179 protein-coding genes and 11 pseudogenes (2 of these 190 running past the window's edge) are annotated in these 230686 nt (G+C 71.1%); 94 read left to right on the top strand and 96 right to left on the bottom strand.

Features of this window, described 5'->3' with window-relative positions; translation table 11 throughout:
* Positions 1 to 182, top strand: partial view of a GNAT family N-acetyltransferase gene (locus E0500_RS22305; protein ID WP_131571811.1) — the final stretch only. Its footprint begins 358 nt before the window's first position; 182 of the gene's 540 nt are visible here — the last part of the coding sequence; its start codon lies off the left edge, out of view; its stop codon occupies positions 180 to 182.
* A 179-nt stretch (positions 183 to 361) separates the two neighbouring features.
* Here E0500_RS22305 and E0500_RS22300 read toward each other — a convergent pair whose 3' ends face one another.
* Complete coding sequence (locus tag E0500_RS22300) at positions 362 to 934, bottom strand: adenylosuccinate lyase (protein WP_131571814.1); 573 nt, start codon at positions 932 to 934, stop codon at positions 362 to 364.
* 375 nt (positions 935 to 1309) lie between these two features.
* Here E0500_RS22300 and E0500_RS22295 point away from each other — a divergent pair, with 375 nt between their 5' ends.
* The 9 genes from E0500_RS22295 (at position 1310) to pssA (ending at position 12560) form a co-directional block, all read left to right on the top strand.
* On the top strand, positions 1310 to 3115 hold the full coding sequence (locus E0500_RS22295) for a 3-hydroxyacyl-CoA dehydrogenase family protein (protein WP_131571817.1): 1806 nt from the start codon (positions 1310 to 1312) through the stop codon (positions 3113 to 3115).
* A gap of 190 nt (positions 3116 to 3305) precedes the next feature.
* Positions 3306 to 4124, top strand: a complete 819-nt coding sequence (locus E0500_RS22290) for a TetR family transcriptional regulator (protein ID WP_258572890.1) — start codon at positions 3306 to 3308, stop codon at positions 4122 to 4124.
* A gap of 563 nt (positions 4125 to 4687) precedes the next feature.
* Positions 4688 to 6049: a crotonyl-CoA carboxylase/reductase gene (gene ccrA / locus E0500_RS22285; protein WP_399119659.1), complete on the top strand. Its 1362-nt coding sequence runs from the start codon at positions 4688 to 4690 to the stop codon at positions 6047 to 6049.
* A gap of 18 nt (positions 6050 to 6067) precedes the next feature.
* Positions 6068 to 8122, top strand: coding sequence for a protein meaA (locus tag E0500_RS22280; protein ID WP_131564111.1), 2055 nt, complete (start codon positions 6068 to 6070; stop codon positions 8120 to 8122).
* Entirely contained in the window at positions 8119 to 9138 is a 1020-nt protein-coding gene (locus E0500_RS22275) for a CoA ester lyase (protein ID WP_131564106.1), read from the top strand. The genes E0500_RS22280 and E0500_RS22275 overlap by 4 nt, the downstream gene beginning before the upstream one ends.
* 26 nt (positions 9139 to 9164) lie before the next feature.
* A complete protein-coding gene (locus tag E0500_RS22270) occupies positions 9165 to 9677 on the top strand; it encodes a MaoC family dehydratase (protein ID WP_131564105.1) in 513 nt (170 codons plus the stop codon).
* Between the two features lies 1 nt (position 9678).
* Positions 9679 to 10893 carry an acyl-CoA dehydrogenase family protein gene (locus E0500_RS22265; RefSeq protein WP_131564104.1) on the top strand — a complete coding sequence of 405 codons (1215 nt, stop codon included), beginning with the start codon at positions 9679 to 9681 and terminating at the stop codon, positions 10891 to 10893.
* Positions 10894 to 11062: 169 nt separating this feature from the next.
* Positions 11063 to 11719 (top strand): phosphatidylserine decarboxylase, encoded by a 657-nt coding sequence (locus E0500_RS22260; RefSeq protein ID WP_131564103.1) that lies wholly within the window; start codon positions 11063 to 11065, stop codon positions 11717 to 11719.
* 58 nt (positions 11720 to 11777) lie between these two features.
* Entirely contained in the window at positions 11778 to 12560 is a 783-nt protein-coding gene (gene pssA, locus E0500_RS22255) for a CDP-diacylglycerol--serine O-phosphatidyltransferase (protein WP_152866809.1), read from the top strand.
* Between the two features lie 115 nt (positions 12561 to 12675).
* Here pssA and E0500_RS22250 read toward each other — a convergent pair whose 3' ends face one another.
* Together E0500_RS22250 and E0500_RS22245 are read right to left on the bottom strand one after the other, a co-directional pair.
* Positions 12676 to 13794 (bottom strand): glycerate kinase, encoded by a 1119-nt coding sequence (locus E0500_RS22250; protein ID WP_131564109.1) that lies wholly within the window; start codon positions 13792 to 13794, stop codon positions 12676 to 12678.
* Positions 13795 to 13945: 151 nt separating this feature from the next.
* Positions 13946 to 14185, bottom strand: a complete 240-nt coding sequence (locus E0500_RS22245) for a hypothetical protein (protein ID WP_165935025.1) — start codon at positions 14183 to 14185, stop codon at positions 13946 to 13948.
* A gap of 212 nt (positions 14186 to 14397) precedes the next feature.
* Between E0500_RS22245 and E0500_RS22240 the strand changes: the two genes are divergently transcribed.
* The 3 genes from E0500_RS22240 (at position 14398) to E0500_RS22230 (ending at position 16901) form a co-directional block, all read left to right on the top strand.
* Positions 14398 to 15465 (top strand): ADP-ribosylglycohydrolase family protein, encoded by a 1068-nt coding sequence (locus E0500_RS22240; protein WP_131564100.1) that lies wholly within the window; start codon positions 14398 to 14400, stop codon positions 15463 to 15465.
* A gap of 130 nt (positions 15466 to 15595) precedes the next feature.
* Positions 15596 to 16087 (top strand): NUDIX hydrolase, encoded by a 492-nt coding sequence (locus E0500_RS22235; RefSeq protein WP_131564099.1) that lies wholly within the window; start codon positions 15596 to 15598, stop codon positions 16085 to 16087.
* Between the two features lie 79 nt (positions 16088 to 16166).
* Complete coding sequence (locus E0500_RS22230; RefSeq protein ID WP_131564098.1) at positions 16167 to 16901, top strand: Sir2 family NAD-dependent protein deacetylase; 735 nt, start codon at positions 16167 to 16169, stop codon at positions 16899 to 16901.
* A gap of 56 nt (positions 16902 to 16957) precedes the next feature.
* Here E0500_RS22230 and E0500_RS22225 read toward each other — a convergent pair whose 3' ends face one another.
* The 3 genes from E0500_RS22225 to E0500_RS22215 form a co-directional block, all read right to left on the bottom strand.
* Positions 16958 to 17449: a methylated-DNA--[protein]-cysteine S-methyltransferase gene (locus E0500_RS22225; RefSeq protein WP_309505116.1), complete on the bottom strand. Its 492-nt coding sequence runs from the start codon at positions 17447 to 17449 to the stop codon at positions 16958 to 16960.
* A 65-nt stretch (positions 17450 to 17514) separates the two neighbouring features.
* Positions 17515 to 19011 (bottom strand): DNA-3-methyladenine glycosylase 2 family protein, encoded by a 1497-nt coding sequence (locus E0500_RS22220; RefSeq protein ID WP_181587262.1) that lies wholly within the window; start codon positions 19009 to 19011, stop codon positions 17515 to 17517.
* A gap of 167 nt (positions 19012 to 19178) precedes the next feature.
* Positions 19179 to 21101: a heavy metal translocating P-type ATPase gene (locus E0500_RS22215; protein WP_131564095.1), complete on the bottom strand. Its 1923-nt coding sequence runs from the start codon at positions 21099 to 21101 to the stop codon at positions 19179 to 19181.
* A 68-nt stretch (positions 21102 to 21169) separates the two neighbouring features.
* On the opposite strand from E0500_RS22215, the gene E0500_RS22210 reads away from it, so the two are divergent.
* The 4 genes from E0500_RS22210 to katG all read left to right on the top strand — a co-directional run bounded on the left by E0500_RS22210 (position 21170) and on the right by katG (position 25010).
* Positions 21170 to 21538 (top strand): metalloregulator ArsR/SmtB family transcription factor, encoded by a 369-nt coding sequence (locus E0500_RS22210; RefSeq protein ID WP_131564094.1) that lies wholly within the window; start codon positions 21170 to 21172, stop codon positions 21536 to 21538.
* Positions 21539 to 21547: 9 nt separating this feature from the next.
* The gene (locus E0500_RS22205; protein ID WP_131564093.1) at positions 21548 to 22036 is read left to right on the top strand and encodes a MarR family winged helix-turn-helix transcriptional regulator; all 489 of its coding nucleotides are present in this window, start codon (positions 21548 to 21550) and stop codon (positions 22034 to 22036) included.
* Between the two features lie 286 nt (positions 22037 to 22322).
* A complete protein-coding gene (locus E0500_RS22200; RefSeq protein ID WP_131564092.1) occupies positions 22323 to 22760 on the top strand; it encodes a Fur family transcriptional regulator in 438 nt (145 codons plus the stop codon).
* A 33-nt stretch (positions 22761 to 22793) separates the two neighbouring features.
* Complete coding sequence (gene katG / locus E0500_RS22195) at positions 22794 to 25010, top strand: catalase/peroxidase HPI (RefSeq protein ID WP_131564091.1); 2217 nt, start codon at positions 22794 to 22796, stop codon at positions 25008 to 25010.
* A gap of 161 nt (positions 25011 to 25171) precedes the next feature.
* On the opposite strand, the gene E0500_RS22190 is transcribed toward katG, so the two are convergent.
* From E0500_RS22190 to E0500_RS22150, 9 genes are all read right to left on the bottom strand, one after another.
* Entirely contained in the window at positions 25172 to 25693 is a 522-nt protein-coding gene (locus tag E0500_RS22190) for an O-acetyl-ADP-ribose deacetylase (RefSeq protein WP_131564090.1), read from the bottom strand.
* Complete coding sequence (locus tag E0500_RS22185) at positions 25690 to 26634, bottom strand: sugar phosphate isomerase/epimerase (protein WP_131564089.1); 945 nt, start codon at positions 26632 to 26634, stop codon at positions 25690 to 25692. The genes E0500_RS22190 and E0500_RS22185 overlap by 4 nt, the downstream gene beginning before the upstream one ends.
* 261 nt (positions 26635 to 26895) lie before the next feature.
* Positions 26896 to 28311: an NAD(P)/FAD-dependent oxidoreductase gene (locus E0500_RS22180; RefSeq protein WP_165935024.1), complete on the bottom strand. Its 1416-nt coding sequence runs from the start codon at positions 28309 to 28311 to the stop codon at positions 26896 to 26898.
* Between the two features lie 156 nt (positions 28312 to 28467).
* The gene (locus E0500_RS22175) at positions 28468 to 29334 is read right to left on the bottom strand and encodes an inositol monophosphatase family protein (RefSeq protein ID WP_131564087.1); all 867 of its coding nucleotides are present in this window, start codon (positions 29332 to 29334) and stop codon (positions 28468 to 28470) included.
* Positions 29335 to 29472: 138 nt separating this feature from the next.
* Entirely contained in the window at positions 29473 to 31266 is a 1794-nt protein-coding gene (locus E0500_RS22170; protein WP_131564086.1) for a gamma-glutamyltransferase family protein, read from the bottom strand.
* A 142-nt stretch (positions 31267 to 31408) separates the two neighbouring features.
* On the bottom strand, positions 31409 to 32242 hold the full coding sequence (locus E0500_RS22165; RefSeq protein ID WP_131564085.1) for a bifunctional 2-polyprenyl-6-hydroxyphenol methylase/3-demethylubiquinol 3-O-methyltransferase UbiG: 834 nt from the start codon (positions 32240 to 32242) through the stop codon (positions 31409 to 31411).
* Between the two features lie 158 nt (positions 32243 to 32400).
* Positions 32401 to 33024 (bottom strand): DUF4232 domain-containing protein, encoded by a 624-nt coding sequence (locus tag E0500_RS22160; RefSeq protein WP_165935023.1) that lies wholly within the window; start codon positions 33022 to 33024, stop codon positions 32401 to 32403.
* A gap of 35 nt (positions 33025 to 33059) precedes the next feature.
* Positions 33060 to 33692: a response regulator transcription factor gene (locus E0500_RS22155; protein WP_131564108.1), complete on the bottom strand. Its 633-nt coding sequence runs from the start codon at positions 33690 to 33692 to the stop codon at positions 33060 to 33062.
* Positions 33693 to 33757: 65 nt separating this feature from the next.
* The gene (locus tag E0500_RS22150) at positions 33758 to 34870 is read right to left on the bottom strand and encodes a sensor histidine kinase (protein ID WP_131564083.1); all 1113 of its coding nucleotides are present in this window, start codon (positions 34868 to 34870) and stop codon (positions 33758 to 33760) included.
* Between the two features lie 202 nt (positions 34871 to 35072).
* On the opposite strand from E0500_RS22150, the pseudogene E0500_RS22145 reads away from it, so the two are divergent.
* Both E0500_RS22145 and E0500_RS22140 read left to right on the top strand, forming a co-directional pair.
* A pseudogene (locus tag E0500_RS22145) lies at positions 35073 to 36106 on the top strand (carboxymuconolactone decarboxylase family protein).
* 109 nt (positions 36107 to 36215) lie between these two features.
* Positions 36216 to 36893: a hypothetical protein gene (locus E0500_RS22140; RefSeq protein WP_131572234.1), complete on the top strand. Its 678-nt coding sequence runs from the start codon at positions 36216 to 36218 to the stop codon at positions 36891 to 36893.
* 64 nt (positions 36894 to 36957) lie between these two features.
* On the opposite strand, the gene E0500_RS22135 is transcribed toward E0500_RS22140, so the two are convergent.
* The 8 genes from E0500_RS22135 to E0500_RS22105 form a co-directional block, all read right to left on the bottom strand.
* Positions 36958 to 38508 carry an NCS1 family nucleobase:cation symporter-1 gene (locus tag E0500_RS22135; RefSeq protein WP_131572235.1) on the bottom strand — a complete coding sequence of 517 codons (1551 nt, stop codon included), beginning with the start codon at positions 38506 to 38508 and terminating at the stop codon, positions 36958 to 36960.
* A 168-nt stretch (positions 38509 to 38676) separates the two neighbouring features.
* A complete protein-coding gene (locus E0500_RS22130; RefSeq protein WP_131572013.1) occupies positions 38677 to 39699 on the bottom strand; it encodes a TIGR03842 family LLM class F420-dependent oxidoreductase in 1023 nt (340 codons plus the stop codon).
* 11 nt (positions 39700 to 39710) lie between these two features.
* A complete protein-coding gene (hydA, locus tag E0500_RS22125; RefSeq protein ID WP_131572012.1) occupies positions 39711 to 41114 on the bottom strand; it encodes a dihydropyrimidinase in 1404 nt (467 codons plus the stop codon).
* 141 nt (positions 41115 to 41255) lie between these two features.
* Complete coding sequence (locus E0500_RS44010; RefSeq protein WP_258572889.1) at positions 41256 to 41384, bottom strand: hypothetical protein; 129 nt, start codon at positions 41382 to 41384, stop codon at positions 41256 to 41258.
* Between the two features lie 53 nt (positions 41385 to 41437).
* A complete protein-coding gene (locus E0500_RS22120) occupies positions 41438 to 42727 on the bottom strand; it encodes an aspartate aminotransferase family protein (protein ID WP_131572011.1) in 1290 nt (429 codons plus the stop codon).
* Complete coding sequence (locus E0500_RS22115) at positions 42724 to 43566, bottom strand: nitrilase-related carbon-nitrogen hydrolase (RefSeq protein ID WP_131572010.1); 843 nt, start codon at positions 43564 to 43566, stop codon at positions 42724 to 42726. The genes E0500_RS22120 and E0500_RS22115 overlap by 4 nt, the downstream gene beginning before the upstream one ends.
* A gap of 162 nt (positions 43567 to 43728) precedes the next feature.
* Entirely contained in the window at positions 43729 to 44316 is a 588-nt protein-coding gene (locus E0500_RS45010; RefSeq protein ID WP_309505115.1) for a hypothetical protein, read from the bottom strand.
* A 1309-nt stretch (positions 44317 to 45625) separates the two neighbouring features.
* A complete protein-coding gene (locus tag E0500_RS22105) occupies positions 45626 to 45877 on the bottom strand; it encodes a helix-turn-helix domain-containing protein (RefSeq protein WP_131571228.1) in 252 nt (83 codons plus the stop codon).
* Between the two features lie 96 nt (positions 45878 to 45973).
* On the opposite strand from E0500_RS22105, the gene map reads away from it, so the two are divergent.
* Both map and E0500_RS22095 read left to right on the top strand, forming a co-directional pair.
* The gene (gene map / locus E0500_RS22100) at positions 45974 to 46741 is read left to right on the top strand and encodes a type I methionyl aminopeptidase (RefSeq protein ID WP_131571230.1); all 768 of its coding nucleotides are present in this window, start codon (positions 45974 to 45976) and stop codon (positions 46739 to 46741) included.
* A 484-nt stretch (positions 46742 to 47225) separates the two neighbouring features.
* The gene (locus tag E0500_RS22095; RefSeq protein WP_131571233.1) at positions 47226 to 49802 is read left to right on the top strand and encodes an ATP-dependent Clp protease ATP-binding subunit; all 2577 of its coding nucleotides are present in this window, start codon (positions 47226 to 47228) and stop codon (positions 49800 to 49802) included.
* A gap of 60 nt (positions 49803 to 49862) precedes the next feature.
* Here the strand turns inward: E0500_RS22095 and ggt are convergent, their stop codons facing one another.
* Positions 49863 to 51662: a gamma-glutamyltransferase gene (ggt, locus tag E0500_RS22090; protein ID WP_131571236.1), complete on the bottom strand. Its 1800-nt coding sequence runs from the start codon at positions 51660 to 51662 to the stop codon at positions 49863 to 49865.
* 327 nt (positions 51663 to 51989) lie between these two features.
* Between ggt and E0500_RS22085 the strand changes: the two genes are divergently transcribed.
* Positions 51990 to 52748 carry a hypothetical protein gene (locus E0500_RS22085; RefSeq protein ID WP_165935230.1) on the top strand — a complete coding sequence of 253 codons (759 nt, stop codon included), beginning with the start codon at positions 51990 to 51992 and terminating at the stop codon, positions 52746 to 52748.
* A gap of 15 nt (positions 52749 to 52763) precedes the next feature.
* Positions 52764 to 53099, top strand: a pseudogene (locus E0500_RS22080) (acyl esterase); the annotation flags it as partial.
* Between the two features lie 371 nt (positions 53100 to 53470).
* On the opposite strand, the gene E0500_RS22075 reads toward E0500_RS22080, so the two are convergent.
* Positions 53471 to 53911 (bottom strand): DUF6278 family protein, encoded by a 441-nt coding sequence (locus E0500_RS22075; protein ID WP_131571952.1) that lies wholly within the window; start codon positions 53909 to 53911, stop codon positions 53471 to 53473.
* Between the two features lie 166 nt (positions 53912 to 54077).
* Here E0500_RS22075 and E0500_RS22070 point away from each other — a divergent pair, with 166 nt between their 5' ends.
* A complete protein-coding gene (locus tag E0500_RS22070; RefSeq protein ID WP_131571951.1) occupies positions 54078 to 55850 on the top strand; it encodes an SGNH/GDSL hydrolase family protein in 1773 nt (590 codons plus the stop codon).
* A gap of 34 nt (positions 55851 to 55884) precedes the next feature.
* Here the strand turns inward: E0500_RS22070 and E0500_RS22065 are convergent, their stop codons facing one another.
* The 8 genes and pseudogenes from E0500_RS22065 to E0500_RS22030 all read right to left on the bottom strand — a co-directional run bounded on the left by E0500_RS22065 (position 55885) and on the right by E0500_RS22030 (position 66651).
* A complete protein-coding gene (locus E0500_RS22065; RefSeq protein ID WP_131571950.1) occupies positions 55885 to 56664 on the bottom strand; it encodes an exodeoxyribonuclease III in 780 nt (259 codons plus the stop codon).
* 82 nt (positions 56665 to 56746) lie between these two features.
* Positions 56747 to 57382 (bottom strand): MBL fold metallo-hydrolase, encoded by a 636-nt coding sequence (locus E0500_RS22060; protein WP_131571949.1) that lies wholly within the window; start codon positions 57380 to 57382, stop codon positions 56747 to 56749.
* 42 nt (positions 57383 to 57424) lie between these two features.
* Positions 57425 to 58717, bottom strand: a complete 1293-nt coding sequence (pcaC, locus tag E0500_RS22055; RefSeq protein ID WP_131571948.1) for a 4-carboxymuconolactone decarboxylase — start codon at positions 58715 to 58717, stop codon at positions 57425 to 57427.
* 206 nt (positions 58718 to 58923) lie between these two features.
* Positions 58924 to 60671 (bottom strand): annotated as a pseudogene (locus E0500_RS44005) (SWIM zinc finger family protein).
* 218 nt (positions 60672 to 60889) lie between these two features.
* A complete protein-coding gene (locus E0500_RS22045) occupies positions 60890 to 63868 on the bottom strand; it encodes a DEAD/DEAH box helicase (RefSeq protein ID WP_131571317.1) in 2979 nt (992 codons plus the stop codon).
* Between the two features lie 136 nt (positions 63869 to 64004).
* Positions 64005 to 64585, bottom strand: a pseudogene (locus E0500_RS22040) (sugar kinase).
* Positions 64582 to 65727 (bottom strand): ROK family glucokinase, encoded by a 1146-nt coding sequence (locus E0500_RS22035; RefSeq protein WP_131571302.1) that lies wholly within the window; start codon positions 65725 to 65727, stop codon positions 64582 to 64584. Before E0500_RS22035 ends, E0500_RS22040 begins: the two are co-directional and overlap by 4 nt.
* A gap of 186 nt (positions 65728 to 65913) precedes the next feature.
* Entirely contained in the window at positions 65914 to 66651 is a 738-nt protein-coding gene (locus tag E0500_RS22030) for a GntR family transcriptional regulator (RefSeq protein WP_181587261.1), read from the bottom strand.
* A 128-nt stretch (positions 66652 to 66779) separates the two neighbouring features.
* Between E0500_RS22030 and E0500_RS22025 the strand changes: the two genes are divergently transcribed.
* Complete coding sequence (locus E0500_RS22025; protein ID WP_131571299.1) at positions 66780 to 67790, top strand: Gfo/Idh/MocA family oxidoreductase; 1011 nt, start codon at positions 66780 to 66782, stop codon at positions 67788 to 67790.
* A gap of 328 nt (positions 67791 to 68118) precedes the next feature.
* Here the strand turns inward: E0500_RS22025 and E0500_RS22020 are convergent, their stop codons facing one another.
* Positions 68119 to 68799, bottom strand: coding sequence for a response regulator transcription factor (locus E0500_RS22020; RefSeq protein ID WP_131571296.1), 681 nt, complete (start codon positions 68797 to 68799; stop codon positions 68119 to 68121).
* Between the two features lie 168 nt (positions 68800 to 68967).
* On the opposite strand from E0500_RS22020, the gene E0500_RS22015 reads away from it, so the two are divergent.
* The gene (locus E0500_RS22015) at positions 68968 to 69996 is read left to right on the top strand and encodes an aldo/keto reductase (RefSeq protein WP_131571294.1); all 1029 of its coding nucleotides are present in this window, start codon (positions 68968 to 68970) and stop codon (positions 69994 to 69996) included.
* A 113-nt stretch (positions 69997 to 70109) separates the two neighbouring features.
* Here E0500_RS22015 and E0500_RS22010 read toward each other — a convergent pair whose 3' ends face one another.
* A complete protein-coding gene (locus tag E0500_RS22010; protein WP_181587260.1) occupies positions 70110 to 71375 on the bottom strand; it encodes a histidine kinase in 1266 nt (421 codons plus the stop codon).
* A gap of 251 nt (positions 71376 to 71626) precedes the next feature.
* On the opposite strand from E0500_RS22010, the gene E0500_RS22005 reads away from it, so the two are divergent.
* Positions 71627 to 71830: a hypothetical protein gene (locus tag E0500_RS22005; RefSeq protein ID WP_131571291.1), complete on the top strand. Its 204-nt coding sequence runs from the start codon at positions 71627 to 71629 to the stop codon at positions 71828 to 71830.
* A 112-nt stretch (positions 71831 to 71942) separates the two neighbouring features.
* On the opposite strand, the gene E0500_RS22000 is transcribed toward E0500_RS22005, so the two are convergent.
* The 3 genes from E0500_RS22000 to E0500_RS21990 all read right to left on the bottom strand — a co-directional run bounded on the left by E0500_RS22000 (position 71943) and on the right by E0500_RS21990 (position 75523).
* On the bottom strand, positions 71943 to 73763 hold the full coding sequence (locus E0500_RS22000) for an endonuclease/exonuclease/phosphatase family protein (RefSeq protein ID WP_165935231.1): 1821 nt from the start codon (positions 73761 to 73763) through the stop codon (positions 71943 to 71945).
* A gap of 572 nt (positions 73764 to 74335) precedes the next feature.
* Positions 74336 to 74731: a ribonuclease domain-containing protein gene (locus E0500_RS21995; RefSeq protein ID WP_131571288.1), complete on the bottom strand. Its 396-nt coding sequence runs from the start codon at positions 74729 to 74731 to the stop codon at positions 74336 to 74338.
* 165 nt (positions 74732 to 74896) lie between these two features.
* Positions 74897 to 75523 (bottom strand): dihydrofolate reductase family protein, encoded by a 627-nt coding sequence (locus E0500_RS21990; protein ID WP_131571285.1) that lies wholly within the window; start codon positions 75521 to 75523, stop codon positions 74897 to 74899.
* A gap of 318 nt (positions 75524 to 75841) precedes the next feature.
* Between E0500_RS21990 and E0500_RS21985 the strand changes: the two are divergent.
* Positions 75842 to 76571 (top strand): annotated as a pseudogene (locus tag E0500_RS21985) (3-oxoacyl-ACP reductase family protein).
* Positions 76572 to 77493: 922 nt separating this feature from the next.
* On the opposite strand, the gene alc reads toward E0500_RS21985, so the two are convergent.
* Complete coding sequence (alc, locus tag E0500_RS21980) at positions 77494 to 78645, bottom strand: allantoicase (protein ID WP_131560610.1); 1152 nt, start codon at positions 78643 to 78645, stop codon at positions 77494 to 77496.
* 51 nt (positions 78646 to 78696) lie between these two features.
* Positions 78697 to 80052, bottom strand: coding sequence for an allantoinase AllB (allB, locus tag E0500_RS21975; RefSeq protein ID WP_131560612.1), 1356 nt, complete (start codon positions 80050 to 80052; stop codon positions 78697 to 78699).
* 242 nt (positions 80053 to 80294) lie between these two features.
* Between allB and E0500_RS21970 the strand changes: the two genes are divergently transcribed.
* The gene (locus tag E0500_RS21970; protein WP_131560614.1) at positions 80295 to 81092 is read left to right on the top strand and encodes an IclR family transcriptional regulator; all 798 of its coding nucleotides are present in this window, start codon (positions 80295 to 80297) and stop codon (positions 81090 to 81092) included.
* A 365-nt stretch (positions 81093 to 81457) separates the two neighbouring features.
* On the opposite strand, the gene E0500_RS21965 is transcribed toward E0500_RS21970, so the two are convergent.
* Complete coding sequence (locus E0500_RS21965) at positions 81458 to 81745, bottom strand: DUF5955 family protein (protein WP_181587092.1); 288 nt, start codon at positions 81743 to 81745, stop codon at positions 81458 to 81460.
* 237 nt (positions 81746 to 81982) lie between these two features.
* Between E0500_RS21965 and E0500_RS21960 the strand changes: the two genes are divergently transcribed.
* On the top strand, positions 81983 to 82582 hold the full coding sequence (locus tag E0500_RS21960; protein WP_131560617.1) for an NTP transferase domain-containing protein: 600 nt from the start codon (positions 81983 to 81985) through the stop codon (positions 82580 to 82582).
* Positions 82583 to 82818: 236 nt separating this feature from the next.
* Positions 82819 to 84453, top strand: coding sequence for a malate synthase A (gene aceB, locus E0500_RS21955; protein WP_131560619.1), 1635 nt, complete (start codon positions 82819 to 82821; stop codon positions 84451 to 84453).
* 3 nt (positions 84454 to 84456) lie between these two features.
* Here aceB and E0500_RS21950 read toward each other — a convergent pair whose 3' ends face one another.
* The 5 genes from E0500_RS21950 to E0500_RS21930 all read right to left on the bottom strand — a co-directional run bounded on the left by E0500_RS21950 (position 84457) and on the right by E0500_RS21930 (position 88409).
* Positions 84457 to 84738, bottom strand: a complete 282-nt coding sequence (locus E0500_RS21950) for a SelT/SelW/SelH family protein (RefSeq protein WP_131560621.1) — start codon at positions 84736 to 84738, stop codon at positions 84457 to 84459.
* Complete coding sequence (locus tag E0500_RS21945) at positions 84735 to 85649, bottom strand: HipA family kinase (protein WP_131560623.1); 915 nt, start codon at positions 85647 to 85649, stop codon at positions 84735 to 84737. The genes E0500_RS21950 and E0500_RS21945 overlap by 4 nt, the downstream gene beginning before the upstream one ends.
* A gap of 297 nt (positions 85650 to 85946) precedes the next feature.
* Complete coding sequence (locus E0500_RS21940) at positions 85947 to 86645, bottom strand: TetR/AcrR family transcriptional regulator (RefSeq protein ID WP_131560625.1); 699 nt, start codon at positions 86643 to 86645, stop codon at positions 85947 to 85949.
* Between the two features lie 105 nt (positions 86646 to 86750).
* Positions 86751 to 87128, bottom strand: a complete 378-nt coding sequence (locus E0500_RS21935) for a DUF2255 family protein (RefSeq protein WP_131560627.1) — start codon at positions 87126 to 87128, stop codon at positions 86751 to 86753.
* Positions 87129 to 87197: 69 nt separating this feature from the next.
* A complete protein-coding gene (locus E0500_RS21930; protein ID WP_165934900.1) occupies positions 87198 to 88409 on the bottom strand; it encodes an FAD-dependent monooxygenase in 1212 nt (403 codons plus the stop codon).
* An 82-nt stretch (positions 88410 to 88491) separates the two neighbouring features.
* On the opposite strand from E0500_RS21930, the gene E0500_RS21925 reads away from it, so the two are divergent.
* Positions 88492 to 89223: a TetR/AcrR family transcriptional regulator gene (locus E0500_RS21925; protein ID WP_165934901.1), complete on the top strand. Its 732-nt coding sequence runs from the start codon at positions 88492 to 88494 to the stop codon at positions 89221 to 89223.
* A gap of 273 nt (positions 89224 to 89496) precedes the next feature.
* Positions 89497 to 91068 carry a translation initiation factor 2 gene (locus tag E0500_RS21920; RefSeq protein ID WP_131560633.1) on the top strand — a complete coding sequence of 524 codons (1572 nt, stop codon included), beginning with the start codon at positions 89497 to 89499 and terminating at the stop codon, positions 91066 to 91068.
* Between the two features lie 39 nt (positions 91069 to 91107).
* Here E0500_RS21920 and E0500_RS21915 read toward each other — a convergent pair whose 3' ends face one another.
* Together E0500_RS21915 and E0500_RS21910 are read right to left on the bottom strand one after the other, a co-directional pair.
* A complete protein-coding gene (locus tag E0500_RS21915; RefSeq protein WP_309505113.1) occupies positions 91108 to 93252 on the bottom strand; it encodes an NB-ARC domain-containing protein in 2145 nt (714 codons plus the stop codon).
* Between the two features lie 21 nt (positions 93253 to 93273).
* A complete protein-coding gene (locus E0500_RS21910) occupies positions 93274 to 94758 on the bottom strand; it encodes an IucA/IucC family protein (RefSeq protein ID WP_131560635.1) in 1485 nt (494 codons plus the stop codon).
* A 125-nt stretch (positions 94759 to 94883) separates the two neighbouring features.
* Here E0500_RS21910 and E0500_RS21905 point away from each other — a divergent pair, with 125 nt between their 5' ends.
* The 5 genes from E0500_RS21905 to E0500_RS21885 all read left to right on the top strand — a co-directional run bounded on the left by E0500_RS21905 (position 94884) and on the right by E0500_RS21885 (position 101072).
* Complete coding sequence (locus E0500_RS21905) at positions 94884 to 96407, top strand: IucA/IucC family protein (RefSeq protein ID WP_131560637.1); 1524 nt, start codon at positions 94884 to 94886, stop codon at positions 96405 to 96407.
* A gap of 102 nt (positions 96408 to 96509) precedes the next feature.
* Entirely contained in the window at positions 96510 to 98048 is a 1539-nt protein-coding gene (locus E0500_RS21900; protein WP_131560639.1) for a hypothetical protein, read from the top strand.
* 22 nt (positions 98049 to 98070) lie between these two features.
* Positions 98071 to 98865 carry an NUDIX hydrolase gene (locus E0500_RS21895; protein WP_131560641.1) on the top strand — a complete coding sequence of 265 codons (795 nt, stop codon included), beginning with the start codon at positions 98071 to 98073 and terminating at the stop codon, positions 98863 to 98865.
* Positions 98866 to 98940: 75 nt separating this feature from the next.
* Positions 98941 to 100209 (top strand): VWA domain-containing protein, encoded by a 1269-nt coding sequence (locus E0500_RS21890; protein ID WP_131560643.1) that lies wholly within the window; start codon positions 98941 to 98943, stop codon positions 100207 to 100209.
* Entirely contained in the window at positions 100209 to 101072 is an 864-nt protein-coding gene (locus E0500_RS21885) for a hypothetical protein (protein WP_131560644.1), read from the top strand. The genes E0500_RS21890 and E0500_RS21885 overlap by 1 nt, the downstream gene beginning before the upstream one ends.
* A 99-nt stretch (positions 101073 to 101171) precedes the next feature.
* Here the strand turns inward: E0500_RS21885 and E0500_RS21880 are convergent, their stop codons facing one another.
* The gene (locus tag E0500_RS21880) at positions 101172 to 101810 is read right to left on the bottom strand and encodes a helix-turn-helix domain-containing protein (RefSeq protein WP_131560646.1); all 639 of its coding nucleotides are present in this window, start codon (positions 101808 to 101810) and stop codon (positions 101172 to 101174) included.
* A gap of 87 nt (positions 101811 to 101897) precedes the next feature.
* Between E0500_RS21880 and E0500_RS21875 the strand changes: the two genes are divergently transcribed.
* The 4 genes and pseudogenes from E0500_RS21875 to E0500_RS21860 all read left to right on the top strand — a co-directional run bounded on the left by E0500_RS21875 (position 101898) and on the right by E0500_RS21860 (position 105150).
* Positions 101898 to 103106 (top strand): pyridoxal phosphate-dependent aminotransferase, encoded by a 1209-nt coding sequence (locus E0500_RS21875; protein ID WP_131560648.1) that lies wholly within the window; start codon positions 101898 to 101900, stop codon positions 103104 to 103106.
* Positions 103107 to 103245: 139 nt separating this feature from the next.
* On the top strand, positions 103246 to 103854 hold the full coding sequence (locus E0500_RS21870) for a histidine phosphatase family protein (RefSeq protein WP_131560650.1): 609 nt from the start codon (positions 103246 to 103248) through the stop codon (positions 103852 to 103854).
* Positions 103855 to 103932: 78 nt separating this feature from the next.
* A pseudogene (locus tag E0500_RS21865) lies at positions 103933 to 104563 on the top strand (hypothetical protein).
* Between the two features lie 110 nt (positions 104564 to 104673).
* Entirely contained in the window at positions 104674 to 105150 is a 477-nt protein-coding gene (locus E0500_RS21860; protein ID WP_131560654.1) for a thioesterase family protein, read from the top strand.
* Positions 105151 to 105177: 27 nt separating this feature from the next.
* Here E0500_RS21860 and E0500_RS21855 read toward each other — a convergent pair whose 3' ends face one another.
* On the bottom strand, positions 105178 to 106032 hold the full coding sequence (locus tag E0500_RS21855; protein ID WP_165934902.1) for an NAD(P)H-binding protein: 855 nt from the start codon (positions 106030 to 106032) through the stop codon (positions 105178 to 105180).
* Between the two features lie 96 nt (positions 106033 to 106128).
* Between E0500_RS21855 and E0500_RS21850 the strand changes: the two genes are divergently transcribed.
* Both E0500_RS21850 and E0500_RS21845 read left to right on the top strand, forming a co-directional pair.
* Positions 106129 to 106983, top strand: coding sequence for a helix-turn-helix domain-containing protein (locus E0500_RS21850; protein ID WP_309505112.1), 855 nt, complete (start codon positions 106129 to 106131; stop codon positions 106981 to 106983).
* Positions 106984 to 107226: 243 nt separating this feature from the next.
* The gene (locus E0500_RS21845; protein WP_131560658.1) at positions 107227 to 109440 is read left to right on the top strand and encodes an alpha-N-acetylglucosaminidase; all 2214 of its coding nucleotides are present in this window, start codon (positions 107227 to 107229) and stop codon (positions 109438 to 109440) included.
* Positions 109441 to 109444: 4 nt separating this feature from the next.
* Here E0500_RS21845 and E0500_RS21840 read toward each other — a convergent pair whose 3' ends face one another.
* The 6 genes from E0500_RS21840 to E0500_RS21815 all read right to left on the bottom strand — a co-directional run bounded on the left by E0500_RS21840 (position 109445) and on the right by E0500_RS21815 (position 115838).
* The gene (locus tag E0500_RS21840) at positions 109445 to 110818 is read right to left on the bottom strand and encodes an 8-oxoguanine deaminase (protein ID WP_131560660.1); all 1374 of its coding nucleotides are present in this window, start codon (positions 110816 to 110818) and stop codon (positions 109445 to 109447) included.
* An 82-nt stretch (positions 110819 to 110900) separates the two neighbouring features.
* Positions 110901 to 111827, bottom strand: coding sequence for a factor-independent urate hydroxylase (gene pucL / locus E0500_RS21835; RefSeq protein ID WP_131560662.1), 927 nt, complete (start codon positions 111825 to 111827; stop codon positions 110901 to 110903).
* Positions 111828 to 111829: 2 nt separating this feature from the next.
* On the bottom strand, positions 111830 to 112231 hold the full coding sequence (gene uraH, locus E0500_RS21830; RefSeq protein ID WP_131560664.1) for a hydroxyisourate hydrolase: 402 nt from the start codon (positions 112229 to 112231) through the stop codon (positions 111830 to 111832).
* Positions 112228 to 112719 carry a 2-oxo-4-hydroxy-4-carboxy-5-ureidoimidazoline decarboxylase gene (gene uraD, locus E0500_RS21825; RefSeq protein WP_131560697.1) on the bottom strand — a complete coding sequence of 164 codons (492 nt, stop codon included), beginning with the start codon at positions 112717 to 112719 and terminating at the stop codon, positions 112228 to 112230. The genes uraH and uraD overlap by 4 nt, the downstream gene beginning before the upstream one ends.
* A gap of 410 nt (positions 112720 to 113129) precedes the next feature.
* On the bottom strand, positions 113130 to 114110 hold the full coding sequence (locus E0500_RS21820) for an amidohydrolase family protein (RefSeq protein ID WP_131560666.1): 981 nt from the start codon (positions 114108 to 114110) through the stop codon (positions 113130 to 113132).
* Between the two features lie 81 nt (positions 114111 to 114191).
* The gene (locus tag E0500_RS21815; RefSeq protein WP_131560668.1) at positions 114192 to 115838 is read right to left on the bottom strand and encodes an FAD-dependent monooxygenase; all 1647 of its coding nucleotides are present in this window, start codon (positions 115836 to 115838) and stop codon (positions 114192 to 114194) included.
* Positions 115839 to 116100: 262 nt separating this feature from the next.
* On the opposite strand from E0500_RS21815, the gene E0500_RS21810 reads away from it, so the two are divergent.
* On the top strand, positions 116101 to 117360 hold the full coding sequence (locus E0500_RS21810) for a cytochrome P450 (protein ID WP_131560670.1): 1260 nt from the start codon (positions 116101 to 116103) through the stop codon (positions 117358 to 117360).
* Positions 117361 to 117379: 19 nt separating this feature from the next.
* Here E0500_RS21810 and E0500_RS21805 read toward each other — a convergent pair whose 3' ends face one another.
* Positions 117380 to 117784, bottom strand: a complete 405-nt coding sequence (locus E0500_RS21805; RefSeq protein WP_131560672.1) for a helix-turn-helix domain-containing protein — start codon at positions 117782 to 117784, stop codon at positions 117380 to 117382.
* The gene (locus E0500_RS21800; protein ID WP_131560674.1) at positions 117781 to 118041 is read right to left on the bottom strand and encodes a hypothetical protein; all 261 of its coding nucleotides are present in this window, start codon (positions 118039 to 118041) and stop codon (positions 117781 to 117783) included. Before E0500_RS21800 ends, E0500_RS21805 begins: the two co-directional genes overlap by 4 nt.
* Before the next feature lie 378 nt (positions 118042 to 118419).
* Here E0500_RS21800 and E0500_RS21795 point away from each other — a divergent pair, with 378 nt between their 5' ends.
* Both E0500_RS21795 and E0500_RS21790 read left to right on the top strand, forming a co-directional pair.
* Positions 118420 to 119277, top strand: coding sequence for a TIM barrel protein (locus tag E0500_RS21795; RefSeq protein ID WP_131560676.1), 858 nt, complete (start codon positions 118420 to 118422; stop codon positions 119275 to 119277).
* 32 nt (positions 119278 to 119309) lie between these two features.
* Positions 119310 to 120251 (top strand): 2-hydroxy-3-oxopropionate reductase, encoded by a 942-nt coding sequence (locus tag E0500_RS21790; protein ID WP_131560678.1) that lies wholly within the window; start codon positions 119310 to 119312, stop codon positions 120249 to 120251.
* A 475-nt stretch (positions 120252 to 120726) separates the two neighbouring features.
* Here the strand turns inward: E0500_RS21790 and E0500_RS21785 are convergent, their stop codons facing one another.
* Positions 120727 to 121464 carry a Gfo/Idh/MocA family protein gene (locus E0500_RS21785; protein ID WP_131560679.1) on the bottom strand — a complete coding sequence of 246 codons (738 nt, stop codon included), beginning with the start codon at positions 121462 to 121464 and terminating at the stop codon, positions 120727 to 120729.
* Positions 121465 to 121563: 99 nt separating this feature from the next.
* Here E0500_RS21785 and E0500_RS21780 point away from each other — a divergent pair, with 99 nt between their 5' ends.
* The 5 genes from E0500_RS21780 to E0500_RS21760 all read left to right on the top strand — a co-directional run bounded on the left by E0500_RS21780 (position 121564) and on the right by E0500_RS21760 (position 126837).
* Positions 121564 to 123126 carry an MFS transporter gene (locus tag E0500_RS21780; RefSeq protein WP_258572884.1) on the top strand — a complete coding sequence of 521 codons (1563 nt, stop codon included), beginning with the start codon at positions 121564 to 121566 and terminating at the stop codon, positions 123124 to 123126.
* Positions 123123 to 124055 carry a M56 family metallopeptidase gene (locus tag E0500_RS21775; RefSeq protein WP_131560681.1) on the top strand — a complete coding sequence of 311 codons (933 nt, stop codon included), beginning with the start codon at positions 123123 to 123125 and terminating at the stop codon, positions 124053 to 124055. The genes E0500_RS21780 and E0500_RS21775 overlap by 4 nt, the downstream gene beginning before the upstream one ends.
* A 78-nt stretch (positions 124056 to 124133) precedes the next feature.
* A complete protein-coding gene (locus tag E0500_RS21770; protein ID WP_131560683.1) occupies positions 124134 to 124607 on the top strand; it encodes a hypothetical protein in 474 nt (157 codons plus the stop codon).
* The gene (locus E0500_RS21765) at positions 124607 to 126178 is read left to right on the top strand and encodes a multicopper oxidase family protein (RefSeq protein WP_131560685.1); all 1572 of its coding nucleotides are present in this window, start codon (positions 124607 to 124609) and stop codon (positions 126176 to 126178) included. Before E0500_RS21770 ends, E0500_RS21765 begins: the two co-directional genes overlap by 1 nt.
* Positions 126179 to 126270: 92 nt before the next feature.
* The gene (locus tag E0500_RS21760; protein WP_131560687.1) at positions 126271 to 126837 is read left to right on the top strand and encodes a TetR/AcrR family transcriptional regulator; all 567 of its coding nucleotides are present in this window, start codon (positions 126271 to 126273) and stop codon (positions 126835 to 126837) included.
* 72 nt (positions 126838 to 126909) lie between these two features.
* Here the strand turns inward: E0500_RS21760 and gcl are convergent, their stop codons facing one another.
* Positions 126910 to 128649, bottom strand: coding sequence for a glyoxylate carboligase (gene gcl / locus E0500_RS21755; protein ID WP_131560689.1), 1740 nt, complete (start codon positions 128647 to 128649; stop codon positions 126910 to 126912).
* 526 nt (positions 128650 to 129175) lie between these two features.
* On the opposite strand from gcl, the gene E0500_RS45465 reads away from it, so the two are divergent.
* Positions 129176 to 130009 carry a hypothetical protein gene (locus tag E0500_RS45465; RefSeq protein ID WP_399120237.1) on the top strand — a complete coding sequence of 278 codons (834 nt, stop codon included), beginning with the start codon at positions 129176 to 129178 and terminating at the stop codon, positions 130007 to 130009.
* 18 nt (positions 130010 to 130027) lie between these two features.
* Here E0500_RS45465 and E0500_RS21745 read toward each other — a convergent pair.
* Positions 130028 to 130751, bottom strand: a pseudogene (locus tag E0500_RS21745) (AMP-binding protein); the annotation flags it as partial.
* Between E0500_RS21745 and E0500_RS21740 the strand changes: the two are divergent.
* Positions 130735 to 131004, top strand: a pseudogene (locus E0500_RS21740) (acyl-CoA dehydrogenase); the annotation flags it as partial. The pseudogenes E0500_RS21745 and E0500_RS21740 overlap by 17 nt on opposite strands.
* 309 nt (positions 131005 to 131313) lie before the next feature.
* On the opposite strand, the gene E0500_RS21735 reads toward E0500_RS21740, so the two are convergent.
* Both E0500_RS21735 and E0500_RS43995 read right to left on the bottom strand, forming a co-directional pair.
* Positions 131314 to 132855: an AMP-binding protein gene (locus tag E0500_RS21735; RefSeq protein ID WP_181587091.1), complete on the bottom strand. Its 1542-nt coding sequence runs from the start codon at positions 132853 to 132855 to the stop codon at positions 131314 to 131316.
* 497 nt (positions 132856 to 133352) lie between these two features.
* Positions 133353 to 133819 (bottom strand): annotated as a pseudogene (locus E0500_RS43995) (IS200/IS605 family accessory protein TnpB-related protein); the annotation flags it as partial.
* A gap of 513 nt (positions 133820 to 134332) precedes the next feature.
* On the opposite strand from E0500_RS43995, the gene E0500_RS21730 reads away from it, so the two are divergent.
* Together E0500_RS21730 and E0500_RS21725 are read left to right on the top strand one after the other, a co-directional pair.
* Positions 134333 to 137152, top strand: coding sequence for a LuxR family transcriptional regulator (locus E0500_RS21730; protein ID WP_181587090.1), 2820 nt, complete (start codon positions 134333 to 134335; stop codon positions 137150 to 137152).
* A gap of 348 nt (positions 137153 to 137500) precedes the next feature.
* Positions 137501 to 138298: a serine protease gene (locus E0500_RS21725; RefSeq protein ID WP_131572280.1), complete on the top strand. Its 798-nt coding sequence runs from the start codon at positions 137501 to 137503 to the stop codon at positions 138296 to 138298.
* A gap of 154 nt (positions 138299 to 138452) precedes the next feature.
* Here the strand turns inward: E0500_RS21725 and E0500_RS21720 are convergent, their stop codons facing one another.
* On the bottom strand, positions 138453 to 138893 hold the full coding sequence (locus E0500_RS21720) for an Lrp/AsnC family transcriptional regulator (protein WP_131572281.1): 441 nt from the start codon (positions 138891 to 138893) through the stop codon (positions 138453 to 138455).
* Between the two features lie 146 nt (positions 138894 to 139039).
* Here E0500_RS21720 and E0500_RS21715 point away from each other — a divergent pair, with 146 nt between their 5' ends.
* The 5 genes from E0500_RS21715 (at position 139040) to E0500_RS21695 (ending at position 142429) form a co-directional block, all read left to right on the top strand.
* Positions 139040 to 139744, top strand: coding sequence for an AzlC family ABC transporter permease (locus tag E0500_RS21715; RefSeq protein ID WP_309505111.1), 705 nt, complete (start codon positions 139040 to 139042; stop codon positions 139742 to 139744).
* Positions 139737 to 140063 (top strand): branched-chain amino acid transporter permease, encoded by a 327-nt coding sequence (locus E0500_RS21710; RefSeq protein WP_131572283.1) that lies wholly within the window; start codon positions 139737 to 139739, stop codon positions 140061 to 140063. The genes E0500_RS21715 and E0500_RS21710 overlap by 8 nt, the downstream gene beginning before the upstream one ends.
* A 135-nt stretch (positions 140064 to 140198) precedes the next feature.
* Positions 140199 to 140990: a thioesterase family protein gene (locus E0500_RS21705; protein ID WP_131563870.1), complete on the top strand. Its 792-nt coding sequence runs from the start codon at positions 140199 to 140201 to the stop codon at positions 140988 to 140990.
* Between the two features lie 25 nt (positions 140991 to 141015).
* On the top strand, positions 141016 to 141534 hold the full coding sequence (locus E0500_RS45460) for a hypothetical protein (RefSeq protein WP_399120235.1): 519 nt from the start codon (positions 141016 to 141018) through the stop codon (positions 141532 to 141534).
* The gene (locus E0500_RS21695) at positions 141449 to 142429 is read left to right on the top strand and encodes an asparaginase (RefSeq protein ID WP_309505110.1); all 981 of its coding nucleotides are present in this window, start codon (positions 141449 to 141451) and stop codon (positions 142427 to 142429) included. Before E0500_RS45460 ends, E0500_RS21695 begins: the two co-directional genes overlap by 86 nt.
* A 59-nt stretch (positions 142430 to 142488) precedes the next feature.
* On the opposite strand, the gene E0500_RS45000 is transcribed toward E0500_RS21695, so the two are convergent.
* Positions 142489 to 143259, bottom strand: a complete 771-nt coding sequence (locus tag E0500_RS45000; protein ID WP_131563872.1) for an IclR family transcriptional regulator — start codon at positions 143257 to 143259, stop codon at positions 142489 to 142491.
* Positions 143260 to 143459: 200 nt separating this feature from the next.
* Between E0500_RS45000 and E0500_RS21685 the strand changes: the two genes are divergently transcribed.
* Together E0500_RS21685 and E0500_RS21680 are read left to right on the top strand one after the other, a co-directional pair.
* A complete protein-coding gene (locus E0500_RS21685; RefSeq protein WP_131563873.1) occupies positions 143460 to 144242 on the top strand; it encodes an SDR family oxidoreductase in 783 nt (260 codons plus the stop codon).
* 44 nt (positions 144243 to 144286) lie between these two features.
* Positions 144287 to 145336 carry an L-idonate 5-dehydrogenase gene (locus E0500_RS21680; protein ID WP_131563874.1) on the top strand — a complete coding sequence of 350 codons (1050 nt, stop codon included), beginning with the start codon at positions 144287 to 144289 and terminating at the stop codon, positions 145334 to 145336.
* Between the two features lie 71 nt (positions 145337 to 145407).
* Here E0500_RS21680 and E0500_RS21675 read toward each other — a convergent pair whose 3' ends face one another.
* The gene (locus tag E0500_RS21675; RefSeq protein WP_131563875.1) at positions 145408 to 146013 is read right to left on the bottom strand and encodes a GPP34 family phosphoprotein; all 606 of its coding nucleotides are present in this window, start codon (positions 146011 to 146013) and stop codon (positions 145408 to 145410) included.
* A gap of 308 nt (positions 146014 to 146321) precedes the next feature.
* Between E0500_RS21675 and E0500_RS21670 the strand changes: the two genes are divergently transcribed.
* Complete coding sequence (locus tag E0500_RS21670; protein ID WP_399119628.1) at positions 146322 to 146963, top strand: FadR/GntR family transcriptional regulator; 642 nt, start codon at positions 146322 to 146324, stop codon at positions 146961 to 146963.
* 380 nt (positions 146964 to 147343) lie between these two features.
* A complete protein-coding gene (locus tag E0500_RS21665) occupies positions 147344 to 148450 on the top strand; it encodes a substrate-binding domain-containing protein (protein WP_309505109.1) in 1107 nt (368 codons plus the stop codon).
* A gap of 77 nt (positions 148451 to 148527) precedes the next feature.
* On the opposite strand, the gene E0500_RS21660 is transcribed toward E0500_RS21665, so the two are convergent.
* Positions 148528 to 148968 carry a hypothetical protein gene (locus E0500_RS21660; protein WP_131563891.1) on the bottom strand — a complete coding sequence of 147 codons (441 nt, stop codon included), beginning with the start codon at positions 148966 to 148968 and terminating at the stop codon, positions 148528 to 148530.
* 354 nt (positions 148969 to 149322) lie between these two features.
* Between E0500_RS21660 and E0500_RS21655 the strand changes: the two genes are divergently transcribed.
* From E0500_RS21655 to E0500_RS21645, 3 genes are read left to right on the top strand one after another with little or no spacing between them, the layout of a single operon-like run.
* On the top strand, positions 149323 to 149793 hold the full coding sequence (locus E0500_RS21655; protein WP_131563892.1) for a cation:proton antiporter regulatory subunit: 471 nt from the start codon (positions 149323 to 149325) through the stop codon (positions 149791 to 149793).
* A gap of 3 nt (positions 149794 to 149796) precedes the next feature.
* Positions 149797 to 151047 (top strand): cation:proton antiporter, encoded by a 1251-nt coding sequence (locus E0500_RS21650; RefSeq protein ID WP_131563877.1) that lies wholly within the window; start codon positions 149797 to 149799, stop codon positions 151045 to 151047.
* A gap of 55 nt (positions 151048 to 151102) precedes the next feature.
* Entirely contained in the window at positions 151103 to 151999 is an 897-nt protein-coding gene (locus tag E0500_RS21645; RefSeq protein WP_131563878.1) for a polysaccharide pyruvyl transferase family protein, read from the top strand.
* Between the two features lie 128 nt (positions 152000 to 152127).
* Here E0500_RS21645 and E0500_RS21640 read toward each other — a convergent pair whose 3' ends face one another.
* The 6 genes from E0500_RS21640 to E0500_RS21615 all read right to left on the bottom strand — a co-directional run bounded on the left by E0500_RS21640 (position 152128) and on the right by E0500_RS21615 (position 158807).
* Complete coding sequence (locus tag E0500_RS21640) at positions 152128 to 153126, bottom strand: glycosyltransferase family 2 protein (protein ID WP_131563879.1); 999 nt, start codon at positions 153124 to 153126, stop codon at positions 152128 to 152130.
* 156 nt (positions 153127 to 153282) lie between these two features.
* Entirely contained in the window at positions 153283 to 155091 is a 1809-nt protein-coding gene (locus E0500_RS21635) for a hypothetical protein (protein ID WP_181587089.1), read from the bottom strand.
* Positions 155091 to 155702, bottom strand: coding sequence for a hypothetical protein (locus E0500_RS21630; protein WP_131563880.1), 612 nt, complete (start codon positions 155700 to 155702; stop codon positions 155091 to 155093). The genes E0500_RS21635 and E0500_RS21630 overlap by 1 nt, the downstream gene beginning before the upstream one ends.
* A gap of 5 nt (positions 155703 to 155707) precedes the next feature.
* The gene (locus E0500_RS21625; protein WP_131563893.1) at positions 155708 to 156568 is read right to left on the bottom strand and encodes a carbohydrate ABC transporter permease; all 861 of its coding nucleotides are present in this window, start codon (positions 156566 to 156568) and stop codon (positions 155708 to 155710) included.
* Positions 156569 to 156576: 8 nt separating this feature from the next.
* A complete protein-coding gene (locus E0500_RS21620) occupies positions 156577 to 157515 on the bottom strand; it encodes a carbohydrate ABC transporter permease (RefSeq protein WP_131563881.1) in 939 nt (312 codons plus the stop codon).
* Positions 157512 to 158807 (bottom strand): ABC transporter substrate-binding protein, encoded by a 1296-nt coding sequence (locus E0500_RS21615; RefSeq protein ID WP_131563882.1) that lies wholly within the window; start codon positions 158805 to 158807, stop codon positions 157512 to 157514. Before E0500_RS21615 ends, E0500_RS21620 begins: the two co-directional genes overlap by 4 nt.
* 61 nt (positions 158808 to 158868) lie before the next feature.
* Between E0500_RS21615 and E0500_RS21610 the strand changes: the two genes are divergently transcribed.
* The gene (locus E0500_RS21610) at positions 158869 to 160233 is read left to right on the top strand and encodes a Gfo/Idh/MocA family protein (RefSeq protein WP_131563883.1); all 1365 of its coding nucleotides are present in this window, start codon (positions 158869 to 158871) and stop codon (positions 160231 to 160233) included.
* A gap of 83 nt (positions 160234 to 160316) precedes the next feature.
* Positions 160317 to 160769 (top strand): SRPBCC family protein, encoded by a 453-nt coding sequence (locus E0500_RS21605; protein ID WP_131563894.1) that lies wholly within the window; start codon positions 160317 to 160319, stop codon positions 160767 to 160769.
* 80 nt (positions 160770 to 160849) lie between these two features.
* Here E0500_RS21605 and E0500_RS21600 read toward each other — a convergent pair whose 3' ends face one another.
* The 4 genes from E0500_RS21600 to E0500_RS21585 form a co-directional block, all read right to left on the bottom strand.
* Positions 160850 to 162040 carry an XdhC family protein gene (locus E0500_RS21600; RefSeq protein ID WP_131563884.1) on the bottom strand — a complete coding sequence of 397 codons (1191 nt, stop codon included), beginning with the start codon at positions 162038 to 162040 and terminating at the stop codon, positions 160850 to 160852.
* Positions 162041 to 162103: 63 nt separating this feature from the next.
* Complete coding sequence (gene pucD, locus E0500_RS21595) at positions 162104 to 164488, bottom strand: xanthine dehydrogenase subunit D (protein ID WP_131563885.1); 2385 nt, start codon at positions 164486 to 164488, stop codon at positions 162104 to 162106.
* A gap of 4 nt (positions 164489 to 164492) precedes the next feature.
* On the bottom strand, positions 164493 to 165065 hold the full coding sequence (locus E0500_RS21590; RefSeq protein WP_131563886.1) for a (2Fe-2S)-binding protein: 573 nt from the start codon (positions 165063 to 165065) through the stop codon (positions 164493 to 164495).
* On the bottom strand, positions 165065 to 165955 hold the full coding sequence (locus E0500_RS21585) for a xanthine dehydrogenase family protein subunit M (protein WP_131563887.1): 891 nt from the start codon (positions 165953 to 165955) through the stop codon (positions 165065 to 165067). The genes E0500_RS21590 and E0500_RS21585 overlap by 1 nt, the downstream gene beginning before the upstream one ends.
* A gap of 383 nt (positions 165956 to 166338) precedes the next feature.
* Here E0500_RS21585 and E0500_RS21580 point away from each other — a divergent pair, with 383 nt between their 5' ends.
* A complete protein-coding gene (locus E0500_RS21580) occupies positions 166339 to 168030 on the top strand; it encodes a PucR family transcriptional regulator ligand-binding domain-containing protein (protein WP_131563888.1) in 1692 nt (563 codons plus the stop codon).
* Between the two features lie 179 nt (positions 168031 to 168209).
* Positions 168210 to 168968, top strand: a complete 759-nt coding sequence (locus E0500_RS21575) for a hypothetical protein (protein WP_220140568.1) — start codon at positions 168210 to 168212, stop codon at positions 168966 to 168968.
* Between the two features lie 146 nt (positions 168969 to 169114).
* Here the strand turns inward: E0500_RS21575 and E0500_RS21570 are convergent, their stop codons facing one another.
* Positions 169115 to 169921, bottom strand: a complete 807-nt coding sequence (locus E0500_RS21570; protein WP_309505238.1) for a GntR family transcriptional regulator — start codon at positions 169919 to 169921, stop codon at positions 169115 to 169117.
* Positions 169922 to 170205: 284 nt separating this feature from the next.
* Between E0500_RS21570 and E0500_RS21565 the strand changes: the two genes are divergently transcribed.
* Both E0500_RS21565 and E0500_RS21560 read left to right on the top strand, forming a co-directional pair.
* Complete coding sequence (locus E0500_RS21565) at positions 170206 to 171048, top strand: (2Fe-2S)-binding protein (RefSeq protein ID WP_131563890.1); 843 nt, start codon at positions 170206 to 170208, stop codon at positions 171046 to 171048.
* 345 nt (positions 171049 to 171393) lie between these two features.
* Positions 171394 to 172437 (top strand): DUF2637 domain-containing protein, encoded by a 1044-nt coding sequence (locus E0500_RS21560; protein WP_131563896.1) that lies wholly within the window; start codon positions 171394 to 171396, stop codon positions 172435 to 172437.
* Between the two features lie 102 nt (positions 172438 to 172539).
* Here E0500_RS21560 and E0500_RS21555 read toward each other — a convergent pair whose 3' ends face one another.
* Positions 172540 to 172962, bottom strand: coding sequence for an ATP-binding protein (locus E0500_RS21555; protein ID WP_131563897.1), 423 nt, complete (start codon positions 172960 to 172962; stop codon positions 172540 to 172542).
* Between the two features lie 405 nt (positions 172963 to 173367).
* A complete protein-coding gene (locus E0500_RS21550) occupies positions 173368 to 174867 on the bottom strand; it encodes a protein phosphatase 2C domain-containing protein (RefSeq protein ID WP_181587088.1) in 1500 nt (499 codons plus the stop codon).
* Between the two features lie 236 nt (positions 174868 to 175103).
* Here E0500_RS21550 and E0500_RS21545 point away from each other — a divergent pair, with 236 nt between their 5' ends.
* Entirely contained in the window at positions 175104 to 177461 is a 2358-nt protein-coding gene (locus tag E0500_RS21545) for a glycosyl hydrolase family 95 catalytic domain-containing protein (RefSeq protein WP_181587087.1), read from the top strand.
* A gap of 358 nt (positions 177462 to 177819) precedes the next feature.
* Here E0500_RS21545 and E0500_RS21540 read toward each other — a convergent pair whose 3' ends face one another.
* The 3 genes from E0500_RS21540 to rsgA form a co-directional block, all read right to left on the bottom strand.
* Complete coding sequence (locus E0500_RS21540) at positions 177820 to 178323, bottom strand: methylated-DNA--[protein]-cysteine S-methyltransferase (protein ID WP_131563980.1); 504 nt, start codon at positions 178321 to 178323, stop codon at positions 177820 to 177822.
* Position 178324: 1 nt separating this feature from the next.
* Positions 178325 to 179743, bottom strand: coding sequence for an AlkA N-terminal domain-containing protein (locus E0500_RS21535; RefSeq protein ID WP_309505237.1), 1419 nt, complete (start codon positions 179741 to 179743; stop codon positions 178325 to 178327).
* A 139-nt stretch (positions 179744 to 179882) separates the two neighbouring features.
* Entirely contained in the window at positions 179883 to 181046 is a 1164-nt protein-coding gene (rsgA, locus tag E0500_RS21530; protein ID WP_131563982.1) for a ribosome small subunit-dependent GTPase A, read from the bottom strand.
* 740 nt (positions 181047 to 181786) lie between these two features.
* Between rsgA and E0500_RS21525 the strand changes: the two genes are divergently transcribed.
* Together E0500_RS21525 and E0500_RS21520 are read left to right on the top strand one after the other, a co-directional pair.
* Positions 181787 to 190396 (top strand): DNRLRE domain-containing protein, encoded by an 8610-nt coding sequence (locus E0500_RS21525; protein ID WP_309505108.1) that lies wholly within the window; start codon positions 181787 to 181789, stop codon positions 190394 to 190396.
* 25 nt (positions 190397 to 190421) lie between these two features.
* Entirely contained in the window at positions 190422 to 190967 is a 546-nt protein-coding gene (locus E0500_RS21520; RefSeq protein WP_131563984.1) for a hypothetical protein, read from the top strand.
* Between the two features lie 194 nt (positions 190968 to 191161).
* Here E0500_RS21520 and E0500_RS21515 read toward each other — a convergent pair whose 3' ends face one another.
* From E0500_RS21515 to E0500_RS21495, 5 genes and pseudogenes are all read right to left on the bottom strand, one after another.
* Complete coding sequence (locus tag E0500_RS21515; RefSeq protein WP_131563985.1) at positions 191162 to 192970, bottom strand: glycoside hydrolase family 15 protein; 1809 nt, start codon at positions 192968 to 192970, stop codon at positions 191162 to 191164.
* Positions 192971 to 193385: 415 nt separating this feature from the next.
* The gene (locus E0500_RS21510; RefSeq protein WP_131563986.1) at positions 193386 to 194876 is read right to left on the bottom strand and encodes a cellulose-binding domain-containing protein; all 1491 of its coding nucleotides are present in this window, start codon (positions 194874 to 194876) and stop codon (positions 193386 to 193388) included.
* Between the two features lie 284 nt (positions 194877 to 195160).
* A complete protein-coding gene (locus E0500_RS21505; protein ID WP_131563987.1) occupies positions 195161 to 196480 on the bottom strand; it encodes a radical SAM protein in 1320 nt (439 codons plus the stop codon).
* A 157-nt stretch (positions 196481 to 196637) separates the two neighbouring features.
* Positions 196638 to 197057, bottom strand: a pseudogene (locus tag E0500_RS21500) (NAD(P)-dependent oxidoreductase); the annotation flags it as partial.
* Between the two features lie 163 nt (positions 197058 to 197220).
* Positions 197221 to 197808: pseudogene (locus E0500_RS21495) on the bottom strand (hydroxyacid dehydrogenase); the annotation flags it as partial.
* A 200-nt stretch (positions 197809 to 198008) separates the two neighbouring features.
* Between E0500_RS21495 and E0500_RS21490 the strand changes: the two are divergent.
* The 14 genes from E0500_RS21490 to E0500_RS21425 all read left to right on the top strand — a co-directional run bounded on the left by E0500_RS21490 (position 198009) and on the right by E0500_RS21425 (position 214209).
* Positions 198009 to 198956: an aminoglycoside phosphotransferase family protein gene (locus tag E0500_RS21490; protein ID WP_131563989.1), complete on the top strand. Its 948-nt coding sequence runs from the start codon at positions 198009 to 198011 to the stop codon at positions 198954 to 198956.
* Between the two features lie 118 nt (positions 198957 to 199074).
* The gene (locus E0500_RS21485; RefSeq protein WP_131563990.1) at positions 199075 to 200319 is read left to right on the top strand and encodes an FAD-binding protein; all 1245 of its coding nucleotides are present in this window, start codon (positions 199075 to 199077) and stop codon (positions 200317 to 200319) included.
* Between the two features lie 213 nt (positions 200320 to 200532).
* Positions 200533 to 201786 carry an ROK family transcriptional regulator gene (locus E0500_RS21480; protein WP_131563991.1) on the top strand — a complete coding sequence of 418 codons (1254 nt, stop codon included), beginning with the start codon at positions 200533 to 200535 and terminating at the stop codon, positions 201784 to 201786.
* Positions 201787 to 201991: 205 nt separating this feature from the next.
* Positions 201992 to 203251, top strand: a complete 1260-nt coding sequence (locus E0500_RS21475; protein ID WP_131563992.1) for an ABC transporter substrate-binding protein — start codon at positions 201992 to 201994, stop codon at positions 203249 to 203251.
* 20 nt (positions 203252 to 203271) lie between these two features.
* Positions 203272 to 204237 carry a carbohydrate ABC transporter permease gene (locus E0500_RS21470; protein WP_131563993.1) on the top strand — a complete coding sequence of 322 codons (966 nt, stop codon included), beginning with the start codon at positions 203272 to 203274 and terminating at the stop codon, positions 204235 to 204237.
* A complete protein-coding gene (locus E0500_RS21465) occupies positions 204234 to 205127 on the top strand; it encodes a carbohydrate ABC transporter permease (RefSeq protein WP_131563994.1) in 894 nt (297 codons plus the stop codon). Before E0500_RS21470 ends, E0500_RS21465 begins: the two co-directional genes overlap by 4 nt.
* 12 nt (positions 205128 to 205139) lie before the next feature.
* On the top strand, positions 205140 to 208013 hold the full coding sequence (locus tag E0500_RS21460) for a glycoside hydrolase family 2 TIM barrel-domain containing protein (RefSeq protein ID WP_131563995.1): 2874 nt from the start codon (positions 205140 to 205142) through the stop codon (positions 208011 to 208013).
* 138 nt (positions 208014 to 208151) lie between these two features.
* Entirely contained in the window at positions 208152 to 209195 is a 1044-nt protein-coding gene (locus tag E0500_RS21455) for an ATP-binding cassette domain-containing protein (RefSeq protein WP_131563996.1), read from the top strand.
* A 1-nt stretch (position 209196) separates the two neighbouring features.
* Positions 209197 to 210000, top strand: coding sequence for an ABC-2 family transporter protein (locus E0500_RS21450; protein WP_131563997.1), 804 nt, complete (start codon positions 209197 to 209199; stop codon positions 209998 to 210000).
* Positions 210001 to 210005: 5 nt separating this feature from the next.
* Positions 210006 to 210806, top strand: coding sequence for an ABC transporter permease (locus E0500_RS21445; protein ID WP_131563998.1), 801 nt, complete (start codon positions 210006 to 210008; stop codon positions 210804 to 210806).
* A 192-nt stretch (positions 210807 to 210998) separates the two neighbouring features.
* Positions 210999 to 212318 (top strand): jacalin-like lectin, encoded by a 1320-nt coding sequence (locus E0500_RS21440; RefSeq protein ID WP_131572075.1) that lies wholly within the window; start codon positions 210999 to 211001, stop codon positions 212316 to 212318.
* 19 nt (positions 212319 to 212337) lie between these two features.
* Positions 212338 to 213012, top strand: a complete 675-nt coding sequence (locus E0500_RS21435) for an alpha/beta fold hydrolase (RefSeq protein ID WP_131572074.1) — start codon at positions 212338 to 212340, stop codon at positions 213010 to 213012.
* A 60-nt stretch (positions 213013 to 213072) separates the two neighbouring features.
* Positions 213073 to 213678 carry a TetR-like C-terminal domain-containing protein gene (locus E0500_RS21430; protein WP_131572073.1) on the top strand — a complete coding sequence of 202 codons (606 nt, stop codon included), beginning with the start codon at positions 213073 to 213075 and terminating at the stop codon, positions 213676 to 213678.
* Positions 213679 to 213786: 108 nt separating this feature from the next.
* Positions 213787 to 214209: a hypothetical protein gene (locus tag E0500_RS21425; RefSeq protein WP_131572072.1), complete on the top strand. Its 423-nt coding sequence runs from the start codon at positions 213787 to 213789 to the stop codon at positions 214207 to 214209.
* Between the two features lie 9 nt (positions 214210 to 214218).
* Here E0500_RS21425 and E0500_RS21420 read toward each other — a convergent pair whose 3' ends face one another.
* The 4 genes from E0500_RS21420 to E0500_RS21405 form a co-directional block, all read right to left on the bottom strand.
* Complete coding sequence (locus E0500_RS21420) at positions 214219 to 215949, bottom strand: DUF2264 domain-containing protein (RefSeq protein WP_181587086.1); 1731 nt, start codon at positions 215947 to 215949, stop codon at positions 214219 to 214221.
* A 163-nt stretch (positions 215950 to 216112) separates the two neighbouring features.
* Positions 216113 to 217156: a rhamnogalacturonan acetylesterase gene (locus tag E0500_RS21415; protein ID WP_131563502.1), complete on the bottom strand. Its 1044-nt coding sequence runs from the start codon at positions 217154 to 217156 to the stop codon at positions 216113 to 216115.
* Between the two features lie 117 nt (positions 217157 to 217273).
* Entirely contained in the window at positions 217274 to 218686 is a 1413-nt protein-coding gene (locus tag E0500_RS21410) for an RICIN domain-containing protein (protein ID WP_131563501.1), read from the bottom strand.
* 4 nt (positions 218687 to 218690) lie between these two features.
* Complete coding sequence (locus E0500_RS21405) at positions 218691 to 219785, bottom strand: family 43 glycosylhydrolase (protein WP_131563500.1); 1095 nt, start codon at positions 219783 to 219785, stop codon at positions 218691 to 218693.
* Positions 219786 to 220068: 283 nt separating this feature from the next.
* Between E0500_RS21405 and mmuM the strand changes: the two genes are divergently transcribed.
* The 3 genes from mmuM (at position 220069) to E0500_RS21390 (ending at position 222935) form a co-directional block, all read left to right on the top strand.
* The gene (gene mmuM / locus E0500_RS21400) at positions 220069 to 220998 is read left to right on the top strand and encodes a homocysteine S-methyltransferase (protein WP_131563499.1); all 930 of its coding nucleotides are present in this window, start codon (positions 220069 to 220071) and stop codon (positions 220996 to 220998) included.
* Between the two features lie 87 nt (positions 220999 to 221085).
* Positions 221086 to 221376 carry a hypothetical protein gene (locus E0500_RS21395; protein WP_220140566.1) on the top strand — a complete coding sequence of 97 codons (291 nt, stop codon included), beginning with the start codon at positions 221086 to 221088 and terminating at the stop codon, positions 221374 to 221376.
* Positions 221376 to 222935: an amidase gene (locus E0500_RS21390; RefSeq protein WP_131563498.1), complete on the top strand. Its 1560-nt coding sequence runs from the start codon at positions 221376 to 221378 to the stop codon at positions 222933 to 222935. Before E0500_RS21395 ends, E0500_RS21390 begins: the two co-directional genes overlap by 1 nt.
* A 40-nt stretch (positions 222936 to 222975) precedes the next feature.
* On the opposite strand, the gene E0500_RS21385 is transcribed toward E0500_RS21390, so the two are convergent.
* The 4 genes from E0500_RS21385 to E0500_RS21370 all read right to left on the bottom strand — a co-directional run.
* Positions 222976 to 224607 (bottom strand): carboxylesterase/lipase family protein, encoded by a 1632-nt coding sequence (locus tag E0500_RS21385; RefSeq protein ID WP_131563497.1) that lies wholly within the window; start codon positions 224605 to 224607, stop codon positions 222976 to 222978.
* Positions 224608 to 224726: 119 nt separating this feature from the next.
* Positions 224727 to 225965, bottom strand: coding sequence for an alginate lyase family protein (locus E0500_RS21380; protein WP_131563496.1), 1239 nt, complete (start codon positions 225963 to 225965; stop codon positions 224727 to 224729).
* Between the two features lie 63 nt (positions 225966 to 226028).
* Positions 226029 to 229367 (bottom strand): alginate lyase family protein, encoded by a 3339-nt coding sequence (locus E0500_RS21375; protein WP_131563495.1) that lies wholly within the window; start codon positions 229365 to 229367, stop codon positions 226029 to 226031.
* A gap of 96 nt (positions 229368 to 229463) precedes the next feature.
* Positions 229464 to 230686 carry the 3' portion of an Ig domain-containing protein gene (locus E0500_RS21370; RefSeq protein ID WP_131563494.1) on the bottom strand. 580 nt of this gene lie beyond the right edge of the window, so 1223 of the gene's 1803 nt are visible here — the last part of the coding sequence; the start codon falls outside the window, past its right edge; the stop codon is at positions 229464 to 229466.

The following is a 230686-nucleotide window of genomic DNA, read 5'->3' as shown; positions in this document are numbered from 1 at the left end:
CCCAGCGGTGCGCCACCGCCGGGCACGAGCGGATGCTGCTCTGGGTGCTGAAGGACAACGCCCGCGCGCGCCGCTTCTACGAGGGCCACGGCTTCGCCCCGGACGGCGCCGAGGAGCCCTTCGAGGTGGACGGGGTGGCGGTGCCCGAGGTGCGTTACGCGCGTGCGCTAGGGCCCTTCTGATGGATCTCCGTGGAGGAAGGAGCGGCGTCCGGTGCGTGCTCCCCCACTGCCCTCAAAGGGCGTGGGGGACCCCAGGCGTGCGGTGTGAAGGGTCATGTGGCGGAGCCACCTGTCCCTTCGCGCCGTGCGGCGAAGATCCATCAGAAGGGCCCTAGGGGACATGGCTCCCGCCTGACGCCTCACAGCTTGGGCAGTCGCTTCAGCGCTCCGGCCGCCGCCTCCGCGAGAGCGGGGTGGGCGAGCGCCTCGTTGAGCAGGGGACGGGCCCGTTCGTCGCCCAGCGCGCCCAGCCCCTCCACACAGGCGAGTGCGACCAGGCGGTACGGATCATGCGGCCGCAGCCGCCGCGCGAGGGCGGTGATCAGGGCGGGCACGGCCTCGGGAGCGCGCAGCGCCACCAGGAGGCGTACGGGGTGCAGGGCGTAGGCAACGCGGAGTTCGTTGGTGGCGAGCGCGGCGGCCGCGCGGGCGGTGCGCGGATCGCCCAGCCGGGCCAGGGCGTACGCGGCGGAGGCGCAGCGCGGCGGGTCGCGGTGGTTGAGCAACAGGACGAGGGTCTCGAAGGCCCGCCGGTCCCCGGCGAGGCCGAGCCGGAAGGCGGCCAACTCCCGTGCCCACAGCGGCCGCCCGGGCGCGGTGAGCACACCGGCCAGTTCGTCGAGGTCGCTGGTCGCCACGAGCCGCTCGTAGCCGACCGGGGCTCCCGACTCGTGACGTAAGCGTTCCGTGAGTGATCGCAACTCCTCGTCCATGGCACCGAGGGTACGGTTGCCACGGCCCCGCCGGGGACGTGCATCACAAACACGGGGACTGGCGCGCTCGTTACTCGCGGGTTAAGCTCAGACGAGCGAGCTACCCGCTCGTGTACCTGCTCGTGGTGGCCTGGTGACGCAGCCTCCACGAGATCAGTCGGTTCGGTACCTCGGGTACCTCAGTGCGACTCGGCTTGGGGACAGGGCCGGTCGGTCATCACCGTTCGCCGGGCGTGCATGCCCCTGGCGACGGCACCGGGCGTGTGCGCTCGTAGCCCGGCAACACCCGCACACCGCACTCCTTTCCGCACCCGGTGCGCTCTTCGGCGCAGCCGGGCGCATTCCCAGTCGTCACCCTCACTTCTGGAGTCCGCGATGGCCACTCCCCTGTCCGACACCTCTCTGTCCCCGCTCAGGACCATTGCCGTCGTCGGTCTCGGCACCATGGGCGCCGGTATCGCCGAGGTCCTGGCCCGGGCCGGCCGCGAGGTCATCGGGATCGACATCAGCGAGGCGCAGGCCGCGAAGGCCGTCGCCACCCTGGAGACCTCGACCGCCCGCGCCGTGGCGCGCGGCCGGATCACCGAGCAGGAGCGCGGCGACGTCCTCGCCCGTTTCCGCACGTTCACCGGCCTCCAGGCCGCGGCCGACGCCGACCTGGTCATCGAGGTGACCCCGGAGTCGTACGAGATCAAGCAGCAGGTCTTCCGCGAGCTGGACGCCGTGGTCCGCCCGGAGACCGTCCTCGCGACCGGCACCAACGCGCTCTCGGTCACGCGCCTGGCCGCCGACTCGGCCCGCCCCGAGCGCGTGCTCGGGCTGCACTTCTTCAACCCGGCGCCCGCGATGAAGCTCGTCGAGATCGTCTCCTCCGTGCTCACCGCACCCCGGGCCGTTGCCTCCGTCACGGACCTGGCCATCGAGCTGGGCAAGGAGCCCGTGGCGGTCGGCGACCGGCCCGGGTTCGTCGCCGACGGGCTGCTGTTCGGCTACCTCAACCAGGCTGCCGCGATGTACGAGGCCAAGTACGCCACCCGCGAGGACATCGACGCGGCGATGCGGCTCGGCTGCGGGCTGCCGATGGGCCCGCTGGCGCTGCTCGACCTGATCGGCGTCGACACGGCCCGTACGGTCCTGGAGGCCATGTACACCGCGTCGCGCGACCGGCTGCACGCGCCCGCACCCATCCTCAAGCAGCTCAGCGAGGCGGGCCTGACCGGCCGCAAGTCGGGGCGCGGCTTCTACACGTACGAGGCGCCCGGCAGCGCAGCCGTCGTGCGGGACGCGCTGACGCCGCTGTCCGGCGGGCCCGCGGTCCCCGGCCGCAGCGTCCGTGCCATCGGTGTCGCGGGGTCCGGGACCATGGCGTCCGGGATCGCCGAGGTGTTCGCGAAGGCGGGGTACGAGGTCGTGCTCGCCGCGCGCAGCGAGGAGAAGGCGGGGACCGCCAAGGCCCGTATCGGCAAGTCGCTTTCGCGCTCTGTCGACAAGGGACGCATGACCGTCGAGGCGGCGGCCGCGACGCTGGACCGGATCACCCCGGCCGGATCGTGCGACGCGTTCGCGGACGTCGACCTCGCGCTGGAGGCCGTCGCGGAGGACCTGGAGGTCAAGCGGCAGTTGTTCGCGACCCTCGACAAGGTCTGCAAGCCGGGCGCGATCCTCGCCACCACGACCTCCTCCCTGCCGGTCGTGGCCTGTGCCCGCGCCACCTCGCGGCCGCAGGACGTGATCGGCATGCACTTCTTCAACCCGGCGCCCGCGATGAAGCTGGTCGAGGTGGTCCGCACGGTCCTGACCGGGGACGACGTGCACGCCACGGTCCGCGAGCTGTGCACGGCCGTCCGCAAGCACCCGGTGGACTGCGGCGACCGCGCGGGGTTCATCGTGAACGCCCTGTTGTTCCCGTACCTGAACAACGCGGTCAAGATGGTCCAGGAACACTACGCGTCGCTGGACGACATCGACGCGGCCATGAAGCTGGGCGGCGGTTACCCGATGGGCCCGTTCGAACTGCTCGACGTGGTCGGCCTCGATGTCTCGCTGGCCATCGAGCGGGTCCTGCACCGCGAGTTCCGTGACCCGGGCCTGGCCCCGGCGCCGCTCCTGGAGCACCTGGTGGCGGCGGGCTGCCTCGGCCGCAAGACGGGGCGCGGCTTCCGCGAGTACGCCAAGCGCTGAGCGGTCCGGCGAGGGGTTCAGCGGCGACGCGGACCGGGGCGGGCTGCCGGGGCATGCGACCGGCGGCCGGCTCCTCGTGAGTTCCGGGCGGCTCCGCCCCGGTCTCCCGCCCCGGCGCTCCCCCTGCCCCCGGAGGCGGGTGATCGGCGGATCTGCGCAACATGCTGCGCGGATGCAGTACGTTCGGGTCATGTCCCACCCCGCCAAGTCCTCACGTACACCAGCTGCGCCCGACGTTCCGGAAAGCGCCGCGGGCGGTCGCGCCGCCGCCCAACGGCTCAAGATGCGCCGGGAACTGGCGGCCGCGGCGATGGAACTGTTCGCGACCAAGGGGTACGAGGCGACCACCGTCGACGAGATCGCGGCGGCCGCCGGAGTCGCCCGCCGCACCTTCTTCCGCCACTTCCGCTCCAAGGAAGAGGCGATCTTCCCCGACCACGACGACACCCTGGTCCGGGCCGAGGCCGTACTGAACGCGGCGCCCGCCCACGAGCACCCGCTCGACACCGTGTGCCGCGGCATCAAGGAAGTCATGAAGATGTACGCGGCCCGGCCGGAGATCTCGGTGCAGCGCTACAAGCTCACGCGGGAGGTCCCCACCCTGCGCGAGGCGGAGATCGCGTCGGTCGCCCGCTACGAGCGGCTCTTCACCCGGTACCTGCTGGGCCACTTCGACGAGCACGCCCACGACGACGACGCCAACGACGACCCGTTGCTGGCCGAGGTCGCCGCGTCCGCGGTCGTCACCGCGCACAACCACGTACTGCGCCGCTGGCTGCGGGCCGGCGGGCAGGGGGACGTGGAGGCGCAGCTGGACCACGCCTTCGCGATCGTCCGCAGGACGTTCGGCACGGGGATCGGGGTCGGCCGGCACGAGCCCACGCCCCACGCCTCCCGGGTCCCGGCGTCGGTCTCCTCGCAGGGCGAGGTACTGGTGACGGTGGCCAGGACCGACGCACCGCTGGACGAGGTCATGAAGACCATCGAGGAGGCCCTGAGGAACCGCTGACCGGCAGCGTCGGCGTCACGGGCCCCGATCGTCACCCGTGGCTCCGAACGGCCGGTCAGCACCGAGGAGTTGCCGGCGGAACTGCCGCGCATGCCGGCCCTCGCACGGCGACCGGCTGCCGCCCCACCCCACTGCATCGAGCTCACGGCTCCGCTGCGCACGGCACTGCTACGGCAGGACGGGCTACAGCGGAGCCGTTCTCGTCGTGCTGGCCGGATTTTCCGCCGATATTCGGGTGGCCCGTCGATCGATCATCGCTCATTTGTCGCGTAAAGATTTCACCTGAGAGCAATTTCTGGCACCCAGTGCCTTGCGAGGTGACACGGGGTGCCATACCGTGAGGGTGTCCGGGCGATCGGCGTACAGAGATCCTTCGTACGTCGGCTGTCCCCGCCGGCCATCCGGCCGGCGCGCCCGGACGCCTGCGTCACAGGCACCCTCCGCGCCACAAAGCGCTGCCGGAACACCACCCTTCCGCCGAACCGACGGCACACCCTCAGCAGCACCCGACGTAACCCTCAGCAGCGTCTTCCCTCAGGACGCTCGTCGCCGGAGGCAACACCGTGAAGGAAATCCTGGACGCGATCCAGTCGCAGACCGTGACATCAGGCGGCTCCGCCGCGGTCACGTCCGCCGACTTCGCCGCTCTGCCGCTCCCCGAGTCGTACCGCGCCATCACCGTGCACAAGGACGAGACGGAGATGTTCGCCGGGCTCGCCACCCGCGACAAGGACCCGCGCAAGTCGATCCACCTGGACGACGTGCCGGTCCCGGAGCTGGGTCCGGGCGAGGCCCTGGTGGCGGTCATGGCCTCGTCGGTCAACTACAACTCGGTGTGGACCTCGATCTTCGAGCCGCTGCCGACCTTCGGTTTCCTGGAGCGCTACGGCAGGCTGAGCGAGCTCACCAAGCGCCACGACCTGCCGTACCACATCATCGGCTCCGACCTCGCGGGCGTCGTCCTGCGGACCGGCCCCGGCGTCAACGCCTGGAACCCCGGTGACGAGGTCGTCGCGCACTGTCTGTCGGTCGAGCTGGAGTCGAGCGACGGCCACAACGACACGATGCTCGACCCCGAGCAGCGGATCTGGGGCTTCGAGACCAACTTCGGCGGACTCGCCGAGATCGCCCTGGTGAAGTCCAACCAGCTGATGCCCAAGCCGGACCACCTCACCTGGGAGGAGGCCGCCGCTCCGGGCCTGGTCAACTCCACCGCGTACCGGCAGCTCGTCTCCCGCAACGGCGCCGGTATGAAGCAGGGCGACAACGTGCTGATCTGGGGCGCGAGCGGCGGGCTCGGCAGTTACGCCACACAGTTCGCGCTGGCCGGTGGCGCGACCCCCGTCTGTGTGGTGAGCAGCCCGCGGAAGGCGGAGATCTGCCGGGCCATGGGTGCCGAGGCGATCATCGACCGCAACGCCGAGGACTACCGGTTCTGGAAGGACGAGAACACCCAGGACCCGAAGGAGTGGAAGCGCTTCGGCAAGCGCATCCGCGAGCTGACCGGCGGCGAGGACGTCGACATCGTCTTCGAGCACCCCGGCCGCGAGACCTTCGGCGCCTCGGTCTACGTCACACGCAAGGGCGGCACCATCGTCACCTGCGCCTCCACGTCGGGCTACACCCACGAGTACGACAACCGCTACCTGTGGATGTCCCTGAAGCGGATCATCGGTTCGCACTTCGCCAACTACCGCGAGGCCTGGGAGGCCAACCGGCTGATCGCGAAGGGCAAGATCCACCCGACGCTGTCGAAGGTCTACTCGCTGGAGGAGACCGGCCAGGCCGCGTACGACGTGCACCGCAACCTCCACCAGGGCAAGGTCGGTGTACTGACGCTGGCCCCGCGCGAGGGCATGGGCGTGCGCGACGCGGAGAAGCGCGCCCGGCACATCGACGCCATCAACCGCTTCCGGAACATCTGAGGTCCCTTCATGAAAGACATGAAAGAGACGAAGACAGGGGAACCCAGCCGGCAGGAACCCAGGGAAAGGGACCGGCCGTGGCTGATGCGGACCTACGCCGGTCACTCCACGGCCGAGGCGTCCAACGCGTTGTACCGCCGCAACCTCGCCAAGGGGCAGACGGGTCTCTCGGTGGCCTTCGACCTGCCGACGCAGACCGGATACGACCCCGACCACGTCCTCGCCCGCGGCGAGGTCGGCCGGGTCGGGGTACCGGTCTCGCACCTGGGTGACATGCGCCGGCTGTTCCAGGACATCCCCCTGGAGCAGATGAACACCTCGATGACCATCAACGCCACGGCCATGTGGCTGCTGGCGCTCTACCAGGTCGTCGCGGAGGAGCAAGGACTCGATGAGGAGGCCGTCACCAGGCTCCAGGGGACGACACAGAACGACATCGTGAAGGAGTACCTGTCGCGGGGGACGCATGTCTTCCCGCCCGGCCCCTCGCTCCGTCTGACCACGGACATGATCGCGTACACGGTCTCCCACATCCCGAAGTGGAACCCGATCAACATCTGCTCGTACCACCTCCAGGAGGCCGGTGCCACACCGGTCCAGGAGATCGCGTACGCGATGTCGACGGCCGTCGCGGTGCTGGACGCCGTCCGTGACTCCGGTCAGGTGCCGCGGGAGCGCATGGGTGAGGTCGTCGCCCGTATCTCCTTCTTCGTGAACGCGGGGGTCCGCTTCGTCGAGGAGATGTGCAAGATGCGGGCCTTCGGCCGCATCTGGGACCGCATCACGCGCGAGCGGTACGGCATCGAGGACCCCCGGCAGCGGCGCTTCCGGTACGGCGTCCAGGTCAACTCTCTGGGTCTGACGGAAGCCCAGCCCGAGAACAACGTCCAGCGAATCGTGCTCGAAATGCTGGCCGTCACCCTGTCGAAGGACGCCCGCGCGCGTGCCGTCCAGCTCCCCGCCTGGAACGAGGCGCTGGGCCTGCCCCGGCCCTGGGACCAGCAGTGGTCGCTGCGCATCCAGCAGGTGCTCGCGCACGAGAGCGACCTGCTGGAGTACGACGACATCTTCGAGGGCTCGCACGTCATCGAGGCGAAGGTAGGCCGACTGGTCGAGGAGTCGTTCGCCGAGATCGAGCGCATCCAGGAGATGGGCGGCGCGATGGCCGCCGTCGAGTCGGGCTATCTGAAGTCGCGGCTCGTCGCCTCGCACGCGGCCCGCCGGGCCCGGATCGAGTCCGGCGAGGAGAAGATCGTCGGCGTCAACATCTTCGAGACGACCGAGCCGAACCCGCTGACGGCCGACCTGGACACGGCCATCCACACGGTCGACCCCGCGGTCGAGGAACGTGTCGTACGAGCCCTCCAGGAATGGCGCGCCACCCGCAACGACCCGCGCCTGCGGGTGGCGCTGGAGCGGCTGAAGGAGGCCGCCCAGGGCGAGGACAACCTCATGGAGGCCACCCTGGAGTGTGCCCGTGCCGGGGTCACGACCGGTGAGTGGGCCGGGGCACTGCGGGAGGTGTTCGGGGAGTTCCGGGCGCCGACCGGCGTCTCCTCGGCGCCGGTCGCGGTGACGGCAGAGGAGGGCAGCGGACTGGCCGAGGTCCGCCGGGGGGTGGACGCCACCGCCCGGGACCTGGGCGTGGGCAAGCTGCGCTTCCTCGTCGGAAAGCCCGGCCTGGACGGGCACTCCAACGGGGCCGAGCAGATCGCCGTGCGGGCCCGGGACGCCGGGTTCGAGGTGGTGTACCAGGGCATCCGGCTCACCCCCGAGCAGATCGTGGACGCGGCCCTCGCCGAGGACGTGCACGCGGTCGGCCTGTCGGTTCTCTCCGGTTCGCACGCGCGGCTCGTGCCGGACGTGCTGGAGCGGCTGCGTCAGGCCGGTGCGCCCGACATCCCGGTGATCGCCGGCGGGATCATCCCGAACGGCGACGCCGAGCAGCTCAGGGCCGCTGGAGTGGCCGCGGTCTTCACCCCGAAGGACTTCGACATCACCGGGATCATCGGCCGTATCGTCGACGAGATCCGCAAGGCCAACAAGCTCGACCCCTTGGAGGTCCCCGTATGACCGCCCGCCCGTCTCCCGCCACCACCCCTCTGACGAGCGGCTCCGCCGCGCCTCTTCCTTCTGTCAACCGTCTTCGTCCGCGGCGTTCCTGCCTCGCGGTGCCCGGAAGCAACCCCCGCTTCCTGGAGAAGGCCCAGGGCCTCCCCGCCGACCAGGTCTTCCTCGACCTGGAGGACGCCTGCGCCCCGCTCGCCAAGCCCGAGGCGCGGCACACGATCGTGAAGTTCCTCAACGAGGGCGACTGGACCGGCAAGACCCGGGTCGTACGCGTGAACGACTGGACGACCGAGTGGACGTACCGCGACGTCGTCACCGTCGTGGAGGGCGCGGGTCCGAACCTGGACTGCATCATGCTGCCGAAGGTGCAGGACGCCCAGCAGGTCGTCGCCCTGGACCTGCTGCTCACCCAGATCGAGAAGACGATGGGTTTCGAGGTCGGGCGGATCGGCATCGAGGCGCAGATCGAGAACGCCCAGGGCCTGAACAACGTCAATGAGATCGCCCAGGCCTCGCCGCGCGTCGAGACGATCATCTTCGGCCCGGCCGACTTCATGGCGTCGATCAACATGAAGTCGCTGGTCGTGGGCGAGCAGCCGCCCGGCTACCCGGCGGACGCCTACCACTACATCCTGATGAAGATCCTGATGGCCGCCCGCGCCAACAACCTCCAGGCGATCGACGGCCCCTACCTCCAGATCCGCAACGTCGACGGCTACCGCGAGGTCGCGCAGCGCGCCGCGGCGCTCGGCTTCGACGGCAAGTGGGTGCTCCACCCGGGCCAGGTCGAGGCGTCCAACGAGATCTTCTCGCCCTCCCAGGAGGACTACGACCATGCCGAGCTGATCCTGGACGCGTACGAGTACTGCACGTCCGAGGCGGGCGGCAGGAAGGGCTCGGCGATGCTCGGCGACGAGATGATCGACGAGGCCAGCCGCAAGATGGCGCTGGTCATCGCGGGCAAGGGACGCGCCGCCGGTATGCGGCGCACCAGCACGTTCGAGATTCCCGCCGACTAGGCCGACCAGAGGGGACGCGTAACGCCATGCAGTTCGGGCGCACCTACGAGGAGTTCGAGGTCGGGGCGGTCTACAAGCACTGGCCCGGCAAGACGGTCACGGAGTACGACGACCACCTGTTCTGTCTCCTCACCATGAACCACCATCCGCTCCACCTGGACAGCAACTACGCGGAGACGTCGACGGACTTCGGCAGGAACGTCGTCGTGGGGAACTACATCTACTCGCTCCTGCTCGGCATGTCCGTGCCCGACATCTCCGGCAAGGCGATCGCCAACCTGGAGATCGAGTCGCTCAGGCACGTGGCGCCGACCTTCCACGGCGACACGGTCTACGGCGAGACGACCGTGCTCGACAAGTGGCTGTCCAAGTCGAAGAACGACCGCGGCATCGTCCACGTCGAGACCAAGGGCTACAAGCAGGACGGCACGCTCGTGTGCGTGTTCCGCCGCAAGGTGATGGTGCCCACCGAGACATACATCAAGGAGCGCGGCGGCGAGCAGCCCGGCCGCCCTGAGCCGAACGCACAGGAGAAGTAGCATGGCGCGACTCGCCCAGACCCACGGTCTGACCGACGTACAGCAGGAGATCCTCTCCACCGTCCGGGACTTCGTCGACAAGGAGATCATCCCGGTCGCGACCGGGCTGGAGCACCGCGACGAGTACCCACAGCAGATCGTCGACGGCCTGAAGGAGCTGGGTCTGTTCGGTCTGATGATTCCCGAGGAGTACGGCGGACTGGGCGAGTCCCTCCTCACCTACGCCCTGTGTGTGGAGGAGATCGCCCGCGGCTGGATGTCCGTGTCCGGCATCATCAACACCCACTTCATCGTGGCGTACATGCTCAAGCAGCACGGCACGCAGGAGCAGAAGGACACCTTCCTGCCGAAGATGGCGCTGGGCGAGGTCCGGGGCGCCTTCTCGATGTCGGAGCCGGGGATGGGCTCGGATGTGGCGGCCATCACGTCCAAGGCGGTGAAGGACGGTGACGAGTACGTCCTGAGCGGCCAGAAGATGTGGCTCACGAACGGCGGAACGTCAACCCTGGTTGCCGTCCTCGTGCGGAGTGACGAAGGACACTCCGCTGCGGAGGCGGCCGCGGCGCCCCACAAGTCGATGACGACCTTCCTCGTCGAGAAGGAGCCCGGTTTCGGTGAGGTCCGCCCCGGGCTCACCATCCCAGGCAAGATCGACAAGATGGGCTACAAGGGCGTCGACACGACCGAGCTCATCATGGACGGACTGCGCATTCCGGCCAATCGCGTGCTCGGCGGCACCACCGGCCGAGGTTTTTACCAAATGATGGACGGCGTCGAGGTCGGCCGGGTGAATGTGGCAGCGCGTGGCTGCGGCGTCGCTCAGCGTGCATTCGAACTGGGCATCCAGTACGCCCAGCAGCGGCACACCTTCGGCAAGCAGATCGCCCAGCACCAGGCGATTCAGTTCAAGCTGGCGGAGATGGCTACCAAGGTCGAGGCCGCCCATGCCATGATGGTCAACGCAGCTCGCAAAAAGGACTCGGGCGAACGAAACGACCTCGAAGCGGGGATGGCGAAGTACCTCGCCTCCGAATACTGCAAAGAAGTCGTGGAGGACGCCTTCCGGATCCATGGCGGCTACGGCTTCTCCAAGGAGTACGAGATCGAGCGTCTCTACCGTGAGGCACCGATGCTGCTGATCGGTGAAGGCACCGCCGAAATCCAGAAAATGATCATCGGGCGCAGACTGCTCGAAGAATATCGATTCCAGGGCTAGACGTCCGTTTAAGGGTGTTTTCTTCGAGAAGAAGATCACACCCTGTCAACGGTCTTCGGCCGCCGACTCGGCTTCCTGGCTTGCCCAGTTGTGGCCCGCGACCGGTACGATCCCGGAAAAGCCGCCGTCCCCAGTCACAGCGCGGCATCATCCGCTACGAAGGTCATCCATGCCCCACAGCCAAACCTCTGCACCACGCGACAGCCTGGCCGGCGTACGCCTCGCGCGCGGAGCATCGCCGTGGCTTCTCCCGACCGTCGCCACCGCAGCCATCAGCCTGGTCCGCGCACGCCGCTCCGGCGCCGCCAAGGCCATGGCCGTACCGGCCACCGCCCTCGCGGCCGGCATGCTGTGGTTCTTCCGCGACCCCGAGCGCGAGATCGCCCAGGGCCGAGTCATCTCGCCCGCCGACGGTGTGGTGCAGAGCATCATGCCGTGGAAGGACGGCCGCACCCGCGTCGCGATCTTCATGAGCCCGCTCAACGTCCACGTGAACCGCGCGCCGCTCTCCGGCACGGTCACGTCGGTCGAGCACGTCCCGGGCGGGTTCGTTCCGGCGTTCAACAAGGAGAGCGAGAACAACGAGCGCGTCGTCTGGCACTTCGACACCGAGCTCGGTGACATCGAGATGGTCCAGATCGCCGGCGCGGTCGCCCGCCGTATCGTCCCGTACATCCCGCAGGGGACCAAGGTCGAGCAGGGTGACCGCATCGGGCTGATCCGCTTCGGCTCGCGCGTCGACATCTACCTCCCCGAGGGCGTCGAGATCGCGGTCGAGGTCGGACAGAAGACCGTGGCTGGGGTGACTCGCATTGACCGTGATTGATCCCGACACACAGGCCGGCTGGGTGCCGGACGCGGAGGATGACGAAGACGAGGAGGAGATGCCGCTGTCGCTGCGACTGTCGATAGCGGACACTCTGACGCTCGGCAACGCCACGTGCGGCTTCATGGCGGTGTACTTCACCACCACCGGCATCCTGATCCCGCACCTCACCGGCAGCCAGGAATCCGGCATGGCCCGCAACAGCGCGGCCACGGCGGTCATCCTGATGCTGTGCGCGGCGGTCTTCGACCTGTTCGACGGCCTCGTGGCGCGCAAGCTGCGGTCGTCGCCGATGGGCGCGGAGCTGGACAACCTCTCCGACCTGATCAGCTTCGGTCTGGCGCCGGCGTACTTCGTCCTCGTCTACGGCATGGTCGCGGACGACGCGTACCAGCGGGTGGCGACGGTGGGAGCCGTCGTCGTGCTGCTCGCGGTGGTGCTGAGACTCGCCCGCTTCTCGTGCGTGACGGTGAAGGACGGCACGTTCCAGGGCATGCCGTCTCCGTTCGGCGCGCTCACGGTCGTCTCGATCATCCTGCTGGAGCTGCCGTTCGTGGCGACGCTGCTGGCGATCCTGGGGACGGCGTGGCTGATGGTGAGCCGGGTCGAGTACCCGAAGCCGCGGGGGCGCCTCGCGGTGGCGATGCTCTCCTGGATCGTGCTGAGCATGGGGCTCCTGGCCGCGTGGGCCTTCGACGCCCCCAGCGGTCAGCTGCTGCTCCAGACGGGCTGTGCGCTGCAGCTGGTCATGGGTGCGGTCATCCCGCTGTTCGCCACGGCTCGTCGGGTGAACAACTTCCGCGACAACCGGCGCGAGGCCAGGGCGGCGCAGCTGCCGTAGCCGGCGTCCGGTGGACGTTTGTCCGTGACGAGGGCCCGAACCAACCACATTGGTTCGGGCCCTCGTCGTGTGCGGTCCGGCGCGGTGGGCCGGGAGCGGGCCGCCGCCCCGCTCGTCAGGTCAGCAGGTCCCGCGCGATCCGTTCCGCCACGGACTCCAGGATCGGGCCCGCATCCGCGATGCAGCGCTGGACGTCGGGCTCCAGCTCGGTCAGAGGGTAGGCCCGGGCGATACCCGCCCGGCCAAGGGTCTCCGGTGACAACGCGAGGCGGCCGCAGACCGCTATGACCTCCTTGCCCGCAGCGCGGGCGGCCGCGGCGACGCCCGCGGGGGCCTTGCCGTGGAGGGTCTGCTCGTCCAGGGAGCCCTCACCGGTGATCACCAGCGTGGCCCGCTCCAGCGCGGGCGCGAAGCCCAGCACATCCAGCATGACCTCGATGCCCGGACGGAAACCGGCGCCCACGATGAGGGCGCCGTACCCGATGCCGCCCGCCGCGCCCGCACCGGGCGAGGTGGCGTACTCGGCCGCCCGTGGGCCGATCGCCTGTTCCAGGACCTGCGCGAAGTGACCCAGCGCCGCGTCCAGCGCCGCCACGTCATCCGGGGTCGCCCCCTTCTGCGGCCCGTACACGGCGGGCGCGCCCTTGGGCCCGGTCAGCGGGTTGTCCACGTCGCTGGCCAGCACGAACTCGATCTCGGCGAGCCGCGGGTCGAGGCCCGACAGATCGGCGGCGGCCAGGGCACTCAGTGCTCCGCCCCCGGGTCCGACGGGTGCTCCGTCGGCGTCGAGGAAGCGCGCCCCGAGCGCGGCCAGCATGCCCGAGCCGCCGTCCGTGGTGGCGCTCCCGCCCACGCCGAACACGATCGTCCGGGCCCCCGCGTCCAGCGCGGCACGCAGCAGTTCACCCGAGCCGTACGTCGTCGCGGTCAGCGGCGCGAAGACCTCTGCGGGGAGCCGCTGCAACCCGCTGGCCTCGGCCATCTCGACGACGGCGGTGTCGCCGCGCAGCGCGTACGCCGCCGTGACGGGCTCGCCGAGAGGGCCGGTGACCCGTACTTCCCGGCGTTCGAACCCGGCCGCGACCGCCGCGTCCACCGTCCCGTCGCCGCCGTCGGCCACGGGCAGCGCCGCGACCTCGGCCTCGGGCACGACCCGCCGCAGGCCCGCCGTCACCCGCTCCGCGACCTGCACGGCCGTCAGTGAGCCCTTGAACTTGTCCGCGGCGATCAGCACCCGCGCAGTTCCCGTCACCTGGAATTCCCCTTGCTCTTCGGGCCTTGCGCACGTCAAGGCAGTCGCGCCGCAAGGACCCTAACCGGTGACAGGGGTCACTGCCCAGGGTGGACGTCCCCCGTCACGGGGTCCCCCTGGGCCCCGTAGGGGTTCACTCCGGGACGGAGGCACCGCTGTGGTCGTACATCTGGTGCATCATGGCGTTGCCGTCTCCGCTGGGCATGCTGATGTGCTCCATGACGTCCTCCAGGATGTCGTAGTCCCCGGTGAGGACGTAGACGTCGCCGGACTGGACGAGGGGCTCAGCGGCGGCCGCGTGGGCCGGGACTGCGGCGAACAGGACGGCGAGGGACGGGGCCGCGAGCATGATCGTACGGCGCATCAAGGTCATGACACTCCTGGGGCGAAGGCGGACGATTACCGTCCGGAACCAAAGGGACGCCCGGAAGTAAACCAGGCGAACATCCCATGCCGCCGCGCACACGGACGAAGGTTGACGCGGGCCCGGTACCGAGATTTACGCGAGCCCGGTATGGAGAGTCCGGCGCGGCGAACGAGGAGGCCGGCCGGGCGGAACCGCGCCGGATTCGGTAAACCGGACGTATGACCCCTCTGGGCACTGACCTCGCCGACCGCGTCCTCGGGGGCTGGCTGGGCCGGATCGCGGGCAACATGCTCGGCAAACCGGTCGAGCAGGGCGACCACTGGACGCGGGACCGCATCGACCGCTACCTGCGGCGGGCCGGGGCCCTGCCGCTGACCGACTACCTCCCCGAGCCCGCCGGCGAGAGCGACGGCCTCGAACTGCGGCCGGAGTGGCGCCAGTGCGTACGCGGCCGTATCCACGGCAGTTGCCGCGACGACGACGTGGACTACGCGATCCTCGGCCTCGACCTGCTGGAGACGTACGGCTTCGGCTTCAGCACCGACCAGGTCGGCGACCTGTGGCTGCTGCGGCTGCCGTATCTGCAGACGTTCACCGCCGAGCGGGCCGCGTACCGCAATCTCGCGAACGGCCTCAAACCACCGCTCACCGCCACGTACGAGAACCCCTACCAGGAGTGGATCGGCGCCCTGATCCGCGCCGACGTCCACGGCTGGACCCGCCCCGGCGTCCCCCACCGAGCGGCCGCGCTGGCCCGCCGTGACGCGGTCCTGTCGCACACCGGCAACGGCGTGTACGGCGCGATGTGGGCGGCCGCGCTCATCGCGGCCGCGTTCACCGCGCCGACCGTACGCTCGGCTCTCGACACCGCGCTCACGGTGATCCCGGCGAGCAGCCGTCTGGCCCGTACGGTGCGCCGGGTCCTCTCACTGCACGAGACGGGACTGGGCTGGGAGGACACCCTGGTCACCCTGTCCGAGGAGACCTCCGGCCTCGGCTGGATCCACACGATCCCCAACGTCGCCGTCCTCACCGCCGGCCTCCTGTACGGCGACGGCGACTTCACCCGCACGATCACCCTCACCGTCCGCGGCGGCCTCGACACCGACTCGAACGGCGCCACCGCGGGCTCGGTGGCCGGCGTCCTGTGCGGCGCGAAGGCGATCCCCCCACAGTGGAAGGACCCCCTGGAGGACACGGTCCGCAGCGCGGTGTTCGGGTTCGACGGGGTACGGATCAGTGAACTGGCGGAGCGCACGGTGCGGTTGGCCCGGACGGCGGACTGAGGGCCGTTCGCGGAGAACGCAGGCTGAGGGCCGTTCGCGGAAACGGCGCGCTGAGCTGCGCCCCCGGACTGATTCCTTTCGCCCCCTCTCGCGCCCCGGTGGAGTCGCCGAGGCTCGTTACCCTTCCCGAATGACCACTCCAGACTTCGCCACGTACATCGCCGGCCTCCCTCGCGTCCTCGCCGGAGCCGCCGCGCTCTTCCGGGACACCGAGGGGCGGGTGCTGCTCGTGGAGCCCAACTACCGGGAGGGGTGGGCGCTTCCCGGGGGCACGATCGAGTCGGACACCGGCGAGACCCCACGACAGGGCGCCCGGCGCGAGACCGCCGAGGAGATCGGGCTGGACATCGAGCTGGGGCGCCTGCTCGCCGTGGACTGGGTCCACGGAACGGCCCGGCCGCCGCTGGTGGCGTACCTGTACGACGGCGGGGTCCTCGGCGAGGACGACCTCAAGGCGATCCGGCTCCAGGAGGAGGAACTGCTGTCCTGGCGCCTGGTGAAGCCGGACGAGCTGGCCACCTACCTCCCCGGTGCCCTCGGCCGCCGTGTGCTCACCGCGCTGGAGGTCCTGGCCCAGAACACGGGGACGGCCGAGCTGGAGAACGGGAACCGGGTGGGCTGAGCCCGAGGCGGCCAACGGACGGCCACGGGGCGGCGATATCCGTTCGCCACGCGTAGGCGGGCGTCCTACCCTCGGGCCCATGAAGAAGCCCCTCGTCGCCCTCCTCAGTGGCGCAGGCATCTCCACCGATTCCGGGATCCCCGACTACCGCGGCCCCAGCGGGCTGTGGCGGCGGGATCCGGAGGCGGAGAAGCTGGTGACGTACGAGTACTACATGGGCGATCCGGAGATCCGGCAGCGGTCGTGGCAGATGCGGCGGAAGAACCGGGTACTGCGGGCCGAGCCGAACGCCGCGCACCGGGCCGTGGCCGAGCTGGAGCGGTCCGGGGTGCCGGTGCGGGTGATCACACAGAACGTGGACGGGCTGCACCAGCTCGCCGGAATGCCCTCCCGCAAGGTCCTCGAACTGCACGGCACCGCACGGACCGTCGTGTGCACGAAGTGTCACACCAGGGTTCCCACTCAGGACGCGCTCGCCCGGGTCGAGGCCGGTGAGGCCGATCCCCCGTGCCTGGAGTGCGGCGGGATCCTGAAGACGGCGACGGTGATGTTCGGTGAGCGGCTCGATCCCGTGGTGCTGGGCGAGGCGGTCGCGATCACCAAGGCGTGCGAGGTGTTCATCGCCGTCGGCACCAGCCTCCAGGTGCAGCCCGCCGCCGGGCTCGCCGGTGTCGCCGCCGACCACGGGGCACGGCTGATCATCGTCAACGCCGAGCCGACACCGTACGACGACCGCGCGGACGAGGTCGTTCGGGAGCCGATCGGGACCGCCCTGCCGGAGGTGCTGCGCAGGTTCGGCGCCGCGAGCGCGTGAGCGGCCCGGTCGTCAAGACCCCCCTGCCGTGACGGCCCCGCCCGCCGCGCGGGCCCTCAGAAGAGGGCCGTTCCCCGTTCGAAGTCCAGCAGGCGCTGCTTGCGCTCCAAGCCGCCGCCGTATCCGGTGAGGCTGCCGTCGGAGCCGACCACGCGGTGGCAGGGGACGATGATGCCGACGGGGTTCTTGCCATTGGCCAGACCGACCGCTCGGGACGCCCCGGGGTTGCCGAGGGAGTCGGCGAGGTCTCCGTACGAGCGGGTCTCGCCGTAGGGGATCGTCGTGAGCTGTTCCCAGACGCTGCGCTGGAACGGGGTGCCGTGCAGCCGCAGTTCGAGAGTGAACTCCGTCAACTCACCGGCGAAATAGGCCTTCAGCTGGTCCTCCGCCTCCCCGAAGAGGGTGTCGTCGCGCGGGCCGAAGGTCTCCTCCGGCGGGCGGTGGCGCTGGTGGGTCATGTAGAGGCCGCACAGGACACCTTCGTCCGCGACGAGGGTGAGAGGGCCGTAGGGGCTGTCGATGACGGTGTGCTGCTTCGTGGCAGTCACAGTCGTCGCAGAGGTCGCAGAGGTCGCAGAGGTCGCAGAAGTCGCAGAAGTCATGGCGAACATCCCTATACAGGAAGGAAGTTGATCGGGTGGCTGTCGGTCGCCCACAGGTACTGGACCGCGTACGCCCGCCAGGGACGCCAGGCCGCCGCGCGGGCCGTGAGTGCGGCCGGAGTCGACGGCAGCCCCAACTCCTGTGCGGCACGCCGGATACCGAGGTCGGTGGGGAGGAACGCGTCGGGGTCGCCGAGGGCGCGCATCCCGATGACGTCGACCGTCCAGGGGCCGAAGCCGGGCAGGGCGAGGAGTTCGGCGCGCGTCTCCTCCCAGTCGCTGTCGACGCCCAGGTGGAGGGTGCCGTCCGCGAGGTGGCGGACGAGCGTGGTGAACGTCGTGCGGCGGGTCCGGGGCATCGCGAGGGACTCGGGGTCGAGGTCCGCGAGCGCCTCCGGGGACGGGAAGATGTGGGTGAGGCCGCCCTCGGGGTCGTCCACGGGCTCGCCGTGCGCGGTGACCAGGCGGGCGGCGTGGGTGCGGGCGGCGGCCGTGGAGACCTGCTGTCCGAGCACGGCCCGTACGGCGAACTCCGCCTCGTCGACGGTGCGCGGCACCCGGCGGCCGGGGGCCTTGTCGATCAGCGGCGCCAGCACCTGGTCCGTGCGCAACTGGTCGTCCACGGCCACCGGATCCGCGTCCAGGTCGAGCATGCGACGGCAGCGGCTGATGGCGACGGGCAGGTCGCGCAGGTCACTGAGGGTGAGACGGCAGGCGATGTGGTCGGGGGCAGGAGTGAGCCCGACGATGCCGTGGCCGTACGGGAGGCGCAGGGTTCGGCGGTACGCCCCGTCGCGCCACTCCTCGACACCGGGTACGGCGGTGGCGGCGAGGTGGCCGAAGAGGTTGTCGGGGTTGAGCGGGGCCCGGAAGGGGAGGCGCAGGGCCAGCACCCCTGGGGTCCCGGAGGAGTCGCCCGCGGGTACCGGCGGGGTGCCTGACCGCTTGGCGGCCCGCTCGCGCAGGTCGCTCGGCGACAGGGCGTAGACCTCCCGCACGGTGTCGTTGAAGGTACGGATCGAGGCGAACCCGGCCGCGAACGCGATCTCCGCCATCGGCAGCGCGGTCGTCTCGATGAGCAGCCGCGCCGTCTGCGCCCGCTGGGCCCTGGCGAGCGCCAGCGGCCCGGCGCCCAGCTCGGCGAGGAGGTGCCGCTCGATCTGGCGGGTGCTGTAGCCGAGCCGCCGGGCGAGCCCGGGCACGCCCTCGCGGTCCACGGTCCCGTCCGCGACGAGCCGCATCGCGCGGGCCACGAGGTCGGCGCGCTGGTTCCACTCGGGCGAGCCGGGGCTGGTGTCCGGGCGGCACCGTTTGCACGCCCGGAACCCTGCCTGCTGGCAGGCCGCCGCGCTCGGGTAGAACGTCATGTTCTCCGGCTTGGGCGGCACCACCGGGCAGCTCGGGCGGCAGTAGATCCGCGTGGTCAGGACGGCCGTGTAGACCCACCCGTCGAACCGTGCGTCCTTCGACTGCACGGCACGCACGCAGCGCTCGACGTCCGTGTGCATTCCGTTCCGCATGACTCCAGGATCGGATACGGGGAGGGTGCGTGGCTGGCAGGAATCCGACATGAAGGTGCGGGCGACCTGGAACCGAGGTGTTTCGCGGCCGACGTGCCCGCAGCCCTACGTCGACACACAGCCCCTCCTTCTCAGGCGCCCGACACCCCTCCTTCTCAGGCGCCCGTCGCCGCCTTCCGCCAAGCGGATTCCCGCAGCAGCCGCAACCCGTTCAGGCCGACCAGCACGGTCGACCCCTCGTGCCCGGCCACACCGAGCGGCAGCGGCAGATTCCCGGCCAGGTCCCACACGACCAGCACGGCAATGCACGTCCCGGCGATGACCAGGTTCTGGGCGACCAGCCGACGGGCGGTCCGGGACAGCCGTACGACCGCCGGGATCGCGGTCAGCTCGTCGCGCACCACGACCGCGTCCGCGGTCTCCAGCGCCAGGTCGGACCCGGCGCGCCCCATTGCCACACCGGAGTGTGCGGCAGCGAGAGCGGGCGCGTCGTTCACGCCGTCGCCGACGAACAGCACCTTGCGCCCATCGCTCTGGAAGGTCCGTACCGCATCCACCTTGCCCTCGGGCAGGAGGCCCGCCCGCACGTCGGTGATGCCGGTGTCCGCGGCCACCTGCGCGGCGGCGGCCGGGTTGTCGCCGGTGAGCAGGACGGGGGACGTGCCCGTGACGGCGCTCAGCGCGGCGATGGCGGCGGGGGCGTCGTGACGGAGACGGTCGGTGAGGGTGAGGGTGCCGACGGGGGTCCCGTCGCGTTCGACGAGGATCACGGTCCCGCTGGTCTCGTCGGCGTACGCCCCCGCACGTCCGACCGTTACCCGGCACCCCTCGACCGTGGCGCTCACCCCCTGCCCGGGCACGGCCGTAAAGTCCTCCGCGGGGGCGAGGCCCAGGCCGCGGGCGCGGGCGGCGGTCACGACGGCGCGGCCCAGCGGGTGTTCGCTGGGGTGCTCGGCGGCCGCGGCCAGCGCGAGGAGGGCGTCCTCGTCGAGTCCGGAGCCGGGCAGCGGCCGTACCTCGGTGACCTCGGGCGTGCCCTCGGTCAGGGTGCCCGTCTTGTCGATCGCCGCCGTGTCGATCTCGCCGAGCCGTTCCATCGCCACGGCCGACTTGACCAGCACACCGTGCCGTCCGGCGTTGGCGATGGCGGAGAGGAGCGGCGGCATGGTGGCCAGGACCACCGCGCACGGCGAGGCGACGATCATGAAGGTCATCGCGCGGAGCAGGGCACTGGTGAGGTCGGAGCCGAAGGCGAGCGGGACGGCGAAGACGGCGAGCGTGGCGGCCACCACGCCGACGGCGTAGCGCTGTTCGACCTTCTCGATGAAGAGCTGGGTCGGCGCCTTGGTCTCCGACGCCTCCTCGACGAGGGTCACGATGCGGGCGATCACGGAGTCGGCCGGGTCGCGTTCCACGCGGACGCGCAGGGCGCCGGTGCCGTTGAGGGTGCCCGCGAAGACCTCGTCGCCCTGGACCTTGGGTACGGGCAGGGGTTCGCCGGTGATGGTGGCCTGGTCGGCGTCGCTCTCGCCCTCCAGTACGCGTCCGTCGGCGCCGATGCGCTCGCCGGGGCGGACCAGGACGACGTCCCCCACGGCCAGTTGGTCCGTGGGGACGGTCTCCTCGACGGTGCCGTCCGCCGACAGCCGGGTGGCCGTCGTGGGGGCCAGGTCGAGCAGGCCTCGTACGGAGTCGGCGGTGCGGGCGGTGGCCAGGGCCTCCAGCGCGCCGGAGGTGGCGAAGATGACGATCAGCAGCGCACCGTCCAGGACCTGCCCGATGGCGGCCGCGCCGAGTGCCGCGACGATCATCAGCAGGTCGACGTCGAGCGTCTTCTCGCGCAGCGCGCGCAGCCCTTCGAGGGCGGGTTCCCAGCCGCCGGCCGCGTACGCGATCACGTAGAGCGGCCCGTACAGCCAGGCGGGGGCGCCGGTCAGGTCCAGCGGGAGCGCGAGCAGGAAGGCGAGGGTCGAGGCGAGGGCCCAGCGGGCCTCGGGCAGGGCGAGGACGCGGGTGCGACGGCCGGGCGCCGAGGGCGCGGACGGGCGAACCGGTGGTGGGGCAAGAGTGGTGGACACCCGAGCACCATACAGGAACACATGAAGAGTCGTTCATTCCTTCAAGGGTGATGGGTAGGATGTCCGCCATGGGTCATGGAGCTGTCACTGCCGCGCAGAACGCCACCCCTCGCGTACGCCTCGACGCGGCCAACGCCGCGAAGGTGGCGACGACCCTCCAGGCCCTCTCCACCCCGTCCCGCCTGCTGATCCTCGCGCGGCTGCGCGAAGGGCCGCTGCCCGCGACGGAGTTGGCGGCCGAGGTGGGCATGGAGCAGTCCGCGTGCTCGCACCAGTTGCGCCTGCTGCGCAACCTCGGGCTGGTGGTCGGTGAGCGGCGGGGCCGTTCGGTGGTGTACGCGCTGCACGACCACCATGTCGCCGAGCTGCTCGACCAGGCCGTGTACCACGTGGAGCATCTGCGCCTGGGGATCAGCGACGCGCCTGAAGGGGACTGACCCCCGAGCATGGAGACACCAGCGCAGCCACACTGGCTGAGCGACGACGAGACGGAGACGTGGCACGCTCTCGCCGGCGTACTGATCAGGCTGCCGGGCGCTCTCGACGCACAGCTGCAACGGGACGCGGGGATCAGTCACGTCGAGTACCAGGTGATGGCGATGCTCTCCCGGACCGCGGAACGCACGCTGCGGATGGGCGAGTTGGCCGGGTACACCGGCTCGTCGCTGTCCCGTCTCTCGCACCTGGTCAAGCGGCTGGAGCGGAACGACTGGGTGCGCCGCGCCCCGGACCCGGACGACGGCCGCTACACCCTGGCCACCCTCACGGAGTCCGGCTGGGACAAGGTCGTGGCGACCGCACCGGGGCACGCGGAGGCGGTACGCCGCTTCGTCTTCGACCCCCTCACCAGGGCGCAGCAGAGACAGCTCCGCGACATCGGGCGCCGCGTCTGGCGCGCGGTCGAGCCGGACGACCACTGCCTGCCGCCCCGGTGACGGGCGGGCGGGACGGACACGGCGTCCCGCCCGATCTCAGGGCAACACACCTGGGCCTGGCCGCCGCAATCCCTCCTCCCGCTACGCACTCCCCCCTCCTGCCGCATGCCCCCTGTTCCCGCCGCCTGAAGGGCATGGCAGGCACCCTCACTCGCCGCACCTACACACAGCCCCTGCCGCGACGGGCCGTACCATACTGGGACAAATCTGAGCCAAACCCGCCACGCCACACTTGGATCATTCATTACCTTGAATCATTCGTGTTTGTGCAGGTAGGTTTGGAGCCATGACTGCACCCCAGACCCCGACCACCGCAGAGGAGCTGCGCGGTGCCGGCCTGCGGGTGACGGCAGCCCGCGTCGCGCTGCTCGAAACCGTCCGTGACGGTGACCACCTCGATGTCGAGGCGATCGCCGCCGGGGTACGCGAGCGCGTGGGCCATATCTCCCTGCAAGCCGTCTACGAGGCGCTCCACGCACTCACCACGGCGAGCCTCGTACGCCGCATCGAACCCCCCGGGAGCCCGGCCCTGTTCGAGGGACGCGTCGGGGACAACCATCACCATCTCGTGTGCCGGTCGTGCGGTGTCGTCGCCGACGTCGACTGCGCGGTCGGCCACACCCCCTGTCTGACCGCAGCCGACGACCGCGGCTTCTCGATCGACGAGGCCGAGGTCATCTACTGGGGCGTGTGCCCCGACTGTTCAACCCCGCGTGGTATCTGAGCACAGTGATCCACCTAGTCCGGAAGGTTTCCCATGGCTGAGAACCCTGATGCAATCGTCACCGACCCCAAGGCCGAGGGCACAGGTGGCTGCCCGGTCGCGCACGGGCGCGCCGCGCACCCGACGCAGGGCGGAGGCAACCGTCAGTGGTGGCCGGAGCGCCTCAACCTGAAGATCCTCGCCAAGAACCCCGAGGTGGCGAACCCCCTCGGTGAGGAGTTCGACTACGCCGAGGCGTTCAAGTCCCTCGACCTCGCGGCCGTGAAACAGGACATCGCCGAGGTCCTCACCACCTCCCAGGACTGGTGGCCCGCCGACTTCGGCAACTACGGCCCGCTCATGATCCGCATGGCCTGGCACAGCGCGGGCACCTACCGGATCAGCGACGGCCGCGGCGGTGCCGGGGCCGGCCAGCAGCGCTTCGCCCCCCTCAACAGCTGGCCGGACAACGGCAACCTCGACAAGGCCCGCCGTCTGCTGTGGCCGGTCAAGAAGAAGTACGGCCAGAGCCTGTCCTGGGCCGACCTGATGGTCCTCACGGGCAACGTCGCGCTGGAGCAGATGGGCTTCGAGACCTTCGGCTTCGGCGGCGGCCGCGCGGACGTCTGGGAGGCCGAGGAGGACGTCTACTGGGGTCCCGAGACCACCTGGCTCGACGACCAGCGCTACACCGGCGACCGCGAGCTGGAGAACCCGCTCGGCGCGGTCCAGATGGGCCTCATCTACGTCAACCCGGAGGGCCCGAACGGCAACCCGGACCCGATCGCTGCGGCCCGCGACATCCGTGAGACGTTCCGCCGCATGGCGATGAACGACGAGGAGACCGTCGCCCTGATCGCCGGCGGCCACACCTTCGGCAAGACCCACGGCGCGGGCCCGGCAGACAACGTCGGCGACGCCCCCGAGGGCGCCTCGATCGAGGAGCAGGGCCTGGGCTGGAAGAGCACCTTCGGCACGGGTAAGGGCGCGGACGCCATCACCTCCGGCCTGGAGGTCACCTGGACCACGACCCCGACCCAGTGGAGCAACGGGTTCTTCAAGAACCTCTTCGAGTACGAGTACGAGCTCACCCAGAGCCCGGCCGGCGCCAACCAGTGGGTGGCGAAGGACGCCCCGGAGATCGTTCCGGACGCGCACGACCCGTCGAAGAAGCACCGCCCGATGATGCTCACCACCGACCTGTCGCTGCGCTTCGACCCGATCTACGAGCCGATCTCCCGCCGGTTCTACGAGAACCCGGCGGAGTTCGCGGACGCGTTCGCCCGCGCCTGGTTCAAGCTGACCCACCGCGACATGGGCCCGAAGTCGCTGTACCTCGGCCCGGAGGTCCCGGAGGAGACCCTGCTGTGGCAGGACCCGCTGCCCCAGGCCGAGGGCGAGGCCATCGACACCGCCGACGTCGCGGCCCTCAAGGCCAAGCTCCTCGACTCGGGCCTGAGCGTCTCGCAGCTGGTCAGCACGGCGTGGGCCTCGGCCTCGACGTACCGCGGCAGCGACAAGCGCGGCGGTGCCAACGGCGCCCGCATCCGCCTGGAGCCGCAGCGTGGCTGGGAGGTCAACAACCCCGACGAGCTCGCCCAGGTCCTGCGCGTCCTCGAGGGCATCCAGCAGGAGTTCAACTCCGGCGCCAAGAAGGTGTCCCTGGCGGACCTGATCGTGCTGGGCGGCTCGGCTGCCGTGGAGAAGGCGGCCAAGGACGCCGGCCACGACATCGCGGTGCCCTTCACCCCGGGCCGTGTGGACGCGACGGAGGAGCACACCGACGCGGAGTCCTTCGCCGCGCTGGAGCCCACCTCCGACGGCTTCCGCAACTACCGGGGCAAGGGCAACCGTCTGCCGGCCGAGTACCTGCTGCTCGACCGGGCGAACCTGCTCACCCTGAGCGCCCCGGAGATGACGGTCCTCGTCGGCGGTCTGCGTGTCCTGGGCGCCAACCACGCCCAGTCCGCGCACGGCGTCTTCACCGACACCCCGGGCACGCTGACCAACGACTTCTTCGCCAACCTGCTCGACCTGGGTACGGAGTGGAAGTCGACGTCCGAGGCCCAGGACACGTTCGAGGGCCGCGACGCGGCCACGGGCGAGGTCAAGTGGACCGGCACCCGCGCGGACCTCGTGTTCGGCTCGAACTCCGAGCTGCGCGCGCTCGCCGAGGTCTACGCGAGCGATGACGCGAAGGAGAAGTTCGCGAAGGACTTCGTCGCGGCATGGGCCAAGGTCATGGACCTCGACCGGTTCGACGTCGCCTGAGTCCGGATCTGATCACGGCGGTCGGATCATGAAGATCTGACCACGAAGGTCTGATCACGACCGTTTGATCGTGACGTCCGGGTCGGCCCGCACGGGCCGGCCCGGACGTTGTCATGTGCCCCGGGGGCAGGTGCCCCAAGCGCACCGGAGAACGACCGGCTTCACCGGACATGCCTGGCGAACGCCTCGTATGCCTGCTCGTCGAAGAGCACGAACCTGACCTCCTCGACGGCCGACTCCGTCTCCCGCACCGACTCCCGCACCGTCTCCACCGCGATCCGGGCGGCGTCCTCCATGGGCCACCCGTAGATCCCGGCGGAGACAGCCGGGAACGCGACCGTACGGGCGCCCAGCTCGTCCGCGACCCGCAGCGACTCCCGGTAACAGGAGGCCAGCAGCTCCGAACGGTCCTCCTCCCGGGTGAAGCGCGGCCCCACGGTGTGGATCACCCAGCGCGCGTCCAGGTTGCCCGCCGTGGTGGCGACCGCCTGCCCGGTGGGCAGGCCCCTGCCGTAGCGGGAGGCCCGCAGGTCACGGCACTCGGCGAGGATGGCGGGGCCGCCCCGGCGATGGATGGCGCCGTCGACACCTCCGCCGCCGAGGAGGGAGGAGTTCGCAGCGTTGACGATGGCGTCGACGGACTGCTGGGTGATGTCGCCCTGGATGAGCGTGATGGCGGTCATGGGGCCTCTATACCAGCCCGTACACCAGCCCGGGCTCCGGTAGCGGCCGAGGCCGTCCACCCTTCGGGGCCCGTCACGCAGCGGCGGCTTCGCGCCTGTCCCGCCGCCGCGCGCAGGAACTCGATCGAGCGGCGGGCGACGTCGGGGGCGTCGAGTGCCCCGCCCTGGATCTCGACCGAGACCAGGCCACGGTGGCCGAGATCGCGCAGAGCGGCCAGCACCGAAGGGAAGTCGATCTCGCCGGTACCGAACTCCAGGTGCTGGTGGATGCCGCGGCGCATGTCCTCGATCTGTGTGTTCCGCAGCCGTGGGGCGGCCAGGCGCACGCAGTCGAGCACGGACCGCTCCTCCACACAGTGCGCGTGCCCGACGTCCAGGGTGATCCCGAACAGCTCGTGCCCGCCGACGCGTTCGGCGAGGTCCAGGCAGCGCTCCACGGTGTCGACGAACATGTACGGCTCCGGCTCGAAGGCGAGCGCCACCCCGTACCGCTCCGCCGTCCGAAGGACCGTCTCGACGCCGGCCGCGAGGCGCTTCCACGCGTCCTCCTCCGGCAGCCCGTCGGGCGGGGGGCCGCTGCACAGGTGGACGGTGGGCGAGCCGAGGTCGGCGGCGATGCGCAGGGCGCGCCGCAGCAGGTCGATCCTGAGTTCGGAGCCGTCCGACATCAGCGTGGGCAGGTGCTTGCCCCAAGGGTTCAGGAGGTAGGGCGCACCGGTCTCGATCGTGATGTCCAGCCCGTGCCGCGCCAGGTTCCGGGCGAGCACGGCCACGCGTCGGCTCAGGTCGTCGGCGTACGGGTCGAGGTGCGCGTGGTCGAGAGTGAGGGCCACACCGTCGTAGCCAAGGTCGGCGAGGACGGCGAGGATGTCGGCCAGACGGTGGTTCGTGAAGCCGTTGGTGCCGTAGCCGAATCTGAGTGGGGTGGGCGCAGGTCGCATACGAACCGTCCTCGCACGGAGGTGTCGGGGGCAGAACGGAGGTGTCGGGGGCAGATAGGGAGAGCCGCCTGAGGGGGCATGAGCGCGAGGACGTCCTCGGTCCCGCGATCAGGTCAACCGGGAAACCGCTTTCCGATCTTTCATAGCCGCACCCTACTCGCGGGCCGCCGGCCCCTCAGTTGCCTACTGCCGGGTAGGAGAAGTGACAAAGGCGACAGTGTTTTCCCATTTCGGGTGCTGTCAACTCGGGGTAAAGATCCGTCATTTGGGCTCAGCGCGCAGCCGCCGCCACACCGCCTTGGCCGCGTTGTGCCCGGACATGCCGTGCACACCGGGTCCCGGCGGGGTCGCCGAGGAACAGATGAAGACCGCCGGATGCGGGGTGCTGTAAGGGAACAGGGAGAGCTTCGGACGGAGCAGGAGCTGCAGGCCGGAGGCGGCACCGCAGGCGATGTCCCCGCCGACGTAGTTGGCGTTGCGCGCGGCCAGTTCGGGCGGGCCGGCGGTCGCGCGGGCCAGGACTCGGTCGCGGAACCCCGGTGCGAAACGCTCCAGTTGGCGCTCGACGGCGTCCGTGAGGTCCCCGGTCCAGCCGTTCGGCACATGGCCGTACGCCCAGAAGACGTGCTTGCCCTCGGGGGCGCGGGTGGGGTCGGCGACGCTGGGCTGCACGGTGATCAGGAAGGGCGGGTCCGGGGCACGGCCCGTGCGGGAGGCCGCGTACAGGGCGGCGCCGATCTCGGACTCGTCGGCCGCGACCTGGACGGTACCGGCGCCACGCGCCTCCTCAGCGGTCCAGGGCACGGGGCCGTCCAACGCGTAGTCGATCTTGAAGATGCTCGCCCCGTACCGGTAAGTCTCGTAGTAGCGGCCGAAGCCCGCGATCCGGGCCAGGGCGGCGGGTGAGGTGTCGAAGACGTACGCGCGCGCGGGCGGCAGGTCGTCGAGGCGCTTCACCTCGTAGTCGGTGTGGACGGTGCCGCCGAGGTCTTTCAGGTAGGCGGTGAGCGCGTCCGAGATGGCCCCCGAGCCGCCGCGGGCGACGGGCCAGCCGCGGGCGTGCGCGGCCAGCGCGAAGACCAGGCCGACGCCGCCGGTGGCGAAGCCGTCGAGCGGGGCCATGACATGGGCGACCAGCCCGGCGAACAAGGTCTTGGCGCGCTCGTCGTGGAAGCGGCGTGTCAGCCAGGTGGAGGGCGGCAGGCCGACCAGGCCGAAGCGTGCCAGGGTGACCGGGTCGCGGGGCAGGGCGGTCGACGGCAGCGACATGAAGTCGCGGACCAGGGTGTCCCACCTGGGCAGGAACGGCTCGATCAGTCTGCGGTACGGCCCGGCGTCACGCGGCCCGAACGAGGCCGCCGTCTCGGCCACCGACCGGGCCAGCACCGCGGCCGTCCCGTCGGGGAACGGGTGCGCCATGGGCCGCTCGGCGTGCAGCCACTCCAGGCCGTACCGCTGCAGCGGCATCGCGTTGAACGCGGGCGAGTTGATGCCCAGCGGGTGCGCGGCCGAGCACGGGTCGTGCCGGAAGCCGGGCAGGGTGAGCTCTTCGGTCCGGGCTCCCCCGCCGACGGTGTCGCGCGCCTCGAACACGGCCACGGAGAAGCCCCGACGGGCCAGCTCCACGGCAGCCGTCAGTCCGTTCGGCCCCGCACCCACCACGACCGCATCGAGCATCGACGGCACCTTCGGACTCCTTCGTCAGCCGATGGCCACTCGGGATCAGGATATGCCGGGGGACCGACAGGGCCGGGGCGCGGGTGGCACACCAGGACGAGCCGCCCACCCGGCGGCGTCCCGGATCACCCAGGACGCCCAGGAGACCCCAGCCGATCAGAGACCCGAGCCGATCAGGGGTGCTCCGTCCGACAGCAGGCCCACCACCCGGCGCGCCGCGGCCTCGTCACGGGCCGTGGTGAACGGCAGGGCGTTGCCGCCCGTTATCCGGAAGGGCTCGCCCGTGCGGGTCAGATGCGTGCCGCCTGCCTCCTCGACCAGGAGAATGCCGGCGGCGTGGTCCCAGGCGGCCTCCCAGGAGAAGGCCGTGGCGTCCAACTCGCCGCGCGCGATGGCGAGATACTCCAGACCGGCCGAGCCGCAGGCACGCGCGGCGACCCCGTCGGTGTAGATGCCGAGGAGGGCCTGCTTCTGTTCGTCGGTCGTGTAGTCCGGGTGGGACGTGGCCACCCGGAGGTCCTCCCCCGGCACGGGTGAGCCGGCCCGCAGAGGCGCGCCGTCGAGGGTGGCGCCCCGGCCCCGCACCGCGACGGCGATGAGGTCGAGGGCCGGAGCGAACGTCCACGAGGCACGCAGGACGCCGCCCTGGGCGAGCGCGACCAGGGTGCAGAAACCGGGATCGCCGTGCACGAACTGGCGGGTGCCGTCGACCGGGTCGACGATCCACACCGGCGCCTCGCCCTGAATCGCCTCGTACGACGCCGGGTTGGCGTGCACCGCCTCCTCGCCGACCACGACGGAACCGGGCAGCAGCGCGGTGAGCGCCTCCGTCAGATACAGCTCGGCCTTGCGGTCGGCGTCCGTCACCAGGTCGTGCGGGCCGCTCTTCTGGTCGACCTCGTGCGCCGCGAGCCGGCGGAAGCGCGGCATGATCTCGGCGGTGGCCGCCTCACGGATCGCCTCCTCGACGTCGGTGACGTGCCGGGCGAGAAACTCGTCGATGGTTTCGTTGTCTTCGATCATGCCTCCATGAGAGCACGCGTCACTGACAATCCCTGCCCGGCCGGTGCACTCCGGGTGGAATCGCCGTGAATACCCGTGTGCGTGTGCGGGGCACCCGGCGCCTGCACCCACCCGGGGCCGATCGTCGGCGACCGCCCGTCAGCGGCCGACCGCGTACCCCTGCATCCCCCGTGGGTTCGCCGCCGCGGACAGCAGCCCGGTCTCCGGATCGCGGGCGACCGCGCACAGCCGGCCCTCGGACCAGGCGTCGCCGACCGTCACGTCGTGCCCGCGCCGCCGCAGTTCCGCCATCAGCTCGGGCGGCATGCGGGACTCGACCGTGACGCTGCCGGGGCGCATACCGCGGGGGTAGAAGGAGCCGGGGAAGCCGTCGTTGTGCCAGTTCGGAGCGTCGATCGCGCCCTGGAGGTCGAGACCGCCACGAATGTGGGGGCGCAGGGCGACCGCGAGGAAGAAGTGCAGCTGCCACTGGTCCTGCTGGTCGCCGCCGGGCGTGCCGAACGCCATGACGGGCACGCCGTCGCGCAGCGCGAGCGACGGCGTGAGCGTGGTGCGGGGGCGGCGGCCGGGAGTGAGGGAGTTCGGCAGGCCCTCGTCCAGCCACGTCATCTGGAGCCGGGTGCCGAGCGGAAAGCCGAGCTCGGGCACGACCGGGTTGGACTGGAGCCAGCCGCCGCTGGGTGTGGCCGCGACCATGTTGCCCCAGCGGTCGACGACGTCCAGGTGGCAGGTGTCGCCGCGGGTGCCCCCGTGGGCCGCGACGGTCGGCTCGCCGACTCCCAGTACGTCGAACCCGGGCTCGTCGGTGGCCACCACGCGCGCGTGGGCACTCAGCCGCGGAACGCGCCCTCCGGGGCTGCCGGGTCGCAGCTCGTACGACGCCGTGTCGCCGACGAGCGCACGCCGTCCGGCGTTGTACTCCTCCGACAGAAGATCGCCGAGCGGCACGTCGGCCTGGCCCCCGGCATCCCCGTACCAGGCCTCCCGGTCCGCCATGGCGAGCTTGCAGCCCTCGACGAGCAGGTGCACGTACTCGGCGGACCCGTACCGGGGCAGCTCCGGCGGCAGGAGCGCGAGTTGCTGCAACAGCACCGGGCCCTGGCTCCAGGGGCCCGCCTTGCACAGGGTCCAGCCGTTCCAGTCGTACGTCACCGGCGGCTCGTAGGACGCGGACCAGGACGCCAGGTCGGCTGCCGTGAGCGTGCCGGTGTGGCGCTCGCCGCTGGTGTCCATGGTGGGCCGCGCGTCCTGCCGCAGAAGCGCCTCGGCGATGAAGCCGGACCGCCACACCTGACGTGCCGCCTCGATCTCGGCCACGCGGTCCCCCGCACCGGACACCTCGGCGAGCACCCGCTTCCAGGTGGCGGCCAGCGCCGGGTTGCGGAACAGCTGACCCGCGCGCGGGGCCTTCCCACCGGGCAGATACACCTCCGCCGAAGAGACCCACTCCTCCTCGAAGAGGGCACGCACCGTCTCGACGGTCTCACCGAGGCGCTCCACGGGCGGGTGACCGTCCTCCGCGTACCCGATGGCGTACTTCAGGACGTCGGCGAGAGGCTTCGTCCCGTGGTCGCGCAGGAGCAGCATCCAGGCGTCGAACGCACCGGGGACGGCCGCCGCGAGCGGGCCCGTGCCGGGTACGAGATCCAGACCGAGTCCCCTGTAGTGCTCGATCGTGGCCCCGGCGGGCGCGACGCCCTGACCGCACAGCACCCTGACCTCGCCGCCCGCCGGAGCGAGGATGATCGGGACCTCGCCGGCCGGGCCGTTGAGGTGGGGTTCGACGACGTGCAGTACGAAACCCGCGGCCACGGCCGCGTCGTACGCGTTGCCGCCGTCCTCCAGGACGGCCATCGCCGACTGTGAGGCGAGCCAGTGAGTGGAGGACACCATGCCGAAGGTGCCCGAGAGGGTGGGCCGGGTGGTGAACATGCAGCTCTCACCTCGTTGTTCACGCGCGTCGGTCGGTCCGGTCAATGATCAGGACCTGCCCATCTGAGCAGCCGGCATGCGTCCCCGGCTGCCCCGCCTCGTCACACGGTCACCCGGCCGGCCTCCCGCACTGCCGCCCCGGCTACAGTCGGCGCCTGCCCGCCGTCAGCAGATGCCCGCTCACGCCCAGCAGCGACGGTTCGGACTCGATGCGCCGGCTCGCCGCGAGGACGGCCTCCCGTCGCTCCGGGTCGTCCAGCCACTCCTCGACACGGCCCATCAGCCAGGCAACGCCCTCGACGCCGTACTGGCCCTCGTGAGCCAGCCCCGCCTCGGTGAACTCGCCGGGTACGTCGGTGGGGTCGGCGAAGTACGCGGTGGTGAAGAGCGGGTCGTCGGGTGCGTGCATGTGGTGGCCGTCGCCCAGGTAGGCATCGGTCCGCGCACGGTGCGACGGCACGAAGTAGTGCCCCAACTGAAGGCCGTCGTGGAGCCCCGCGAAACGGTTGATGGTGGCCGCGACGACCAGCCCACCCGGCCGGACGGCGCGATGTGCCTCGGCGAGCGCGCGCACCCGGTCGGCGCGCTCCGGCAGGTGGTAGAGGGGCCCGAGCAGGAGCACGACGTCGTACGCCGCGTCATCGGCGGGCAGAGCGCGGGCGTCTCCGGGGCGGACACTGACGCCCGGCAGTCGCGCGGCCTGTTCCAGGTGCAGGGGCACGGGGTCCACGAGCTCCACCTCGTACCCGTCGCCCGCCAGCCACTCCGCGTGCACGCCGCTGCCCCCGCCCACGTCGAGCACGCGCGCGGGCGCGTCCGGCAGGAGTCGGCGCAGCACCTCCTGGGTACGCCAGAACTCCAGCCGTCCGGCGCCCCGTCTGAGGCGGGCGTCCTCCTCCCCTCGCTCGTAGTAGGCGAGGATCTCGTCGCGCAGGGAGGGCGGTGAGGGCTCAGTGGCGGGCTGTGGCTGAGTCATGCGTCAAGGCTCCTGATCCCGGACGGCGCCCCGCAACCGGTTAACACCGAACGCGCACCGCAACCCGTCAATCCCGGACGGCGCCCCGCAACCCGTCAACCCCGGACGGCGCGCCGCAACCCGTTGGTCCCGGCCGCACAGGTCCATGCCACCCGCGGTCAGGGGGTCCTCGTCCATGCCGTCGTCCCCAGGACGTTCTCCGGGCCGATGTCCAGGTAGTCCTCGGCGCGTACGGTCGTGACGTCGTCTCCCTCCCCGGGCGCGACACGCAGGAACACGCCCTTCTCCACGGCCATCCGCCAGTACAGTCCCGCGCCGGCGGTCTCGCCCGGAGCCAGGGTCAGCGGCTCGGGGCCGGGGTCCTCCGGGGCCATGGACACCTCGTCCGTGCCCTCGGCGGTGCGTACCGCCTCCAGGGGCGCGCCTGCCTCGTCGAGCACCGTGACGGATGGGTAGCCGTTCAACTCGTACGGCTCGGCAGAGCAGTTGGTCACCGTGAGGGTCATGGCGCGCAGTCCCATGGCGGCGCTGACGGGACCGGTACCGAAGCGCACGCCGGAGGGCGGACAGCCCCGCTGCGGCTGGAGCGGCACCGACGGCGAGGCATCGGGAGTCACGGACGCGGGTGGCGGGGCGGGCGGCCGTGTCGTGGCCGGCGGCCGTTCGGGATCGGGGTCGAACTCACGCTCCAGTTCGGTGGAGAGCCCGCATCCGCTCGCGCACAGCGCCAGCACGCCGACGAGGAGGGCGTACCGGGACGGGGTGCGGCGTATCGCGATCACGCGCCGATCCTCGCACGCGCGCTCCACGGAAGGGTTCACTCCGCCTGTCCGCGTGCCGTGACCAGCCCCGACTCGTAGGCGAAGACGACGAGTTGGGCCCGGTCACGGGCGCCGAGCTTCGTCATCGCACGGCTCACATGGGTCTTGGCGGTGAAGGGGCTGATGACCATGTGCGCGGCGATCTCCTCGTTGGTCAGCCCGCGCGCGGCGAGCGCGGTGACCTCGCGTTCGCGTCGGGTGAGGCAGTCCAGACCGGGTGCGGTGGCCCGGTCCGGTGGCCGGGACACGAACTCGCCGATCAGCGTCCGCGTCACCGACGGCGACAGCAGCGCGTCGCCGCCCGCCACGACCTCGATGGCCTGGAGCAGGTCGGCGGGCTCGGTGTCCTTGAGCAGGAAGCCGCTGGCGCCGGCGCGCAGGGCCTCGAAGACGTACTCGTCGAGGCCGTAGTTGGTGAGGATCACGACACGTACACCGGACAGGTCCGGGTCGGCGGCGATGCGGCGGGTGGCCTCGATGCCCGTCATCACCGGCATCTGGACGTCGATGAGCGCGATGTCCGGGACCTCGGCGCGCACGAGGGTCAGCGCCTGCGCGCCGTCGGCGGCCTCGCCCACCACCTCGATGCCGTCCTCGGCGTCGAGCAGGGCGCGGAAGCCGGCGCGCATGAGGGCCTGGTCGTCGACGAGCGCGACCCGGATCGGACACCGGCTCGCTTCCCCCGGGACACCGCTCACGCCGCCTCCCTCGCGCCGGCCAGTGGCAGGCGCACCCGCACCGAGAAGCCGCCCTCAGGGCGCGGCCCCGCGTCCAGCGTGCCGGCGACGGCGGTGACGCGTTCGCGCATGCCGGTGAGTCCGATGCCCGGCGTGTGCGGTCGGGACGGGTCCGCGCAGCCGTCGTCGTCCACGCGTATCTCCAACTCCTGCCCGCCATAGGCGAGCCGGACGGTGACCTTGGCCGGCCCGGCATGGCGTGCGGCGTTCGTCAGGGCCTCCTGGACGATGCGGTAGGCGGCCCGGTCCAGGGCCGCCGTCAGCGGACGCTCCTCGCCGGTCACCGTCAGCTCGACGGTGAGGCCCGCGGCGCGCGCCCGCTCGACGAGGAGCGCGGGCGTGCCGGTCGGCTCGTCCGTGCGCAGCACCTCCAGCGTGGCCCGCAGTTCGCGCATGGCCTCGCCGCCGGCCTCCTGGATGGCGAGGAGCGCGGGCGGCACCTCCTCGCCGCGCTTGCGGGCGAGATGGACGGCGACACCGGCCTGGAGCTTGACGATCGAGATGCTGTGCGTGAGCGAGTCGTGCAACTCCCGGGCTATACGCAGGCGTTCCTCACCCGCGCGACGCAGGGCGGCCTCCTCCCGGGTGCGTTCCGCCTCCAGCGCGCGCTGTTCCGTCTGGCGCAGGTACGCCTGCCAGTTACGGTCCGCGAGCCCTGTCGCGACGGCGCACAGGAACCAGCCGACGAGCAGCAGCACGCGCTCGACGATCTCCTCGGTCGTGGGTCCCGTGGCGAGGTATCCGGCCAGGAACACGCCGCTCGCGGCCGCCGCCATCGCGCGGTGCCCCACGCGCGCGGCGGTGTGCACGGCGGCGAGCACGGGGAGGGCGGACAGGGCGCCGGGGTGGGCGTGCAGGACGTACGCCGTCATGGCCCCCGTGGTCACGGCGAGGACCGTGCGGGGCGCTCGCCGGTATCCGGCAAGGGCCAGCGAGCCGACGGCGATCAGCAGATGGTCGAGCACCGTCGTGCCGGTGTCGAACACGGCCGAGGTCATGACGAGGGCGCCGACGACGACGGCGAGCGTCACGTCGGCCAGGCGCCTGCGCATGCCCTGGTCCGGTTGCATGCAGGGCACGTTAGCCCCCGCCACCGACACTCGCGTCAGCCCTGTGGACGGCTCCGCGGCTACTCCCCGCGGAGTAGTTCCCGACAGGCGCCACCCCGTGGCCTCAGCCGTGAGTGACTCCGGACGTACGACGCGCCGGCCCACCGATCGGAGCGAGGGTTTCGAGCAGGCCAGGAACCCGTCGAGCTCCGAGGAGCCCCGCATGCCCACCCCCTTCCGCCACACCACCCTCCCCCGCCCGAGTCCGCCACCGGCGTCACCGCCGACGTGTACGCCCAACTCGCCGAGGACTTCGGCATCGAGCGGGCCACCACCTTCGTGGTTCTCTCCTCGGCGCCCGAGATCCTCGCTCCGACGTGGGCGCTGGTGCGGGAGTCGCTGATCGCGGGCGAGGGAAGCCGAACCAGCAGGCAGCTGACCGCTCTTGGGGTCTCGATCGCCAATCGTTGCCCCTTCTGCACGGACGCTCACACGATGTTTCTGCACGCCACCGGGGACCATGCCCTCGCCCAACGCGTGGCCCGCGGCGGGACACCCGACGACGAGGCACACGCGCGCGTGCTGGCCTGGGGCAAGGCGACCCGCGTCCCCGGCGGTCCGGGCCTCACCCCGCTGCCCTTCCCCGGCAAGCACGCCCCCGCCCACATCGGCACCGCCCTCGCGTTCCACTTCGTCAACCGGATCGTGTCGGCCCTGCTGACCGAGAAGATCCTCCCCGGCAACGCCCAGCGGCTCCGCCCGGTCCGCAGCCTCATGGGCCGCTCGCTCGCGAAGACGGTCCGCCGTCGCCCCGCACCCGGTGCGAGCCTTGCCCTCCTGGACGACCCCGGGCCCGGACCGGAGTGGGCCGCCGGCACCACGGTCGGCCCGGCCTACGCCGCCCTCCGCACCGCGGCCTCGGCGGGCGCGGGTCTCCTCGACGAGGCCGATCGGGCCCTCGTACAGCAGGTGGTCCGGGCGTGGCGCGGCACGCACCCGCCGCTCGCGTGGGGCGTCCTGCCGAGCCGCCACGACCGCCCGGGAGCGCGCCTGGCGCTGCTGGCCGCACTCGCTCCGTACCGCATCACCGACGAGGACGTGGCGGCCTGGCGCACACCGGTCCACACCGACCACTGTCTCGTGCACCTCGTCGCTTATGGCGCGTTCACCGCCGTCGACCGGATCGAGAGGGCGTTCCCGGACTTCGGCCTGGCCGGTGACGGCGTGGTGCCGCGCGTCAGCAGTGAGCCTCAGTAATCGAACGGCCACGGAGCGAGTTGGCACTTCCGCCCCCACAGCTACGCATGTGACACTGGCGTCCCCCACCCCGTGCGGAACGCCGCACCGACTCCCCCGAGACCACACCGTGCGTGAACTTCCACTGCCGCTCGCTCTCACCGCTCGTCTGCTGCCGGTCGCCGTACTCGCCTCGGCCGGCTGGGCGTTGTCGTCCGGTCCGTTCGCCGCGACTCCGGCCGGCGAGCAGGACCCGGCCCGGAAGAACGCTGCCGCGTCCGGGTCCGGGTCCGACGAGTCCGCTCCTTCGGCGTCCGCGGCCGCCAAGGCCTACTCGCAGGCGCCCGCGCCCTGCTCCGGCATCTCGGAGAAGACCGTCAAGTCCCTTGTCCCGGACGCCAAGACGGCAGGACAGGAGATTGCGTCCACCGACAAGGCTGTACGCCGCACCTGCTCCTGGAACGCCCTCAAGGGGTTCGACTACCGCTGGCTCGACGTCTCGTACGAGATCAAGAACTCCGACGACAGGGCCCTGAGCGCCTACGAGCAGCGCGTGAAGGAGAAGAGCGGCGGAGGGGCGGTGCCGGGTCTCGGTGACTCGGCGTACTCCGTCGTGAACCTGACCACCGAGGACAAGCAGCAGACGCGCGAGGGCGCCGTGATCGCCCGCGTCTCCAACGCCCTGGTGGTGGTCACGTACAACGGCAGCGACTTCGAGAGCAAGAAGGCGCCGGGCACGGACGAGATCAACAAGGGCGCCATCAAGGCCGCGAAGGAGGCGGTGGCCGCGCTGGACGACGCCCAGTAGGGGAATCGTTCCAGCGCGGCCTCACCATCGCGCGCCCCGTCGGGCCGCCTTCGCCGCAACCGCCTCAGGCTTCGGCGGACCGCCGCTCCCTTCCGCCCATCAGCGCCACGTACAGCACCAGCGAGGCGGCCAGGCCCACGGCCCAGCCGTAGTCGGCGAGCGGCTTCAGGAACGGGATCAGTCCGTCGGCCGGGAACGGGCCGGTCTTCGCGCCCTTGGCGTCCACGCCCGAGTACGAGCCGCCGACGGCGAGCACACCGCCGACCGCGAAGGCCGCCACGGCCTTGAAGTTCCAGCCGGACGAATACCAGTAGCGGCCGCCCGGCCGGTACAGGTCCGCGAGGTGCAGGACCGTGCGGCGGACGATCCAGTAGTCGGCGATCAGGATGCCCGCGACCGTGCCGAGCAGACCGCCGACCACACCGAGCCAGGTGAAGATGTAGAACTCGGGCGTGGAGATCAGCTTCCACGGGAAGATCAGCACACCGATGACACCGGTGATCAGCGCGCCCGTACGGAAGTTGATGAGTTTCGGGGCCAGGTTGGCGAGATCGTACGCGGGGGAGACCACGTTCGCCGCGATGTTCACGGAGATCGTGGCGACCACCACGATGACGAGCGCGAAGAGCAGACCGAAGGCGTTGTCCGTCCTGGCCGCGAGGGCGACCGGGTCCCAGATCGCCTCGCCGTAGACGGCCTCGGAGCCAGAGGTGACCAGCACGGCGAGGACCGCGAAGAGCGTCATCGTCGTGGGCAGGCCCAGCGACTGACCCCACGTCTGGGCCCTCTGGCTGGACCCGAAGCGGGTGAAGTCGGGGATGTTGAGGGACAAGGTGGCCCAGAAGCCGATCATTCCCATGAGGGAGGGGAAGAAGACCGGCCAGAAGTCGGCGCCCCAGCCCAGCTTCGAGGGCTGCGACAGCAGTTGGCCGAAGCCGTCCGCCTTGACCGCGATCCAGATCAGCAGCACGAACGCGCCGACGATCACGAAGGGCGCGGCCCAGTTCTCGAAGTGCCGCAGGAAGTCCATGCCTCGGTAGATGATGGCGATCTGCACGGCCCAGAAGAAGACGAAGCAGAGCCACAGCGGCCATGGATTGCCCGCGACCCTGCCCGCGTTCTCCCAGCCGCCGCCGGTGAGCTTGGAGCCCAGGGCGAAGATGCCGCTGCCGCCGATCCAGGTCTGGATGCCGAACCAGCCGCAGGCCACGGCCGCGCGGATCAGCGCGGGGATGTTGGCGCCGCGCACGCCGAAGGAGGCGCGGGCGAGCACCGGGAACGGGATGCCGTACTTGGGTCCGGCGTGCCCGGTGGCCAGCATCGGCAGCAGCACGATGACGTTGGCCAGGGCGATGGTGAAGACGGCCTGCTTCCAGTCCATGCCGAGGGCGACCAGACCGGAGGCCAGGGTCCAGCTGGGGATGCAGTGGGCCATGGAGATCCACAGGGCCGCGAAGTTGTACGTCGTCCACTTGCGCTCGGCGACCGGGACGGGACGCAGGTCCTCGTTGGCGAAGGGGCTGTCGGCGGGGAAGGCCCCGGGGGCGAGCTCGATGCGGCCGTCACTGTCGGCGGTCTGGGATATCGGCGATCCCGTGGGGACTGTTTCGGTCATGGGCAGGCCAATCGGTGAGGCGGGCGGGAAAGGCCGTGCGGTGGCCCTGGTCCCTCCCCGGGACGGGGAGGGAGGGAGACAAGGAGCCGGGGGGAGGAAGACACGGAGCGGGGGCTGAGCGGTCGTGCGGGTCGGGAGGCGGGGCGCCGACGACGAGCCGGCGGGCGGTCAGGAGTTCACGGCCGGGATGACCTGTGTGCCGTAGGCGTCGATCACGGCTTCCTCGGCGTCGTGCATGTCGTACACGGCGAACTGGTCCACGCCCAGCTCGCGCAGCGCGTTCAGCTTCTCGATGTGCCTCTCCACCGGTCCGATGACGCAGAAGCGGTCGACGATCTCGTCGGACACGAACCCGGTGTCGGGGTTGTCGCTGCGCCCGTGGTGGGTGTAGTCGTACCCCTCACGGGACTTGATGTAGTCGGTGAGCTCCTCGGGTACGGCCGCGGAGTGCTCGCCGTACCTGGCGACGAGGTCGGCGACGTGATTGCCGACCATGCCGCCGAACCAGCGGCACTGCTCGCGCGCGTGGGCGAGCGCCTCGGGCGAGTCGTCCTCGGTGACGTACGCCGGGGCGGCCACGCAGATCGTGACCTCGGACGGGTCCCGGCCAGCGGCGACGGCCGCGTCCTTCACCGCCTTGACCATGTGCTCGGTGAGGTGGAGGTCGGCGAGCTGGAGGATGAAGCCGTCGGCCTCCTCACCGGTCATCTTCAGTGCCTTCGGGCCGTACGCGGCCATCCATACCGGGAGTTCGGCGCCGGGCCTGACCCAGGGGAACCTGATGACGGTGCCGCCGCCGAGGTCGGCCTCTCCCCCGCTGCCCAGCGACCGGATCACCTTCATCGCCTCGCTGATGCGGGCCAGGGTGTTGGGTTTACGGCCCGCGACACGCATCGCGGAGTCGCCGCGGCCGATGCCGCACACGGTCCGGTTGCCGAACATGTCGTTGAGGGTGGCGAACGTGGAGGCGGTGACCTCCCAGGTGCGGGTACCCGGGTTGGTGACCATGGGGCCGACCTTCAGCGTCGACGTGCTCGACAGGATCTGGCTGTAGATCACGAACGGCTCCTGCCACAGCACGGCGGAGTCGAACGTCCAGCCGTATGTGAAGCCGTTCCGCTCGGCCCGCTGCATCAGGCTGATGACCTTCGAGGCCGGCGGGTCGGTCTGCAGGACGAGTCCGAAGTCCATGGGCGCCACTCCTAGCTGAGGTACTGACAGGTGGAGCGGGGGGTGTAGACGCCGTGACCCGCGCGTCCGGTGAACTCCCGCTCGGTGATGACGAGTTCGCCGCGCGAGAGGACCGTCTCTACCCGGCCGGTGGTGCGCTTTCCCTCGTAGGCCGAGTAGTCGACGTTCATGTGGTGGGTCTCGGCGGACATGACCTGCTCGGCGCCCGGGTCGTAGATGACGACGTCGGCGTCGGCGCCCGGGGCGATGGTGCCCTTCTTCGGGTACAGGCCGAACATGCGGGCCGGGGTCGCGCAGGCGATCTCGATCCAGCGGCGGCGGGAGATGTGCCCGTCGACGACGGCCTGGTGGAGCAGGTCCATGCGGTTCTCGACGCCCGGGAGGCCGTTGGGGATCTTGGAGAAGTCGCCGCGGCCGAGTTCCTTCTGGCCGGTGAAGCAGAAGGGGCAGTGGTCGGTGGAGACGACCTGGAGGTCGTTCGTCCTGAGGCCCCTCCACAGCTGGGCCTGGTGCTCCTTCGGGCGCAGAGGCGTGCTGCACACGTACTTCGCGCCCTCGAAGTCCGGCTCCGCCAGGTTGTCCGTGGACAGGAACAGGTACTGCGGGCAGGTCTCGCCGAAGACGTTGAGCCCCTCGTCGCGCGCCCTGGCCAGCTCGGCGACCGCCTCCGTCGCCGAGACGTGCACGACGTACAGGGGCGCGCCGGCCACCTGGGCGAGCCTGATGGCGCGGTGGGTGGCCTCGGCCTCCAGCAGCGCCTTGCGGACCTCCCCGTGGTAGCGCGGATCGGTCTCGCCGCGGGCCAGTGCCTGCTCGACGAGCACGTCGATCGCGATGCCGTTCTCGGCGTGCATCATGATCAGGCCGCCGTTCTCGGCGGAGCGCTGCATGGCGCGCAGGATCTGGCCGTCGTCGCTGTAGAAGACGCCGGGGTACGCCATGAACTGCTTGAAGGAGGTGACGCCCTCCTCCACCAGCAGGTCCATCTCCTTGAGCGTCTCCTGGTTCACATCGGAGACGATCATGTGGAAGCCGTAGTCGATGGCGCACTGGGCGTCGGCCTTCGCCATCCAGGCGTCCAGGCCCTCCCGCAGCGCGTGGCCGACGCTCTGCACGGCGAAGTCGATGATGGTGGTGGTGCCGCCCCAGGCGGCGGCCCGGGTTCCGGTCTCGAAGGTGTCCGAGGCGGAGGTGCCGCCGAACGGCAGCTCCATGTGCGTGTGCGCGTCGACGCCGCCCGGGATGACGTACTTCCCGGTGGCGTCGATGGTGCGCTCGGCCGTCCAGGCCTCGGCGGCCGGGGTGCCGCTCGTGGCGAGGGCGGCGATGCGGCCGTCCTCGATCAGGACGTCGGCGTGGATCTCGTCGGACGCGGTGATGACGAGACCACCGCGGATGACGGTACGGCTGCTCATGCGTTGACGCTCCGCTGGGTTGTGGTCGGACTTGCGGGTCGTGTGTGGCTGGTCGCTCCCCCGAGTTCTCGGCCCCTCCCCCGCTCTCGGCTGCTCCCGCGCGCCCCCGAGGCGCGCGGGTGCCGCCCGGCTGCGGAGCCGTCAGCGGGTCGTACGCCTCGGGGCGGCGGTCCCGGCAGAACCGCTGACGGTCACGCACGCCATCACGCCCGCGGCGGCGGCCTCGGCGGCGTGTACCCGGCACACCGGCCGGTCGGGGTGGCCGGCCATGACCGGGTCTTACCGGAGGCACCACATGGCCGCGGGCCCCTCCGGGAGACCCCTCACGGCTGGACGCTCCTCAGGGCGCTCTGCAGGATCTCGGCGCCCTCCTCCGCCTCGGCGACGGTCAGCGACAGGGGCGGGGCGATGCGCAGGGCGCTGGTGTTGTGGCCGCCGCCCTTACCGAGGAGCAGGCCCTGCTCGCGGGCTGCCTCCAGCACGGCGGACGCCGCGTCCGGGTCGGCCTCGTCCGTGCCGGGCTTCGTCAGCTCGATGCCGATCATGAGCCCCCGGCCGCGTACCTCCCGTACGGCCGGAACCTGCGCGGCGATGGCCCGCAGCCGCTCGATGAGCAGCCCGCCGACGCGCCGGGCGTTGCCCTGGAGGTCGTGCTCCAGCAGGTAGGTGAGGTTCGCCAGGCCTGCGGCCATCGTGATCTGGGTGCCGCCGAACGTCGAGATCGAGTTGCTGTCCAGGCAGTTCATGATCTCGGCGCGGGCGACGACGCCGCCGATGGACATGCCGTTGCCGATGCCCTTGGCGAAGGTGAGGATGTCCGGCGGTCCGCTCCGGCCGTGGGCCTGCCAGCCCCAGAAGTTGTCGCCGGTGCGGCCCCAGCCGGTCTGCACCTCGTCGGAGATCCACAGGATGCCCTGCTCCTGGAGCACCTCGCGGAAGGCCGCGTACAGGCCGTCGGGCGGCGCGGTGAAACCGCCGACGCCCTGGATGGGCTCGGCGATGAGGGCAGCCGGTGGACGGGTGTGACCGAGGAGGTCCTTCAGGTCCTCGACGCAGGCCGCGATGAAGTCGGCGTCGCTCAGGTCGGCGAACGGGCCGCGGGTGCGGACGCCACCGTGGACGTACAGCGTCTGGAGCGGCGACAGCGAGGTCGGGGACCAGCCCCTGTTGCCGGTGATGCCGACCGCGCTGAACGAACGCCCGTGGTAGCTGTTGCGCATCGCCAGGATCTGGTTGCTGCGGCGGTACGCGGTCGCCAGCAGCAGCGCGGTGTCGTTGGCCTCGGTGCCGGACGTGGTGAAGAAGACCCGCGCGTCCGGGATTCCGGACAACTGCGCGATGCGCTCGGCGAGTTCGACCATCGGCCGGTTGAGGTACAGCGTGGACGAATGGATGAGCCTTCCGGCCTGTTCGCTGACCGCCTTCGTGACCTCGGGCAGCGCGTGCGCGGTCATCGTGGTGAGGATGCCGCCGAAGAAGTCGAGGTACCTGTTGCCCGCCGCGTCCCAGACGTGACGGCCCTCGCCGTGGGTGATCTCGATGGGGTCGGCGTAGTAGAGGGCGAGCCAGTCGGGCATGACGGCCCTGTGCCGCCCGAGCAGTTCGTTGGTCACGGCTGCACCAGTCCTTCATAGGCGTCGGGGCGGCGGTCACGGTAGAACGCCCACTGCTGCCGTACGTCCTCGATCAGGTCGAAGTCGAGGTCCCGTACGACGAGTTCCTCGTCCTTGTCGCTCGCGGTCCCGCCCACGAACTGCCCGCGCGGGTCGACGAAGTAGCTCGTCCCGTAGAAGTCGTTGTCCCCGTACTCCTCCTGGCCCACACGGTTGATCGCGGCGACGAAGTACTCGTTGGCGACGGCGGCGGCGGGCTGCTCCAGCTGCCACAGGTGGGAGGACAGGCCGCGGGAGGTGGCGGACGGGTTGTACACGAGCTGGGCGCCGTTCAGGCCGAGTTGCCGCCAGCCCTCCGGGAAGTGGCGGTCGTAGCAGATGTAGACGCCGACCTTGCCGACGGCCGTGTCGAAGACGGGCCAGCCCAGGTTCCCCGGTTTGAAGTAGTACTTCTCCCAGAAGCCCTTGACCTGGGGGATGTGGTGCTTGCGGTACTTGCCGAGGAAGGTGCCGTCGGAGTCGATCACGGCCGCGGTGTTGTAGTAGAAGCCGGACTGCTCGACCTCGAAGACCGGGACGACGATCACCATGCCGGTCTCGCGGGCCAGCTCCCGCATTCGCGTGACGGTCGGTCCGTCGGGCACGGGTTCGGCCCAGGAGTAGTGCTCGGGCTCCTGGACCTGGCAGAAGTAGGGCGCGTTGAAGACTTCCTGGAAGCCGATGACCCTGGCGCCCTGCCGGGCCGCCTCGCGGGCGTGCTCGATGTGCTTGTCGACCATGGACCCGGTGTCGCCGGTCCAGGTCGCCTGGACCAGAGCGGCGCGTACGACGTTGGCCATTTCAGCTGCTCCTTCGACGGGGACGTCAGAGAGCCTCTACGCCCGTAGACACGGGCCGTAGATGGTCGAACGTAAGCCTCCCCGCGCACCTGGGCAAGACCATCGCCGTTAACCGGACGAGTCGATCATGTTTCGCACCCCTCCGGGTGACCGCCCGTGCGGTCAGGCGGTGAAACCCGCGACCCGGAAGGCGTGGACGAGGTCCCAGTGGCGTTCGTCCGACACACGCCGCGCGGCCCGAAGGAGCAGCGGTACGAGGCGCTGCGGGTCGGCCTCCACGCTACGGACGGCCTCTTCGGGCGTACGGATGCGCACGTACGCGTCCAGGAGCGCGCGCACCTCCCGGTCGCGCCCCTCATGGGCGAGAGCGAGGACGGACGCGCCGATCTCGGCGGCCGGGCGGGCCACGCCCTGCCGCAGCAACTGCTCCCCGTCGACCGTGCGCCCCGCCCCGGCCAGCGCGTCCGCGGCGGCCACCAGCTTGTCGGCGGGCAGTGAGGCGGCCTCCCACAGGAGGGTGGCCCAGTCGGCGCCGAGGCCGGCGTGGTGCAGTTCGGCGGCGAGCACCGGGTAGCGGGCGGCGGGCCAGTGGGCGGCCTCGGCGAGCAGGACGTGCGCCTCGCCGCTGCGCTGGTCGCGCCGCAGGGTGAGCAGCGACTGGACGGTTCCGGTGATCTCCCGGCGTGCCTCGTCGTCGAGCGGCTGCGGGCGCGGCGGATGGGGCTCGGCGGCCGGGGCAGTGTCGGCCACGCCCGCGAAACGGGCGCCTCGGGGTGTACGGGTCGTGGGGGCGGCGGCCGGGGCGGGTTCCGTCGTCGTGGGGACGACGGCCGCGGGGGCGTCTCCTCGGTGTCCATCATCCCGGCGAAGCGGGCGCTGCCCCGGGGGCGGCGTTTGGACTTGGACTTGGTGCGCTGCTTGGGAGCCGGGGCGGCGGGGGCTTCGCTCTGCGGCTCGGATGCGGGAGCGGTGCCACCGGGGTCGGCGGGGGCGGCCGGGCCCGGCGCGTCGAAGCGGAAGCGGTCCTCCGAGTCGAGGGCTCCGGGGGCGCGGGGGCCGGCTCCCGCCCGGGAGCGGGTCGCGTCCGTGCGTCCGACACCGGTCGGCGCTCCGGCCGGGTGGTCGCGGTGGTCCGTGGCCTCGCTCGTACGCCCGTGGGGGTTCCGTGGGTCGTGGGTACGGCCCTGGTCCTCCTCCCACCGGTCATGGGTGCGGCCGCGGTCCCGCACCCGGAAGACGGCCCCGGCGTCCGCGTCCTGGAAGTGCTGCGCGCCCTGCGCGGGTGGGTGCGGGGCGCGGTCGGCGAGGTTCGTGAGGCGGGCCCGGATCTCGACGCAGCGGGCCGTGGCGCGTTCGTGGTCGTCCTGGGCCCAGGCCAGGTCGAGCCGGAGTGCCTCGGCTTCTTCGGGGCCGGTGGCCGTCTGGAGCCGCCGGTTCAGTTCGGCGGTGCGCTCGACTGCGTAGCGCTGTTCGCGCATCATGACGCCGAGGCGGTCGCCCAGGGCGTCACGGGCGCCGGGGCGGGCGTCGTGGGCGGCGAGCGAGGCGCTGTGCAGGGCGCGGGCCCGCTCGGCCTCCTGGGCGGCGGCCGCGGGACCGTATGCGGTGGCGAGGTCCTGCAGGAGCGCCTCCACCACGTCCCAGGGCGGGACCTCCCAGCCGTCGAGGCAGGCGCGCATGCCCTCGGGGTCCCGTTGCCAGAACACCGCGCACCAGCCGCCGCCCGGATCGAGCCGGGTCAGCAGCTTGTTCAGGTAGCTCGCGAACTCCCTCACCTGCCCTGGGAGTTGGTCCACAGCCATTGCTCGGCTCCCGCCAGACTGGAGTGCTTCGGTGCCGTAGAAAACACCAGTCGTGTTACGGGGCTGCTACGAAGAGTTTTCAGAACGGGCGCAGTGTGCTCTGCGGGGTCAACTGATACCTGTGCGTGACCTATTCATGCATCGCCCGCTGCGGGGCGGACGCGGGACCCGCACTTGGGGCGGGCGACGGGAAGCCGGGAGTTCGACGACAGGGCCCGGACGGCAGGGCCTGGAGGGCAGGACCTGGACGACAGGACCTAGGCAGCAGCCGGCGCGCAACGGCCGACGAGGGTGTCCATCGAAAGACCGAGCACCTGGGCCAGCGCCGCCACCGTGAAGAAGGCCGGCGTCGGGGCGCGGCCGGTCTCGATCTTGCGGAGGGTCTCGGCGGAGATCCCGGCGGCTGCGGCGATCTCGACCATGCTCCGGTCACCACGGGCCTCACGGAGCAACCTCCCGAGCCGCTCGCCGCGCTCACGCTCTTCGGGGGTCAGGGGGTTGCGAACCATTCCCCCATTCTAATACCGACCCCCGCCCGCCGAGCCCCATCGGTAACGAACCCCCAATCGGTATAGTAATTGGGTTCAGCCGGTACAGTAATTGGCATGGTGGAACTCAAGACGGACGCTTCGATCGACGCGATGCACGAAGCGGGACAGGTCGTCGGACAGGCGCTCACAGCGGTGCGGAAGGCCGCGGAAGTGGGGGTCTCGCTCCTCGAACTGGACGAGGTGGCGCGGGAGGTGCTGCGTCAGGCGGGCGCGGGGTCGCCGTTTCTCGGCTACCGCCCCTCCTTCGCGCTCACGCCCTTCCCGGCGGTGATCTGCGCCTCGGTCAACGACGCGATCGTGCATGGCATCCCGACGGGGTACCGGCTGCGGGACGGCGACCTGGTGTCCATCGACTGCGGTGCCGAGCTCGGTGGCTGGGCCGGCGACTCGGCGATCAGCTTCGTAGTCGGCAGGCCGTGCGTCGCCGACCTGCGGCTGGTCGAGACGGCCGAGCGCGCGCTGGCGGCGGGCATCGGCGCCGCGGTGGTCGGCAACCGCATCGGCGACATCTCGCACGCCATCGGCTCGGTGTGCCGCGCGGCCGGATACGGCATCCCGGACGGCTTCGGCGGCCACGGCATCGGCCGCCGTATGCACGAGGACCCGCCGGTGCCGAACGAGGGCCAGCCCGGCCGTGGGATGCGGCTGCGCCACGGGATGGTGCTGGCCATCGAGCCCATGCTCATCGGTGGGGGCGGCGACGGGTACCACGAGGCGACGGACGGCTGGACTCTGCGTACGAACGACGGCTCGCGGGCGGCCCATGCGGAGCACACGGTGGCGATCACGGACTCGGGGCTGCGGATTCTCACCGAGCGGTGAGCGCCGCCGGGGTGCGGTCGGGGCACCGCCGGGGCGTGGCCAGGGCACCGCCGGGGCGCGGTCGAGTTTCCGGTGCGGGTGTGCGGTGGCCATGTCTCCAAGACCATGCGCGTTCAGGTGTAACCCCGGGGTGATCGGGCACTCGCGAGCCGAACGAACACCTCGATGGCGAGGGTGCCCGGGGCCGGGACGCCAAGCGGGTCCGGGGAAGCGCGGGTGCGTTCCCGCGCCCGCCGCGGCAGCGGCTTGTGTCGCAGCCGGTGCGTGCCCTCGGCGTGCCGGACGAAGGTCCTCGATGGGGGTGCCCCCGGTCGAACGGAGTTGAGACTGGGGGAAGAGCCACTTGGGCCTTTGGCCGGTGCGGCGAGTGGGGGCACCTCCCACGCCCTTAGGGCAGTGGGGGAGCGTGCCGGGCGGCGCGGGGACGTGGCTGCGCTTCCCCGGGGTCGCTCCGGACCGGCAGCGGGCCCCGGAACGGATGGCCATGACCAGCGGCTTCCCCGGTCCGCAGGGCTACGGCCCGGACCCCTTCGGAGAGTTCCTGGCACGCTTCTTCAGCGGGCCGCACCCCCAGCGCGTCGACATCGGACGGCTGATGAGCAGGCAGGCCCGGCAGCTGATCGCCGACGCGGCCACGTACGCGGCCGACCACGGCAGCAGCGACCTCGACACCCAGCACCTGCTGCGCGCCGCGGTCGCCATCGAGCCCACCCGAAGTCTGCTGGCCGGTGCCGGCGCCAATCCCGACTCACTGGCCACCGAGATCGACGAACGCATCGGTCCGGGCGGACAGCAACCGGGCAACGGCCCGTCGCCCGCGTCGCTCTCCCTGACTCCCGCGGTCAAACGGGCCCTCCTGGACGCCCACGAGCTGGCCCGGGTCAGAGGCACCGGCTACATCGGCCCCGAGCACGTCCTCACCGCCCTGGCAGCCAACCCCGACTCGGCGGCCGGGCACATCCTGAACGCCGCCCGCATCACGCCCCCCTCGCTGCCGTCCGAGGCACCGGAGTCGTCGGCGGCGGGCTACCCGCCGGGCGTCCAGACGCGCCCCGACCGCCAGCAGCGCGGCCCCACCCCGACGCTCGACAAGTACGGCCGCGATCTGACCGAGCTCGCCCGGCAGGGCCGTATCGACCCCGTGATCGGCCGGGACGAGGAGATCGAGCAGACCGTGGAGGTGCTGTCCCGGCGCGGCAAGAACAACCCGGTGCTGATCGGTGAGGCGGGCGTCGGCAAGACGGCGATCGTGGAGGGGCTCGCCCAGCGCATCGCCGACGGGGCCGTGCCGGATGTCCTGGCGGGCCGCCGCGTGGTCGCCCTGGACCTGTCGGGCGTGGTCGCCGGGACCCGCTTCCGCGGTGACTTCGAGGAGCGGCTGACGAACATCGTCGACGAGGTCCGGACGCACTCCGACCAGCTGATCGTGTTCATCGACGAGATGCACACCGTGGTCGGCACCGGCGCCGGCGAGAGCAGCGCGATGGACGCGGCCAACATCCTCAAGCCGGCCCTGGCACGCGGCGAGCTGCACATCGTGGGCGCCACGACGCTGGAGGAGTTCCGCCGCATCGAGAAGGACGCGGCCCTCGCCCGCCGCTTCCAGCCGATCCTGGTTCCCGAGCCGACCGTCGCGGACGCCCTGGAGATCCTGCGGGGCCTCAGCGACCGCTACGAGGCCCACCACCAGGTCCGCTACACCGACGAGGCGCTGGTGGCGGCCGTGGAGCTGTCCGACCGCTACCTCGCCGACCGGCAGCTCCCGGACAAGGCCATCGACCTGATGGACCAGGCGGGCGCCCGCGTGCGGCTGCGCGCCGGCACGAAGGGCACCGACGTACGGTCCCTGGAGCGCGAGATCGAGCAGCTGACCCGGGACAAGGACCAGGCGGTCGCGGGCGAGCAGTACGAGCAGGCCACACAGTTGCGCGACCGTATCGGCGAGCTGAAGCAGAAGGTCGGCGACGCCGGGACCGAGGTGCGCTCGACCGACGACGGGCAGCACCTGGAGGTGACCGCCGAGGACGTCGCCGAGGTGGTCTCCCGCCAGACCGGCATTCCCGTCAGCAGCCTCACCCAGGAGGAGAAGGAACGTCTGCTCGGCCTGGAGGAGCATCTGCACCAGCGGGTCATCGGGCAGGACGAGGCGGTGAGCGCGGTGTCCGACGCGATCCTGCGCTCGCGGGCCGGTCTGGCCAGCCCCGACCGGCCGATCGGCAGTTTCCTCTTCCTCGGCCCGACCGGCGTGGGCAAGACGGAGCTGGCCCGCGCGCTCGCGGAGGCGCTGTTCGGCAGCGAGGAGCGGATGGTGCGCCTCGACATGAGCGAGTACCAGGAGCGGCACACCGTGAGCCGCATGGTCGGCGCGCCGCCCGGTTACGTCGGTCACGAGGAGGCGGGTCAGCTCACCGAGACCGTGCGCCGCCACCCGTACTCGCTGCTGTTGCTGGACGAGGTGGAGAAGGCCCACCCGGACGTCTTCAACATCCTGCTGCAGGTCCTCGACGACGGGCGGCTCACCGACGCCCAGGGCCGGACCGTGGACTTCGCCCACACCGTCATCGTGATGACCAGCAACCTGGGCTCCGAGGCGATCGCCCGGCGCGGTTCCGGTCTGGGTTTCGCCGCGGGCGGCGCCGAGGCCGACGAGGAGGCGCGGCGCGAGCGGATCCTGCGTCCGCTGCGCGAGCACTTCCGCCCGGAGTTCCTCAACCGCGTCGACGAGATCGTCGTCTTCCGCCAGCTCACCGACCAGCAGCTGCGGCGCATCACCGACCTGTTGCTGGAGCAGACCCGGCGCCGCCTGCACGCGCAGGGCGTCACGATCGAGTTCACCGAGGGGGCCGTGGACTGGCTGGCGCGCCACGGCCACGAGCCCGAGTACGGGGCCCGCCCGCTGCGCCGCACCATCCAGCGGGAGGTCGACAACCATCTGTCGCGGCTGCTCCTCGACGGGCGCATCTCGGCGGGCGGCCGGGTGCTGGTGGGCGCCGAGGACGGGCGGCTGACGTTCGACACGCCGCCGCCCGCCCCGGTCTCGGGCCCGGACACCGGGAGCTGATCGGGCGAGCCCGGTCACGCCCCGGGCCGAGGAGGGCCGGGTGGTTGGGCCCGGCCGCGGCTACGGCGCCGGGCTCACCACCATCGCCGAGCCGCCGCCGCGTCGTTCCGTCTCGGCGGCGGCCAGCCACTTGCCGTTCGGCAGGCGCTGGACGCCGGTCGCGGCGCCGATCTCCGCGTTCTGCCGGAAGCCGTGGCCGATGGCTTCCAGTTCGGCCTTCCGTGGACTGGTCCACAGGCCCGGTTCGATTTCGGTGGTGGTCTGGTTGCGCTGGCTGGCGCGCGGCGCGGCGATCGCGTCGACCAGCGGCAGGCCTCGGTCGAGGAAGCCGGTCAGCGTCTGCAGGACCGTCGTGATGATGGTCGCGCCGCCCGGCGAACCGAGCGCCACCACGGGCTTGCCGTGCTTGTCCAGGACGATCGTCGGCGACATCGACGAGCGCGGCCGCTTGCCCGGACCCGGCAGGTTCGGGTCGTGGACGGCCGGGCTGGCCGGGGTGAAGGAGAAGTCCGTCAGCTCGTTGTTGAGGATGAAGCCGCGGTCCGGGACGGTGATGGCGCTGCCGCCGGTCTGCTCGATGGTGAGCGTGTACGAGACGACGTTGCCCCACTTGTCGGCCACGGTGAGGTGGGTGGTGCTGTCACCCTCGTACGTCGTCGGGGCCGCCGTACCGCTCGTGTCGCACTTCGCCGGGTTGCGCGGGTCGCCGGGCGCGACCGGGCTGGTGAGCACCGCGTCGTCCTTGATCAGGCACGCACGCGCGTCGGCGTACTTCTGCGAGACCAGCTCCTTCGTCGGTACGTCCTCGAAGGCGGGGTCGCCCACCCAGCGCCCGCGGTCGGCGAACGCGATCCGGCTGGCCTCGATGTAGCGGTGCAGGTACTGGGTGTCACTGGCCTTCGACAGGTCCGTGCCCTCAAGGATGTTGAGCGCCTCGCCGACGGTCGTGCCGCCCGACGAGGAGGGCGCCATCGCGTACACGTCGAGGCCGCGGTACGAGGTCTTCGTGGGTGCCTGGCGCTTGGTGCGGTACGCGGACAGGTCCTTCAGCGACAGGTCGCCGGGGCGGGCGGTGTAGCCGGCCTGCGGGTCCACCGGCGGCTCGTTCACGGTGTCGACGATGTCGTGGGCCAGCTTGCCGCGGTACAGGGCGCCGGCGCCCTTGCGGCCCAGTTCCTCGTACGTACGGGCCAGATCGGGGTTCTTGAAGGTGGAGCCGACGACCGGCAGCTCGCCGCCCGGCAGGAACAGCTCGGCCGTGTCCGGGAAGTACCGGAACCGGGTCTCGTTGGACGCGGTCTGCGAGCGGAAGGTCTCGTCGACGGTGAACCCGTCGCGGGCGAGCCGTTCGGCGGGCTTCAGCAGGGTGCCGAGCCGCTTGCTGCCCCAACTGTCCAGCGCCGTCTGCCAGGTGGCGGGGGTGCCGGGCGTACCGACGCTCAGACCGCTGCTGACCGCGTCGGCGAAGGGGATCGCCTTCCCGTCCTCCACGAACAGGTTCTCGTCGGCGGTCAGGGGCGCTGTCTCGCGGCCGTCGATGGTGTGCACCGTGCGGGAGGCGGCGTCGTAGTAGACGAAGTAGCCGCCTCCGCCGATGCCCGCCGAGTACGGCTCGGTGACGCCCAGGGCGGCTGCCGTGGCGACCGCCGCGTCGACGGCGTTGCCGCCGCCGCGCAGCACCTCGATGCCGGCGGCCGAGGCGTCCGGGTCGACGCTCGCCACGGCGCCGCCGTGGCCGACGGCCACGGGCTCCTTCTCGACGCCGTTCTGCCCGGCGGAGGGCGGCGCCGCTGCCCCCACCGACATCACCGCGGCCGAAACCGCCAGAACCGCCAGTCTCCGTGCGACAGGGCGAGTCATCCGCTACCTCCAGTTGACGACCGTCCGCGCAGCGTAACCCGGTTGCCATGGGCGCGTCAGGGCGCCCCCGGACAGCGTTGGGGAAGGCCCGCTGGGCCCTGTCGTCACATTCCCGTCGTCCGCCCGCAGGCCGGGCCTCGCGCCCGCCGCGATGGGGTACTTCCCGGTCGAGCGAGGCCGAGAGTGGGGGAGGCTGATGTCTGCGTAGGTGCGCCATGCCCTTGAGGCAGTGAGGGAGCTACTTGGCGCCGCGGGGCTGGGGGCACCTCGCACGCCCTCAAGGCAGTGGGGGAGGGAGTTTGACGACAGGGGCTAGCATGCGCGCCCATGAATGCCGAAGTGACCGACATCGTCCTGAACGTGATCGTGGCGGGCATCGCCGCCGCGCTGGGCTGGACCGCCCGGAGCTATCTGTGGAAGCGGAAGCTCAAACGCAAGCAGGCCTTCTTCGGTTTGCCCGACAACGCCGAGTCGCTGCTGGTGGTCAACCGCGAGGCCACTGGCGGCCCGGACCTGACGGTGACACGTCACGATGTTTCCGCGCTGCTCGAACTCTCCGCGCTCATCAACGACTGCGGCGCGCACTCGCAGATCGTCGCGCACGACGCGGCCCAGCAGGGCTTCGGGGAGCGCACGGAGTTCTGCGTGGGCCACCCGGCCCCGAACCGCCGCATGGCGGCCCATCTGGCGTCCCTGCTGCCGGGCGTCCAGGTGAACTCCGACCCCGATCCCGGCCCGGACCGGGGCGCCTTCCTGATCGGCAAGGAACAGTACCGACTGGAGGCCGGCCGCACCGAGTACGTCCTCCTCGCCCGGCTCACCGCGGACCAGGGCAACACGGCCCGCCCGGTCTTCCTGTTCTGCGGCCAGCGCGCGGTCACCACCCAGGCCGCGACCCGCTATCTGTCCCGCAACCACGAGCGACTGGCCCGCAAACACGGCAACAGCACCTTCGTCCTGCTGCTGAAGGTGGTGAACTCGCAGGCGTACGGCCCCGACGTGGTCGAGCTGGTGGCCGATGTGACGAAGGCGGCTCAGACCCCGATACCGGCGGTGGTTCCGCGCAACTCACACCGCGCCTCATAGATTTCCGGGGCCCTGGTACGGGGAACCGACACGTCGCACACGATGGCCACCGGCACCGAGGAGAGCGGCACCCTCGTCGCACACCTCTGCGACGTGGGGCCGCCCGGCCTCGGCAGGCTGGTCAGCAACGCGCCGTACACCTTCCTCGGGCACACGCCCGGCAAGCCGTCCGGCGTCGGCCGGGAGCTGTTGTCCATGGCTTACGACGTTCCGTCAGGTCACCATGCCGCCCTCGTCGTCGACACGGTCGACCCGCTCTCCGTCGAGCACAACCCGTCCGGCGCGCAGCTGACCTTCTCCTCACCGCGGCGCGGTACCTCCTATGTGTCGGTGCCGCTGCGCGAGCAGTGATCTCCGGCTGCCACCGGGCGGGCCTGGCCTTGTGAGCTGCTGCCCTCCCCCTACGGTCCCGGGTCCCGAACGGGGGTGAACGGCACATCGTAGTCGACCGACTCATGGATGAAGGCGGGGTGTTCGACCGTACCGGGGCCCTCACCGCCATCGGCCGACGGGCGTCCTGTCATGAAGTCCGCTCCCCCGCTCAGTGGCATGTCCCACCCTGCCCGCCCTCGCCTGTGTCGCCGAACCCGCAAACTATCCGGACAGGAACGGACTTGATATGCGACACGCATCGATCACGAGTTAGCCGTATTTACGGAAGGAAGGCCTGGTGACCGGGCCATGAGCGGGGACAGGCACGAGGGCGGGCGCGAGGCCCGGCGCTATCCCTCCGCCACCTCGGCATAGAGCTGCGAGAGTTGCGGCGCCCCGTGGGCCGCCCATGCGTGGCCGGTGGCGACCACGTCGATCTCCCGGCCCGTGGCCAGCCGCACCACGGGCCGGCCGCTCGGCAGAATCGTCCAGCCCGCTCCGGGGACCGTGCGCACGATGACGGTGCCGAGGTAGAGCCCCGCGTCGTTCCCCAGCCACGGCAGCATTTCCTCGTCGTCGCGCCACCGCGGCACCATCTGGTCGAGTGCCTCCAGCGCGGCGGCGGTGTCGTCGAGTTCGACCCCCGCGTCCTCCGCCTGTGAGCGCAGCAGCTCGCACTCGGCGAGGAGCTCCGCGATCCCCTCGTGATCGACGTCACCGCCGGAGAACACCGCGACGCCGCAGGCGGGACCGTGCTTCTTGCGCCAGTTGCCCAGGAAAGAGATGTTCATACCACCAGCGTCGCACTCACGCGCACCGGCGCACCACAGGCGCGCGGAGCCGTCCGTTCCCGTGGAGTTCGCCCGCAGTTCGCGCACGCCTCATTGACGGGTCTCTGACACCTCTTTAGCTTCAGGGCGCAACTGTCACCTCGGTGGTCAGGAAGAGGGGTCGCGAGTGCGTCGACGCGTGTGGGGTACGGCTGTCGTCCTCGGTCTGCTGGCGGCGGTCTCGCCGGTCGCGTCCGCCCGGGCCTCCGACACCGCCGGCGGCGGCCCGCTTCCGCTGGAGCGGCACTTCGACAACAGGGCGGTCAGCGACGACGCCAGGCCGGGCGAGGCGGACTTCGACGGTTCCGGCGCCTCGCTGTCGGCCCAGGACCTGGCGGCCGCGGGCTGGACGCCCGGCCGCTCGCTGACGGTGCAGGGCGCGCGCCTGACCTGGCCGCGCCGGGCGGCGGGCGAGCCGGACAACGTGCGCGCCGACGGGCAGTCCGTACGGGTGCGGGGGCGCGGCGACGCGCTCGCGTTCCTCGTCGCGGGCACAAACGGTACCGAGACGGGTGGCACGGGCACGGTGCGGTACGCGGACGGCACGCGTTCCGCGTACCGTCTGACCGCCTCCGACTGGCGCACCGGGCCGCTCGCCACCAAGGCGGTGGCGCTGCCGCACATCAACACGCCGGGCGGCCGGCTCGCCGAGAAGGCACGGCTGTACGTGGTGACGGTGCCGGTCACGCGCGGGCGTGAGGTCTCGTCGGTGTCGCTGCCGCGCAACCCCGCCCTGCATGTCTTCTCGCTGGCGGTGCGGCCCACGGCCCGTGACTGGACCGGGAGTTGGGCCGCCTCTTCCTCCGGCTACACGGCCGTCGGGCCGTGGACCGACCGGACGCTGCGGCTCGCGGTGCACACCTCCGCGGGCGGGCCCCGGGTCCGCATCCGGCTCGACAACACGTTCGCGGCGGCGCCGGTCCGGATCGGGAGCGCGACCGTGGCCGTGCAGGCCGAGGGGGCTGCCGCGCGGAGCGCGCCCGTACCGCTGTCGTTCCGGGGCACCGCGGGGACCGAGATCCCGGCGGGGGCACAGGCGTTCAGCGATCCGCTCGGCTTCGAGGTGCCGGCGAACGCGGGACTCCTCGTCAGCTTCCATCTGCCGGGGACGGTCACGGCGGCGCCCGTGCACCGGTTGGCCCTGCAGACCTCGTACGTCAGCGAACCGGGCGATCACGCGGGCGACGGATCGGCGGCGGCCTACACCTCGACGATCACCTCGTGGCCGCTGCTGACCGGTGTGGACGTGGGCGGCGGTCCGGGGTCCGTGGTGCTGCTCGGCGACTCGATCACCGACGGCGAGAAGTCCACGCCCGACGCCAACCGCCGCTGGTCCGACGTGCTCGCGCGGCGGCTGCTGCGGCAGGGCCCGCGGCACAACGCCGTGCCGGCTTACGGGGTTCTCAACCACGGCATCTCGGCGAACCGTGTGGTCACCGACCGCTACCCGGGCGACGGGGTCTCGACCGATACGGGCGGGGTCAGCGCCCTGCACCGCCTCGACCGCGATGTCCTCGCCCAGACCTCCGCCCGTACCGTCGTCGTCTTCCAGGGTGTCAACGACGTCCGCTGGGGCACCACGGCGGACCAGGTCATCACGGGACTGCGCGAGATCGCGGCCCGGGGGCATGAGCGGGGGCTGCGGGTGCTGGCCGCGACGATCGCGCCGTGCGAGGGCGAGGCGCGGTGCACGGAGGCCGTGGACGCGGAGCGCTCCGCGGTGAACGCGTGGATCCGGGATGCGGACGACTTCGACGGCGTGCTCGACTTCGACGCGGTGCTGCGCGACCCGGAGCGCCCCTCGCGGATGCTGCCCGTCTACGACAGCGGGGACCATCTGCACCCCGGCGACGCGGGGCTGGCGGCCCTGGCCGACTCGGTGGATCTGAAGCTGCTCTAGGGCCTCCGAGGGCTGCACGTCAGCTCTCCAGGCGCTACACGTCCAGGTCCACCACCACCGGCGCGTGGTCCGAGGCGCCCTTGCCCTTGCGCTCCTCGCGGTCCACGTACGCGTCCTTCACGGCCTTCGTGAACGGCTCGTTGGCGTACACCAGGTCGATGCGCATGCCGCGGTTCTTGGGGAAGCAGAGCTGGCGGTAGTCCCAGTACGTGAACGGGTGGTCGTACTTCAAGGGGCGCGGGACCACGTCGGAGAGGCCGGACTCCCTCAGGGAGGCCAGGGCGGCGCGCTCTGCGGGGGTGACGTGGGTGGAGCCCTCGAAGGCGGTCACGTCGTAGACGTCGTCGTCCGTCGGTGCCACGTTGTAGTCGCCCAGGACCGCGAAGGGGCGGCTGCCCGCCGCGTCGCCCGCCACGGCCGCCTTGAGGGCCTCGAACCACTGGAGCTTGTACGCGTAGTGGGGGTGGTCCACCTCGCGGCCGTTCGGCACGTAGACCGACCAGACGCGGACCGGGCCGCACGTCGCGGAGATGGCGCGGGGTTCCTCCGCGCCCTCGTAGCCGGGGTCCTTGGGCAGGCCCTTGACGACGTCGTCGAGGCCGACGCGGGAGATCACCGCCACTCCGTTCCACCGGCCGGTCGCGTGGACCGCCGCCTCGTAGCCCAACTCGCGCAGCTGGTCGAACGGGAAGCCCGCCTCGGCGATCTTCGCCTCCTGGAGGCACAGCACGTCCGTGCCGCTGCTCTCCAGCCAGGCCAGGAGCCTGGGCAGGCGGGCGGTGATCGAGTTCACGTTCCAGGTCGCGATGCGCATGTCCCACAACCTACCCGGAGGGTCCGACAACGCGGTCCGGGGCCGGTGACCAGGGGACCCCGCCTTGAGGACACCGACCGCCTCAGAGCTCCGCCGACGCTCCGGGGGCCAGCCGCAGGTGCTCCGCGCCGCCCAGGGCGCCGATCTGGTTGTCGTAGATCGGGCGGGCCAGGTCGGTGAGCAGGGCGTCGTGGATGTCGTACGCGCGCTGCGGCCCGACCTCCCTGACGTAGTCGATGACCTCTGAGATCTTGTTCCAGGGGGCCATGACCGGGAGCATCAGCGTCTCGACCGCGTGGTCGGGGACGGTGAGGGCGTCGCCGGGGTGGAAGACACGGCCGCCGTCGACGAGGTAGCCGACGTTGGTGATCCGCGGGATGTCGGGGTGGATGACGGCGTGGAGTTCGCCGTGGACCTGGATGTCGAAGCCCGCGGCGGTGAACGTGTCGCCGTGGCCGACGGTGTGCACACGGCCCGGGAACGCGGCGGAGATCTTCTCGGCGACGGACCTGAGGGTCCAGATCTCGGCGGCCGGGTCTCCCTCCAGGCCCGCCCGGAGCCGCGCCTCGTCGAAGTGGTCGGGGTGCTCGTGTGTGACCAGGATCGCGTCCGCGCCGACCGCGGCGTCCTCCTCGCTGAAACCGCCCGGGTCGATGACGAGCGTGCGTCCGTCCTTCTCCAGACGGACGCAGGCGTGCGACTTCTTCGTGAGCTTCATGGGCCCATCCTGCCCCGGCGGGCGGGCCGGACCGCCCGTGGCTCACTCCTGGGGGGTCGTCTCCTCGCGGATGACCTGCTGGGCCACCTTGAACGCGCTGTTCGCCGCCGGTACCCCGCAGTACACCGCCGCCTGGAGGAGGACCTCCTTGATCTCGACCGGGGTGAGGCCGTTGCGCAGGGCCGCGCGGGTGTGGAAGGCGAGCTCTTCGAGGTGACCGCCCGCGACGAGGGCGGTCAGGGTGACGCAGCTGCGGGAGCGCCGGTCGAGGCCGGGCCGGTTCCAGACCTCGCCCCACGCGTACCGGGTGATGAGTTCCTGGAAGTCCCCGGAGAACTCGTCCGCCGAGGCCAGCGCCCGGTCGACGTGCGCGTCGCCGAGCACCTCGCGGCGGACCTTGAGGCCCGCGTCGTACGGGTCCGGTCTTCCCTCCGCCTCCGGCTGGACCTTGGCCGGGGCGATCTCGGCGACGGGCCCGGGCTGCGACGGCACCAGGGCCGGCTTGACCGGGGCGGCCGGGATCGCGATCTGGCCGGTGGTCGAGTCGTACGCGGGCTGCCAGGCGGACGAGAAGTGCCGTACGAGCAGGTCCGTGACCGCGGCGGGCTGCTCCACGGGGACGAGGTGCGAGGCGCCGGGGACGACGGCGAGGCGGGCGTCCGGAATCCCGGCGACCAGGGTGCGGGCCTCGGCGGGCCCGGTGACCTGGTCGTCGGAGCCGACGAGGACGAGGGTGGGGACGCCGACGCGGCCGAGTTCGGCCCGCACGTCGAACGCGGCGAGCGCCTCGCAGGCCGCGATGTAGCAGCCGGGGTCGGTGGTGCGCACCATCTGCACGGCCCACTCGGTGATCGCGGGCTGCGCGGCCGCGAATCCCCCGGTGAACCAGCGCTCGGGTGACGTACGGGCGATGGGGTCGAGGCCGTTCGTCCGGACGATCACTCCACGCTGCCGGAACTCGTCGGCCGTGCCGAAGCGGGGCGAGGCCGCGATCAGCGCGAGGGAGGCGATGCGCTCGGGGTGGCGCAACGCGAGCTCCATCCCGACGGCGCCGCCGAGCGCGCAACCCGCGTAGCCGAAGCGCTGCACACCGAGTTCGTCGAGCGTGGCGAGCAGGCGGCTCGCCAGCTCGGTGACGGAACCGGCCGGGTAGGCGGGCGCGCCACCGTGCCCCGGCAGGTCGAAGCGGAAAATCCGCCATTGCTTGGACAGCTCCGGCACCTGGCGGTCCCACATGTGCCACGTCGTGCCGAGCGAGGGGCCGAGGATGAGGACCGGGGCGTCTTCCGGACCGTCCAAGCGGTACTGGAGGGCTGGCGTCTGCGTCTCACTCACCGCTCCACGCTAACGTCCCCGCGCAAGTCCTCCGTCCCGGGACCCCCACTCTCCACACGGGGACCCCGAACTTCACCAGTGGACCCTCACACCTCCTTCACCTGGTGTACGGGCTTCGCGTACGCGGCGGGGGCCACGGGAAGTACGTTCACGGGAGTGACCGGCCGCCGGCGAGTGGACCGTGGGCCAGGGCGCGATCGCGGCCCTCACACGTCGCCGGCCGCTCCCAGGCCCGTCAGGGCGCCCACCGGGTCCAGGTCGGGGGTGCCTCTGGGCCACCAGTCCTCGCGGCCCGGTTCCGACTCGTACGCGTACCAGAGGCCGTCCCGGCCCAGGCGGAGCTGGATGTGGCCGTGCGGGTGGGTGAGGTGGTTACGCCGAGGGCGGAAGGCGGGCAGGTCGGCGGCGAGGAGAAGCGGTCGGGCGCGGTCGAAGCGGCCCGCGGGCGGGTCCCAGGGCTCTTCGAGGACGGCGAGCCCCTCCGGCCCGCCCTGCCGCCAGGCGGCGACCGCTCGGGCCAGGTCGGCCGGGGTGCGGCCGGTGGCGGTGGCCAGTGAGGAGTAGAGGGCGCGGGTGCCGGCGGTGAGGCCGGAGCCGGGGCGTGCGGCGGCGAGCCGTACCGCGTCCTGCCAGAGCGTGAGTTCGGCGACCGGGTCGCGGCCGGTGGTGAGCAGCGCGTGAGCGCGGGCGGCCGCGTCGGTGGCCAGCTGGTCCAGTGCGAACGGGTCCGGGCCGCCCGGTGCGCCCGGGTAGACCGGGGGCTGCTCCGGGTGCGGGGGTGGGGGCAGCGGCGCGGGGAGCGGTGGCAGGGTCCGGGGGCGAGGGCTTCGGTGGCGCGGACGCCGGGCAGGGGCTCGGGGTCCTGGTCCTGGGCGGCGCGGGCCGCGCGGGCGGCGCTCAGCCGGGACAGCGCGTCGAGCAGCTCGCGCTCTCCCCGGCCGCGCAGGAGGAGCAGGACGAAGGGGTCCTCGTCCAGCAGCCGTGCCGTCTGGTAGCAGAGCGCGGCCGCGTGCTTGCAGGGGTGGCCGGAGTCGGGGCAGCTGCAGTGCGGTTCGAGGTCGCCGGGGCCGGGCAGCAGCCGTACACCGCACTCGGCGAGCGACTGGGGCATCTCCTTGTCGAGCAACGCGGCGATGTGCCCCGGCCGTTCGGCCGCCGCGTCCAGGAAGCGGTCCCAGTCGGCGTCGGAGAGCGTCCGCAGCCGCGCCTGCGTGCGATACGGCCGGGGTCGGCTCCCCCGGACGTAACCGAGCACGAGCCCGGGGGTGACGGTGATCGCGTCCACATGCCCCTGCTGGGCGTAAGCCCGCCCCCGCGCGAGCCGTGCCGCGTCCAGGGCGCCCTCCTCCAGCGCGGTCACCCAGGCGTTGCCCCACCAGGTCCCGGCGAACCGGCCGGTGTCGCCGGGCGCCGGGGAACGCGGCGGGAAGGCGGCGAAGGTGCGGCGCAGTTCGCTGTCCCGGGCGGGGGCGGCCATGGAGCGGGGGACGTGAGGTGCGGTGGGGGGTGTGGCGTGGGGTGCGGAGGTGTGGGAAGCGGGTACGTCGTGCGGCCGTGGTGCGTCGTGATGCCGTGGTGCATCGTGCCGCTGGGGGGTTTGGAGCGTTGCCTCACCCGGCTCGTGTGCGGCGGGCGGCTCGAAGGAGCCCGCGAGCAGTTCCCGCAGCTCCCGGACGGGGCCGCCTCGTTCCTGGCTTCCCGGGCTTCGCCTCGCTCGGGAACGGGGCGACGCGGGACCGGTGGTGCGACGCGTCGGCCTGGCCTCCTCGTCCTTGGCTTCCGAGCGCACCTGCCGGGCCGCACGCAGGGCCTCGCGGGCGATGTCGCCGGGGCGCGGGGAGGGGGTGGCGGACCGCTCGACGGTGTGCCCTTCCGCCCGTGGCTCTTCGGGGCCCTCCGTGTCCCGCTGCACCGGCTCCCCCCGTACGGCCCGCCGTAGCGCCTCCCTCGCCACGTCACCCGGCCGTGCCTCCTGGGCCGCCGGCTCGTCGGGCGCCGCGCGGCCGCCACCGTGCGGGGAGGGTGAAACTTCCTGCTCGGTAGACGACTGGGCTTCGCGTTCATCGCGTTCCCGGACATCGCATTCCCGGGCGTCCCGTTCCCGGGCGTCCCGTTCCCGCGCGGCGCGCAGCGCCCGGCGAGCGGCGTCGGCAGGGCGCTCGACGTCCCCGTTCATGACGTCCTCCGCAGTGACACCAGGTCGGACAACTCGCGGTCCGTCAGCTCGGTCAGGGCCGACTCGCCGGAGCCGAGGACGGCCTCGGCGAGGGCTCGTTTGGACTCCAGCATCTCGGCGATGCGGTCCTCGACGGTGCCCTCGGTGATGAGGCGGTGGACCTGGACGGGCTGTGTCTGGCCGATGCGGTAGGCGCGGTCGGTGGCCTGCTCCTCGACGGCCGGGTTCCACCAGCGGTCGAAGTGGATCACATGGCCCGCGCGGGTGAGGTTCAGGCCCGTGCCCGCCGCCTTGAGGGAGAGGACCAGGACCGGGGTGGCTCCGCTCTGGAAGCGGTCCACCATCCGCTCGCGGTCCTTGACCGGGGTGCCGCCGTGCAGGAGCTCCACGGGGATCGCGCGCGTGGAGAGGTGTGCGGTGATCAGCCGGGCCATGCCCACGTATTGGGTGAAGACCAGGGCCGAGCCGTCCTCCGAGAGGAGGGTGTCCAGGAGCTCGTCCAGCAGGGCGAGTTTGCCGGAGCGGGCCTGGAGACGGTCGGTCCCCGGTTGCTGCCCCTGGGGCTCCTCCTTCAGGTAGAGCGCGGGATGGTCGCAGATCTGCTTGAGCGCGCCCAGGAGCTTGAGCACCAGGCCCCGGCGTGCGATGCCCTCCGTCGTCTCGATCACCAGCATCGACTCGCGCACCACCGCCTCGTACAGCGCGGCCTGTTCGCGGGTCAGCGGCACCGGGTGGTCCGTCTCCGTCTTCGGCGGGAGTTCCGGGACGATGCCGGGGTCCGACTTCTTGCGGCGGAGGAGGAAGGGGCGGACCAGGCGGGCGAGGCGCTCGACCGCCGCCCCGTCCATGCCGTTCTCGCCGTTCTCCGCAGCGCGCGCGTGGCGGGCGCGGAAGGACTTGAGGGGACCCAGCAGGCCCGGTGTCGTCCAGTCGAGCAGGGCCCAGAGCTCCGAGAGGTTGTTCTCGACCGGTGTGCCCGTGAGGGCCACGCGCGCGGGCGTGGGGATCGTCCGCAGCGCCTTCGCGGTCGCCGAGTACGGGTTCTTGACGTGCTGTGCCTCGTCGGCGACGACCATCCCCCAGGACTGGTCGGCCAGCCTGGGTGCCGCCGACCGCATCGTGCCGTAGGTGGTGAGGACGAAGCCGCCGTCCAGGTCGCCCAGGGTGCGGTCCGGGCCGTGGTAGCGGCGGACCGGGACGCCGGGTGCGAAACGGGTGATCTCCCGCTGCCAGTTGCCCAGCAGGGACGCCGGGCAGACGACGAGGGTCGGCTCGCGGCGGGCGCGGCGCAGATGCAGCGCGATGACGGTGATCGTCTTGCCGAGGCCCATGTCGTCGGCGAGGCAGCCGCCGAGGCCGAGGGTGGTCATGAGGTCGAGCCAGGCCAGGCCCCGGAGCTGGTAGTCGCGCAGGCGGGCGGCCAGTCCGGGCGGGGGCTCGACGGTCTCCACTCCGGTCGTGAGCCGGTCCCGCAGCACGGCCAGTGTGCCCACCGGCACCGCCTCCACCGTCTCCCCGTCGACCTCCGCGCTGCCGGTGAGCGCCATGGAGAGCGCGCCGACCGGGTCCAGCAGGCCGAGCTCGCGCTGACGGGCCTTGCGGACGAGGGCCGGGTCGACGAGCACCCACTGGTCCCGCAGCCGGACGACCGGTCGGTGGGCCTCGGCCAGGGCGTCCATCTCGGCCTCGGTGAGCGGATCGCCGCCCAGTGCCAACTGCCAGCGGAACTGCAGCAGTTCCTCGCTCTCGAAGAAACCCGTGCCGTCCGTGGCCGAGCCGGGGGCGGGCCGGACCACGGCCGCCGCGCTCAGGTCCTGCGCCAGGTCCCGGGGCCAGTGCACTGCGACGCCGGCCGCGCCGAGCCGGGTGGCCGCGACGCCCAGCAGGTCGTACAGCTCCTCCTCGGAGAGGGCGAGGACGTCCGGCACGTCCTGCTCGGAGAGCCTCTCCAGGGGCGGCCAGACACGGGCCGCCCGGCGGACGGCGAGGGCGGCGTCCACACGTGCGCGTGGACCGAGGGCGTCGGCGGCGTTTCCAGCGTCTCCCGCCCACAGCGCGGCCGCGTCGGCGACGAGGGTGGGGTCGGCGAGGCTGTGCACCTGTACGACGGCCGCACCGGCCCGCCGTGCGCCCTCACCGTCGTCGAAGAGGTCGTGCGCCGACAGGTCGAGCCGCAGCGAGATCCGTACGCCCGCGTCCATGCCCGCGGCGACCTCCGCCGCCCAGTCCCGCGCACCGGGCAGGCGCTGCGGACCGGTGGCCGCGAACGGCTTCCCCGAGGTGTACGGCGCGGCCGGGGTCCGGGGCAGCGTGTCGGCCACCGCGTCCAGGAAGGACCGCATCAGCGCCTCCGGCTCCGGCAGGCGCAGTGGTCCCTTCCCGGGGAGGGGGACGGCGTGGCCTTCGTACGGGAGGGCCGCCGCCACCGCTCTCAGATGCGCGATGTCGTCCGGGTCGAGCGGTCCCGCCCGCCACGCGTCGTGCCCCTGGGCGGTCAGTCCCGGCAGCAGCCGCCCGCGCGCGACGAGCCGCAGGGCGTGCAGCGCGGCGGCACCCCAGCAGGCCGTGGCGGGATGCGCGGCGGGGTCACGGCGGGCCCGGGCGAGCAGTGGCAGAGCCTCGCCGAGCGGCAGGCTCACCGCGGGCACGGTGGCCCTGCGGACTCCGGCGCCGTGCCGCCGTACGACGGTGAGCTCGGCGTCATGGGCGAACTGTCCGGGACCGCTGGACCGCCCGCCACCGCCACCGGCACCGGCACCGGCACCGGCACCGGCACCGGCACCACTCTCCGGACGCCCGGCGAAGGGAGACCCGGCACCGCCCTCCGGGTCCCAGAAGGCCACCCTGCCCTGGCGCGGCAGCGGCGCGGGCAGGAACACCGCCGCGAGCCGTACGGAGACGGCGCGCGCGTCGTCGGCTCCGGGCGCGGCCGCCCTCGCGGCCCCCTCGGCCGTCGCCACAGCCCCGTCCCGCATACGTCCGGTCACCTCCCGCCCCTCAGTCGGATCAGACGTCTCCGACTCTACGGGCGGGGTCTGACAAACGGCTCCGGCGGCCGCCCATGGGGCCCTTCGGAGGAGCGTCAGGGGACTGTGACCGTCACGGGGACTGTCACGGGGTCGTTCGCGAGACGACGTACACCATAGGGTGCCGGGGGTTCGAGCGGTTCACGACGATGTCCAGCGTGGGCTCCGGGTTCTTCCGCTCGCGGACGAGCCCGAGCCACGGGCCCGGCCGGGTGAACTCCCAGCCGACGATCCGCCGGTCACGGGCATCGATGGAGATCTGGCCGCGTTCCAGGTCCTCGGTGTCGGCACCGACCCCGGCGAGCATCCGGTCCAGGCCCCGGTTGCTGGTGCGGAACTGGACGTAGAGACGGCTGGTCTTCCAGTTGTTCGTCTCGTAGTACGCCACGTGGTCCGAGTACGGCGGGATGGGCACCTGGTAGAGGCGGCGCTGGACTCGGGAGGGCCAGCCCGCGGTGAGGCCGGTCGCCGAGTACTTCTTCTCCTTGTCCTTGCCGCTGTCGCGGCTCTGGTTGGCGGAGATCACCAGATAGCCGGCCGGCACACCGATGAGCAGCACGATGATGAGCAGGGTCAGCGCGCGGCGGCGGATCACATGCCGCCGGCCCTCCGGCGGCTTGGGCGGCTCGCCCGGTTGGGGGTCTGGCGGGGCAGAGAGGGGGTCATGCGGAGTCCTGGGTCGTACGGCGGGCTTCCGCGTACCGCGCGTAGCGCTCGTAACGCTCCACTCGGCGGCGGTTGGCGCGGCGGAAACGGCGGGCGACGAGCCGGGCGAGGTCCGCGGCGCCGACCATGCCGGCCTCGGGCCCGAGCTGGGCGCGCGCGATACGGGCCTCGGGCCGGTAGCCGCGGCCGGTGAGGTGGCGGCGGAAGGCGTCCCGCGCGGGGGCGATCAGCAGGTCGTCGGCGGCCGAGACACCGCCGCCGATCACGAAGCAGGACGGGTCGAGGGCCGCCGCGAGGTTGGCGATGCCGACGCCGAGCCACTGGCCGATGTCCTGGAGCAGCTCGATGCACATCGCGTCGCCCTCACGGGCCAGCTCGGTGATCATCGGGCCGGAGATCTCGGAGATGTTGCCCTTGACGTGCTCGATGATCCCGTACGCCACCGGCGAGTCGGCGGCGGCCAGCTCCCGGGCCTCGCGGACGAGCGCGTTGCCCGAGCTGTACTGCTCCCAGCAGCCGCGGTTGCCGCACGGGCAGCGGTGGCCGCCGGGCACGACCTGCATATGGCCGAACTCGCCCGCGACACCGTACTTGCCGCGCTTGACCTGGCCGTCCTCCAGGATGGCTCCGCCGATGCCGGTGCCGAGCGTGATCATGACGAGGTGGTCCTCGTCGCGGCCGGCGCCGAAGCGCCACTCGGCCCAGGCGGCGGCGTTGGCGTCGTTGTCGACCAGGACGGGCACGGCGAGGCGTCCGGCGAGGCGGTCGCGCAGCGGCTCGTTGCGCCAGGAGAGGTGGGGGGCGAACAGCACACGGTTGCGCTCGGCGTCGACCCAGCCGGCCGCGCCGATGCCGACCGCGTGCACGTCGTGGCGGTCGGAGAGGTCCAGTACGAGCTCGCAGATGGTGTCCTCGACGACCTTCGGGCTCTTCGACTTGTCCGGGGTCTCCGTGCGGAGCTTCTCCAGGATGTTGCCGTCGGCGTCGACTACGCCCGCCATCACCTTCGTACCGCCGATGTCGATGCCGACCGTGGGCACACGCGGTGCGGTGAGGTGGGAACGGCGCTCGCGCGTTCCCACGGTCCGCAGGACGGTGGCCCGCGCGGAGCCGCGGTGGGTGAAGTCGCGGTAGGTGCTCATCGCGCCGATTCTGCCGTACGCTGCCGCGGAGTGCTGCGGGGGGCGCCGCGGGGGCGAGGTCCGGTTCTTGTCTGCGGGTTGGTCGGGGCTGGTCGCGCCCACGCGGCGGAGCCGCGCAATGTCACAGCCCCGCGCCCCTTGAAGGCACGGGTGCTCGCCCCTACGTGGCACAGACCTCCAGCTTTGTCACGAGCGTACTAGCAGCTGGAACTCGAACGAGTAGCGGGACGCGCGGTACGTGTGGGTGCCGTATTCGACCGCTCTTCCCGTGTCGTCGAACGTGGTGCGTTGCATGGTCAGCAGGGGGGCGCCCTCGGGTTCGCCGAGGCGGTCGCCCTCGACGGCGGTGGCGGCGCGGGCGCCGATGGTCTGGCGGGCGCTGTGCAGGGTGATGCCGGCGGCGCGCATCAGCCGGTACAGGCCGGTCGCCTCCAGTTGGCCGCTCTCCAGGTCGAGGAGCCCGGTGGGCAGGAAGTTGCACAGGTACGCCATCGGCTCGCCGTGGGCCAGGCGCAGCCGCTCGACGTGGTGCACCTGGCTGCCCTCGCTCACGCCGAGCGCGGCGGCGACCTCGGCGGAGGCAGGGGCGAAGGCGTTGGTGAGCACCTGGGTCGCGGGGCGCTGTCCGGCCGCCTCCAGGTCGTCGTACAGGCTGCTGAGCTCCAGTGGGCGTTTGACCTGGCTGTGCACGACCTGGGTGCCGACACCGCGCCGGCGCACCAGGAGGCCCTTGTCGACGAGGGACTGGATGGCCTGGCGTACGGTCGGCCGTGAGAGGCCGAGACGGCCCGCGAGCTCGATCTCGTTGCCCAGCAGGCTGCCGGGGGTCAGGGTTCCGTGCTCGATCGCGGCCTCGAGTTGCTGGGACAGCTGAAAGTACAGCGGGACCGGGCTGCTGCGGTCTACGCTGAGCTGGAGCGACACGGTCGGGTCCACTTCTGGTTTCGGCACGGCCCGAGCGTAGCTCCGGCTCTTGTTGACGGGAAGTTGTGTAGTCCGATTGTCCGGACAAACCATTGACACGATGCTGTGATCGACCTCAGTTTGTTCCCATGCGCATCGGACTCATAGGCGCTGGTCGCATCGGTACGTTCCACGCGACCACGCTCAGCCGTCACCGTGATGTCGGCTCACTCATCATCACGGACGTCGACACCGCTCGGGCCCAGGAGCTCGCGGACCGCCTTGGGGAGACGGCGGCGCCCGGGGTCGACGAGATCTTCACCTGGGGGGTGGACGCCGTGGTGATCACGGCGGCGACCGCGGCCCACGCCGAACTGATCGGTCGGGCAGCACGCTCCGGGCTCCCCGTCTTCTGCGAGAAGCCCATCGCCGTTGATCTGCAAGGCACGTTGAACGCGCTGGCCGAGGTGGAGGCGGCCGGGACCGTGCTCCAGATGGGGTTCCAGCGCCGCTTCGACGAGGGGTACGCGCACGCGCGGGACGCCCTGCGGTCCGGCCGGGTCGGACGGCTGCACACGGTGCGGGCGACGACGGCGGACCAGGAGCCGCCGCCGGCCGCGTATCTGCCGCTGTCCGGTGGGATCTACCGGGACGGCCTGGTGCACGACTTCGACATCCTGCGCTGGGTGACCGGGCAGGAGGTCGCCGAGGTGTACGCGACCGGGTCCGATGCGGGGCAGGCGATGTTCCGTGAGGCGGGTGACGTGGGTACGGCCGCGGCGTTGCTCACGCTGGAGGACGGGACGCTGGCGACGGTGACGGCGGCGCGGCAGAACGGCGCGGGATACGACGTCCGCATGGAGCTCGCCGGGGAGCTGGACACGATCGTGGTCGGGCTGGACGACCGGACGCCGATCGCATCCACCGAGCCGTCCGGGCCGCCGCCCGCCGACAAGCCGTGGACCGGGTTCCTGGAGCGGTTCGCGCTCGCGTACGAGGCGGAGGTCGCCGCGTTCGTGCAGGTGGTGCGGGGTGAGCGGGCCAACCCGTGTGACGGCCGCGCGGCCCTCCACTCCCTCCGCATCGCCGAGGCGTGCGAGCTGTCCCGCCTGGAGCGGCGTCCTGTTCAGCTCGGGGAGATCGCGGGGGCGCGGGACTGAGACCTCGCGCGCGGTCTGGGGGGAGGGTTTGGTCCGGTTCAGCCTCTCCCCCTGAGTCCGGCTGGGCCTCTCCTCCCTGAGCCCGTGGACGCTTGCGCCTCGCCACGCATTCAGCCCGTACGACGCACGAGCCGCCCCCTAGGGCCTGTGTCGAAAGTGGCGCCTGCCGGGCGAAAGCCCAAGTACGTCCGGTCCATCAACGGGGTCTTCCGCCCGGCACGCCGAGAGCACGCTCCCCCACGCTCGAACCCGAGCTCGCGCGGGGGCACCCCCATCGCCGCCGCCCGGCCCGCCCTTCGGGCGGACGACCCCACTTTCGACACAGGCCCTAGTGGCCGTCCTCCTCCGGTTCCTCCAGGAGGCCCGCGTCGTAGGTCAACAGCGCGATCTGCACCCGGTTGTTGAGGTCGAGCTTGGCGAGGATGCGGGAGACGTGGGTCTTGACGGTGGCGACGCTCATGAACAGTCGGGCGGCGATCTCCGCGTTCGAGGCACCCCGGCCGACCGCGACGGCGACCTCGCGCTCGCGGTCGTTGAGGACGGCGATACGGGTACGCGCGTGCGCGCGGCGGGTGTCGGGCCCGGGCCCGGCGGCGTGTTCCATCAACTGGCGGGTGACGGCGGGCGAGAGCACGGGGTCGCCGGCCGCGACCCGCCGCACCGCTTCGACGATCTCCACGGGCGGGGTGTCCTTCAGGACGAACCCGGCCGCGCCCGCGCGCAGCGCCCGCAGCACCTGCTCGTCGGCGTGGAAGGTGGTGAGGACGACGACCTGGGGAGCGTCCTCGCGGCCGCGGAGCCGCTCGGTGGCCGCGAGGCCGTCCACGTTCGGCATCCGGATGTCCATGAGGACGACGTCCGGGCGGGTGCGGTCGACGAGCGCCTCGACCTCGTCTCCGTCAGCGCCCTCACCGACGATCTCGATGTCGTCGGCACCGCCCATCATGAAGGTCAGGCCCGCTCTCACCAGGGGGTCGTCGTCGACCAGGAGCAGTCGGATCGCAGTCATGCGGCCTACCGTAATGAGGCCGCGGCCGCAGGATCGTGCGGATCGGACCGCACGGGTTCGGCCATACTGCCCGACCGACCGTTTCGGGACGCCCGTGCCGTCGCCCGCGCCCCGCGTCAACCGCTAGGGTCAGTCCTCGCCATCGTCCCCAACTTCCTTAGGAGTTCCGTGCGTTACCGGCTTCTGGGGCGGACCGGTCTCCGCGTGTCCGAGTTGTTCCTCGGGGCCATGACGTTCGGCGAGCAGGGCGGGGTGGGGGCGCCCAAGAAGGAGTGCGCGCGGATCCTCGACGCGTACGCGGCGGTCGGCGGCAACGTGATCGACACGGCCGTCAACTACCGGGGCGGCGAGAGCGAGCGCATCGTCGGCGAGCTGCTCAAGGGGCAGCGCGACCGCTTCGTACTGTCCACCAAGTACACGGTCTCTCGCGACGGTTCCGACCCGAACGCGGCCGGCAACCACCGCAAGAACCTCGCCCTGTCGTTGGAGACCAGCCTGCGCCGCCTGGACACCGACTACGTCGACATCTACTGGGTGCACATCTGGGACCGGAACACACCCGTCGAGGAGACCATGCGTGCCCTCGACGACGCCGTACGGTCCGGGAAGGTGCTGTACGTCGGTATCTCGGACGCCCCTGCCTGGGTGGTCGCGCGCGCCAACACGCTGGCCGAGTGGCGGGGCTGGAGCCCGTTGTCGGCGCTCCAGGTGCCGTACAGCCTGCTCAACCGCGACGCGGAGCGCGAACTGCTGCCGATGGCCGAGGCGTTCGGTATGTCGGTCGCGGCATGGAGCCCGCTGCAGAACGGCGTTCTCTCCGGCAAGTACACCCGTCCGGGCGGCGTCGCGCCGGGGACGGCGACCCGTCTGTCGGCCGACGCGATCGGTGACCGTGAGCGCGCGGTGGCTCAGGCCGTGCAGGAGGCCGCCGACGAACTCGGCGTGACCCCGGCGCAGGTGGCCATCGCCTGGACGACGGCCCGCTTCCCCGGCGTCCACCCCGTCCTGGGCGCCCGGCGGGTCGAGCAGCTCACGGACAACCTCGGCGCGGCCGGACTCGTCCTGCCCGACGACGTGGTGGCCCGGCTGGAGGAGGCCACGGACTTCCGTCCGGGGTTCCCTGCCGAGTTCATCGAGGACACGTCGGCGTGGGTGTACGGGACGGCCGGGCAGCGCGTGGTGCCCCGTACACCCTGAGACCCCTGTGACGCCCGGGCGCGGAACGGCACAAGGGCGGCTCACGGCTCGTCGTCCGCGTACGGGATCGCGCGCCCCTCGGCGCCGGCCACGCCGAGCTCCCCGCCGGACGGTCAGCCCCACGGGAGCCAGGCCCGCAGCTGGAAACCGCCGTCCTCCTCGGCGCCGTGCTCCAGACGCCCGCCGGCCAGTGTGGCGCGCTCGGTCAGGCCGATGAGGCCCTGGCCGGAGCCGGGGACGGGCGGGACGTCGCCGGGAGGAGCGGGGTTGCGCACGGAGAGGGTGAGCCCGTCGCCTGGGGCGCCCGCGACGGACACGGTGACCTCCGCTCCGGGGGCGTGCTTGCGGGCGTTGGTCAGGCCCTCCTGAGCGATGCGGTACGCGGTGCGGCCGACGGAGGCGGGCACGGCCGCGGACTCGGAGACGCGGTTGTCCAGGACGACCTTCATGCCGGCCTCCCGGGACTCGGCGACCAGCGTGTCCAGCGCGACGAGCGTCGGCTGGGGGCGGCCGGTGTCGTCGGGGTCGCCCGCGCGCAGGACCCCGATGATCTCCCGCAGGTCCTGCAACGCCTCGTGCGCGCTCTCCCGGATGACGCCCGCCGCCCGTGCGACCTCGTCGCGGGGCGCGTCGGGCCGGAACTCCAGCGCTCCCGCGTGCACGCTCAGCAGGGTGAGGCGGTGGGCCAGCACATCGTGCATCTCGCGCGCGATGGCCTCCCGGGCGAGCCGCTGCGCCTGTTCGGCCCGCAGGGCGGCCTCCGTCTCGGCGCGCCGGGCGCGGTCCCGCAGACTCAGCATGAGCTGTCGTTGGGTGCGGACGAACATGCCCCAGCCGGTGATCGCGACACCGAGCAGCACCGTGAGGACGACGGACACGATGTAGGGCAGGTCCGGATCGGGTCGCCACCAGAAGAAGAGCGGAGCGAGCGCGAGGGAGATGCCGACGATCCAGGCGTTGTGACGGAACGGCCGGTGCACGGCCAGCGTGAAGAACGCGACCAGCCCCGCGCCGCCCGCCGTGTTGGAGACGAAGGAGACCGGCAGCATCGCCACGGCGAGGCCCAGCGGCCATCTGCGCCGCAGCCAGACCGCCGCGCAGGAGAGGGCCCCGATCAACTGGTCGGCGGCGGCCAGGGCCTCCGGTGTGCCGGGGTCCTTGGACATGTCGTTCGCGCCGATCATGCCGAGGAGGACGGCGAACCCGAAGACGGTGAAGTCGACGATCCAGTCGCGCACCGTGCGCCGGGGCCGGCCGGAGCGTCCGACGCGGTACGGCCGGTCCGGGTCGAGTCGGGTGACCACGGCCGACGGCAACAGCCAGCGCCGGCCGTGCAGTTCCCGCGCGGGCGGCGCCTCGGGCTCTGTCCGGGAGGGCACTTCCGGTTGCGCTGTGCTCAGCGGGGCGTAGGGCGCGGGTGCGGATGCGGGCGCCGGATCGTCACCTCTCACGGTCGACAAATCTATGCAGAGATGGCGTCGGACACCTCCCCCCGTACCCGATGGACTACCAAAGTCGGAGCCCCGCAGACTTTCGGCGACCCGCCGCGCGCGAGGCGGAGACTTCCGTCGGACGTCCCCCGCCCCGCGGCCGATGGAGTGGCGGGACCACGGGGCCGAGGATCCTCGGTATGAAGCAGTTCCTGGAGTTTCTCGGTTTCATCGCCCTCGTGCAGGGCTCGGGCGGTCTGGTCTACGAACTCACGGGCAAGCTGCGCTGGGGGATCACCCAGCGGTGGAGCGCCCTGGACGGCTACGAGATCTATGTGAGCATCGCCCTGATCGTCCTGGCGCTCGCGCTGTTCGCGGCGGCCGGCAGCCGCAAGCCGAGCTGAACGCCACCGGAAGGGCGGGCGTTCAGCTCAGGTCGTCCAGCTCAGGTCGTCCAGCTCAGGTCGTCCAGCTCAGGGCGCTGAGCTCAAGGCGATCAGCTCAGTGCCGTTTCCGTCAGGGGCTGAGCCGGACGATCTGGGGGTCGTGGTCGCTCGCCCGGTCAGCGAACTCGGCGTTGGTGTGGACGATGTCGTAGTCGTACGAGGACAGCGCCGAGCTGGTCAGGATGTGGTCCAGGACCTGGGAGTTGCCCTGGTACACGTAGGTGTAGCGTTCCCCGGCCGGCAGCGTGGCGGGCAGGTCGGTGAGGCCGGTGCCCGCGGTGAGGGTGGACAGGGTCCCGGAGAACTCGAAGTCGTTCAGGTCACCGAGGACCACGACCCGGGCGCTGGGCTGGACGGCCAGGAGCTGCTTGACGAAGGTGTTGACCTGGGCCGCCTGCTGGGAGCGCTGCGTCTCCGAGCTGCGGGTGGGCGGCTGGACACGGGCGTCGAGGGACTGGTCGCCGCCCTTGGAGGTGAAGTGGTTGGCGATCAGGAAGACGGTCTTGCCCTGGAAGGTGAACTCGCCGACCAGCGGCTTGCGGCTGCCGCTCCAGGCGGAGTTGGTGGGGTTGATCCGGCCGGGCGAGTAGGACAGGGCCGCGGTGCCACCGTTGTTCACCACGGACACCGCGTTGGTGGCGGTGCCGCCGGGGCGGTCCGTGAAGCCCACGCGCGCCGGGTTGTACAGGAAGCCGACGCGGATGTTGCCGCCGGGCTCGCCGCCGTCCTGGCCGTTGGACGGGTTGATCTGACGGTAGGCGTACGTCGGGCCACCGGCCGCGGTGATCGCGTTGATCAGCTTGGTGTAGGTCTGGTCGGCGGCCACCACACCGTTGTTGGTGGCACCGTTGTTGTCCTGGACCTCTTCCAGGGTCACGATGTCGGGCGAGGAGAGGTTGCTGACGATGCCGCCCGCGAGTCGGTCGAACTTCGACTGCGGGTCGGTCGGGTCCAGGTTCTCCACGTTGTACGTGGCGACGGCCAGCTCACCGGCGCTCTGGGCCCGGGTCTTCTCGGCGGAGAGGTTGTTGTCCTTGAGCGTGCCGAGGGTGGTGGCATGGATGGTGTAGCCGCCGAGGCCGTCGAAGTCGAGCGGGCCCGCGGTGCTGCCGTCGAGGACGTCACCCACATCGGCGGTCGGCAACGCTCCGGTCAGTGACATGACCTTGATGCGTCCGGTGTTCTGCGAGGTGTACGAGCCGTAGACGGTGCCGCCGCGGGGGCTGGGGTTCTCGTTCGGCTTCGCGGAGACGAACAGCTCGTTGTACTCGTTGCTGGGGCCCACGACCCGGGCGTTGTCGACCTGGACGCGCATGCCCTCCAGCGACTCGTACAGGTCGAGGGCATAGCTGGAGGGGGCCAGCGTGAGGTTTTCGAGGTTGCCGCTGGGGGCGTAGGCGGCGGGTATCGAGGAGGCGTCGAGCACGACCGGCGCGGGGAGCGGGTTGCCGGTGGAGACGGTCGACTGGATCTGCGGCTGGGTCAGCTCGGTGAGGGACTGGCCGCCGGCCGAGGTGCCGCCCGGGTAGTACTCGGACACACGGCCCTTGACGGTGACCTTGTTGCCGACCTTGGTGGAGGGCGTGGTCGATCCGGTGAAGGCGAAGACGGCCTCGCTGGTGGCCGGGTTGCCGTCGCCTACGGGGTCCTGGATCCAGTAGCCGCGTGAGGATCCGGTGGAGCGGATCGCGGTGACGATCCCGGTGACCGTCACATCCTGTGCGTTGTACGTCGACTTGCGCGTGCTGCCCTGCACGGCGGAGATGGTGACGGTGGCGGCCGATGCCGGTGCGGGCATGGCGAGCAGCGTGGCGGTGAGTGCGCCGGTCAGCGCGGTGGCCGTCAGCAGACTGAGGCGTGAGGGACGGGGAGTTCCCAGGCCGGACTTCATGAGGGTGCCTTTCGCGAGCAGTAATGAGCGGAGTTCGCGAGCACCGCTCCGGGCGTCTGGGGGAACGCGCCGTGGCGGCAGGGAAGTTGTAGTGACGTCAGGTTTCCTGGAGGCAACTCACAGATGATCTACGCGTGTCACATCCATGCGCGTTGCGCGAGCGCACGGCCTGCTGCCCGCAGCCACATCCCTGCGCGGGGGCCACCCCCGCCAGCCGGCCTGGACAACACAGCCTCAACTGACGCCCCGTCAGCGGGCGTACGTCACCCTTGACACGAGTAACTCGGCTGCTTCGCTCCGCACCGCTCCGCTCTGCATCGCACTTGAACTCGTTGAGCTTGCCGCCTCGTTGCCAAGCCGCCCCGGCCGGAATGCGACGGCGCCTGGCCCCGCGACCACGGTTGGGGTGTTCCGCGGGGCCAGGCGCGTTCGCGAGAAACGCTCTTTCAGGTCTTCAGCTGCGTCCACGGCAACCGGGAGCCCGCCGCGTCGGACGGGTCAGCGCAGGTTGCCGCGGCAGCCAGTCGAAGGCCTCAAGGGCGCCGATTGATCACCCGGTTCGTCGACGGCTCTCAGCAGCTGTACTTGATGAGGCTGAAGGAGGCGTAGTGGTCGGCGGTGTAGTAGTCCTCTTGGGTCTTCTGACCGGTGACGATGCGCCGAGCGCCGCGCGTCGACGAGCCGGGCGTCTTGACCGTGTACTCGTGGTAGTAGCCGCTGGACTGGCTGGGCAGGATACCTTCCCGGTTCTGGAAGACGCCCCCGTCCTGCGGGTAGGGGAAGGGGCCGCCCGACTCGATCAGGTCGAGCGTGTCGTACGCCTGGGCCGGGAGGTTGCTGTAGCAGATGCTCCCGACCGCGGCCGCCGACGTGTCCGCGGCGTTGGCAGTGACGGTGCCGCCCACGAGCAGGGCGGACAGAAGGGCGGCAGAGGCGCCGATGCGTGTCATGCGTGGGGGGAATCTCATGGGCTCATGATGATGCGCGTAGATAGTGGCATGTCAATGACAAACTCCATGATTTCCCGGGCGCGTCGCGTAAGTTTTCGGGGAGTTAACCGAAGCCGACCGGCCAGCCGGCCGACCGCCCGCGAGGAAGAGAGGCGGGCGGGCGGGTGAGCAGCCTCCGAATGGCTAGGCGTTCTCGGGCAGGTCGTACGAGCCGTACGTGGGCCGTCCTTCGAGCTCGTACGTCTGGATGGAGACTCCCCGGCTGGTGATGCGTCCCCCGACGTGCCGGAACGCGGTCGGGACCAGGCCCTGCGCGAACAGACGCAAGCCGGAGCCGAGGACGACGGGGAAGGTCAGCAGGTGCACGGTGTCGATCAGGTCGAGGGCGAGGAGGGACTGGGCGAGGGCGCCACTGCCATGGATCTGGACCTCGCCCTGGGTGCGCTTCTTGAGGTCGGCGACCTCCTTCTCCAGGTCGCCCCCGAGGATGGTCGTGTTGTTCCATCCGGGCTGTGTGAGCGTGCTCGAAGCGACGTATTTGGGAAGCGAGTTGAGCTTGGAGGCGACCGGGTGGGCCGGGTCGGTGACCTTCGGCCAGTAGGCCGCGAAGATCTCGTACGTCCGCCGGCCGAGCAGGAACGCGTCCGCCCGGTCGAAGACCTCGTTGATGAACCGTCCGAAGTCCTCGTCGCCGTACGGGACGGTCCAGCCGCCGTGCTCGAAGCCGTTTCGGAGGTCCTCGTCGCGGCGGCCGGGGGCCTGGTGGACGCCGTCGAGGGAGACGAAGCCGGTGAGGGTGAGCTTGCCCATGGTGAGGTGCCTTCCGCGAGGGGGATCTGCTGTCTTCCGGGTGGGTCTGCTGCCATCAGTTGTCATCAGCCGTTATCGGCCGTTATCAGCTGTCACCAGTGCAGACCCCGCCGGCGTCGGTAACTCATCGGTCGGCACGGTGGAGCCCGTGATTGGGCGACGTCGTCGTCCGTTTGCCGCCAGCGTTGAGGAATGGGGGGCGCTGGGATGGTGGGCATGACATCGATACGGATTTCGGACCCGGCTGAGGGCTCGGCCTCGGCTTCGGCATCGACGGCGACTGCGGCTTCGGCTTCGGCTTCGGCTTCGGTGAGTGACTTGAACGGCAAGGTCGCCCTCGTGACCGGCGGGAGCCGTGGCATCGGCGCGGCCACCGCCGTACGACTCGCCCAGGAGGGTGCGGATGTGGCGATCACGTACGTAGAGGGCAAGGAGGCGGCCGAGGACGTCGTACGGCGGATCGAGGCGCTGGGGCGGCGGGTTGGCCCTGCGCGCGGACGCCGGGGACGGGGCCGAGGCCGCCGGGGTGGTGCATCGCGCGGTCGAGGCTTTCGGGCGCCTCGACGTACTGGTCAACAACGCGGGCATTGGCCTGCTCGGGCCTCTGGAGTCCCTGTCCCCGGCCGACGTCGACCGGGTGCTGGCGGTGAACGTGCGAGGGGTGTTCCTGACGTCCCAGGCGGCTGTGCCGCGTATGGTGCGCGGGGGCCGGATCATCACGATCGGCTCGTGCATGGCCCAGCGGGTGCCGGGGCCGGGTGGCACGCTCTATGCGACCAGCAAGTCCGCGTTGGTCGGTCTGACGAAGGCGCTCGCCCGGGAGCTGGGTGAGCGTGGGATCACCGCGAACATCGTCCATCCAGGTCCCGTTGACACGGACATGAACCCCGCGGACGGTCCGCACGCCTCCGCTCAGGCGGGCGCGACGGCCCTCGGCCGGTACGGCTCGTCGGAGGAGGTGGCGTCGATGGTCGCGTATCTGGCGAGGGGGGAGGCGGTGTACGTCACGGGGGCGGAACTGTCGGTGGACGGCGGGTACGCGGCGTAGGGGGAGAGGGGTTCATCGCCCCCGCCGCCCCTACCTGTCCCATCCCCAGGGGCGCGGCCCCTTCGACCCCGATGAGAAGGGGCTGCGCCCCCTTGGAACCCCCAGGAACCCCCATCTTCCGGGGCGCTCGGCCTCGGGCCTCATTTCGGGGCTCGGCCTCGGGCCTCATTTCGGGGGCTCCGCCCTGGGTCCCATTTCGGGAGCTGGCCCCCGGACCCCATGTCGCGGGCTGGCCCCCCGCCCCCATGTCGCGGGCTGTCTGTCCCCAGACTCCGCTTCGAGAGGGGCCAGCTCCCCCACTTCGGGGAACCCGCGCCCCTACTTCGGGGCCCCTTCGGAGGCGCCCCCCGGCCCCGGCTTCGGGCCCGGACCCAGACTTCGGGACGCCCAGGACCTCACTTCAGGGCCCTCCGGGCCCTCGCTTCGCGGGCGCCCCCGAAGCCCTGCTTCGGATGCGTTCCCGGCCCCGCCTCATGGCGCGCCCCCGAAGCCCCGCTTCGGACGCGTCCCTGGCCCCCACCTGCACACCCCCGAAACCCCGCTTCGGACGCATCCCTGGCCCCCACCTCAGGGCACACCCCCGAAACCCCGCTTCGGACGCATCCCTGGCCCCCACCTCAGGGCACACCCCCGAAACCCCGCTTCGGACGCATCCCTGGCCCCCACCTCAGGGCACAACCCCGCTTCGGACGCATCCCCAGCCCCCACCTCAGGGCGTGCCCCCAGCCCCTCGCTCCGGAGCAAGCCCACTGGAGCCTCAACCGGGGAATGCGCCCCAGCCACCAGTCCCCTCCCCACCCACGGGCCCCCGACCCCCACTTCTCAGCCGCCCGACGGACTGAACCTTTCAGCACCGCGGGGGTCCGGGGCGGCAACCCCCGGGGGACGGGGATGGGTAGGGGCGGCGGGGGCGAGTGATGCCTCAGTCGCTCAGCTCCCGGTGCCGCGCCGCAAGCCCCGCTTCGCCCTCCTCCGTCAGGGAGCCGTGCAGCCGCAGTCGCGAGATGCCGCCGTCGGGGTAGATGTCGATGCGGGCGTGCGTGGCGACGGCCGCCGTGTCGAGGACGAAGCGGTGGTTCGTGTCGGGCTGGAGGCGGGTGCGCGGCAGGACTTCGGTCCAGTCTCCTTCCCTTTCCCCCTCCCCGTCCTTCTCACCGTTCCGTACCGACACCGACGCCCACCCCGCCGCGTTCCCCTTCAGATACGCCGTGTCGATCTCGATCGCGCGGATCTCGGACTGGGCGGCCAGCCGGTAGCGGATCCAGTCGTGCCCCTGGTCCCGGCGGCGACGGGTCTCCCAGCACTCGTGCATCGCCCGCGGCCGGCCCGGCTGGATGGAGTTCGTGGCGGGCGAGTAGAAGAGGTTCGACGCGTCCTCCGCCCGGCCGCCGTTCTCCAGGGCCACGACGTCGAAGGTGCCGAGGGCCGCGAGCCACGCGGGGTCCGGGACGACCTCGCCGTGGACCCGCAGGCGCGCGATGCCCCCGTCAGGGTGTTGGTTCACCCGCAGGTGCGTGAAGCGCTGCTCGACGGACACGGTGAAGCCGTTGGCCGCGTGGCCACCGACCGGGGTGCGGGGGACGAGCGTCGTCCACTTCACGTCGTCCGCGAGGAGTTCCTCCGGGGACGGGGAGCCGGGGAACGACACGCCTTCGATCGACACGGCCTGGGGGTAGTTGCCGCGGAAGTGGGCCGTGTCGACCAGGACGCCCCGGACGACACCCGGCGCGCCGAGACGGACCAGCGCCCAGTCGTGGTCCTCGGCCGTCGGCCACGGGTGGTCCGCCGAGGCACCACGGCGCCGACGCGTCTCCCAGCCGTCCATGATCTTGCCCTTGTGCCCGAAGTGCTCGGGGTCGAATTCGGCGCGCTCGGGCACCAGGAGGTTCTCGCGCTGGGCGAAGAACTCGTCGTTGGCGGCGATGACTCCGGCACCGAGCCGGCGGTCGGCGAGGTTGGCGTGGTGGGTGAAGGGGAAGTCGGCGGTGCGGTAGTCCGCGTAGGGCTCGCCGCCTCCGTAGGGGTTCGCGTCGCCGGTGAAACGAGCCAATGGGGATCGATACTGCGCCGTCACTGTGATCAGGTCTGCCTTTCGGAGTGGGGCGCCGCGGGTGCGGGACGGGGATCAGGAGGGCCGGGTGAGGAGTCGCCCCTTCGGGTCGGTGAACTCGCCGTCCGCGACGATGCGTTCGCCGCGCAGCCACGTGGACCTGACCACGCCGTACAGGGTCCTTCCGGCATACGCCGTGACGCGGTTGCGGTGCTGGAGGGCCGCGGGGTCGACGGTGAACGTCTCGTCGGGGGCGAGGACGGCGAAGTCGGCGTCCCGGCCCACTGCTATGGCGCCCTTGCGTCCGTCCAGGCCCACGAGCCGTGCGGTACGCGTGGACATCCAGCGGACCACGTCCTCCAGGTCGTGGCCCCGTTTACGCGCCTCGGTCCACACCGCCGGCAGGCTGAGCTGAAGGCCGGAGATACCGCCCCAGGCGGTGGCGAAGTCGTCGGTCTTGAGGGCGGCCGTGGACGGGGAGTGGTCGGTGACCACACAGTCGATCGTGCCGTCGGCCAGCGCCTGCCAGAGCAGGTCCTGGTTGGCGGCCTCACGGATGGGCGGGCAGCACTTGAACTCGCTGGCTCCGTCCGGGACTTCCTCTGCCGTCAGCGTCAGATAGTGCGGGCAGGTCTCGACGGTGATGCGTACGCCCTCGCGTCTGGCCTCGGCGATCAGCGGCAACGCGTCGCTCGACGACAGGTGGAGCACGTGCACACGGGCGCCATGCCATCTCGCCTGCTCGATCAGGATCGTGATGGCCGCGTCCTCGGCGCCGCGCGGGCGTGAGGCGAGGAAGTGGGCGTACTTCGGGCCGCCCTGCTGCGGGGCAGAGGCCAGGCGGTGCGGGTCCTCGGCGTGGACGATCAGCAGTCCGCCGAAACCGGCGATCTCCGCCATCGACCGGTCCAGTTGCTCCCTGTCGAGCTCCGGGAACTCGTCCACGCCCGACGGCGACAGGAACGCCTTGAAGCCGAAGACGCCCGCGTCGTGCAGCGGCCTCAGGTCCTTGACGTTGTCGGGGAGCGCGCCGCCCCAGAAGCCCACGTCGATGTGCGCCTTGGCCGCGGCGACCTCCCGCTTGGTACGGAGGTGGTCGACGGTCGTGGTCGGCGGGAGGGAGTTGAGGGGCATGTCGACGAGGGTGGTGATGCCGCCGGCCGCCGCCGCGCGGGTCGCGGTCCAGAAGCCCTCCCACTCGGTGCGGCCGGGGTCGTTGACGTGCACGTGGGTGTCGACGAGTCCGGGCAGCAGGACGTCGTCGCCGAAGTCCTCCAGCCGGGCTCCCGCCGGCACCCCTGTGTCGTACGGCAGCACGGCCGTGATCCTGCCGCCGGCGACCGCGACCGATGCGGCGCGCGTCCCCTCGGGGGCGATCACGCGCGTCGAACGCAGCACCAGCTCGACATCGTTCTCTCTGTCGTCGGACACCCGGACCCCTCTCTCACGCCGGCTCCCACACCAGGGACTTCAACGATCTGTTGAGGGAGTTTTCACTCCCCCACCCCCACCGTCAAGAGCATCCTTGCCCACTGTGCCCCCATCTCCGGCGGTCTGTACGTTTCCACAAAATGGAATTAACATTCCAGCAGGCAGAACGTAGGTTTCCAAGAGGTCGGAATGCGACTCGCGGGTAGGCTGTCGCCCTGCCTGCCAGCCGAAAGGAACGCGCCGTGCCGACGTCGAGCGCCAGCTCCACCGACAAGCCGTCCGCCGCGACCGGCGGCGTCCAGTCCCTTGAGCGCGCCTTCGACCTGCTGGAGCGGATGGCCGATGCGGGCGGCGAGGTGGGGCTCAGCGAGCTCTCCGTGAGCAGCGGGCTGCCGCTGCCCACGATCCACCGGCTGATGCGCACGCTCGTGGCCTGCGGTTACGTCCGCCAGCAGCCCAACCGGCGGTACGCGCTCGGCCCCCGGCTGATCCGCCTCGGCGAGTCCGCGTCCCGGCTGCTGGGCACCTGGGCCCGCCCCTACCTCGCCCGGCTGGTCGAGGAGACCGGCGAGACGGCGAACATGGCGCTGCTGGACGGCGACGAGATCGTGTACGTGGCGCAGGTGCCGTCCAAGCACTCGATGCGTATGTTCACCGAGGTGGGGCGCCGGGTGCTGCCGCACTCCACGGGCGTGGGCAAGGCACTGCTCGCGGGCTTCCCGGACGCGGAGGTCCGCGCCCTGCTGAACCGTACGGGCATGCCCGCCGCCACCGAGAAGACGATCACCACGCCGGACGGCTTTCTGGCCGGGCTGGAGGAGGTACGTCGCCTCGGGTACGCCGTCGACGACAACGAGCAGGAGATCGGGGTCCGTTGCCTGGCCGTCTCCGTGCCCGACTCGCCGACCGCCGCGGCGATCTCGATCTCGGGCCCTGCGGGCCGGGTGACGGATCCGGCGACCGAGCGGATCGTGCCGGTGCTGCAGCAGGTGGCCGCGGAGTTGTCTGAAGCCCTGGCCAGTTCCGGGACGGGCGCCTAGGACCGGCCTCTGGCCCGCGCTGCGAGCGCCTGAAACCGGTTTTTCGCTCCCGCCGCAAGCGCCTGAGCCCGGATTCTCGCCCCCGCCGCCTCTACCCGTCCCATCCCCAGGGGCTCCGCCCCTTCGACCCCGCCAAGAGGGCTACGCCCCTGGACCCCCAGAGCTTCGGGGCTCTGCCCCGGACCGCGTTTCGGGGGCCAGCCCCCGCACCCCCGCTCCTCAAACGCCGGAGGGGCTGGATCTCCAGCCCGTCCGGCGTTTGAGGACGAGGCCGTTCAGGCCGACAGCGGGGGTCTGGGGCGGCAGCCCCCAGGGAAGGGATGGGACGGGTAGGGGCGGCGGGGGCGAGGAAACCCACCCCGCGATCACCTCCGCGGCGGCCCCCCAAATAACTCCACCGCACTCCGTACATCAGCCAACCCGTTCGTCAGGGCGCTGACCGAGCCGATGGAGCCCGCGATCAGGAGCAGGGAGCGGCGCAGGCGAGGGATCTCGGGGATGCCACTGACCGCCATCGCGGCGAGGGCAGCGAGCTCGTCCTCGGCTATGGCCCGGTCGGGAAACTCGGCTGGATGCGCGGCGAGTTCACGGCGCAGCCGGGACACGGCGGTCTTCAGCTCCACCACCCTCGGGTCCTCGTCGCTGCCGGTCACTGGTCTCTGCCCCAAGCTCCGCAACACAGCCCTCCCCCTCACACGTCGCCCCGCGCGAGTACGTCTCCGTACGGCCCAACGCCCCCCTGGCGCTGGTCGGCCACCCAGAGATGCGGGCCAGTAAACGCCACCAAATGCCGCGAGCGCCACCATGCGGACCTAAATTCAGCCCCCGGACACAGGACCGACCTGAAGGGACCCCGCGCACACGCACGCCGGGTCGGGTATGCAGGGGGGATGACGGACGCCAATGACCAGGTCGCCGGACTGCTGCTGGCCGCGGGCGGAGGGCGGCGCCTCGGGGGCCGCCCCAAGGCACTCCTGCCCCACCGGGGACACCTTCTCGTCGAACACGCGGTCGGAGTACTGCGTATGGGCGGCTGTCCCCGGATACATGTCGTTCTCGGCGCCGAGGCGGACGCGGTGCGCGAGCGGGCCGCGCTGCCCGGCTGCACGCTCGTGGACAACCCGGAGTGGGCGCAGGGCATGGGCTCCTCACTGCGGGCCGGGCTGCAGTCGCTGGCCGGTACGGGCGTCCGGGCCGTACTGGTGTCACTGGTGGACCAGCCGGGGATCGGACCGGAGGCGGTGGCGCGTGTGCTCGCCGCGTACGAGTCGGAGAGGTCGCTCGCTGCGGCCGCATACGACGGGGAGCGGGGGCACCCCGTGCTCTTCGGCTCCGCTCACTGGGAGGGCATAGCCGCGACCGCGACCGGGGACCGAGGGGCACGCGCGTATCTCAAGGCCCACGCGGACGAGGTGACGCTCGTCGAGTGCGGGGACGTGGCGCAGCCGTACGACATCGACACGGAAAGCGATCTGGTCCACCTTGAGTGAGTGGGGTGGCACGGAGCGCCGCACTGCCTCGACCCGGAGAATCTCGACGTCAACAAATCATTGAACTTCCACCATGAGGAAACTAGTATCCACTGGTCAGATACTGATCAGGCACTGGCCGGCGGCGGGTTACCGCCCTCCAGGCACCGTCCGCCGCATCCGGCGTCCCTGGCACCCGGTGCCGGTGCCCGTGCCTCGGTGTACTCACGTCAGCTCGCTGAAGGAAGTGACAGGTCATGTCCGCACCAGCGCCGTCCCCGCTGGCCATCGTCGACGCAGAGCCCCTGCCCCGGCAGGACGAGGTCCTCACCGACGCGGCCCTCGCCTTCGTGGCCGAGCTGCACCGGCTGTTCACGCCCCGGCGTGACGAGCTCCTCGCGCGTCGTGCGGAGCGCCGCGCCGAGATCGCCCGCACCTCGACGCTCGACTTCCTCCCGGAGACCGCCGCGATCCGCGCGGACGACTCCTGGAAGGTGGCCCCCTCACCGGACGCCCTGAACGACCGCCGTGTCGAGATCACCGGCCCCACCGACCGCAAGATGACCATCAACGCCCTCAACTCGGGCGCCAGGATCTGGCTCGCGGACTTCGAGGACGCCTCGGCCCCGACGTGGGAGAACGTGGTCCTCGGCCAGGTGAACATGGCCGACGCGTACACCCGGAACATCGACTTCACCGACGAGGGCACCGGCAAGTCGTACGCCCTGCGCCCGAACGGCGAACTGGCGACGGTCGTCATGCGCCCCCGCGGCTGGCACCTCGACGAGCGCCACCTCGTCGACGCCGACGGCACCCCGGTCCCCGGCGCGCTCGTCGACTTCGGCCTGTACTTCTTCCACAACGCCCAGCGCCTGCTGGACCTCGGCAAGGGCCCGTACTTCTACCTGCCCAAGACGGAGTCGCACCTGGAGGCCCGCCTCTGGAACGACGTCTTCGTCTTCGCGCAGGACTACGTCGGCATCCCGCAGGGCACGGTCCGCGCCACCGTCCTCATCGAGACGATCACGGCCGCGTACGAGATGGAGGAGATCCTCTACGAACTCCGCGACCACGCCTCGGGGTTGAACGCGGGCCGCTGGGACTATCTCTTCTCCATCGTCAAGAACTTCCGTGACGGCGGAGCGAAGTTCGTCCTCCCGGACCGCAACGCGGTGACGATGACGGCCCCGTTCATGCGGGCGTACACCGAGCTCCTCGTCCGTACCTGCCACAAGCGCGGCGCCCACGCCATCGGCGGTATGGCGGCCTTCATCCCGTCCCGCCGGGACCCCGAGGTCAACAAGGTCGCCTTCGAGAAGGTCCGCGCCGACAAGGACCGCGAGGCGGGCGACGGGTTCGACGGCTCCTGGGTCGCCCACCCCGACCTCGTGCCGATCGCGATGGAGTCCTTCGACAAGGTCCTCGGCGACCGGCCGAACCAGAAGGACCGCCTGCGCGAGGACGTCCACGTCGAGGCCGCCGACCTGATCGCGATCGACTCCCTGGACGCGAGGCCCACGTACAACGGCCTCGTCAACGCCGTCCAGGTGGGCATGCGTTACATCGAGGCCTGGCTGCGCGGCCTCGGTGCGGTGGCCATCTTCAACCTCATGGAGGACGCGGCCACCGCCGAGATCTCCCGCTCCCAGATCTGGCAGTGGATCAACGCGGGCGTCGAGTTCGAGCACGCCGGGGAATCCGTGAAGGCCACCCCGGAGCTGGCCCGCAAGGTCGCCGCCGAGGAGCTTGAGAACCTCAGGGCCGAACTCGGCGAGGAGGCCTTCGCCGCCGGCAACTGGCAGCAGGCCCACGACCTGTTGCTCCAGGTCTCCCTCGACGAGGACTACGCCGACTTCCTGACGCTGCCGGCGTACGAGCAGCTCAGGGGCTGACCCTCACGCAGGCCTGTCCGAGTGGCCCAGGGACTTCCCCGGGGCCACTCGGTCGCGTACGGCCTTCTTCACGGCCGTGGGCTCGGGGAATCCCTGCTCGCGGCGGTCCCAGACCACCTCGTCGCCCACCCGGACGACGAACACGCCGCCCTTGCCCGGCTTCAGGGACAGCTCGGTCAGTTCGGCCTCGAACGTCGTGAGCAGTTCCTGCGCCAGCCAGGCCGCGCGGGGCAGCCAGCGGCACTGGGTGCAGTACTCGATCTCCACCCGCTGCACGTCCGTCATCCGAGATGCACCGACCAATCCTGTCGGGCCGCGGGCTTGCCGTGCAGGTCGGGAACCCGCTTGAGCCAGTCCGGGCGTCCTTGCTGGGTCTGCGCCACGCGCAGGGCACTCTCGGCGGCCAGTTCCTCGCGGCTGGGGAAGTCGGTCGGCAGCCAGCTCGCGGACGCCTTCACGCGCGCGGAGAGATACGCGACATAGGCGTCGCGCGCCTCGCCGGGCGTCGCGAAGCCGGAGTGGTCGCCCAGCCAGGCGTCGGGGACCTCGGCCACGACCTCGCGCAGCAGTTCCTCGGTGACGCGAGGCGCGAGTTCAGAGTCGGCGGACCGTGTGTCGGGCCCGTAGTGGCCCAGGGCGTGGTGGCGGAAGTCGTACGCCTTGTCGGGTGCCGAGGTGTCCCAGCGGTGGTGGAAGACGAGGGCCGCGCCATGGTCGATCAGCCACAGGCGCGGGGGCACGGTGCCGAGGGTCGGCCAGATCATCAGGTTCGAGCTGTGCACCGTACGGTCGACGTTGACGGTCAGCGCGTCCAGCCAGACGATCCGGCCCGCCTCCAGCGGGTCCACGGGGAAGGTCTTCGCGATCTCCGGGGTGAAGTCCTTCGCGCCCGGGAGGTAGTCCATGCCGAGGTTGACTCCCGCGCTCGCCCCGTGGAGTTCCCGCACCTCCTGGTGGGGCTCGTGCGCGGCGATCTCCGGGTCGAAGTGCACGAGGACCAGCTCGGGGAAGCGCAGGCCGAGGGCCCGTGCCAGCTCTCCGACGATCACCTCGGCGACCAGCGCCTTGCGGCCCTGCGCGGAGCCCGTGAACTTCACGACGTAGGTGCCCAGGTCGTCGGCCTCGACAATTCCGGGTACGGAGCCACCGGACCGGAGGGGTGCGACGTAGCGGTTAGCGGTGACCTCTCTCAGCATCTTCCAAGGCCCCGTAGCTCGTTTGCCTTACATTCCACACATTCCACAGCCAGCTCCAACGCCGTGCGACCCAGGAAAAGTCCCCGATCAGACCTGGGGAGGCTGTGGGGAGTTTCGACCGGCACGCTCGTCCCCCTGTCTCCCCAGCAGTTCGTCGATTGCGGTGCGGACCTTACTTCCGGCCTCCGGCATGAAGTGAGCATAGTAACCAGGCGTGACACAGTCCCTTACCAGGCCTGTCCAGGCCGTATCTCGCCGTGCCGTCGTCGTGACGCGCCCCGAGGTACAGCCCCGAGATCAGCTGCTCTTGCGCGGTGGCGGTGCCATGCTGCCCGCTGGGCTGGCCCGGAGCATGGCCTGGTAGAGGGCCTCATGCTCGGGCGAGGCAGGCAGGGGACCGCGGGCGGGGGCCGCGAGGGACTGGATCATGAGGGCGACGACGCGTCGCCAGGCGTCGGGGGCGGCGTCGCCGGTGGCGTTGACGACGCCTGCGTTGGCCATGTGGATCAGGACCAGATCAGAGGGGTCGAAGTCCTCACGCAGACGGCCCGTCGCCTTGGCACGGCCAATGAGCTCCACCATGCCCTCGTACGCCTCGTCACGTCGCTGCTCCAAGGCCTTGGCGGTGGGGAACGTCATGGTCAGCACGTCGGCGAAGCCGTAGTCGGCGGCCTGCATCGCACAGGCGGCCTCGATGTAGCCGACAAAACCGTGCCAGGGGTCGGGATCGCCGAGGGCCGTGGCGACAGCGTCGGCGTAGGCGTCCATCCGGTCGGAGAAGACCGCGGCGACCAGATCCTCCTTCGCGGGAAAGTGGCGGAAGATGGTGGCGATCCCCACGCCGGCCTCACGGGCCACGGAGGCCATGGAGGCGTTCAGGCCGTCCCGTGCGAACACCATGCGCGCGGCGGCGATGATCCGCCCCCGGTTGCGCTCGGCGTCACTGCGCAGAGGCTGGGCGACACGAGCGTCGGGGTGCTGGGCGCCATGATTCATGGCCACCAGTCTAGCAATCGGATTACCCTATCCAGTTCCCCTTCGTGGCGTCACGGCCTTCTGCCACGAGCCGTCCAGCCCCGGCTTTCGCCTCCTGTGCCGAGATCACGGCTGTGGTGTGAGCCGCAGAGTGGTGGCCCTGGCCTGCTCGGCGACCATGGGCTCGACGTAACCGCTGTAGCGGCCGTACTTGGCACGGTAGGCGGCATCGACCCGGTCGTTGACGGCCGGATTTCCGACCTCGGTGAAGGTGACGTCCTTTTCCACGCCGCCTGCGGAGATGTGGCCCGCGTGGCTGGACTTGGCGGTTCGCCACCATGACCCTTGCGCGCCGCGATACGAGCGCACATACACATCGTCGCCCTCGCGGACCACCCAGATGGTGGTCGGCTGTCGGAGAGTGCCGTCGGCGCGTCGCGCGGCGATGTCCAGTTCGTCGGCGGTGGTGATGCGATTCAGTTCGTCGGGATTCCAGGTAGCCATGTGCGGGGCTCCTTCATGGGGTCGGGCTGACGGACGGTCTCCCCGTGATGATTGTGTTCCTTCCCCGTCTCAGCCGCTCCAGGTGCGGGCCGGGGCCGGACGGGTGGTGCTGTTCATCAGGGCCTTGCCGAGCTTGGCGCCGACGGACGTGTTGGTCGCGCGGATGAGGCCGCGGCGGGCGACGTATCCGAGCCTGTTGGCGGGCATGAAGAAGTGCTGCATGCGCAGCGCTTCCTTCTGGTGGCGGGTGACGAACGGACGCAGCCGCTGTTCCCAGTTGCCGAGCGCGGCGGACAGATCGTCGTGCTCGGTCAGCATGCGGGCCAGCAGTTCGGCACCCGCGATGCCCATGCCGGAGCCCTGGCCGGAATGCAGGGTCATGCACCAGGCGGAGTCGCCGAGCAGGACCACCCGGCCCTGGCTCCAGCGGCCCAGGTGGACCTGGCTGACCTGGTCGAACAGGACGGACTCGGAGCGGTCCATCGCCTCCAGCATGGCGGGCACGACGTCCCCGCCGAAGCCGCCGAACGCCTGGCGCAGCGCCTCGGAGGGCTTCTTGCGGATCTCCGCGGCCGGCCAGTCGGTCCGGTAGAGCAGGAAGGCGACCGGAGGGTGGTCGCGATAGCTGTTGATCCATGCGGAGCGGCCGGGAGCGGTGGCGACCAGAGCGTCGCCCTCGCGCATGCCGGGCAGCGGGCCGTCCATGACGCAGGCTGCCACTACGTGGTCGAAGTCCTCTCGGTAGAGGTCCTCGGGACCGAAGACCAGGGAGCGGACGGTGGAGTGGATGCCGTCGGCACCGATGAGCAGGTCCGCGCTCTCCACAGACCCGTCGGTGAGGGTGACGGTCACCTGGTTGCGGTCCTGGGTGATGGTGGCGGGCCCGGTGCCGTAGCGGATCTCCACCAGATCCTGGACCGCCTCGTACAGGACGCGCTCCAGATCGCTGCGCAGCAGCATCCGCATCGGGGTGCCGTTGACCTGTTCGGGAAAGGCCAGCCCGGGTGTGAGGCGACCACGGGAGTCGACTTCGAACATGCGCCCCTCGGGGTCGCGGCGGTCCGGGAGCGAGTCCAGGAGGCCCAGGCGTTCGGCGGCGGTGTAACCGGGGCCGTTGAAACGGACGAAGTAGCCGCCGGTACGGCGTTGGGGCGCCCGCTCGATGATCAGGGGCTGCCAGCCGGCCCGGTGCAGGCTCAGCGCCGCGGCCAGGCCGGAGATGCCGGATCCGACGATGAGTGCGCGCCGGGCGCCCTGTGGGGGGAGCGACGAGAAGGTCATGCCTCGACCATACCCGCGTTCAATACCGGATGACCAGTTTCGAAATTTGGTCACGGAACCTGTGGGATGGGATGCTGCGCTCATGACCCTGGATCGCCCGGCCGCTTCCCCGCAGGCCGACAACGAACGCGCCGAGCGCATCCTGGAGGCCGCGCGCGAACTCCTGGTGGCGTGGGGCTACAAGCGGGTCACCGTCGACGAGATCGCCCGCCGCGCCCGCATCGGCAAGGGAACCGTCTACCTGCACTGGAAGACGAAAGAGACGCTGTTCACCGAACTACTGCGGCGCGAACTCCACGCGCAGCTCGGCACCGTCACCGCCGGAATCGAGCAGGACCCGTCCTCCGCCCTGCCCAGCAGGCTGGTCCGGGAGGTCTTCCTGCAGCAGGCTCGCAATCCCGTCGCCCGGGCCGTCCATGCCGGTGACAGTGAAGTCCTCGGCGCGCTCGCCATCACCGCAAGCGGGCTTCCCGTCATCCAGGAGCTCGGCTTCCACACCCTGCTCACCCGCCTCGTCGACGTATGGCGCACGCACGGGCTGGTGACCGTCACAGCGTCGGCGGCGGACCAGATCTACACGATCGACGCGGTGCTGACGGGCTTCATCACGGGAGGCATCGCCGTCCCCCCGGGCGAGGAACTACCCCCGGACCACCGGGCGGACCTGCTCGGCCACACGATCAGAACAGCCCTCGAAACCTCCGCCACGCCGGACGAGGCCACCCTCCACACAGCCGCTCAGGACGTGCTCGCCGCCCTGGCAGCCGCACAGGACGTGCTCGCCGGGGCTCACCCGCGCTCGGCGTCCCCCTGAGCGGCAGCAGGCCCGCCGAGGGTACGGCGGTCACTTCGCGCAGCACACCGGCCACCGTGGAACAGCCGCCGAGCCGGCTGGCCGGCGTTTTCCGTGGGCTCCCGCCCTGGGTACGATCGCGGACATGCCGCCCGCCGACCCCCACATACCCGAACTGACCTGGGCAAACGCCACCGCGCAGGACCCCGGACAGACTAGGATGACGCTTCCGCAGCGGGCAGCGGGCAGCGGGCAGCGGGCAGCGGGCAGCGGGTTCGGCGGGTGCTCTTTCCCGTGCGTTCCGCGGCCGCTCTGCACCGGCTGCTGGACGTCCTGCCCGTCTTCGAGGGGGACCACAGAGTGCGGCGGCTGTTCACGCTCGCTCCCGGGTCCGACTTCGGTGTGGACGCGCTGGCGGCGCTGGAATCGGCCGGGGCGCGGACGGTCCCCTGGGAGAGGGCCGTGGCGGAGTCGTTCGACCTGATCGTCGCCGCGAGCCCGAAGGGTGACCTGGACCGGCTCGACGGCCCCGTGGTTCTGCTGCCGCACGGCGCGGGCTTCGGCAAGACCGTCAGCGGGGAGGGCGCCGCGGACTCGGCGTCCGGTCTCGACCCGGCGTACCTGCTGCGCGACGGCCGCCCCCTGGCCGCACTGCACGCGCTCGCCCACCCACAGCAGATCACCCGGCTCGCCGAACGGTGCCCGGAGGCCGCCGCCCGCGCCACCGTCGTCGGCGATCCGACGCTCGACCGCATCCTGGAGTCCCGTACCCTCCGCGACCGCTACCGTGCCGCGCTCGGTACGGGTGCTCGTCGGCTGGTCGTGCTCGTCTCGACCTGGGGCCCCGAGTCGCTGCTCGCCCGCCGCCCGGGTCTCGCCGAGCGGCTGTGTGGTGAACTGCCCATGGACGAGTACCAGTTGGCATTGGTCGCCCACCCCAACACGCACAGCGACTCCGGCACGTTCGACCTGGTCGAGCGGCTGCCCCGCGAAGTCGTGCTCGCCCGGCCGCACGAGGAGTGGGCCGCGCTGCTGATCGCCTCGGACGCCGTCGTGTCCGACCACGGGTCGGCAGCGCTGTACGCCGCCGCCCTGGACCGTCCGGTGCTGGGTGCGTACGACGGCGGCATCGAGCTGCTGCCGGGCACGCCCATGGACCGGCTGCTCGCCTCCGCCCCCCGGCTGGGGCCCGCCGACCGGTTCGATGCGACGCTCGCCGCGTACCGCCCGGGGACCGGTCCCGCCGCCGCACGCGACGCCTTTGACACCGGCGCCCAGGGTGATGCTCTGGACAGGCTGCGCACGGACATCTATGTCCGCCTGGGGCTGACCCGCCCGTCCGGGGCGGCGGTCCCCCGACTGCTGCCACTCCCCCGGCGGCCCGCCGGCCCGCCCGCGGCCTTCGGGGTGCGGGTCGAACGCGAGAACGGCTGCCTGCGCGTCGAGCGGCGCCCCGCGCGGATCGACGTACCCCCGCCGCACCACCTCGCGGCCGAGGCGGACGCGGCGGGCGTCCGGGCGGTGGAGAGCGCGGGCCTGCTGTACCGGCGCTGGCGGGAGGACTCCCCTGACACGCCCGAGAGCTGGACGGCAGAGGCCCTCGCCCGTCACCCCGGCTGCCGGACCGCCGGGGTGATCCTCTCGCCGGAGCGGTGCCTCGTACGCCGGCGCGACTCGGCGGGCGGACCGCTGACCCTGCGGATCGAGCCGCCGACCGGGCGAGGCGGGGCCGTCCTCCCCGACCCGGCGACCGTACTGTCAGCCGTGCACGCGCTGTCCCGGGAGGAGCTCGAAGCGTCGTTTGGTTCGGCCGTCAACTTCCGTGTCGGCGAGCGCGGTTGCCGAGTGTGGCCGGCCCCGTTGTGAGCCGCCGCGGGGCGGCGGGCGGGAGCGCGGGGAGCGTGCTCACCTCCGCGTGCCTCCCTGCGCCACCCTGATCCCGGCGGCTCGCTCGCGATGGGCGCGAGCGGCCGTCTCGTCCCCGACGCGTTCGGCGAGGCCGCCCAGGGCGTCCAGGATGCGCGCTTCGTCGAACGTCGAGCCCCTTCGGCGCGCACCGGCGAGCGCGGCCTCGTACAACTCGCGTGCCTCAGCAGGCCGTTCCAGCCGCTCCAGCACCCGGCCGAGCTCGAAGCCGGTACGGGCGGTCATACGCTCCCGGTCACCCGCCACGGCCATCGCGTGCGCGCTCGCCAGCAGATCGCGGGCGCGGTCCAGTCGACCCAGGCCCGCGGCTGCCTGGCCGCTCAGGTGGGTGAGGAGCAGGACACCGTAGTCGTTGCCGATCCCTCGGTGGATGCTCAGGGACTCCTCGTAGTACGGGGCGGCGTCTCCCCACTGCTCCTGTACGGCGTGCAGCTTGCCCCGGAACTCCAGGGCCGAGGCCCGCAGTCTGCGGTCCCGTTCCTCGTCCGACAGCGTCTCCGCCGCGCTCACCGCGGCGGTCAGCTCCTGTTCCGCCTCCGCGAAGCGGCGCTGCTCCCACAGCGGCCGGGCGCGCTGGCAGCGCATACGGATCAGGGCCGCGAGATGTCCGGAGCGGGCGGCCGCCTGGATCGCGGTGCCGAAGGCGTCCAGGACGTCCTCGTAGTGCGGGTGGTCCAGGTAGTGCGTCCACAGCGGCTCGCACAGGGCCCATGCCTCCGTGTCGGCCTTGTCCTCGTACGCGAGCCGTACGCAGGCGTACAGGGCGGCGCGCTCGGATTCGAGCCAGCGCAGGGCCTGGCCCTTGTCCGCGAACCCGGCGTCCGGGGCGCCCGGCAGCTCGTCGGCCCGCTCGGCAAGCGTCAGGCGCGTTCCGGCGATCACCAGGTCGGCGAGCTGTGCCTGACGCAGGTACCAGCGGACGAGGCGCAGTCGTGCCGCCGCGGCCGACGCCGGGCTCAGGCCCTGGTCGGTCGCGCGCCGTGCCGCGTGTGCGCGGACGAGCCCGTGCAGGTGCAGATGACCGTCGTGCACCTCGGCAAGGCCCGCGGCGAGCAGTTCCTCCACGGCGTCATCGGCCGCGTTCCGGTCTTCGCCGAGGAGGGCGACGACCGCGGCCAGGGCCAGGGGCGCGTCGGGTGCCGTGGCGAGGAGGCGGAACAGCAGTCGCCCCCGCTCGCTCATGTCGTCGTAGGCGGTGTCGAGGACGGCCTCGGTCTCGGGCAGCCCGGCCTCCCGCAGCTTACGGCCGAACTCGTCGAACACCCTCACCAGTCGACGCAGCGGGTGGCGCCTCAGTTGCTGTGCCGCGGCGGCCAGGAGCAGGGGCAGCCCCCCACACAGCCGGATCAGCCGGCGGGCCGTCTCCGGGTCCTCGGAGAGTCGCGCGCCCCCTGCCCGCTCGGTCAGCAGCCGCAGTGCCTCCTCGTCGGTGAGGGGTGCCAGGTGTACGTCCACGACATCCGGGCGGGCCAGATCGTACAGCGGTGCGTGGCTCACCAGGACCGCCACGCTCTTCTCCGAGTCCGGCAGCAGGGGCACGGCCTCGGCCCCGGTCCGTACGTTGTCGATCACCACGACGAGCCGGTGGTCCCGGGTCAGTTCCAGGTACCGGTCGGCGCGTTCCCCGACGGCCGTCGGGAGCCATGCGCCCCGCAGTCCGAAACCGCGGAGCAGGTGGGCGAGTGCTTCCGACACGTCCACGCCGCCGTCGCGCCGGTGGTCCTCCAGATCGACGTACAGGACTCCGACCTGCCCCTGTCCCCCGCCCATCTGTTTCCGCAGCGTGCGCGCGACCCGGTGTCCCAGGGTGGTCTTGCCCACTCCGGCCAGGCCCCGCAGCGTGGCCACCAGCGGCCGTTCGTCGTCCTCCCAGGCGCTCACGGACCGCAGGAGCAGGAGCTGTTCCCGCTCGCGCCCCACGAAGTGTCCGTCGTCCGGGCGGAGTTGCTGCGGAGTTCTCAGGGCGGGTCCCTGTTCCGGCTGGTTCAGATACAGCCGACCGATGTACTTGGTCTGTACGAGGGTGTCGATGTGTGCTTCTCCGCCCACGCTGTTGTGGGTGTCCCCGTTGTCCCCGTTGTCCCCGTTGTCCCCGTCGTCGTGCGTCTGGTCGTCGTCAGCCACGCCGCAACTCTACGCAGCAGATCAACTGGGCACCTGCCGCAGCGGGTTGGCCACGGCCCGGTACCGCGCGTCCGCGCCGTCCGCGGAGGTCCAGCGCAGCAGGAGGTTCGTCTTGCCGGGGAGGGTGGGCGCGTCGAGCAGGCCGGTGATTTCGGGGATCTGCCGGTGGCGCGCCAGTTCCCTGCGGGCCATGGACCACAGGTCGGGGCCCGGGTGGCGTTCGGCGACGGCTTCCGCCATCTCCAGCAGGTTGTTGACGACCAGGCAGTACACCAGGCGTTCCCAGCCCGCCGCACGGCCCACGTCCGGTACGAGTTTCACGCCCTCCGCGTCGCGGAACAGGGCCTGGACGGGTGTGCCGTCGGGGCCGACGGCGACCACGGTGTTCTGGAGGTGGGCTTCGAGGACGACTCCGTGGTCGTGGAACGCGCCCAGCGCCGGGGTCACGACCGCGCGCAGGTAGGCCCCCCACCAGGCGACCGGGTCGGTGATCCGGTCGAGCGGGCTGCCGTCGAAGCCCTCGGCGAGGGCGGCGGCGAGGAGGGGCGTCGCTCCGGGGGCGAGGTGGGTGCGCAGGCCGTCGCGGACGAGGACGGCGAGTTCCTCGAAGGCGAAGTCGGCGGTCCGGTAGCCGCGGTCGCTCAGCCAGGCGCCCGGCAGCTCCGCGAACGCCGCGGTGACCGCCGTGTCCGTACGGCGCAGCTTCAGCAGGTCGTGCCGCCACAGCCGGCGCACGTCGTTGGTGATGCGCACGTCCAGGCTGAACTTGAGGAAGAGGTCGCCTTCCGGGGCGTACACGGTGCGGATGGCCGCCGTGGGCCGTACCGGGGCGGGTGTGCGGCCCAGCCGGACGAGCCGGCCGTCCGCGAAGGCGGGGGCCAGCTCCTGCGCGACGAGGTCCAGCTGCCAGGGGTGGGCGGGCAGCAGACGGTAGCCGGGCGGGGCCGCCCCCAGGGCGTCCAGGGCCGTGGTGTCGCCCTCCTCCACGACCTTGTCCTCGCGCACGCCCAGCAGCGTCAGCGGGAAGGCGGCGTACGCCTCGGGCGCGTACGGCAGCCACGCCCCGACCGGGCCGCCGCCGCGTGCCTTGGGCGCCGGGTGGTGGGGGTGCCCGATGACGAGTGACTGTTCGGAGCGGAGGTAGGGGTCGGCGGGCGCCGTGGCGTGGGCGCGGGCGGTGAGGAGGGCGGCCACCGCGTCGCGGCTGTCGAGCATCTCGGCGGGCAGTTCGGAATTGGACAGTCCGGTGAACAGGCGGAGTTCCTCGGCGGTGAGTTTGACGAGCTCGGGATGGGTGAGCCGGTACCAGGACCCGCTCGTGAGCACCTCGGGCTCCGTGGGGCGGCGCGTGCCTCGTACACGGAGGAGGCGGCCGCTGGCGCGGAGCCGGTACACGCCGGCCTCGACGCGCTCGGCCGCCTCCCGCAGCAGGCAGTTCAGCAGCGGTGCGGCGGCGCGGGCATCGGCGACGGTGCCGACGTCGTCACGGGGGTGGTTGCCGTCCACGGTGGTCCATTCGCTCCATACGATGCACTCCTGATCAGTATGTCTGCCCTCACCATTGGCGGCGAAGCCGTGCGGGCAGGGGTACGCCGTCCTGTCGCCGTCACCCGTACCCGAGGAGCCCGCTCGTGCACCGTCGTCCGACGTCCGATGCCGAGGCCGCGCTCGGTGCCGAGCTGTACGCCGTACGCCCCGGCCTGACGCGGCCGTACGCGGCGGAGCTCCCCGGTGCCCGGGCCGCCGTGCTGTCGCGGCTGTGGCGGGGGCTCGCCCATGAGCCGCTGCCGTGGATCACGCGCCGTGAGAGGAGCCGAGACGGTCTCACGCTCCACCTCGCCGACGGCCGCCGGCTGCACGGCCCGCCCGCGGACCCGTACGCCCCCGCCGCGTACGTCACCGAGGTGCGGCTCGACGACATACCGTACGACCGTCCGGCGCGGCTCATGACCGCGCTGGCCGTCCCGCACGGTGCCGCCTTCGCGGCCGAACTCGATCACAGCGCGGCGTCCCTGGCGCTGTCCCGCGCGAACCAGACCCCCGCCGAGCCCCCGGTGACGAGCCGGGAGTGGGAGCAGGGGGTGGTCGACGGTCACCCCTTCCACCCCAACTGCCGGTCCCGGCCCGGTTTTTCGGCGGCGGAGCAGCTCGCGTACGGGCCGGAGCACCGGCCGCTCGTACGGCTGGGGCTGGCCCCGGTGGACGACTGTCTGGTGGTCGGCGCCTGGCCGGAGCGGTTCCGTGACGCTGGGCGTGTGCTGATCCCGGTCCATCCCTGGCAGGCGGCCCACGTGCTGGGGTCCCGCCAGGAGGAGGGGGTCATCGCCCATCCGCTGATGTCGCTGCGCACGCTCGCCCTCCCCGACGACGGCCCACACGTCAAGACGGCCCTGAGCACCCGGCTGACCTCCGCCGTGCGGGACATCTCGGTCTACTCGATCGAGACGTCGGCGACGGTCTCGGCCTTCATGGAGCACATCGCCGTCCGCACGGACGGCCTGCTGCACATCACCCGCACCCTTGGCGCGGTCGCCACGGGTTCCCCTGACCTGTCGGCGGTCGTGCGCGAGTCGCCGGACGTGTACGCGGACGCGGACGCCGGCGAGCGCGTCGTCCCGGTGGCCGCGCTCGCGACGACCGGTCTCCCGCGATCGCCCTCGTGGCTGGCCGGCTTCACCCGTCTCGCGCTGACGGTCTGCCTCCGGCTGCTCGACCTGGGCGTGGCCCTGGAGGCGCACGGTCAGAACCTGCTCGTGGTCCTGTCCCCCACGGGTGCCCCCGTGCGCCTCGTCTACCGCGATCTGGCCGACATCCGGGTGAGCCCGGCCCGGCTGGCCCGGCACGGTGTCCCGGTCCCGGAACTGACCGGCCGGATCGTCACGGACGACGTGACCACACTGCGACGCAAGCTGTTCGGGTCACTGGTGGCCGGGGCGCTGGCGACCGTGGCGGGCTCGGGCGCGGCCCTGCGGGCAGCACTGGAGACGGCCGTACCGCACCTTCCGCGCACCCCTGATCTCGCCGCCCTGCTCGAAGAGCCGGTGCCGACGAAGGCGTTGACGCTGATGCGGCTGTCCCCGGAGCGGCCCGGGGACATCTGGGCCGCTCTCGGCAACCCGCTCCGCCCGGCGACGGGGCCTCACGACGCACCGTGACGAAATCATCGCGCAGGACAACGTAAATGTGGCTCCTGTTTCACGGCTCAGCGGTGTAGGTCTATAGGACTGAGCAGGTACGAGGGATTCTGGAGCACCTCCATGAGCGATGTCGACGGCGTCGACGCCCTGATGACGCCGATCCGCCCTGACCAGTTGGACCGAGGGGCCGTGATCGCGCAGTCGCTGGACAACCAGTGGGTTCCGGCGAAGCTCACGAAGGAGATGATCGACCGGGGCAAGTCCCTGGAGGAGGTCGGGGAACGGCGGCTCAAGGAGGTGCGGGCCGAGTACTTCCGCAGCTTGATCAACGCCAGCCAAGTAGTGATCAACCGCGCCTACTTCTACAACAACCAGGCGATCAGCTGCGATCTGACCGGGGGCGACCAGTCCCGCACGGCCCACCAGCGGTTACTCGCGTCGGGAGCCCTGGTGCCGTTCCTGCTCAACGAACGGCACCCGGCCGAGGCACCGCCCGCCCATCTGGACGTGCGGGCCGACGGCTTCACCGCCTGGCAGGACACCCTGGGCTCCATGCGGTCCGGCGACCGGGTTCGGTGCGTGCGCATGTCCTGGGACGACCCCGAGAACGACCGGGCGAACAAGGAGCACACCCGGACCAGGCTGTTCCAGCCGTTCACGGAGAAGGTCCAGGGGCTGACGGCCAAGGACACCGAGATCCTCGCCGCCCAGGTCGGCGTGGCGCGGGAGGACACCGATCTGTTCAGGAGTCGGCTCGGCGAAGTCGTCGGGTTCAGCAACGACCTCAGCGTCCACAGAGAGCCGGTCGTGCGGAACGTCCTGTACAAGGAGTTCGTGACCGCACCGGGGACGAACGTCGCGGAGGGCAGGTACGACGGAAACAAGCCGTTCGCCGCAGAGATCAAGCAACTCCTGGACCTCATCTACAACGTCAACCTCGCTGACGCGCTGGACCGTTACCCCCTCACGCCAGCGGGCAGCCTCCGGCGCGTCGCACTGCAGGAGGCGCGCGAAGCCCGGCACACCGGTGGCTTCGTGGAGGACCCGGAGGAGCTGCTCACGTTCCTGCGGCGGCAGGCGTTCGCCGCCGTCCAGGATCATCTGACGCCTTCGGCGGTGAACGCGCTGACGCTGCAGGACATTTGGCAGCTGCGGCAGAGCACCGCCTGGAACGACTACGTCGATGCCTTCGGCGCGCTGACTGCCGCCCCGGGCGCCTTCCACGACTCCGTCGGCCGGGTCTTCGACCGCTACGTCCGGCTCAACTCGGAGATCCTGAAGCTCGCCAAGGAGCGCCGGCAGGCCACGCCGAAGAAGTGGCGCCCCGTCATCGAGGTGGTCGTCACGCTGGGCGCCGCCGTGTTCACGGCGGTCAGTGGCGAGGGTATGTGGCAGATCGCCGGCGCCGTCGCCCCGCTCACGGTGTCGGGGTCGGTGGGTGGTTCGGTGCAACTGATCCTGCGCAACCGGATGGAAGGGCGGCAGGAGCAGCGGTTCGCCCGGGAGATAGCCACCGTGCGACTGGCCAGTGCCCGAGAATGGTCACAGTTCCACGACCTGGTCAGGAGGCTGCCGGGTTACCAGGAGACGACCGACGCGGCACGGAGCGCCACCGCCTCCACGACCACCCAGGACAACGAAGATCTGCTGGAGTACTAGTGCGCCCCCTGCGATGCATCCGGTGAAGTCCTACAAGGCCCTGCAGCGGGAACGGCCCGAGTGGTTTCTCAACGATCCCGACGGCATCGAGATCCTCACGGCCCCGGCCCTGATCCGGCGGGTACGACGACAGACGAGAGCGCATGCGGTTCGGCAGGCGGCGGGCCGCGGCCGGTGGCGCACTCGGTGGGAACGGCTGAAGGCGGCCCTGCGGCCCGTGCCCGTCGGTGTGGTCTCGGCCGACCGTTATTTCGTGCACCTGCGTGATGCGGTGCGTTTCCCCGACGGACGGACGGGCCTGTACAACCGGCTGCTGCCGCCGCCCGGGTCGACTCCCGGTGTGGTGGTTCTGCCGCTGCTCGGCCCCGACGGGGGCGTGGTGCTGGTCGAGCATCACCGGCACTCCACCCGGGGCTGGCACTGGGAGGTGGCTCGCGGCTTCGGTGAAGCGGATGCCTCCGGGAAGGAGAACGTCGACCGCGAACTCGACGAGGAACTGGGCACACGCCCGACGGAGGTGATCCCCCTCGGTGAGCTCCACGCCGACACCGGACTCCTTGCCCACAAGGTGCAGTTGTGCGCCGTGCGCGTCGACCGGATCGGCGACCTGGAGAAGGCCGAGGGGATCCGGCAGGCGATCACCGTGTCGCCGGCCGAGGCGGAGGACATGGTCCGCAGCGGCGAGATCACCGACGGCTTCACCATCGCGGTGCTCTACCGGGCGCGTCTGGCGGGCCTGTTCGACGCGGGGAACCGCGCCGGGGACAGCGCCGGGGACAGCGAGGGGGATCGCTCGGGGCACGGCGCGGGGGCATGACCCCGGGAGTGTGTGTGCGTTGAGCGGCCACCTGTCGTTTTGATGCGCGCACCCCCGGATCAATAAGATCCGCCGATGATCACAAGACAACGGTTGGCGGCGGGCGTCTGTGCCCTGCTCGCCGCCCTGGCGGCCGGGATCGCCGTCCCGACCACGGCCCTGGCCGACGAGACGACGGCCCAGGACCCGCCCAAGGTCGACCTCGTGCTCGACGTCAGCGGCTCGATGCGGGCACGGGACATCGACGGCGACTCGCGCATGGCCGCGGCGAAGCAGGCGTTCAACGAAGTGCTCGACGCGACCCCGGAGGACGTTCAGCTCGGCATCCGCACCCTGGGCGCCGACTACCCCGGTGACGACCGGAAGACGGGCTGCAAGGACACCGCACAGCTCTACCCGGTCGGCCCGCTCGACCGCACCGAGGCCAAGACCGCGGTCGCTACGCTCACACCGACCGGCTGGACCCCGATCGGTCCCGCGCTGCTCAAGGCGGCCGACGACCTGGAGGGCGGCAACGGCTCCAAGCGCATCGTGCTGATCAGCGACGGCGAGGACACCTGCGCCCCGCTCGACCCGTGCGAGGTGGCCCGCGAGATAGCGGCTAGGGGCATCGGCCTCACCATCGACACGCTCGGCCTGGTGCCGAACGCGAAGCTGCGCGTCCAGCTCAGCTGCATCGCCGAGGCGACCGGCGGCACGTACACCTCGGTGGAGCACGCGGACGAACTCACCGACCGCGTCAACCAGTTGGTGGACCGCGCCGCCGAACCGGTCGTGGTGCCGAAGGGCGTGGAGGGCGCCGGCGCATGTTCCAAGGCACCGACCCTTCAGTCCGGCCTCTACACCGACCGTGAGGAGTTCGGGCAGCAGCGCTGGTACCGCGTGGACGTCCTGCCGGGCCAGGAGCTGCGCGCCTCGGTGAGCGTCGCGGCGGACCGACGGGTCGACCCGTCGTACGGCCTGCTGCTGCGCGCGGTGACCGTGCACGGGCGGGAGATCGTGCGCGGCGAGGCCGCGGGCAACGGCCGGACCGACGCGCTCTCGACGGGTCTGCGCTATCCGAAGACCGAACTCGACGACGACGTGGAGGACGACGTCAAGCCCGCGGCCGAGACCGTGTGCCTCCAGGTCACCAACTCCCTCTCCCCGGCCGCCGGTGTGAAGACGACGCCCGGGCTGCCCCTCGAAATGACGATCGACGTCGTGGACGGGCCCGGCGGGTCGAGCGACGTGGCCTCGTTCGGTCTCGGGCGCGGCTGGTGGCTGCTGGGTGTGCTGGTGCTGGCCGGTTTCCTGGCGGGCGTGCTGTGGGGCTGGCGGGTCGCGGTCTGGAGGACCAACTGATGCGGACGATACGGACCACAGGCGTGGTGCGGACGGCGGCCGGAGCGGTGACGGCCGGTGTGTTCCTGCTGCTCGGCGGCACCATGTCCCCCGCCGTCGCCGACTCCTCGCCCTCCGCGAGCCCGTCGGACGACGGTTCGGACAGCGGTGACGCGCCGACCGAGGCGGGCACGTCCTTCCGTACGGCGACGGAGATCGAGCAGGGGCAGAAGGCGACCGCGAGCGCCTCCACGGGTGACTACCTGTACTGGTCGTTCCCGGCGGACGCGGGCGGGCGGCCCACCGTGAAGGCGACGGTGAAGCTGCCGGACTCCGCGCGGTCCTCGGCCACCTGGCAGATCGACGTGTACGACGGGCTGCGGCGCCGTCAGGCCTGCCAGTACGGAGCGCAGACGCGTTCGGCCGGGGCGGACGCCGGGTCGGTCGACCTGTCCTGCACCCTGCGCACGGTGCGTGCCTGGTCGGAGCAGTGGGCGAACGACCCGCTGCCGGGGACGTACTACGTCAGGCTGACCGCCACGGACCTGGGAACGGCCGACCTGGGTGTGCCGGTGAACGCGGAGATCCAGGTCGACTCGAAGCACATCGGCGGTTCGGCGGCGGTCGACGGCTCACTGGCGGAGCCGCTGGTGCCCGGGATCGCCATGACCACCGAGGAGTCCGACGAGGCCGAGGGGTCGGACGACTCGCCGACGGCCGTGCTGTCCTCGCTCGAACCCGACGACGGCTGGGCCTCCGGATGGTGGTCCGACCGCTGGGTGTGGACCGCGGTGGGCGGCATGCTCGCGGCCCTCGCCGGGGTCGGCGGGTACGCGCTGACACGGGGGTCGGGACGGCCTTCACAGGTGCCGCCGGGCGCCTGACCTTCGCCGTCCGGCTGGGGGCTGCGCCCCCGTCAGTGGCCCGCTGGTGGCCCGCCGAACCCTGCCGGTTCGGCGGGCCGCTCCCCGTCAAGGCGGCAGTCACGCCTCCCGCAACTCCTTGGCCAGTGCGCCCTCCCCCAGCACTTCCACCCGCCCTGCGCGCATCGCCTCCGGGAGGCTCAGTTCCCCTCGGGCCACCGCCTCGCATGTCGGCGCGTCGAAGGACAGCCGGGCGTCCGGCTCCTCCGGCGCCGGCCCGTACCCGTACACCGGCCCGTCCTCGGCACCGGCCCACAGGTGGAACTCCCCCTCGTCCAGCCGCACTTCGACGAGTCCGGTGCCCGCGCCCGCGTCCCGCAGCACCCGCGACAGCGGCAGCGCGAACCAGTGCGCCCGTACGGCGTCGGTGGCCCGCCGCTCACCCAGCAGGGGTGCGCCCCACTCGCCCAGCGCCTGGAGCACGGGCAGCAACTCCCGTCCTTGACCTGTGAGTTCGTACACGTACGCCGCGCCCGGCGGAGGCAGCCGGCGCCGGGTCGTCAGGCCGTCGCGCTCCATGTCCTTCAGCCGTGAGGCGAGTACGTCCGTGCTGACGCCCGGCAGGTCCGCGTGCAGGTCGGTGTAGCGGCGGGGCCCGGCCAGCAGTTCCCTGACGATCAGGAGGGTCCAGCGGTCACCGACGACGTCGAGTGCCCGGGCGGCGGAACAGTACTGGTCGTAGCTTCGGCGAGGTGACATGCGACGCAGTGTAGACATGTTGTTGGACTTTCCAAGCTGCTACTTGGTAAAACCAAGCAACACCACATACCGGAGGGGCGAGAGCGCATGGAGTTCCGGCAGTCGAACAAGCTCAGCGAGGTCTGTTACGAGATCCGGGGCCCGGTGATAGAGCACGCCAACGCGCTGGAGGAGGCGGGCCACAGCGTGCTGCGCCTGAACACCGGCAATCCCGCGCTCTTCGGCTTCGAGGCGCCCGAGGAGATCCTCCAGGACATGATCCGGATGCTCCCCCAGGCGCACGGCTACACGGACTCGCGCGGCATCCTCTCCGCCCGCCGTGCCGTGGCCCAGCGCTACCAGAACCTGGGCCTGGAGGTCGACGTCGACGACGTCTTCCTCGGCAACGGCGTGTCGGAGCTGGTGTCGATGGCCGTGCAGGCGCTGGTCGAGGACGGGGACGAGGTCCTCATCCCCGCGCCGGACTTCCCCCTCTGGACCGCCGTGACGACGCTCGCGGGCGGCAAGGCGGTCCACTACCTGTGCGACGAGCAGGCGGAGTGGTACCCGGACCTGGCGGACATGGAGTCGAAGATCACGGACCGCACGAAGGCCGTGGTCATCATCAACCCGAACAACCCCACCGGCGCGGTCTACCCGAAGGAGATCGTCGAGGGCATCCTCGACCTCGCCCGCCGCCACGGCCTCATGGTCTTCGCCGACGAGATCTACGACCAGATCCTGTACGACGACGCCGTGCACCACTCGGCCGCCTCCCTGGCCCCCGACCTCGTGGTCCTCACCTTCTGCGGCCTGTCGAAGACGTACCGGGTGGCGGGCTTCCGTTCCGGCTGGCTGGTGATCACCGGCCCCAAGCAGCACGCCAAGGACTACCTGGAGGGCCTGACGATGCTGGCCTCCATGCGGCTGTGTCCCAACGCCCCGGCCCAGTACGCCATCCAGGCCGCGCTCGGTGGTCGCCAGTCCATCCGTGACCTCACCGCGCCCGGCGGCCGCCTCCACGAACAGCGCGACCGCGCCTGGGAGAAGCTCAACGAGATCCCGGGCGTGTCGTGTGTGAAGCCCAAAGGCGCGCTGTACGCGTTCCCCCGGATCGACCCGAGCGTGCACAAGATCCACGACGACGAGAAGTTCGTCCTGGACCTGCTGCTGCGGGAGAAGATCCAGGTCGTGCAGGGCACCGGCTTCAACTGGCCGACCCCCGACCACTTCCGCATCCTCACGCTCCCCCACGTGGACGACCTGGACGCGGCGATCAGCCGGATCGGACGGTTCCTGAGCGGGTACCGGCAGTAGGCGTCCCAGGGAGTCCCCGTCCTCCGGGGTTCCCCTGGGGCTGCCAAGGGTTCCCCAAGGCGGGGAATGCCGGCGCCCGGCATCCTGTTGGTGATCATGGGTCGATCACCGACCGGAGGGCGAAAGGAGGAGTGCGGCCATGGGTGACCTGCTTCTGGTGCGGCACGGCGCGACCGCATGGTCACTGTCCGGACAGCACACGAGCTGGACGGACCTCCCGCTCACCGACGAGGGCCGGACCCAGGCGCGCGAGGTGGCGCCGCTCCTCCGCTCGGAACGGATCGGCACCGTCTTCGTCAGCCCGCTGAAACGGGCCCGGGAGACGGCCGAGCTGGCGGGCCTGGCGGGGCTGCACGACGTGCGGGTCGACGCGGATCTCAGCGAGTGGGACTACGGCGCGTACGAGGGCGTCACGACCGCCGAGATCCACCGCACCCGGCCCGACTGGTTCCTGTTCACGGACGGCGTCGCACCGGGACCGCCCGAGCACCCCGGGGAGAGCCCGGAGGAGGTCGGGGCGCGGGCCGACCGCATGCTGGCCAGGGTGCGGGCCGCCGCGGCGGACACCGAGGACAGCGTGGCGCTGGTGGCCCACGGGCACTTCCTGCGGGTCCTGACCGCGCGGTGGCTGGGGCTGCCGCCGTCGGGCGGCGCGTTCTTCCAGCTCGGGACGGGCACGGTCAGCCGGCTCGGCACGGAGCACGGGCGTCCGGTCGTCGCCGGGTGGAATGTCAGAGGCTCCTCGTAGTCTCGGCAGCAGGGGTGGGAGGAGCGGAAGACGCTCCATCAGGGGCTCGCAGGGGCTCACCCGGGGAAGGAGTGTGCCGTGACACGACCGCCGACCGCCGCCCAGCGCCGGGTCATCGACACCGCCGACCCCGTGACGGGCCGGTTGAAGGGCACGGAGGCGCAGCTCGCCGCACTGGTCAAACGGGGCCTCGCCTTCCGGCACCCCCGCCCGCCGCACGACCACTTCCTGACTCCGGCCGGGCACCGCATACGCGAGGCGCCCGCCGAGCCGAGCGCGCCCACCCCTCCCCGCCCCCGCGGACTCCGGAGTGTTCGCGGCACGGATCGGCGGCGAGGAGGCACCCCCGTCCGGCCCGGCCCGCACCCGTGAGGTGCACAGCGCTTGGCAGGGGCTCCTGGAGCTGCGCCGGATGACCAACCCCGACGGCAGGATGGACCGCCCCTGCGCCTGGGAGCGCACGCACCTGGTGCAGGCCGCCGCGCTCGCGCTGGAAGCCGCGGGCCACAGTCCGGCGGTGGGCACGGACGAGGCCGGTTACCGGGTCCGGGGCACCCCTCAGCCGGAGGCCGTCGCCGTGCGCGACCCCGACACCACCGCGCTGCGGGCCTGCGCGGCCACGCTGGAGAAGGCGGGCTGGCAGGTCAGCGAACACGGGGAGCCGCGCACCGGAGCGCGGTACGTCCTGGCCTCGCCGCGCCGGGTGTGAGGCCCGCCGATCAGGCGGCGGCCCGGCCGCTAAATGTCCTACGGTACAAGGGGGTTGAGAGTTGAATTGAACCGCTTGAACCTCTCCTGTCCGTCGTAGAAGGGGGCTCAGTGACCGAGCCGTATGCCATCAGGGTGACCGTCCGCGGTTATGAGACCGATGCCCTGGGGCACCTCAACCAGAGCGTCTACCTGCAGTACGCGGAGCACGCCCGCTGGTCGATGCTGGAGCACTCCGACGTCAGCCCGAGCGGACTGCTGGCGAAGGGCGTGGGGCCGGTGGTGCTGGAGCAGACCATCCGCTACAAGCGGGAGCTGCGCGCGGGCGACGAGACCGAGGTGACGTGCTCGTTCGTCTGGGGCGAGGGCAAGACGTACCGGATCGAGCAGACGATCCGGAAGACGGACGGCACGGTGGCCGCCGAGATCTCGGTGCTGTGCGGTCTGATGGACCTCAAGGAGCGCAGGCTCATCGCGAACCCGCGCGGGATCTTCGAGGCGATGACGACCGACGCGAAGGCCTTCGGCCTCTGCCCCTCCCCGCGGGCCCACGCGTCCAGAGACTCCGGAGTGCGCTGGACGTCGTAGGCCCGCCCCTGCCTCTCAAGCACCGCCTCAGGCCGGCCCGAAAGCCTCCCTGTGGTCCTCGGCCCACTCCCGGTACGTCCGTGCCCGCCGCCCCAGCACCTCCGGCACGTCCTCGGTGACGGCCGAGCCGCCGCCCTGGCGGACGAACACGTTCCCTCCCAGGACACCCTCCACATAGGTGTCGCCGAGGCCCACCGCGAGCAGTCGCTCACGCGTCTCCTCCGGGGAGACGTCGTGTGTCCCGACCGGGCGACCGATGACGTCGGCGAGGACGGCGGCCTGGTCCGGGACACTGATCGCCTCGGGACCGGTCAGCGTGTACGTCCGCCCCGCGTGCCGCGACGCGAGCAGCGCTTCCACCGCTACCTCGGACACGTCGCGCGGGTCGACGACGCCCTGAGTCCCGGACCCGGTCATGTTGGGCACGGGGTTGCCGGAGCGGATCGCCTCCGCCCAGCCGAGCGTGTTGGAGGCGAAGGACGAGGGCCTCAGGACCGTCCACTCCAACCCGCTGTCCCGGACGGCCTGTTCACCCTTGGCGTGCCAGGTGCCGACGGGGCCCACCGCCGGGTCGCCGGTGCTGATGGCGGAGAGTTTCACGATGCGGCGTACACCGGCCGCCCGTGCCAGGACGACCAGGGCCGCGTCCGTGTCGGCGTCCCCGGGACCCAGGACACCCACCGCGAAGAGGGCCACGGCTCCCGCCATCGCGGGCTCGACGGTCGCGGGCTCCCGATAGTCGCCGCGCACCACCTCCACCCCGGAGGGCACCCGGGCCCGGGCCGGGTCCCGTGTCAGAGCGCGGACCTTCGCGCCGCGCGCCGCGAGCTGTCGTGTGACTTCGCTGCCGATGGTGCCGGTGGCACCCGTAACCAGGATCATGCTCACCACCGTGGCGGGCCACCGCCCCGGAACGATAGGAAATTCCGGCACGGTTGACGGGCCCGCCCGGGGGTCCCTCGCGCCTACCGTGGACGGATGACCAGCGCAGCGCGTGCGACGGGGGCGGGGACGGAGGCGGGGTGCGAGGGCGGTCCGGCCGGGGAGGTGCCGGTCGTGCCCGGCGTCCTCCGGTCGTGGATCACCACCGTCGACATGACGACGGCCTCGGTTGACGGCGCGCCACGGGCCCCCTTCACCCATGTCCCGGACCCGGTGACGAGGGTCGTGGTGCGGACCGAGCCGAGCGGCCGCCGTGACGTCCTGGTCATCGGCCCCCGTACCCGGGCCTCGTACCACCCGAGCAAGCATCTGGACTCCTGTGTGCAGCTGCGCCTGCGGGCGGGGACGGCACGACCGCTGCTGGGCGTACCGGCGGTCGACCTGGTGGGCAGGGCGATACCGCTCGGCGACCTCCCCTCGGCCCACGCCCGCCGTCTGGCCGCCGGCCTCCTGCCGCTGGAACCGGAGTCGGTCGTCCCCCACCTGGCCGAGGTCCTCCCCGGCCGGCTCGCACCGCCCGACGACTCCCGTGCGGCACTGCTGCGCAGGGCGCTCGCCGCCATGTCCCCGGACCCCGACGACGGTCGTCCGCCGGAGAGCGTAGGGGAGTCGGCGCACGGTCTCGGCGTCAGTGAGCGACAGTTGCGCAACCTGTTCGCCGAGGGCGTCGGTGTCTCACCGAAGCACTACGCCCGCATCGCCCGGGTACGGCACATCCTCACCCGGCGTTCCCCGGCCATGTCCTGGGCGGAACTCGCCGTGTCCACCGGCTACTACGACCAGTCGCACATGACCGCCGACTTCCGCGCTCTGATGGGCGTGCCGCCTGCGTCGTTCTTCACGGGCCGTCTGCCGGCCGTGCAACCGTGCCAGGCGTTCGGCCGGGCCTGACATCCGGATGCGTCCGGCGTCTTACCGACCGGACGTTCCTCTGCTCCTCTGTTGGTGTCCGGATCCGCTGCACTGGCGAGAGCCCCTTCGACCGCGCTCTCGCAGCGCGAGGAGGTTTTCATGAGGTGGCGTGTTGAGCCGTTCAGCCCCTGTTGTCCCCCTTGTGGCCGTGTGTCTGTGCGGGAGGGCTGTTTCGCCGGGTACTCCTCTCGGCGTTCCCCCACCCGCGTCCCCGGAGGCACCATGCCGCTCGCCCGCCGTGCCCTTCTGACCGCTCTCGCCGCCGGTTCGGCCGGGGCCGCCGTCGCCTGTGCCCCGACCGGGGGGACAACGGCGGACGGTGTGCCCGGCGGAGAACCCGGCGGAGCGGACGCGGCGACAGCGGCGGCCCGACGGCTGCTGCCGCGCCACTGGTCGCAGATCACCTTCCGCACCGAGGGTGAGCGCGACACCTTCCGCGTGTCCGGGGACACGGGGCGTATCACCGTCTCCGGCGACACCCCGGCGACCCGGCTGACCGGCCTCAACTGGTACCTGCGGCATGTCGCGTACGCCGACCTCAACTGGGCCGGCGAGCAGACGGGCCTCCTCCCCCGCGACCTCCCGGGCCTCGACGGCACCGTCACCCGCCGCGCGGGCGTCCCGCACCGCTTCGCGCTCAACGACACGAACGACGGCTACACGGGCGCCTACCTCGACTGGGCGTACTGGGAGCGCGAGCTCGACGTCCTGGCCCTGCACGGCTACAACGAGATCCTCGTCTACACGGGCGCGGACGCTCTCTACCACCTGCTGTTCCAGGAGTTCGGGTACGACGACGAGGAGCTGAGGGCGTGGATCCCGGGGCCGGCCCACCAGCCGTGGTGGCTGTTGCAGAACCTCTCCGGCTTCCCGCACCCCGTCTCCCGGCAGCTCCTGGACGCGCGCGCCGCTCTCGGACGCCGGATCGTGGACCGGGTGCGGGAGCTGGGCATGACGCCCGTGCTCCCCGGTTACTTCGGGACGGTCCCGCCCGGTTTCGCCGAGCGCAACCAGGGGGCGCGCACCGTCCCACAGGGCAGGTGGATGGGCCTGGCGCGCCCCGACTGGCTGGACCCCCGCACGGACCACTTCGCCCGGGTGGCGGACGCCTTCTACCGTGTGCAGGGCGAGATGTTCGGCGGCCCGTCGACGCTGTACAAGATGGACCTGCTGCACGAGGGCGGGGACCCCGGTGACGTGCCCGTCGGGGAGGCGGCGAAGGGTGTCGAGCGGGCCCTGCACAAGGCCCGTCCCGGTGCCGTCTGGGTGATCCTCGGCTGGCAGCGCAACCCGCCGCGCGCGATCGTCGACGCCGTCGACAAACGGTACATGCTCGTCGTCGACGGCCTCTCCGACCGCTTCCCCACGGTCACCGACCGTGAGGCCGACTGGGGCGGCACGCCGTACGCCTTCGGTTCGATCTGGAACTTCGGCGGCCACACCGCGCTCGGCGCGAACACCCCCGACTGGGCCGAGCTGTACGAGAAGTGGCGCACGAAGGACGGCAGCAAGCTGCGTGGCACCGCGCTGATGCCGGAGGCCGCGGACAACAACCCGGCCGCGTTCGCCCTGTTCTCCGAACTGCCATGGCGTGAGGGCGAGTTGGACCTGAAGAAGTGGTTCAGCGAATGGGCCCACGCCCGGTACGGCGCCCGTGATCCGCACGCCGAGGCCGCCTGGGACGTTCTGCGCCGCACCGCGTACGGCACCACGCGCGCCGACCGGTGGAGCGAGGCCGCGGACGGCCTGTTCGGCGCCCGGCCGTCACTGAAGACCGTCAGGGCCGCCAGCTGGTCCCCCAAACAACTCCGCTACGACCCGGCCGACTTCGAGCCCGCGCTCACCGAACTGCTCAAGGTGCGCCCGGAGCTGCGGAAGTCCTCGGCGTACCGCCGTGACCTCCTCGACGTGGCCCGCCAGGCCCTCTCCAACCGCAGCCGCGTCCTCCTCCCCGACATCAAGAAGGCGTACGACACCAAGGACGCAGCCCGCCTCGACGCGCTGACCGACGCGTGGCTGTCCCTGATGGACCTCCTCGACCGGCTGCTGGCCACCGACTCCCGTCACCTGCTGGGCCGTTGGGTGGCGGACGCGCGCTCCTGGGGCGCGAACGCCGAGGAACGGGAGCGGCTCGCGTACGACAACCTCTCGCTGCTGACCGTGTGGGGCACCCGCGCGGGCGCGGACGCCGGCCTGCGGGACTACGCCAACCGCGAGTGGGCGGGGCTGGTCGGCGGGCTGTACCGGCTGCGCTGGTCGACGTACTTCACCGAGCTGAAGGCGGCCCTGCGGGAGCGCCGGGAGCCGAGGGAGACCGACTGGTTCGCGCTGGAGGACCGCTGGACCCGTGCCCCGGGCCCGCTCGCGACCCGGCCGGCCGGCGACACGTACGAGCTCGCCACCCTGGTCCGCGACCGGCTCGCGACGCGCTCCTGAGAGGTCAGCCCCGCGCGGCGATGTCGGCGAGGCGCCGTGCCTCCGCCCGGGTGGAGCGGGCGACGGCGTCCTCGTCGACGTGCAGCAGCCGCCCGTTCTCCACGATCTGCTCGCCGCCCACGAAGGACGCGGTGACCGGTGCGGCCGCCCCGAGGACGAGCGCGGCCACCGGGTCGGCGATCGACGCGTGGGCCAGGGTGTCCATCCGCCACAGCACCAGGTCGGCGAGCTTGCCCGGCTCCAGGGAGCCGATCTCCCGTGCGCGGCCGAGGACCTGGGCACCGCCGTACGTGCCGAGCCGCAGGGCCTGACGGGCGTTCAGCGCGGCTTCCCTGTGCGGGCCGAGACGCCCCACGAGCAGGGCGTTGCGGAGCTCGGTGTGCAGTTCGCCGGACTCGTTGGACGCGGTGCCGTCGACACCGAGGCCGACGGGGACGCCGGCCGCCAGCATGTCGGGAACCCTCGCGATACCGGCCGCCAGCCGGGCGTTGGACGAGGGGCAGTGGGCCACACCCGTCCTCGTCCGGGCGAAGGCGGCGATGTCGGAGTCGTTCATGTGGACGCAGTGCGCCATCCACACGTCCTCGCCGAGCCAGCCGGTGGACTCGAAGTAGTCGGTCGGGCCCATGCCGAACAGCTCGTGACAGAACTTCTCCTCCTCCACGGTCTCCGAGCCGTGGGTGTGCAGCCGTACGCCCTTGCGGCGGGCCAGCTCGGCGCCCTCCTTGAGCAGTTCGGTGGTGACGGAGAAGGGCGAGCAGGGGGCGACGGCCACCTGGGTCATGGCGCCGAAGGAAGCGTCGTGGTGCTCGTCGACGGTGGCCTCGGTGGCGGCGAGGGCGCCTTCGAGGGTCTCGACGGCGAAGTCCGGGGGCAGCCCGCCGTCCCTCTCGCCGCGGTCCATCGAGCCCCGGGCGAGGGTGAAGCGGACGCCCGTCTCGCGGGCGGCGCGGATGATGGAGCCCGACAGGTCGCCGGTGCCCCTCGGGAAGACGTAGTGGTGGTCCATCGCGGTGGTGACACCACCCCGGGCCATCATCGCCAGGGAGCCCTGCGCCGCCGCGTACGTCATCCGCTCGTCGATGCGCGCCCAGATCGGGTAGAGCGCGACGAGCCAGTCGAACAGGTTGTGGTCCGTGGCCAGGCCCCGGGTGATCCACTGGTAGAAGTGGTGGTGGGTGTTGACCAGTCCCGGGGTCACCAGGTGGCCGGTGGCGTCGATGCGGCGTACGACGTTCTCCAGGCCCTCCGGGGCCCGGCCCGCGCCGAGTGACTCGATCAGGTTGCCGGCCACGACCACATGGCCCGAGGCGTACTCGGTGTCCTTCGCGTCCACGGTCGCGATCGCCGCGTTCTCGATGACGATGCGCTGAGCCATCGTTGAGTCGTCCTCTTCCTTCCGAGTTCCGTTGTCCCTGTCCGTGTCCGTGTACGTGTCCGTGTCCGTGTCCGTGTCCGTGTCAGAGGCTGGTGAGGTCGGCGGGTATCCGCTCCTCACAGCCGTCCCGCAGGATGGTGGCCTCGATGAGGCCGTACGGGCGGTCGGCGGCGAAGTACACGGCTGAGTCGGCGGTGTCGTTCTTCAGCCCGAACGGCTCCAGGTCCACCAGGAAGTGGTGCTTGTTCGGGAGCGAGAAGCGGACCTCGTCGATCTCGGGCCGGTTCTCGATGATCCGCGCGCCCATGGCGTAGAGGGTCTGCTGCAGCGACAGCGAGTACGTCTCGGCGAACGCCTGGAGCAGGTGCTTCCTGACCTGCTCGTACGACTCGTCCCAGTCCGGTGCCTGCTCCTCGCCGTCCGCCCAGCCGAAGCGCCAGCGGCCGGAGACATCGGTGGCGAGGACACGGTCGTACGCCTCTGGGAGCGTCGTGTACGTGTCCTTGACGTAGCCCCAGAACTCGGAGTTCGTCGAGTTCATCACCGTCAGGTCCTTGAGGCCGGAGACGACCTCCCACCTCGCGCCGTCGTAGGTGATCTGGGCGAGGCGGGTCTCCTGGCCCGTGCGGACGAAGGAGTGCGCGCCCTCGGCACCGTGCTCGATACGGTCCCAGCCGTACTCCTCGATCCGTATGCGGGCCCGGTGGATCGACGGCTGGGAGGTCACGAAGTGGCGGGCGAGGTGGATGCCGAACTGCTCGGCGGACTCGACGCCGTGCTTCTTGGCGAAGGCGTACACCGTGTTCTTGGTGGTGTCCGTCGGCAGGACGTTCGCGTTCGAGCCGGAGTAGTGGACCTCGTCCATGTCGCCGCTCAGCGACACCGACACGTTCAGGTCCCTGATGTGGTGGGTGGCGCCGTCCCGTGTGATCCTCACGACCCGGGTCTCGGCCTTGCCGTACTGGTTCTGTCCCAGCACGGCCCGGGCGGGGCGGGAATTGACTGCCATAGCTAGCTCCCTCGGTAAACGGAGTAGCCGAACGGGTTGAGCAGCAGCGGTACGTGGTAGTGCTCGCCCGGGGTCACGGCGAACGTGACCGTGACCTCCGGGAAGAACGCGCCGCTGTCCCGATTCGCGGGGGCGTCCTGCTGCGCATCGGCTTGCTTCTTCTTGAAGTACGGTTCGACGCCGAAGTCGAGCCGTACATGGGTGGTCCCCTCCGGCAGGGCCGGGAGGTCCTTGCAGCGTCCGTCGGCGTCGGTCGCGGAGCCGCCGAGCGGCTGCCAGGGCGCGTCGCGTCCGGAGCGGGCGGCAAGGTGCACGGCGACGTCCCCGGCGGGACGGCCGACGCTGGTGTCCAGGATGTGCGTGGACACGGAACTCCTCGGCGGGAGCGCGCTGCCGGTGCTCATGCGGGTGCGTCCTCTTCGACGAGTCGGGTGAGCCGGATGCGGTTGATCTTGCCCAGCTCGGTGCGGACGATCTCGCGCTCCCGCTCGGGCGAGTTGCCGATCCGTTCCCTGACCGCGTCGCGCATCTGCTCGCCGGTGCGTCCGGTCGCGCAGATCAGGAAGACGTGACCGAACCTGTCCTGGTAGGCCAGGTTCAGTTCGAGCATCTCGGCCCTGAGCTCCTCGGAGGCGCCGGCCATGCCGCGCTGCTCCCGGGCCGAGGTGGGGTCGCCGGGTTTGGGGCGGCCTATCGGCGGGTGCCCGGCCATCGCTTCCTGAAGGTCCGCGCTGCTCAGTTCAGCCATGGCGGCGTCACTGGCGCGCAGGAGGTCGTCGGCCGTGGCGTACGGCCGCCCCGCGAGCAGCCTGCGCCCCCACTCCGCCGAGGCGCAGGCCTCATGGAGCGCCGCTGTGGCCGTGTGCTCCTCCAGGGCGTTGAAAGTGGCCAGGGCCTGTGTCGGAAGTGGCGTCGTCCGCCCGAAGGGCGGGCCGGGCGGCGTCTGGTGCGTACTCTCGGCGTGCCGGGCGGAAGACCCCGTTGATGGACCGGATGTACTTGGGCTTTCGCCCGGTGCGGCGAGTGGGGGTACCTCCCACGCCCTTGAGGCAGTGGGGGAGCGTGCCAGACGTCGCCCGGCAGGCGCCACTTCCGACACAGGCCCTGGGCCCGGCGTGGAAGAACTCGAAGTCACGGGGCCTCCGTGGCGTGTGTCGCTGGACGGGCTGTGCGAACAGCTAACGCCCTCCGGCGACACGACGTCAACGGATTGTTGAAAAATCGAGGTTACGAAGGCCTCCGGTCATCGAGAGGCCGGGCCGCGGCGCGCTGCTGCGGGCCCGCCGCGGCAGCGACGCGGCATCACGGGTTCAGACCCAGCAGACGCATGGCGTTCTCCCTGTTGATCCCGTGGAGTTGCCGGCCGGAGATGACCGGGTCGTTGTCCAGGGCGGGTGTCGTGATGTCGGTGACCACGTGTCCGGGGGTGGGCGGCCAGTCCGTGCCGAAGAGGATGTGATCTGGATCCACGGTGGCCATCAGGGTGGGTGTGGCCGAGGGGGACATGGGTCCCGCTGTGTCGAAGTAGAACCGGTGCAGGTAGTCACGGACCCGGCCCGGCTCGACTTCGGGGGTGAGATGCCCGCCGAAGAGTTCGAGCCGTGTGGCGATGTAGGGAAGGAAGCCCCCTCCGTGGGGGAGGATGAAGGTGAGATTCGGATAGCGGTCCAGGGTGCCGTTCTTGATGAGGTTGATGGCAGCGCGCGTGGTGTCCACGAGGAAGTCGCAGACGAAGGGAGGCACTCCCGGCAGGCCCGTACCGCGGTCGTTTCCCGCCGGTACTTCCATGGGGTGTGTGCTGATGACCGCGGACCGCTCGTTCAGTTCATTCAGCAGGCGGTCATGCGTTTCGTCGCCGAGATAGACACCGTTCATGCTGGTTCTCGTACTCACTCCGACGGCACCGAGCTCGTCGAGGCCGTATGTCAGGCTCCACGTGGAGAGTTCCAGGTCGTCGAGGAACACGGGTGTGAAGAACCTGAAGCGCGCGGGATGACTCTCGACGACGTCGGCCGCCGCCCGCAGGGCGACTCGCGCGCTTTCCTGGCGTTCCGCGCGCTCCTGGAGCCGGCCGAGCATCGCCACCGTCATGACGGCCGTTCCGATGCCCGCCTTGTCCATGACGTCCAGGGCCGTACTCAGGTCCCAGCGCGTCCACCAGGGCAGCTTTTCGCGTTTGACGACGCCTCGTTCTTCCGCCCAGTCCAGCCAGGCCGGCGCGGTGAAGTGGTGGTGGACGTCCACACGGCCGTCCTGGAACTGAGGGTCTCCCACGAACGTCATCGCCATGTCCTCTTCTCTGCTTCTCGCCTAATTCACCGGACGCCGTGACGTCACGGCGGTGCGGGGGACTTCAGGGAACGCTCAGTCGCGGCAGAGCACCGTGCGCAGCACATTCGTCAGCTCGCGCTCGGCATGCGGCATCCCGGCATGCGCCCGCCAGGCCACACAACCGTCCGGGCGCACGAGCACGGCACCGTCTTCGGCCGTGCCGTGCACCTTTCCCCAGTCGGCACCCGGCTCGGGAACGAGATCGCAGTCACGGCCGCTTCCCACGAGATACGCATCAACGGGAACACCCAGAGTTCCCGATGCTCTTTCTGCCGCGTCCCGCCACGCACGGCCTCTGGGTCCGGAGAGGACCACGAAGGAACGCTCGTACAGATCCAGGGTGGAGATCCTGACGCCTTCTCGCGTGATCCACATATGCGGTGCACGGCTGCCTGGTTCACCGCCGAGCTCGAAGGTTTCCGGCACAACCGACCGCTCCGGGGAAGCACCCACGACGGCATCCGACGCATACCGGTAGCAGAGGGCCACGGTCATGATGTCCGCCGGGTCGTTGTTGCGCCCCTCCTCGGGACTGAATCCCGGGTGCTGCTCCTCAACCGCCTGCAGGCACGCCCGGGCGATGGTCGCGAGGGCCGTAGGACGTCGTTCCTGCTGGTAGGTGTCCAGCAAGGGCCTGCCCGCCCAGCCGCGGAGCACCGCTGCCAGCTTCCAGGCGAGATTGTGCGCGTCCTGAATTCCGGTGTTGGAACCGAACGCCCCGGTGGGCGGCATTTCATGCGCCGAGTCACCGGCAAGGAAAACCCGACCTCTTGCGTAGCTGTCAGCGACACGACTGGAAGCGTGCCAGGGCGCCTTTCCGGTGATTTCCACATCGATATCCGGAACGCCGGCGGCCGCGCGAATGTGCGCGACACAGCGCTCGTCAGTGAAATCCTCCAGGGATTCGCCGCTGTCCGGGTGCCAAGGAACATGGATCACCCAGCGCTCCTCGTTGTCCACCGGCAGCAGAGCACCTTCACCGATTGGATCGGTGATATAGCAGACAACGAACGGTTTTTCCCCGATACAGTCCTTGAGCTTCTTGCTCCGGAACGTGATGCTGACATTGTGGAACAGATCCCCGGGCCCCGACTGGTCGATTCCCAGAAATTTTCGGATGGAGCTCCTGGGCCCGTCGGCGGCCACCAGAAAATCGGCATTCACGGTATGGGTCTCACCGGTGTCCCGGCGCCTCATCCTGGCCTGGACTCCTTCTCGGCCCTGCGTGAAGGAAAGCATCTCGGTGCCGAAGCGGATATCTCCGCCCTGGCGGCGGGCGCGGCTCAGCAGCACCGGTTCGAGATCGTTCTGACTGCACAGGCACCAGTTCGAGGAACTGACCCGCGAAACGTCCGTGCCTGCCGAGATATCCCGAATGATCCAGCGGTGCCGGCTCCCGGCGAGGGTGTCCACCTGAAGAACACCGTCATTTCCGGCGAGCGCGGCGGCGGCCTTCCGAATGCGTGCTTCCAGACCGGCGGTCCGGAAGATCTCCATGGTGCGCACATTGTTTCCACGGCCGCGTGGGTGCATCGATGTCCCGGCATGCCGCTCCACGAGCATGTGCTCAATCCCAAGACGCCCCAGGAAAACGGAGGTGGAAAGGCCCACCAGGGATCCGCCCACGATGAGAACCGGTACAGATGCCGCTGCGCGTCCGCTCACTGATTTCCCATCCATCCGGCGGGGCCCGGTCCGAGACATCACGGACGGTGCCTGTCAATCAGTGTGTATCAACGGGCACTTGCGCACGCGACCGGAGCGCGCCCCGCGATGGGCCGACCGGGTCAACGGAGTGTTTCGCGCAATTCACATGGCGACCCGGCCCGTATGGCCCAGTGACGTTTACTTCACGGCGACGCACGGGAAACCGTGGCACTGACCGTCGGAACGCACCTCTGCGGTCACCACCCCGCCTGCAACTCGATCCCTGGGACCAGCCATGACGGAAGCGCTCGCATCTGAGGAAATGTCGTCCGACGAGGCCGCGGCCGCGGCCTCGTCCTGCGGTCGGGAGTTTCGCGCCAACCCCTATCCCGTCTACGCCACGCTCAGGGCGACAGCACCCGTGTGCCCGCTGTCCCCTCCCCATGGGGTCGAGACCTACCTCATCACCCGGTACGACGACGCCCGTGCCGCTCTGGCCGACCCTCGTCTGAGCAAGGACATGTACGGCGGCATCGACGCCTACCAGCGCATCTTCGGTGACTCGTCGATCGCCCTGGACGACAACATGCTCTTCTCGGACCCGCCGAAGCACACCAGGCTCCGGAGGATCGTCGGCAGCACCTTCACCCCGAAGAGGGTGGAGTCACTGCGTCCACGTGTCCAGGAGATCACTGAGGAACTGCTGGACCGGTGCTCGGCTTCGGGGCCCGTGGATCTGCTGCCGGAGTTCTGCTTCCCGCTGCCACTCGTGGTGATCTGCGAGCTTCTGGGCGTCCCGGAGAACGAACGCAAGCAGGCCCACGCGTGGTCCAGCACCGTCGCTCGGACCGGTTTCGGTCCAGAGGCGAGAAAAGCGCTGGAAGCGGCCGAGGGCAATCTGCGCGACTATCTGGTGGGTCTGATCGCACGGAAGCGGTTGGAGCCGGACGGCGGCCTGCTCAGCGCACTCGTCACAGCGCAGGACCAGGACGGCGCGCTCACCGACCACGAACTGGTCTCCACAGCGTGGGTGTTGCTGTTCGCCGGCCACAAGTCGACCGCGTACCAGATCGGCAACGCCGTCCACCATTTGCTCGCCCAACCGGAACAGAAGCGGCTGGCACTCCAGAGCCCGGGTGCCATGAACTCGGCCATCGAAGAGATCTTCCGGTTCGAGACCTCCGTGGAGAACTCGACGTTCCGCTACGCGAAGGAAGACGTCGTGATCCGTGACACGCTCATCCCCAAGGGTGCGCTCGTCCAGATCTCGATCGCCGCGGCCAACCGTGACCCGGAAGCCTTCACCGATCCGAACCGGATGGACGTCAAGCGCCCGAACGTCCAGGCGGACCATCTGACGTTCGGCGTCGGCCCGCACTACTGCATCGGCGCCCCGCTGGCACGCCTGGAGATGCAGATCGCCCTCACCACGCTCTTCGAGCGGTACCCGGACATGGCTCTGGCCGAGGCACCGGAGGACTCACGCTGGCTGACCGTACCGTTCCCCGCGTTCCGCGGGTTGGCGGAACTTCCCGTCCTCCTCGGCCCGTCCTGATCTGACATGCGGGCGAGCTCTACAACGGCCCCGCTTCGCTCCCGCGCGCCTTGGCCCGTTGCTCGTTGGCGTAGTTGATGTAGTTGTAGACGGTGAAGCGGCTGACGCCGAGCGCGCCGGCCACGGTCTCCACGCCGTGCCGCACCAGGAAGGCGCCGCGCGCCTCCAGAGTCCGGACGACCTGCTGCTTGGCCTTGCGGTCCAACTCGGCCAGGGGCTTGCCCTGCTTGCGCTCCATGGCGGCCAGGATGTGGTCGAGCGATTCGGCGAGCTGCGGCAGCCGTACGGCGACGACGTCTGCGCCCTCCCACGAGAGCACCACGTCATCGGGGCCGGCCTCGCCGGGCGGCAGCATCTCGCCGCCCATGGCGTCGACCAGCGGCTTCACCGCCGCGAGGAAGGGGTCGTCCCCGATGCCGGTCACCTGCCACCCTCCCCGGCCGTGTTGATCACGTTCACCTGCAACGACACACGGGTGGCGCCGGCTTCCAGAGCCTTGCGCAGCACGGTGTCGACAGCGCTGAGCACCGCGTCGGCCCGGCCTTCCGCGGTGTTGCCGAAGGGGCCGACCTCCACGTCATCGAGGGCTGCCGTCTCCATGACCTCACGGGCGACCAGCGCGTGCGCGGGCGGCTCGTCGAGATCGAAGGGCTCGGTCGTGAACTCCACTCTCAGTCGCACTGCGCCCCCATGGCATCGGCTCTGACCTGCGCGTCCCCTCAGTCCTCCGACTGCTGGTGTGCCCCAGTCGCTTCGACACGACCTTAACGAATCCCCCGCGGCGATCAGCAGAGATGCGCAGACCGGCCGTAGGGCATGCCTGCGGACACCGGGTCGGGGCGTTCGCGGAGCGACGCGGATGATGTTCGGCGCGCGACGCGGATGATGTCGAGTGCCTGGTCCGATGTCGGTCAGCCGTCCGGCGGCTGGTACGGCCTTCCGGCGTCCAACTCACCCCGGGCCCGTTGTGTGAGCGCTCTTGACAGCCACCTCCAGCCCCGGGCAGCCTTCCATTGAGCAGAAATATGTTTCCGTAATATGGAAAGAGGCCTCGCGCCGATGTCAGGCTTTGAATGGAGCACCGCCGCAGACCAGCGCTTCACCGTCAACCTGTCGATCCTCTTCACGGAACTCCCGCTCCTGGAGCGCCCCGCGGCCGCCGCCGCGGCCGGCTTCAGCGCGGTCGAGCTGTGGTGGCCCTGGGTCGATGCGCCCACGCCTGAGCGGTCCGAGCTCGACGCCCTGAAGAAGGCGATCGAGGACGCGGGGGTCCAACTCACGGGGCTGAACCTCTATGCGGGGCAGCTGCCCGGGCCGGACCGCGGAGCCCTGTCGATCCCCGGTGAGGAGTCGGAGCGGTTCCGCGCCAACATCGACGTGGCCGCCGGCTTCGCCGCCTCCCTCGGCTGCACGGCGCTCAACGCTCTGTACGGCAACCGCGTCGACGGCGCGGACCCCGCCGAGCAGGACGAACTCGCCCTGGAGCACCTGGTACTCGCGGCCCGTGCCGCCGACCGGATCGGCGCGATCCTGCTGGTCGAGGCCCTCAACAAGCCCGAGTCACCGCGGTACCCACTGGTGTCGGCGCCGGCCGCCGTCGAGGTCGTCGACCAGGTCAACCGGGCGTCGGGCCTCGGCAACGCGCGGTTCCTGATGGACCTCTACCACCTGTCCATGAACGGCGAGGACCTGCCGCAGGTGATCGCCACGTACGCGGACAGGACCGGTCACGTACAGATCGCCGACAACCCCGGCCGCGGCGCACCGGGCACGGGCACGCTCCCGCTTCAGGAGCTGCTCGACCAGCTCCACAAGGCCGGTTACGCGGGCTGGGTGGGCCTGGAGTACAAGCCGGGCGACCGGCCGAGCGCCGAGGCCTTCGAGTGGCTTCCGCGCGAGGCGCGTGCCGCCCGCTGAACACCGCCCCCGTCCCGAGAGGCAGCCTCACCATGACCAACAATCTCGCAGACTCCTCACACCCGGCCCGCGCGGATTCCTCGCACCCGACCCACCCGGCGGTTGCCTGGATCGGCCTCGGCATCATGGGCTCCCCCATGTCCGAGAACCTGATCAAAGCGGGTTACGAGGTCACGGGCTACACGCTGGAGCAGGAGAAGCTGGACCGGCTGGCCGCCGCCGGAGGCACCGTGGCCGGGTCCGTGGCGGAGGCGGTGCGGAACGCCGACGTGATCATCACGATGGTGCCCGCCTCTCCGCAGGTCGAGGCCGTCGCGTACGGACCGGACGGCATCCTGGAGAACGCCAGGCCGGGCGCCCTCCTGATCGACATGTCCTCCATCACCCCGCAGACGTCGATCGACCTGGCCGCGGCCGCCGGGGACAAGGGCATCCGCGTCCTCGACGCCCCCGTGTCCGGCGGTGAGGCCGGTGCGATCGAAGCCGTGCTGTCCATCATGGTCGGCGGTGAGCAGGCCGACTTCGACGCGGCGAAACCGGTCTTCGAGGCGCTCGGCCGGACGATCGTGCTCTGCGGCCCGCACGGCTCGGGCCAGACCGTGAAGGCCGCGAACCAGCTGATCGTCGCCGTGAACATCCAGGCCTGCGCCGAGGCCGTGGTCTTCCTGGAGAAGTCGGGCGTCGACCTCGCGGCGGCGCTCGACGTCCTTGGCGGCGGGCTCGCGGGTTCCACCGTGCTGACACGGAAGAAGGACAACTTCCTGAACCGCGACTTCAAGCCGGGCTTCCGCATCGACCTGCACCACAAGGACATGGGCATCGTGACGGACGCGGCCCGCACCGTGGGCGCCCCCCTCCCCGTCGGCGCCGTGGTCGCCCAGCTCGTCGCCAGTCTTCGCGCCCAGGGCGACGGCGGCCTGGACCACTCGGCCCTGCTGCGCGCCGTGGAGCGCCTCTCCGGCGCACAGGTCTGACGTCGTCCCCCTCCCCGAACTTCCGGGCGGCGCCGCCGCTGACATCTGTCCCGTCGCGCCCAAGCGCCGGCGCCGCCCGGAACCAGCAGCCCGCGCCGGGACGGCCGTCGGCACGCCCGTCGACGTACCCCGTCGGCACGTCCCTGCGTACGCCAGTGAGCGTAGGCCGTCTACGCCACCCTCAAATCAAGCTCTGAAGACGCGCCCGGAGGCTTCACCAGCCCCCGGGCGCGGGCACATTCTCGGCACAGGAGGCCCGCCGGCACGGGGGCGGCGGGCCTTGAAACGGGGGAACGCCCTGGGAAGGGCAACGGGGAAACGCCCGGAAACGGGCAACGGGGGAACCATGAGCAGCGGTGCGACAAAGCGGCTCGCGGTAAGCGAGGTCCCACCGCTGCGGGGTGAGCCCCGCGCCGCCACGGCGGTCGCCGTCGGCGCGGGGCGTTTCCCGGGGCTCCGGCCCGGTGCCTCGGTGTCAGGTGCCCAGCCGGACGGGTGTGCCTTGCTCGCTCGAGTGGCGCAGGGCTTCGATGACCCGGGCCTGGTCGATGGCGTCCGCCCGGGCGAAGGCCGGTTCCGTGCCGTTGCGCATCGTCTCCGAGAGCACCTCGAACTCATGGCGGTACACGGCGCCGTCGTCCTGGAGGGCGAATCGGCCCGTCGGGTCGATGGGCAGGTGCTCGTGGGTGCCGTCGTGGCGGACGAGTTCGATGGTCTTCTCGCGGCACAGCCAGGGGTCGCTGAGGATGATGCGGCCCGCGCTGCCGATGAGTTCGAGTTCGTCGCGACGCGGCAGGTCCACTCCCGCGTCGAACTGCGCCAGCACGCCGCCCGGCAGTCGCATCGTGGCCGAGAACCTCAGGTCGACGCCGTCGGGACCGTCGTCGTGTACGGCTTCCGCGTAGACGCGTTCCGGGGTGCCCGCGAAGAGACGGGTGGCGCTGACGCAGTAGCAGCCGAGGTCGAGCAGGGTACCGCCACCGAGTGAGCGGGAACGGCGGATGTCGCCCTCGGGAACGTTGACGGTGAGCGCGGACCGGATGTGCTTGAGGGTGCCGATGGCGCCGTCGGCGACCAGTTGCCGGGCCAGCGTGGTGCCCGGGTGGTGGCGGTACATGAAGCCCTCGGTACAGACCTGACGACCGGGCACCGCCACCTGCTCCTCGACGGACGCACCGGCGACGGCGTACGGAAAGCCGTCGCCGGCTGTCATGAGTCCCGCAGAGCAGCCCGACTCCCTCACCCGTAACTATACCTTCTGGATGGTACAGTTACTGAGGCGTCCGAGACCTGGACGCCTCGATTCAACGTGATGACGGGACGCGAGGGAAAACAGGTGATGGACGGCGGCGCGAGGCGCTGGTGGCTGCTGGTGACCGTGTCGGTCGGGCTGCTGCTGATCACGCTGGACATGTCGGTGCTGTACACGGCTCTGCCGACACTGACGGAGGATCTCGGAGCGGACGCCTCGCAGAAGCTGTGGATCATCAACGCATACCCGCTGGTCATGGCAGGTCTGCTGCTCGGAGCGGGCACACTGGGTGACCGCGTCGGGCACAAGCGGATGTTCCTCGTCGGGCTCACCCTCTTCGGTGCCGCGTCCTCGGTGGCGGCGTTCGCGTCCACTCCCGCCGTACTGATCGGTGGGCGCGCCCTCCTGGCGGTCGGCGCCGCGGCGATGATGCCCGCGACGCTCTCCCTGATCCGTGTCACGTTCGACGACGAGCGCGAACGCAACGTGGCGATCGGCGTGTGGGGCTCGATGTCCGTGGTGGGATCGGCACTCGGGCCGGTCCTGGGCGGGCTGCTGCTGGAGTACTTCTGGTGGGGATCAGTCTTCCTGATCAACGTGCCCGTGGTGCTGCTCTCGCTGATCGCCGGCGCTCTCCTCGCCCCCGGTGACACCCATCACTCGGACAAGCCCTGGGACTTCGTCGCCTCGTTGCTGGTCATGACGGGCCTGGTCGGCCTGGTCTACGCGGTCAAGGAGATCACCAAGCCGGGCCCGGAGCCGTTGCATGTAGTCCTGGCGCTTCTCGTGTCAGCCGCCGGGTTCACGCTCTTCGTACGCAGGCAGCGCCGCCAGGCCCATCCACTGCTCGACTTTGCCCTGCTGCGGCACCCGCACATCCTGTCCGGCATCGTCGCGGCCGCCTTGGCCATGTTCGGTACCGCCGGCCTTCAGTTGCTCCTCACGCAACGACTGCAACTGGTCGTCGGTCTCGGTCCCCTGCACGCCGGACTGCTGGTGGCAGCCTTCGCCGTCGGCTGTCTGCCCTCCGGTGTCGTCGCGGGGAGTCTGGCCTGGCGCACCGGTCCCCGGCCGCTGATCGTCGGGGGTCTGCTCACCGCGGCTGCGGGCGTCCTCCTGGCTCTGCTGCTCACCCCCGGCGCGGTGCCGTTCCTGCGGATACATCCCGACCACCCGGTCTGGATCGTCCCCGGCCTGATCGTCGCAGGCGTCGGCACGGGTCTGGCCATGACCGCCGCCTCGGCGGCCATCATGGGCAACGCGCCTGCTCACCGCGCCGGCATGGCCGCCTCCGTGGAGGAGGTCTCCTACGAACTCGGCAGCCTCTTCGGTGTCGCCGTCCTGGGCAGCGCTCTGACCTCCCTCTACACGGTCACCGTCCGGCTGCCCGAGGGCACCCCCTCAGCCGCGGAGGACAGCCTCGACCAGGCTCTGAAGACATCGGAGCGTCTCCCCGCGGACCAGGCGGACACCCTGCTGGACGCGGCGCGCACCGCGTTCGACAACGGCTACGTCGCCACCCTGCTCATCATCACTGCCGTCCTGACGATCGGCGGCGCTGTGACCGCCCGTCTGCTCAGCCGCGCTGCCGCTCCTACGAAGCAGACGGAGCCCGTCGCATGACGCTGTGTCTGCTCCTTCTGTCCGCGTTCGCCCTCACGGCATCCGTGTTCGCGCCCCGTGCGCTGACCGCATCGGCCTGGCCCGTACGAGAGCCGGTCGTCGCCCTGTGGGTGTGGCAGTGCCTCGTCGGCACCGTCCTGCTCAGCTGTCTGTCCGCCCTGCTCCTCGGCGCCGCGGCCGTCTTCGAAACAGTCCGCGCCCGTGTCTTCGCCCCCGCGCCGCCGGAAGTCATCAGCGCCTACGACCTGGCAGCCGCACCGCCCTGGGCCGCGGTCCTCACCCTGCTCCTGGCGAGCGGAGCCGCCTGGACCGCCGCCATGCTGGTGCGGCAGGCGACAGACAGTCAGCGCAGCAAGCGGCAGCGTCTCTCCCATCTGCGGGAGCGGGCGCCCGACCTTCCCGACGGGCTCACCGCGGGCGACAGCCGTCTCCTCATTCTCGAAGACTCCTGCCCCGACGCCTGGCTGCTGGCGGGCGGTTCACCCCAGCTGGTCGTCACGACCGGCGCTCTCCGCCGCCTCACCGACCGTCAGCTCGATGCGATCTACGCTCATGAACTCGGCCACGTCCGCGCCCGCCACGACTGGCTGCTGCACCTGTCCACGGCACTGGCGACCGGCTTCCCCCGCGTCCCGCTCTTCACCGGCTTCGCCGATCAAACCCACCGCCTGGTCGAACTCGCCGCCGATGACGCCGCCTCCCGCGACTGCGGCCACCTCACCACCGCACTCGCCCTCATCGAACTCAACCAGCACCGCGGGGTCCTCAGTTGCGACAGCCCGCGGCGCCTGCTGCACGCACGCGTGCAGCGCCTCCTCGAACCGCCGTCCCGGTTCGCCCCGGCCCAGCGAGCCGCCACGGCCGCGGCCGCCGCCTTCACCCTCCTGGTCCCCCTCGCCATCACGGTGGCCCCCGGACTGAACGCCTGACCAGACGGAACAGATGGACCGGACGCGACCGGACCGGACCGGTGTACCACCCGAAAGCCCACATCAGGAAAGATGTTGATGTCCACAGAGACGAATCCCGCCGCCGCGGCCCTCTGGACCACCCAGGTGCTGCGCGCCACCGCGATCCTCGGCCTGCTCGTCACTCTGCTGCAGGGGCTGCTGGCCGGCTTGTTCGTTACCGGAGACGTCGGACTGCTGACCGTGCACAGCGCGGTCGGCAGCGCCATCTCCGTCCTCGCTCTTGTCCAGTTCGCCATCGCGCTCGTCGAACGCCGGGCCCGTAAGCGCCGGGACGAGCCGAACTCCTGGCGCCTGACCCTGCTGTCCGGCCTGTTCCTCGTGCTGGTCCTCGCACAGATAGGCCTCGGTATGTCCCGTGCGGTCGCTCCGCACATGTTCCTCGGGGTGACCGCGGCGGCCCTCGCGATGCTCGTGCTCTTCGTCGTCCTCACCGAGAACGGCTCGACGCCCGCACAGACACCTGCACAGACCCCGGCTCAGCCGCCCGCCGCCACGAAGGAGGCACTGTGATGAGGGCACGCGCACTGAGCCGGCGTGGATTCCTCGGCATGACGGGCGGAACCGCCCTCGCAGCGGTGGCCGGCAGTGCCATCGGCATGCGGTTCACGGGACGGGAGGCAGCAGGCAGCCTGCTCGCCAGCACGGCGCAACTTCCCAAGCCGTACCAGGTCCCGCTCCCCGTGCCCGAGGTCGCCCGGCCGCTGAGCACCACGGCCGGAGTGGACCGGTACGAGATCGTCCAGCGCGTCGCCGACGCGGAGATCCTGCCCGGGCTGCGCACCCGAGTGTGGGGCTACGACGGCCGGTTCCCCGGCCCCACGGTCGTCGGCCGCTCGGGGCGCAAGGTGCTGGTCACCGTGCGCAACGAACTGCCGGTGCCCACCTCCACGCACCTGCACGGCGGTGTGACTCCGCCCGGCTCCGACGGTTATCCGACCGACATCGTCGTACCGAAGGGCTGGCGGCAGCCGTCGGGGCACTCCGGCCACGGCGGGGCGCCCATGCCGGCGGACGTCTGCCAGGTGTCGGACCTGACCAAGGAGTACGACTACCCGATGGACCAGCAGGCGGCGACGCTCTGGTACCACGATCACCGTATGGACTTCAGCGCCCCGCAGGTCTGGCGCGGCCTCGCGGGCTTCTTCCTCGTCCGTGACGACGAGGAAGAGCGGCTGCCCCTGCCGGCCGGTGAGCGCGACCTCCCCCTGATGATCTGCGACCGGGCCTTCGACGAGGACGGCTCCTTCCGCTATCCCTCCCTCGACCCGTCCCTCAAGGGCGAACCCGGCGTCGAGGACGCCTACATGGACGGCGTCATGGGCGATGTCACCCTCGTCAACGGAGCACCCTGGCCGGAGCTGGAAGTGGACGCCGTCCGCTACCGCCTCCGCATACTGAACGCGTCCAACGCCCGCCGCTACCGGCTCGCACTCGAACCGGGCGGACCAATCACCCAGATCGGCAGCGATGCCGGACTGCTCGCCCGCCCCGTGGAACTGGACGCGGTCACCCTGGCGCCCGCGGAACGGGCCGAGGTGGTCGTCGACTTCTCGCGCTGGAAGCCCGGCACCGAGGTGCTCCTCGTCAACACCCTGGCCGACGGAGGGATGAGGGACGTCATACGGTTCCGGGTGGCGCGCAGGGCGCGCGACGAGTCACGGATACCTTCGCGGCTCGTTGGCGTCGAACCGCTCGGCCGGGCGCGCGTGGCGGCCGTCCGCACCTTCGACTTCCGCCTGACCCGCTCCGGAGGCTCGCACGCCTGGACGGTCAACGGACACCGCTTCTCCGTCGACAGGGACCTGGCCGCCCCGAGCCTGGGCACGGTCGAACGGTGGCGGTTCACCAGCGACTTCCACCATCCGGTGCACCTCCACCTGGCCCACTTCCAGGTGGAGGCTCGGGACGGCCGGGCGCCGGACGTGCACGAACGGGGCTGGAAGGACACGGTGGACGTACGGCCCTACGAGACCGTGGACGTGCTGGCCCGCTTCCACGGCTACCGGGGCCGGTACATGGTCCACTGCCACAACCTGGAGCACGAGGACATGGCGATGATGGCGAACTTCCGCGTCGTCTGATCCCGCCTGATCCCGCCTACATCCCGTGATCCCGCCTGGTCCCGCCTGGTCCCGCCTTCGATACTGAACCGTCTGGACGGTATAGTTACGGTATGCGACCGAGTCAGAAGAACGTGATTCTGGATGCAGCGATCCGTGTGACGGAACGGGACGGGATCACCGGCCTCACCCTGGAGTCGGCGGCCGAGGAGGCCGGCGTGACCAAGGGCGGACTGATGTACCACTTCCGCACGCGGGACGATCTGCTGGTGGCCATTCAGAAGCATCTGACCCGGAGGTGGGAGGAACTGCTTGAGGCGGAACTGGGCAAACCGCCGGAGGAAGCGACCGCTCGGGAGGCCATGGTGGCGTACACCCGGGTCGGTGCTGAGGGCGCAGCGAGCAAGGCCGACCTCGCCTTCATGCTCGAGTCGGCGACCAGCCCTGAGCTGGCCGCCGTCTGGGACGATCACATCAGTCGCTGGGCGGCACCTCCCACATCCACCGAACCGCAGGACATCGACTTGCTGGTCGCGCGGCTCGCCGCCGACGGACTGTGGCTGCTGGAGGCCACCAGCGGGATCCAGCTGCCGGCGCCCGTCAAGGAGGCCCTGCGGGCCCGGCTGGCTGAGCTGACCGAAGGGAAGAGCGACAAGAGGGAGAGCGACAACTCCGAGTGACCAGACGCTCTGTCACCCATCAGGCGTTCTCCCTCATCAGGCGTTCTCCTCCATCAGGCGCTCTCCCCTCCATCAGGCACTCTCCTCGAACTCCACGACGTTGCTGATGTCGTTCGTCGTGGACATCGAGATGTTGGTGACGCGCTCCAGGATCGCCTCGACGACGACCGGGACCTGGTGTTCGGCGGCCAGCTTCTTGGCCTGCTCGAAAGCCGAGCGGAGCTCGTTCGGGTCGGTCACGCGGATCGCCTTGCAGCCGAGGCCCTCGGCGACCTTGACGTGGTCGACGCCGTAGACGCCCAGCTCCGGCGAGTTGATGTTCTCGAACTCCAGATTGACCTGGAAGTCGATGTCGAAGGCGCGCTGTGCCTGGCGGATCAGGCCCAGGTAGGCGTTGTTGACCAGGACATGGACGTACGGGATCTTGTGCTGCGCCCCCACGGCCAGCTCCTCCATCATGAACTGGAAGTCGTAGTCACCGGAGAGCGCGACGACGGATGCCTCCGGGTCGGCCTTGGCGACGCCGAGCGCGGCCGGGACGGTCCAGCCGAGGGGGCCCGCCTGGCCGCAGTTGATCCAGTGGCGCGGCCGGTAGACGTGCAGCATCTGGGCGCCGGCGACCTGTGAGAGGCCGATGGTGGTGACGTAACGGGTCTCCGGCCCGAACGCCTTGTTCATCTCCTCGTACACGCGCTGCGGCTTCATGGGGATGTCGTCGAAGTGCGTACGGCGCCGGAGGCGGGCCTTCTTCTCCTGTGCGGCGGCGGCCCAGGCGGACCGGTCGGGCAGCCCACCCGCCGCCCTCAGCTCACCTGCCACCTCGACGAACAGTTCCAGTGCGGCCCTGGCGTCGGAGGTGATGCCGTAGTCGGGGGCGAAGATCCTGCCGATCTGGGTGGGCTCGATGTCGACGTGCACGAACTTCCGGCCGGCCGTGTAGACGTCGATCCTGCCGGTGTGGCGGTTGGCCCAGCGGTTGCCGATGCCGAGGACGAAGTCGGACTCCAGGAAGGTCGCGTTGCCGTAGCGGTGCGAGGTCTGCAGGCCCACCATGCCGGCGTTCAGCTCGTGGTCGTCGGGGATGGCGCCCCAGCCCATGAGGGTGGGGACGACCGGGACGCCGGTCAACTCGGCGAATTCCACCAGCAGTTCGGAGGCGTCGGCGTTGATGACACCGCCACCGGCAACGATGAGCGGCCGTTCGGAGTCGCCCAGCAGGGTGAGGGCCTTCTCGATCTGGGCCCGGGTGGCGGCCGGTTTGTAGACCGGCAGCGGTTCGTACGTGTCCGGGTCGAACTCGATCTCGGTGAGCTGGACGTCGACGGGCAGGTCGACGAGGACGGGCCCGGGGCGGCCTGAGCGCATGAGGTGGAAGGCCTGCTGGAGGACACCGGGGACCTGCGCGGCCTCCAGCACGGTGACGGCCATCTTGGTGACCGGCCTGGCGATGGCCGCGATGTCGACGGCCTGGAAGTCCTCCTTGTGGATCACGGCGGTGGGGGCCTGGCCCGTGACGCAGAGGATCGGGACGGAGTCGCCGGTCGCGGAGTAGAGCCCAGTGATCATGTCGGTGCCGGCCGGTCCGGACGTACCGATACAGACGCCGATGTTGCCGGGGTGGGTGCGGGTGTAGCCCTCCGCCATGTGCGAGGCGCCCTCGACGTGGCGGGCGAGGGTGTGGGTGATCCCGCCGGAGGCCTTGAGTGCCGCGTAGAACGGGTTGATCGCCGCGCCCGGGACACCGAACGCGTCACGGACGCCCTCGCGCTTCAGGATCTCGACTGCCGCGCGGGCAGCGGTCATACGAGCCATGGAGTACTCCTGCTTCGGCTGTCGGACTCGCGCCTCCGTCGCACCCCGCGGAGAACCGTGAGTTTCTTCCTTCGAGCAAGCCCCGTAAGCCTTGCCCACTTTCTCTTTTTCCGTAATACGGAAGAAGCTTTCTGCTATCTGGAATCAAGGTAGGGTGCTGGGTGAGGGCCGTCAAGGGTGACAGCGCTGTGCGAGGCGCGAATCGGGGCCGTCTCTCCGCGCGTTCGGGTGTCGGCGCGGTCCTCGCTGGAGGACGATGGAGGGGTTGGAGGGACTGTTCCGGCGCCGAGTGGGCGCGGTGGTGGGGTGAGTGATGGGCGAGAGCGTCGTGGTGCGGTGCCCGGACTGTCGGCGCGATCACCGGTACGCGGCACCGGCCTATCCGTGCGTGTGCGGTGCGCCCGTCAGTCCACCGCTGAACCGGTTCGCCGTCCCGACCGTCGTCACCCACCGGACCTGGGAGGAGGACTGGGTCTCCGTCCGCTGCGGGACCTGCGGCCGCGACGAGCAGTGGCCGCATCCCGAGCTGGGCTGCCCCTGCGGGACCGTCCTCCGCGTACCCGTCGCGGGCACCCTGCGTCCGGCACGTACGCGAGAGCCGTACGTCAGCGAGGTCGGGGCTCCCTCTGCGGGCTCCGGCCCGGACGACGGTCCCGACTCGGACACCGAGGTCGCCCCGCCGGCCGGCCGTCCCAGCGCGGACCCCGCACCCACGGCCGGTGTGTCCGGCCCGCACACCGACACCGCACCCGCCGCTGACCGGTCCGACGCGCACACCGGTACGGGGCCCACCGCCGACCCCGGCCTCCCGGACTCCGGCCCGGACCGCAGGCCCGCTCGTGCTTCTGCCGACCGGGCCGGCGGTCATCGGGGCGACCCGGGCGACCGGGTTCCCGGCAAAGCGGCCCACTCCCCGCACCCTCACGGGTCGTCATCCTCGGGCACCTCGCCGGGCCCCGGCCGCGTGCCCTCGCCGTCCCGGCCCGCCTTCCAGCCCGTCACGATCCGTACGGCCCGGGATGCCGTGACGGCGGCCGCGCTCTACCTCCGGTGGCTCGGGTACCGGGATGTGCGCCGGGCGGACCAGCGGCCGCCCTCGGGGATCGGGCTGGCCGCGCGGGGCGTGCTCGCCCAGGTGGACCCGACGGTCCGCCCCGCCTCGCTGCGTGACATCGAGTGTCTGTGGCTGACGGCCATGACGGAGTCGGCGGTCTGCGTGTACTTCTCGCTCGCCGGGTTCGCGCCCGAGGCGCGCGGCCGTGCCGACAGTCTCGGTGTCCCGCTCTTCGTCCTCGACCTCACGGGGACGCCCCGGCCGGTGAACGGTCCCGCGCGGGAACTGACCGCGACCGGCGCCTGAACTCCTGTCAGGGGCCCGCTACTCCGCCCGCCCCGCGTACCTCTCCCGCAACTCGACCTTCCGCACCTTCCCCGACACCGTCATCGGAAAGGCCTCCAGCACCTCCAGCCGGCTCGGGATCTTGTAGTGGGCCAACTGGTCGGCGCAGAAGGCCCGGAGCTCTTCCAGGGTGAGCGGGTCGGCCGGGTCGCGCGGGATCACACAGGCGAGCACCTCCTCGCCGTACCGTTCGTGCGGCACGCCCACCACCTGTACGTCGGCGATCTTCGGGTGCGCGTACAGGAACTCCTCGATCTCGCGCGGGTAGACGTTCTCCCCGCCCCGGATGATCATGTCCTTGATGCGGCCGACGATCTCGACGTACCCGTCCTCGCGCATCACGGCCAGGTCCCCCGTGTGCATCCAGCGCCCCGGGTCGACGGCCTCCGCGGTCTTCTCGGGCTCGTCCCAGTAGCCGAGCATCACGCTGTAGCCGCGGGTTCACCTCCACCGGGCAGGGCGAGCCCGCCATGATGCCGGTGCGCAGCGACGACAGGTCGTACGTCGTGAAGTCGGGGAGGCCCAGTTCCGCGATGAACATCGTCGGGACGCCGTACAGCGACGTGCACCGCTCCCGCCGCACCGCGTTCAGGGTGGCCGCCGGGTCGAAGGACGGGGCCGGGATGACGATGCAGGCCCCGTGCGATGTGGCCCCCAGGTTTCCCATGACCATGCCGAAGCAGTGGGCCCGCACCAGCGGGACCCCCGGCGACCGCGGCGGGGCCACGATGTTCCTCGTCGACGCCGCCAACCCGGGCATGAAGATCACCCGGAACATCGACACCCTGGACCAGGGCCTGTTCGGCGGGCACAGCGAGATCGTCCTCGACGCGTGCGAGGTCGACGACGACGCCGTGCTGGGCGAACCGGACCAGGGCTTCGCACACGCGCAGGTACGCCTCGGTCCCGCCCGGATGACCCACTCCAAGCGCTGGCTGGGTACGGCCCGCAGGGCACACTGCAGACTCATCACGGTTGAGTAGGCACCACGGCAAGCGCCGCCGGGGCCCGGCAGGCCACCGGCCGTCGACACGATGAGGGCGCTGGTGCCGCGGCTGGCCCAGGAGGATCCGCGATGGGGCTGCCGACGTATCCAGGGCGAATCACTCCTCTCGGACATTCGACCGGCACCGCGAGATCCTGGGAGATCCTGACAGCCGCCGACATCGATCCAGCGGATATTTTCCCTGGTCAGGGCCGCAATGACAGAGGAGTCGGGCTCTACGCCGGGGTCTGTGCAGCAACATCGGCGCGCACGTGGAGAATCAGTGCACGCCCCGGTCGCGGCCCTCCCAGTACGGCTCCCGCAACTTGAACTTCTGGACCTTCCCCGTCGCCGTCCGCGGGATCGCGTCCCGGAACTCGACCGAGGTGGGGGCCTTGTACCCTGCGATGCGCTGCTTGCAGTACGCGATGATCTCGGTCTCGGACACGTAGACGGCCTCGGCCAGCACCACCAACGCCTTGATCGTCTCGCCCCACTTCGCATCCGGCACCCCGATGACCGCAACCTCCGCCACCGCCGGATGGCTGAAGATCGTGTCCTCCACCTCGATCGAGGAGACGTTCTCACCCCCGGTGATGATCACGTCCTTCTTCCGGTCGGAGATCGTCAGATGCCCGTCCGCCTCGTCGACCGACCCGCCGTCCCCGGTGTGGAACCAACCGCCCTCCAGCGCCGCCGCCGTCTCCTCCAGTTTCTCCCAGTAGCCGTCCAGGACTACATTCGACCGCGCCAGCACCTCGCCTGAATCCGCGACCCGCAGCTTCACTCCCAGCGCCGGCAGCCCTGCCCGCGACAGCTTCCGCGCCCGCTCCTGCGCCGGCAGCCCATCGTCCTCCGGCCGCGTCCGGTTGAAGGTCAGCACCGGCGAGGTCTCCGTCAACCCGTAGATCTGCGTGAACTCCCACCCCAGCTCCTCCTCCACCCGCTGGATCATCCGGCTCGGCGGCGGCGCCCCCGCACACACGATCCGCACCCGATCCCGCCCCGGTACCTCCCCCTCCCAGCCCGCCGCCGCGTCCAGCACCGCGTTCCACACCGCCGGCGCACCGCACATCAACGTCACCCCGTGCTCATCCACCCGCCGCAGGATCTCCGCCCCGTCCACCTTGCGCAGCACCACCTGCTTCACGCCGAGCCCGGCCATCACGAACGGCATGCCCCAGCCGTTGCAGTGGAACATCGGCAGCGTGTGCAGGTACACGTCCCGCTCCCACGCCCGGGTGTGCAGACCGAAGGTCAGCCCGTTCACCCAGATGTTTCGGTGCGTGAGCTGAACCCCCTTGGGGCGTGCGGTCGTTCCGGAGGTGTAGTTGATCGTCGCGGTGGCGTCCTCGTCCGGATCCGACCAAGGGCGCGGCTCCACGCCGAACCGCATCAGCTCGCTCTCCGTCTGCTCCCCCAGCACGAACCGGTGATCTGTCTTGATGTCCGCCACCGTGTCCTGGACCTCTGGGTCGGCCAGCAGCACCGAGGCACCGCTCTGCCGCACCACGTACTCGATCTCCTCGGCCTTCAGACGGAAGTTGACCGGTACACAGATCCGCCCGCTCATCGGCACCGCGAACAGCAACTCCAGCAGACGGGCCGAGTTGTGGCTGGCCACCGCCACCCGCTCGCCCTCCCTCACACCCAGCGCATCCAGCCCTGCCTGCCACGCCCGGACGCGCTCGCCCAGCCGTCCGTACGTCGAGGCCGGCACCGGCGGCGCGGGCTGGCTCGGCTCGTCGATCACACCGGGACTGGCGGCGAAGCCCAGCTCGGCCCGGTCCAGGAAGTCCGAAATCGTCATCGGAACCCGCATCGCTCTCGTCCACTCCTCTACATGAAGCGTGTCGTCACGAACACACCGCGATCCGCGTACGAACAGCAAGTCCCCTGATCTTGCCGTCTTCAACACGTCGTCGGCGCGGCCCACGTACGTTATGCAGCCGTCGGCGTCACGGGCGCCGATGTCACGTGGTGCTCGTCGTCGCCATGTGTCCTCCTCATTGCCAGACGGTCGTCTGACACCGTGTAATGCAGGATGCAGGTCTCGCTACCGTTCCTAAAGACTGAGTGAGAGTGAGTCCTGTTGCCAGAGCTCGTGCTCAGCTCCGTGCCCCGAACGGTGTCGGGTGTCCTGGTTGCCCGCGTTCGCTCCGCGTCCGGCGCACGCGGATCGTGTCCGTGGTCCGGGAATGCGGGGCCGGCCCGCGGCCGGAGGCCGCTGTTGGGCAGCGCCTCACGCCCCGGGGTGCCCGGTCGGGCCTGGGAGGTACCCCCAGCCGGATCGGGTGTCCCAGGGCGCGTCTGCCGATCGTCGGCCTGAAGGAACCGCCGCCCGACCTGCCACCGCGTACGCCACTGCTCCTCGGTGAGCTGCGCGGCGTCGAGATGATGGCGGGTGTTCGGCAGCCGCTTCCCACCCCGCACCACGTGCACGACTCCGGCCTCACGATCGGCCCGCGCCGCCTCCAGCCGGTCGGCCGGCACGTGCAGGCGGCGGGTCTTGGCGAACCACTCCTGCCTGCTGCGGTAGCCTCCCGGCGCCCGCTTGCAGCCCTTCTCCCCGACCGGCAGCGACAGCCGGTGCGTGATCGTCGCGATCCCGGCTTCAAGGCCCTGGATGTGGGCAAGCCGGCCGTGTCGGCCGAGCGCCCACTGACCGTGAGTGGCCTTCGTGATACTGCCCGCCCACCGGGAGGAGGACTCCTCGGTCAGGGCCCGCTTGCGCTGCGCCACTGGTCGGTGTCATGGTCCAGCCCGGCCGCGCAGCGCGCCTTCAGATCCCAGGGGGGCGAGCCTGCCCCGACCCGTCAGATCGCACGTGCCCCAGCCCGGACACTCACTCATGCACACCAGAACACGCCCGTGCACAGTCAACCGTCAGCAGTCCGCAATCCCCGAACAGGGCTTTTGGAGCCGCCGAGGAGGGACGAGCAGGTGGCGGGTGGCCTCCGCGCGGTCGCGCGGGTTCGGCGCGCACTCGCGCCTCGAAGCGGTGGCGGCTGTGCGGCGGAAGCCGGTCAGCGGGCAATGAGCCGCCCCGGCCACCGGCCCACGGCGCGCTTCCCCGCGCCCCTCGCGGCGATCTCGTCAGGGCCGTGCAGGGCGTCCCACTTCGGTTCCGGGGCCCCGCGTTGCTCCTTCGCGGAGGCAGAGCATTGCTTCCCGCCCGGGGCCCGACTTGCCCTCGTGCCGTCCTACCTGTTATTTCCCTCACCACACCGTGAGTCCGAAATTCAAAGATTCCTTGCCTAATATTGGCCCGGACGTGACACAGAGGGGAGCGGTGGACCGTGCTACGGGACTTCAAGGAGCCTGGCAGACCGCGCCCCGACCTGGTCGTCGGCCGGGACGAGGTACTCATCGCCGCGCGCGAGCAACTGGCGCGCGGCGGCAGCGTGCTCATGCACGGACCCGCCGGCATCGGAAAGTCGACCATTCTGCGGACATTGGCCGCGGAATACACCGAATCGGCGCGAACCGTGTTGCGCTGCTCGGCCACCGAGTCGGAATCCCACCTGCCGTTCCTCGCGCTGGCCGACCTGCTCGGCCTGGTCATCGACGAGGTGTCCGACCGGCTGCCCGCCCCGCAGCGCGACGCCCTGGAGTCGGCGCTCACCGGCCGCGGTGAGTCCACCCTCCAGCGCGACGGCCTCGCCCTGCGGCTCGCCGTGCTGTCGGCCCTGCGGGCGCTGGCCGCCAAGGGGCCCGTCCTGATCGTGGCCGACGACCTCCAGTGGCTGGACTCGGCCAGCGCCGAACTCCTCGGCTTCGCCGCCCGCCGGCTCGGCGGCATGCCGGTCCGTATGCTCTGCGCCGCACGCACCGCGACGGACCCGCAGAGTCAGGAGCAGGACCGTCATCTACGCGCGTTGCCACCCGAGACCCTGGCCATCCGGGTCAATCCACTCACCAAGGCCCAGGTCGCCGAGCTTCTCGGACACCGCGGCTACACCGGTCTGCCCCGCTCGACCGTACGCGACATCCACCGCACCAGCGGCGGCAACCCCCTCTTCGCGCTGGAGCTCGGCCGTGCCCTCGCCGAGAGCCCGACCCCACCGCGCCCCGGTGAGCCACTGCCCGTGCCGACCTCGCTGCGGGCGCTGGTGCTGAACCGGCTGGACATGCTGCCCGGGGAGGCCCGTCGCACCCTGCTCGTGGCGAGCGCCGGCGCGCGCCCCACGCTGGCCCTGCTGCACGCGGCCGGCCGCCGGGACGCCGAGGCGGAGACCGCGCAGGCCGCCGCGCTCGGCCTGCTCGCCCCCGAGCGGGAGGGACCCGGCGTACGGTTCGCGCACCCCCTCGTGTCGGCCGCGCTGTACGCGGAGGCGGGCGCCCAGGAGCGGCGTGCCGCCCACGCCGCGCTGTCCACGGCGGCCTCCGACCCCATCGAGCGCGCCCGCCACCTGGCCCTCGCCGCCACCGGCACGGACCCGGCGGTCGCCGCGCGGCTCGGGGAGGCCGCGGCCGTGGCCCGGGACCGGGGCGCCCCCTCGGTCGCCGCGGAGCTGGGGCTGCTCGCGGCCCGGCACACCCCGGCCGACGCCGTGCCGGGGCCGGACCAACGGCGACTGCAGGCGGCCGAGGACGCGGTGACCGCCGGGGAGAACGACCTCGCCCGGGACATCGCCCGCGAGGTGCTGAACCGGGCCACCGAGGCCGCCGACCGGGTGCGGGCCTGGATCGCGGTGATCGAGTCGGCCGGGCAGTCCATCGCCGAGGTCGACGCCGCCTACCCACAGGCGCTCGCCGACGCGGGCGACGACCCCCGGCTCCTCGCCCTGGTCCGCTACCAACTGGCCTGGCGAGCGCTGGTCGTGGAGGGCGACTTCGCGGAGGGCCACGAGGAGGCGGCGCACGCGGCACAGCTGGCCGAGCGGGCCGGCGACCGGCGCACCGAGCTCCTGGCGCTGGCCTTCCAGGCCCATATCGAGACCCTGATGGGCCACCCTGACGCGCCCACGACCATCAAGCGCGCGCTGAAGGAGCCGCAGGACCCCCATGTGGCCTGCCACCACAACGGCGCCGGCGCGGCCCGGTTCCGCTGGCTGCTCATGAGCGACCAGCTCCCGGAGGCCCGTAAGACGGTCACCGCGCTGCTGCGCGAGGTCCGCCGGCGAGGCATGGTCGAGAGCGAGGTGCACTTCCTGCGCTACCTCGCCGAGACCGAGCTGCGCTCCGGACACTGCGGCCGGGCGCTGGACCTCGCAAGGGAGAGCCTGCGCCTGGCCCGCGACACCGGGATCGGCGAGGGCTCCTCCGCCATGCTCACCGCGCTCGCGGAGGCCTCCGGCGGCGAGGTCGACCGTGCGCTCGCGCTGGCCCGGGAGGCGGCGGAGCACGCCGAGGCGAACGGTGACCTGATGTACCTCTCCCGCGCCCTGGGCTCCCTCGGGTACGCCCGGCTGGTGGCCGGGGACGCGGCGGGCACCGTCCAGTCCCTGCGCCGCGTACGGGAGTTGGAGGAGAGCCTCGGGGTCACCGATCCCGCGCGTGGGCGCTGGCACGGCGACCTGGCGGAGGCGTTGGTGAGGGTGGGCGAGTACGACGAGGCGCAGGACTTCATCGTCGCCACGCGGGAACACGCGCTGCGGCTGGGGCGTGAGAGCGTGCTCGCCATGCTCGACCGGTCCGAGGCGCTGGTGCGCGCGGCACGCGGCGAACAGGAGGCCGCCGTACGGCAGTTGACGTCGGCGCAGGACCGGCTGGCCAAGCTGGGACACGGTCTGGAGGAGGCGCGGGCCGCGTACGCCCTGGCGGGGCTGCGCACACCCCGGCCCGGTCCGACGTCGTACGACGAGGCGACCCGGCTCTTCCGCCGCTGCCGGGCCCTGCCGTGGCTGAGGCAGGCCGAGCAGGCGATGGCCGCCCCGGCGCCGCAGCCGCCCGCCGCCCCGGCTCCGGCCGCTCTGGACGCACTCGCCGTCCTCGCCGCGACGGAGCGTCAGGTCGCCGAACTCGTCATGGAGGGCGCGACGAACCGTGAGATCGCCGGTCGGCTGTTCATCAGCGTCAAGACGGTCGAGGCGACGCTCACGCGGGTCTACCGGAAGCTGGGCATCCGGTCGCGGGTGGACATCGTGCGGCTGACGGCGGGACACCGGACGAACTGACCTCCCCGAGGCGTACGAGCCAAGACGACGGGCCGAGACGTCCGAACTGAGGCGCACGGGCCGAGACGTACGAACCAAGGCGCACGAGCCGAGACGTCCGAACTGAGGCGTACCTGCCAAGGCCTGCAAGCTGCCCCGGCGCCAGCCTACGAGCCCGCTCCGGTTGGGTCATCGAGGGTTTTCCCTCCCCAACTCCCTTAGGGGGTTCCCCCATTGGGGGTTGATTGTTGCCACTTCTAGCTTGATGGCGTGCCGCCCGCAGGGCACACCGGACCGCACTCCCGGCCCGGTGCACCATCCCCCCACCCGCGCGCCCCCCACCGGCAACCCCCACGAAGGAGACCCCACTTGTTCGGGTTCAAGCGTGCCAAGAAGACCGCCGTGCTCGGTGCGGCGGCCGCTGCCGCCGCCGCGTCCGCTCTGCTGAGCGCTCCCTCCGCCGTCGCCGCCCCCTCCCCCATCGTCGGCGGTACGACGACCACCGCGAGCGCGTACCCGTACGTCATGCAGATCACGAACGCCTCGCAGAGCCAGTTCTGTGGTGGCACCCTGGTCTCCCCCACCAAGGTGATCACCGCGGCCCACTGTGTGGACGGCAGAACCACCAGCAGCACCCGTGTCGTGGGCGGCCGCACCTACCGCAACGGCACCGACGGCACGGTCAGCCAGGTCAGCCGGATCTGGATCCACCCCAACTACACGGATGCCACCGCGGGCAGCGACGTGGCCGTGCTGACTCTGTCGACCTCGATGCCGTACACCACGGCGCCGTACGTCAGCGCGTCCAACACCTCCGTGTACGCGGCCGGCACCACCGCCCGGATCCTCGGCTGGGGCACCACCTCCTCGGGCGGCTCCTCCTCCAACCAGCTGCGCACGGCGACCGTGCCGGTCGTGGCCGACTCGACCTGCGGCAGCTCCAGCTCCTACGGCTCCGAGTTCATCGCCAGTGACATGGTGTGCGCCGGTTACTCCTCCGGCGGCGTGGACACCTGCCAGGGCGACAGCGGTGGTCCCCTGATGATCGGGGGCGTCCTGGCAGGCATAACTTCCTGGGGTTACGGCTGCGCCGACGCGCGGTACCCCGGCGTCTACACCCGGCTGACGACCTTCTCGAACCTGGTGACCCAGCAGGTCCAGTCGTAGCCGGAGGGCTTCGGCCCACTGACTCCTGAGGCACCCCCCCTCAGGTGATTGCCAGGGGGCGTTGCGGGCCAGCCACGAGCGGTCCGCAGCGCCCCCTATCCATGTGCCCCGCAGAACCCGGACAACCGCAGAACCCGGACAACCCGGGTCCCCGCTACCGGACCGGCTTGACCGTCTTCATCGTGAAGTGCGAAGTGACGTTCCTGATCCGGGGGATGGTCATGACCCGCTGACTGAGGAACGTCTCGTAGGCCGCCAGATCGGCGACGGCCACGCGGACGAAATAGTCGGGGCTGCCGAACAGGCGGCGCAGCTCAAGGACCTCGTCGGCCTGGCTCAGGGTCGTCTCGAAGCGCTCGACCGTCTCCGCGTCCTGCGCCTCAAGACTCAGATCGATCAGAACCTCGAACGAACGGCCCACGGAGACAGGGTCGATCACCGCCCGGTAGCCGCGGATCACGCCGTCGGCCTCCAGCCGCTGAACCCGGCGCAGACACGGTCCGGTGGTCAGCCCCACCCGTTGGGCCAGCTCCACGTTGGTCAGCCGCCCATCTCGCTCCAGCTCGGCAATGATTACCTTGTCGATCCCATCCACAGTCAGAATATTGCACATCGGCGGCAAGAAAGAGCAATATTCGCAATCACATGTCGCGCCTTTCACGGGACGATGGACCCGTGGAACATGACATACTCCGCCGGTCGGCAATTCCGGCAGCTTTGGCCACTCCGGCCGCTCCGGCCGTGGCCAACCGCCGAACCCGGATGGCCCAGGGCGTCCGCGACTCATTCTCCGCGGGCCTGGGCATCTTCCCCCTCGGTATCGCCCTCGGCCTGCTGATCGTCCAGGCCGGACTGCCCTGGTGGCTCGCCCCCGCCCTGTCCGTCGCCGCGTTCGCGGGCTCGCTGGAGCTGCTGCTCGTGGGCATGATGGCCACGGTCACCCCGCTCGCCGCGGTCGCCCTGACCGTGCTCGTGGTCAACTTCCGCCACGTCTTCTACGCCTTCTCCTTCCCACTGCACCTGGTCAAGCACCCGCTGGGAAAGGCGTACGCCGTCTACGCGATGATCGACGAGGCGTACGCCGTCAACGCCTCCCTGCCCGAACACGAGCGTTCGGCAGCCCGGCTGCTGGCCATGCAGATCGCCTGCGAGATCTACTGGGTCGGCGGCGGACTGGCCGGCGTGGCCCTGGGCGCGGCCCTGCCCGCCCCCGTCAAGGGCCTGGAGTTCGCCCTGTGCGCCCTGTTCACCGTGCTCACCCTGGACGCGTTCCGCTCCCGTGCGGAGCTGCCGTCGCTGCTGCTCGCTGGCGCGAGCGTCACCGTCGCTCTCGTCCTCACCCCGGGCGCGGCCATGTTCACCGCGCTGCTGCTGTTCGTCGGTCTGCTCCTGGTCCGCCACACCGTCACCGCCCGCCGCACCGCTCAAGAGGCCGCCGATGCCTAGCACTTCGTATCTCGTCGCCGTCCTGGCGATCGTCTTCACCATCACCCTCGCCCTGCGCGCCGTCCCCTTCGCCGTGCTCGGCCGGCTGCGCGGCTCGGCGATCGTTCGGCGGCTGGCGGTGTGGATGCCGGTCGGTATCCTCGCCATCCTCGCCGTGACCGCACTGCACGGCACGATCACGACCGACCCGCACGGCACCTGGTACGCGCTGCTCGCCGTCGCCGTCACCATCGGCGTCCACCTGGCCTTCGGCCGCCGCACCATCCTCAGCGTCGGCGCCGGCACGGCCGTCTACGTCGTCCTGCTCAACACCATGTGAACCCCAGAACCCCAGAACCCCCGAGCCCTCAGACCCCCGAACCCTCAGACCCCCGAACCCTCTGAACTCACGAACCCTGCCGCCCCCGAGCCCTGTGCCCCCGAACCTTGCGAGCCTCCTGAGGAGAAGCGTCCGTTGAGCCCCGGCAGCTACTACGAACCCATCGACGACCACCGCTACAAGCCGACCCTCCACGCGGGCGGAGCCTGGAACGCGGACGAGCAGCACTTCAGTCCGCTGGGCGGGCTCATCGTCCACGCCATCGAGCGGCACCGGGCCGCCGGTCCGGACGACGGCCTCGTTCTTTCCCGGATCAGCTACGACATCCTCGGGCGCCTCGCCCTCGACGAGTGCGAGATCGAGGTGGAGGCCGTCCGCCCCGGCCGGACCATCGAGCTCCTCGAAGCCGTCGTACGCATCGCCGGCCGACCGGTCGTCCGGGCCCGCGCCTGGCTCCTGGCCGGCCTCGACACCACAGCGGTCGCGGGCGGCCCCGACGACCGTCTCACCCCGCCGGAGTCACTCACGGCGTGGCCGATGTCCGAGGTCTGGTCCGGCGGCTACATCGCCTCCCTGGACGTCCGCCCGGTCACAGCGCCCCGGCCGGGCCGTACGACCGCCTGGATCTCCACGCCACTGGATCTGGTCGCCGGTGTTCCCGCCAGCCCGCTCGCGTCGTATCTCGCCCTCGTCGACACCGCCAACGGCATCGCCGTCCGGCAGCCGCCCACGGCGTGGATGTTCCCCAACGTCGATCTGACCGTCCACCTCCACCGACAGCCACGAGACACATGGACGGGCCTGGACACCACGGTCACCTTCGGCCCCTCCGGGCAGGGCCTCACCAGCACGGTCCTGCACGACGTCGACGGCCCGGTGGGTCACGCCCAGCAGATCCTCACCGTCCGTCCGCTGCCGGGAGCATGACGAGCCCGGGGACGGGGGCGTTCAGATCCAGCCGGAGCACGCCGACTACACCGCGATCCGGCGCGCCGTCCGTGAGTGCGAAGACCTCGGTGCGGACGTCACCTTCACGCGGGACCACTTCTTCCCGCTCTCCGGCGACCCGGACGGCAAGCACTTCGAGTGCTGGACCATGCTCGCCGCCTGGGCCGAGTCGACCTCGCGGGCGGAGATCGGCACGCTGGTGACCTGCAACGCCTACCGCATACTCGTCATTGATCTGCTTCATGTCGCCGGCGTGGTCACGCCGGCAGCCGTCGTCGCGTCGGCCCCGCGGTGCGTGCCCCGTGGTGTGTGCCCCGTGGTGCGTGCCCTGCGGTGCCTGCCCTCCTGTGCCCGCATCGCACGCTCTCCCACGGGGGAGGATCACTCAGGGCGAGACCAGTCTGAAGAATGGGGCGAGCGTGGGCGCGACGGGGACGGTGGCTGTCTACTCTCTCGGCGGCACCATCGCGATGACCACCGATCCGGCGACCGGCGGGGTCGTCCCGGCCCTCTCCGCCCATGACCTTCTGGCCGCTGTCCCCCACCTGGAGGGCCACGGTGTCGAGCTGCGCGTGCACGACTTCCGCCGCGTGCCCGGCGCCTCGCTCACCTTCGACGACCTCACGGAGCTCGGCTCGGCGGTCGACAGGACCCTCGACGGCGGTGACGTCGACGGAATCGTCATCACGCAGGGCACCGACACGATCGAGGAGACGGCGTTCGCTCTCGACCTTCGTCACCGCCACGAGCAGCCGGTCATCGTCACCGGTGCCATGCGCAACCCCACCATGGCGGGCCCCGACGGACCCGCCAACCTGTACGCGGCCGTCCTCGCCGCAGCCGCCCCGCAGCTGCGGGGCGCCGGGGTGCTGGTCGTCCTGAACGACGAGATCCACGCGGCACGCCATGTCCGCAAGTCCCACACCACCAGCCCCGCCGCCTTCACGTCACCCGGGGCCGGGCCCATCGGCCGGATCGCCGAGGGCGGCGTACGGCTGACCGTCGGACTGCCTCACCGGTTCGGCCTGGTGGCACGGCCCAGAGTCCGTGAGGTGCGGGTGGGCCTGTACACGGTGTGCCTCGGCGACGACGGGGAGCTGCTCGCGGCCTGGGACGGCCGGTGTGACGGGCTCGTCGTCGCCGCGTTCGGTGTCGGCCACGTGCCCGAGCGACTCGTCGGGGCCCTCGAACGGCTGGCCGCACGGGTCCCCGTGGTTCTCTCCTCGCGCATCGGCAACGGCCCTGTCCTGACCGGGACGTACGGCTATCCGGGATCCGAGAAGGACCTGATCGGCCGCGGGCTCGTCCCGGCCGGCGATCTCGGTCCGTACCGGGCGCGCCTCCTGCTCCATGAGCTGCTGGCACAGGACGCGGGGCCCGAGGCGATCACGGAGGCGTTCGCCGTCTTCGCGTCCTGAGCGAAAGGGGTGCTGGGCGCGAGAGGTGCTGGGCGACGCGGCCTCGCGTCGCGCTCGGGTCAGCGGGCGGGGAGCCGGACGCCCAGCTCGGAGGCCGCCGCCTGGAGCAGCGGCACCATGGCGACCAGATCGTCCATGCTGCGGCGGAAGGCGGGTGCGGCGGTGGACAGGGCGGCGAAGACATTGCCGTCGGGGCGGAGGATGGGAACGGCCACGGCGCGCAGGCCTCGGTGGTGCTCCTCGTCCGCCGTGGCGTAGCCGCGTTCGGCGGCGCGGGCGACCTCGTCGCGCAGGACGTCGCGGTCGGTGATGCTGTTCGGTCCGTGCGGGGTGAGCTCGACGCGGTCCAGGAGGTCGGCGGTGACGTCGTCGGGGGCGAAGGCCATCAGGATCTTGCCCATCGAGGTGCAGTGCAGCGGGCCGTGACGGCCCGGCTCGCTGCGCACTCCGACCGGCAGGGGGCCGTCCACGTAGTGCACGTACAGGTGCTGTGTGCCGTCGAGTACGGACATGAGGGTGGCTTCCTCCGTCTGCCGCGTCACGCGCTGCATCACGGGGAGGGCGGTACCGGCGAAGCCGTAGGCCTGGCCCGCCTGCTGGCCGAGCTGGAACAGGCGCAGGCCCGGCCTGTAGCGCTTGCCGGCGGCCTCGAACTCCACCAGGCCCTCGCGGCAGAGGGAGTTGACCAGCCGGTGCGCGGTGCTGACCGGGACGCCGCTCTCCCGGGCCAGTACCGACAGTGTGACGCCGTGCGGATGCTCGCCGACCAGGACGAGCAGCCGGATCGCCCGGCCGACGACATCGGTCGGCACTTCGCTGGCACTACTCACAGCGGCAAATTACCACTGAACGGAACCACTGAACGGAAAGGATTTCCGCTCAGTGGTTGACAGCACCTGCCCACGCTGCTGACGATGTTTTCCGTTGAATAGATAAGTTTCCCACTGGGTGGAAAAGCAGAAGAGTGGCCCATGCCGCAGCTGGGCCTCGACGTGCACGGCGCCGAGCCACGCCTGAAAGGACGACACACATGAGCCACCCCGTCTGCCACCCGCTCTTCGACGTCACCGGCAAGGTGGCCCTGGTCACCGGATCGAGCCGCGGTATCGGCCGGGCGCTGGCCAGGGGGCTGCTGGAAGCCGGCTGCACGGTCGTCCTCAACGGCCGCGACACCGCGACACTGGAGGAAACCCGCAAGGAGCTGGCCGAGACGTTCGGGGAGGCGGTCCGCACGGAAGCATTCGACGTCACCGACTCCGCCGCCGTCGCCGATGCCGTCGCCCGCATCGAGGACCGGGCCGGGCCGATCGACATCCTGGTGAACAACACGGGCGCCCAACGACGCGCCCCGCTCCTCGACTTCACCGACGAGGACTGGCACGGCCTGCTCGACACCAACCTCACCAGCGCCTTCCTCGTGGGCCGCGAGGTAGCCCGGCGCATGGTGCCCCGGCGCCACGGCAAGATCATCAACATCTGTTCGGTGCAGAGCGAGGCGGTACGCCCGGGTATCGCGCCCTACTCGGCGACCAAGGGCGGCCTGAAGATGCTCACCAAGGGCATGTGCGCCGACCTCGCGCCGCACGGCATCCAGGTCAACGGCATCGGCCCCGGCTACTTCGACACCGAGCTGACGTCCGCGCTCGTCGCGGACGAGGAGTTCAGCGCCTGGGTGCGGCGGCGGACGCCCGCCGGCCGCTGGGGCAACGTCGAGGACCTCGTCGGCGCCCTTCTCTTCCTCTCCTCCCCGGCCTCCGACTTCGTGGGCGGCCAGGTGCTGTACGTCGACGGCGGCATGCTCTCCGTCCTCTGACCCTCCCTGTGCCCCTCCCCCGTGACTCTCAAGGAGCCTCCCCCATGCAAGCGTGCGTTGTTCACGGAGCCGGCGATCTGCGGGTCGACGAGCGGCCGCCCGTCGTTCCCGGACCGGGTGAGATCGCGGTCACCGTCGCACTCGGCGGGATCTGCGGATCCGACCTGCACTACTACCACCACGGGCGGGTGGGGGACTTCGCGCTGCGCGAGCCCATGGTGCTCGGCCACGAGGTGGTCGGCCACGTCGCCGCCCTCGGGCCCGGCACCGACGGACCGGGCGGACCGGCCGTCGGCACCCCCGTGGCGGTCCATCCCGCCACGCCCTGCGGCACCTGCCCGGAGTGCGCCGGCGGCAGGCGCAACATCTGCGCCCACACCCGTTACCTGGGCAGCGCCGCCCACATCCCGCACGTCCAGGGCGGATTCGCCCAGCTCATCAGCGTGCCCGCCGACCAGATCCGGCCCCTGCCGCCCGGGCTGAGCCTGCGCCGTGCCGTGCTCGCCGAACCGCTGTCCGTGGCCCTGCACGCCGTGCGCCGGGCCGGCGAGGTGAGCGGCAAGCGGGTCCTGGTCACCGGCGCCGGTCCGATCGGCTGCCTCGTCGTGGCGGCGCTCCGGCACCACGGCGCCGCCGAGATCGTCGTCAGCGACCTCTTCGACGAGCCGTTGCGAATCGCCACCGAGATGGGCGCCACCGCCACGGCACGTGCGGACCGGGCCGACGATCCCGTCTGGGCGTCCCCGTTCGACATCGCCGTCGAGGCGTCCGGATCACCGGCGGGGCTGCGGACCTGCGTGGAACGGGTACGCCGCGGGGGCACCGTCGTCCTGCTGGGACTGCTGCCGCCCGGCGAGGTCCCACTGCTGGGCAATGTCGCGGTCACCCGCGAACTCGACCTGCGCGGAGCCTTCCGTTTCGACACCGAGTTCGACGAGGCCCTGTCACTGCTGGCCCAGGGCCTGCCCGTGGAGCCGACCGTCACCCACACCTTCCCGCTGGAGCAGTCCGTCGCCGCGTTCGACATGGCCCAGGACCGCACGGTCGCGTCCAAGGTGCTGCTGGACCTGACCGGGGGTGACCAGGGGCACTGACCGGGGACTGACCGAGAATTGGCCAGGGACCGACCGGAGGGCTTCGCGGGACGCCGCGCGTCGGGTAGCGGTCACGGCGCCCGCCAGACGTTGTCGAAGGCCGCGTCCTCGATCTTTCGCCGTTGCCGTACCGCTTCCAGTTCCATCACCGCGTCGTTGACCGCGACCAGTACGGTCAGCACCGCGTCGCCGACGAGATCCGCCAGGTCCTCGGCCGGCTCCGTCCCGATCCCCACGGCGGCCGCCAGGGCGGCGAGGACGGGGTCGCCCGAGGACCGGCGCTCGGCCGCGTGACGGCGGTCAGGTGAGTCGGCCAGTGCCCTGCGGCCGGTCCGGAGCGGGAGCCAGCGGTTGCGCTGCCTGGTGACCTGGCCCTCCGCCTCCAGGGCGGCGAGATAGGTCGCGTACAGGCCCCGGCCCCGGCGCCACAGCCAGTCCTCGACGGACTCGTACGGCGCCTCCCGGCCGAGCGACGACGCCGCCGCGTCCAACAGCCGGTCGTCCATGGCGGGTACCAGGCCGGGCACGATGCGGTCGCCGTCCACTGTGACGGCCTCCGTGTTGATGAGGTCGCACAGTTCGGCTCCCGCGAGGGCCAGCGAGAGATCGCCCTGCTCGACCGGACGGTCCGGTGCGACCTCCATGGCGGTGATCAACAGGTCCCGCGGTGTGCTCATGGCGACTCCAGATCAGCGGCATCGGGTACAGCGGTTCGACCGGCTGCGGCGGTTCGTCTCCATCAGACACTGCTCCGGTCCGGATCCGAGTTCTTTCCACGTCGGCGATTCCCCTGCCGCAGGCGCGCTGCCGGAACCCCTCATCGATCAGCCGCTGGACGGATGCCGCTCACCGCACTCAACGCTGGTGACCGTACCGCAAGTTGAGAAACCCCCCGGTTCCGGCGAAGTGGGCCGTGGAAGACATCACATGTCCTCCGGAGAGGAACCTCCTGTGTCGCTGACCGACAAAGCCATCGAAGAGATCCGTGAGCTATCCGCTCGGGCGCGATGCGGCCGGCTCCAAGCTGCCCCCGGAACCGGACCTGGCCGCCCAGTTGGGGCTGTCGCGCAATCTGGCGCGGGTGGCGGTCAAGGCGCCGACGGTGGTCAGGCGGGGCGACGGCACCTATGTGACCAGCCTGCAGCCGAGCCTGCTGCTGGAGGGCCTCGGCGGCGCGGTGGACCTGCTCCGGATCGACTCGGGCGCGCTGCTGGACCTGATGGAGGCCGGACGGCTGCTCGAACCCGTCGCCACCGCTCTGGCCGCCACCCGGATCTCCGAGGCGGGCCCGGCCGAGGTGAAGCGGCACCTGGACGCCATGCGGGAGGCGTGCGACGACGTCGAGCAACTCAACGCGCACGACGCGGCGTTCCACCGCGCCGTCGTCGCCGCCACGGGCAACGAATCACTGGTCACCCTCCTGGACGGCGTCTCGGGTCGTACGCTGCGCGCCCGTGTCTGGCGCGGCCTGGTCGACTCCCGGGCCGCGGGGCGCACTCTCGCGGAGCACGAGGCGATCTTCACGGCGCTGGCCGGCCGCGACACCGCACTCAGCCAGGCCGCCGCGCTGCTGCACGTCAGCAGCACCGAGCAGTGGCTGCGAGCCCACCTGAACGAGTCCACCTGAACGAGGCGCCCCGACGGAGGCGGAGGCGCCCTGACGGAGGCGTCCCCCGCCGGATCGGGCAGCGCCGTACGGTGGCACGCGCGCGGGGCCACCGACACCGTACAGCGGCAGCGTCCGGGCGCCGCGCTGCCGGACATCCGTATGCCGGACACTTCATGAAAGGCCTTCCCACCTGGGGAGATTCCGTCCGAAGGGGCTCGAAACGCCTTTCGCACAATCCTCGGGGGTTCCGTAAAGGTCCTGTGCCCATCCCGTTAACCAGCGCCGCTTGACGCCTCGTGCCCTGGACGCGTTGGCTGTGCAGTCACCTGGTTGCCAGGATGCTCTCTTTCCCCCGGAAGGCACCTGATGTGAACGCTGATACCACCCGTAGGATCGCTGTGCGTCGTTTCGCCCTTGCCCTCGTCGCGTCGAGCGCGACCCTTTCACTCACCGCGTGCGGTGCCGTCGACGGAGTCGGCGGCAGCAGTGACGCCGCGTCCCCGAGAAAGGGCAACGACATCACAGTGGGCCTCCTCCTGCCCGACAAGGACACAGCTCGCTTTGAGAAGTTCGACTACCCCCTCATCAAGAAGCGGGTCGCTGACCTGACCGACGACAAGGGCAAGGTCCTCTACGCCAACGCCGATGCGAGCATGGCCAAGCAGAGCAGACAGTTCGCGGAGATGATCGACGCCGAGGTGGACGTCATCGTCGTGGACGCGCTGGACGCCAAGGCCATAGCCCCGGACATCCAGAAGGCCAAGGACGCGGGCATCCCCGTCATCGCGTACGACCGGCTCGCCGAGGGCCCGATCGACGCGTACATCTCGCACGACAACGCGCTCGTCGGGGAGGTGCAGGGCCGTGCCGTCGTGGAGGCTCTCGGCGAAAGGGCCAAGGACAGCAAGGTCGTCATGATCAACGGCTCGGTCGCCGACCCGAACACGGAGCTGGTCAAGCAGGGCGCGCTCAAGCAGTTGCAGGGCAGCGTGGTCATCGCCAAGTCCTACTACACCAAGGAGTGGTCGCCCGCGGTCGCCAAGGCGAACACGGAGAAGGCGATCAAGTCCATGGGGCTCAGCAACATCGCCGCCGTCTACACCGCGAGTGACGGCCTGGCGGGCGCCGCCATCGACGCGCTGAAGGAGGCCGGCGTCAGCAAGGTTCCTCCAGTGACCGGGCAGGACGCGAATCTGGACGCGGTGCAGCGGGTCATCTCGGGCGAGCAGTACATGAGCGTGTACAAGTCGTTCCTGCTGGAGGCGAACAACGCCGCGGAGATAGCGGTGGCCAAGGTCCAGGGCCGCTCGATCGAGTTCGACGCGCTGACCCGCGACAAGGTCGACAGCCCGACGCAGGAGGACATCCCGTCGATGCTGGTGCCGGTGGTCGCCCTCACGAAGGACAACATCAAGGAGACCGTGATCCGGGACGACGTCTACACCGTCAAGGACATCTGCACTCCGAAGTACGAGGCCGCCTGCCAGGAGATCGGCCTGACGTAGCGTGGGGGCGGGCGGGCCGCACGGCCCGCCCGTGTTCGCGCCGCCGCGTACGCCGGGGGCTCCTGGCGAACGGTCGGTCAGAAGGGGTCGCCGTCGGCCGGCGGGCGATACGCCGGGCCCTGCTGCGGGGTGATACGGCGGTACGCGGCGCGGGCGTTGACGACGCGGGCGACGGCCGTACCCGTGAGGGCCGCGGAGAGCAGACAGGCAAGCCAGAACGTGTCACGCGCGATGGCCCAGCTGAGCGTGCCCGCGGGCGGTATGCCGAAGCCGTTGAGGAACAGCCAGCACAGCACGGCCGTTCCGGGCGCCGCGACGAACCGCGCCCACACTCCGAGGAGCGCGGCCATCAGGGACAGCGCCACCAGGGCGGGTGTCGGGCGGCCGACGCCGCCGAGCAGGGTGAAGACGGCCATCAGGACCAGTGCGCCGCCGAAGGCCCCCGACCAGACGAACGGTGTGGCAACGGGATCGGGAACAGCCCGTCCCCCGCTGCCGATCCTGACCCACTCGACCACGGTCATGCTCCCTTCCCTCACCGCCACGCCGTCCCGCGGTGGCACCGCGGACCGCCCTGCGGCCACAACCCGCTCCTCCGGGAAGCGGATTGTCCCATCCCACTCACCGGGGGCGCCCCCGCCTGCACATTCGGGCCCCGGTTAGGGTGTACTGCACGGGCGGCCCGGGAGGACTGCCACGGAGGGTCCACGGTCGTTCCGCGTTCCGTGGGGAGTGCCGCCGGCCGGCTCGAAAGGGCTGTCACCGGTTCTGTGTGCCGCCCCGATGGTGGGGCCCGCTCTCCCGGCTGCCCATACCGGCGTCGCCGAGACGCAGACGATCCAGACTGGAGGACGGTCGTGGGCACGACACGCCTGAGCAGTACACCCCTGCCGGGGATCGGGGTCCGTTACGACCTGACGACGCGGGAACACCGCCGCGTGTCGGTGGTGGCGCACCGGGACGGGACGCGGACGGTGAACGCGTACCGCGACGACGATCCGGACGCGTGCTCGCTGTCCCTGCGGCTGACCACGGGCGAGTCGGCTGCGCTGGTGGACGCGCTGCTGCCGGACCACCACAGCCCGAACCTGCTGTCCACGACCGAGCTGGGCCTGGTGGCGGAGCGCGTCGAGCTGTCCTCCACCTCGTACTGGAACGGGCGCGTCCTCGGCGACACCCGGATGCGCACCGAGACCGGCGCCTCGATCGTGGCCGTGCTGCGCCGCGCCGAGGCCATTCCGTCCCCGACCCCGGACTTCCGGCTGGCGGGCGGTGACACGCTGATCGTGATCGGCACCCGCGAGGGTGTGGAGACGGCCGCGACGATACTCGGGCGGGAGTGAGCGATGCACTCCGCGGTCTTCCTGATCGAGTTCGGCGCGATCATCCTGGGTCTGGGACTGCTCGGCCGGTTCGCCGGGCGCTTCCAGCTCTCGCCGATTCCGCTGTACCTGCTGGCCGGTCTCGCCTTCGGGGAGGGCGGGCTGCTGCCGCTGGGCACCAGTGAGGAGTTCGTGGCGATCGGCGCCGAGATCGGCGTGATCCTGCTGCTGCTCATGCTGGGCCTGGAGTACACGGCCAGCGATCTCCTCTCCAACCTCAAGACCCAGTACCCGGCCGGTCTCGTCGATGCCGCGCTCAACGCGCTGCCGGGTGCCGCGATGGCGCTGCTGCTCGGGTGGGGGCCGGTCGCCGCGGTCGTGCTGGCCGGCGTCACCTGGATCTCCTCCTCCGGTGTCATCGCCAAGGTGCTGGGCGACCTGGGGCGGCTCGGCAACCGGGAGACCCCGGTGGTGCTGAGCATCCTGGTCCTGGAGGACCTCTCGATGGCCGTCTACCTCCCGATCCTCACGGCACTGCTGGCCGGGGCGGGTCTGGCGGCGGGCAGCCTCACCCTGGCCATCGCTCTCGGTGTGGCCGGGCTCGTCCTGCTGGTCGCGGTGCGCTACGGGCGGCACATCTCACGCTTCGTCTCCAGCGACGACCCCGAGAAGCTGCTGCTGGTCGTCCTCGGGCTGACCCTGCTGGTCGCCGGGGTCGCCCAGCAGCTCCAGGTGTCCGCGGCCGTGGGTGCGTTCCTGGTCGGCATCGCCCTGTCGCAGGAGGTCGCCGAGGGCGCGCACAGCCTGCTCGCCCCGCTGCGGGACCTGTTCGCCGCCGTGTTCTTCGTGTTCTTCGGACTGCACACCGACCCCGCGAGCATCCCGCCCGTGCTGCTGCCGGCGCTCGCCCTGGCCCTGGTCACCGCGGCCACGAAGATCGCCACCGGCTACTGGGCCGCGAAGCGGGCCGGTATCTCGGCCAAGGGCCGTTGGCGGGCGGGCGGCACCCTGGTCGCCCGCGGCGAGTTCTCCATCGTCATCGCCGGGCTCGCCGTCACGGCGGGCATCGAGCCCTCCCTCGGCCCGCTGGCCACGGCGTACGTCCTGATCCTGGTGATCCTCGGCCCGCTCACCGCCCGCTGGACCGAGCCCGTGGCTCTGCGCCTCACCGCCCGCCTCCGCCGGCCCCAGACCCCGGCGGCCGAGGGCGCCACCGCGCCACTGGAGGCCTCGCACGAGGCTCTCGACGGCCAGGACACGGTGGGCCACAAGTGACCGGCCGGCGACGTGGCCGACTGGCTCCGGGAACGAGGGGAACCCGTTCGGCACTGTGCGACAGCGGATTCTGCTGACCGGATGGTTCAGTTTTCGGGACGGCGAGGCCACCGCCGGGGATGTCCTGGCGCTGCGGCGTGTGGAGGACGTACTGCGCCGTGAGGACCTGGCGTACGACGTGGCGTGGAGTCCCGCGTTCCGTCCGGGGGACCTGGACCTTGAGCATGTGCGGCCCCGGATCTACTCGCACCTGGTGTTCGTGAGCGGTCCCCTGCACGGCAAGCGGATCACCGAACTGCACCGGCGCTTCCGGCACTGTGTGCGGATCGCCGTGGGCGTGTCGGTGATCGACGCCGGTGATCCGGCGGTGACCGGATTCCACCAGGTCCTGGCCCGGGACGCGCCGGGCGCCGAGCCGGTGGAGGACCTGGCGGCCCGGGCACCGGCGACGCCCGCGTCCCCCGTCGTCGGGGTGGTCCTCACGCTGGGGCACGGGGAGTACGGGACGCTGCGACGGCACGGAGAGGTCTCCGACGAGCTGACGCGGTGGCTGGCCGGGAAGGACTGCGCGTGCCTCGAACTGGACACGCGGCTCGACACGCTCGACTGGCACCTGAGTGCCACCCCGGGGCAACTCCAGTCCGTGTTCGCGCGGTTGGACCTCGTCGTCACCGACCGGCTGAACGGTCTGGTGCTCGGGCTGCGCGCCGGCATACCCGTGCTGGCCGTCGATCCCGTGGCGGGCGGCGCGAAGGTGACCGCGCAGGCACGGGCCTGCGGCTGGCCCGCCGTCGTCCCCGTGGAGCACCTCGACGAGGCGCAGTTGGAACGCTGGTGGCGCTGGTGCCGCTCGGCCCCGGGACGCGCGGCGGCCCTCCGGGTCCGCGCCGACTTCGCGGCCGGGGTGGTACCGGACAGCGCGGACGAGCTCTTGGCGGCGCTCGGCGGCTAGGACCCTGGGGAAGATCAGGCGACATGGGGGCCGCGCAGCGGGCCCTTCAGGGGCGCGGGGAACTGCGCGACCAGCCACAACGAACCCGCAGCCGCCATACAACCGAACCACCTACGGCGACTACGCGATCACCGACACCCCCCGCACCAGGGCTCGGCCCCCCGATAACGCCACACCCCGCCAAGCCAGTACCAACTGGCGACAGGCGGAATGACAACACTCGCGGCCAGCTCCGTGACGACCTCGTACCGCGTCCGCGGCCCGGCCGCGACACGGGCCCAGGCGAACTCACCGGTCCCCACGGCCCACCCCACCGCGGCCACGGCGGCAGCCGCCCCGCGCCCGGTCGCCGCGAGCACGCACGCGGCGACCCCCGCCGTGGTGATCGCCAGATGCCGCCGGACCCGGCCGCGCGGCGCCGCGGCCCTGGCCCGCCAGCCCGGCCCGTGCAGCCGCAGCATCAACGCGTCGTCGGCGTTGCCTCGCTGAGCCCGCACCGACACCCACCGGCCGGTGGTGCGCACGGGGTGCCGGGTGCTCCGCCGGCCGCGACGGACGCGCCATCCGTCGTCCAGGACGCGCAGCGCCAGGTCGGTGTCCTCGCGGTGGGCCCGCCGGAAGCGCTCGTCGAAGCCGCCGACCTGTTGGAGGACGTCCGTGCGGTAGGCCATGTCGGCGGTGGTCCACCGCGCCCGGGCCAGCTCCGCCGTGGACCGCTCCCACTGGGTGGGGCGGCGCTCCGCCGGCAACGGTACGGTGATCACGCCCTGCACCCCGGCGGTCTCGGGCGACGCCTCGTCCAGGTCCGCGGCCATCTGCTCGCACCAGTGCGGTCCGACCTGTACGTCGTCGTGCAGGAAGACCACCCACGGTGATGTGACCCGCCGCAGCCCGGAGTTCCGTGCGGCGGCCGGTCCGTGGGCGCCGCCGCTCACCACCGTCGTACGGTCCCGCAGGTTCCCGAGCACGCTCAACGGGTGCTCCAGCGGCCCGGGCAGGGCCACGGCCCGGTCGTCGACGAGCACGATCTCGGCGGGCGCCGGTCCGATCGCGGCGGCGAGCGCGGCGAGGCAGTCGGCGAGCGTGTCGCGGACGAGGGTCGGGATCACCACGGCATAGGGGGTCATGGTGGGCTCCGTCCCGGACGTTCTAGGGGACCCTGGGCTCACACGGGTCGCCCTGCCACGCCTGCCTCAAACACCGGGAGCCGATTCGCCCGCAAACTCACCTCTCCGTCACCCTCTGCGACGCGGACGCCACGCCGCGCCCCGCCCCGGGGCCGCTCAGCGCAGCCCGAGCCGGTACGAGAGCGGCGACCTGCCGGTGATGAGTACGCGGACGCCGTCCGGAACGAGCGCGCCGTTCATCCAGGAGTACCGCTCCCCCGCGTCCACGACCGCCGGCTGCCGTCCGCCCTTGCCGTTGCCGGGGCCGAAGGTGATGCGGTCGTCACCGACGGTGTACGAGGCCTCGCCGGTGACGAGCTGATACGTGTCCGGGGATCCGCCCACCGGTTCGAGTCCGTCCCCGCTCAGTGTGCCGCCGCGCCGGAAGCACAGCTCCAGGGCGAACGGGCACGCAGCACCGGACAGGCCGACGTGCAGGTCCCAGGCTCCGTCGCCGGTCTCCTTCACCAGGATCTCCGTACGGAGTGTGCGGTACTCATTCGGCCGGTGCGGGAAGTCCATCGCGGACCAGAAGCGGCCGTCGTCGGTGAGGGGGTAGGCGCCGTCCTCGCGCCGGTGCGCCCGCGGCAGGGGGTGGTGCCAGGTGCCCCGCATCTCGGCGTGGAGCCGCCACCCGTCGCCGGTGCGCTCCAGGCCCTCGGCCCGGAAGTGCCCGAGCGAGAAGAACTGCGGGGCGAGCCGCACCGAGTCCAGGATGGCGGCGCCCTTGCGCAGCTTGAAGAAGGTGGGGTTGGTGGACAGGCCGGAGGAGATCGCGCGCACGTCCGGGAAGTCCGTACCGCCGAAGATGCTCGCGGTGCGCGCGCCCCGGCGCACACGTACCAGCCCGCAGCCGGCGTCGTGGTGCTCGAAGTCCGTGGGCAGCTCGGCGGGTTCGGGGAGCCGCCGGGCCAGCTCGGGCTGGTCGAGGACCTGGGCGAGCCGTTCGCCCAGCGGGGTCTCGCCGAAGGTCTGCCCGGCGCCCCGCTCCCGCAGCAGCCGCGCCACCGCCGCGAAGCGCCCGTCGCCGTACCGGATCGCCAGCTCCCGGTACTGCATCCAGAACTCGGGCAGGTAGCGCAGCGCCGTCTGGTCCTGGCGCCGCGAATGGACCGACTCCACCTCGCCGTTGGGCTCGATCACGTACAGCGTGGCGGCGAGGTTCGCGCGCACGTTCTCGTAGAGGTCGGCCCGTCCGTGGTGGCGGGCCAGCACGAGCAGAGCGGGGTTCGTGACAACGGCCGAGTACGTGGGGCTGCGCTCGCTGTACTCGCCGCCGGGCAACTGGTCGATGCCCTCGGCCAGCCAGTCGTCGATGCGCCTGCGGTACGAGGGGTGCGGCCATCTGCGGTGGATGCGTGCGAGGGCCGCGCACACCAGCCAGCGGTGGTTGGCGGTGTGCAGTCCGCCGGTCGCGAGCGCGGGGCCGGCCGCGCGCAGCACGCGTTCGATCACGCCCCGCAGCGTGACCGTCGGCCGGTGTCCGTCCCCGTCCAGCAGGTGGTACGTCAGGTTCAGGTCGACGATGGAGAACGCGGTGTCCGGCGGCGAGCCGCCGCCCGTGCCGTGGTCCCACAGGCCGTCCTCCTGCTCGTCGGCGAGCGCCCCGGCCAGCTCGGCCATGGGGGCGAGGAGTTCGGCCGAGTGGTGGTACGCCGAGCCGTCGTGGACGTAGGTGGAGGTGAGCGTACGCAGCGCGCGGGCCGTGGAGCGGGCCCTGCCCCTCTCCCGCAGCTCGGTGATGTGCGCCTGGTAGCCGGTGAGGAGCGCGGCTGCGCGGGCGTCGGCTGCCGTGGTGAGGAACTCCAGGAAGTCGGCATCCAGTTGGGGCTCGGCCGCGTCGGCCACGCTGGTGGTCATGTCCGGGACCTCGGTGATCCCCACCGTAGTGGCTGTGGTGGTGGCGAGGAAGGCCCTTCGGCCCATCACGTGTTCTCCCCCGGGTTCGGTCCGGTGTCCCGTACGTCTCGTACGTCGACGGCGGTGAGCGCCATGGCCAGCGGGCCCGGCACCAGGAACAGCAGCGGCGGCAGTGCCCACGCGCACAGCACGGCCGCCGCGAGGGCGAGCAGGACGAGTCCGCTGCCGCCGGCGTCGCGTACGGTGTCGCGGGCGGCCGCCCGTACGGCGGCGGGCCAGTCGGTGACCGACTCGGGACGGCCGCAGGCGCGCAGGCCCACCACGACGGCCGCCGCGCTGATGGCCGCGGCGGCGAGCGCGAAGGCCGGGGCGCCGGGCAGCCCGGCGCGGGCGAGCGCCAGGTCGGCCAGGGCCAGCAGCACGCCCGCCAGGGCGACGGCCCCGGCCGCCAGGTCGCCCGCGCGCAGCCGCCGCCCCAGCAGTGCGAAGTACCGCCCTGCGGTGGCCGGCCGGTCCTCCCGTACGCCTCGCAGCACCGCGCACGCCGTGGACAGCGCGGCGGGCGCGGTCACCAGCGGCAGACAGGCCACGGCCGTGGCGAACCCGACGCTCAGGACGTCCGCGAACAGCGTCATGCGCGGGCCGAAGATCTCGCCCGCCTCGCGGGTCGTCCGCATCCCGCTCACCCCTTGATCCCGGAGTTCGCCATGCCCTCGACCAGGAACCGCTGGAAGGCGAGGAAGAACAGCACGATCGGCAGCAGCGCGATCACCGACATCGCGAACATCGGGCCGAAGGCCGAGGTGCTGGACGCGTCCACGAACGACCTGAGTGCCAGCGTCAGCGTGAACTTCTCGGGTGAGAAGAGGTAGATCAGCTGGGTGAAGAAGTCGTTCCAGGTCCAGATGAAGGTGAAGATCGCGGTGGTGATCAGCGCGGGCCTGGTCAGCGGGAGGATGACGCTGAAGAAGCTGCGGAACGGGCCGCAGCCGTCGATCCGCGCCGCCTCCTCCAGCTCACGCGGCAGCCCGCGCATGAACTGCACGATGAGGAAGACGAAGAAGGCCTCCGTGGCGAGGAACTTGGGCAGGATCAGCGGCCAGTACGTGTTCACCATGCCGAGCTGGTTGAAGATGATGTACTGCGGGATCAGCACGGCGTGGTGCGGCAGCATGATCGTCGCGATCATGAACGCGAAGAGCGGCCCCCGGAAGCGGAACCGCAGCCGGGCGAAGGCGTACGCGGCGAGGGAGCAGCTGATGACGTTGCCGATGACCGCGCCGCCCGCGATGAGCAGGGAGTTGGTGAGCAGCCGGGTGACGGTGACGTCGTTCACGCCGTCCAGGGCGGTCTCGTAGTTCGACCACTCCAGCTTGCCGGGCAGCAGGTTGAGGCTGGCGATGACCTCGTCCGCGGGCTTGACGGAGGTGGCGAGCAGCCAGGCCAGCGGGTACAGCATGACGAGCAGTGCGGCCAGACACCCGGCGTGCAGGGCGATGTGCCGCCTGTCAAATGGCTTACGTGCGACGGTGGTTGACGTCATCGTGGTGGTCATCGGTCCCCCTCGGAGGCGTAGAAGACCCAGGAGCGCGAGGTGCGGAACAGCACCGCGGTGACGGCGCCGATGGCGATCAGCAGCACCCAGGCCATGGCGGAGGCGTAGCCCATGTGGGAGGCGACGAAGCCGCGGTCGTAGAGGTAGAGCGTGTAGAAGAGCGTGGAGTCGGCGGGCCCGCCCTTGCCCGCGCTGACCGCGAAGGCGGGGGTGAAGACCTGGAAGGCCTGGATGGTCTGGAGCACCAGGTTGAAGAAGATCACCGGGGACAGCATCGGCACGGTGATGGAGAGGAACTGACGCCACCGGCTCGCGCCGTCGACCTCGGCGGCCTCGTACAACTCCCCCGGAATCTGCTGGAGTCCGGCGAGGAAGATCACCATCGGCGCGCCGAACTGCCACACCGTCAGCAGGGCGACCGCGAAGAGTGCCCAGCCGGGCTTGTTGACCCAGCCGCCGGTGCCGAGGAGGTTGTCCACGGTGCCGCCGTCGTTGAAGATCGCCCGCCAGACCAGGGCGATGGACATCGAGGCGCCGAGCAGGGAGGGCGCGTAGAAGGCGGAGCGGTAGAAGGCCCTGCCGCGCTTCATGCCCTTCAGGGCGAGGGCGACGACGAGCGCGAGGCCGAGTTGCAGGGGCACGGCGATGACGACGTACGTGAGGGTCGTGCCCACGGACCGCCAGTAGCGCGGGTCCTCGGTGAACATCTGCGTGTAGTTGCGCAGGCCCACCCAGTTGGGCGAGTTGAACAGGTCGTAGTCGGTGAAGGAGAGATAGAGCGAGACGGCCATGGGGAGCAGGGTCAGCACACAGGTGCCGAGCACCCAGGGCGAGAGGAACACCCAGGCTGCGCCCTCGCGTCGGCGTCGAACGGGCTGCTTCGGAACCCCGGCCTCCGGCCCCCGTACGGCCGCCTGCGTCTGCGTGGTGGTCATGGCCTCAGCTCCGCGTTCGCCTCGGTGATGTAGTTCTCGGCTGCCTCACGGGGTGACATCCGCTCGTACGACACCTGGTCGTAGTCGCGCTGGAAGGTGGTCTGCAGCGCGCTGTCGCCCGAAGGGGGCGCCTGGGGCGGAGCGTCGAGCTTGCCGTCGACCGAGGCCTGGAAGTCGTAGACGGTCTTGTCGAAGTCCTTGAGTCCGGGGGCGATCGCGTCGCGGAGGGTCTCGTTGACGGGGATGCCGCGGGTGGCGCCGAGGATCTTCGCGGCGTCCGCGTCGTTCAGCATGAAGTCGATGAGCCGGACGGACTCCTTGGGGTGTGTCGCGTCGGCGGAGACGCCCATGAACATCGAGGGCTTGAAGTACTGCCCCGGGGTGCCGTCCTCCCCGGACGGCATCGGCGCGAGGGTGACCCCGTCCGGGATGAGCGCGAGGAAGCCGCTGGACGGAGCGTCCCAGTTGGTGTCTGCGATGACGTAGCCGCGTCCGAGCGGGGTGTTCTCCACGGTGCCGTCGATCTGGGTGGTCTGCTCGGCGGACGAGACGGCTCCTTCGCGACGCAGCTTGTCGGTGAAGGTCCACCAGCGGGCCAGGTCGTCGGCGGTGAAGCCGAGTTTCCGGTCCTTGGTGTAGAGCGCCTTGCCCTGTCCGCGCAGCCAGATCTCGAAGGCGTCCTCGCTCTGCCCCGGGTCGGTGGCGCCGGGCTTGCCGGTCTTCTCGGCGAGGGCGCGCATGGCATCCGCCCAGTCGCTCCAGGTCCAGCCCTCGCGGGGCAGCTCGACCCCGCTGGCCTCCCACTGCTTGGTGTCGTACACGACGGTCTCGGTGCCGCGGGCCTGCGGGATCGCGTACTGCTTGCCGTCGACCTTGCCGGTGGCGAGGAGCCCGGCGTCGAACTCGCCCGTGTCCAGGGCGCCCGGCTGCTCGGCGAAGTCCATGAGTACGCCTCCGGAGGCGTACTGGTCGATCATGCGGTAGTCGAGCTGCATGACGTCGGGGGCGTCGCCGCCCGCGGCCTGGGTGGCGAGCTTCTGCTTGTAGGCGTCGTATCCGGAGAACGAGGTCTGCACCTCGATCCCCGGGTTCTTCTTCTCGAAGAGGTCGACGGCCTCCTGGGTCCTGGCCGCCCTGTCCGGGTTCCCCCACCAGGTGTAGCGCAGCACGACCTTGCCACCGGCGCTGCTCGATCCGTCCCCTCCCGAGCAGCCGGCGAGCACCACACAGAGCGCGAGTGCCGTGGCCGCGGCGCGGGGCCTGAAGGACGTCCTTGTCCTGCTTCCGGGCATGCGGGTCACCCCTTCCGGGTAGAAAGCGCTTCCACCCCGCCCGACCCTAGGGAAGATCCGGATGTCACAACAAGACCTCTGCACCGCATCGCCACGACACCGCCGCGTCGCCGTGGTGGGCCTGGGCGCCCGCGCCCAGCTCTTCACCGAGGCGCTGACGGGTCCGCACAGTCCCTACACGGACCGGATCGAACTGGTGGGCTTCTGCGACGTCAACTCCCACCGTATGGCCGTCCACAACGACCTCCTCGCGGCCGCCCACCCGGGCCGCGCACCCGTCCCCGCCTACGCGGCCGAGGACTTCGACGAGATGCTGCGCCGCGAACGCGTCGACCTCGTCGTGGTCTGCACCGTGGACCGCACCCACGACGACTACATCGTGCGCGCCCTGGAGGCGGGCTGCGACGTGGTGACCGAGAAGCCGATGACGATCGACGCGGACCGCGCCCGCCGCATCATCGAGGCGCAACAGCGCACGGGCGGCGACGTCCGGGTCGCCTTCAACTACCGCTACAACCCCGTGCATTCGGCCGTCCGGGAACTGATCGCCTCCGGCGAGATCGGCGAGATCGGCTCGGTGCACTTCGAGTGGCTGCTGGACCTGCGGCACGGCGCCGACTACTTCCGCCGCTGGCACCGCGACAAGGCCAACTCCGGCGGCCTCATGGTCCACAAGTCGACCCACCACTTCGACCTGGTCAACTGGTGGCTCGGCTCACGGCCCGAGACGGTCTACGCCCAGGGCGGCCTGTTCTTCTACGGCGACGAGGCGGGCCGCCGCCGCGGCCTGGCCCGGGACTACGACCGGGCCCACGGCTCCGCGGCGGCCAAGGACGACCCCTTCGCCGTCCACCTGGCGGACTCCTCCGTCCTCACCTCGCTGTACCTGGACGCCGAGCACGAGGACGGCTACCACCGCGACCAGAACGTGTTCGGGCCCGGGGTGACCATCGAGGACGACATGGCGGTCCTGGTGCGGTACGCGTCCGGCGCCACATTGACCTACCACCTCACGGCGTACGCCCCCTGGGAGGGCTACCGCATCGCCTTCAACGGCAGCGAGGGCCGTATCGAGCTGCTGGTCGAGGAGTCGACGTGGACACGGCCCGAGGTGCGGACGGATGGGGCGAGCGCGGTCATGCACGGCGCCGCGGTGGGTGACGAGGCCGGGCGCACGGAGCTGCTGGTGCGCCGCTTCTGGGAGCCCCCTCGCGAGGTGAAGGTGCCCACGGGTGAGGGCGGACACGGGGGCGGGGACGTACGGATGCTGGCCGATCTGTTCGGGGAGCGCTCGTCCACCCCGGACCCGCTGGGACGCGCGGCGGACGGGGTCGACGGGGCGCGGTCCCTGGTCACAGGGCTGGCGGCGAACCGGTCGTTCGAGACGGGGATGCCGGTGGTGGTGCGGGAGTTGCTGGACGTTTGACGGGGTGGGCGCGGCGTGGGGCCGTCGCGGCGTGCGGCCGTAGCGACGTGCGGCGATCGTGCATGCTTGCCTACGATCACGTCGTGGTCCTCTTCGCCCTGGAACGCATCACCCCGCTCTCCGTCGACCAGGCCTGGCTCCGCCTCACGGACTGGGAACGCCACGCCGACGTGGCCCCCCTCACCCGTGTCACCGTGCGCACTCCCCCACCGACCCGCGAGGGCACGGTCTTCGTGGCCCGCTCCGGCATCGGCCCGTTCGCCTTCGACGACCCCATGGAGGTCGTGACCTGGCAGCCGCCGGCAGGGGCCACGTTGACTGCCCTGTGCCGTCTGGCCAAACAGGGAGGGTTCGTCATCGGTTGGGCGGAGATCGAGGTCCACCCGTACGGCGCCCGAGGATCCCGGGTCATCTGGCGCGAGGACCTGTCGGTGCGCCTCCTGCCCCGCGTCTTCGACCGGCCCCTGAGGGGCGCGGCCCGCTGGATGTTCGGGCGGGCGGTGGACGGTCTGTTGCGGCAGGAACCGGCGCCCTGAGGGCGCGACCCGGACTCGACGTGTACGTGTACGTGTACCGGTTCCCGTCCGAGCGGGTCGCGGTCCGCTCAGGCCACTGATCAGGCCACTGAACCGATACGTCCCGCCACGGCCCGCGCCGCTGCGTCCGAGGCCACGTCGTGATGGATCGGCGTGTGCGCCCCGGTCAGTGGTACCCCGCTGCCGCCCCGCCGTGCCGCGACGATCTCGGAGGCGATGGACAGGGCCGTCTCCTCCGGGGTGCGGGCCCCGAGGTCGAGGCCGATGGGCGAGCGGAGGCGGGCCAGTTGCCGTTCCGTGACGCCGGCTTCGCGTAGGCGCCGGTTGCGGTCGAGGTGGGTGCGTCGGGAGCCCATCGCGCCGACGTACGCCACGGGCAGCCGCAGCGCGAGCCTCAGCAGCGGTACGTCGAACTTGGCGTCGTGGGTGAGGACGCACAGGACCGTGCGGGCGTCGATCGAGGTGCGCTCCAGGTAGGTGTGCGGCCACTCGACCACGACCTCGTCGGCCTCCGGGAAGCGGGCCACGGTCGTGAACACCGGGCGGGCGTCGCACACCGTCACGTGATAGCCGAGGAACTTGCCGATGCGGACGAGTGCCGACGCGAAGTCGATCGCGCCGAAGACGATCATCCGGGGCGGCGGGACCGAGGACTCCACCAGGAGTGTGAGCGGTGCTCCGCAGCGCGAGCCCTGCTCTCCGATCTCCAGGGTGCCGGTGCGTCCGGCGTCCAGGAAGGCGCCCGCCTCGGCCGCGACCGTGCGGTCCAGCTCGGGGTGGGCGCCGAAACCGCCCTCGTACGCGCCCTCATACGCGACGCCGTACGCGCCACCGGACCGTATGAGGAGCCCGCGCCCCAGCAGGTCCGCCGGCCCGGAGACGATCCGGGCCACCGCCGCCGCCTCGCCCCGCGCGGCGGCGGACAGCGCGGACGCGAGCACCGGGCGGGCCCGGTCGCCGGAGCGGACCGGCATGACGAGGATGTCGATGGTGCCGCCGCAGGTGAGGCCTATGGCGAAGGCGTCCTCGTCGCTGTAGCCGAAGCGTTCGAGGACGGGCTCGCCGTCCTGGAGCGCCTGGGTGCACAGGTCGTAGACGGCGCCCTCCACGCAACCGCCGGAGACCGAGCCGATGGCCGTGCCGTCGGTGTCCACCGCGAGGGCGGCGCCCGGCCGGCGGGGTGCGCTGCCGGCGACGGCCACGACGGTGGCCACGGCGAAGTCGCGTTCCTGCTCGACCCACCGGTGCAGTTCTTCGGCGATGTCCAGCATCTCTCGGTCTCCTCGTCCTTTTCGCCCGCGGGGGCCGCCCCCGGACGCCTCCTCCGACGGGGCTCAGCCGCCCGTGAGGTGCTCCGGGCGTACCGGCGTCCTGTTCAGCTCCAGGCCCGTCGCGTTCCGGATGGCCGCTAGTACGGCCGGAGTCGACGACAGGGTGGGGGCCTCGCCGACGCCGCGGAGCCCGTACGGGGCGTGGTCGTCGGCGAGTTCGAGCACGTCGACGGGGATGGTCGGCGTATCGAGGATCGTGGGGATCAGGTAGTCCGTGAAGGAGGGGTTCCGTACCTTCGCCGTCTTCGGGTCGACGATGATCTCCTCCATCACGGCCACGCCCAGTCCCTGAGTCGTGCCGCCCTGGATCTGGCCGGTGACCGAGAGCGGGTTGAGCGCCTTGCCGACGTCCTGGGCGCAGGCCAGTTCGATGACCTTGACCAGGCCGAGTTCGGTGTCGACCTCGACGACGGCCCGGTGCGCGGCGAACGAGTACTGCACATGGCCGAAGCCCTGTCCCGTGCGCAGGTCGAAGGGTTCGGTCGGCCGGTGCCGCCACTCCTGCTCGATCTCGACGGCCTCGTCACCGAGCACGTCCACCAGGTCGGCGAGGACCTCACCGCCGTCGGTGACGACCTTGCCGCCCTCCAGGAGGAGTTCGGCCGTCGCCCAGGCCGGGTGGTGGGCGCCGAACCTGCGGCGGCCCCTTTCCAGGACCTGCTCGCGCACCAGCTCGCAGGCGTTCTTCACGGCGCCGCCGGTGACGTACGTCTGGCGCGACGCCGACGTCGAACCGGCGCTGCCCACCCGGGTGTCCGCGGGGAGGATCGTCACCTGTGCGACGCCCAGCTCCGTGCGGGCGATCTGCGCGTGGACGGTGACGCCGCCCTGGCCGACCTCCGCCATGGCCGTGTGCACCGTCGCCACCGGCTCGCCGCCGACGGCCTCCAGGCGCACCCTGGCCGTCGAGTAGTCGTCGAAGCCCTCGGAGAAGCCGACGTTCTTGATGCCGACCGCGTAGCCGATCCCGCGGACGACGCCCTCGCCGTGCGTGGTGTTGGACAGGCCGCCGGGGAGCTGGCGTACGTCGGCCTCCTCGCCCGCCACGAGCCACTGCTGCTCGGGCGGCAGCGGCATCGCCTTGACGCGGCGCAGGAGTTCGGCGACCGGAGCCGGGGAGTCCACGACCTGCCCGGTCGGCAGGAGGGACCCCTGCGACATCGCGTTGAGCCGCCGGAACTCCACCGGGTCCATGCCGAGCCGCGCGGCCAGCTTGTCCATCTGTGCCTCGTATGCGAAGCACGCCTGGACCGCGCCGAAGCCGCGCATGGCGCCGCAGGGCGGGTTGTTGGTGTAGAGGGCGACGGCCTCGATGTCGACGTCGTCGATGACGTACGGGCCGGCGCCCAGCGAGGCGGCGTTGCCGACGACGGCCGGTGAGGAGGAGGCGTACGCGCCGCCGTCGAGGACGATGCGGGCCTTGACGTGGGTGAGTTTACCGTCGTGCGTCGCGCCGTGCTCGTAGTAGAGCTTCGCCGGGTGCCGGTGGACGTGTCCGAAGAAGGACTCGAAGCGGTTGTAGACCATCTTGACCGGTTTGCCCGTGCGCAGGGCGAGCAGGCAGGCGTGGATCTGCATCGACAGGTCCTCACGGCCGCCGAAGGCGCCACCGACGCCGGACAGCGTCATCCGGACCTTCTCCTCGGGCAGGCCGAGGACGGGCGCGATCTGGCGGAGGTCGGCGTGCAGCCACTGGGTGGCGATGTACAGGTCGACGCCGCCGTCCTCGGCGGGCACCGCGAGGCCCGACTCGGGGCCGAGGAACGCCTGGTCCTGCATCCCGAAGACGTACTCGCCCTCGACGATCACGTCGGCGCGTCCGCGGGCCCGCTCCACGTCGCCGCGGATGATCGGCTGGCGGTGGACGATGTTCGGGTGCCGGACGTGCGCCGCGTGGGGGTCGGTGCGATTCTCGTGGAGGAGAACCGCGTCGGGGGCGGTCGCGGACGCCTCGTCCGTGATGACCGGCAGGTCCCGGTACTCCACCTTGATCCTGGCGGCGGCGCGGCGCGCGGTCTCCGGGTGGTCGGCGGCGACGACGGCGACGGGCTCGCCGTGGTGGCGGACCCTGCCGTGGGCGAGGACGGGGGTGTCCTGGATCTCCAGGCCGTAATGCCTCACCTCGGTCGGCAGGTCGTCGTACGTCAGGACGGCGTACACGCCCGGTGTCGCGAGGGCCTCGCTGGTGTCGATGGAGACGATCTCTGCGTGCGCGACCGTGGAGCGCAGGATCTGGCCCCAGAGCATGTCCTCGTGCCACATGTCGGACGCGTACGCGAACTCGCCGGTGACCTTGAGGGTGCCGTCCGGGCGGAGCGTGGACTCGCCGATACCGCCACTGGTGTGCGAGCCCTGGGTGATTCTCGTAGGAGCGCCGTTCGTCGGCATGCGTTCAGGCCCCCTCTTCCTGCCGGGCTGCCGCCAGGCGGACCGCGTCCATGATCTTCTCGTAGCCGGTGCAGCGGCAGAGGTTGCCCGAGAGGGCCTCGCGGATGTCCGCGTCGGTGGGGTTGGGGTTGCGCTCCAGCATCTCGTCGGCGGCGACGAGGAGGCCGGGGGTGCAGAAGCCGCACTGGACGGCGCCCGCGTCGATGAACGCCTGCTGGACGGCGGCGAGTTCGGTGCCCTCGTCGCTCCGGGAGCCGGGTCCTCGCGGTGACCACCGCCTGGCCTCGTCCAGCGAGGTCCCGCACGCGTCCTCGCCGCCGGCGCGTTGCCGGGCGTGCTCCGCGAGCCCCTCCACCGTGACGACCTCGCGCCCCTCGGCCTGCCCGGCCGCGACGAGGCACGAACACACCGGCACTCCGTCGAGCCGTACGGTGCAGGATCCGCACTCGCCCTGCTCGCAGGCGTTCTTGGAGCCGGGCAGTCCCAGCCGCTCCCGCAGTACGTACAGAAGGCTCTCGCCCTCCCACACGTCGTCGGCCTGCTGCGGACGGCCGTTGACCGTGAAGTTGACGCGCATCAGGCAGCTCCCTCCATGGTGCGGGCGTTGCCGCGGTACGACTCCCAGGTCCACATCAGTGTGCGGCGGGCCATGACGCCGACGGCGTGGCGGCGGTAGCGCGCGGTGCCGCGGACGTCGTCGATCGCGTTGCAGGCGGCCGCGCACAGTTCCGCGAACTGCTTGGCGACCGACGGGGCGATGATCCGGCCGCTGTCCCAGAGGTTGTCCTCGTCGAGCGCCGCGTTCAGGAACTCCTCGGCGGCCGTGGCGCGGATCGGCGTGGGGGCGGCCGATCCGATGCCGGTACGGACCGTGCGGGTCTCGGGGTGCAGTGCGAGACCGAAGGCGCAGACCGCGATCACCATGGCGTTCCGGGTGCCCACCTTCGAGAACTGCTGTGGGCCGTCCGCCTTGTTGATGTGCACCGCGCGGATCAGTTCGTCGGCCGCGAGGGCGTTGCGTTTCACGCCCGTGTAGAAGGCGTCGATCGGGATGCGCCGCGTGCCCCGTACGGACTCGGCCTCGACCTCGGCTCCGGCCGCGAGGAGGGCCGGGTGGGCGTCGCCGGCCGGGGAGGCGGTGCCGAGGTTGCCGCCGACGCCGCCGCGGTTGCGGATCTGCGGGGAGGCGACCGTGTGGGAGGCGAGGGCGAGTCCCGGCAGTTCGGTGCGCAGGTTCTCCATGATCCTGGTGTACGGGACCGAGGCGCCGAGCCGGACGCTGTCCTCGCCGGCCTCCCACTCGTAGAGGTCGCCGACACGGGTGAGGTCGAGGAGGTACTCGGGCCGGCGGTGGTCGAAGTTGATCTCGACCATCACGTCGGTGCCGCCCGCGATGGGCACAGCGGTGGGGTGCTCGGCCTTCGCGGCGAGCGCCTCCTCCCAGCTGGCGGGGCGAAGGAAGTCCATGACCGGCTCTCTTCTTCGTCTCGTGGGCCGCTTCGTTTGAGCCAGATCGTGTGCGGGCGGCCCGGCTCGTCCGGGGGCTGTTCGCGTGGGACGGAACCAGTACACAGCGCCGTGCCCGGCCTGGGTCAGTCACGGAAAACATGAAGGAGTTGGCTGGCCAGAGCAGCCATCTTGTAGATTCGTATGAACGCAGGCCATCGGTAACCTCACCGTTTTCCCCGGGAAACAGTGAGTACGGCCGCGGAAACCCCCAGGACACCACCCAGGCAGCCGGAAAGCACTCCCTCCGGTCCCACGCGGGGCACCCCCCGCCGGGCGCCCCGCCCCTGATCGAACGTAGATTTCCGGACACGACGACCCGACAAGAACGGCGGCGAAGACACATGCGGCTGCGCGCACTGCTGGACACCGACGCGCTGGGCCTGCGGCTGCTCGGTGGCGAGGACGAACTGGACCGCACCGTGCGCGGCGTGATGACCACGGACCTGCGCGACCCCAGCCGCTACCTCTCGGGCGGCGAGCTGGTGCTCACCGGGCTCGCGTGGCGCCGGGACGCCGCGGACTCCGAGCCCTTCGTACAGATCCTGGTGGGCGCTGGGGTCACGGCGGTCGCCGCCGGTGAGGCCGAGCTGGGGCACGTACCGGAGGACCTGGTCAAGGCCTGCGCCCGGCATCGGCTGCCGCTGTTCGCGGTCAGCGAGTCGGTGGCCTTCGCGACGATCACGGAGCACGTCGTCCGGCAGGTCTCGGGCGAGCGGGCCGGTGACCTGGCGGCTGTGGTGGACCGGCACCGCCGGATGATGACCTCGGGACCGGCGGGCGGCGGTCCGGACGTGGTCCTTGACCTGCTCGGCTCCGACCTGGACCTGGGCGCGTGGGTGCTGTCCCCCACCGGGCGGCTCGTCGCGAGCCCGAGGGTGGGCGGGCCCGCGCTGCCCGCCGACGTGTGCGCCCGGCTCGCCGCCGAGCACCTGGCGGCCACTCGCTCGGGCCGGCGCGCACCGCACCGGGTGACCGTGGGCACGACGACGTACTCGCTGTTCCCGGTCCGCGGCACCGGCCGGACCGCGGCCACCGCCCGGGACGTACGCGAGACCGTGCTCTCCGAGTGGCTGCTCGCGGTCGAGGCGGACGCCGGGGACTGGGCCGAGGAGCGGCTCGATCTGCTGCACGGGGTCACCCAGCTGATCGCGGTCGAGCGGGACCGGCGGGAGTCGGCCCGTACGGTACGGCGGCGGCTCGCCCAGGAGGTGCTGGAGCTGGTGCAGGCGGGTGCCGCGCCCGCCGAGATCGCGGCCCGGCTGCGGGTGGCGGCTCCGGTGCTGCTGCCCGGCCTGGGAGCGGCTCCGCACTGGCAGGTGGTCGTGGCCCGCGTGGAGTGGGACGGCGTGGACGGCGCAGAGGGCGAAGACACCGTCGGCGGGCCGGTGGCGCAGGCGCTGCTGGAGGAGATCCTCGTCGGCCCTCCTGCGGCCGGGTCCGAGCACGCCGACCGTATCGCCGTCGCCCACACCGGTGGCGAGGCGGTCGCGCTGGTCCCGCTCCCGGCGGTCTCTTCCGAGCACGACGGCTCCGAGTCCGGTGTCGTCGCCGAAGCGCTCCTGGAGGCCGTGCGCGTCCCGTTGACGGCCGGCCTGAACGACGACGGGCGGCTCACGCTCGGTGTGAGCGCGGCGGTTCACTCGGCCGAGGGGCTGCGTGGGGCGCTGGAGGAGGCGCGGCACGCGCGCAGGGTGGCGGCGGCGCGGCCCGGCCGGGTGTGCGCGGCGGGCCACCAGGAGCTGGCGTCCCATGTGCTTCTGCTTCCGTTCGTCCCGGACGACGTCCGCCGTGCGTTCACGGCCCGCCTCCTCGACCCTCTCCGGGACTACGACCGCCGCCACCGCGCCGAACTGATCCCCACCCTGGAGGCGTTTCTCGACTGCGACGGCTCGTGGACGCGCTGCGCCACCCGGTTGCACCTGCACGTCAACACGCTGCGGTACCGGGTGGGCCGCATCGAGCAGTTGACGAGCCGGGACCTCTCGCGCCTTGAGGACAAGCTTGATTTTTTCCTGGCATTGCGCATGAGCTGAGGTCACGGGGGTGCACGGCGGGAGGCACGCGGTGCCGTCCGTGCGCCCCGTCTCACCCCATGACTTTGTGAAATCCTTCACCCGACCCCTTGGCCGGGTACCGCGATCCGTGCTGAGATGCCGCCACCACTCAACAGCTCGAAGGCGCGCTCGGGGAGGGCAACGTGGCGCATCCCGCCATGTCTGGTACGGGAACGACCGCGGATGACGATCCGCTCCAGACCGCGGTATGGCGGTTGCGCTCGCGCGCCTGCTGGGCCGACGCGGCGGCCCTGCTCCAGCCGACCACACCGGCGGCCTCGCTCCAGCGGGCCTCGCTCCTCGTCGAGCGCTGCCTCTACACCGAGCAGGGCTGGGAGGACGCCGAGGACGCGCTCCGCACGGCCGAGGCGCAGGCCCAGAGCGACGACGAGCGGGGCGCGGCAGCCTGTGAGCGCGGCCAACTGGCATACGCGGCAACCCTGTTGGGCGTACGGGACCGGGCGGACGAGGCACGTGCGGCGCTCGGCCGGGCGGCGGCCCTGATCGCTCCGGGCGCACCGGGCCGGGCCCTCCTCGACTTCCGACGTGGCCTTCTGGCCGAGAACCTGGCCCGCTCCCCGCAGGCGGCCCGCGCCGCCTACCGCCGCGCCCACGCGGGCGCCACCGCCCACGACGACCCGCTGCTGCTCTCGTTCACCTGGCGTCACCTCGCGGGACTGGCACTCCGCGACGGCGAACTGGCCGAGGCCCGCCACGGCTTCGCCGAATCCCTGCGCATCCGCGAGGAGTTGGGCTACCTCGTCGGCACGGCCCCGGCGCTCGCGTCGTTGGCGGACGCGGAGACGGACCCGGAGGCGACCCGCCTGAGGGCGGAGGCGACCCGCCTGTTCCGACTGCTGGGCGGCGTACCGACGTGGCTGGCACGCCAGTTGACCCCACCGGCGGCAACGGCTTGAGGGGCAACTGAGTGTGTGAGGGCGCGCCCCGGAAAAGGGGCGCGGGGCGGTGACATTATGCGGCTCCGCCGCGTGGGCGCGAGCAACCACACACAACCCGCGGCCCGGAAGCCACCCGAACCGCTGTGGCGCTCCCGGGGGCGCACTCACACGCCAGAGAAGTGCTCCTGCAACAGCGCCTGCACCGCACCCGAGTCCTGTGCCGTCAGCGCGTCAAGCAGGGCAAGGTGCACAGCGGCGTCCGCCATCAGCTCGGCGCGGCAGCGCGCCGGCTCGCCCCCCAACGGCCACTGAGAGCGACGATGCAGGTCGTCCGCGATACGCACGAGCTGTTCGTTGCCCGCGAGAGCGAGTACCGCACGGTGGAACGCCCGGTCGGCCTCGCCGTACGTCGCCCGGCAGCCGGACGCCGCCGCCCGGGCCGTCTCCTCCGCGAGGGGCCGCAACTCGGCCCAGCGCTCGGCGGGCAGGGTGCGGGCCAGGCGCAGCACGACGGGCGTCTCGATCAGCGCCCGTATCTCGGCGAGTTCGGCCAGCTCGCGGGCGCCGCGCTCGACGACGCGGAAGCCGCGGTTGGGCACGACCTCGACGGCGCCCTCCACGACGAGTTGCTGCATGGCCTCGCGCACGGGGGTCGCGGACACCCCGAAACGCTCGCCCAGGGCGGGCCCCGAGTACACCTCGCCCGGTGTGAGCTCCCCGGCGGCGAGCGCGGCCCGCAGGGCGTCGAGGATCTGACCGCGGACGGAGGCCCGCTGGAGGACCGGACGGGGAATGGGCGGCTCGCTGTGGGTGTGCTCACCCCGGACCGTGTCGCCCCGCGCGGGATGGGCGGCGCCCGGGGCGAGCCCCCGCGCCCGGTTCGCGTCCGCCACCCCGGGCTGCTCCGGCACCCGTGCGGCCCGACCGCGCACTACGGGGAACCCGGGCTCGGCCCCGGAGGCGGCCTCGATCCCGATGTCCGTGCCGGTCCCGATGTCCGCGTCGGTCCCGGTGTCGCTGTCGGTGTCGATGCCTGTGGAGCCCTGCGGGTCGCGCGGGCGCGGTCCGGCCTGCTCCACGGGTTCTCCTCCGGGTCGATGGTGCGTGGGGTACTCGGGATTGCCACAGCGGTTGTTACGGGTCGTTAAGCACGATAAGCGCACCGAGCGTCAGTTCAAATATCGACCAGCTCGGGTAAGGTAAGCCTTACCTTTTGATCACCGCCGGGCTCGACGACCGCGAAACGGGGTTCCCCATGCCGCTCCCAGCACCGGCCGCGTCGCCGGTCACGGATGCGTACACGCGGCTCACCGAGGTGTATCCGCACCTGGACGTGACAGAGCTCTCCCCCGCGGACGAGACACCGCGGGGTGACGGCTGGGTTCCGGTCGCGCGGCTCGCGGAGGGCGGGGCCGACCTCGACGCGTTCCTCACCTGGGACGACGAGCAGATACTGCGGGACTACGGCCAGAAGGCGCGCCCGGACGTCATCGCGAGCTTCGGCCTGCACCGCTACGCGTGGCCGGCCGGTCTGCTGTTCACCGTCCCGTGGTTCCTGACGCGCCGGGTACCCCGCTTCCCCGTGGAGCACGTCGCCTTCCAGCGGACCGAGGGCCGCCTGGCCGTCCGGGTCGGCGCGTTCGCGTGCCTGCCGGGCGACCCGGCGGCCGCCCTGCCTGGCGCGCGGGTCGTACCGGACGAGGAGGCGCTGCGGGCCGAGGTGCGGGCGGCGATCGCCGAGCACGTCGAACCGGTCCTCGGCGGCTTCGGCCCGCGCATGCGGCGCCGAGGGCGCGCCCTGTGGGGCATGGCGACCGACGAGGTCGTCGAGGGGATCTGGTACGTCGCCCAGCTGCTCGGCGAGGAGGAGCGCGCACAGCGCGAGCTGGAACTGCTGCTGCCCGGCACGACCAAGCCGTACGTGGGTGCCGCGGCCTTCCGCGAACTGACCGGCCCGAAGGGCGAGTCGCTCTCCACCCGGGACCGGGTCAGCTGCTGCATGTTCTACACACTGCGCCCCGAGGACACCTGCCCCAGCTGCCCGCGCGTCTGCGACACGGAGCGCATCGCCAAGTTGACGGCGGCCACCGTCGGCTGACGCCCCGCCACGGGCAGCCCGAAGGCAATCCGCAACCGTTCCGCAACGCACCCCGCGCAGCGGTGTGCGGCATGTGCCGTAAGATCCACAAGCGGCATGGACCGCACTCGGGTTACAGGAGATTCACAAATTCCTCACCCGACACAGGAACTTTCCGAGGAACCACCCGTACGGGTAGTGTGGCTCGCACTCAACTCCCGCCCCTCGCCCGGCCGTTCGAGCAGAATGCCGCCTTGCGCATCTTCTTGCACTTCCTTGGCGGTCTCTTGCCCCGAAACCCCCTGAGGGCTGCGGTGATTGGGCCACTATGGCGGGCGTTACGCCCCATCCCATTGCAAGGGACTGATCAGATTGACCGACATATCGCTGAACTGGCTGCTTCCGGGCGCCGTGCTGCTCCTGGGCATGCTGGCGGCGATGGCGGTGCTCGCGCGCGGCAAGCGGTCCGGGGAGCACGCGAAGACCGAGGACTCGTGGGAGCGCAGTGAGGAGCGCCGTCGGCGCAAGGAGGCCCTCTACGCCACGGCCTCCTACGCCCTCCTCTTCTGCTGTGCCGCGGTCGCGGCCGCCCTCTCCTTCCGTGGCCTGGTCGGCTTCGGCGAACAGAACCTGGGCCTCAGCGACGGCTGGCAGTACCTGGTTCCGTTCGGACTGGACGGCGCCGCCATGTTCTGTTCCGTGCTCGCGGTGCGCGAGGCCAGCCACGGTGACGCCGCGCTCGGCTCCCGGATACTCGTGTGGACGTTCGCGGGCGCCGCGGCCTGGTTCAACTGGCTGCACGCGCCCAGGGGCCTCGGCCACGACGGCGCCCCGCAGTTCTTCGCGGGCATGTCCCTCTCCGCCGCCGTGCTGTTCGACCGCGCGCTCAAGCAGACCCGCCGTGCCGCGCTGCGCGATCAGGGCCTGGTCCCGCGCCCGCTGCCGCAGATCCGCGTCGTCCGCTGGCTGCGCGCGCCCCGCGAGACGTACAAGGCCTGGTCGCTGATGCTCCTCGAAGGTGTGCGCTCCCTGGACGAGGCCGTGGAGGAGGTGCGCGAGGACAAGCGCATCAAGGACGACAAGCGCGAGCGCAAGCGCGACCAGGAGCGCCTGGAGCGTGCCCACCTGAAGGCCATCAGCCGCGGCCACCGGGGTCTGCCCGGCCGCGGCGGCGGGCGGCAGATGGACGTGACCACCGTGGAGCGCGTCTCCGAGCCCGCCCCCGCGGAGCCTGCCCTATCCGCGCCGGACCCGCTGCCCGTTCGTACGCGTCCCTCACTGCAGCCCGTCCGCGGGAGTTCTGACAAGCCGGTCACCGTCGACCTCACCGCGGAGGACGACACCATGGCGCTGCCCCGGCTCGACTCCCTGGAGCGCAAGCTCAAGGACCTGGAGCAGCAGTTCGGCTAGAACACGCTCCCGCTCGCGAAGGCCTCGTGGCCTTCACGGGCCGCACGGGGCGGGGGCGCGGCGCGCGAGCCGCGCCCCCGCCCCGTTTTCCGGTTCGGGCCATCACGCGGCGTCCGCGCCCAGTTCGAACCACACCGCCTTGCCCACGCCGTGACTGCGTACGCCCCAGGCGTCCGCGAGGGACTGCACCAGGATCAGGCCTCGGCCGTGCGTACCGTCATCGGTTTCCGGTATCCGCAGTTGGGGTCTGCGGCCCACGAAGTCCCGTACCTCCACACGGAGTTCATGTGGCGAGACGGTGGCCGTCAGAACCGCGTCGCGGTCGGTGTGGATGAGCGCGTTGGTGACGAGCTCGCTGGTCAACAGCTCGGCCACCTCCGATCTACCGGGGCGCCCCCAGTGCCGGAGGAACTCCCTCAGCGCCCTCCGGGCCTCGGGCACCGCCCGCAGGTCCGCCCGTCCGAGCCTGTGTCTGAGCTCCCCCGCCCCTGCCTGGTCCGTGCCGCTGTCGGTCGTTTCCTCCATCGTCTTCGCCGAGGATGCCCCGATCGCCACGGGACCGCCCCCTCGCGCCTGCCTCTTCATGGCCCCCGTCCGCACGCCGATGACGATTCCCCTCCCGCTCGAACACGTTCACGGGATCCATGCCCCGTCCGGAAGACGACAGTCATACGGCATCGTCAAGTACCATCCGTAGGCTTTCAAACGCACACAGTCAAGCCACGCTGCTGACAGGCCCAAGGCACCTCTCGCCACCAGGAAAAACCCTCGCGCGGGGCAACCGCACGGGCACCCGGAGCCCTCGAACCGGCCACCCGGCCCGACCGCGCGCGCCGGTCCCCGCCGTCCACCCCGGCCTGCCGATACGGGCGTATACGACCAGCCGCTCGCGGCCACAGCTGTGGCGGACGCCTCCCTCTGCCGGCCCGGTCAGCCCTCCCAGACAGCTGCGGCCGTACGGTCGTCGGCGTATCCCTTCACCCGGACCTGGGCGTCGGCGAGGAAGGCGGCGAGGCCAGGGGGCTTCCCGGTCGCCCAGCGGGCCGTGAGGTGTTCGGCGAGCTGCGGTTCACCGCGCAGGGGGTCGGCGAGGCCCGCCGTGCACAGCAGCAGCGTGTCCCCCGGGCGGGCCACTGAGGCACGGAAGCGGAAGGGGTCCGTGGGCGGTGCGGGGGCGGGCTCGTACGGGCTCGGGGGCGTCGCGATACCGAGGTCCATGGTCAGTCGGTCGCCCTCGGGGGTCTCCTGGGGCGGCGAGCCGAAGCCGACGACGGGCGCGCCGGTGGTCGCGGTGACGCGCGGCTCTATGTCCTGCCACTCGCCGTCCCGCAGCCGGAACAGTCCCCCGTCGCCGATACCGAAGAAGACACGCGTACGGCACTCCGGGTCAGCCGGGAGCAGCAGGCAGCGCAGGCCGGCCGTGTACTCCTCGGGCTCGACGCCCTGCTCGGCGGCGCTGGCACGGAGTTTGCCGAGGCTGCGGTCGGTGAGCCGGTGCAGCCCCGACTTCAGGTCGCCGCGCCGGGCGGCCCGGAGGTCCGCGGCGAGCCGGACGTGACTGCGGCCGACGGCCTGCCCGATCCACGCGCACGCCTCGGCCGCCGCCCGGTGCGCCCCCGGCGTGGCGCGGGCGCCGGTCGCCATGGCGACGAGCACCAGCGCGTCGTCGCCCGAGCCGAACCGGGCGGTCAGCAGCGCGTCCCGGCGCGGCTCGCCCCGGTACCGGGCGGAGTCCCCGCGCACGGAAGCGGCCCGCAGGGTGCACGCCCCGTACTGCGCCCCGTCCAGCACGGTGTCCGCGACCAGATCCCCGAGGTCGTCCGGGTCCGCGGCAGGCAGTGCGGTGGGCTCCGCGTCGTACGTGGGGGGCCCGGAACCGACGTGGGCGACGGCCACTGGCTCGGAGGGCTGCGAGGCATCGCGCGGGGGCCGTGCGGTCCGGGGCGCCTCCGCGTGAAAGCCCGGCGGTTTGGGACCGGGCGGAAAGGCCACGGGGGCAGGGGCGGAGGTGTCGTGAGGGGTGGGCCGGTTGTACGGGATGCCCTGGTTGGCGGACCGGTTGGAGGGGGCGGTCCGATTCGAGAGGGCGGACTGGTTCGAGGGGGCGGACTGGTTCGAGGGGGCCTCCAGGTCGTACGAACCGGACCCGTCGCAGGGAACGTAGGGGGCGGAAGGGGATACGTCCGGCGTGGTGGTCGTGGTGCGCCGGCCCGGGACCGTCGGGGGTCGCCCGGGTGGAGGCGTGGCGCCGCTCGGCGAGGACTCCGGTCGGGCCCCCGATCCCCGCCCCACCGTGCCCGCCGCCGAGGCGAAGCGGTCGTCGAGGGAGTCGGCCGCGGCCGTGGGTCCCGTGTCCTCGGCGGAGTCGTCGTACAACTGCCCCCACCAGTCGTGCTGGTGACCGGTGGGCCTCTCCCCCTGCTGGCTCATGCCCCTAATTGTCCACCGCGGGAGCCCGATGAAAACGGGGCTCCGGGAAAAACCAGGTGGTGCGGCGATGATGCGCCAGTTCGGCGCGTCGGACGACACCGGTCACAAACCCTCTCCAACACATCGGACCTCTCCCTCCTTATTGACGAGCACACACAGCTTCTCTACGTTGCATCGCGGGATAGCTCCGATGAATCACCCTTTGAATCGTGCTGTTTGAGCCGCCGGGAGGCACCATGTCCCGCCCGTCCGAAGCGAAGCCGAGCCCCTCCAGACGTACCGTTCTCGCCACCGGAACCGCCCTCGGCGGAACACTCGTCTCCGGGGGTCTGCCCGCCACCCCGGCGAGCGCGTCCGCTGCCGCCGCTCCCGAACTCTCCCCCTCCGACCCCTGGCGCGCGGTCCTCGACGACGCCGACCTGGTCTGGCAGCGGATGCCGACGACCTGGTACGAGGGCCCGTTCCTCGGCAACGGCTTCCTCGGCTCCGGGATCTACGCGGAGCCGGGCGGCGGCCAGGAGGACGGCACGTTCACTGCCGTGCGCTTCAATGTGCAGCACTCCGAAGTCCAGGACCACCGCCCCGAGTTCGGCTCGCTGTTCGGGCTCGCCCGGCTGCCGATCGGCCACTTCACCCTGGAACCCGTGGGCCGCATCACCGGCCTGGACTGGCGGCTCCGGCTGCGCGACGCCGAGCTCACCGGAACGCTCACCACTGATCGGGGCACGCTCACGATCCGGGCCCTGGTGCACACCTCGCGCTCGGTGCTCGCCGTGGAGGTCACGCCCAGCGAGAGCGAGCGCGGCTTCCGGTGGGTGTTCCACCCGGCGGACGCGATCAGCCCGCGCGCCGCGTTCAAGCCGCTGCCGGACGGCTACCGGGGTAACCCTCCCGCCGAGGTCGGCGAGGAGGACGGCGTCTCCACCTCCGTACAACCCCTGCTGTCGGGCGGGCAGCATGTGACGGCGTGGCGGGAGCGGCGCGCGGGGGCGAGCCGGACGCTGTACGTCCACGTGGCGTACTCGTATCCGCAGAACACGGCGCTGCGGCGGGCGGTACGAGCGATCCGGACCGTATCAGGGCTGCCGTACTCCCGTCTGGCGTCGACGCACCACGACTGGTGGCACGCCTACTACCGCAAGAGCTTCCTCTCCCTGCCGGACGCCCGTATCCAGCGCTTCTACTGGATCCAGCTGTACAAGACGGCGTCGGCAGCGCGACGCGACGCACCCGTCATGGCGACCTGCGGACCCTGGCTGGAGCCCACACCGTGGCCCAACACCTGGTGGAACCTCAACGCGCAGTTGGAGTACTGGCTCATCCACGGCTCCAACCACCTTGAACTCGACGCGGTCACACGGTCGTTGAGCGAGTTCCGGGAGAACCTGTCCACGGAGGTGGCCGCCCCGTACAACGCCGACTCGATGGGCATCCCGCGCACCACCGACCCGCACCTCATCAACGGCGCGGCGAGCTCGCTCATGGGGTACGGAGTCGGCATCCCCGGCCAGAACCCGCCGACCCCAGAGGTCGGCAACCTCACCTGGGCCCTGCACAACGTCTGGCTCAGCTACCGCCACACCATGGACGAGTCGATCCTGAGGGACGTCCTCTTCCCGCTCCTGCGCAAGGCGATCAACTACTACCTGCACTTCCTGGAGCCCGGCCCGGACGGCAAGCTGCATCTCCCGGCGACGTTCTCGCCCGAGTACGGCGACGACTCACGGGACTGCAACTACGACCTGATGCTGCTGACCTGGGGCTGTCGTACGCTGCTGGAGTCCGCCGAACTCCTCGGCATTGACGACGAACTGGCGCCGCGCTGGCGTGAGGTGCTGGCCAAGCGGGTGCCGTATCCGACGGACGCGAACGGTTTCATGATCGGCGCGGACGTGCCCTTCGCGAAGTCGCACCGCCACTACTCGCATCTGCTCGCCGTGTACCCGCTGTACGAGGTGACCGGCCGCACGGCGGATGAACGGGCCCTGATCGAGAAGTCGTTGGCGCACTGGGTCGGCTTCGAAGGCGCGCTCCAGGGCTATACGTTCACGGGCGCGGCCTCGATGTCGGCGCTGCTCGGCAAGGGTGAGGACGCGCTGGGCTACCTCGGCGAGCTCATGTCCCGTTTCATCCAGCCCAACACCATGTACAAGGAGTCCGGCCCGGTCATCGAGACCCCGTTGTCGGCCGCCCAGTCCCTGCACGACATGGTCTGCCAGTCCTGGGGCGGTGTCATCCGTGTGTTCCCCGCGCTGCCCGCGGCCTGGGCGGACCTGACGGTCCACGACTTCCGTACCGAGGGGGCCTTCCTGCTCTCCGCGGTACGGAAGGGCGGCGTGACCCGCTGGGTGCGGCTGACCAGCGAGGCGGGGGCTGACTGTGTGGTACGGCACGGGATCGCGGGGGCGGTCGACGTGCGTGATGGGTGGGGGCGGCGGTTGCGGTACTCGGATGTGGGTGGGGGTGCCGTCCGGATCGCTCTGAGGAAGGGCCAGTCGGCGCTGATCACGGCGAAGGGTGACCATCCTGACCTGACGGTCGCGCCGGTGCGGCCGAATGAGGCTGCGCCGAGGTGGGGGTTGCCGGCCGTGTGAGTGGCCTGGGGCCGGGGTTGTCTTCGCCCCCGCCGCCCCTACCCGTCCCATCCCCAGGGGCTACCGCCCCTTAGCCCCCGCCAAGGGGGCTGCGCCCCCTGGACCCCCAGGGCTTTGGGGCTGCGCCCCGGCCCCCTCTTCGGGGCTCTGCCCCGGACCCCGTTTCGGGGGCCAGCCCCCGGACCCCCGCTCCTCAAACGCCGGAGGGGCTGACTGTTCAGCCCGTCCGGCGTTTGAGGACGAGGCCGTTCAGGCCGACAAGCGGGGGGCTGGGGGCGGCAGCCCCCAGAGAAGGGATGGGACGGGTAGGGGCGGCGGGGGCGATCATCCTCCGGCGGTCAGCCCTGAGGCTCCGACGTCAGCCCTGGGGCTCCGGCACCGCACCCTCCAACCCCAGCAGCCAGAGTTTACGGTCGAGACCCCCCGCATAGCCCGTCAGAGAGCCATCCGCACCGATCACCCGGTGGCACGGCCGGACGATCAACAGAGGATTGGCCCCGATCGCACCACCAACGGCACGAACCGCGGCCCGCGACGCCCCGATACGCGCGGCGATGTCGCCGTACGTCGTCGTCGCCCCGTACGGGACGTCGTCCAGCGCACCCCAGACCCGCTCACGGAACTCGGTACCAGTACCGCGCAACTCCAGCCGGAACTCCTTGAGTTCACCGGCGAAGTACGCACCCAGCTGTTCCTCGGCCGCGCGGAAGAGGCTCGGAGTATGCCGCCACTCGGGCTGGAGGACCCGCCCGCCCTTCTGACCGGGTACGGACAGGGACGTCAGGGCTCCGGAGTCGTCGGCGGTGAGGAGGAGCCGGCCGACGGAGCTGTCGATCTGCGTGTAGTGGACGAGCTTGGACATGTCAGACTCCGGTTTTCTCTCGCTCGGATCGCTCGGATCGGCGGGCGGTCCTGAGATGGTGCAGGGCGTACGAGCGCCAGGGGCGCCAGCTCTCGGGGACGTCCACGCCGGGCGGCGCCACGTCCGGGTCGCCGAGGGCGCGGGTGCGGATCACGGTGACGGTACGGGCGTCCATGCCCGGCAGCGCCAGCAGCACCTGCTGGGCGTCGTCCCGGTCGGCGCCCGCGTCGAGCCGCAGCGTCCCGTCGGCCAGCGCGGCGGCGAGCGCACCGAGGGTGCCACGGCCGTGCTCCGCCTGCGCGAGCACGGCGGGCTCGGGGAAGACGTGGGTGAGCGCCCCGCAGGGGGCGTCCAGTGGCTTCCCGTACGTCCGCACCAGTTCCTCGGCCTCCGCCACGCCCACGACGGCGCGTACGGCCAGTTCCTCCGGGTCTGCGGCACCGGGCGACCGCAGGCCGGGGCGCGCGGCGACCGACGGGGCGAGCCGGGGGTCGCGGGCGAGCCGCTCGTCCACGGCGTACGGATCGGCGTCCAGGTCGAAGAGCCGCCGCAGCCGCTGCACGGCGGTGGTGAGATCACGCGGATCGCAGAGCCGGATCCGCGCGTCGAGCCAGCCACCGCGCCCGGCCTGCGCACCGCCGCCCGGCCGCTCGTCGACCGCGACGAACCCGTGGCCGTGGGGCAGCCGCAGCGTGCGCCAGTAGGTGCGACGGCCGCGTGGGCCGATCATGTCCTCGACGCCGGCGACCGCTTCGTCGGCCAACAGGTCGAAGACGGCGGCGGCCTGGTAGGGCCCCCGGTGGGCGAGCCGCAGCGGAATCCCGGTGGACGGGGCCGCGGCTCCCCGGCCGGGGGTGTCCCGGCGGGGCGCGGCGGCGCGCAGTGCGGTGGGCGTGGCGGCGTACACGGCGCGGATCGTGTCGTTGAACTGCCGCACGCTGGCGAACCCGGAGGCGAACGCGATCTCCGTGATCGGCAGGCCGGTGGTCTGCAACAGCAGGCGCGCGGTGTGGGCCCGCTGTGCGCGGGCCAGCGCCACTGGTCCCGCGCCGACCTCGGCGGTGAGTTGCCGCTGGACCTGGCGTGAGCTGTACCCGAGCCGTACGGCCAGCCCGGCGACACCCTCCCGGTCGACGACACCGTCGCCGATCATGCGCATGGCACGACCGACGACGTCCGCGCGTACGTTCCACTCGGCGGAGCCGGGCACCGCGTCCGGCCGGCACCGCCGGCAGGCGCGGAACCCGGCGCCCTGGGCGGCCGCGGCGGTCGTGTAGTACCGCACGTTGTGCCGCTTCGGCGTCACCGCGGGGCAGCTCGGCCGGCAGTAGATCCCGGTCGTCTCGACGGCGAAGAAGAACTCCCCGTCGAACCGGGCGTCCCTGCTCCGCACGGCCTCGTACCTGGTCTCTTCATCGATCACGCTTCCCAGGATGGACGACGGAGGGGGGCGGGGCTGGCGGGAATCGGACACGGCGTTGGAGCGCGCCATGCGGGGCTCGCCGGGGGCGCGGCCCCGCGAGCCCCCGCCCCTCAGAGAATTCCCACCCAGGGCGCCCTTACGTCCAGCGCCCCCTCTTCGCCTCCATCGCCGCACGCCCTTCGGCGCCCTTCCGCTTCCATTCGCGGCGGATGTCCGCCCGCACCTTCGCATCCGTCTTCGCGACGATCCGCTGGTTCTCGCGGAGCAGCTTCCGGTAGCTGTCGAGGCGCCGCTCCGGCAGCGCGCCGGAGTCGACCGCGGCGAGGACCGCGCACCCCGGCTCCGCGGCGTGCGCGCAGTCGTGGAAGCGGCACTCGGCGGCCAGCTCCTCGATCTCCGCGAACACCTGGCCGACCCCGGTCCCGGCGTCCCAGAGGCCGACGCCGCGCAGCCCCGGGGTGTCGATGAGCACGCCCCCGCCGGGCAGCGCGAGGAGGTTGCGCGTCGTGGTGGTGTGGCGGCCCTTGCCGTCGACGTCACGGGTGGCCTGGACCTCCATGACGTCCTCGCCGAGCAGTGCGTTCGCGAGCGTCGACTTGCCCGCGCCGGACTGCCCGAGCAGCACGGACGTGCCCCCGGAGACCACCGCCGCGAGGACGTCCAGGCCGTCCCCGAACGCGGCGCTGACGGGCAGCACCGGCACTCCGGGCGCGCTCGTCTCCACGTCCTGCACGAGGTGGGCGAGTGTCACCGCGTCCGGTACGAGGTCGGCCTTGGTCAGCACCACGACGGGCTGTGCGCCGGACTCCCAGGAGGGGACCGACTTGTGCAGCAGCGCCTCACCACTCGAACAGGACATGGCAAGCGCGAGGAACCGCTCGATCCGCCCGAGGTCCAGTTCGGCCGCGAGCGTCACGCAGATGACGACGTGATCGATGTTGGTGGCAAGCACCTGACCGTCGGACCGCTTCGAGGAGGTCGACCGCACGAAGGCGGTACGGCGGGGCAGGATCGTGCGCGCGTATCGCGGATCGCCGCTTTCGGGGTCGACCGCGACCCAGTCCCCCGTGCACACGACCTTCATCGGGTCACGGGGCACGACGAACTCGGTGTCGGCACGGACGATGCCTGCCGGGGTGACGACATCGCACTGACCGCGGTCGACACGTACGACACGACCGGGCAGGAGACCCTGCTCGGCATACGGGGTGAACTCGGCCTCCCAGCCCGCATCCCAGCCGTACGGCACGAGTGGATGCGAGGAAGACGAGGACGAACCCGGAGAAGAAGAGAAAGACAAGGGGTGACCCTTCACAAGGGTGGCCCCGGCACCGCGCTCACTGGCGCGGGAGAAGAGAGGTCAGCCGGAGGCCACGGAGGTGGACTTGACGAACTTCCGGATGCGGGCAGCGCCCATCTCAACGACAGCCATCGGTCACACCTCCCGAACCAAGCCACACCACTGCAGCAGCCGACCACCGGTCGCTGCGCGAACAGCACTGACCATAGAGGCACACTGGCCGGGGCGCCATCGAATTACGCAGCGGCGAGCCCGCGAGCGCCGGCGGGCGAGCTCCGCGGCGATTCGGTGCGGCTCATCGCCATGCAGGTGACGCCCGAGACCTGGCGACAACGCGAAAAGCTTTCCGTCAGCTCTCGTCCTTCTTCGCGCATAAGCATTTTCTTGCGTATCGGGGCCGTCGGCTCAAGACAACTCGGAATCCGAGAGGTCAGGCCGTCGAAACCGTTTATTCGTATAACGATGCCGCATGCCGATGGCCGCCGGACGGAAATGACGAGCACCCGACATTGCTCACCCGTTCCGCGCTTGGCCTGATTTGATGCCAGATAGCCCGAAGTCACCTGTATGTCTGGACACTTGACATTGCCTGTCCGGCCTGACTACAACTGCGGCGCCCTGCTCCAGGTTCTGCTGTTTATGCGGACCGGACGGGTTTCTCGCAGCAAGTTCAAGGCCACGAGAGACAGGGAAATGAATTCGTGAAATCCAGAGCCGGCAGATTTTTAACCTGCCTAGTGGTGACTGCGGTCACGAGTACCGCGATACCTCAAGTCGCGTATGCCGCAGCACCTGAGTCCGGTGGCGATGGCGGCAAGGGAATCGTCGATTCCGTCAAGGCATGGTTCTCCGACGATGACGGAAGCCACCGGCCCAAGGAGCCGCAGACCGGCGGGGAGCCGACCCTGCCCAGCCGTGACAAGCTCCCCAAGGGGACCAAGGCGCCCAAGGCCGAACGCGTCGCCGAACTCACCGCCAAACGCACGCCGTACTCCCGCTACTGGCAGATGTCCGACGGGCGGGTGCAGGCCGAGGTCTCGGCCACGCCCACCTCCTACCGGTCGGGCAAGAGCTGGAAGACCATCGACGCGGGTGTCGAGAAGGCCGACAAGACGGGCTACGCCTTCGCCAACACCGCCAACACCGGCCGCAGTTACTTCGGTACCGACCCGCAGCGGCTGGTGCGGTTCGAGACCACCGAGGGCCATGTCGTCACCCTCGGTCTGGAGGGCGCCGCCAAGCTGGCACCGACGGCCGAGGGTCATTCCGTCACCTACCGGGACGCGGTCGAGGGCAAGAACGCGGACCTGGTGTACGAGGTCGGTCCCGGCCGTCTGAAGGAGAACATCGTCCTGCGCGAGAGACCCGCGGGACCGGTGTCGTTCACCTTCACCCTCGACACGGGTGGGCTGAGGCCCAAGGCCGCCAAGGACGGCTCCATACGCCTGTACGGCGAAGGCGACTCTCCCGTCCTTGAGCTTCCGCCCGCCTTCATGACGGATGCGAAGAAGGACGCCGAGTCCCCGTACGGCAGCGCCTACAGCACCTCCGTCGACCAGCGGCTGAGCCGTGACGGCAAGAGCTGGAAGGTGACCGTCACCCCGGACGCGAAGTGGCTGGCCGCGCCCGCTCGGCAGTACCCGGTCACGATCGACCCGACGATCTCCATCTCGCCGACGCCGTCCCAGGCACAGGACGTGATGATCTCCTCGGACGCACCGACGGAGAACTACGACAGCAGCTGGCGGCTCTCGGTCGGCAACACCGGCACGGGCAGCTCCCGTGCCCTGCTGCGGTTCCCCATCACGGGTATCCCGTCCGGCACCAAGCTGGATTCCGCCGACCTCAAGCTGTACTACGACCAGCACCACACCACCAGTGCCAACGAGGTGCAGCTCGAAGCGCACCGTGCCACCGCCGCGTGGAGCGAGTCCACCGCGACGTGGGACAACGCCAAGGACATCACCGGCGAGCTGTCCGGCACGTCCGTGACCGTCGACGACGGAGACACGGGCACCACGGCGGCCAAGGGGTCCTGGCCCGCGTCCGGGAACACCGCGTACACCCAGTACGCGGTCAACAGGGACTACCTGTACAACAAGGACAGCGTCGCCGGCGACACCTACACCTGGCAGCCGAGCCTCCCCGAGGACGGCACCTACCAGGTCGAGGCGCACTACGTGCCCGCCGAGGACCGCGCCACCAGCGCGCCGTACACCGTGACCTACGACGGCGGCAGCAAGGCCTACACCGTCAACCAGGCGGCCGGTTCGGCGGGCGTGTGGAAGACGCTCGGCAGCCACCCGTTCAAGGCGGGCACCCTGGGCAAGGTGGTGCTGGGCGACGGGCCCGCATCCACCTCCACCGCGGTGATCGCCGACGCGGTGCGCTTCACGAAGGGCGGAGTGGTCACCAAGAAGCCGGAGGAGGGCAACCTCTGGCACTCCTTCCCGGTGACGAAGACCGTCCAGCAGTGGATCGACGGTGTCCACACCAACAACGGCTTCGTGATCAAGGCCGGTGACGAGTCCGCGACCGGCCCCAAGGGCGGACCCAGGTACGAGGGCAGCGAGTACGCCTACGGCGGTGAGAGCATCAACGTCCCGCGCCTGGTGCTGACCTTCGGCCGGCAGGGCGTGGACCTGGCCGCCCCGGACACCATCCACGCCACCGGCGCGGACCTGAACTGGTCGGCCTACCAGGACCCGTCCAGCAACACCGGCGACGACATCGTCGAGTACCAGGTGCACCGCTCGGTGTTCCAGACCTTCACGCCGTCGCAGTCCACCCTGGTCGCCCCGGTGGCCCCGGGCACGACCTCGTACTCGGACACCTCCGCGGTGCCGACACGCGCGGACGACGCGGATCCGCTGGGCCGCGCCTACTACTACATGGTCGCGGTCAAGACGCGTGACCGCCAAGTGATCCCGGCGCCCACCCAGTTGGTCCGGCTGCCCAAGGCGGGCCGGGTCACCAAGCTGGTGGAGGCGTCCCAGGACACCACGCTCACCGCGAACCAGCCGACGCAGCCCCACGACACCATCATGGACGCCGGTGTCCCCTACCCGTGGCTGATGGTCGGCAACAACTCGGCCACCTACGGCACCAGTCGTGCGCTGGCCAAGTTCCCGGCCCTCAACATCCCGTCCACCGCCCGTGTGGTGGACGCCGATGTCAAGATGTGGTCCTTCACCACCGTCCCCGGAGGTTCCGGAGCCCGGTACGAACTGCGCCCGCTGACACGGGACTTCGCCGAGGCCACCGCCACCTGGCAGAAGGCCGACTCCGCCACGTCGTGGACCACGGCGGGTGGTGACACCGGCTCCGCGGTCGCCGACAACGGCAACTTCACCAACGACCCCGTCCAGCGCGAGTGGGACGTGACCTCGATGGTGCAGGGCTGGGTGAAGACCCCGGCGAGCCAGCACGGCGTCATGGTGAAGCTCGCGGACGAGGCCGGCGTGCAGGAGCGCAGCCTCTTCGTCTCCACCGAGGGCGTGGAGCCGAGGCTGCGGCCACGGCTCGCGGTCACGTACATCGACTCCACCACGGACTCGACGTACTACGCCCCGCAGACCCCGGCGCGGATGACCCCGAACTCCGACCGCACGGTCGAGTTCACCCTCACCAACACCACCACCTCCACCTGGAAGGCCGGCCGGCATGTGCTGGCCTACCGGTGGGAGCTGCCCGACGGCACCGACGTCACCAACGGCGGCAACCAGGTGCGCACGGCACTGCCCGCCGACCTGCTGCCGGGTGACTCCGTCACCCTCCAGGCTCAGGTGAAGACCCCGGTCAACTCCGACTCGGGGAACAAGCGCACCGACTACGCGCTGGTCTGGGACGTCCTCGACACCCAGGCGAGCACATGGGTGTCCGGTACGGACGGCATCCCGGGGCTGCGGCAGAGCGTCGCCGTCGAGGACCCGACGTCCGACCAGCTGGGCATGGAGAAGTACTACACCTACAACGGCGTCAACACCGGTGCGGGCTCCTCCCTGATGACCAACACCGCGGCCGGCAACACCGTCTGGCAGTACAACGCGTTCAACAACCCGGGCCGCGGGCTCAACACCTTCTTCCGCCTGGCCTACAACTCGCTCGACACCTCCGACACGGTGGCCGGTGCGGGCTGGTCCGTGCAGGCGTCGGGACCGATCCGGCTCGGCACCCCGCTGGACTTCCACCCCAACCCGAACCCCAGGGAGATCCGGCTGCCCGACGGAGACGGCACCACGCACGTCTTCCGCAAGCAGGACGACGGCACCTGGAAGGCCCCGGCGGGCGTTCACTTCAGGCTCTCGGCCAAGCCGGGCCTGGACTGCACCCCGGACAAGGACCCGATCCCGGACGCCTGGACCCTGACCAAACCGGACGGCACGCGCTTCGTCTTCGGCTGCGACGGCTACATGACGTCGACGGTCGACAAGAACGGCAACACACAGACGTTCACGTACGAAGAGCGCAAGTCCAACAACAAGCCCACCAAGTTCCTGAAGTACATCACGGACCCGGCGGGCCGGCAGACGCTGACCGCCACCTACTACACGAAGGCCGACTCCTCCAACCCGAAGATCGTCGACCACCTCAAGTCGGTGACGGAGATCTCCGGCCGGCAGCTGACCTTCGCGTACTCCGACAAGGGTCTGCTGACCAAACTCACCGACGGCGCGGGCTCGTCCCAGCCGAAGGTGTTCGGCTTCGAGTACGACGCCACCCAGGGCAACAAGAACGTCAAGCTGGTCAAGGTCACCGACCCGCGCAACAACGTGACCGGCCTGGCGTACTACTACCCACGTGAGGGCGACGACCCGAAGTACCACTGGTGGACGCAGACCCTGACCGACCGCCTCGGCGGTCCGATGGAGTTCGCGTACGCGCCCGATGCGGTCAACACCGACCACACCTCCGCCGTGGTCACCGACGCCGAGGGCAACGCCACGACATATGTGACCGACGACTACGGCCGCCCGGTGCAGTCGACCAACGCCAAGAACCAGTCCACCAAGCTGACCTGGGACGCGGACAACAACGTCACGTACCTGGAGGAGGCCAACGGAGCCACGACCGCGTACTGTTACGACCCGCTCACCGGCTACCCGCTGTGGAAGCGCACGGCCGAGATGAACAAGGGGGGCGTCCCGCCGCAGAGCGACTGCGCTACGGGCAAGTACCCGGTCAACAGCACGCAGTACGAGTACGTCAAGCGGCTGGACGGCTACTCGTCCGACATCTTCCGCAAGACCTCCCCGCAGCTCCGCACCTGGAACTTCGGCTACGACGGCTTCGGCAACCTGACCACGGTCACCGACCCGAAGGGTGTCTCCACTCCGGACGCCGGCGACTACACCACCCGGTACGAGTACGACACGTACGGTCTGCTGTCCAAGGCGACGGACGCCAACGGCCACGCCACGAAGAACAGCGAGTTCGGCCCTGCCGGCTACCCGGCGAAGATCACCGACGCGCTGGAGAAGACCACCTCGTTCGTCCACGACGATCGCGGCAAGGTCAGGGAGATCATCGACCCGCTGGGCAACAGGACCACGCAGACGTACGACACGTACGGTCGGCCGATGGTCAGGACGGTCCCGAAGGACCAGGCCGAGAACGACCTGATCACCACCCCGGCGCCCGACTATGACGCGAACGACAACGTCACCAAGGCCATCGCACCCAACGGGGCGGTGTCCACGGCGGTCTACGACGCGGCCGACCAGACCACCGAGGCCACCTCGCCACAGGACTCGCCGACCGCGCCGCTGCGCAAGACGCTCTACACCTACGACAAGACCGGTCACCTGAAGACCACGACCGAGCCCAAGGGCGTGGCCACGCCCGCCGACCCGGACGACTTCACCACCACCCAGCACTACGACGAGCTCTACCAGCTCACCTCCGTGGTCAACGCCCTCGGCGAGAAGATCTCGTACGAGTACGACTCGGTGGGCAACAACGTCAAGGTCGTCGACCCGAAGAAGAACCGCACGGCGGACCCCGACGACTTCTCCTCGAAGATGACCTACGACCTGGAGCACCGGGTCACCACGGTCACCGACCCGCTGGGCAACGTGTCGCGGCGCGGCTACGACAAGGACGCGCTGGTCGTCTCCGAAACGGACCCGGGCGGCAACTCCACTCAGACCAGCTACGACGAGCGGGGCAAGAAGACCGAGGTCAAGGTGCCCCACAGCGGCTCCGGCCCGGACACCGTCCACCGCACCACGCAGTACGAGTACGACCAGGTCGGCAACGCGACCCGGGTCATCACGCCGCGCGGCACGGAGACGGCGAACGCGGAGGACTTCGCCTCGCGCACCGAGTACGACGCGCTGAACCGGCCGGTCAAGCAGTTCCTGCCGTACAACCCGGCGGACACGCGCTACAACAACCCCAACGTCTACACCGAGACCGTCTACGACGCGGTCGGCCGGGTCGTCAAGACCTCGCTGCCGCCGTCGGAGGGGCAGACCGTCCGCAACGACACGTATCAGACCTACTACGACAACGGTTGGGTGAAGGACTCGACCGACCCGTGGGACATCAAGACCAGCTACGACTACAACGAGTTGGGCCTGCAGACGTCCCGCACGCTCACCTCGGCCGGCGGTGACTTCAGCCGCACCATGGGCTGGACCTACTACCCGAACGGCAAGCTGAAGGAGAAGACCGACGACGGCGTGCCGGTCGGCACCGCGGTCCCGCTCGTCGACAACTCCGACGCCCAGCACACCAGCACCACGGGCACGTGGACGTCCGGCACCAAGACCGGTCAGCAGGGGTACGACTACCGCGCCCACGCGGCCGGCAGCGGGACGGACTCGTTCACCTGGACGCTGAACATCCCGAAGAACGGCAAGTACACCGCCTATGTGAAGTTCCCGGAGGTCAGCGGAGCCAGCAAGACCGCCAGGTACAAGCTGACCCACGCCGGCGGGAGCGTCGAGAAGACGGTCGACCAGTCCAGCGGCGCGGGCGCCTGGGTGAGCCTCGGCTCGTACGACTTCACCCAAGGGAACACGTCGAAGCTGGAGCTCTTCCAGAGCACGGCCGGCGCGGTTGTGGCGGACGGGGTCAAGCTCGTCCGGGATCTGTCCAGTGAGGTCGACGCGGAGAAGCACCAGTTCCGCTACTCCTACGACCTCAACGACAACCTGTCAGTGATCGACGACCTGTCGCCCGGCGCGGAGGCCGACAAGTACTCGATCTCCTACAACGAGCTGGGCAGGGTTTCCGGGGTCACCGAGACCCTGGCGGGCCAGGAGAAGACGACCACCGCCTACACCTACGACCCCAACGACCAGCCGGACACGATCACCCATCCCGACCAGCACTCGAAGTACACCTACGACCTGAGAGAGATGGTCAAGTCGGTCGCAGTGGGTACGTCGCCCACGGACGCCGACCCCAAGGTCACCAGCTACACCTACACCGACCGCGGTCAGGTACTGAAGGAGACCAAGGACAACGGCAACACCGTTGACCACACCTACTTCGTCGACGGTGCGGTGAAGAGCACCGAGGAGAAGAAGGCCAACGGCACCCTGGTCGCCTCGCACACCTACGACTACGACGCCAACGGCAACAAGGCGAAGGACGTCGCGAAGAAGATGAACGCCGACAACCACTCGGCGTATCTCGAATCCACCACCGAGTACAGCTACGACCCGGTGGACCGAATAGCCAAGTCGGTGAAGACCGGCAACGGCGCGACCACGGAAACCTACGTCCACGACGACAACGCCAACGTCATCGAGCAGGAGGTCGGCGGGGCCACCACGGACTTCCGCTACGACCGGAACCGGCTGCAGACGTCGACCACCGCGGGCTCCGTCACCTCCTTCAACTACGACCCGCTGGGTCGCCAGGAGTCGACCTCCCAGGACGGCCAGATCGTCTCGCGGAACATCTACGACGGCTTCGACCACGTCATCGAGTCCCAGCAGCGGGACGCGAGCGGGGCGATGAAGTCCACGAAGTTCACCTTCGACCCGCTCGACCGCACCGCGTCCAAGACCGCGGACGGCAAGACCACCGACTACAAGTACCTCGGCCTCTCCCAGGAAGTGCTGACCGAGGAGGTCGCCGGCAAGCTGACCAAGTCCTACCAGTACAGCCCGTGGGGCCAGCGCCTGTCGCAGATCAAGCACAACGAGAACGGGACGACCGAGGACGCGTACTACGGCTACAACAGCCACACCGACGTCGAGACCCTGACCGACGACAGCGGCAACACCAAGGCCACCTACGGCTACACCGCCTACGGCAAGAACGACGAGTCGGAGTTCACCGGCATCGACAAACCGGAGGCGGCCGACCCGAACAAGGAGGAGTACAACCCCTACCGCTACAACGCCAAGCGGTGGGACTCCGGCTCCGGCACCTACGACATGGGCTTCCGCGACTACGACCCGGGGCTGAACCGCTTCACCACCCGGGACATGTACAACGGAGCCCTCGCCGACATGGGGCTGGGCAGTGACCCGTTCACCGGCAACCGGTACGCCTTCACAGGCGGCAACCCGATCAGCAACGTCGAACTCGACGGGCACTTCTTCGCCCTCGCGATCCCGGCCGCCATCGTGGCGTTCGCCGCCGCGGTGGTGGTCACCGTCGCCGTCATCGCCGTCGCCGCCGCCGTCGAGTACGTCGTCGACCAGGTCAGGGAGCGGATCAACGAACGCTCCAGGGAGCGGGACGACACCAGTGACCAACCCGCACCCGACCCGAGGCGCATCCCGCGTCCGCAGCCGGACCCCGGCGAGGACGAGAACCGGGGCAACTGCGGAGACGGCTGGATCAAGTACGGGGACAGGGACGCGTCGAACGGCAACCGCGCCACGACAGCGGAGGCCTGCCTGACGAAGGAGTACCTGAAGAACAACAAGGGCACTCCCGTGGGTTCGAACCCGCCGGGATATCAGTGGGCGCAGAACTTCGCCGACAGCAAGGGACTGGACGCGCAGAAGAACGTCAACGCCTGCCACCTCATCGGCAACAAGCTCGCGGGCAAGGGCGTCCTGGCCAACCTCTCCCCGTGCGCCCGGGGCGCCAACGCCAAGCAGATCGGCTCCACGCAGGGCGACGAGCACATGAGGGCGTACGAGAACATGGTGTACCAGGCCGTGATGTCCGGCCAGCACGTCATGTACACCGTCTCACCCCGCTACGAGGGGAGCAGGACGGTGCCGACCGGGTACGACATGTCGGCGTACGGCATGTACCCCGATGGAACGGTCGGCATCAACTTCCAGGTGTTCATCCCCAACACTCTGAGCACAGGAGACAATCTGGGCACCCAAAACGACAGCAGTGGCGCTCCGGCGCCCACAGGAGCCACACCATGACACGGACTGAGAAGGCGAGGTGCCGATGACTGAGTCGGCCGATCTGGACGCCCTGCGACGGCTCATGCCGCCGCCGGCGGACGGTGGTACAAGGGTCGACTGGGACGCCATGACCGCGTCCTGGGGCAGGCCGTTCCCGCCTGACTACCAGCGCTTCATGGAGGTCTACGGCGCCGGCGCGGTGCAGGACTACCTGGCGATCAACACACCCGAACCCAAGGTCTCACTGTCCGAGGCACAGCGGGACGGGATGGTGATCGAGACGGCGAACGCCGAGGCCGACTGGGAGACCGAGGACAAGGCGCCCGAGTTGGAAGGTACCTCTCCGGTACTGATCAACTGGGGTGTCGACGCCACCGCCGACATGCTGTGCTGGGATGCCTCGGACGAGGATCCCGCCAAGTGGCCGGTCGTGGTCTACGCGCGGAACGGCTCGCTGTGGAGCCGCTACGACTGCGGCATGGTGGAGTTCCTCGTCCGGGTGCTGCGGGCCGATTTTCCCGAGTGCCCACTCGGCGGGCTGTTCATGTGGGGCGTCAGTGAGGCGACCTTCGAGAAGAGGGGCGGCTGACCGCGACCCTGCTCCGCGCAGGGGCGCCCGGGAAGGCCCGGACCGGGCACAGCCTGGGTCGGTAACCCGGTGAGGCCTGTGTGACGACGGCCTGTGCGACCCCGTCCGGGGTTGCGCAGGCCGTTGTCGTGTCCAGGGTGGATTGATGTCGCGGGCAACCCCCGCTACGTACGGACGTATCTGCCGCGCCGGGCTCAGTCCCCCGGGCGCGGCACACCGCGCCGGTGCTCCGTGGCGTGCCGGTCCAGTTCGTACGCGACCCGGATGAGCGGAACATGGGTGAACGCCTGGGGGAAGTTGCCGAGTTGGCGGCGTGTGACGGGGTCGTACTCCTCGGCGAGCAGGCCGACGTCGTTGCGCAGGGACAGCAGCCGCTCGAACAGTTCGCGGGCCTCGTCATCGCGGCCGATCAGCAGCAGCGCGTCCGCGAGCCAGAAGGAGCAGGCCAGGAAGACGCCTTCGGGTCCGGCTAGCCCGTCCGGGGAGGGGCCGCTGTCGGCCAAGTAGCGCAACACCAGCCCGTCGGCGTCGAGTTCGCGTCGTACCGCCTCGATGGTGCCGAGGACCCGGGGGTCGTCGGGGGGCAGGAAGCCGGTCTGCGGGATGAGCAGCAGCGCGGCGTCCAGCTCCGGCGTTCCGTAGGCCCCGGTGAAGGTGGAGCGGACGGGGTCGAACCCCTGCTCACACACCTCCTGGCGAATACGGTCCCGGACCTGCCGCCAGCGGTCCACGGGCCCGGAGCGCCCGAACTCCTCCGCGAGTCGTACCGCGCGGTCGAAGGCGACCCAGCACATCACCTTGGAGTGGACGTGGTGGCGCGGAGGGCTGCGTGTCTCCCACAGCCCCTGGTCGGGGGCGGTCCACGCCCGCTCCAGGTCGTCGAGCAGGAGCCGCTGGAGGGAGACCATGTGCTGCCGCGGGCGCAGTCCGGAGCGGACGGTGAGGTAGACGGTCTCCATCACCTCGCCCTGCACGTCGAGCTGTCGCTGGTCTGCTGCGGCGTTTCCGATGCGTACGGGCCGCGAGCCCTCGTACCCGGGCAGCCAGCCGGCCTCCCACTCGTTGAGCCGGCGTTCGCCCGCGATGCCGTACATGATCTGGATGTCCTGGGGCCGCCCGGCCACCGCCCGTTCGAGCCAGCCCCGCCAGGCTTCGGCCTCGGCGGTGAAGCCGCTGCGCAGCAGCGCTTCCAGGGTGAGGCCGCTGTCGCGGAGCCAGCAGTAGCGGTAGTCCCAGTTACGCGAGCCGCCGATCTCCTCGGGGAGGGAGGTGGTGGGGGCGGCGACGATGCCGCCGGTGGGCTCGTAGGTGAGGGCCTTGAGTGTGATCAGTGAGCGGGCGACCGCGTCGCGGTAGGGACCGTGGTAGGTCAGCGGTCGCAGCCACTCCTGCCAGTACGTCTCCGTGGCCCGCAGCGCCGCGAAGGCGTCCACGGGGTCGGGGGCGGGCAGGTGGGAGGGGTGCCAGGTGAGGACGAAGGGGATCTGTTCGCCGGCGCTCACGCGGAAGCGGGCGGTGTGGGCCTTGCCGTGCGCGGTGAGCCGCACGGGAGTGTGCAGCCACACCGATTCCGGTCCGGCGATCCCGGTCAGTGCGCCGCCCTCCCGGCGCATCCAGGGCAGCACGCGCCCGTAGTCGAAGCGCAGCCGCAGGTCCATGTGCATGTCGACACTGCCGGACAGGCCCTCGACGATGCGGACGACGCAGGGGGCGCCCTCGCGGCGCGGCATGAAGTCGGTGACGAGGACCTGGCCGGTGGCCGTCTCCCACTCGGTGTTGAGGATGAGGGTGTCGCCACGGTAGCGGCGGCGGGCGTACGGGCCGTCCGGCTCGGCCGGGGCGATCAGCCAGCGGCCGTTGTCCGGGTCACCGAGCAGCGCGGCGAAGCACGCCGACGAGTCGAACCGTGGCAGGCACAGCCAGTCCAGACTCCCGTCCCGGCCCACGAGCGCCGCGGTGAGCAGGTCCCCGACGAGGGCGTAGTCCTCGATGCGTCCCGGCATGGGCCCAGTCTCGGCGCACCCGCCGCCCCGGGCATGCCGGGCGGGGCGTTCGAGTGCGGGGGCCGCGCCCCGGAAGGGGGTGTGGGCCGGTGGCACCGTGCGGCTCCACCGCGTGGGGACGACTGGCGGGCCGCGCCGGGCCATGCGTCTCGTGGGGCCGTGCGCCTCGCCGAGCCGTGTGCCTCGCCGGACCGTGCGTCTTACCGAGCCGTACGCACCTTGCCGGGCCGTGCACCTCGCCGAGCCGTGCGTCTCACCGGGCCGTGCGCCTCGCCGGGCCGTGTGCGCCCCGCCGGACCGTGCGTCTCACCGAGCCGTACGCGCCTTGCCGAGCCGACGCACCTCGCCGAGCCGTGCGTCGCACCGGGGCGTGTGCCTCGCGGAGCCGACGCCCACCCGGCCCCTCCCCGCGGCCTCAGCTCACCTTCGTGCAGCTCCGGCCGTTCAGCGTGAAGTCGCGTGGGGTGGAGTTGTCGCCCTGCCATGAGGCGAGGAAGCCCACGCCGAAGGTGGCGCCGGCGTCGACGGACTGGTTGTAGTCGGCGGGGGTCGCCGTGACGCGGGAGCCGTCCTGGTCGGAGGTGCCGTCCCACATCTGGGTGATGCGCTGGCCGTCCTTGAAGGTCCAGCCGATGCGCCAGTCGTCGACGGCCTTTGCGGAGGTGACCGTGACGGTGGCCTGGAAGCCGTCGGGCCACTCGTTGACTATCTCGTAGCGGAGGCGGCAGAAGGAGTCCGACTCGTCGGGCGCGACCGGCCGGTGCGAGATGCGCGCCGGGGACGAGCCCTCGCCCTGCGGTTCCGGGTCGGACTCGGCGGCCGGGGTGCGGCTGGCGTCGGCACGCGGTGCCTCCGACGGGTCGCCCGAGGTGTCGGACGGCAGCGGCGCCACGGTCGGCAGCGACACGTCGGGGTCCGCCACGGGCTGACGGCTCGCCGGGTCGTCCTGGGCCTGGGTGCCGCCCTCGGAGCCGACGGGCATGAGGGAGACCGCGAGGGCCAGGACGGAGACGATCCCGGCGGCTACCAGAATGCCGGTGCGGCCGACCCGGGGCTTGGGCTCCCTGCTCGGCGACAGACCCCGGTCGGCGCCCGACAGGTCGGCACGGCCGGGGATCAGCCCGGCCTCGGCGGCCCGGCGGCGCCGTTCCAGGTACGCGTGGCCACCCCAGCCGATGACGCCGCCCGCCAGCGCGGCGGGCAGTCCGCTGCTCGGCGACCGGAGGCAGGCGGCGGCCTCGGCGCACTCGACGCAGGTGGCGAGGTGCCGTGAGAGGTCCTCGGGGGTCTCGGCCTCGGGCGAGCGGGTGACCGCGTCCAGCAGCCGCGCGTACCTGCGGCAGTCCGAGTCCATGGGGGTGTCGAGGTGGTTGCTCTGGCAACGCTCCCGGAACAGCGAGCGCACCTGGGCGAGTTCCCTGGAGGCGCTCGCCGGGTCGAGCCGGAGGCGCCGGGCCACGACGGGCAGCGGGAGCGACTCCACCTCGACCAGCCACAGCAGGGCGGCGTCCGGCTCCTGCATGTCGCTCAGCCCGCGCAGTGCGAGCGGCCGGTTCAGGGGCGGGCCGGTGTACCGGGCGGCCTTGTCGGAGTTGAGCCACAGCCGCAGGTCGGCATCGAGCCGGGGGCCCCGCCCGTGGGCCTCCCAGGCCCCGGCCGTGGTGCGGACCGAGGCCAGCAGGAAGGGGATTCTGGGCAGTCGTAACGCCCGTCGGCCCGTGCCCCGGCCGGCTCTGGCCTCGTCGGCGCGGGCCTCCTGTATGCCGTGCGTGAACGCCTCTGTTGCCAGTTGGCTGGCCGAGGCCGACCCGGATGTGCACAGATCGGCGTACGAAAGGACCGCGTCCCAGCACTCCGACAGCAGCGCGGCTTCGGTGGCGTCCTGGGGCTTCGGCAGGTCGGGCATGGGTCTCCTGCATCCACAGAGCGAGGTGCGTCCATCTGAAACGATGCGCATCCACAATGCAAAGGGCAACTCACCTTAGAAGTAAGGGAGTTGGGGGTATCTCACGACAGGCCCCGAGCTTTTCACGGTTCCCGCACAACTGACAAGCCGCATGTCCAGATGTGGTTACCGCCGGTTGCCACCCGTTGTCACCGGTGAGTTGTACGTACACCGGCACCCATCGACTCACCCGCCGGAGAAATTACCCGCCCAAGCCCGCCTCTCCTACGCCCCGGGGCGTCCGCCTACCCGCCCACGCGCTCCTCGGCCGGGAGACTGTCCATGAACGAGCTCACCGAGAAGACCGCGCGACCGGGTCCGGGCAGGCCGTATCCGGGCGGGGACGACAGCCCGAAGTCGTCCATCGTGGCGCGGTACGCCTCCAGCAGCCGGATGTGGTACTCCAGCGGCGCACCCTGCGGGTTCGCCTTGCCCAGCGGGGTGGTGGGCTCCGGGCACCAGGTGGTGAACCGGGGCGTGATGCCGTGGGACATGAAGAACCGCAGCCCCTCGGTGGTCGACGCGATGGCCTCGTCGACGGTCGTGAACCCGAAGGGCTCGGCCATCTCCACGCCCGCGACGAAGTTGGGGATCACGTTGCGCGCACCGAACACCTCAGCCGAGTCGAGGATGCGCTTGTGCCACTCGTCGCGGCCCACGTAGCGCTCCTTGCCCGGGCAGTACAGCTCGAACAGCCGCCGGTCCCACACCTCGTAGTTGGGGTGGTAGATCTGCACGCCGTAGTCCTTGAACCGCTGCACGTCGTCGCGCGGCAGCGCCTGCGCGACGACCTTGCCGATCCACCGGCCCGGGAAGCGCTCCTCGATGGCCTTGGCGTAGTGCCCGTAGAAGTCGGCCTCGTCGCGCCCGGCGACCTTCGACGTGATGGCACCACCGGTGAGCGTGTACGCCGTGGACGCCTTCGCGGTGTCGTACCGGTCGATGATCTCCAGCGCCTCCAGGACCTCCTCGACGTCCTTGACACCGGTGTAGGGACGCCCGGCCGCCTTGTGCTGGCGCCAGTTGTGGTTGATGTCGCAGTACTGGCACTCCTCCTTGGCGCCGAAGTACTGGCACACCCGGAACACGGTGAGGTAGATCAGGTAGCCCCACTGGATGGTCGGGGCGACCTCCATCACGGACTTCCCGTTGGCGAGCGTGTGCCGGTAGTACTCCGGCATCGGCGGCACACCGACGTCGGCGACGCGCCTGCCGTCGAGGTAGAGACCGAGGAGCCCTTCCTCGTCGGCCGCCACCCGGTACGGCGAGGACGGGTTCACTCGCACGGACACGACGGTCCGGCGCAGGTCGTACGGGCCTCCGGTGAGGATGATCTCCTCCGGCGGACGGCGCAGCGCGGCCTCGCCCAGCTCGGGCAGGGTGCCGTGGTCGAAGGAGAAGATGAAGTACGACTTCGGCTTGACCTCGCCGCTCTCGTTGTCACTGAGGGCTGACGGGTCGAAGGCCACCCCGCCCCGGAGCAGATCCTCCTTGAAGACGGCTTCCCGCGGGACGTGCGGGAAGCGCTCCATCAGATCCTCTACCAGCGCGGTGCGGCTGCCCATCCTGCATCTCCTCCTGGATCGGACGTACGACTCCTCACGGTATGCCCCTGGGTGGGGGTGCGTGGTGGCGGGGCCCTGCTTTCGGCGGGGCGCAGACGGTGACCGAGTGCCTTTCGTCGGCGTGGCTGTCACCGTTTCCGGCATGGCGGGGCGGCCGTCACGCCGTGCGCTCCAGCACCGACGCGTCGATCCCATGCGCCAACGGCTGTCCGGCGGAGAACCGTTCGGCCTCCTCCACGACCGCGAGGCCGAGGCGGGCCACCTCGTTGCCCTGTGAACCGGCGAGGTGGGGGGTGATGAAGGCGTTCGGCAGGTCGTAGAGCGGGGAGTCGGCGGGCAGCGGCTCGGGGTCGGTGACGTCGAGGATCGCGCTGATCCGCCCGCTTCGCAGCTCGTCGATGAGCGCTTCGTGGTCGATGAGCGCGCCGCGCGCGGTGTTGATGAGGACGGAGCCGTCCGGCATCAGGGCGAGTTCGCGGCGCCCGATCAGGTGACGGGTTTCGGGGGTGTCGGGGGCGTGGACGGTGACGATGGCGGAGGTGCTGAGGAGCTCGTCGAGCGGCAGCAGGGGTACGCCGGGGGCTTCTGATGGCTCTCCGTGGAAGAAGGAGCGGCGTTCGGTGCGTGCTCTCGGCGTGCCGGGCGGAAGTCCTCGTAGCGGAGCTACTAGGACTTTCGTCCGGTGCGGCGAGAGTGCGTGCCGGGCGTCGCGACGCCGCGGAGAGCCATCAGAAGCCCCCTAGTGCCGCGGCCCCGGCCTCGTCGACGTACGAGTCGGTGAGGCTCGGCCGCAGGTCGAAGGGGCGCAGCAGCTCGATGAGGCGGCGGCCGATGCGGGAGGCGCCGATGATGCCGACGCGGCGGCCGTGGTTGCCGATGCCGGGGACGATCTCCCAGCCGGGGTGGACCCGCTCGGCCCTGAGACGCTCCCTGCTCACGAAGAGGTCCTTGCCCGCGAGCAGGATCATGGCGAGCGTGTACTCGGCAACGGGCACCGCGTTGGCGTCGGCCGCCGAGGAGACCGCGATCCCGCGCTCCCACACTGCCGGGGTCGTGAAGCCCTTCACCGAGCCCGCGGAGTGCAGGATCGCCCGCAGCTTCGGCGTCGTGTCGAGCACCGCCTCGTCGACCACGGGGCAGCCCCAGCCCGTGACCAGGACCTCGGTCTCGGCGAGCACGTCCCGGACCCGCGGATCGGTGAAGCTCCCGGCCACCACGGTGGGGTCGATGTCCAGGGCGTCACGCAGGCGGGCCAGTACGTCCGGCGGGAAGACCCGGGGAACGTTCTCGGCGGTCATGGCGAAGAGGGCCGCGGGACGCTCGGTCAAGGAAGGGGCCTTCCGGCTCGGTGACGCAGGGACAGCAACCGGTTTCTAACGTAGATGTCGGCAGGTGAGGGGGCAATGGATCACGCAGGGGCGGGAGTTGGGCAGCGCTTCCAGGGTCCCTTCGTGCGGCCTTCGCGGGCACGGGCGCGGGACGGTCAAATCCGTTGACGGCCGGTGCGTCGGACCGTTCGTATGGCCGGATGCATGCCGCCGCGTCCCAGCCCAGCTCCGACACCGACCCCGACACCCGCACCCGCACCCAGAGCGCCACCGACACCGCCCTCGTTCGCCGGCTCGTCGCCGCGCAGTTCCCGCAGTGGGCGGGCCTGCCCGTCGTACGGGTCGGCGCCGCCGGCACGGCGAACGCCATGTACCGGCTCGGCGAGGACATGGTGGTCCGTCTGCCCCTCACCGCCGGGGCCGCGGACGACGTCGAGAAGGAGCACCGGTGGCTGCCGCGGCTCGCGCCACGGCTTCCCGTCGCCATCCCCGTACCGCTGGGGCAGGGAACGCCCGGTGAAGGCCTCTCCTGGCCCTGGTCCGTCTACCGCTGGCTCGACGGCGAGCCACCGGCCGTCGGGCACCTCGCCGAACCCGGCGCGCTCGCCGGGGACCTGGCGGAGTTCGTCACCGCACTGCGTGACATCGATCCCGCGGACGGGCCACCGTCCTACCGCGCCGAGCAGCTGGCGACCCGGGATCAGGCGACCCGGGCGGCGCTGGCGGAGCTGCGGGGAGTGGTGGACACCGACGCGGCGACCGCCGCGTGGGAGGCCGCCCTGGGCGCTCCCGTCTGGTCCGGGCCACCGGTCTGGCTCCACGCGGATCTGCAGCCCGGGAACATGCTGCTGGCCGAGGGGCGCCTCAGCGCGGTCATCGACTTCGGCTGCCTGGGCCTGGGCGAACCCGCCGTCGACCTGATCGCGGCCTGGTACGTGCTGCCGGCCGCGGCGCGAGCCGCCTTCCGGGCCGGTCTGGACACCGACGACGCCACCTGGGCGCGCGGCCGCGGCTGGGCCCTGTCGATCGCGCTCCTCGAACTTCGGGCCTACCGGGACTCGAACCCCGTGATGGCGGCCCACGCCCGGCGCGTCATCCACGAGGTCCTCGCCGATCAGGCGCACGGTACGGGGAGCGCACGGGGTTGATCGCGCGGGGCCCCATGGGTTGGGATTCGGTCGTACACGCCGGAGCACACGAGCCGGCACGAACACACGAGCCGACCCGTGGGCGACGGCACGGACTTGCGGGAAAGGGACACCGCGGATGACCGACACCCTGACCAACTGGGCGGGCAACATCGCGTACACGGCCAAGGAGTTGCACCGGCCGCACTCGATCGAGGAGGTGCGGGCCCTCGTCGCGGGCAGCAGGGCGGTGCGGGTCCTCGGCAGCGGGCACTCGTTCAACGAGATCGCCGAGCCGGGGAGCGAGGGCGTGCTGCTGTCGCTGACCGCGCTGCCGCCGGTGGTCGAGGTGGACACGGCGGCCCGTACGGTACGGGTCGGGGGCGGCGTCCGGTACGCGGAACTCGCGGCGGCGGTGCACCGGCACGGTCTGGCCCTGGCCAACATGGCCTCCCTCCCCCATATCTCGGTGGCCGGCTCGGTGGCGACCGGCACCCATGGGTCGGGGAACGCGAACGGCCCGCTCGCCTCGGCCGTGCGCGAGGTCGAGCTGGTCACGGCGGACGGGGAGGTCGTCGTGATCGGCCGTGGCGACGCGCGCTTCGGCGGGGCCGTGACGTCCCTGGGCGCCCTCGGTGTCGTCACCGCGCTCACGCTCGACCTGGAGCCCGCCTTCGAGGTGAGCCAGCACGTGTACGTCGACCTGCCGCTCGCCGGGCTCGACCACGCGGCCGTGGCGGCGACCGCGTACAGCGTGAGCCTGTTCACCGACTGGCGGGAGCCGCGCTTCAACCACGTCTGGGTCAAGCGGCGCACCGACGAGCCGCCCGTGGACTTCCCGTGGGCGCCGCCCGCGACCGCGGCGGTGCACCCGGTGCCGGGGATACCCGCGGGGAACTGCACACAGCAGTTCGGGGTGCCGGGCCCCTTTCACGAGCGGCTGCCGCACTTCCGGGCCGAGTTCACGCCGAGCAGCGGGGCCGAGCTCCAGTCGGAGTACCTGCTGCCGCGGCAGTACGCCCTGGATGCGCTTCACGCGCTGGACGCCGTACGGGAGGTGATCGCGCCCGTGCTCCAGACCTGCGAGGTGCGTACGGTGGCCGCCGACGAGCAGTGGCTCAGCCCCTCCTTCGGGCGGGACACGGTGGCGCTGCACTTCACGTGGATCGACGACACCGCGGCCGTGCTGCCCGTGGTGCGGCGGGTCGAGGAGGCGCTGGACCCGTATGAGCCGCGACCGCACTGGGGCAAGATCTTCACGGTGCCGTCGGCGGTGCTGCGCGAGCGGTACCCGAGGCTGGGCGACTTCCGGGCGCTGGCCGAGGAGTTGGACCCGGCGGGCACGTTCCGGAACGCGTTCGTGCGGGACGTGCTGGGCGGCTGAGAGGCGAGGTCCGGGCGGTCAGCACCCCCCGGCCCGCGCGTCGGAGCGCCCTCTTCAAGCCGTATACGCTGACGTGCCGTCCCGTCCACCACCGGACTTTGTAAACCCCCTTTCCTAACCCCTTGTCGAATGTACCGGCAGGCCATAGCCTTGCGCCGCGCCGGAGCCGACGGACGGGCCCGGCCATGGCCCGAAAGGATCGAGGGAGTTCTCGTGTCGGTGGTCAAGCGCACATCACGGGACATCCGTACCGCGAACCGCTACGAGGTGCTGCGCCAGATCATCGCCGAGTCGCCGACGTCCCGGCAGGAACTGGCCGCCGCCACCGGGCTGAGCCTCGCCACGGTCGCCACCCTCGTGGGCGAGCTGCTCGATCTGCGCATGATCACGGAGGTCGGGTTCGAGGACTCGGCGGGCGGGCGCCCCCGGGGGCTCGTGGCCGTCAACGCGTCGGGGGGCGCGTTGATCGGCGTGGACATCGCGGAGACGTACGTCCGTGTCGAACTCTTCGACCTGGGGCTGAACGTGCTCGCGCGCGCCGACGAGGACATGCGCCCGGGCGAGGGCCGCCCGGAGCAGGTCGTCGCCCATGTCGCGGCGGCGGTCGGCTCGGTGGTCGCGCAGGCCGGGGTCGAGGGCGCCCGGGTGCTGGGCGTCGGGGTGAGCGTGCCGGGGCAGGTCGACCGCGACACGGGGATCTCGGAGTACGCCCCGAACTGGAACTGGCACGAGGTGCCGCTGCTCGACCTGCTCGCCGAGCACATCGCCTACCCGCTGCACCTGGACAATCCGCTGCGTGCCTGCGCGGTCGCCGAGCAGTGGTTCGGCGCGGCCCGTGGGCGCGGGGACGCCGTGGTCGTCAATCTGGGCACCGGGGTCGGTGCCGGGCTGGTGCTCGGTGGCGGGCTGCACCGGGGTGTCAGCAACAGCGCGGGCGAGTGGGGGCACACGACCCTCGTGCTCGACGGGCGGCTGTGCCACTGCGGCAACCACGGCTGTGTGGAGACGTATGTCGGCGCGCCCGGGATCATGCTCAATCTGAGGGAGCTGAACCCGAAGAGCCCGTTGCTCCACCCCGAGGACCAGACCGCCACCATCGACGCGCTCGCCCACGGGATCGCCGCACAGGATCCGGTGGCCCTCAAGGTCGTCCGCGACACGGCCCGTTACCTCGGCGCGGGCATCGCCGACCTCGTCAACCTCCTCAATCCCCAGGTGGTCGTGCTCAGCAGCTGGGTCGCGGCCACGCTCGGTGAGCCGCTGCTGCACGAGGTGCGTGAGGCCGTGGCCCGGCACGCGCTGCGCCGGCCGTTCGCGGCGACCGAGATCGTCCTCTCCCCCATCCCCTCCGATCCGGTGTGTCTGGGAGCCGCGACCTTCGCCCTGGAGGGCGCGCTCTCGTCGATCAGCCAGCGGCCGGCCCGGCGCTCCGGTCCCTCACGGAGCCGTACCGCGCCGCCTGCCTGACGGCGCACCGCAGCAGCACGGCACCTTCACGGCGACGGGCGGGACGGTTCGGCATACCGAACCGGATGCAACGCTTCGAACAGACTTCGTTCAACCCCTTGCCGAAGGCTTAGCCGAAGGTTAACGTCCCGCTCCGCAACTCTCTTTGAGCCATCTGGCGCTCAGCGACAGAGCCGCAGCCGCATATCGAGACAAGGACGTCAGCATGTCGGCATTGAGCAACAGCAACTGGGACCGCCGCACCGTTCTGCGGGCCGCCATGGGCCTCGCCGCCGCCGGCGGACTGGCCGCGTGCGGCAGCAACACCGGCCGCGGAAGTGGCGGCGGCGACGCTCTGGTCCAGTACTTCCACGCCTATGGCGAGGCCGGCACCGAGCAGGCCATCAAGCGGTACGCGAAGGCCTACAAGGACGCCAACGTCGCCACGCAGTGGATCACCGGCTCGAACTTCGAGAGCAAGCTCTTCGCGTCCCTGCTCACCAAGGAGGCACCCGACCTCTTCGAGTTCCACCCGCAGATCCAGCTCATCAAGAGCGGTCAGGTGGCGGATCTGACCGACATCGTCGAGCCGGTCAAGGACGACTTCAACCAGGCCGACATCGCGTCGCACACGGTGGACGGCAAGATATACGGCGTCCGGATGATCGATGACCCGCAGTTCTTCTTCTACCGCAAGTCGATGCTGGAGAAGGCGAACGTCGAGGTGCCGCAGACGCTCGACGAGCTGCTGGAGGCCGCCGCCAAGCTCACCACGGACAAGGTCAAGGGCGTCTACCTCGGCAACACCCTCCAGGCCGTCATCCGCCCGATGATCTGGGCGGCCGGCGCCGACACGCTCAACGACAAGAACGAGCCCGCCTACCACACGGACGCCGTCGTCGACGGCATCAAGCAGATGCGCAAGCTGTTCACCAGCGGCGATCTGCTCCTCGGCGCCCCGGCGGACTACTGGGACCCCTCCGCGCTCGTCCAGGGCCTCACCGCCATCCAGTTCTGCGGTATGTGGGCCATGCCGGTGATGCAGGAGGCGCTCGGCGACGACCTCGGCATCTTCCCCTTCCCGAAGGTCGGCGACGCCGGCAAGCCCTCGGTCTACAACGGCGGCTGGTCGATGTTCGTCAACGCCAAGGGCGACCGGGTCGACGAGGCCAAGGAGTACGTGAAGTGGCTGTGGATCGACAACAAGGAGTACCAGGAGGACTGGGCCCTCTCCTACGGCTTCCACATCCCGCCGCGCACCTCGATCGCCGAGTCCGCGGACAAGCTCAAGTCGGGTCTGCCGGCCGAGGGCGTCAAGCTCTTCAACGAGTTCGGCCACTTCGACAACATCGGCTGGACGCAGGCCATGATCAAGGCGACGGAGGACGTCTTCGCCGACGCCGTCCGCAAGGACGCCGACCCGGATGCCGCGCTCGACAAGTGCGACAAGGTGGTCAACGCCGAGCTCAAGAAGCTCTTCGGATAGGCCGGCGGGCGGACCACGACATGTCGACGACCACCACGCGCGACCTCGCGCGCCCCGCCCCGGCGAAGCCTTCCAAGGCCGGGCCGCGGCGGGGGCTGCGGGGCAGCGGCACCTTCAACTTCTGGCTGTTCACCGGGCCGTTTCTCATCGGCCTGCTGATCTTCGTCTACGTCCCGATCGGCTGGAGCATCTGGCTCAGCTTCTACGAGGCACGCTTCACCGTCACACCCAGCACGTTCGTCGGTCTCGACAACTACCGGTTCATGCTGGGGAACGACAACTTCATCGGCGCCCTCGGCACGTTCACCGCCTTCGCCGCGATCATCGTGCCCACCACCTGGGCGCTCTCGCTCGGGCTCGCCCTGCTGGTGAACCGGCTGCGGTTCATGCGGGCGTTCTTCCGGTCGGTGTTCTTCCTGCCGACGGCGTGCAGTTACGTCGCCGCGTCCCTCATCTGGAAGATGTCCATCTTCAACGGTGTCCGCTTCGGTCTGGCGAACACCGTGCTGGGCTGGTTCGGCGTCGAGAACATCGCCTGGCTCGACAACCCCAACCCGCCCTGGTACTGGCTGGTCATCGTCACGGCGCGCCTGTGGCTGCAGTCCGGCTTCTACATGATCCTCTTCCTGGCCGCGCTGCAGAACATCCCGGGCGAGCTGTACGAGGCCGCCGCGATCGACGGCGCCAAGCCGGGCTGGCAGACGTTCCGGCACATCACGCTGCCGCAGCTGCGGGCGACCTCGACGGCCGTGCTCCTGCTGCTCCTGATCGCCGCTTACCAGGCCTTCGACGAGTTCTTCAACCTGCTGTCGAAGACCACCTGGGGACGGCCACCGCTCGTCGAGCTGTACTACACCGCCCTCGGCGAGAACCAGGACTACGGTGCGGGCAGCGCGGGCGCGGTGATCCTGACCCTGCTGATCGTCGTCGTGACCCTGTTCCAGGGCAAGATCATGGGCTTTGGAAGGGGTGACGAGTCCAAGTGACCACGACCGCACCTGAGATGACCAAGTCGGCCCCGTCCGGCGGGCCGCGCCGGACCCCGCGGGGCCGTGGGGTGATGGGCTCCACGGGCCTGTACGCCGCCGTCGGCGTCGCCGCGCTCCTCTTCCTGATCCCGTTCTACGTCCTGGTCCGCAACGCCCTCTCCACGGACGCCGAGATCACCGGAGAGGAGTGGAGGCTCTTCCCCACGGACATCCAGTGGGGCAACATCACCGCGCCCTTCGAGGACACCATGGTCGACTTCGGCCAGTCCATGGTGAACTCGCTGATCGTCGGCGTCCTGCACACCGTCGGCACCCTGCTGGTGTGCTCCCTGGCCGGCTACGGCCTGGCCCGCATCCCGTACCGGCACGCCAACAAGGTCTTCTACGCCGTCCTGTTCACGCTGATGGTCCCGACGGCCGTCACCTTCGTCCCGGGCTTCGTGATGGTCTCGTCGCTCGGCTGGATCGACAGTTACCGAGGTCTCATCATCCCGGGGCTGTTCAGTGGTTTCACCTGCTTCCTGTTCCGGCAGTACTTCCTAGGGTTTCCGAAGGAGCTGGAGGAGGCGGCACGGGTGGACGGGCTCGGCTACTGGGGCGCCTACTGGCGCGTCGTCGTGCCCAACTCGCTGAACTTCTTCGCGGCGATCGCGACGATCACCTTCATCAACGGCTGGAACTCCTTCCTGTGGCCGCTGGTCATCGGCCAGGACCCGAGCGCGTGGACCGTCCAGGTCGCGCTCTCCGCCTACATGACCAACCAGACCGTGAACTACCACCTGATCTTCATGGCCACCGCCATCTCGATCCTGCCTCTGCTGCTCGTGTTCCTGTTCCTCCAGCGCTGGCTGGTCCAGGGCATCGCACAGACCGGCATCAAGGGCTGAGCAAGGAGACCGATGTCATTCCGCACCACCTCCACCGACTACGTCGAGGACGTCTCGCCGGGCAGCGGGGCCCTGCCGCCGCGCGCCTGGTACGCGTCCTCCGACGCCACGTCCCTGTCGTTGAACGGCACCTGGCGGTTCCGTCTGTCACCGACCGCGGACGCCGAGGACGACTCCTTCGCCGCGGACGGGTACGACGCCGGGGACTGGGCGGAGGTGGCGGTTCCGGGCCACTGGGTCCTCCAGGGCGACGGAGCGTTCGGAGCGCCGATCTACACGAACCATCTGTACCCGTTCCCGGTGGACCCGCCCCGCGTGCCGACCGAGAACCCGACCGGTGACCACCTGCGGGTGTTCGACCTGCCGGAGGACTGGCCCGCCCTGGCGGACGGCGGCGCGGTGCTGCGCTTCGACGGGGTGGAGTCCTGTGCCCGGGTGTGGCTGAACGGCACGGACATCGGCGAGTTCAAGGGGTCCCGGCTGCCGCACGAGTTCGCGGTCGGGCACCTGCTGAAGCCGGCCGGGAACGTGCTCGCGGTCCGTGTGCACCAGTGGTCGGCGGGCTCGTACCTGGAGGACCAGGACCAGTGGTGGCTGCCGGGCATCTTCCGTGATGTGACGCTGCTGCACCGCCCGGCGGGCTGCGCGGCCGACTTCTTCGTGCACGCGTCGTACGACCACGTCGAGGGTCTGGGGACCCTGCGCGTCGACTCCGATGTCGACGGCCGCCTCACCGTGCCCGAGCTCGACATCGATGTCGCGACGGGTGAGCCGGTGACCGTGCCGGTCGAGCCGTGGACCGCGGAGACCCCGCGCCTGTACGACGGTGTGCTGGCCACCGAGGGCGAGAGGGTGCCGCTGCGGATCGGTTTCCGGACCGTCGTCCTGGAGGACGGCCTGATCAAGGTCAACGGCCGGGCGATCCTGTTCAAGGGCGTCAACCGGCACGAGTGGCACCCGGAGCGGGGCCGCGCCCTGGACCTTCAGACCATGCGCGAGGACGTGCTGCTGATGAAGCGGCACAACCTCAACGCCGTCCGCACCTCGCACTACCCTCCGCACCCGGCCTTCCTCGACCTGTGCGACGAGTACGGGCTGTGGGTCATCGACGAGTGCGACCTGGAGACCCACGGCTTCACCGAGCAGGCCTGGCGCGACAACCCCGTCGACGACGACCGCTGGACCCCGGCCCTGCTCGACCGCGCGGCCCGCATGGTCGAGCGCGACAAGAACCACCCGTCCGTCGTCATGTGGTCCCTCGGCAACGAGGCCGGCACCGGGCGCGGTCTGACGGCCATGTCCGAGTGGATCCACGGCCGGGACGGCTCTCGGCTCGTGCACTACGAGGGCGACTGGAACTGCCGTGACACCGATGTGTACTCGCGGATGTACGCCGACCACGCCGAGGTCGAGCGCATCGGCCGGGGCCTGGACGGGGGCACGACCAAGCGGCGCGGGCTGCCCTTCATCCAGTGCGAGTACGGGCACGCGATGGGCAACGGGCCCGGCGGGCTCGCCGACTACCAGCGGATCTTCGAGGCCCACGAGCGGCTCCAGGGCGGCTTCGTCTGGGAGTGGATCGACCACGGGATCAAGAACCCGGAGCTGGGCTACGCGTACGGCGGCGACTTCGGCGAGGAGCTGCACGACGGGAACTTCGTCTGCGACGGGCTGATCTTCCCGGACCGGACGCCGTCGCCGGGGCTCGTCGAGTACAAGAAGGTGATCGAGCCGGTCCGTATGGAGGGCGACGGCGCGGACGGCACCGTACGGATCACGAACGGGTACGACTTCGCCGACCTGTCCGCGCTGGCCTTCGTGTGGGCGTACCAGGTCGACGGTGAGACGGTCGGGACGGGTGCGCTGCCGGTGCCCGCGCTCGCGCCGGGCGAGTCGGCGGAGGTGAAGCTGCCGGAGCCGCCGGCGACCGGCCGGAGCGGCGAGTCGCTGTGGACGGTTCGGGCGCTGCTGGCCGAGGAGACCGCGTGGGGGCCGAAGGACCACGTGGTGGCCTGGGCCCAACTCCCGGCCGGCGAACGTCAGTCGGTGTCGGTGGCCGCCTCGGCCGCTCCCGTGGCCGGCGAGCGGCTGATCACGCTCGGCCCGGGCGCCTTCGACGCCCGCACGGGTGCGCTGCAGTCCATCGGCGGGGTCGACGTGACCGGGCTGCGCCTGGATGTGTGGCGGGCTCCGACGGACAACGACGACGGCGCGTCCTGGCAGGACGACACGCGCTGGGGCGTGCTGTGGCGCAAGCACGGCCTGCACCGGATGCGCCACCGGCTGGACGCGGTGGAACGGGACGACGACGCGCTGACCGTACGGACCCGGGTGGCGCCCGCCGCCCGGGAGATCGGCCTGCGCACGGTGTACCGCTGGACGTCCGACGGTACGCGGCTGAGGCTGACCGTGTCCGTGGCGCCCGAGGGTGACTGGAAGGTGCCGCTGCCGAGGCTCGGCATCCGCTTCGGGCTCGCGCGGGCGGAGCGGGTGGAGTGGTTCGGCGGCGGTCCCGGCGAGGCGTACCCGGACACCCGGTCGGCCTCCGTGCTGGGCCGCTGGGAGTCCTCGGTGGACGAGTTGCAGACCCCGTATGTGCGCCCGCAGGAGAACGGCGCCCGCGCCGACGTCCGCTGGGCGCGGCTCGGCGGGCTGCGGATCGAGGGCGACCCGGAGTTCTGGTTCAGCGCCCGGCGCTGGACCAGCGAACAGCTCGACGCGGCCCGGCACCTGACGGACCTCCGGTCCGGCGACACCGTGTGGGTCAACCTCGACCACGGCCAGCACGGCATCGGTTCACAGTCGTGCGGACCGGGCCCGCTGCCGCAGTACTACCTGCGGGCCGAGCCGACGGAGTTCTCCTTCGTCTTCTCGAAGATCGGTTGACGGACTGACCGGTTGACGGATTGATCCGTTGACCGGCTGACCGGCTGACCGACATTCCGCAAGGGTGCATCAGATCCTCCGCGGCCGACCGGCTCCCCGCCGGTCGGCCGCGATTCACGTGTCACGGAGGTTCGTCGAGTGTCCGCAAGCATCGAGGTCCGCGGCCTGTCCCGGACCTTCCACACCACCGTCCGCCGTCCCGGCTTCCTGGGCGCGGTCCGATCCCTCGTCAACCCGGAGCGGGTGGCCAAGGACGCGGTGCGCGACATCAGCTTCGAGGTCGCGGCCGGTGAACTCCTCGCCCTGCTCGGGCCGAACGGCGCGGGCAAGTCCACCACCATCAAGATGCTCACCGGCATCCTCACCCCCACGGCCGGCGAGGCCCGGGTCGCGGGCGTGGTGCCGTACGAGGAGCGGGAGCGCAACGCCCGCAACATCGGGGCGGTGTTCGGGCAGCGCACCCAGTTGTGGTGGGACCTGCCGGTGCGTGAGTCGTTCGCGATCCTGCGGGACATCTACGAGGTGCCGAAGACCGAACACGCGGCGCGGCTGAAGGAGTTCGACGAGCTGCTCGACCTGTCCTCCTTCTGGGACACGCGGGTACGGCACCTGTCCCTGGGGCAGCGGGTGCGCAGCGATCTGGCCGCCGCGCTGCTGCACGACCCGCCCGTGGTGTTCCTCGACGAGCCGACCATCGGCATGGACGTGGTGGTCAAGGAGCAGGTGCGCGAGTTCCTGCGGTACCAGGTGACCGAGCGGGGCCGGACGGTGCTGCTCACCACGCACGACATGACGGAGGTCGAGCGGCTGGCCGAGCGGGTCGTCCTCATCAACCACGGGCGGCTCGTACTGGACGGCTCCCTCGACGAGATCCGCCGCAGGTTCGGCTCGACCTGGCAGGTACGGGCGACGCTCGCCGACGCGCACGCCGACGTCACGGCGCTGCCGGGGATCGCGGTGCTGCGGCAGGACGGGCCGCAGGTCGTGTTCGGCCCCGACGGGTCCGACGCGCCCACCGTGCACCAGGCTCTGAAGGCGGTCATCGAACGGTACGAGGTGACGGGCATAGCCATCGACGAGGCGGATCTTGAGGACGTGATGCGGGCCGCCTACGTCCAGGCGGGACCTGCCGCGGACCCGGTCGCGGAACCGGTCGCGGACCCGGTCGCGGAGGGGGCCTGAGATGGCCGTTCTGCACGCCTGGCGCACCGCCCGCGTCACCCCGCTCGGCGAACTGCACACGCCGCCCCGGATGACCGCCGTCCTGCTCCGGCTGACGGTGCAGGTGGTCCTGGTGGCGTCCCTGTGGCACGGCCTGTACGCGAACACCGGCACCACCGCCGGACTCGACGCCGACCAGGCCGTCACCTACGCCGTGCTGGCCGTACTCGCCTCGCGCCTGCGGGAGCTGGACCAGAGCGCGGGCCGGGACACCGTGCTGCAGCACATGCACTTCGGCACGATCGTCTACTGGTACCTGCGGCCCCTGCCACCCCAGCGCTACCACGCCTGGCGCGCCCTCGGCGAGCAGTTGTACGGGTTCGTGTGGGCGCTGGCCGGATACGGGGTCTGTCTCGCGGCCGGGGTGGTGGAGCCGCCGGGGTCGGCCGCGGTGGCGGGGGTGTTCGCGGTCAGCCTGGTGCTCGGCCAGTTGGTCCTGTACTTCGTGATGCTCGTCCTGGACCAGCTGTGCTTCTGGACGGTGCGCAACAACGCCGCGATGCTCATCCTGATCTTCGCGCAGAACCTGCTGTCCGGGGTGTACGCGCCGCTGTGGTTCTTCCCGGACTGGTTCATCACGATGAGCGGGTTCCTGCCCTTCCAGGCCACGCTGAGCGTGCCGCTGTCCCTCTACATCGGCCGTATCCCGCTGTCGGACGCCGGTGGGCAGCTGGCGGTCCAGGCGGCCTGGGTCATCCTGCTCGCCCTGTTCACCCGTTTCCTGTGGCGGCGTGCCGCCCGCCGTGTCATCTCGCAGGGAGGCTGAGGACTGTGAAGGCCGTCCGGATCGCGTGGCGCATCACGGTTCTCAACTTCCGTGCGCAACTGGAGTACCGCACCGAGTTCCTGTTGATGATCGCGATCGGCGCGATCTGGCAGGTGTCGGTGATCGTGTTCGCGACGGTGCTGCTGTCCCGGTTCACCGGGATGGGCGGCTGGGACAGTTCGGAGGTGCTGCTGATCCCGGCGACGCGGATGCTCGCGCACGGGTTGTTCGTGCTGTTGCTGGGGCGTGTGCACTTCATCGGCAGGCAGATCCAGGAGGGGAGGATCGACATCTATCTGGTGCGCCCCATGCCGGTGCACCGCCAGGTCCAGCTCGCCTTCTTCCCGACCAACGCGATCGGTGACCTGACGGTGGCGGCGGGGCTGATGGCGGGCGCGCTCAGCCGCAGCGACCTGGACTGGACGGCGGGCCGGATCTCGTACCTGGTCGCCGCGGTGATCGGCGGCATGCTGCTGGAGGCGGCCCTGTTCACGGCGGTTGCCTCGGCCGCCCTGCGCTTCCCGGCCGCCGACTACTGGAGCCGATGGCTGGAGGAGCTGCTCGGCACGTTCGGCAGCTACCCCCTGAACGTCCTGCCGAAGGCGGTGGGCGGTTTCCTGACGTACGGGCTACCGCTCGCGTTCGTCGCGTACTTCCCGGCCGCGGTCCTCACCGGCCACGGCCACGACACCGGTGTGCCGTACTGGCTGGCGGCGGCCTCCCCGCTGCTGGGCGGGCTGGCGTACCTGGGGGCACGGCTGCTGTGGCGGCGAAGCCTCTCGCACTACGCGGGGGTGAACGGTTGACGGCCACGGGTGCGGTGGCATCGTCCGACCCCGGCCAAGGGTGAATCCGGCCGACGGCGTGCACGGCAACTCGCACCGCCTCTCACTGTTTCCCCAACTGCCCTTGCGCGTCACACTGGTTGACAGAGAACTTGAGCACTGTTCATCTTCACAGTCACCCCATCCCCGTCCCCCCGACCGGAGCCCCCCACCATGAGACGACTCATCGGCAGCCTCGCGGCAGCCGCCCTGGCCCTCACCGGACTCGCCACCACCGGCTCGACGCCCGCGGCCGCCGCCGACTCGGGCACGTTCAACGTCCTCACGTACAACATCGCGGGCCTCCCCCTCGGCCTCGGCGACAGTGACCCGGCGACGAACACCCCGCTGATCGGCCAGCGGCTCGGGCCGTACGACATCGTGAACGTGCAGGAGGACTTCAACTACCACGCGTCGCTGTACGCGAACGACTCCCACCCGTACCGCACGGCGACCAGCGGCGGCGCCGCGTTCGGCGACGGCCTCAACACCCTCTCGGACTACGCCTTCGAGGACTTCGAGCGGGTCAAGTGGAACAACTGCACGGGCACGAACTGCCTGACCCCCAAGGGGTTCACACTCGCCCGGGTCCGCCTCGCCGAGGGCGTCTTCGTCGACCTCTACAACGTGCACACCAACGCGGACGACACGGACGACGCCCTCGCCGCCCGCCGCGCCAACATCGAACAGCTGTCGGACTTCATCCAGGCGAACTCCGCGGGCAACGCCGTGATCGTCATGGGCGACACGAACACCCGCTACACGCGCTCCGGCGACAACATCCGCACTCTCGTGAACGAGAACGGCCTCACGGACCCCTGGGTGAAGCTGGTCAAGGGGGGCACACCCCCGGCCCAGGGCAGCGACGCGCTGGTCTGCGACGCGGCGGCCCCGACCAACGACTGCGAGGTCGTCGACAAGGTCCTCTACCGCGGCAGCGACCTCGTCACTCTCGACGCCACCCGCTACAACAACGACTGGAAGTCGTTCCTCCGCTCCGACGGCAAGCACCTCTCCGACCACTACCCGCACGCGGTCGACTTCTCCTACACCCTCGACACGTCCCTGCGGGCGAGCGACTTCTTCGGCGGCCCGCACGGCACGGCGTTCAACGACGCGGACGACCTGCCGGCCACCGTGTCCCCGCGCACCCTCACCCTGCGCGGCTCCTCACGCCTGGACGCGGTGTCGCTCACGCACGACGGCGGCACGGTCCTGTCGCACGGCGGTACGGGCGGCACGGCCAGCTCGCTGACCCTGGCGAGCGGGGAGCACCTCACGTCCGTGAAGCTGACGCAGGGCCAGAAGGACGGCCGCACAAGGATCTTCTCCGCCGCCTTCACGACCGACAAGGGCCGTTCCCTCTCCTCCGGAACGGTCACCTCCGACGCGAAGACCTTCACCGCCCCCTCCGGCTGGCAGATCGTCGGCTTCACGGGCCGCGGGGGCGACGAGATCGACAAGCTGGGCGTGCTGTACGCGCCGATCGGCTGAGCCCTGTACGGTGCGCACCATGCGACTGGCCCACCGGGAGTCCGGCAGCCCCGAGGCTCCCCCGCTGGTCCTGCTGCACGGCCTCACATCGGACGGCACGGCCTGGGACGCGGTGGCGGCACACTTCGCCGCCCGCCACCGCGTCCTCGTGCCGGACCTGCGCGGCCACGGCCGCAGCCCGCATCCGGGCACGTACTCCTTCAAGCTGATGCGAGACGACGTCCTCGCGTTCCTCGATGAACTCGCCCTGCCGAGCGTCGGGTTGATCGGACACAGTCTGGGCGGGGTGGTGGCCCACCTCCTGGCGTCCCGCCATCCGGCCCGGGTCACCCGCCTGGTCCTGGAGGAGACCCCACCACCGATTCCCCTCAACCTCCCTTCCCCGCAACGCCCTTCGGGTCCGCTCGGCTACGACTGGGCGGCCCGCCCCGCGATCGTCCGCCAGCTCAACGCTCCGGACCCGGCATGGTGGGACGCTCTGCCGGCCATCACGGTCCCGACGCTGGTCGTCGCGGGCGGGGAGAAGAGCCACCTACCACAGCAGGCGATCGCGGCGATGGCAGACCGCTTCCCGGCGGGGCGGCTCGTCACGATCCCGGCGGGCCACCGGGTCCACGCGCTCCGTCCACGGGAGTTCTGCGCGGAGGTGGAGGAGTTCCTGTCCACGTCCCAGCCGGCACCACCGGCCTCCTAGCCTCCTGTCTGCACTAGGGTGCGTCCTAGGCACCCTAGGTTCGGTCCGGAGGTCACCCCCATGGCGCGCGCAGGACTCACCGTCGACCGCCTCGTCGCGGCAGCCGCGGACCTCGCCGACGAGGTCGGGTTCGAGAACGTCACGCTGTCCGCGCTGGCGCGGCGGTTCGGGGTGAAGGACGCGAGCCTGTACGCGCATGTCAGGAATCTGCAGGACCTGCGCACGCGGGTCGCGTTCCTGGCCGGGGGCGAGTTGATCGACCGTATCGCCGCGGCGGTGGCCGGGCGCGCGGGCAAGGACGCCCTGGCCGCCTTCGCCGACGCCTACCGGGCGTACGCGCTGGAGCGGCCGGGACGGTACGCGGCGACCCAGATCCGGATCGACCAGGCCCTGGTGGCCGACTCCCCCGCCCTCCGCCGCACCGCCGAGATCACCTACGGCATGCTGCGGGCCTACGGCCTCGACGAGCCCGACCTCACGGACGCCGTACGCCTGCTGCGGAGCACTTTCCACGGCTACTGCGCGCTGGAGGCGAGCGGCGGCTTCGGTGCCCCCCGTGACGTACAGGCCTCCTGGGACCGGGCCGTCGCCGCCCTGCACGTGGCACTGGAGCACTGGCCCCGGAACGACCACGGGGAGGAGGGCGAGGGCACGCAGAGCGAGTGACCCGTGCGCTCATGCCCGGTTCCGGCAGAAACCGTCCCGAACCGCCGACCGTGGTCGGTGCGTCTCACCTCCGGGACAGTGCAGGCACGGACGGGGGAGGTCGGTGCTGTGGCCGACGAGGCGAAGCATGGTGTTGTCGGGCACGTACGGCGGTTCTTCTGGCTGCCCCGGGGGACGCCACGCGACCCCGCGCCCGCGCCGCCCCTGCTGAGGGCGTGGCTGCGGTGCCTGGTCGTGGGGGCCTTTCTCGCGCAGTTCACCTGGGACGAGGAGGCCGCGCGGCCGGTGCTGATGACGGTCTTCGTGGGGATGCCCATGCTCGATTTGGTGATCAAGGGGGTGCGGAACCGCTGGCCGGCGTTCGTGGCCGCGTGGCTGGTGCTCGGAAACTTCGCCATGCTCGCGTCTGCCGCGGTACCCGCCCTCACGGAGTCCCTGTGGGGCGAGTTCGCCGTCTTCGCTCCCGCGACGGCGGTGGCTCTGGCCACGTTCGTCGGCGTCACGCGTCTGCCGTGGCCCCGGCGCTCGTGACCGGCGCGCTCACGCGCCCGCGACCACGACCGCCCCGTCCTCGAACCGGGCCCGCACCTCCGGCCCCCCACTCCAACGGACGTGGATCTCGTCCGTCGTCCCGTCCACATGTACGGAGACCGACTCCTCCAGCGGTACGGGGTCCGGCTCGGCGGTGAGGCGGGCGAGGGCCACGAAGACCGTGTGCGCGCCCGCCGTGACACCTGTCAGACCGTCGGGTGAGTTCAACAGGCCGTGGATGGGCTGGAGTTCGGCCCGCGTGCCCTCCCTCGCCGCCCATCCCGTGACGCGCACCGACGTCCCTTCGGGCGCCCCCGACACACGGAACGCCCGTACCTCCACCGCGCCCTCGGCCAGCACGAGGCTCGTGACCCGGGCGCCGTGGGCCGCCGTGTGGAGCGAGGCCGCCCAACCCTCGCCCACCCCCAGCGGCTCGATGCCGGTGCGGCTCGGGTCCTCGCCCACGAACACGCTGTTGTCGTACTCCCCCGACGGCTCCGTCACCGTCGAGTACGCGAGCCGCGTGTAGTACGGGTCGTAGCGGACATCCTCGCTGCCGTGGTTGTGGAGGCGGACCAGCCCGTCCGAACGGGTCGCCTGGAGCAGCCAGTTGGGCGGACCGACCGGCCGCACCTCGTCCGCCCGCTCCACCGGACCGGGCTCCTCCGCCGCCGTCCACACCTCGTGGTCCTCAGGCAGCAGCAGGCCCAGGAACCCCTTGCTCGCCCAGTACGGGGAGGCCGGTCCCGAATAGCCCTGCAGCACGGCGGAGTCGGGCCCACGCCAGCCCGGCGTCAGCAGGCCGCGGTCGTCCACGGCGCCGCCGTCGAGGAAGTACTTCAGCGCGCCCGACGCCAGCCGCCGCGTCTGCCCAGGCGGCAGCGGCGTGCGGCCCGTGAGGGCGCCCAGCCACAGCGGTGCCGTCGTCGCGAAGCGGTACGTCAGGGAGCGGCCCTGGTGCATGGGCGCGCCGTCGCCGCCGAACAGGCGGGCGTAGTCCGCGAGATGGGTCGAGAGCCTGCCGCCGTAGAGGTCCAGGAGGCGTTCGTCGTCCGCCAGCCAGGCGTGCAGCACCGGGTACAGGTGCATCGCCCAGCCGTTGTAGTAGTCGAACTTCCGGCCGTCGCCGTCCGTGTACCAGCCGTCGCCGACATACCACTGCTCGATGCGCTCCAGGCCGCGGTCGACCGCCCGGTGGGACGCGTCCGTCCCGTGGCCGATGTCGGCGAGGAACCCGCCCACCGTCACGGGGAACAACTCCCAGTTGCAGGGCCAGGGTTCGGCCGTGAGGGCGTCACCGAGCCAGTCCGCCGCACGCTGCTGCACAGCGTCGTCGAGGCGGTCCCACAGCAGTGGCCGGGTCAGGCGCAGCGCGAGGGCGATCGACGCCGCCTCCACGAGGGGCTGGCCGCGGTCCTCGATGCGCGGCCAGACGCCGGACACTCCGGCCGCGAGACCGTCCCCGTACCGCTGGAGCGCCTTCTCGTCCCGGCGGAAGGCGGCCAGCAGCAGGGTGCGGGCGTAGCCCTCCAGGCCGTCGGAGAGCCGGCCGGACCAGCTCGTGCGGTCGCCGGGCAGGTGGTACAGGGCGCCGTCGGTGGTCGCGTACGGCTCCACCGCGGCGAGCAGGGAGTCGGCGGCTGCCTCCCAGTGGGCGCGGGTGAAGCCGGTGTACGGGCTGAGGGTCCGGTCGGCGTGGGGCTCGTGGGGCTCGTGGGGCTCGGGGGACACGGGGGGCATCGGGGGCTTCCTGTCTTGCGTCGGTCCAGGCGTCCTGGTCTCTGTCCTGGCCTGTTTCCTGGCCTGTTTCCTGGCCTGTGTCCTGGCCTGCATTCAGGCCTGCGTCCAGGCATCCGGGCACAGACCTGGGGCGCCCCGGTTCCGGTCGGGGCGCCCCAGGGGCTTATCGCAGCCGCACCCTGCCCTCGGGCACCAGGTGCTGGGCGACGAGTTCGTCGCGGACGAGGCCCGCGTAGAGCGTCGCGCCGTGGACGGAGGTGTGCGTGTTGTCGCGCTTCTCGTTGTACAAGTACACCGACTTGGAGGCTTCCACACCCAGCGATTCGACGAGTGCCTTCGTCCTGGCGGTCAGGTCGATCAGGGGGACGCCCTTGTCCGCCGCGACCGAGCGGGTGACCGCAGGGTGGTTCACGCCGAGGCCGTTCACGAGCAGCGCGGTGTCGTTGTTCAGTGTGCCGTCCGCGTTGAACCAGCGGCGGACGATCGGGGTGAGAAGGACCGGCTCGCCGCCCTTCTCGCGGACACCCGCCACCAGTGTCTCCAGGTTCGCCCGGTACGTCGCCTCGTCGGTCTGCTTGTCGTTGTGGGCGAGTTGGACGAGGACCAGGTCACCGGGGCGGATCAGCGGCTGGACGGTGCCCCACAGGCGGGGGTCGGCGAGGTAGGAGACCGTGCTCTCACCGGAGTCCGCGTAGTTGGCGACGGACAGGCCCTTGCGGAGGTACTGGGGGAGCTGCTGGCCCCAGCCGGAGTACGGTTCGCCGGGTTGGTCGCAGGAGGTGGAGTCGCCGACGAGGAAGATCTGGCGGGCGTGCCGGGCGGGGGCTACGCGGATGTCGGCGAGTGCGGGCGCCGAGCCGCCGAGCACCAGGTCCAAGCCCGGCGTGCCCTCGACGCCGGTGGGCTCGCCCTCGGGGGTGCGGACGTTCACGGTGAAGCTGCGGGCCACGCGCTCCCCCGCCGCGGTGGCCGTCTCGGGCAGGAGCGACCGCCGGGTCTCACCGGCGATGCTGGTGCTCGCCGCGCTCTCGCCGCCGAGGAGGACCGTCACGTCGTACGTGCCGGGCGCGACATCGAAGTGGCAGGCGGTGGTGGTGCAGTTGTCCGGCCCCGAGGCGGGACCCCCCGGGTGCGCCTGCGCCGGTACGGCCGACAGGAGGGTGCCCAGGGTCGCCGCCGTCAGCGCGGCGACGGTGAAACGTCTCATTGCGGCTCCTCACGACGGACGGCCAGTCCCGGCGGAGGACCGTACACCGTCCGGCAAGCGCTTTCATAGAGGTCGGCGGTCTTGCACCTGACCGCCGACCTCGTACCTGACGTCGGGTCACGTCCCCCGTGTCCACTGCTGGTTCGTGCCGCTGTTGCACGCATACGTGATGAGGGCGGCGGAGTCGGCGGTGGACGCACCGTTCACGTCCAGGCACTCCCCTGTCGCGCGGGACTTGATGCTCACGTAGGAGCCGGTGGTGGTGAGCGACCACTGCTGGCCCGTGGCCGAGGAGTCGCAGTTCTCCTGGGTGACGGTGGAGGCGTTCTCCTGCACGCACAGGGAGCTGTTCCGCACCATCAGCTGGTAGTAGCCGCTGCCGGCAGACTTGAACCAGTACTTCTGGTTGTTGCCGCCGTTGCAGGTGTACTGCTTGATCTGGGCACCCGCCCACAGCGACTGGCTGGTCACGTCGGCGCACTTGGAGGAGTGGCGGGCGATCAGCGTGTTGTACGTGGCACTCGTGCCGGTGAGCGTCCCCGCGGCCGAGTCGACGGTGACCTCCGGCGACCAGGACATGGACATCGTGGTCGAGCTCGGGAAGGTCAGCGGCAGCCACACATAACGGGAGTCGTTGACGGTTCCGCCGAAGGAGTTGCCCCAGCGGTCGCCCATGTAGAGGTACGAGGTGCCCGAACTGCCCTGCACGGGAAGGACGTACGCGGTCTGCGAGCCGTACGTCGTCGAGTCACCGACGTTCGCCATGGCCGTCCACGGGCCCGCGATACTGGTGGCGGTGGCGTACTGCTGCTGGTTGGGGCTCCAGCCGGTCGCGCCCGACGTCAGCATGAAGTAGACGCCGCCCCGCTTGAACAGCGCCGGGGCCTCGCGGTGGCCGCCCGGCCAGGGGTTGGCGACCAGGCTCGCGATGCCGGTGTAGTCGGCGGTGAGCCGGTAGATCTGCAGGTCGTAGTTCTCACGGGCGGCGGAGATCATGTAGCCGGCGCCGTCGGTGTCCACGAAGACCGTGATGTCACGGGACATGTGCTGGCCGAGCGGGCGGAAGCTGCCCTGCCAGGTGTAGTTGCCGTCTACGGTGTCCGAGACGGCGACGGCGGCGCGGGCCTCGCTGTAGTCGGTGCCGTTCTCCTTGTGCATCCACATCACGAACTTGCCGGTGGACGCGTTGTACATGACCTTCGGCCGCTCGATGTTGGCCCTGGACAGCTCGGAGGCGCTGGACTGGGTCAGGACGTGGTTGCGGAACTCCCAGTTCTTCAGGTCGGTGGAGCGGTAGGCGTCCACGTACCGGAAGGTGTTGTCGGCGTTGCGGTTCTCGCCGAACCAGTAGTAGTAGGAGCCGACCTTGATGACTCCGCCGCCGTGGGCCTGCACGGGGTTGCCCGAGGTGTCGGTGAACTGCGTGCCGTTGGTGAGGGTCTGAGGCGCCGCCTGGGCCGGGCCGGCGGTGACGAGCGCCCCGGCCAGCGCCAGAGCGAGGGCGAGGAGGATCGCGTACGCACGTCTCATGTGGTCACGCTCCCTGGGATCCGTGGGTGGGGGTGTCGGCGACCGGGATGCCGAAGTCGGGTGTGCCGTCGGCCTTCCAGCCGAGGCGCTGGACGCGGGTGTGGCGGTTGGGGTCGTTCAGCGGGTCGCCGTCGATCTCCTTGTACTGGCGGGCGTGGTAGACGAGGACGTCGGTGCGGCCGTCCTCGGCGACCGTGAAGCAGTTGTGGCCGGGGCCGTACTGCTTGGTGGTGTCGTTGCTGGTGAACACCGGGGTCGGCGACTTCGCCCAGTTCGCGGGGTTCATGAGGTCGGCGTCCGCGTCGACGGTGAGCAGGCCGAGGCAGTAGTTGAAGTCGGTGGCGCTGGCCGAGTACGACATGAACAGGCGACCGTTCCGCTTGATGACCGAGGGACCCTCGTTGACCTTGAAGCCGATGGTCTCCCAGTCGTACTCCGGTGTGGTGAGCCGGACCTGGGGTCCCGACAGGGTCAGCGGGTCGGCCATCTCCGAAAGCCAGATCGCGGTGTTGTTGTCCATGCCGGGCTCGTGCTGGGCCCAGGCGAGGTAGCGGGTGCCGCGGTGGGTGAAGGTGGTGGCGTCGAGGGAGAAGGTCTCCCAGGCCGTCTTGAGCTGGCCGCGCTCGACCCAGGTGCCCTTGAAGGGGTCCGGGTGGGAGTTCTCCAGGACCCAGATGCGGATCGCCCAGATGTCCTCGGCGGGCGCGGAGGCGAAGTAGACGTACCACTTGCCGTCGATGTGGTGGATCTCCGGCGCCCAGATGTGCGCGCCCATGACGCCGGTGGCGTGCTTGCGCCAGATGACCGTCTCGTCGGCGGTCGCGATGCCGCGCAGGGTGCGGGATCCGCGCAGGATGATCCGGTCGTACTCGGGGGACGTGGCCGTGAAGTAGTAACGGCGGTCGGTGTGGCGGTGGATGTACGGGTCGGCGCGGTTGCGGACGAGCGGGTTGGCGTACGTCGCGGCCGCCCCGGCGCCCGCCGCCGATGTCGCGGCCTGCGCCACGGTCGGTATCGCGGTGAGGGCGCCCGCGGCGAGGGCACCCTTCAGCAGCAGTCGTCGGTCGGGGAGTGCGGACAGGTCGTCCTCGCGGCTCATGTGCACACTGCCTCTCGCGGAGTGGGGAACCCGGCAGACACAAAAGAGAACAGAAACGTTCGAGCTGGTTCGGAATATCGCACAAGATCTGTCATGCCGAACGCCGAAAAGGTAAGGGCGTGTTACGGCGAGGTCAACGGGTCGGACGGGACAAAGACGCGCCGAGCACGTGTCGGTGGCTGTGTCGGCATCGGCATCGGCATCGGCATCGGCGATACGGAACGCGACGGCGAGCGCGGTGACACGTTCCTGCACCGGGCCCCGCTTCGACTAGCGTCGAGACATGACCAGCGACACCGCCCCCACCCTCGCCGACGCGCTCGCCTCCGGCCCGCTCGTCCTCGACGGCGGCATGTCCAACCAGCTGGAGTCCACCGGCCACGACCTGAGCGACGAGCTCTGGTCGGCCCGGCTCCTCGCCGAGCGCCCCGAGGCGGTCACCGAGGCCCACCTCGCCTACTACGAGGCGGGCGCGGACATGGCGATCACCGCGAGCTACCAGGCGACGTTCGAGGGCTTCGCCAGGCACGGGATCTCCCGCGGGCAGGCGGCCGAGCTCCTCGCTCTGAGCGTGGAGCTGGCGCGCGAGGCGACCCGGCGGGTCAAGGACGTCTCACGGCACCTCTGGGTGGCCGCGTCCGTCGGCCCGTACGGGGCGATGCTCGCGGACGGCTCCGAGTACCGGGGCCGCTACGGGCTCACGGTGGCCGAGCTGGAGGCCTTCCACCGTCCGCGCCTGGAGGTCCTGGCCGCGGCCGGGCCGGACGTCCTCGCCCTGGAGACCGTCCCCGACACCGAGGAGGCCGAGGCGCTGCTGCGGGCAGTACGTGGCCTGGGCGTGCCCGCGTGGCTGTCGTACACGGTCGCCGGCGACCGCACCCGCGCCGGCCAGCCGCTGGAGCAGGCGTTCGCCCTCGCCGCCGACGTGGACGAGATCGTCGCGGTCGGCGTGAACTGCTGCGCCCCCGAGGACGTGAAGGGCGCCGCCGCGACGGCGGCCCGCGTGACGGGCAAGCCCGTCGTGGTGTACCCGAACAGCGGGGAGGCCTGGGACGCCGGGGCCCGTGCCTGGGCCGGCCGCTCGACCTTCACGGCCGAGCAGGTGACCGGCTGGGAACGGGCCGGGGCACGGCTGATCGGCGGGTGCTGCCGGGTCGGCCCGGAGGCGATCACCGCGATCGCGGAGGCGCTGCACGGGGGCTCCACGGTGTAACGCCTGTGAAGCGTGGGCTAAACGGGGACTTCACGGGCCGATGATGAGGTCCCCGGAGAGCCAGTACGCCGATCATGGAGGTCCGCCTTGAGCGAGGTGCAGCCACCCACCCAGGAGGAGTTGGACGCGTTCGTACGAACCCGTCTGGCGCTCGCCGGTTTCGACCTGACGCTGCTGCCGGAGAAGGCCGATCCGGCTACGGGCGTGCCGACCCGGTCCCAAGTGCTCGCCTCCCTGAGGGCATTCGTGGCGTCGACGCCCGGGGCGATCTCGGGCTGGACGCCACCGGCACCGACCCCCGCGTACGCGCAACAGGCGTCGCCGCCCCTCCTCTACCCGTCCGTCACGGAGGCCTGGACCGGAAAGGCGGGCGAGTGATGGCGGACAGAGCGCTCAACAGGAGGGTCTTCCTGGCCGGTTCGGCTGCCGCGGCGGGCGGGGTGGCCCTCGCGGCGACGCCCGCCCTCGCCCGCGCCGCCGCGCCCCGCATACCCGACGTCGACATACCGCAGGCCGCCCGGAACGACCCCTCCGAGGCCACCCTCGCCGAGGCCGTCGTGCTCATGCGGCGCGGGAAGCTCACGGCGACGGAGCTGACCGAGGCGTACCTGGAGCGGATCGAGCGGTACGACGCGGTGTATCAGGCGTACGCCGAGGTGACCGGCGACAGCGCGCTCGCCGCCGCGCGCAGGGCGGACCGGGGCCAGGGCCCACGGGGTGTGCTGCGCGGGATACCCCTGTGCGTCAAGGACAACTACTTCACCGACGGCGTGCCGACGCGCTGCAACTCCCTGGTCTTCGAGGACTTCGTACCGGACGAGGACGCGACCGCCGTGGCCCGGCTGCGGGCGGCCGGCGGGATCGTCCTCGGGAAGGGGCAGATGGGCCCGCTGGCGACCACGCGGGCCACGACGCCGAACGGCACCGTGACCACGGTCAACGCCTGGACACCCGACGACCCCTCCGTCGACCCGGGCGGCTCCTCCACGGGTCCCGCGTGCGCGGTGGCGGCGCGGCTCGCGTCCTCGTCGATCGGGACCCAGACCGGCGGTTCGATCGTGCTGCCGTCCAACCAGCAGAACCTGACGGGGCTGAAGCCCACGATGGGACGGGTCTCCCTCCACGGTGTCATCCCGCTGTCGTTCACCCGCGACCACGCGGGCCCGCTGGCGCGGGACGCCATGGACGCGGCGATCATGCTCCAGGTGATGGCCGGGCCGGACTCCCGGGACCCGCGCACACTGGGGCTGCCGGACGTGCCGGACCTCATCGGGGCGGCAACGCCCGTGGCCGCGAAGGGCGCTGTCCGGATGCGCAGGGCCACGAAGATCGGCGTGCCGGCCGACTTCCTCGCCGCCCGACAGGAGTTGCGGAGCGCCTTCCTCGACCGGCTCGACGCCATCCCTGGCATCACGCTCGTGGACGTCACGTACCCGGACGACTGGAACCTCCTCACCGGAACCTTCAACGCGGCGCGGCTCGCCGAGCGCACCGAACCCTTCCGGCACTGGCTGCGCGCCGATCCGACCAGGTTCGGGGTCTCGCTGCTGAGCTGGCTGCAGGGGCTGATGCTCTCGGGCGACGAGTGGATCACGGCGCAGCGCGCCAAGAACCACCTGCTGCGGGAGGTGCTGGACGGCGTGCTGAACCGGTGCGACGTGCTCCTCCAGACCGGCCCAGTCCCCTTCGACATCCTCGGTCTGCCCGAGATCGCCTTCCCCATCGGCTTCGACGGCGACGGTGTCCCCGTGGGCGCCATCCTCGGCGGCCAGCCGTACGAGGAGGACCGTCTCCTGGAGGTCGCGGCGGCCTATCAGGCGGTCACCGACTGGCACACACGGCGCCCGGCGGACCCGGAGACGAACCGGTCGCGGCTCATGACGGCGCCGGTCCGCCCGCGCCTGTCGGCCGAGGAGGCGGCGGCCACGTCGGCGTAGTACTCCAGCAACGGGGGTGTGGCGGCGAGACCCTCAAGGATCACGGCCGAGCCGCACCGCCGAAGCGACGCAAGCGCCGTACGGCCGCCAGTGGGGCCGTCCCACGCGTGGGCGGACCGGGCGGAAGGGGCGAGGCCGGTGTGGGCCCCCCGGACGTGACGAGCGGTCCGGGGGCCGCACGGTGCGGCCGCTTCGCGTCGGCCTGCCACAGCGCGAGTTCGCGGTCGTAGGGGCCGTGGACGACCACGGGCTCCCCGGGCGGGAGGACGTCGAAGACCCGTACCGGGTGCGAGGCGTCCCAGGCCGGCCAGCCCGGGTCTCCGTCCGCCGCGAACCGTACCCACGCCGCGTGCATCGTGTCGGCGAGGTCCTGCGGGGCGCCCTCTCCGGCGAGCTTCGCCGACGCGGGCATGTGGCCGGTGTCGAAGACGAAGCCCAGCTCCAGGGCGTGGCAGGCGCCGAGACCGGGTGTGTTGGAGGGCCAGGCGAACTCGTAGACGTACGACGGGGCGCCGCCCACGCGGGCGTCGGCGAGGCGGTGCAGCGGGACGCGCAGGAGGTGGTCGGTGACCATTTGGCCGACGATCTCGGCGGTTCCGGCGTCGGGGTGGAGCTCGCGGTAGCCGCGGGAGACCTCGGGGCCGCAGTGGCAGCGGGCGCGGGCCGCGGTCAGGGCGAGGGCGCCGAGCCGGTCGACGCGCTCGACGAGACCGTTCGGGGCCAGCCACAGGCGGTACTCGTCGCGGGTCCAGCCCGTGAGGAGGTCGACGTCGTGGGCCGGGCCGTCCTCGATGAGGGCCTGGAGGGGGTCGCCCGGCACGAGGTCGCCGTCGACGACGATGCCGAAGGCGGGCCCGCCCAGCACCGGGCTGCCGAGCCGGCCCACCTCGGCCTGGACCTCGGCAAGGGTGGCGCGGTCCACCTCGGCGAAGGCGGTGGCGGTCGCGGGGACCTTGAGCCGGGCCGCCATCCTGCGGACCATGCGCCGTACCTTGTCGCGGTCGGTGGCCTCCGGCGGCCCGCTCTGCAGGACGGCCCGCCGGAAGAGCCCCCGAGTGCGGGGACTGGCCAGGAGGGCGCCGATGCTGATGGCGCCCGCCGACTGGCCGAAGACGGTCACGCGGTCCGGGTCGCCGCCGAAGGAGTCGATGGCGCCCCGCACCCATTCCAGCGCGGCCAGCTGGTCGCGCAGGCCGGGGTTGGCGGGGGCGTCCGGGAAGAGGCCGAAGCCCTCCACGCCCAGCCGGTAGTTGAGCGATACGAGGACGACTCCGTCCCGGGCGAAGGCGTGGCCGTCGTAGACGGGGACGGCCGACGAGCCGCGGGTAAGGGCGCCGCCGTGGATCCACACCAGCACCGGGAGCCGGGCCCCGCGGCCCGGCTCCGGCGTCCACACATTGAGGTTGAGGCAGTCGTCGCCCGGCACGACCGGGTCGGACAGGAGCCGGGCGAACGCCTCCGAGTACGGCGGCTTCGACGGCGTCGGCCCGAAGGCGCCCGCGTCGCGCACGCCCTCCCAGGGCTCGGGCGGCACGGGCGGCCGGAACCGGTGGGGGCCGACGGGCGGCGCGGCGTACGGGACGCCCCGGAAGACCGCGATCCCTCGTTCGTACCGGCCGCGGACGTCCCCGTACGGCGTCCTGACCACGGGTCCTGTCCGGTCTGCCGTCATGCGCCCACCAGCTCCTCGCAGCGACTCGCGCTCGTGAACCGTCGTTCACGTCAGAGCGTCACATCACCTCCGGTTATTCCCGCTGTTCCCGCACACGGTTGCCCTCGGGGGTCGACCCGCTACTTGGCGTACATGAGTGTGCCGAAGCCCAGCTGGTCGAAGCCGCCGCTGTTGGGGCCGTAGTCGCCGCCACCGCCCTCGGGGCGGACGCTCTCGGCCATGCGGGTGATGTACGGGACGGACAGGCCGCGTCGCCGTGCGTAGTGGTAGTGCAGGATGTCCCACACCGGGCGGACCTGTCCGCGGCTGGCGGAGGAGATCACCGTGTGGGTCTGCTGGGCGCAGTTCTGGCCGCTGCCCCAGCGGTAGGTGGTGAAGGGCACGTCCTCACCGAGGTTGTACTTGGCGACGTACTGGGCGGCCTTCATGAAGCGGTTGTTGTCGTAGCCGTACAGGTCCTCGCCCTGGCTCCAGGCCATCTCGCAGAAGGCGCCCATCAGGCCCATTCCCATCACGGTGTGGCCCTGGTCGCGGCCGGACTCCTGCCACTGCGCGAGGCCCTGGTCCTCGTACACGAACGGCACGGCGTTGCGGATCGCGCCGTTGCCCGCGCCGTTCTTGAAGTAGTTGACCGCCTGGTCGTACTTGGTCCCGTCGTCGCACAGGATCCCGATCGCGAGGATCGAGTTCATGGTGCACAGGTCCCAGTTGGCCCAGTAGTTGGTGATGCAGGCGTCGTTGTGGTTGTTCAGGAACTGGTTGTTCAGCGGGTAGAAGACGTTGAGCATCATCGTCTTGAACCTGTTGAGGTCGAATCCGCTGTAGTCCCGCATGAGTTCGGCGGCGTTCGCGAACTGGTAGCCGTAGATCCCGGCGGCGAGGAACCGGTCGGCGTTTCCGGTGACGGTGGTGAGGGTGGAGGACCATGCGTTGAGGATGCGGACGGCGGCGTCGCCGTTGGCGGTGGTGCCCGCGATCTTCCAGCGCAGGGCGTTCTGGTAGGCGGCGTGGATGTCGTTGTAGAGGATGCCGTAGTTCTCGCCCGTGCCGCCGCGGATGATCGTGGCCTGCGGCCTCGGAGTCCAGGTGCTGGCGGAGTGGGAGTTGGTGGTGAGGCGGTTCCAGCCGGACAGCCACGGGTCGTTGCCCGCGGCGACCCGTACCTTGGCGCGGTTGAGCTCGCCGTAGGCATGCAGCATGCCGGGGTGGGTGAAGGTGGCCGGGGCGGCCTCGGCCGTGCCCGTGAGGGCGGTGGCAGAGGCGCCGACGGCGAGGGCGGCGGTGAGACCACCGGCGGTCTTCAGCAGACCGCGGCGGCTCACTTCCACGTGCTGCAGGTGGGGGGAAGTGCGGCTCATTTCGGGGCATCTCCTATCCCGTGCGGGTGGACTTGAGCGGGTGGATCTGAGCGGGTGGATCTTCTAGGTGGGGGTGATGCTCACTTCGCTGAAGCGGGTGGTGCTGCGGGCCAGGGGACTGCGGGAGCAGACCACGAGGCCCACGTAGTAGGGAGCGTCGCCGAAGCCGGGGATCTCTCCCGAGGCAAGGGGGGTCCAGCTGACGCCGTCGTCGGTGGAGAAGGCCGCGCTGAACGAGGTGCCGGTGCGCCTCAGCCGCAGCAGGGCGGGCAGCGCGGGCAGGCCGACCGTGCCGTTGCCGGAGAAGGCGGAGGCGCCGGCCACGGTCCTGCGCAGCATGAGCTGCGCGGTGCTGCCGCCGGTGACGATCGCTCCGGCCGCTTGGTCGAACGGCGACAGCGACTTGGCCATGAGCAGTCCGACCCGGTCGCCGCTCGCCCCCTCGCGGGAGACGAGCCGTGCGGTGATCTCGCAGTCACCGGTGACCGGCTGCCGTACGAACTGCCCCGTCATCCCCTGGCCGTTGACGTTCAGGTCGACCCCCGCACCACGGACGACGAAGGTCCCGTCCTCGTACGCCGTGCTGCCGGGGGTTCTGACGGCCACCACGCCGAAGGTCCCGAAGGGACGGTCGTCGAGGACCACGTCACCGAGGTCGCCGTACGTCCAGGGGTCGGGCGGGGGCGTGCCGACCGTGAGGTGGAGCGTGCCGCTTCCGTCACCGGCTGCGTTGCCGGCGGTGGTGGTGACGGTGAACTCGCCCGTCGCGGTGGGCGTTCCGTGGACGACACCGGTTCGCCTGTCGAGGCGCAGGCCGTCCGGCAGTCCGTCGGCGGTGAACCGTACGGGCTGGTGCGAGGCCCGCAGCAGGTGCCGGAGGGGGACGCCCTTGTTCGCGAACGCGGTGGTCGCGGAGGTGAGTTCCGGTACCGACGGGGTCGGCATCTGCGCGGAGGCGGGCGCCGACAGCGGGCCGCGTCCGGCGCCGTTCGACCTGGCGACGGCGTAGTGGTACGTCGTGCCGGGTCTGCCCGTGGCGTCCGCGTGCGTGATGCGGGTGCCGAACCCGACCGGCCCGACGCCGGTCGTGAGCGTCTCGTACCGGCCGTGCGCGTCGGTCGCCCGCAGCACCGTGTACCGGGCCGAGAGGTCCGGGTCGGTCCAGGCCAGCTCCACCGCGTCCGCGCCGGCCCTCGCCCGCAGGTCGGTGGCGGCACGTCCGGGGCGCGGTGTGGCCCACACCTCGCCGGCGGCCGACGACGTCACGGTGACGTTGTCGAAGGCGCCGGTGCCGGTCTCGGCGTACTCCTCGTCGACGCCCAGGCAGGAGGTGAGGGCGAGCCCGGCGTACGCGGTGCGGCCGAGGTCGACCTCGGTGGAGCCGACCTCGGTCCAGCGGACGCCGTCCGGGGAGATGGCTCCGGTACAGCGCCGGCTCTTGCGGGTGACGCGCACCCAGTACGGCATGCGCAGCCGGTAGCCGTCGCCCGCGCCCTCCACGTACGGGGCCTGAAGCGGGGTCGCCGACTCCGGCAGCTTCCCGAGGTCGGAGATCGGGAAGGAGGCGCCAGTGGTGATGGCCTGCTGCTGGGTGGGCGGTACGGGGGTGCTGCCGGTGGCGGAGAGGGGCGCCCCAGTCTTCGGGCGTACGGTCCACACGCCGCTCCAGGTGTGCAGCGGCAGGCCCTGGATCAGCATCGAGGCGTGCGGGGCATCGGCATCGAGGGAGCCGCGGAGGGTGACGCCGATCTTGGAGTACTGCGAGCTGAGCGGGAACACGATGCGCGCGGTGACGGAACCGTCGCCGCGCAGCGGCACGTGCACCACCCGGTACGAGTCCGCGGTGCCGCCCGCCTCCAGCACGAATCGCTCACCGTCGAAGAGGGCGGCTCCGGCGCGCCCCGCGTCCGCCACGTCCTGGGTCGCCCAGGGCTCGGGCAGGCCGGCGGTGCAGGCCACCCACGCTGAACTGCCGCTCATATCCTGAGAGTTGGAGGCAGCGACCTTGTAGTAGTAGGTGCGTCCCGCGCGTACGTCGTCATCGGTGTACGTGGGCCTGTCGATGCCGGAGGCGATGTCCTCGTACGGGCCCTCGGGCCTGGTCGCCCGCCGCACGGCGTACGCGCTCGCCCATGCGGACGGCAGCCAGTTGACGGTGACGGCCTTGTCCTGCCCCACGGCCGTGACGCCCGCCGGGGGCGTGGGCGCCGTCGGTGCGGGTGCCTTGGCGCCCGCGTAGGCGAAGGTGCCGAAACTCGGCAGGTCGTCGTTGCTGCCCTCGACGACGCGGGCGCCGCCCGTGCCGCGGAAGACGGCGGCCTTCGTGTGCGGGGTGTCCAGGCCGCGGACGCCGGCGTAGTGGGCGTAGTACATCTCGTAGATCGGGGGCAGGTTGCCGCGGACCTTGTCGGAGACGGCCGTCTTGATGTACTTGCCGGTGCGGTCGAGGTCGGGGGTGAAGGGGACGTCGCTGCCGAGGTTGTAGCGGGCGGCGTACTCGGCGTTCGCGAGAATGCGGTTGTCGTCGCAGCCCCACAGGTCGACGCCCTGGTTCCAGGCGACCTGCGCGGCATCGCCCATCAGGCCGACGGCGAGCTGTTCGTGGCCCTGGTCACGGCCGCTCTCCTGGCCCTGTCCGGCGTCGGTGACGACACGGCCCGGGACACTGCCGTTGCCCGCGCCGGCGGCGGCGAACCTCAGGGCGTCCTCGAAGAGCGTGGGCTCCTCGCAGAACACGCCGATGGCGAGGAGGGTCTGAATGGCGGTCAGGTCCCAGTTGCCGTTGGCGTAGAGCATGTAGCCGGACACGGCCGGGTACCAGACGTCCAGGAACGACCGCTCGCAGCGGGCGATGCCGTCCGCGTCCCAGCCGTCGTAGCCGGTGTGCCGCAGCAGTTCGGCCGCGTTGACGAACTTGAACGCCTGGAGCCCGGCGCCGAGCGGGCCGTCGGCCCCGGTGATCGCGGTGAGCGACGCCGACCAGGCGTTCAGGATGTCCCGCGCCTTGTCCGCGTGGGCGCGGTCGCCGGTGACGCACCACATCAGCGCGTTCTGGTAGGCGGCTGCCGAGTCGGCCACCGCCTGGTTCTGGAAGTTGGTGGGGCCGCGGCCCCAGGAGGTGATCTGGCCGGTGTTCTGGATCGTGTACGTGGACTTCGACCGGGCGTGGGCGGCGAGCGCGAGGTAGCCGTCATGGACCGGGGACTCCTGCGCGGCGACCGCGGCCTTCATCCGGTCCAGGTCCTCCGAGGAGTGGAGCAGGCCGGGGTGTCGGAACGTGAACGCCGCTTCGGCGGCCGTCCGGGCTCCGGCGGCCATGGCGGAGGCGGACAGCAGCCCGCCCGCGGCCACGGCCGTGAGCCCCGCCGTGCCGAGGAACGACCGTCGGCTGAGGGAATGCACGGATATCTCCTGGTTCAGTCGTGCCGATGGTTCAGTGGTGCCGATGGTTCAGTGGTGCCGCCGGTTCAGTGGGTCCGCCGGTTCAGTGGGTCCGCATCACGGGTGCTCGATGGTGAGCGTGACGTCCTGAGTCGCGGTGCCCACGCTGTTGGTGGCCGAGACCGTGACCGTGAAGGTGCCGATGCTGTCCCTGGCCTTCCCGGAGATCAGACCGGTGTCGGTGTCGATGTCCAGCCCCTTCGGCAGCCCTTCGGCGCTGAACTTCGTCGGCAGCCCGTCGGCCGTGACGAGGTGGTTGAAGACCTGGTGCTTGGTGGCCGTGGCCGCGTCCGGGCTGGTGATCCTGGGCGCTTCGCTCGACGTCGCCTCGGTGGAGTTCAGGAACCGTGTGTTCAGCACGTGCTCGTTGGCGTACGCCGGCACCATGTCCGTGAACTTGTACCAGCCGGGCTTCTTCATCCCGTTGCCGATGAACTTGCCGTTGATGACGAGGTTCTGGAAGGTCACGTTCTGGATGGCGTGGTCTGCGTCATGTCCGACCATGACGGACGGGTTGGCGTGCGTCCCGGTGTAGGTCAGGTTCCGGATGAAGACCCCGTCGATGCCCCGTCCGACCGATGTGTTGTAGCTCTTGTTGAACATGACCCGCATGTTGATCAGCTGGCCCCAGCGGAAGTCCTCCACCCGGATGTCCTGGGCGCGGACGTTGCGCAGCAGGTTGCTGTCGCCCGGGTTGAGCGCGATGCAGCCCTGGTAGTCCATCTGCGGTTCGCGGTGGTCGAGGATGTCGATGTTGCTGAAGACGAGGTTCTCGATGGTCTCCGGCTTGTCCGTGTTGCCGTGCGTGCCGACGTTGACCGGGTGCGCGACGTCCGCCCAGAGGGTGGAGTTGCGGACGGTGATGTTGCGGCAGTCGCCGTAGTAGTCCCAGCGGTGGGCGTAGATGGCGATGCAGTCGTCCGCGTTGCGCATGTAGACGCCGTCGATGAGGACGTCCTCGCTGGAGAAGACGTCGATGCCGTCGCCCCACTGGCCATGGCTGTAGGCGTGCAGGTCGCGCACGGTGACCTGCTTCGACTGACCGATGGTGCAGGCGTAACCGCTGCTCGGGTTGAGCACCGTCACGCCGTCGATCTCGATGTTCCTGGAGTACTCGACGAGGACGCCGCTCGGCGAGTTGTACAGCACGCCGCGGCCGAGCAGACGGGCGTTCTCGACCTTGTGGAACTCCACCCGGGACGTCAGTACGGCGCCTCCGGCCAGGTAGAGCGTCTTGCCGCTGGGCACCTTCACCACGTCGTCGGCGGTCTTGTGCAGAC

Origin of the sequence: Streptomyces sp. KM273126 (genome assembly GCF_004337435.2) — a bacterium.
GTDB lineage: Bacteria > Actinomycetota > Actinomycetes > Streptomycetales > Streptomycetaceae > Streptomyces > Streptomyces acidicola.
The sequence above is the reverse complement of the archived record's forward strand: the minus strand, read 5'-3'. Positions and strand labels throughout refer to the sequence as shown.

What these genes read in the sequence shown, in the direction of transcription:
- E0500_RS22045 (WP_131571317.1), bottom strand. Translation starts at nt 63,868, where the DNA reads ATGCGGGACGGGGCTGTGGCGACGGCCGAGGGGGCCGCGAGGGCGGCC.
- E0500_RS21685 (WP_131563873.1), top strand. Translation starts at nt 143,460, where the DNA reads ATGAGCCACCCCGTCTGCCACCCGCTCTTCGACGTCACCGGCAAGGTG.
- E0500_RS22020 (WP_131571296.1), bottom strand. Translation starts at nt 68,799, where the DNA reads ATGACTGCGATCCGACTGCTCCTGGTCGACGACGACCCCCTGGTGAGA.
- E0500_RS21845 (WP_131560658.1), top strand. Translation starts at nt 107,227, where the DNA reads ATGCCGCTCGCCCGCCGTGCCCTTCTGACCGCTCTCGCCGCCGGTTCG.
- E0500_RS22185 (WP_131564089.1), bottom strand. Translation starts at nt 26,634, where the DNA reads ATGCGACCTGCGCCCACCCCACTCAGATTCGGCTACGGCACCAACGGC.
- E0500_RS21440 (WP_131572075.1), top strand. Translation starts at nt 210,999, where the DNA reads ATGAGACGACTCATCGGCAGCCTCGCGGCAGCCGCCCTGGCCCTCACC.
- E0500_RS22170 (WP_131564086.1), bottom strand. Translation starts at nt 31,266, where the DNA reads ATGTTCACCACCCGGCCCACCCTCTCGGGCACCTTCGGCATGGTGTCC.
- E0500_RS21635 (WP_181587089.1), bottom strand. Translation starts at nt 155,091, where the DNA reads ATGGGCCGAAGGGCCTTCCTCGCCACCACCACAGCCACTACGGTGGGG.
- E0500_RS21515 (WP_131563985.1), bottom strand. Translation starts at nt 192,970, where the DNA reads ATGCCGGGACGCATCGAGGACTACGCCCTCGTCGGGGACCTGCTCACC.
- uraH (WP_131560664.1), bottom strand. Translation starts at nt 112,231, where the DNA reads ATGAGCACCGGCAGCGCGCTCCCGCCGAGGAGTTCCGTGTCCACGCAC.
- E0500_RS21555 (WP_131563897.1), bottom strand. Translation starts at nt 172,962, where the DNA reads ATGGAGGAAACGACCGACAGCGGCACGGACCAGGCAGGGGCGGGGGAG.
- E0500_RS22205 (WP_131564093.1), top strand. Translation starts at nt 21,548, where the DNA reads ATGGAGACACCAGCGCAGCCACACTGGCTGAGCGACGACGAGACGGAG.
- E0500_RS21870 (WP_131560650.1), top strand. Translation starts at nt 103,246, where the DNA reads ATGGGTGACCTGCTTCTGGTGCGGCACGGCGCGACCGCATGGTCACTG.
- E0500_RS22165 (WP_131564085.1), bottom strand. Translation starts at nt 32,242, where the DNA reads ATGACTCAGCCACAGCCCGCCACTGAGCCCTCACCGCCCTCCCTGCGC.
- E0500_RS22035 (WP_131571302.1), bottom strand. Translation starts at nt 65,727, where the DNA reads ATGAGCACCTACCGCGACTTCACCCACCGCGGCTCCGCGCGGGCCACC.
- E0500_RS22290 (WP_258572890.1), top strand. Translation starts at nt 3,306, where the DNA reads ATGTCCCACCCCGCCAAGTCCTCACGTACACCAGCTGCGCCCGACGTT.
- E0500_RS21735 (WP_181587091.1), bottom strand. Translation starts at nt 132,855, where the DNA reads ATGCGGGTTCCGATGACGATTTCGGACTTCCTGGACCGGGCCGAGCTG.
- E0500_RS22180 (WP_165935024.1), bottom strand. Translation starts at nt 28,311, where the DNA reads ATGCTCGATGCGGTCGTGGTGGGTGCGGGGCCGAACGGACTGACGGCT.
- E0500_RS21610 (WP_131563883.1), top strand. Translation starts at nt 158,869, where the DNA reads ATGTCACAACAAGACCTCTGCACCGCATCGCCACGACACCGCCGCGTC.
- E0500_RS21960 (WP_131560617.1), top strand. Translation starts at nt 81,983, where the DNA reads ATGACGGACGCCAATGACCAGGTCGCCGGACTGCTGCTGGCCGCGGGC.
- E0500_RS22235 (WP_131564099.1), top strand. Translation starts at nt 15,596, where the DNA reads ATGACCACTCCAGACTTCGCCACGTACATCGCCGGCCTCCCTCGCGTC.
- E0500_RS22085 (WP_165935230.1), top strand. Translation starts at nt 51,990, where the DNA reads ATGAATGCCGAAGTGACCGACATCGTCCTGAACGTGATCGTGGCGGGC.
- aceB (WP_131560619.1), top strand. Translation starts at nt 82,819, where the DNA reads ATGTCCGCACCAGCGCCGTCCCCGCTGGCCATCGTCGACGCAGAGCCC.
- E0500_RS21380 (WP_131563496.1), bottom strand. Translation starts at nt 225,965, where the DNA reads ATGAGCCGCACTTCCCCCCACCTGCAGCACGTGGAAGTGAGCCGCCGC.
- E0500_RS21405 (WP_131563500.1), bottom strand. Translation starts at nt 219,785, where the DNA reads ATGAGCCGCGAGGACGACCTGTCCGCACTCCCCGACCGACGACTGCTG.
- E0500_RS22265 (WP_131564104.1), top strand. Translation starts at nt 9,679, where the DNA reads ATGGCGCGACTCGCCCAGACCCACGGTCTGACCGACGTACAGCAGGAG.
- E0500_RS21410 (WP_131563501.1), bottom strand. Translation starts at nt 218,686, where the DNA reads ATGAGACGTGCGTACGCGATCCTCCTCGCCCTCGCTCTGGCGCTGGCC.
- E0500_RS21765 (WP_131560685.1), top strand. Translation starts at nt 124,607, where the DNA reads ATGAGGGCACGCGCACTGAGCCGGCGTGGATTCCTCGGCATGACGGGC.
- E0500_RS21940 (WP_131560625.1), bottom strand. Translation starts at nt 86,645, where the DNA reads ATGAATCATGGCGCCCAGCACCCCGACGCTCGTGTCGCCCAGCCTCTG.
- E0500_RS21930 (WP_165934900.1), bottom strand. Translation starts at nt 88,409, where the DNA reads ATGACCTTCTCGTCGCTCCCCCCACAGGGCGCCCGGCGCGCACTCATC.
- E0500_RS22060 (WP_131571949.1), bottom strand. Translation starts at nt 57,382, where the DNA reads ATGAAGCTCACGAAGAAGTCGCACGCCTGCGTCCGTCTGGAGAAGGAC.
- E0500_RS21580 (WP_131563888.1), top strand. Translation starts at nt 166,339, where the DNA reads ATGCGGCTGCGCGCACTGCTGGACACCGACGCGCTGGGCCTGCGGCTG.
- E0500_RS22240 (WP_131564100.1), top strand. Translation starts at nt 14,398, where the DNA reads ATGACCCCTCTGGGCACTGACCTCGCCGACCGCGTCCTCGGGGGCTGG.
- E0500_RS21875 (WP_131560648.1), top strand. Translation starts at nt 101,898, where the DNA reads ATGGAGTTCCGGCAGTCGAACAAGCTCAGCGAGGTCTGTTACGAGATC.
- E0500_RS21775 (WP_131560681.1), top strand. Translation starts at nt 123,123, where the DNA reads ATGACGCTGTGTCTGCTCCTTCTGTCCGCGTTCGCCCTCACGGCATCC.
- E0500_RS21710 (WP_131572283.1), top strand. Translation starts at nt 139,737, where the DNA reads ATGCCTAGCACTTCGTATCTCGTCGCCGTCCTGGCGATCGTCTTCACC.
- E0500_RS22175 (WP_131564087.1), bottom strand. Translation starts at nt 29,334, where the DNA reads ATGATCGAAGACAACGAAACCATCGACGAGTTTCTCGCCCGGCACGTC.
- map (WP_131571230.1), top strand. Translation starts at nt 45,974, where the DNA reads ATGGTGGAACTCAAGACGGACGCTTCGATCGACGCGATGCACGAAGCG.
- E0500_RS21565 (WP_131563890.1), top strand. Translation starts at nt 170,206, where the DNA reads ATGCCGCTCCCAGCACCGGCCGCGTCGCCGGTCACGGATGCGTACACG.
- E0500_RS22105 (WP_131571228.1), bottom strand. Translation starts at nt 45,877, where the DNA reads ATGGTTCGCAACCCCCTGACCCCCGAAGAGCGTGAGCGCGGCGAGCGG.
- E0500_RS21415 (WP_131563502.1), bottom strand. Translation starts at nt 217,156, where the DNA reads ATGAGACGTTTCACCGTCGCCGCGCTGACGGCGGCGACCCTGGGCACC.
- E0500_RS21950 (WP_131560621.1), bottom strand. Translation starts at nt 84,738, where the DNA reads ATGACGGACGTGCAGCGGGTGGAGATCGAGTACTGCACCCAGTGCCGC.
- E0500_RS21600 (WP_131563884.1), bottom strand. Translation starts at nt 162,040, where the DNA reads ATGCTGGACATCGCCGAAGAACTGCACCGGTGGGTCGAGCAGGAACGC.
- pucD (WP_131563885.1), bottom strand. Translation starts at nt 164,488, where the DNA reads ATGCCGACGAACGGCGCTCCTACGAGAATCACCCAGGGCTCGCACACC.
- E0500_RS21615 (WP_131563882.1), bottom strand. Translation starts at nt 158,807, where the DNA reads ATGCCCGGAAGCAGGACAAGGACGTCCTTCAGGCCCCGCGCCGCGGCC.
- E0500_RS21625 (WP_131563893.1), bottom strand. Translation starts at nt 156,568, where the DNA reads ATGACGTCAACCACCGTCGCACGTAAGCCATTTGACAGGCGGCACATC.
- E0500_RS22130 (WP_131572013.1), bottom strand. Translation starts at nt 39,699, where the DNA reads ATGGACTTCGGACTCGTCCTGCAGACCGACCCGCCGGCCTCGAAGGTC.
- E0500_RS21630 (WP_131563880.1), bottom strand. Translation starts at nt 155,702, where the DNA reads ATGCGGACGACCCGCGAGGCGGGCGAGATCTTCGGCCCGCGCATGACG.
- E0500_RS22260 (WP_131564103.1), top strand. Translation starts at nt 11,063, where the DNA reads ATGCCCCACAGCCAAACCTCTGCACCACGCGACAGCCTGGCCGGCGTA.
- E0500_RS22280 (WP_131564111.1), top strand. Translation starts at nt 6,068, where the DNA reads ATGAAAGAGACGAAGACAGGGGAACCCAGCCGGCAGGAACCCAGGGAA.
- E0500_RS22065 (WP_131571950.1), bottom strand. Translation starts at nt 56,664, where the DNA reads ATGCGCATCGCGACCTGGAACGTGAACTCGATCACCGCCCGCCTGCCC.
- E0500_RS21545 (WP_181587087.1), top strand. Translation starts at nt 175,104, where the DNA reads ATGTCCCGCCCGTCCGAAGCGAAGCCGAGCCCCTCCAGACGTACCGTT.
- E0500_RS21820 (WP_131560666.1), bottom strand. Translation starts at nt 114,110, where the DNA reads ATGACGTTCGTGGGAGACCCTCAGTTCCAGGACGGCCGTGTGGACGTC.
- E0500_RS21430 (WP_131572073.1), top strand. Translation starts at nt 213,073, where the DNA reads ATGGCGCGCGCAGGACTCACCGTCGACCGCCTCGTCGCGGCAGCCGCG.
- hydA (WP_131572012.1), bottom strand. Translation starts at nt 41,114, where the DNA reads ATGAGCAGCCGTACCGTCATCCGCGGTGGTCTCGTCATCACCGCGTCC.
- E0500_RS21390 (WP_131563498.1), top strand. Translation starts at nt 221,376, where the DNA reads ATGGCGGACAGAGCGCTCAACAGGAGGGTCTTCCTGGCCGGTTCGGCT.
- E0500_RS21990 (WP_131571285.1), bottom strand. Translation starts at nt 75,523, where the DNA reads ATGGGCAAGCTCACCCTCACCGGCTTCGTCTCCCTCGACGGCGTCCAC.
- E0500_RS22000 (WP_165935231.1), bottom strand. Translation starts at nt 73,763, where the DNA reads ATGAAGTCCGGCCTGGGAACTCCCCGTCCCTCACGCCTCAGTCTGCTG.
- E0500_RS22025 (WP_131571299.1), top strand. Translation starts at nt 66,780, where the DNA reads ATGCGCATCGGACTCATAGGCGCTGGTCGCATCGGTACGTTCCACGCG.
- E0500_RS22220 (WP_181587262.1), bottom strand. Translation starts at nt 19,011, where the DNA reads ATGCACACGGACGTCGAGCGCTGCGTGCGTGCCGTGCAGTCGAAGGAC.
- E0500_RS21855 (WP_165934902.1), bottom strand. Translation starts at nt 106,032, where the DNA reads ATGATCCTGGTTACGGGTGCCACCGGCACCATCGGCAGCGAAGTCACA.
- pucL (WP_131560662.1), bottom strand. Translation starts at nt 111,827, where the DNA reads ATGGCAGTCAATTCCCGCCCCGCCCGGGCCGTGCTGGGACAGAACCAG.
- E0500_RS21675 (WP_131563875.1), bottom strand. Translation starts at nt 146,013, where the DNA reads ATGAGCACACCGCGGGACCTGTTGATCACCGCCATGGAGGTCGCACCG.
- E0500_RS21890 (WP_131560643.1), top strand. Translation starts at nt 98,941, where the DNA reads ATGATCACAAGACAACGGTTGGCGGCGGGCGTCTGTGCCCTGCTCGCC.
- mmuM (WP_131563499.1), top strand. Translation starts at nt 220,069, where the DNA reads ATGACCAGCGACACCGCCCCCACCCTCGCCGACGCGCTCGCCTCCGGC.
- E0500_RS21925 (WP_165934901.1), top strand. Translation starts at nt 88,492, where the DNA reads ATGACCCTGGATCGCCCGGCCGCTTCCCCGCAGGCCGACAACGAACGC.
- E0500_RS22155 (WP_131564108.1), bottom strand. Translation starts at nt 33,692, where the DNA reads ATGCGCGCCGGCTTCCGCGCCCTGCTCGACGCCGAGGACGGCATCGAG.
- ggt (WP_131571236.1), bottom strand. Translation starts at nt 51,662, where the DNA reads ATGACTCGCCCTGTCGCACGGAGACTGGCGGTTCTGGCGGTTTCGGCC.
- E0500_RS21620 (WP_131563881.1), bottom strand. Translation starts at nt 157,515, where the DNA reads ATGACCACCACGCAGACGCAGGCGGCCGTACGGGGGCCGGAGGCCGGG.
- E0500_RS21760 (WP_131560687.1), top strand. Translation starts at nt 126,271, where the DNA reads ATGCGACCGAGTCAGAAGAACGTGATTCTGGATGCAGCGATCCGTGTG.
- E0500_RS21490 (WP_131563989.1), top strand. Translation starts at nt 198,009, where the DNA reads ATGCATGCCGCCGCGTCCCAGCCCAGCTCCGACACCGACCCCGACACC.
- E0500_RS21540 (WP_131563980.1), bottom strand. Translation starts at nt 178,323, where the DNA reads ATGTCCAAGCTCGTCCACTACACGCAGATCGACAGCTCCGTCGGCCGG.
- E0500_RS22200 (WP_131564092.1), top strand. Translation starts at nt 22,323, where the DNA reads ATGACTGCACCCCAGACCCCGACCACCGCAGAGGAGCTGCGCGGTGCC.
- E0500_RS21995 (WP_131571288.1), bottom strand. Translation starts at nt 74,731, where the DNA reads ATGAGATTCCCCCCACGCATGACACGCATCGGCGCCTCTGCCGCCCTT.
- E0500_RS21790 (WP_131560678.1), top strand. Translation starts at nt 119,310, where the DNA reads ATGACCAACAATCTCGCAGACTCCTCACACCCGGCCCGCGCGGATTCC.
- E0500_RS22230 (WP_131564098.1), top strand. Translation starts at nt 16,167, where the DNA reads ATGAAGAAGCCCCTCGTCGCCCTCCTCAGTGGCGCAGGCATCTCCACC.
- E0500_RS21470 (WP_131563993.1), top strand. Translation starts at nt 203,272, where the DNA reads ATGTCGACGACCACCACGCGCGACCTCGCGCGCCCCGCCCCGGCGAAG.
- E0500_RS21880 (WP_131560646.1), bottom strand. Translation starts at nt 101,810, where the DNA reads ATGTCACCTCGCCGAAGCTACGACCAGTACTGTTCCGCCGCCCGGGCA.
- E0500_RS22275 (WP_131564106.1), top strand. Translation starts at nt 8,119, where the DNA reads ATGACCGCCCGCCCGTCTCCCGCCACCACCCCTCTGACGAGCGGCTCC.
- E0500_RS22095 (WP_131571233.1), top strand. Translation starts at nt 47,226, where the DNA reads ATGACCAGCGGCTTCCCCGGTCCGCAGGGCTACGGCCCGGACCCCTTC.
- E0500_RS22190 (WP_131564090.1), bottom strand. Translation starts at nt 25,693, where the DNA reads ATGACCGCCATCACGCTCATCCAGGGCGACATCACCCAGCAGTCCGTC.
- E0500_RS22295 (WP_131571817.1), top strand. Translation starts at nt 1,310, where the DNA reads ATGGCCACTCCCCTGTCCGACACCTCTCTGTCCCCGCTCAGGACCATT.
- E0500_RS22270 (WP_131564105.1), top strand. Translation starts at nt 9,165, where the DNA reads ATGCAGTTCGGGCGCACCTACGAGGAGTTCGAGGTCGGGGCGGTCTAC.
- E0500_RS21385 (WP_131563497.1), bottom strand. Translation starts at nt 224,607, where the DNA reads ATGACGGCAGACCGGACAGGACCCGTGGTCAGGACGCCGTACGGGGAC.
- E0500_RS21585 (WP_131563887.1), bottom strand. Translation starts at nt 165,955, where the DNA reads ATGGACTTCCTTCGCCCCGCCAGCTGGGAGGAGGCGCTCGCCGCGAAG.
- E0500_RS21460 (WP_131563995.1), top strand. Translation starts at nt 205,140, where the DNA reads ATGTCATTCCGCACCACCTCCACCGACTACGTCGAGGACGTCTCGCCG.
- gcl (WP_131560689.1), bottom strand. Translation starts at nt 128,649, where the DNA reads ATGGCTCGTATGACCGCTGCCCGCGCGGCAGTCGAGATCCTGAAGCGC.
- E0500_RS21650 (WP_131563877.1), top strand. Translation starts at nt 149,797, where the DNA reads ATGCACTCCGCGGTCTTCCTGATCGAGTTCGGCGCGATCATCCTGGGT.
- E0500_RS21435 (WP_131572074.1), top strand. Translation starts at nt 212,338, where the DNA reads ATGCGACTGGCCCACCGGGAGTCCGGCAGCCCCGAGGCTCCCCCGCTG.
- E0500_RS21795 (WP_131560676.1), top strand. Translation starts at nt 118,420, where the DNA reads ATGTCAGGCTTTGAATGGAGCACCGCCGCAGACCAGCGCTTCACCGTC.
- katG (WP_131564091.1), top strand. Translation starts at nt 22,794, where the DNA reads ATGGCTGAGAACCCTGATGCAATCGTCACCGACCCCAAGGCCGAGGGC.
- E0500_RS21945 (WP_131560623.1), bottom strand. Translation starts at nt 85,649, where the DNA reads ATGCTGAGAGAGGTCACCGCTAACCGCTACGTCGCACCCCTCCGGTCC.
- E0500_RS21780 (WP_258572884.1), top strand. Translation starts at nt 121,564, where the DNA reads ATGACGGGACGCGAGGGAAAACAGGTGATGGACGGCGGCGCGAGGCGC.
- E0500_RS21680 (WP_131563874.1), top strand. Translation starts at nt 144,287, where the DNA reads ATGCAAGCGTGCGTTGTTCACGGAGCCGGCGATCTGCGGGTCGACGAG.
- E0500_RS21420 (WP_181587086.1), bottom strand. Translation starts at nt 215,949, where the DNA reads ATGCCCCCCGTGTCCCCCGAGCCCCACGAGCCCCACGAGCCCCACGCC.
- E0500_RS22005 (WP_131571291.1), top strand. Translation starts at nt 71,627, where the DNA reads ATGAAGCAGTTCCTGGAGTTTCTCGGTTTCATCGCCCTCGTGCAGGGC.
- E0500_RS21520 (WP_131563984.1), top strand. Translation starts at nt 190,422, where the DNA reads ATGACTGAGTCGGCCGATCTGGACGCCCTGCGACGGCTCATGCCGCCG.
- E0500_RS22150 (WP_131564083.1), bottom strand. Translation starts at nt 34,870, where the DNA reads ATGCAACCGGACCAGGGCATGCGCAGGCGCCTGGCCGACGTGACGCTC.
- E0500_RS21450 (WP_131563997.1), top strand. Translation starts at nt 209,197, where the DNA reads ATGGCCGTTCTGCACGCCTGGCGCACCGCCCGCGTCACCCCGCTCGGC.
- E0500_RS21510 (WP_131563986.1), bottom strand. Translation starts at nt 194,876, where the DNA reads ATGCCCGACCTGCCGAAGCCCCAGGACGCCACCGAAGCCGCGCTGCTG.
- E0500_RS21485 (WP_131563990.1), top strand. Translation starts at nt 199,075, where the DNA reads ATGACCGACACCCTGACCAACTGGGCGGGCAACATCGCGTACACGGCC.
- E0500_RS21475 (WP_131563992.1), top strand. Translation starts at nt 201,992, where the DNA reads ATGTCGGCATTGAGCAACAGCAACTGGGACCGCCGCACCGTTCTGCGG.
- E0500_RS21575 (WP_220140568.1), top strand. Translation starts at nt 168,210, where the DNA reads ATGTCTGGTACGGGAACGACCGCGGATGACGATCCGCTCCAGACCGCG.
- E0500_RS21810 (WP_131560670.1), top strand. Translation starts at nt 116,101, where the DNA reads ATGACGGAAGCGCTCGCATCTGAGGAAATGTCGTCCGACGAGGCCGCG.
- E0500_RS21505 (WP_131563987.1), bottom strand. Translation starts at nt 196,480, where the DNA reads ATGGGCAGCCGCACCGCGCTGGTAGAGGATCTGATGGAGCGCTTCCCG.
- E0500_RS22300 (WP_131571814.1), bottom strand. Translation starts at nt 934, where the DNA reads ATGGACGAGGAGTTGCGATCACTCACGGAACGCTTACGTCACGAGTCG.
- E0500_RS21900 (WP_131560639.1), top strand. Translation starts at nt 96,510, where the DNA reads ATGAGCGATGTCGACGGCGTCGACGCCCTGATGACGCCGATCCGCCCT.
- E0500_RS21590 (WP_131563886.1), bottom strand. Translation starts at nt 165,065, where the DNA reads ATGCGCGTCAACTTCACGGTCAACGGCCGTCCGCAGCAGGCCGACGAC.
- E0500_RS22245 (WP_165935025.1), bottom strand. Translation starts at nt 14,185, where the DNA reads ATGACCTTGATGCGCCGTACGATCATGCTCGCGGCCCCGTCCCTCGCC.
- E0500_RS21785 (WP_131560679.1), bottom strand. Translation starts at nt 121,464, where the DNA reads ATGACAGCCGGCGACGGCTTTCCGTACGCCGTCGCCGGTGCGTCCGTC.
- E0500_RS22210 (WP_131564094.1), top strand. Translation starts at nt 21,170, where the DNA reads ATGGGTCATGGAGCTGTCACTGCCGCGCAGAACGCCACCCCTCGCGTA.
- E0500_RS21885 (WP_131560644.1), top strand. Translation starts at nt 100,209, where the DNA reads ATGCGGACGATACGGACCACAGGCGTGGTGCGGACGGCGGCCGGAGCG.
- pssA (WP_152866809.1), top strand. Translation starts at nt 11,778, where the DNA reads ATGCCGCTGTCGCTGCGACTGTCGATAGCGGACACTCTGACGCTCGGC.
- E0500_RS21850 (WP_309505112.1), top strand. Translation starts at nt 106,129, where the DNA reads ATGACCAGCGCAGCGCGTGCGACGGGGGCGGGGACGGAGGCGGGGTGC.
- E0500_RS21815 (WP_131560668.1), bottom strand. Translation starts at nt 115,838, where the DNA reads ATGGATGGGAAATCAGTGAGCGGACGCGCAGCGGCATCTGTACCGGTT.
- E0500_RS21840 (WP_131560660.1), bottom strand. Translation starts at nt 110,818, where the DNA reads ATGGCTCAGCGCATCGTCATCGAGAACGCGGCGATCGCGACCGTGGAC.
- E0500_RS21770 (WP_131560683.1), top strand. Translation starts at nt 124,134, where the DNA reads ATGTCCACAGAGACGAATCCCGCCGCCGCGGCCCTCTGGACCACCCAG.
- E0500_RS44010 (WP_258572889.1), bottom strand. Translation starts at nt 41,384, where the DNA reads ATGGCCGGCCACCCCGACCGGCCGGTGTGCCGGGTACACGCCGCCGAG.
- E0500_RS22135 (WP_131572235.1), bottom strand. Translation starts at nt 38,508, where the DNA reads ATGACCGAAACAGTCCCCACGGGATCGCCGATATCCCAGACCGCCGAC.
- E0500_RS21550 (WP_181587088.1), bottom strand. Translation starts at nt 174,867, where the DNA reads ATGAGCCAGCAGGGGGAGAGGCCCACCGGTCACCAGCACGACTGGTGG.
- E0500_RS21640 (WP_131563879.1), bottom strand. Translation starts at nt 153,126, where the DNA reads ATGACCCCCTATGCCGTGGTGATCCCGACCCTCGTCCGCGACACGCTC.
- E0500_RS22115 (WP_131572010.1), bottom strand. Translation starts at nt 43,566, where the DNA reads ATGGCCAACGTCGTACGCGCCGCTCTGGTCCAGGCGACCTGGACCGGC.
- E0500_RS22075 (WP_131571952.1), bottom strand. Translation starts at nt 53,911, where the DNA reads ATGAACATCTCTTTCCTGGGCAACTGGCGCAAGAAGCACGGTCCCGCC.
- E0500_RS21935 (WP_131560627.1), bottom strand. Translation starts at nt 87,128, where the DNA reads ATGGCTACCTGGAATCCCGACGAACTGAATCGCATCACCACCGCCGAC.